The organism is Tsukamurella paurometabola DSM 20162 (assembly GCF_000092225.1).
GTDB lineage: Bacteria > Actinomycetota > Actinomycetes > Mycobacteriales > Mycobacteriaceae > Tsukamurella > Tsukamurella paurometabola.
The window spans coordinates 4,038,033-4,266,017 of sequence record NC_014158.1 but is presented as its reverse complement, the minus strand read 5'-3'; the positions used below and the strand labels follow the sequence as shown (position 1 = coordinate 4,266,017).

The window sequence follows — 227,985 nt, the reverse complement described above, 5'->3', positions numbered from 1 at the left end:
GCCCAGTGAGCCGTCTGCGCGGCGCTCCGCCCACTCCAGGGTCACCGGCTGGCCGTACTCCTTCTTTCCGGTGGGGCCCACCGAGGCGATCGCACCCGAGGCGGCGAAGGCCACCAGCGGACGGTCCGCCGACCGGGGCGGCAGCGAGTACCAGTCGCTGAACAGTTCCGCGGGCACGGTGTTCTGGCCGTAGGAGCCCACCACCGGGGTGCGCGCCGGGTCCAGGCCGAACGGAAGCGCCGCGGTACTGCCGTTGACGGTGCGCGGGCCACGGCCGCCACCCGTCCCTGCCGTCGCGGCGGTCGAGGTGAACGGCTGGGTGATCGGTGAGGCCATGTTGATCTGCCCGGGTGCCGAGCTGATCGCCAGCGGCTTGAGCTCGTCGGGCAGGCCGTCGGGGAGGAAACCGTGGCTCGCGGTCCCGGTGAGGGCCTGCGCCGCGGGACGTCCATCCGCCGATTGCAGCAGATCGTCGCTGGGGTCGGTTTCGACCAGCACCTTCTCGGCCATGCCGCAACTGTCGCCGCGCAGGGTGTCCAGGTTGCCCTTGGCCACCGTGTACGTGGCCGGATTCGAGACCGTCGCCTTGGCGAAGATCGCACCCTCACCCAACACCAGAAGGCCGAGCACCACTACCAGCGGCAGTGAGGCCAGCTGGAGCCGCCGCCGGGCCCGGTGGGCATCGTCCTGCTCGGCCTGGGTGTGCGTGGCGAGCTCGGCGTCGTCGGCGTTCACCAGCGCACCGTCGGCCAGGCCCCCTTCGCCGCGTCGACGGAAGTCCATGCGGAAGTGCTGCCACGCGGCCAGCGCGCCCGCCACGAAGGCGAGATCGCGGAACACGGTGCTGAACGTGATGCCCGCGACCTCGGGCTGCCGATCGAACCACGGCACCCCCCAGGCGTACGGCCACGGCCACAGGTTGAACCCGGCGAACGCGGCGGCCAGGGCGAACAGCATGCCGCACAGGAAGAACGTGAAGTTGCGCACCGAGGTACGCGCGGCCTCGACCACCGCCACCGTGGTCACCGCGGCGAGCGCGGCGGCGAGCCCGGCGTACACGCCGAAGTGGATGGTCCACTTGGTGGGCGTCAGGGACAGCAGGGCCGCACCGATGAAGACCGCCCCCACGAGGCGCCACACCGGACTCGGATCGATCCGCGGAATCCGCTTGCTGCGCAGCATCACGAACAACGCCACGAACAAGCACATGATGAACAGGTACACCGGGACTCGACGCACCAGGGAGCCATCGGTGGTCTCCACGGTGAGGAAGAAGAAGCGCAGGTACTCCTGCGTCCACGGTGCGGCCGGGCCCACCTCCAGACGGATCCGGATCGCCTCAGCCACGGAGGCGAGTGACTGGTCGCGGAAGGCGATCGGCACGATCACCGCGCCCGCGGCCAGGATCGGGAGGACCAGTGCGGCGATACCGGCCTCGGTCCGGCGTGCGACCAGCACCCGAATCACCGCGGCCGACGAGGCCAGCAGGAGCGCGAAAGCGACCACGCCTTGCGGCGCCAGGCCCAGCGTCATCCCCGCGGCGAGGGCGGCGACGGCGGCCGGCAGTGCGCGGCGGGTCGCAACCGCCCGCTCCACCGCCGCCCAAGTGATCATCGTCCCCAGCACGATGATCGGTTCCGACCGCAGGCCCGAGTTCATCGGGAACCAGAAGGCCAGCAGCATCGCTCCGGCGGTCCAGACCGCCACGGGGTAGCGGCGGATGCCCGGGCCGAGCCGGGGCAGCAGCACCCGGGAGAGCAGCAGCCACACGACGATGCCCGCGACCAGGGCCGGGATACGCATCCACAGCGCGTTCGCGCTGATCGAACCCCACTGTGCGAGGAAGCTGTAGTACCAGTCGAAGGGTGCCTCGGGCGCACCGAAGAAGCGGTAGTAGTTCGGTGTGTACCCGGCCTCCGATGCGACCTTGCCCATCGACAGGATGTAGCCGTCGTCGGAGCTGCCGCCGCCCAGGAACGTCCACAACACCAGTCCGCCGACCACTGCGGCGTCCACCGGCTTCGGCCGCAGCACCTGCGCCCAACTCCGTCCCGGCGCTCGCCGGTGGTAGCCATAGGTCCGGTCCAGCAGCCACAGCGCGACGAGGGACGCCAGCACGCTCAGCAGGCCCAGTGCGATGGCCGCTGTCTTGATCGGCGAGGGAGAGAGCTCGAACCGCGTATCGATCTCGGCGTGCGCCCGCAGTCCCGGACCGCCCGCCGCGATCTGTGCGGGGGTGAGATCGGTGAAGACACCGCCCATGACCGGGCGGTTGTCGGTCGACGTCGTCCCTGCCACGCCGGTGCCCTCGAACCGAGCGCCCACCTCGGCCGGGTTCGACCAGACCTGCAGTTGGGTGCAGCCCCGCAGACGGTCGATCGGGGCGGACGCAAGGACGGTGTTGCGTGAGGCCACCGTGACCGACTGCGCCGGGCCGGGGGCGCCGACCGACACGCTCAATCCCAGTTCACGGGCCTGCGAGGTGCCGATAGGCAGCGTCGACAGTGCGACGCCGCCCTTCTGCGCCAGATCGGTCAAGACCCGGCACGGCACCGTGACGGTGAGGGTCGCGGGAGACTGCGTCACCAGGGAAGCGGTGATATCCACGCTGGTGGCCCCCGGCCCCGCCTGCGGCCAGTCGAGGCCCGCAGTGCTCTGCTTCACCGGAAGCAGCGGGGTCAGCAGGCACAGCAGCAGCCCCAGCACACCGGCGGCCACCGCGATGAGGCGGGCCACCGTGACCCGCCGCTGCGCGACGGGCGGGGCGTCGGGCTGTGGGTCGGGCTGCGGATCGAGCTCCCGGTCGGAGCTTGACGTAGGCACGGGCACGGGTGCTCATGGTATTCGAGAGGGCCTCGAACTCCGCCCTCCGGCCCGCCTACGTGCGGATTCGTTCAGGGGATTCTCAGCCCGCGGGGTCGGCGCGGTCAGGAACAGGGTCAGGAATCCGACTTGTCCTTGCGGATAGGCGCCTCCACATGGGTGCCCCACACGGTGCGGCTACCCAGCGTGAGATCGGCCGGCCGCGCCGGGCTGTACGGCACCAACCGCATCACCTCGCCGAAGTCCTGGCCCAGATCGCCCTTGAGATACGCGGGCACCTTCTCCTGGCGCAGCAGCATCTGCGTCCAGCCGACGGGGCCGCCGCCCAATGTGCCCTCCCACTCGGTGGTCACCGGCGCCAGGTTCTGGTCGGGCGTGATCCGCCACAGCGGCACCTCCGCGACCCCGTCGCGGTGCAGGAAGGGCCGCTGGCACGTGAAGGTCAAACCCGACGTCCAGTCCACCAGCACCGGGTCGGTGGAACCGATGAGTTGCTGCGCGGTCTGCAAGGCCGGCATCCGCGGCGGCGTGATGGCCAGCCAGTGATCGATCGCGAGATCGTCGTCGATCGCGACCACGCGCACCGCAGTCACCCCGTCGGGGAGGTCGGTACGCGGCAGCCGCAGGTTCCGCCAGGCGGGTTTGGGTCCGATGTCGATGAACCCCTTCTTCCCGGCGACCGGCAGGTCGGGGCCGGTCACCGGTGCGGTGGTGTATTCCAGGTACAGCTCGTCGTCGGTGAACCGCCCGGCCGCGGACAGCGTCAGCAGCGATCGGTCGGCCGAGGGCGCGGGCAACGGATACCACTGGGTCACGACCTTCGCGCGGTTCTGCTGCTCCGCCGAGTAGGAGCCGAGCACCGGAGTGCGAGCGGGGTCCAGGCCGTACGGCAGCTTCATGTGCGAGCCGTTGATCCCGGCGCTGTCCGTGCGTCCCGACGTGGTCTCCTGCGGCAGTCGCACCATCGCGTCCAGCGAGGTCGACGAATCGTCGGTGGCCGACGAGGTGGTGGCATTGATGATCGGCGGGACCCCGTCGGGCGAGACGCCGACGGTGCCCGGACCGGCCAGGCCGTTTCGCACGTCCCCGCCGAGCGGGGTGAGCAGGCCGCCGGTGGCGTCCGGTTCGGTGAGCACGAAATCGGCCATGTTGCACTCCTTCCCGACCAGCGCGCGCAGGTTGCCCTTGCCGACCGAATACGAGGAGTACTGGGTGAGCACCGTGGTCGCAGTGAGCGTGCCGACACACATCAGCACGACGAACCCGGAGGCCCAGGCGATCGGCGACTGGCGACCGAAGAAGGCGACGATCCGCGTCACGAACACGGGGACCGGCGCCGGTTGCGGCTCGTGGAAGTGCAGCCACCCCGCCGCGCACACCGAGAGGGCGGCTGCAACGAAGAAGACCGTGCCGAGCGCGAGCACCGTCGACTCGCCCCACGGGACGCCGTAATTGCTGGCGTACCACCATCCGTTGGGACCGCTGAACGAGAGGCCGAGCACGAAGAACACCGAGGCCGCGGTGAGCGCCCGGTTACGGGCGCTGCGCATCGCGACCGGCGCGATCGCCACCGCGGTGAGCGCCGCCAGTGCTCCGGCGAGACCGGCGAACGCACCGAACTGGTGCGTCCATTTGGTCGGGGTGAACATGAGCAGCAGTAGTCCGCCGAAGGTCACGGCCACCACGCGTCGGCCCGGCCCCAGACTGGTGCCGGGCACCCGTCCCTTGCGGAGCAGGACCGCGCCTGCCAACAGCAGACACAGCAGTGTGATCAGGACCGCGAACCGTCGGGCCACACCCCCGTCGGCGGTGAAGGTGAACAGCGCCGAGTACCGGTCGATCTCGTTGTACCACTTCTTCGTGTCGACGACGGTGCCCACCGACGACTGCATCAGCGTCTTGGCGAGGAACGCCGACGCGGTCAGCTTGGAGAAGATGATGGGTACCAGGAGCACCCCGCCCGCGAACACCGGAGCCGCATTCGCGACCAGCCCGAGGCGGAAGGAGACGGTGCCGGTGCGCGCGCGGCGCAGGATGCGTCGGCCCACCGGCCGCACGCCGGCGAGGAGCGCCGCCACGGTCATGATCCCGGTCGGTCCGGCCGCCACCGTCCAGCCCGCGATGATCGCGGCGGCGGCGAAGGGCAGTATCCGTCCGGTCGCGATGGCGCGCTCGACCGAACACCAGGTCAGGAGTGCGCCGAGCGCGATCACGGGCTCGGGGCGCAGGCCGTTGTTGAAGGCCATCCAGAAGATCAGGAAAACGCCGCCGGCGGCCCACAGGGCCAGCGACGACCGGGCCGCCCGGCCCAGCCGGGGCACCACCTCACGGCTGATGATCAGCCAGGTCGCGATCCCGCACATCAGCGCCGGGAGCCGCACCCACGGGCTCGCCGAGCTGATCTGGCCGAGCCAGGCGAAGGCCTGGTAGTACCAGCCGAACGGGGTCTCCGGTGCGCCGTACCAGCGGTAGTAGTTGGCGGTGTACCCCGCCTCGCTGGCGGCGCGGGCCATCGTGAGGATGTAGCCGTCATCGGAGGTATTGGCGCCGATGAAGTGCCAGGCGACCAGGATCGAGAGCACGGTGCTGTCGAGCTTGCTCGGCCGCCACCAGCCCTCGGGCAGCACCCGGCGGTGCCGGCGTCCGTCGGCCGCCACGTCCAGCCGGTGCAGCGTCACCAGGCTGGCCAGGATCATGAGCACGGCCAGCACGATCACGAACCAGCGCAGGACCGACGGTGTGGTGGTGTAGCGGGTGTCGATCGCGGCGTGGAACTCGATCGCGGTGTCCGCGGTGACCGGGCCGGTGAGCTGGGTGAAGACGCCCACTGTCTGCGGGCGGTAATCGAAGCCGTTGTCCTTGCCGCCGGTGAGCGGTGCACCGTCGGGCCCGGTGAGACCGGAGACCGTGGCCTGCACCCGCTTGGTGTCACCGGTGAAGGTGATCTGACCGCAGCCGGTCCGGGCGAGCTCGGACACGGGAACGCTGAGCAGCGGCGTATTGCGGACGATCACCTCGAGTCGCCGCTGTTCGGGTGGTGCGCCGGCGGTGCCGAGCACACCGATGGACATGCCGCGCCGGATGGTGTCGGGGGAGTCCGACGGTCCCGTGGCCACCAGGGTGCCGACGCCGCCGGGGAGGCGATCGACGGCGGTGCACGGCACGGCGATGTCGATCCGGTCGGGAACGTACGAGACCAGGGGTGCAGTGACCGATTCGAGGCTGCCGCGCTGCGGCCAGTCGAGCGCGGCGGTGCTCTGGTTGACCGGCATGAACGGGGTGAGCACCGCGAACAGAACGCCCAGCACACCGGTGACGGCGGCCGTCCATGCGGTGCGACGGGCGGCTCGCAGGGCCGTGGACGGTTCGGGCACTCAGCGATTCTAATCGTCGCTACCGAGGGGCTCGCCATTACCGGTCACGGTGTCAGCTGCGCCACCCCTTGGGATCCCGACCTGGGGAAATAGCGGACCTTTGCAGGCGAATTGCCCTCAGCGGACGCTCTCTGCACTGAAACATGGTGATCGGACGTATCGTCTTCTCTATGGCAGGCATCGATCGAGCGACCCGCGCAGTGCGGGCGGTCGTGCGTGCCGTGACTCCGGCCTCTGGCGCGGGGCCGAGGACGGTCGCCGAGGTGGTCGCGGCCTACGCCGAGCACCGGGGGCGCCCGATCGACGTGCGCCGCCAGACGCTGCCCGTGGGGGTTTTCGGTATGTGGTTGCGCAATGACGAGCGGGACCTGCTCATGGTCTCGACCGGCATCGCGACCCCGGAGCAGACGCTGGCGCACGAACTGGGACATCTGGTGCTCGACCATCCGCAGGGGTGTTCCTCGGACCCCGACGGTGCCCGGGCGGCCAAGGCCGAGCGGGAGGCGGAATCGTTCGCCACCCTGCTGGTCCGGCGTGTCACATCGGGCGGTACGGCAGGTTCCGTGGACGCGGTGGTCGACGAGCTGCTGGGATGATCGCTTCTCTCGTTGCGCCGATCCTGTGGCTCGGCGCTTTGGAACGGTTCAGCCGCTGGCAGAACAACCGGAACACTCCGGCCGGTGCCGCACTGCTCACCGCCGTCGCGCTGGCCGTGATGGTCACCGTCGACACGCCTGCTGCGACCGATGCTCTGGTGCATGCCGGGCTCGTCGAATCCGAGGTCATCACGGTGCAGCGGCTCCTGCTCCTGGTGGCGTGCGTAGGTGCGCTCGTCTTCGCGCTCGCCCTCGACGGGAGCGCCTCGCGACCGCGCATCGTGGTGCGGATAGTGCCGGTGTTCGTCGCGATGGCGCTCGTGGTGGGCAATGCCGTGCTGGTGCGGCACGCCGATCCGACACTGCTCAGGAACAGCAACGTGGTGGGCCTGGCATTGGAGACCGCACTCGTTTACGGCTGCCTGATGGTGACGGCGCTGGTGGTCGCACTCTCGTCGTGGCGGGCCTCGCAGCGCACGCGGATGCACCGGCCGCAGTTGCTCATCCTCGCGGGCGGTGGCGCGGTTCTCGCGGTGGTCGCGGTCGCGAACGTGATCGCCGGTGGATTTCTGCTTCAGCACCTGCGAGTCGGTGTCTGGGCACTGCGCCTGAACCGGCTGATGCTGGACGCCGGGTTCGCGAGCTGGGCCCTGGTGCTGATGGCGTCCTGGCTGGTGACGGCGCTCGTCGCCACTCGTGAGTGGTTCCGTTATCGACCGGCGTACGAGCAGGTGCGCGAACTCTTCCCCGACCTGGAGGCCGTGGTCCGGCCCGGTGGAGGGTGGGTCGAGCTCGTGGATGCGCGTGCCGGTGTCGTTCTCGACGGGTGGGCGCTGCTGGCCCGTCCGGGGGATTCCTTGCACAGCGATGCCGCGGCCGGCGAGCGGGCGCGCGCCGTGGCTACCTGGCTCGACCAGATCACGCCCTATGGTTCGATCACCGCGGCCGATCTGGCGCCGCCGGCGGGGTGGCGCACCGCGCGGTGGGTGTCCGCCGTAACGAGCAGGGCCCAGCACACCACGTCGCCCCTGATGGAGCGGGTGCGCTGAGCCCTGTCGGGTTGAGCGGGTCGCCTAGGAGGCGGGCTTCTCGCCGTTCTCCTCGGCCTCGAACTCGGCCAGGAGGCCGGCGAGTGCGGCGCGACGATCCGCCGACAGCTTCACCGAACGACGGGCCATTTCGAGCATGCCGGACTCGCGGAGCTCGCGGGTCAGCTCGAGGTCGGCGAGCACCTCGCGCTCGTACAGCGGATCGGAGAAGTACTCGGCCCGCACGCCGAAGGTCTGCGCGATGGACGCGACCATGTCGTACGCGGGGCGCGAGCTACGGCCCGACCGGAGCTGCGAGAGATAGGGAACGGACAGCTTGCCGCCGCTCTCCTCCACCATCCGGCAGAACTCGGACGAGGTGTAGGGGCCGCGGTCGGCAGGATGCACCACCTCGAAAAGTCGGTTCAGCTTGGCCGCGAACGTGGTCATCAGGCCCTCCCTTCAGTGTTTACGAATACATAGCACCCTACATGGCCGAAGCCCGGATGCGCACGCCGTGGGATTTCGATCTCGGAGTCGTGCTGTGAAGAAGGCTAGGCTACGGGCCTATGGCCTCTGTCATCCTGGTGCTGAACGGACCGAATCTCAACATGCTCGGGGTGCGGCAGCCCGAGGTCTACGGGACGAGTTCGTACGCCGACGTCGTCGCCGAATGCGAGCGCGCGGGTACCGCGGCCGGAGTCTCCGTCGATGTGCGGCAGACCAACGACGAGGCCGAAATGATCGAGTGGATCCATCATGCGGCGCGGTCCAAGGAATTCTCGGCGATCGTGATCAATCCGGCGGGGTGGACGCACACCTCGGTGGCCCTGGCCGATGCCTTGGTCATTCCCGAGCTCCCGGTGATCGAGGTACACATCTCCAACGTGCACGCGCGCGAGGCCTTCCGGCAGCACTCCTTCGTTTCGCCGGTCGCCGCTGCGGTGATCGCAGGGTGCGGCATCGCGGGTTACGGCTACGCGGTGGATCGGGCGGCGGCGCTGATCGGGCGCTGACCGGCTTCGCTACAAGCCGGGTAGGCGGCTGCGGAGGCCGTCGATGATGAGGTCGACGCCGCCGGCGAAGGCCCGGTCGGTGCCGGGTTCGTCCAGCTCGCCCGCCGCCGCGCCGGCGCGGCTCATGGCCTCGCGGGTCTGTTCCTCGAAGGTGAAGCCCACGACGAAGTGGGCCAGCGTGAGGGCGACGGCGGACGCATCGGCGGGTTTCGCGCCTGCGGAGGTCGCGATCTCGGCGATCTGGGCGTGCAGATTCTTGGTGCCCAACTGCGAGGCCAGTGATGCGGAGACCACCTCGGCGCCGTCCCGGTGCCGGCGCAGCACGGTGCGCAGGGCGTGCGCGTACCCGGTGAGCTGGCGGTCCCAGCGCATCCGGGACTTCGATGCGGCTGCCGCGAGGGCGGGGTCGGCGAGGATGGTGTCGGCGATCGCCGCGAGCAGGGATTGTTTATTGGGGATATGCCAGTAGAGGGCGCCGGGAGCCACCCCCAGCTCGCCGGCCACGCGGCGCATCGTGAGATCGGGGAGCCCCACCTGATCGAGGACGCCGATCGCGGAGGTCAGCACGTCCTGTCGGTTGATGGCCACGGACTTGACTCTAGCCGAGCACCGGATTACTTCTTGAACCGTGTTCAACGCTTCGACCTACCGCGCCACCCCGCGCGACCTGGCTCTCATCGCCATGTTCACCGCGCTCATGGCGGTGCTCGCGATGCCGCCCGGTATCAGCTTCGGCGGCATCACGCCGATCACCCTGCAGACCCTGGGGTTCATGCTGGCGGCCACCCTGCTCGGGTTCCCCTGGGGCGGCGCCTCGGTAGCGCTGTACGTACTGCTCATCGTGATCGGCCTGCCGATCGCCGCGGGTGGCCGTGGCGGACCGGCGGTACTCACCGGGCCCACCGGCGGATACCTGGTGGGCGCGATCATCGGCGCCCTGGTGACCGGCTACCTGGTGGACCGGTGGGGTCGCACTAGCGTGTGGAAGGTGGCCCTGGCCAACGTGATCGGCCTGATGGTGATCGTCTACGCGGTGGGCATCCCATGGTCGGCGTGGCGCACCGGGAGCGGCCTGTTCGCGCTCGCCTCGAACGCCGTGCAGTTCCTTCCCGGAGATCTGATCAAGGTGGCCATCACCGCGCTGGTGACGGTGACCGTGGTGCGGGCCTATCCCAGGATCGCGCAGCGCCCGGCGTGATCGTTCTCGACGACGTCTGGCACGCCTACGACGAGCGCACCGTGTTGCGCGGTGTCTCGGCGGAGCTGACAGAACGCCGGGTCGGGATCATCGGTGCGAACGGTTCGGGGAAATCGACCTTGGCGCGCACCGTGAACGGGCTCGTCGTCCCGGACCGCGGATCCGTCCACACGCTCGGCCTGGACGTGCGCAAGCACCGGGCCGAAGTCCGCGCGCAGGTCGGGTTCATGTTCGCCGATGCGTCGGCGCAGATCGTGATGCCCACGCCCGCAGAGGACGTCGCGTTGTCGCTGCGGCCGCGGGGCCGGCGCCGCGGTCGGCTCGATGCTGCGCAGACGGCGCGGATCCGGGAGCGGGTGGTGCAGGTTCTCACCGAGTTCGGTCTCGCCGACCACGCGGACGCACCGGCGCAGCTGCTCAGTTCGGGGCAGAAGCAGATGTTGGCCTTCGCGTCGGTGTTGGTGACCGAGCCCAAGATCCTGGTGTGCGACGAGCCGACCACGCTGTTGGATCTGCGGAATGTGCTCACGGTGCGAACCCGGATCGCCGCGCTGGAACAGCAGGTGATCCTGTTGACGCATCACCTGGAATTGCTCGACGATTTCGATCGGGTGCTGGTGATGGACGAGGGCGCGGTGGTCTTCGACGGTGCCCCTGCCGCAGCGATTTCCGCATACCGGGAGCTGGCGGAACAGTGATCGGCCAGTACGTCTCGCGTGATTCGCCGGTCCACCGACTCCCCGCCTGGTCGAAACTGGCGACGATGCTGGTGCTGGTCACCCTGCTCGCGATCGTACCGCGACCGGTGCCGCTCGCCGCGGCGGCAGGCGTTGTGGCGCTGCTATTTCCGATCGCACGGTTGCGACCGGTGTACCTCTGGCGCGCGGTTGCACCGGCGCTGCTGTTCGCCGTGATACTGACGGGGTTCTACCTCCTCAGCCGGGGATGGCCCGGCGGGGCGCGCGATGCCGTCGGTCCGGTGGGGCAACTGATCGTGGGCGTGCTGGCAGGCAATCTGCTGGTGTTCACCACCCGGGTCGCCGATCTCGCCTCGCTCGCCGGCAGAGTATTGGGGTGGCGGGTGGAACTCTTGGTGGCCTTGACTATTCGGTCGATCCCGACCGTGATCGCCATCGTCCGGCAAACCCGCGAGGCCGCCTGGGCACGGGGACAGCGCGCCTCTCTGGTCCGCGTTCTTCCGACGGTGCTGGTCCGCCTCATCCGGGATGCCGATCTCCTGGGTGAGGCCCTCGCTGCGCGGGGACTGTAGCGCTCCTGCGCCGGTACAGCCGGCGGCTGACAACTCCTTACAACTGCGGCTCGGAACGCTGCCGTGTGATCGGTGACCGTCGATGCCTGGAGGCTGCCGGGGCGGAGGTTCGTGCGAGGGGACGCAGTGGCCGTGCCCGTCCACGTGTGCCCGGTCGCAGCACAGGACAGGCGGCACCCGCGCTCAAGAGAGGGCGCATGTGTGGCCGAGTTCGTGCTTCACCTGCGCCTCGACAACCTCAGCGACAACATAGAAATCATGTTCGAAACCTGTTGCAGTCTCGAAACTTTCGAGTAGAATAGGAAGCGGGAGGGAGGCGGCGATGACCGAGACGGTGTGCACGTCAGCGCAGTATTTGGATGCGCTCGCCGCCTTCGAACACGCCACTGAAATCCTGGCCTCCACGGATCCGGTGCTGCTGTCCTCCCCCGAAGTGTTGGAGGCGTTGTCGCGGCTGGAAGTTGCGGCGCGGAAGGTGCCGGTGGCGCAGCACGCGCTGGTGCAGGTCGCGCACGAGCAGGGCCTGCCCGGCAGCCTCGGCTACACCGGCCTCAAGGAAATGTTGGTGGATCGGTTACGGCTCGCCGGCGCCGAAGCCCGCGACCGGGTTGCCGGTGCGCGGGGCCGGGCGATCGAGCACCTGCCCTGTGGTGTTGCGCAGCCGCGGTTCGCGTTGACGTTGGCGGCGCAGCGGCAGGGGGCGATCAGTGAACGGCATGCGTTGGTGATCGAGCAGGTGTTCCGGTCCTGCCCACCCAGTGTGGATCAGCCCGACGTGTTGGAAGACATTCTGGTGACGGCGGCGCGGGAGGTCACCCCCGAAGACGTAGCCAAGGTCGGCCAGCGGGCGATCGAGTTGCTGGACCCCGATGGAGTGGAGCCGAACCCGGAGAAAGCACGCCGCGCCCGCGGACTGGAAATCGGGCGCCAGGATAAGAATCTGATCTCGGACTTCGGCGGCACGATGTCCGCCGAATGCCGGGCGTTGATGGAAGCGGTATTCGCGAAATACGCCCGCCCCGGGGTGCACAACCCGGACGATCCCGACAGCCCGGCTGAGGGCGCCACCGCCGACCAGTTGCACGAGGCGGCGGAGCGGGATCACCGCAGCCTCGCCCAACGCCAACACGACGCGTTGACGCACGCCCTGCGGCTCGCGGTCTCGTCGGGTGAACTCGGCCAGCACCGCGGACTGTCATGCGTTCCGATCATCACCATGGGCATCGATCAGCTCGAATCCGAGGTCGGGATCGCGACCACCGCCACCGGCGGCAGGCTGTCCATCACAGACGCCATCCGCATGGCGGGCACCAACCCGAAATACGTCCTCCTCCTCGACCTCCACCAACGACCCCTGTTCCTCGGTCGAGAGAAGCGTCTCGCCACCGCGGATCAGCGGATCGCGCTCTACGGCAGCGAACGGGGCTGTAGCGCACCGGGCTGCGATGCCCCCGCGACGCGGACGCAGGTGCATCACGTCACCGAATGGCAGCGTGGCGGGCGCACCGACATCACCGGCCTCACCCTTGCGTGCGATGCCCACCACGCCAAAGTCAATCCCACACCCAGTGGGATGGAGACCATCGTCGTCCCCATCGGCGACTACGCCGGGCGGATCGGATGGCGCCGCAACGCCGACCCCACCGGCAAGCACCGCATCAACCACAACCACCACGCCGCCGAGCTGTATTACCAGGCCCTCGAACGCTGGCACCGCACCCGCGAACAACTCCGCAGGCAATGGCGAGCAGAGGATCTACGCGTCCAGTACCAGGACCGCATCGATACCACCTACACCGATATCGACGCGATCCTCGATGGCCCGCACGGCCCACCCGTACTCGAAGCACTTCTGCACGAACACGACACCGACAACACCTGGCGCGCAAGCGTGCCCGCAAACATTCCTGACGCAGCCTAGTTCAATTGGGTGACGTCCTCCTGGCCAGCCGCCGCCGATCAGCGGGGCGGGCCGGGTATGCGGCGGGCACGCTCGCGGGCGAGGAGTTCGTCCATTGCCGCTGTCACCGCATCGTCGGACCTGGAGTGAAGTGCCGGTGCGAGGTGCAGGGCATCGGTGATGGCATCGGCGGCGCCGCTCCCGGAGGCTGGCGATTTCGCGTGCGCCGCGTCGCCGATCAGCAACGACCGTCCGGCTCGCCAGGGGTTGCCGCCGTCGCCGACGGACTCGGGTACCGGGGTCTCCCACACCCGGATGGGGGCGTCGCACCCACCGTCCAGGGCGTCGAGCACGGCATCGTTGAGCCGGAATCCCAGCTCCCCGAGCGTTGCACCGTCGGGGGTGCGGGTGAAGGCCAGCACTCCGTGATCACCGGCGAGGAATCCGGCAGCGGCCCCGCGATCGCCACGGAAGAATGTGAGCACATCCCGATCCAGATCTGGTGCGGTACCGGTGAACCGAGGCGCGAACCGGGCACTGATCCCCGGGGCGATGGGGGCGGGCAGGTGCTCGAACCCGGCGAATCGGCGAACCGCTGAATGCACGCCGTCGGCGCCAACGGTCCATCCATCGAACGAATCATCCTGTGTGACGGCGGATCCGAATCGCACTTCGACGCCGGATTCGCGTACGCCATCGAGCAGTGCAGCGACCAGCCCTCGCCGCGTGACCATGCACAGCGGACCGGGCAACGGCCGGGTGACATCGGCACCGTCGGGCTGGACCAGACGGATCGCGCCGATCGTAGGCGCCTCCCGGAACAGTACTTCGAGCGAGCCGAACCGGCCCAACGCGCCGAACACCGACGGCGACAAGCCCAGAAACGCGCCGGTACCGACGGCGGCGGCTTCGTCGACGGCCTCATGCACGACGACCCGCTCCGGCGCCTCGGAGGCGGCGATCAGCGCAGCAGCGGTGGTCAGCCCCGCGGGACCCGCGCCCGCGATCCGGATCTCGCGAACGGTCGTCATCACAGATCCAGTCTGCGTGGCCGGCACGGCGGGACGCAACCGCGCCGTCATACTCAGGCGGGCGTCGCCCGGATCACCACGTCGCGGGTCCACCACAGCGCCGGCCGCAGCAGCAGTGAACGGAGTGCGCCGCCGTACTTGGCGAGGGTTGCGTCGCGGAGCCGACGCAGCTCGGCCACATCGTCGACGTGCGCGAATGTCACGGGCAGTGCGACAGGGCCCACCTCGATGGTTCCACGCGGTGTGTTCAGGGCCCGGCGGTACCACAGGCCTTTCGCCCGGCGCTGGCTACGGATGTACACCACACCGTCGGTCACGGTGGCGCCCACCGGAGTAGAGATCGCGCGCCCGTCGCGGGTCATAGTGGTCAGCTGCACTACCTCACTGCGGTCGATGGCGGCGAGGGCTTCTGCGGTGGTCACCTCGGTGCCTCCTTCTCGTCGCGGTGCGACGTCGCCCCCGAGTCTGCCCGGCCGCCTGCGCAGAAGCTCGCAGTGGAGGTGCGGTTTCGCACACCGCGTAATCGGTCAGCGCAGCGGGTGGGTGAGGAGCAGTTCGCAGTTGCGGTCGGCCTCGGCGCCGAGCAGCTTATCGTCGCGGTGCACGTCGTTGTACGACAGCTCGCGGTACAGGCTGGCCAGGCCCTGCGAGCTGAGATCCGACGGATTCGCGGTCACGGGGCTGTCCGCCTCGATCAGCGGGGTGAACAGGCTCAGCGTGCCGTCCCGGTTATCCGTGATCTCGATGATGCGGGCGAGCTGCGGGAAGTCAACGTGGCTGGCGGTATTGATCTCCCAGAAGCTCTGCTTCGGGGTGGCACCGGCGTGCGCGATCATCTCGTTCTTGTGGGTGTGGCCGTTCACCCAGGCGATCACGTTCGGGTGTTGCGCGAGCGTCGACACGAGGACGTTGCCGTCGTACTGCTTCTCACCCGGTTCCTCGGGATCGGGCAGCTTGGCCGTCATCGACCGAGATGTGTGGTGGCTGAACACGATCACCAATTGATCCGGATGTGCCGCGAGTTGACCGACCAGCCATGCCAGTTGCTTCTCACCGATCGTGCCCTCCGCGAGCCCGAGGTTGTTGGTCGTATCGAGCGCGATGCCCACGACCCCGGGCGCGAGCTGGAAGGTGTACCAGGTGGGGCCGTCCGGGCTGGAGAACCCGTGTCCGACGGGGCCGGGGCCGGTGAGCGCGGGATCGAAGTGCCGGCGCACGAATTCGCGGGGGCTGAACGGTGCCCGCTTCGGGTCCGGGGTGACCGGGATGACCGGGCCGGACAGTTTGAGCTGCGTGAGCATCGGGCCCAGCTGGGACGGGTCGCTGGTAAGCGCGCGGGCGATCGCCAAAGCGGCCGGGTCGGTGTGCGGAATGTCGAACTTGACGGGGGACAGGTACAGCCAGTCGGCGACGCCGTTGGGCAGGGTGCCGAGCAGGCTGTCATCGTGATTGCCGACCACCGCGTACCACGGGGTGCGCAGGCCGGGACTGGTGTGCGCGCCGATCGCCGCGTTGAGGAAACCCGGAATCTGTTGGAAGCCCTTGTCCTTATACATGTCCCAGTACGGGGATTCGGGCTGCCAGTACAGTGCCGCGCCCTTGGCCTGCAGCCCCTCGAATCGGTCGGGGGCTCCGGTGTTGGGCACGATGGTTCCGCCCGAGAGCACCGTCTGGAACCAGTTGAGCTCGGCCAACTCCCGATTGTCCGTGTTGTCACCGGTGGTGATCACGCAGTCGAACGGGCGCCCGGTGAACGGGCCGCCGGGCAGGGCATTGATCCGCTGTACCAGCGCCACTGCGCCCTGCGTGGTCAGTGTCTCCTGCGGCCGGAAGGCCGGGCCCTGGAACGGGTGGATGAATTCGAACCGGGCGGGGCTCTGCGCGTCGACGATGTGCATGTCGGTGATCTGTACGAAGGAGGCGAGTGGCGCGCGCGTGGTCTCGCGCGCGGCGCCGGCGGTGGCTAGCTCCTGGCGTACGTACAGGGGCCAGCCGGCGCCGGGCACCAGCGGGCGGTAGCCGCCGGCCCGCGCAGTGCCGGGCACGCAGACGCGGTCGAGCGTGGTGCCGACGGTACCGGTGGCGGTGGCGATCCCCGGCACGGCGTGGGCGTAACGGGTGGTCACGGCACTCGTTGCGGCTACGGCGAGAGTGGCCGCACCGGCGCGCAGGAAACTCCGGCGGGTCGTCATGGGGGAACCTTAGAACAGCTCCACTGTCCGAATCCCAAAAACCACATGAACAACATGAGACACAGATGTAACTATTGTCACAGCGTGCCAGTTCCCAGCTCCCTCGGGGGGCGGTGAGTGGGTTACTTCGCCAGGAACTCGCCCAGCTGCTGCACGATGAGGCTGGCGCCGGTGGGACCGAGGCCCAGGTACCACACATCGTCGTCCACTCGGAAGGCCTTGCCTCGCTGCACCGCGCCCAGCTGTGACCACGCGGGGCCAGTGATCGCCGCGGTTTCACCGGTGTTCTCGGGCTTGCCGTAACTGGAGTAGAACAGGTAATCGCCGTCGGCCTTCGAGAGGTTCTCCATCGAGATCTCGACGGCCAGCTCGTCCACGTTCTGTCCGGCCGGGCGGGGTAGGCCGGCGTCCTGAAGGATCACACCGATCAGCGACTTGTCGGCGTACACGCGCATCTTCCCGGGCATGAATCGCAGCAGGGAGATGGTGGGTTTGGTGCCGGTGAATCGTGCGGACAGGGCTCGTGCATTGTCGGCGTACCGGTTCAACTGCTCGACGGTCTTCGTCTCCTCGCCCGTAGCGGCTCCGATCAGGCGGAAGTTCTCCTTCCACGGGAATCCGGGCCGGATCGAGAAGACGGTCGGCGCGATCGCGGAGAGCTGCGGGTACAGCTTGTCCACACGCAGTTTGCTTCCCAGGATCAGGTCGGGCTTGAGTCTGGCGATCGCCTCGACGTTCACGTTCTGGATCTTGCCGACCCGCTCGACGCCCTGCACCTTGTCGGCGAGGTACGTCGGCACCGAACTACTACCTTCGGTCTCGACCATGCCGACGGGCTTGAGCCCCAGGCTGAGAACGGAATCCAACTCGCCGGTGTCGAGCACGACGATGCGCTCCGGCTTCTTCGGAATCTCGGTGACGCCCGCTGCGTGTCGGACGGTGCGCGGGAAGACCCCGGGTTTGGCATCGGTGCCGAGTTTGGCGGTCTCGGCGTCGGCGGTGCCGAAACGCTCACCGCCGGCGGCCACGTCGGTGTTGCCGGAGCCCTGGGAGTCGGACGAGTTCGAGCAGGCGGTCACACCGACGGCGGCGGCCAGGAGGACGACTGCGGGCGCGAGTCGGCGGGCGAGAGTTCTATGCATCACCGGGGTAGCGTACGCCACGAGTAAGGCGAGGCATATCTAAGTTTCTCGGGGTAAGGGATTCGCGGACCCGGATCAGGTAAGCGACGAGATGGTGCGATCCGAGGCCGACGGCGACAGCAGGTCGACCACCGGCAGCACCGCACGCAGCGCGGCGGGGGAGACCTCGATCGGCTGGTGCGTCACCGCGCGGACGATCCACCGGCCGGCCTCGTCGGGCTCCAGTGCGCCGACGGCCTCGTATTCCTCGGTGGGGGCGATCATCTCGGTGCGCACCAGCGGGAAGTACACGTTGGTGGCGTGCACACCGGGGTGCGGCCGCTCCGCATTCAGGCTGCGCCCGAAGATCGCTAGCGCACTCTTCGACGCCCCGTACGCGGAGAATCGCGGAAACGTGTTGGCCAGCAGCCCCCAGGTGCACACGTTCACGATCTGCCCGCGACCGCGCTCGATCATCCCCGGCAGCACGCCCAATGCGAGGTGAACGGCTGCGAAGTAGTTGAGGTTCATGGTGCGCTGGAAATCGTGCAGCCGATCCGTGGAATCGGCGATCGACCGGCGGATCGAGTGCCCGGCGTTATTGATCAGCACATCCACGTCGCCGAGCTCGGCGAGCAGGCCGTCGATCGATGCGGTATCCGTCAGATCGCATACTCGGTACTCGCCACCGGTGATCGCGCACAGCTGCTCGAGTTCCGGCTCGCGCCGGGCCACCGCGATCACGTGGGCGCCGCGCTCGGCCAGCTGGATGGCGGCCTCGCGACCTATGCCCGACGAAGCGCCCGTCACCACGATCCGCAGCCCCCGCAGGCTTCGGCCGGGGCCGGACAGTGCCGCGTCGATCGCGCCGGGCAGCAGGCTCCGGCGTTGTAGGAATTCTTGGACGGAACGGCGAACCGACACGGTCACTTCCTCACGATCACGACGAAAGGACCCACCTCGGTGGAGCTGAATCGTGGGTCCGCGAACAGCTTCTCGGGGAACGTCACGGTGTACCGGCGCACGTTGGGATCATTCGGGTAGACATCTTCGGCGAGCCGCAGCGCGAGCCCGTCGGAGGACTTGCGGAACACGAAGGCGTTCGGCGGGCGCCACGGTGCGGTGCCGAGCGCACCGAGGAATTCGTCCGTCGAGGTCATCTTCGACCACGCCTCGATCGCCTCCGACCGGGCAGTGAACTGCGCCAAGGGGTTCGCGTAATTCGAGGTCAGGTTCTGGAAGCCCCAGTACGGGTAGATCGCGAGGAAGCCGTAGTCCGCGGTGAGCACCACGGTGTCGGTACGGGGTCGACCGGTGGCCGCCAGGATGGCCGCGTCCACGTCGCGATACGACGATTCCGCGCCCGCCGGCCGGCGATCGCCGCGGTTGCCGTTTCCGTCCGTATCCGAATAGGCGACCGCGATCTCCCCGGCCAGCTGCGCGGGGATCGTCTGCGCCACACCGATCGCCGCCACCCCGGCGAGGATCACACCGGCCTGCCGGTACCGGGGATATCCGTCTCCGAGTGAGCCCGCGATGGCCACCGCGCCGAGCGCACCGGCAGCCGCCAGCAGCACATGCAGCACCGGCTCGGTGCGGAAGCCCAGCAGCGTGGTCTGCGCGACGGTGGCCACCATCGACAGCAGTGCCCACAGGTACACCCCGACGATGCCGATGCCGAGAGCCTGCGCCTCGGGAGTCGACCGGAACCGCACCAGCACCCACACCACACCGATCAGGGCGAGCGCCCCGAGCAGCGAGAAGTGCAGCATCGGCATCGGCAGCACCGCTCCCTGTTCGGGTAGGTAGTGGAACGCGGAACCGCGCGATTCCGAGGGTTCCTTGGCCATTCGGAGCAGGAACGGACCGTACGCGGGCAGCCCGAGGGCGATCGTGATCACGCCGATGACCGCCACCCGGCCGGGGATCTGCCAGTCGATGCGGCGCTCGCGCACCCACGATGCGACCAGCGCGAGCACGCCCATCAGGACGACGACGAACGCGGCGACGCCGAGGTAGAGCGTGTAGAACCACAGCGCGCCACCGAGATAGATCGCGGTGATCGCGAGCGCCAGCCGGTCGCCGCGGGTCACCGCGCGCCAGGCGAAGATCAGCACCGGTGGCAGCAGGATGGTCACGACGGCGCCGTAGGGTTCGGCGGAACCGTAGAGCAGCATCGCGATGGTGGTCGCCAAGGTCGCGGCGACCGCCTTGGCAGGGCTGACGATCGCGAACCACAGTGCCGCCGCGAGGGCGGCTGCGACGGACAACGAGAGCACCGACCAGGGCTGGAAGGCCTCCCAGCCGTCGAAGCCGAAGATCCTCGCGAAGCGACCGCCCAGCCAGAACCACCCGGGTGAGTACAGCGGCGGCATATCGACGTAGGTCATATCGGCCAGCCGCGGCGAGGAGGTGAACCGGGTGAGGAACTCGGTGCGGAACTGCTGATCGACCGAGATGCCGCCGAGATACAGCGTGGTGCCGCCCAGCGGCAGCGCCAAGGTCGCCGTCACGAAGCCGGAGATCGTCGCGAAGGAGAGCATTCGCAGCGGCCGGGCGGAACGGCCCAGGCTCAATACCCAGGCGGATCCGGTGAGGATCACCACCGCTGCGACCTGCGCAACGGTCGCGAGCGAGCGGGTCACGTTGGAGCTGTTGTACGCGGGCCATTCCACCGACTGGATCGCGAACCACCCGATCACCGAAACCGCCGCCGCGAGGATCGCGGCGGCGGCCAGGTCGAGCACCAGATCGCGGGCCCGGACGGTTCCGGCGGGGGCGACGGTGCCGGTTCCGATGTGCGTGTCAGTCACGCGGTCAGACTAATTGGTCACGTTCGGTGCGGGCGGCCCGCACTAGATGGGCAGCTTCTTGAACAGCGGCCGCGGCACGGCCTTGAGCCCCATCATCACGAACCGGAAGGGGGCGGGCGCCCACACCAGCGGCTTGCCGGCGATGGCGGCGTCCACGGCGATCTTCGCGACCTGCTCCTTGTCGAGCGTGAGCGGCGCCTCCTTGGCGACGTGCGCCGAGAACCTCGTGCGCGCCATACCCGGACGGACCACGGTGACCGACGCGCCGTAGGGCTCGAGGGCCTCGCCGAGGTTGAGGTAGAAGCCGTCGAAGCCGGCCTTGGTGGCGCCGTAGACGAAGTTGCTGCGGCGCACGCGCTCACCGGCGACCGAGCTCATGGCGATGATCTGACCGTGGCCCTGGGCCTTGAACTTCTGGCCGAGTAGAACGCCGACGGAGACCGACCCCGAGAAGTTCACCTGCGCCACCAGCGCGGCCTTCTGCTGGTTCTGCCACAGCTCCTCGGGATCGCCGTCGAGGGCGAAGGCCACGACGGCCACGTCGATGTCACCGTCGGCGAAGGCCTCATCGATGGCGGCGGCGTGGGTGTCGAAGGCGGTGGCGTCGAAATCGACGACCTTCACGGTGGCGGCGCCGGCGGCCTTGACCTGGGCCACGGACTGCTCACGAAGGGGATCGTTCGGCAGCGCCGCGAGCACCACGTGCTGGGTGCCCTTGGCGAGGTACTCCTCGACGATGGCGAGGCCGATCTCCGAGGTGCCGCCGAGCAGCAGGATGGACTGGGGAACGCCGACGGCGTTGATCATGTGATTGCTTCCTAGTGTCTGTGAGGCCGGTTCTTAGGCGAGTTCGAGGCGGCGGCCCAGGTCGGAGATGAAGACCCCGGTCGGATCGATCCGGCGGCGGGTGGCGATCCACTCGTCGATCCGCGGGTACATGGCGTGGAAGCGCTCCGCGGTGGTCCGCGAATCCTTCGCCGTGTACAGGCGGCCGCCCATGGCCATGATGCGCACGTCCAGCTCATTGAGGAACTCGGCCAGGCCCCGTTTGACGGGGAAGTCCAGGCACACGTTCCAGCCCTTGAAGGGGAAGCTCAGCGGCGCCTGGTTGCCGTCGCCGAACAGCTTGATCACGTTGAGGAAGCTGACGTGCCCCGAGGCCTGGATGTCCTCGATGAGCTTGATGAATTCGGGCTCGTTGCCGGTGGGCACGATGAACTGGTACTGGCAGAAGCCGCCGGTGCGGCCGTAGGCGTTGTTCCAACCGCCGAAGACGTCGAGCATGTGGTAGAAGCCGGCGAGGTTCTTCACCTTGCCCTGACTCGGCGGCCCGGCGCGCCAGTACGCCTCGCCCACCAGCGAGAAGTCGAACTTGTTCGCCAGCCCGTTGGGGAAGATGTTGGGGAAGCTGATCAGCGGCTTGTTATTGAAGCTCAGCGGGTCCTTGCGGTACTTCTCCGGCAGCTCGTCGAGCGTGGCCAGGTTGCCGCGCGAGAACGTGCCGCGGCCCAGCTTCGGCGGCGCGCTGATCGCGTCGAACCAGCCGGAGGCGTACTCGTACCCGTCCTCGAAGCCGTCCTGCAGGTGCAGGTCGATGGTCTCCTGCAGCGAGTTGGTGCGCTCGGTATCGGCGATGAAGTAGGCGCTCTCGGTGCGCTTCATCTGGATCTTCGCGCGCAGGATGATGCCGGTCATACCGACGCCCGCGATGGTGGCCCAGAACAGCTCACCGTCGGGATCGTCGGACGAACCCTTCGGGGTGAGCGTGAGCACCGAGCCGTCGGCGGTGAGCAGGGTCATCTCCGTGACGTGATTGCCGAACGAGCCCTGGCTGTGGTGATTCTTGCCGTGGATGTCGTGCGCGATGGCGCCGCCGATCGTCACCTGGCGCGTGCCCGGAAGGACCGGGACCCACAGGCCGTACGGCAGCGCCGCCTGCATCAGGGTGTCGAGGTCGACGCCGGCGTCCACGTCGACGATCGCGCTCTCGGCGTCGATCTCGTGGATGGCGCTCAGCGGCGTCATATCGATGGTGAGGCCGCCGGTGTTCTGCGCGGACTCGTTATACGAGCGGCCCAGGCCGCGCGCGATCACGCCGCGTCGCAGGTAGGCGGGCTTATCGGCCTCCTGATCGGCGACGACCGCCACCGCTCGGGCGATCTGGTCCACATCGGGCGTGGACAGCACGTGGCCCTCGATCGGCGTGGTGCGCGACCAGCCCACCAGCTTGCGCGTCGAGATGGGCAGATAGGGAAGAGTTGTCTCGGACATCGCTCATCAGATTACCGCGCCCAACCTGAGTCGATGCTGAGCTTGCGGACGCTGTGACCTCCGTCTTGATCACAGCGTCGGATCAGCGTGCGCGGCCCGGCGCGGTGGTCACGGACAGCTGCGGCTTCTCGTCCGACGGTGCGTCCGGCCCGCGCAGGTGCTCCCACATCGCGTCGATGAGGGGTTGCAGGAACAGGGTGCCCATCTGTCGCACCATCAGGCCGATCACCTGGTCGGATTCCGCACGCTCGGTGGAGGCGAGCTGCGCGGCCCGCAGCCGCACCACCTCGCTTCGGCCCAGCTCGGTGAGCCGGATCAGGAGATCCGATCCGCCCGGGTCCAGGAACGATCGGCGCAGATAATCCACGACCGCGGGGTGTCGCGCCAGCATCTGTCGGACCGCGGCGTCCCGCGCCGAGGCCACCTCGGGAGGCGGGCCGTCGTCGGGGACGCCGGCGATCGCCTGGGCGTGGTACTCGACGATCTGTTGCTCGACGGCGGCGCGCAGGCCCTCTTTGGTCTTGAAGTGGTGCTGCACCAGTCCGACCGCGACCCCGGCATGTGCGGCGACCGCACGGAGCGAGACGCCGCTCTCGCCGTGGGCGGCGAACAGTTCGAGCGCGGCGTTGCGGATCCGGGCCTTGGCGGTCAGATCGGTATCGGTCGCGGGCAGATCGGTCACGGGCATCCCTTCTACCTGCGCGAGCCTAGCGGCCGGCCGCATGTGCTATACAAACACATAGTGAACTATACAGTTGTATTGTTCGTCCGCTCGTGCCAGAGAAGAGGTCGCCGATGACCGCACTGTTCCCCGACTACCGCCCCGCCTGGGAGAGCCCGGAGCACACGGAGCTGCGCAAGCACGCCGCCGAGTTCTTCCGTCGCGAGGCCACGCCCAACCAGGAGCGCTGGGCACAGCAGCACCAGGTGGACCGCGAATTCTGGAACAAGGCCGGCGCCGCGGGCCTGCTGTGTACCGAACTCCCGGAGGCCCTCGGTGGTGCTGGCGGGGACTTCGGCCACGACACCGTGGTGCTGGAGGAACTGGTCGGCGCCGGCGACGGGGCCTTCGGCTACGGCGTGCACTCCACCATCTGCGCGCACTACATCGACGACTGCGGCACCGAGGAGCAGAAGGCCCGCTGGCTGCCCAAAGCCGCCTCGGGCGAGGCCGTTCTCGCCATCGCGATGACCGAGCCCGGCACCGGGTCCGATCTCCAGGCCGTCCGCACCACCGCCGTTCGCGAGGGCGATGAGTACGTGATCAACGGCTCGAAGACCTTCATCTCCAACGGCAGCCTGTGCGACCTACTGATCATCGTGGCGAAGACCGACACCAGCCAGGGCGCCAAGGGCATCTCCCTGATCGTCGCCGAGACCGACAACCTCCCCGGCTTCGAGCGAGGCCGGGTGCTCCAGAAGATCGGTCAGCACGGGCAGGACACCCGCGAGCTCTCCTTCACGGATATGCGGGTCCCTGTGGCGAATCTGCTCGGCGGCGTCGAGGGGCAGGGCTTCTACCAGCTGATGCGCCAGCTCCCGCGTGAGCGGCTCAGCATCGCCATCGGCGGCGTCGATGCGGCCGAGAAGGCGGTACTGGAGGCCATCGCCTACACCAAGGAGCGCAAGGCCTTCGGCCATCCGATCGCCGACTTCCAGAACACCAAGTTCGTCCTCGCCGACGCCAAGACCGAGGTCTTCGCGGGGCGCACCCTGATCGACCACTGCATCGGCCGTGCGATCGACGGCACCCTCGACGCCGCGACCGCATCGATGGCCAAGCTCTGGGCCACCGATATGCAGTGTCGCGTCATCGACAGCGTGCTCCAACTCTTCGGCGGCTACGGCTACATGATGGAGTACCCCATCGCCCAGCTCTATGCGGGCGCGCGCGTGCAGAAGATCTACGGCGGGACCAACGAGATCATGAAGGAACTCATCGCCCGCGGCCTCTGACCACCTCGTCGCAACACCCCTCACCCCACAGGAGAATCCATGGAAATCGCAGGTAGCACAGCGCTGGTCACCGGCGGCGCGTCGGGCCTCGGGCTCGCCACCGTCACCGCCCTCGCCGGCGCGGGGGCCTCGGTGGTCGCCGTCGACCTGCCCTCGGCGAACACCGAGGCACTCGATGCGCTCGGTGCCGCCGTGCGCTTCGCCCCCGCCGATGTGACCGATGAGGACGCGATCACCGCCGCCGTCGAGCAAGCGAACGCCGAAGGCACGCTGCGGATCGCGGTCAACTGCGCCGGTATCGGCAATGCCATCAAGACCGTCGGCAAGAACGGCCCGTTCCCACTGGCCGACTTCGAGCGGGTGGTGAAGGTGAACCTGATCGGCACCTTCAACGTGACTCGCCTGGCGGCCTACGCCATCTCGAAGAACGAGCCGGTGGGCGAGGAACGCGGGGTCATCATCAACACCGCCTCCGTGGCGGCCTTCGACGGACAGATCGGGCAGGCGGCCTACTCCGCGTCCAAGGGCGGCGTCGTGGGCTCCACGCTGCCGATCGCGCGCGATCTCGCCTCGCTGCTGATCCGGGTGAACACCATCGCACCCGGCCTATTCAAGACCCCGCTGCTCGGCAGCCTCCCCGAGGAGGCTCAGCGTTCGCTCGGCGCCCAGGTGCCTCATCCCAGCCGGCTCGGCGACCCGTCGGAGTACGCGCAGCTGGTGGCGGCGATCATCACCAACCCGATGCTCAACGGCGAGACGATCCGGCTCGACGGCGCGATTCGCATGGCGCCGCGCTGAGCGGATCGATCAGACGGAGTACCCGGCGCGATCAGTGCCGGGTACTCCGCTGCTCCTCCCCCGGATCAAGGCTCCGGCGCAGTGCCTGCACCGCGCGATGCTGTCGCAACAGCACGGTGTTCGGCGACACGCGGAGCAGCCGGGACACCTCATCGACCGTGTATCCCTGCACTACTCGGAGCTGAAGAACCCGGTACAGCTCGGGCGTCGGAGCCGCCCGCAGCCGCGAGTCCACGGACGATCCGCGGAGAGTCGGGTTCTCCATGGATCGAATCTATGGAGCGTTCTCGCAATCGCACATCGGCCGAACGGCGGATATCCCACCCGCCGTTCGTCTGATCGGCGCCGCTAGGGCGGAACGGCTTTCCGCGCGTTCGACGGGCCCCACTCCGCAATCGGCGGTACGTTGGGGCTGACCGAGACGGACGCGAATCCGAGGAGGTCCGATGAACGCTCAGTGGGTCGAGACCATGGCCCGAGCCCGCACGATTCGACACCAACTCCATCATCGCCCCGAAGTGGCCTGGGCCGAACACGCCACCGCCGCAACGGTGCGCGCAGAACTCGATGCAATCGGGATCGATTGGCGCGCATGCGCGGACACCGGCACCGTAGCCCGGATCGCACCCGCCGCGCGCGGCCGGCGCGTGGCCCTGCGCGCCGATCTCGATGCCATGCCGATCACGGAGACCACCGGCCTGTCCTACGCTTCCGCGACGCCCGGCGTCATGCACGCGTGCGGCCACGACGGGCACACCGCGGTATTGCTCGCCGCCGCCCGATGGTTGCATCTGCACGAGACCGAACTGCCCGGGCCCGTGATCCTGCTGTTCCAGCCAGCCGAGGAGGGCGGGCACGGTGCGCGGGGCATGATCGACGACGGTGCGCTCGACGATGTCGACGTGGTGTTCGGCTGGCACAACTGGCCGGGCCTGCCCGCCGGGCGAGCGCTCTGCCCGGACGGCCCGGTGATGTCCGCGAACGGCACCTTCCAGGTGACGCTGCACGGCCGCGGTGGGCACGCCTCCCAGCCCGAGGCGACCAGCGATCCGGTGCTCGCCGCTGCCGCGGTCACCGTGGCCCTGCAACAGATCGTGGCGCGCCGCACCGCACCGCACGACGCGGTGGTCGTGGCGGTCACCTCACTGACCGCCGAGAGCGCGGCCACCGTGACCCCCGGTGAGGCGACCCTCGCGGGTAGCGTGCGCGCCGCCGACGATGCCACGCGCTCGCGCGTGTTCGCCCAGATCACCGCAGTGGCCGAGGGGACCGCGGTGGCCCACGGTGTGCGCGCCGAGGTGATCACCACAGCCCGGTACGGCGCCACCGTGAACCACCCCGGCGCCGCGGCCGAGTATCGCGACCGGCTCACCGCCGTCCTCGGCGAGGAGTGGAGCGCCGGAGCCGCGGTGCCCGTGCTCGCCTCCGAGGACTTCAGCTACTACCTGCGCGAGGTCCCCGGTGCCTTCGCGCTGCTCGGGTCCGGCACCGAAGCGCCGCTGCACAGCGGCGATTACGACTTCGACGATGAGCTGCTCGACCCCGCTACCCGGCTCCTGGTCGGACTGGCGGGCGCTCCGACTCCACCGCAACGGAACCGATGACGCACGGAACGAGAGGAATTCGCATGGACACCGCAGTATTCGAGCAACGGGAATCGGAGGTACGCGCGTACTGCCGTGCGTTCCCCACCGTCTTCACCTCGGCCTCCGGCGCCCGTCAGGTAGACGAATCCGGACGCAGCTACATCGACTTCTTCGCCGGAGCGGGTGTGCTCAACTTCGGACACAACAATCCGAAGATGAAGCGCGCCTTGATCGAATTCCTCGAATCCGATGGAGTCGTGCACAGTCTGGACACCTACACCACGGCCAAGCGCGACTTCCTCGCCCGGTTCCACGACGTGATCCTGGCGCCGCGCGGGATGGATCACCGTATGCAATTCACCGGTCCCACCGGGACCAACGCCGTGGAGGCCGCGCTCAAGTTGGCGCGGCTGGTGACCGGCCGCCGCGAGGTGGTCGCCTTCAGTCACGGCTTCCACGGCATGACCCTCGGCGCGCTCGCCGCCACCGCCAACGAAGCCTTCCGGCAGTGGGCGGGCGTGCCGCTGCGCGATGTGGTGCGGCTGCCCTACGAGACGGCTCCCGGCGGCAAGAACGCCCTGGCCGATTACGCCGCCGCCCTCGCCGACCCGTCGAGCGGCGTCACGGCGCCCGCGGCCTTCCTGGTGGAGGCCGTGCAGGCGGAGGGCGGTGTGAACGTCGCCAGCGCGGAATGGCTTCGCGCGGTGCAGGATCTGGCGAGGCAGACCGGCGCATTGTTCATCGTCGACGATATCCAGGCGGGATGCGGACGCACCGGAAGCTATTTCAGCTTCGACGGTTTCGGACTCGACCCGGACATCATCACGCTCGCCAAGGGACTCGGCGGCTACGGCACTCCGATCGCCATGAACCTGAACAAGCCCGAGGTCGACGCGCACTGGTCACCCGGAGCCCACACCGGCACCTTCCGGGGCCAGGGGCTTTCGCTGGTGGCCGGGGCCGTGGCGCTGGACTATTTCACCGACGACACCCTGATGAACGCCGTCGCCGAGAACGGCGAGGCGATGCGTGGTCGGCTCGCTGCGATCGCCGCCGCCCACACCGATCGGGACTGGGAGGTGCGCGGCCGCGGCATGATGCAGGCCCTGGACGTGGGCGACGGCGCCCTGGCCAAGGACGTGCAGCGGGCCTGTTTCGACGCCGGTCTGCTCATCGGTCCCTGCGGTAGCGGCGGACGCGTGCTGAAACTCATTCCGCCGCTCACCATCCCGGAGGGCGATCTCGCGGAAGGGCTTGACATCCTGGAGAGCGCGATCACGGAGGTCGCGCGATGAGGGCCCGCGACGATATGACCTTCCCGCCCGCGGAGTACGAGCGTCGCCTCGTCGAGCTCCGGGAACGGATGCAGAAGCGACAGCTCGATGCGGTGGTCATCACCGACCCCGAGAATCTGATGTACCTCACCGATTACCAGACCACGGGGTACTCCTTCTTCCAGGCGCTCGTGGTGCCGCTCGATGACGAGCCGGTGATGATCACCCGCGCCATGGAGGAGTCCAACGTCATCGCCCGCACCTGGGTGGAGCGGACTCGGCCCTATCCCGATACCGGGGACGCCATCCAGGAGCTGGTGCTCACCCTCAAGCAGAGCGGCCTCGGTACGAAGCGGGTGGGCTACGAACGCAACAGCTACTTCTTCCCCGCCTACCAGCAGGACCGGGTGCACACCTCGTTCCAGCAGGGAGTGCTCCTGGATTGTTTCGGCATCGTCGAGGCCGGACGCGCCACCAAATCGGATGTCGAGATCGACGTGATGCGCAAGGCGGCCCGAGCGGCCGAGGCGGGGATGGCGGCCGGGCTCGAGGCCGCGGTCCCCGGCAACACCGAGAACGACGTCGCCGCCGCGATCAGCGCCGCGATGTTCAGCGCTGGTGGCGAATTCCCCGCGGTGATGCCCTACGTGGCATCCGGTCCGCGGTCCATGATCGGCCATGCCACCTGGGAGGGCCGCGTCATCGAACCGGGTGAACACGTCTTCCTGGAGGTGGGCGGTTGCTATCGGCGATATCACACAGCGCTCATGCGGACCGCCGTGAACGGCGAGCTCACCGAGTCGCTGTCCATCGCCCAGGAGACGATGAAACAAGCACTGGCCGAACTGAAGTCCGTGATGGGACCGGGTCTCACGGTATCCGATGCCGATTCGGTGGTGCGCCGGATCATCTCCGACAATTCGGTGGGTGCGCGGCTGGTGACTCGCTCCGGGTACTCGATCGGTATCGCCTTTCCGCCGTCGTGGGACGAGGGTTACATCCTCAGCCTGAACCCGGGGGACTTCACCGCCCTGGAACCGGGTATGACCTTCCACGTGATCCCGTGGATGTGGGGTGTGGACGGCGACAAGACCGTCGGCATCTCCGACACCATCCGGATCACCGAAACCGGCTGCGAGTCCTTCTTCACCCTGGAACAGGACTTCACGGTGCACGAGAGCCCGCGCGATACCGCGATGGCTCCCGCCGGTGCCGTGGTGGCGGGCGGCGCGGTGCAGCTGGAACAGGGCGAGACGACGGAGGTAACCGAATGACCGAACCCGCCGTGCTCACCGTGATCGATCCTGCTACCGGTCGGGTACTTCGACAGGTTCCGGCCGCCGGCCCGGAGCAGATCGAAACTACTTTGGCCCGTGCCGAATCCGCGTACGACGGCTGGCGCCGGATTGGCTTCACGGAGCGCGCGAAGCTGCTCCGCGCGGTGGCCGCCGAGCTGCGCCGCGGCAGCGCGGATTACGCGATGATGATGACCGAGGAGATGGGCAAGCCGATCACCGAGGCGCGGGGTGAGGTGGAGAAGGCCGCCTGGGCCGCCGAGCACTACGCCGACCACGCCGCCGAGTACCTGGCCACCGAGACCGTGGCCTCGGACGCGACGCGCAGTTACGTGCAGTACCTGCCGATCGGCCCGGTGCTCGGGGTGCTGCCGTGGAATGCGCCCTTCTGGCTGGCTTTCCGGTTCTGTGCGCCCGCGCTCATGGCGGGCAATACCTGCGTGATGAAGCACGATCCGCACGTTCCCGGTTGTGCGGCGGCGATCGCGGGAGCGTTCCGCGCCGTCGGCGCGCCCGACGGCGTCTTCGCCTCCCTACCCATCGCGACCCCCGATGTGGAGGCGGTGATCCGGGACCGCCGGATCCGTGCCGTTTCGTTCACCGGTTCGGACCGGGGCGGCGCCGCGGCGGCCGCGATCGCCGCGAGTGAGATCAAACCCGCGGTTCTCGAGCTCGGCGGCTCGGACCCGTGCATCGTGCTCGCAGACGCCGACCTGAACGCCGCAGCCGAGGTGATCGCGCTGTCGCGCATCATCAACGCCGGGCAGTCCTGCATCGCCGCCAAGCGGATCATCGTGGAACGGCCCGTCCACGACGAACTGGTCGAGAAGGTGCGCGTCCGGCTGGCCGCACTGCGCGTCGGAGAGCCGCGCGAGGAGACCACGCAGGTGGGGCCTATCGCTCGGGAGGACCTGCGGGACAACCTGCACCGGCAGGTCCGCGAGACCATCGCCGCCGGCGCCACCTGCGTGCTCGGCGGCGAATTGCCCGAGGGGCCGGGCTATTTCTACCCGCCGACCCTGCTCATCGGCGTGCGCCCCGGTATGGCGGCGTGCGCCGAGGAGACCTTCGGTCCGGTCGCCGCGGTGATGACGGCCGTCGATGCCGATCACGCGCTCGACCTCGCCAACGCCACGCCGTACGGTCTCGCCGCGAGCGTGTGGACCACCACCGAGCGGGGCGAGGCCATCGCCGCCGAACTGGAGGCCGGTCAGGTCAGTGTGAACGGCATCGTCAAGACCGATCCGCGGCTGCCCAGCGGCGGCGTGAAACGGTCCGGCTACGGCCGCGAGCTGGGCCGGGCCGGCATCCACGAGTTCGTCAACGCCCAGCAGGTGTGGGTGGGGCCGAAGCGGGACTGACTACTCGACGGTGACCGATTTCGCCAGGTTGCGCGGCCGGTCGATGTTCAGGCCCAGGCTCAGAGCGGCGTAGTACGCCAGGAGCTGCGTGGGGATCATGAGCAGGATCGGATCCAGCTCGGGCTCGCTCTTGGGGACCGTGAGCGTCACCTTCGACTCGGGAAGGTCGACGCCCGGGTTGGTGATCGCCACGATGTCGCCGCCGCGTGCTGCGATCTCGTGCAGCGCACCCACATTGCGATCGAGCAGCTCGTCGTCGGGGACGATCGCGACGGTGGGAAGCTCCGGGCTGATCAGCGCCAGCGGGCCGTGTTTGAGCTCGGAGGCCTGGTAGGCCTCGGCGTGCCGGTAGCTGATCTCCTTGAACTTCTGCGCGCCCTCGCGAGCGGTGGGGTAGCCCCGTACGCGGCCGATGAAGAACAGGCTGGGCGCCTCCGCGAGCAGCTTGGCGGCCTTCTCGATCTCATCGGGTACGGCGATGATCTCCTCGATCTGCGCCGGCAACTGCTTGAGCGCCTTCACGATCCGGGTGCCATCGGTGATCGACAGATCGCGCACCCGGCCCAGGGCCAGCGCCAGCAGCGCGAAGCCGACCGCCATGTGCGTGTTCGCCTTGGTGGAGGCGACCGAGACCTCGGGGCCGGCGTGCAGATAGATGCCGCCCGATACCTCGCGTGCGATGGTCGAGCCCACCACGTTCACCAGGCCGACGATCGTGCCGCCCTTGCGCTTGACCTCCTGCACGGCGAATGCGGTATCGGCGGTCTCGCCGGACTGGCTCACCGCCACGTACAGCGTGTCGGGCTCGATGATCGGGTTGCGGTAGCGGAACTCGCTGGCGGGCTCTGCATCCGCGGGGATACGGGCCAGTTCCTCGATGAGCGAGGCGCCCAACTGACCCATGTAGTAGGCACTACCGCAGCCCAGGATCTTGACCCGCTTGAACCGGCGCATGGCCTGCGCATCCAGGTTCAGGCCGTCGAGGCGGGCGGTGGCGAAGCGCTCGTCGAGGCGGCCGGAGAGCATCCGCTCCAACGACTGCGGCTGCTCCGCGATCTCCTTGAGCATGAAGTGGCTGTGGTTGCCGAGCTCCAGCTCGTCGGGCGAGATGTCCACGGTGGTAGCGGACTTCGCGACCGCGCGCGCGTCGTCGGCGCTGAACATCCGGAATCCGGAGGCGGTCACGGTGGCGCACTCGCCGTCGTCGAGGTGTACCACCTGGCTGGTGTGCCGGACCACGGCGGAGATATCGGATGCGACGAACATCTCCTTATCGCCCACGCCGATGATCAACGGGGAACCGTTGCGGGCCACCACGATGCGATCCGGGTGCTCGGTATCGAGCACGGCCAGGGCGTACGTACCGCTGAGCCGGTGCAGGGTCTGGCGGACCGCATCCTCCAGGGTCTCGGCGCCGCTGCGGGCGATGAGATGCGCTACGGCCTCGGTGTCGGTGTCGGAGCTGAGTTCGACGCCCTCGGCTTCGAGTTCGATGCGCAGGTCTCGCGCGTTGTCGATGATGCCGTTGTGCACCACGAAGATCCGCTCGGTCGCATCGGCATGCGGGTGAGCGTTCGCCTCGGACGGTGCGCCGTGCGTGGCCCACCGGGTGTGGCCGATGCCGGTCTTCCCGGCGAGGCGCTTGGGTAGCGCCGCTTCCAGATCGCGGACGCGTCCCATACTGCGGACCCGCCGGGCACCCGACGGCCCCAGCACGGCGATGCCGGCCGAGTCGTAGCCGCGGTATTCGAGCTGGGTGAGCCCGTCGATGAGGATGTCCACGGCCGTCTGGCCACCGATGTATCCGACGATTCCGCACATGCTGGGGTGGTGCTCCTAGCTGTAGACGAGGCGGCGCAGTTGCCGCTCGGTGAGTTCGGGGGCGGCGACGAGTCGGCTGCTCAGCTCGTCGGAGAGGGTCTCGAAGATCTCCGCGTTCTTCGCGCCGCGGTCCTGGAGGGCGCGGTGACGGCGGCGGACGAACTCCTCGACTGGCTCCCGGTAGTACGCGGTGACATCGTCGATGACGCGCACGGCCTCGGCGGCGGTCAGCCCCGTGGTGCGCGCGATGTGATCGACGAGGTCGCTGTCCGGCACGATGTCGATCTTCCGGCCCTACGGGGCCCCCTGTCAATTTTCTGCCCGAAATCGGGCAGGAATGTGTCGCAATTGGTCCGACCGAGTGAGTCGCGCGACGAGATGTCAAGAATGCTTGACGCTGAATGTCAAGCATGCTTGACTTCGAGGTGTGGAAGACGAGAACCCGGTCCGGACCCGGCGGCGCGCCAGGCGCGTCACCCAGGCCGAGCTGGCCGCCACCATCGGCGTGAGCCGGCAGACCGTGGTGGCCGTGGAGAAGGGGGACTACGCGCCCAGCGTGTACCTCGCCCTGCGGATCGCGCGTGCCCTCGAGGCCACTGTTGAAGAGTTGTTCCCGCTCGAGAAGGAGACGAGTCATGCCGAATGACACATCGCACACGGTCGAAGGCCGTGTCGAGAACTTCATCCTGGCCCCGTCGGACCCCACCTGGGGCGATGAACGCAATCGTGACGAGTACTACCGCGCGATGACCGTCGGCTACTACTGGGTGGCGCCGATCTCGCTGGTGGTCTCCCTCGTCGCCGCGGCGGAGGGAGCGAGGATCACCGCGTTCGCGGTGCTGTGGCTGGTTCCGCTCACGCAGCTCGCGGCCTATCGGTACTGCGTCCGGCACGATGTGCCGCTCGCCGAGATCACCAGTGGCTTCTTCACACCGAAGCGCCGGGCCGTTCTGGCCGCGATCCTGATCCCGTACCTCGCCCTGTGGTGTGCGCTGATGGTCGACTCCGATCCGGAGACCATCGCGGGCGCTGTGGTCGGCGGCCTTCTGGGAGCCGCGGCCGCGGCCGCACTGGCCGTACTGGCATCGCGTCGGGAGCGCCGCCGCGAGGCGGCGGCGGGCGAGCAGGACGACGTCTTCGAGTGAAGTGAGTACCCTGATCCTTCGTGACCACCTCTGACGCGGCTGATCGGGCGCAGCTCGACCTGAAGACGCAGCTCATCCGATTCGTGCTCACGGGCGCGTTCTCGGCGGTCGTGGACTTCGGCATCACCCTGATCCTGACCATGGGCTTCGGTGCGAGCGACTTCACCGCGAAGACCATCGGCTTCATCTGTGGCACGACCACCGCGTACCTGCTGAATCGTCGCTGGACCTTCAAGGCCGAACCCAGCACCAAGCGCTTGGCGGCGGTGTGGGCGCTCTATGTGACGATGTACGGCGTCCAGACCGGGCTCTACCTGGGAATCCTCGCGCTGTTCCCGCCGTCGGACGATGGCGGCGCGGGCAGCTACGCGATTCGCGCCCTCGCGTTCGTGATCGCTCAGGGCACCGCGACCGTGGTCAACTTCATCGTCCAGCGCACGGTGATCTTCCGGTTGATGTGAGACGGTTCGGCCCACCGCTCGCGTTCGTATTCGCGGGCATCCTGCTCTCGCTGTGGCACGGCGGTCGCCCGTCGGTCTGGTTCGACGAGCTCGCCACCGCGTCGGCGATCGACCGCTCACCCGGCGAACTGTGGGGCATGCTCGGCACTATCGATGCCGTACACGGCTTGTACTACTTCGTGCTCAAGCTGTTCGCCTGGCCCGTCGGCATGGATCCCGCCGCACTCCGGACCTTCTCCGCGCTCGGTGTGGGGGCCGCGGTGGCGGCCTGTTACGTGCTTGCGCGCCGACTCGGCGGGACGCAGCTCGCGTTGTTCGCCGGCGCGATCGCGCTGATCCTGCCACGGATCACGTGGGCCGGCGTCGAGGCGCGGTCCTACTCCTGGGTGATCGCCGCTGCCGCGCTCACGCTGATCTGCGCGCATCGCGCCGCCCGTTCCGGTACCCGGCGCGACTGGATCGGATACGGCGCCGCGCTGGCCCTGGCGTCGGCGCTGTTCCTCTATTCGGCGACCTTGGCCGCCGCGATGCTCGTCGCCGTGGCGTGGGCGGCCCCCGAGGGCGTGCGCCGGGTCCGGCTGAAGCAGGCAGCGATCACCTCGGTCATCGCCATCGCGGTGGTCAGCCCCGTCGTGATCCTCGCCGCCACCCAGCGCGATCAGGTGTCGTGGCTGCGTTGGCCCGGGTGGATGATCTTCCCGAATGTGGCGGTGGACCAGTGGTTCGATCACTCCTACCTGTTCGCGGCGGCAGCGTGGTCGTTGGTGATCGCGGCGGGCGTGCTGTGGTGGCGGCGCGGCGTACCGTCTGATCTGCTGGTGCCGCTGCGCTGCGGCGTGGCCGCGGCGCTCGTGCCGCTCGCGGTGATCCTGCTCGTTTCGCCGGTGGTGCCGTCGTACGTGGGGCGTTATGTGAGCTTCACCGTGCCCGGGGTGGTGCTGGTGCTCGCCGTCGCGGCGGCCACCGTCGCTCGGGTGCTGCCCGCATCGCGCGCGAGCGGCGCCGCGCTGGTGGCGGTGCTGGCGGTGACGGCGATTCCGGGCTACCTGTGGCAGCACAGTCCGTTGTCGAAGCCGGGCGGCAGCGACTTCACCTATGCGGCCCGATACATCCGGGACAACGCCCGGCCCGGCGACTGCGTCTTCTTCCAGGTGCAGCCGAGCTGGGCGTGGCCCTCGCTGCGGATCGCGTACGACGGACTGCCCGGCATGTTCGATGGGCTGACCGATATGGGCAACGACGGTGACCGGCGCGAGCAGAACAAGCTCTGGGACAAGGAGAAGGGCGTCAATCAGTGGGCCGAGTGGGCGGCCAAGAATTGCACCGCCGCCTGGGTTCTGGCCGATGCCGATCGCGCCGACACCGACTATCGCCGAGAGAACGGCAATCTGTGGTGGACGTTCCGGCCGTTCCAATTCATGGGTACCGATATGCAGGTCTCGCTCGACTACGGCGGCCTCGCGGTGGTGCACCAGGAGCAGTTCCACATCCTTCAGGTGGTGCATCTCGTGCGGCCGGAGCCCGCGGTGGGTCCCGATCCGCAACCCCTACCGCGCACCCGTCACTCCTACTGGTGAATCCGCCACGAGCCGCACCCTGGTGTGACACCGGGGCGGGGTCGTATCCTGACATCAGTGATCTAGATCACACCACAGTTTCGACGGAATTATACGGACCACAGTCCGGTTGAACGGTTCACGTGCGGCGCAGGGTGCGCCGCCACCAGACGAGGAGAACTCCCGTGGACGTCGTATTCCTGATCGGCCGCATCCTGTTCGCAGCCCTGTTCCTGCTCTCGGCGGTGGGCCATTTCACCGCAGCCGAGGGGATGGCGCAGTACGCCCTCGCCAAGAAGGTGCCCGCGGCGAAGGCCGCCGTCGTCGGCAGTGGCGTGATCGCCCTGCTGGGCGGTCTCTCCCTGGTGCTGGGTGTGTGGATCGACCTCGGCGCGCTGCTGCTGATCCTGTTCCTGCTGCCCGTCACCGTGATGATGCACGACTTCTGGAAGGCCGTGGATCCGCAGATCAAGCAGACCGAGATGATCTCGTTCAACAAGAACATGGCGCTGATCGGCGGCGCGCTGATCCTGTTCTACTTCGTCAACGTCACCCAGTCGGTGCCGCTCGGCCTCACCGGCCCGCTGTTCCCCGCCTGGTGATACTGCTGCGATGACAGCGGCCCCGGACCCGTCGTCGACGAGTCCGGGGCCGCATCACGTTGTGGCTCAGTCCTTGGGGAGTTCCCGGCGCACGATCTTGCCGGTGGGGTTGCGGGGGAGCGTGTCGAGGAAGACGACGTCGCGCGGCACCTTGAACCGCGCCAGATTCCCGCGGACGAAGTCCTTGAGGTCTTTGGTCAGCTCCTCGCCATCGCCCTCGGGTGCACCGTCGGACAGCACCACGAAGGCGCGCAGCCGCTGACCGAACTCCTCATCGGGCACACCGATCACCGCAGCCTCGACGACGTCGTCGCGGGTCACCAGAAGGTTCTCCACCTCGAGTGGATACACGTTCTCGCCGCCGGAGACGATCATGTCGTCATCACGACCGTCGATGTGCAGCAGGCCGTTTCCGTCCCAGTGGCCCATATCGCCCGACGAGAGATGGCCGTCGATGATCTGCTTGGTGCGGCCGTCGCTGTAGCCCTCGAAGGGCGCACCGGCGCGGACGAACACGCGGCCGCGCACACCGACTCCCTCGACCAGGCGATCGTTCTCGTCGTACAGCCGCACCGTGGTCAGGACCGGCGGCTTACCGACGGTGCCCGGCGCGGTCCGCAGGTTCTGCGGCGTCGCCACGGTGGCCACGGCGACCTCGGTGGAACCGTAGACGTTGTAGAGCACGTCACCGAACGTGTCCTGGAATCGCTCCGAAAGCTCCGGTGAGACAGCCGAACCCGCGACCACTACCGACTTCAGCGAGCTGGTGTCGTATTTCGCCAGGGTCTCGGCGGGGAGCGAGAGCATGCGGGTCAGCATCGTGGGTACCGCGACCAGCATGTCGGCCTTGTTGTCGGCGATCAGCTTGAGCGTGTTCTCGGGATCGAAACGGCGCATGGTGACGGTGGTGCAGCCCACCGACATTCCCGCCGACCACATCGCGAAGCCGGTGGAGTGGAAGATCGGCGAGGCGATCACCACGGTGCCGCGGCGCTGGAACGGAATGCGATCGACCAGCATCGCGGTCGCGAGCGAGGGCACCTTGCTCCGGGTGGCGCCCTTCGGCAGGCCGGTGGTGCCGGAGGTGAGGATGATGAAGCCGCCCTGCTGCGCCGGCGGGGGCACCCGCTTGGTCTCGCGGCCCGCGGCGAGCTGGTCGATGGTCTGCGCGCCCTCGGGGATCGTGTCGGTGTCGTCGACCCAGGTGAGGTAACGGGGCATATCGTCGGGCAGCGCGTCCAGCAGCGAGGTGAACTCGCTGTCGTGGAACACCGCCTGCACCTTCTCGCGCGCACACACCTCGGCGAACTGGGGCTTGGCGAAGCCGGTGTTCATCATGGCCAGCCGTAGCCCGGCCCGAGCCGCGGCGCTGATGATCAGCATGAGCCCGCGGTGATCGCGCGCCAGCACCGCGATCACATCGCCCGCCTTGAGGCCGGTCGACCGCAGGCCGCGGGCCAGCGCATTCGACTGCGCCTCGTACTGGGCGTAGGTGAGGGTGCCGTGCTCGTCGACGATCGCGGCCCGGTCCGGGTTCTCCGCGGCCCCCTTGATCACCAGCGCGGCCTGCGGGCCGTACTGCCGGTTGTAGCCGAGGGCACGCAGAGCGACGTCCGGGCGAGCGGGGTCCACGACCCGTCGCTGGATCATGCGCAAGAGTGCGTGACCCTGAGGAAGCAGATCGGAGGCCAGGCTCGTTCCCATGCCGACGATGATATGCGCACGGCCGGAGGTCTGTTGAGGGGCCTTCAATAAGCCGTCATGAATGCCGAAGATCGGCGGCCGTTCAGGGCCGGGTGAAGCGCTCGTCGCGGCCCAGCTTGCGCAGTCGGAGCCATTCGCGGAAGCCCGCCACGTCGCGCTGTTGCACCAGGAAGAACCACCCGAACCGCGCCCACTCCTGAGGGATCAGCCTGCGCATGCCCGGCTGGGACTGCAGGTAGCCGCGATTGCGATAGGTGAAGTAGCGCTTGGTCTCGTTGTCCGGATATTGGGTGTGCATGCGCCCGCCCAGGATCGGTCGGAACTCGTCGGCACCGTTCGGGTGGAGGTAGGCGGTGGTCAGGCACGTGCCGAAGGGCAGGCCCGAGCGGACCAGCCGGCGGTGCACCTCCACCTCGTCGCCGCGGATGAACAGCCGCAGGTCGGGCACGCCGACCGAGGCCACGGTGTCCTTGCGGAACAGTGCGCCGTTGAACAGGGAGGCGATGCCGGGCAGCAGATCGTCGCCGGGATTCTCGGGATCGATCAACTCCGATCGCTTGCGTCGCCACACCAGGCCGCGGCGCAGCGGGAACGCCAGCGTCTCCGGATCGTCGATGGTGGCGACCACCGGCGAGACCTCGGCGAGGCCGTGCCGCTGCGCGCACTCCAGAAGCGTGGACAGCACCTGCGGGCCCTCGGGACGGCCGTCGTCGTCGGCCAGCCAGATCCAGTCCGCTCCCAGCGCGAGTGCATGCAGCATGCCCAGCGCGAAGCCGCCGGCGCCGCCGAGGTTGAACTGCGACGGCAGGTAGGTGGTGGCCACGGGCTGGGCATCCACGAGCGCGCGCACCTCGTCCTGGGCCGCGTTGTCCACCACGATCAGGTGGTCCACGGGGTGGTCCTGCGAGCTGAGCACCCGCAGCGATTCGGCGAGGGGCCCGGGGCGGTTGTGGGTGACGACGACGGCGACGATGGTGCCGGCCCCGTCGGACATGCGGTCCGGCCGCCCGACCCCGTCAGTCATCCTCGGCTTCCAGCATGTCGAGCACCTTGCGCACCTGGGCGCCGGCGTCGGCGCCTTCGTACGCGGTGACGACCTCCTCGATGCCGCCCTCCTGGCGTACCTGGCCGTGGTCGATCCACATGGCCCGGTCGCAGAGCTGGGCCAGGAACTCGTTGGAGTGCGAGGCGAAGACCAGGATGCCGGAGCGCTCGACCAGCGCGGCCAGTCGCTTGCGGGCCTTACGCATGAACTCGGCGTCGACGGCGCCGATGCCCTCATCGAGCAGCAGGATCTCGGGGTCGATCGAGGTCACCACGCCCAGAGCGATGCGCACCCGCATACCGGTGGAGTAGGTGCGCAGCGGCATCGACAGGTAGTCGCCCAACTCGGTGAACTCGGCGATCTCGTCGGCCTTGCGCAGCATCGACTTGCGGGTCTGCCCCAGGAACAGCCCGCGAATGATGATGTTCTCCATACCGGAGATCTCGGGGTCCATGCCCACGCCCAGGTCGAAGACCGGCGCTACGCGTCCCTTCACCACGGCCGATCCGCGGGTCGGCTCGTAGATCCCGGCCAGCAGGCGCAGCAGCGTCGACTTGCCGGCGCCGTTGTGGCCCACCAGGCCCACGCGATCGCCCTCGTCGAGGTTCATGGTGATGTTGCGCAGCGCCTCGACCACGACCACGTTGTCGTCGGCCATCACCTTGCCGCCCGCCGATCCCATGACCGCGCGCTTGAGCGAGCGCGATTTGGCGTCGAACACGGGGAAGTCGACACAGGCGTCCTGCGTCCGAATGGAAACGCTCATCTCACACCCAATACGCGACTCGGGAACGGAACTGCTTCATCAGCACCAGGGTCAGCCCCAGGCCGACGATCGTGCAGCCGATCACCACGTACCAGTGCTGGGGATCGAAGGGCTTGCCGGTGAGCGGCCCGCGCACCATCTCCAGGTAGTGATACAGCGGGTTCAGCTTCACCAGCTGTGCGCGCTCGCTGTTGCCGCCCGGCACCGTCTCCAGCGTCCACACCACCGGGGTCACGTAGAACAGCAGCTGGGTGAGCGCGGTGAGCAGCGGCGAGATATCGCGGAACCGGGTGGCCAGGATGCCGAAGAACATCGACACCCACACCCCGGTCAGTGCCAGCATGGCCAAACCGGGGATCACACTGAGTTGCGTCCACGACCACTGCTTCGGCGGGAAGATCGCCAGCACGATCACCACGATGATCATGTTGTGTGCGAGGAACAGCACGTTCCGCCAGACCAGCCGGTAGACGTGTACCGACAGCGGTGCCGGTAGCTGTTTGATCAGCCCCTCGTTGGCGATGAACACCTCGGAGCCGTCGATGATCGAGGTCTGGATGAACGCCCAGATCACGAAGCCGACGGTGAGCTGCGGCAGCAGCGTCTTGACATCGGCGGCGAGCAGGGCGGACCACAGCAGCGCCAGGGCGCCCGCGGTGACGCCGGTGGCGATGGTGATCCAGAACGGGCCGATCACCGAGCGGCGGTAGCGCTGTTTGATGTCCTGCCAACCCAGCTCCAGCCACAACTCGCGGTGGACGGTGGCGCCGTCGACCAGGTCGCGGATCGCGCGCTTGAAGGTGCGCGAATCCGAGACGAGGGGCGCCGGCTGCGGCTCGGCGGGACTATCGACTGGCACGAGTTCGAAGCGTACCCGTCGCGAGCGCGAGGCCCGGCGAGGTCGGCGGTGTCACAGGTACTGGCCGTGGCCCGTCTGCGACTCGGGACCGGGCGTCATCCCCGGCGGCAGCGCTCCCTGGCGCATCTGCTCCAACTGCTGGCGCGCCGCCATCTGCTGCGCGAACAGCGCCGTCTGGATGCCGTGGAAGAGGCCCTCGAGCCAGCCGACGAGCTGGGCCTGTGCGATCCGCAGCTCGGCGTCCGACGGAGTCGAATCGTCGGTGAAGGGCAGTGCGAGCCGCTCCAGCTCGGCCTGCAGATCGTCGGACAACCCGTCCTCGAGCTCCTTGATCGACGTGCGGTGGATCTCCTTCAGGCGGGCCCGGCTCGCGTCGTCGAGGGGAGCGGCTCGCACTTCCTCGAGGAGCTGCTTGATCATAGTGCCGATCCGCATCACCTTGGCGGGCTGCTCGACCATGTTCGACAACTCGTCGTGGGCGTCGCCGGCGGCCTCGGTGCCGGCGCCTGCCGGCGTGGTGTTCTCGGCGGGGATGATCTCCACTTCGTTGCGCTCGCTCATAGCACCATTCTGGCAGCACAGCGTGGGCAGTCCGCCGACTCGTCGGTCGCCGGGTGTAATCTGCGACGCAGTGAACACGTTCTCAGGCGACCAGGGTTCTCCCGGTCGGGCCTCGTCCGCCGTCGCTGTCTCGGCGTTCGACGTTGCCCGCATCCGGGGGCTTTTCCCTGCGCTGGGCGACGGATGGATTCATTTCGACCCCCAGGCGGGGGCCCAGATACCGGGTTCCGTGGCATCCGCGGTGGCGAATGCTTTTCGGGGATTCGTCAGTAACCCCCATGGTGTTTATGCTGCGGCCGCACACACCCGCGGCATCGTCCAGGCGGCGCGGGTGGCCGTCGCGGACCTGACCAATGGCAAGCCCGAGGGCGTGGTGCTGGGACCGAGCCGGGAGCAGCTGCTGTCGTCGCTCGCGGAGTCCCTCAGTGCCCGTCTCGGGCTCGGCGCGGAAGCCGTCCTGTGCCGTCTCGACGACGAGGCGAATCAGGCGCCCTGGCTGCGGGTAGCCGATCGCGGCGGTGCCCGGGTCACGTGGGCCGAGGCCGATATCGAGACCGGCGAGGTACCGGCGTGGCAGTACGACGAACTGGTGACCTCCGCGACTTCGGTGATCGCGATGCCGCTGGCCTCGTCGACCATCGGGTCCGTGCTCGATGTGGCGGCCGCCGCGGCTGCCGCACGCCGTGCCGGCGCGTTGCTGGTGGTGGATGCCACGAGCGCTGCACCGTACGAACTTCTCGACATCGAACGGCGCGGCGCCGATGTCCTGGTGGTCAGCGCGAACCGCTGGGGCGGCCCGCAGGTGGCCGCGATGGTCTTCCGCGATCCGTCCATGATCGGCCGGATCCGAGCAGTGAATCCCGATCGCACTCTGGTGGGTCCCGAGCGGCTGGAGGTGGGCGAGCACCAGTACGCGATGCTCGCCGGCCTGATCGCTTCGATCGACCACCTCGCCGGCCTGGACGAGGCTTCGGTGGGTGCCCGTCGCGACCGGCTCGAGCACTCGCTGTTCGGGTTGCGGCAGTACCAGCAGCGCCTGCTCTATTACTTGCTCAGCTCCCTGGCTTCCACGCCGCAGGTGGCGATCATCGGCCGCGCCGAACGCCGCGTGCCGATCGTCTCGTTCACCCTTCCCGGTGTGCCCGCCGCGAAGGCGGCCAAGCGGCTCGCCGACAACGGCGTCTGCGCCCTGTCGAACGTGCCGAGCCGGTACTTCGCCGGACTCGGCGTACCCGAGTACGGGGGTGCGGTCACCGTCGGGCTCGGGCAGTACTCCACCCCGTACGAAGTGGATCAGCTGATCCGCGCGCTCGCCTCCCTCGGATAGCGGCAGCGCCCCGGTGAATGCGGCGCAGCTGATCTCGACGTTCGGCGCCGGGATCCTTGCCGGCCTCGGCGCTACGGTGCCCATCGGCGCCATCGGCGTTCTATTGCTCAAGGAGGGCAATGATCGCGGTTGGCGGCGCGGCGCACCGGCCGCCTGTGGGGTGGGGCTCGCGGACTTCCTCTACTGCGTGGTGGCGCTCGCCGCCGGCACGGTGGTCGCGCCCGTCGTGGAGCGCTGGGGCCGGTGGCCCGCTGCGGTGGGCGGTGTCCTGCTGCTGGTGGTCGCCGCGCTCACGCTGCGCAACGCCTATCGCGGGCGTCCGCCGGGCGAGGAACCCGACGGTGCCCGGCCCGCGCTCACCGGGCTGCGCCGGTTCGCGCTGTTCTTCGGGCTCACGATCATCAACCCCATGCCGCTGCTGTACTTCCTGGCGATCGCGGTCGGTCTCGGATCCCGGCTACACGAGCCCGCGGTGGCCGGGGTGTTCGCGCTCGGCGTGGGGATCGCGTCGCTGGGCTGGTGCCAGGTGCTCGTGGCCGTCGGCGCAGCATTGCGCTCCCGGTCCACCGAGGCCACGCAGCGACGGATCTCGCTGGCGGGCGGGATCATCGTGGCGATCTGCGGTGTGGCCGTAGTGGTCACGGCCTTCCTGTAGCCCGTCGCGCGGTCGTTACTCGGCGCGCAGCACGTCGAGCATGCCCGGCCGCAGCAGATCGGCGATCCGGACGTACGGCACCACGACGGGCACGTAATCGCCGATCACGTGCGCGACCGGGACGTAGAGCTCGATGCCGGTCGCGGTGGGCAGCCACGTGTCGAGGATGTCGTTGCCGCTCACGTTGTCGGAACGCAGGCGCTTACTGGTGTCGAGTTCCGGCAGGAGGGTGCGCATCCGGGAGAGCGCGGCGGACTTGTCGCGGTAGACGTCGTCGACGGTGACGGGCGTGGCGGTCTTGGTCGCGATGACCACGGTGCCGACGCTGTTGTTCGGGTGGGCGGCGCCCTTGCCGTTCGAGTAGAGGACGATGCGCCCGGCTACGGCGTTCGCGCCGATTCGGGTGACGCCGCTGCGGTATCCGCCGGTGAGTTCACCGTCGCTCACGCTGGTCTGCTCGTCGGCCGGCGGCATTGCGGCGCGCGAGGATCGCATCGCGTCGTTGAACCGCTTCGTCACTGCCGGATCGCCGCCCTGCAGCGTCGGGATGGACACGGCCTTCCCCTCCGGCGTGCCCGGCGTCGAGGTGAGTGAGGGCAGGTAACCGTGATTGGCGGCGGCCAGCGGGGATGCGGTCGCCGGTGATGCCGCGGAGGACTCCGCGACGGACGGCGACGAACTCGGTGACGGTGCGGGCGTGGGGCTCTGGCTGCTGCAGGCGGCGGTGCCGAGGAGCGCCACGGCGACGGTGGCCGCGACGATCCGGGTGTTCACGAGCGATTCTCCATGGCGGCACGATACTCGTCCGACTCGAAGAACGGTGCGAGACGGCGCCGCAATAGAGCGTCGAGCACGCCGCGCTCGTCGAGGGTGGCGATCACCGGAGGCCCGAACCGCAGGGCCTCCTCGATCATGTCCTCGCGGCCCACTCCCAGTTCGGCGAGTAGCTCGTACAGCGAAGTGTCGCCGTACTTGTCGAAGACGTGATCGATGCCCTCGTCGAGCAGGGCGCGGAAGTACTCGGTGTCGCGGAACGTGCGCCAGAACTCGAAGATCAGCACCACCACGTCTTCGATATCGGCGTCGGTCACCATGTCGCGGTAGGCGGCCAGCGGGTTCTCGCGATTGCGCCGCCATACGTCGCGGACCGCCTCGGCGACGGACCGGTCACCGTCGACGGTGGCGCGCCGCAACACGGCCCGCACGCCCCGCCGTGCGGCCTCGTCGGCCTGCTCGCCGATCACCGGCAGCGCCTTCCCGAACACCCGGTTCGCCGCACCGGCCACGGTACGCGTGAGCGGATTCCGCTCCAGGGCACGCGCGGCGTCGTCGGCGGCGGAGGTGGCGGCGACGTGCAGCACCGAGGTCACCGTGTCGGCGGTGACCGGGCTCTCCCACAGCTGCTGGAGGACTCGCTGCGTGACCTCCATCTCGAGGACGGCGGTGAGCAGCTCATCGAAGCGACGGCTGTCGACGACGTCGGCGAGGCTGGTGTCCTCGTTGGCGGAGTGCCGGTAGAGGCGACCGGCGATCTCTCCCACCAGTTCCGGGATCGCGCCCTCCACGGGCACCTGCACGGCGTACTTGGCGGCGACGGCTTTGATCATGTCGGGCGTCACGGCTTCGGCGAGGGTGAGCCGCGACGCTTCGGCGAGTGCGTGATCCACCTCGTCGATGACGAGCGCGTGATAGGCGGTGTCGCGGAGCTGCTTCTTCGCGAACTCTACCTGGGCGTCGAGGAGCCGGGAGCCGAGATCGTCTGTCATGCCTGTTGATCCGCGACTAGCAGTACCTTGCCGATCGATTCCGGTGAGTCGAGCAGGGCGTGTGCCTGCTCGACGTCGGTGTAGGGGAGGCGGGCGGAGATGACGGGCTTGACCTTGCCGGCGGCGATCAGGGGCCACACGTGCTCGACCACTCCATCGACCACTGCGGCCTTGCTGTTCGGGCCGGTGGCGGGGCGGCCACGCAGGTTGGTCGCGCTCACTCGGCCGCGTTTGGCCAGGAGCGCAGCGATGTTCAGCGTTCCCTCGGTGCCGCCCTGCATGCCGATGATCACCAGGCGCCCGTGCGGGGCGAGTGCGCGCACGTTGCCGGGTAGGTACTTCGCTCCCATGATGTCGAGGATCACATCGGCCTTGCCGTCGAGTACCTCGGCGAAATCCTGTTCCCGGTAATTGATCACGATGTCGGCACCCAGCTCGCGGCAGCGCTGCGCCTTGTACTCGGATCCGACGGTGACGGCCACCGTTGCGCCGAGTGCCTTGCCGAGCTGGATGCCGTGGGTGCCGATGCCGCTGCCGCCGCCATGCAGCAGGAGCGTCTCGCCCGCCTTCAGGCCGGCCTCGGTGACCACGTTGGAGTACACGGTGCACGAGACCTCGGGGAGCGCGGCGGCGTCCACCAGGCTCACGCCGGCCGGTATGGGCAGGCATTGGGTGGCCGCGACCACCGCGTACTCCGCGTACCCGCCACCGGCGAGCAGGGCGCATACTTCGTCACCGGGTTTGAGCGCGGTGACGCCTTCGCCGACGGAATCGACGATGCCCGAGACCTCCAGGCCCAGGATGTGGCTGGCGCCGGGCGGCGGTGGGTAGAGTCCGCGGCGCTGCATGAGGTCGGCGCGGTTCACCGCGGCGGCGGCGACTTTGATCCGCACCTCGCCGGGCCCCGGCTCCGGTGTGGGGATGTCGATGATCTGCAGGTCTTGGGTGGTTTCGTCGACGCCGATCGCCTTCATGGTTCATGGGTAGCACACCCGGGGTGACGGTGGGCCCAGCCGGTCGCCCGGCCCGTTGGTCGGTCTGCGGTCCGGTACGATTCGGCGCAGGGAAGCGTGGCAGAGCGGCCGAATGCACTCGCCTTGAAAGCGAGCGTGGGTGAAACCACCGGGGGTTCAAATCCCTCCGCTTCCGCAGCTCAGGGGCGGTTTCCAGGAACACAGTAGTGGCCCCGGGAACCGCCCGTTGACACAGATTGACACATTCGCCAGGGGAATGCCCTCGGCGCGTCGCCCTCTGCGGCTTGGCTCACCCTTCTCCTTGAGGTGAAGTGCCCGGCCATGGCGAGAAGACCTGACTACGTGACCCGCGTCGAGACTGGCGCGGGCACCCGCTTCGCATCAACACCCTGCGCGCGAACGGGCGCAGGTCTCAGCAGAAGCGGAGTTCGCGACTGTCGAGGCCACGGTCGCCTGGCACAACAAGATCACCGCCGAGGTGTCCGCCGGCACGCACATCGCGCGTCTGAGCTGACGGTGCGCGCCGCCTGCGAGGCGTGGCTGGCGGGGAAGCGCATCAAGCCGACGACGCACGACGCGTACTCCGCCGCGCTGGCCCCGGTGATCGAGAAGTACGGCGACAAGCTCGTGCAGAAGATCACCAAGGCCGACGTCGAGAAGCTGGTGACTGAGCTGAGTACCGGCTCTGGGCCCCGTGGTGTGTGGAAGCGCACGTCGATCAACCCGATGCTCGCGCGGTGGCGCAGTGTGTGGAAGGACCTGCACGCTCAGGGCGTCCTTCCGCGCAACGTCGTGGCGCTCGTCGAGCCGTTGCGCAAGCCGCATGGGCAGGTGGAGCTCAAGCTCGACGGGGTCCTCAATGAAGCCGAGGTCGAGCAGCTCGTCGCCGCGCACGTTCCGCGGCAGGTGCCGGCCGGGGCAACCCGGCTCGAACGAGCGGAGATCACGCACGCCGCGCACCGGGAGTTGTTCCTGCACCTTGCCCTGCTCGGTCTCCGTCGCGCGGAGGTCGGCGGCCTGCGGTGGAGTTCGGTCGACCTTGCGGCTGCTGTCCCGTCGCTGACTGTGTCCGCGACTCGAGTGCAGACGCACGGGTGTCACCGCCGAAGAACCAGCGAGCGGGGATCGCCTCGGCCTCGGCGCCGATGGCCAGGAACCTGTTGAGCAGGTCAGCTACCGTCCCCGGCGAGAACTCCCGCCGAGGCCACCAGAATCGAACGGTTCGCAGCTTCGTGCAGCTGCTCAATTCGCACCCGCCCCTTCGATGGCGCATTCGTCGACTTCCTCGACTCCGACTACCGGCCCAGCGATCGCCATCCGGGTTCGCGTCAACGATTTCGGCGTCTACAGTCCCGCCATGGTGGGTACCTAGATCCCGCAAGCGGCGGGCTGAGCGCCCTGACCGCAAAAGGTCGCCCCGTCAAGCGTGATGATGCTGCGTTGCCGATCAAGTGACGCCACCTGGCGTCTAGGGAGAAGGCCCATGGCAGCGCTTGGTGTTGCCGAGATGACGATGAGCTCAGCTGTGACGAGGGCTGGTCCATCGGATAGGACCCTCGTAGTGAATCTGTACGAAACGTTGTCCGCGCAGTTGTTACCCGTCTTGTCACAGAGTGACCGATAGGAGCCCGAGCCCGAGCCATCGGGGCGGATGGTGATGCCCCTCCAGTGACCACCCCAGGAGCCAGCGAGCGGAGACGACGACGCGATGGGCCGGGAGGTAGGTCCGGCTTTTGGCGAAGACGGCGACGGCGAATCCGTAGCTGACTGGTAGCCCGGGCCGGCGCTCGCAGTCGCCGTCTCGGTAGGGCTGCACCCTGTGGCGACGAGCGCCATCAGGACTACACCGATCGTCACAGTGACCGTACGCGTCACGTACTTGAGCCTCATTTAGAGCACCCCCATAGCTCGTGTCCATGCAGCTTCCCGCTGCGTCTCTGCAGCCTTCGCAACAAGTTCCGAATAGTCAACGCTACCGAAGATTCCGCGCGTGACCGAAGCCAGATCAGATGCGTTGGTCATTTTGTCCGCGAACGAATTCAGGTTGACGCCGCCCAGCGTTGGATTGTGCTGCCAGAACCAAGCGGTGATCGCGACCGAGTTGCGGGGATCGGCGGCTAAGGCGGGGTTGGAGACCAATGGAAGCCCAAGGGCCTCTTGTGCAGAAGCGTAGTTGCCCGGACCGCCACTCCACGTACCCGTGAGCTGGATGAACCCACGACCGAAGTAGTTTCCGAGAGCGGCGGGCGGCTCCAACTCGTTCATGCTGCCGAGGCTTCCAGTCTCGACCGTGATCATCGCTAGTAGAGCTGCGGTGCGCTTCTTGTTCTCCCAACCGTCAATGGCTGTGACCAGCTCGTTCAGGTACGGCAGATACTTGTCAATGTTCTTGCGGGAAGCATTCGGCATGATCTTCTGCACCTGCTCAGCAGTGAGTCGCCACCGCGAATCAGGGCCCTTGCCTGGATTTCCAGTCCAGCCTCCGTCGTCAGGCCCTGGCGTCGGGGTCGGCGTGCCCTGCACGGGCTTGCTGACCGCAGTGGCGTTCGTGTATAGCGTCCGCGTCGCGTACTCGGAGACGACCTGCCCGCCGCGGACTGCGTCCGACGTCTTCTTGCGCCGGTAGGTCCCCGCGAGCGCGGCGATCTCGGCGGCCTGGTAGGGGATGCCGGAGTTCTTGTCGCGATCCTCGTCGCTGCTGCGCTGCTGGTCGTCGTCGCGGTCGCGCGCCTTGCTCGAGGTCGTCGAGGTGGTGGTCTCGGGCGTCGGGGTACGCAGCCGTGGCGTTGTGGTCGGTGCCTGCGGGGTGGTCGCGGGTGTGTTCGGTGCCGTGGTGACGGGGTTCTGGCCGTTCTGCGGCGCCGTCGGCTGCCCGGTCTGCGGGGCCTGGGTGGGGCCGCAGTTGAAGATGCAGCCGTTCGACGGTGTGTCGCCGGTGGGCATGGTCGGGACCTGCCCCTGCACGGTCGGGGTGCTGCCACTGCCCTGCTGCGGCGGGGTGTCCGGGGCGGTGTAGCCGGGCACGGTCGTGTTCGGGGCCTGCGGGGCGGTGGTGTTGCCGCCGTTGCCCTGGGTGGGCTGCGGGCCCATGGTCGGCTGCGGCCCGCAGGTGTTCGTCCCGTCCGGGCACGGCGCCGCGTTGGCCGGCGCATCGGACAGGCCAGCGGGGAGAAGTACGAGTGCGGATGCGATGCCGACGGCGCCGATCGCGGCGGCGATCCGGGCGCCGGGCGAGGCGGGGCCGTCACCGGAGTGCAGGGTCGGGTTCGAGTCCCGGAGCTCGCGGACGCCCTTCCAGAACACCAGCCCGATCAGCCCGGAGATGAGGAAGTACCCGAGGAAAACCACCGGCACCGGCGTCCAGTACCGGGCCGGTCCGAAGGTCAGCAGGAACCCGAGGATCAGCAGGACGGCCGCGGCGATCGTGATGGCCCACCACCCGGCGCGGCTGATGCCCGAACCCGAGTCGGATCCCACCGCATGTGCGGGCCCGTCGGTGGGTGCGGCGTCGGCGGGTTCTACAGCCGCATGCGCGCCGGTGCGGGCGACGGGAAACTGCTCCGTGTCGCCGGCGCGGCCGGTGGATGGATCGGATGGGGATGCCACGTGTGCCTCGTTTCGTGAGGAGAAGGGGGTGCCGATCGGTGCGGTGTTCACGATCAGCGGGAAGTGAGTTCACCAGAGCACGGCCGGGGGCGCGGGTTCAACGGTCCTGCGGGGTCTTGCGCGGTCTTGCGGTGCCGGACCGCTGGTCACAGCATTTTCCGTGACCGAACCGTGACCTTCTGGGTGGGTGTCCGGGGACCCGCAAGAGGCGCGGGTCTTGCGGTCTTGCGGCCTCCAGCACCATCAGATGTAGGCCTTGCTCAAGAAGAACGCCCCGACTGCGAGGGCCGCGACAAGGACGACCAGGAGGGTGATGACAGCGAGAGCGAGCGGCTTGCGGTCGTACTCGTCCGGCGGATCCCCAGCCAGTTGAGTCAAGGCGTTCTCGCCACCTCGATCCCCCTCGACGGCGTCTCCGCCCGGTTCGGCGGTGAGCGAGCGAGTCCATGCCTGCCTCCAGTGCTCTGCCTCCCAGAGGGTGACCCGCTCGGCACCCAGCGAACCGTCCGTAGCGTCGCTCGAGCTGTCACCGGCGAGGTGCAGGTACGCGACGACGGGCTCGAGGTCCTCGAATCGCGAGGGGACGTGTCGTCCCGAGCGCCACGCCGACAGGCGCTGGCGGGAGACCCCGGACCCGGTGGCGACTGAGCTGATGCTCGGTTCGCCGGCCTCGATGAATGCCCGCTGCAGCGCCTGGGCCAGATTCAGCTCGACAGGATCGCTCACCGGCGCATTGCCTCGTACAGCTTCTGGACGTTCGACCAGAACAGCCAGCCCGCGACAATCGTGACCACGAAGACCCCGCCCCATACCGGCCAGGGGCCGATCGCGTCGACCGCCTTCGGGAGCTGCGGCAGCGTCACCGCGCAGCACACGATCAACACGGCACCGGCGGCGAAACCCAGCGCGTCCTTGAGCACGCTCCCGCGCCCCTGTTCAGCCATGCGCCCGCTCTCCTGCTCGACGGCGCGCGGTCACCGGACCTGCACCAGTCGCTCAGACCCGACCGCCTTCACCGGGGCGGGCTTCGCCGGCGGTGCGGCGGCCGACGACGGCGCGGTGCGGGCTTCGACGGGGACACGGCGACCGGTTTCGGCGTCACGCCCGCGGGCTTCGCGGCCGGCGCTGCGGGCTTCGGGGCGGGCTTGACCGGCTCGGCCTTCTTCGCGGCGGCGATCGCGGTTCCCGCGACAGGGCGGATTCTAGGGATCGTCGCAACACCGAGCCTGGTAGGGCCCACCATACGGAAGTGCTCCGCTGAGTATTCCAGCGGAGCGCTTCTGGGATCCGCGGTGCTCGTTGCATTACGTGCACGCATTCGCATATAATCATGCCTATGACGATGACGCGCACTGAGCACCTGGCACACGACCACTCCGACCATGCCCATGGACCCGACTGCGGCCACGAGGCTATCCAGCACGGCGATCACGTGGACTACGTCCACGATGGGCACCGTCACGCTCCGCATGGTGACCACTACGACGAGCACTGATCCAAACGCCGCACGATGTCCTACGCTCGCGATACGAGCGCGGGGCATCGGTGCTAGCGAGCTGTAATGAGGTCACGCAAACGCTCGGCTGGTGTCTTCCAGCCGAGCGTTTTGCGTGGTCGGCGATTGAGTTTCTGGGCGACGAGTTCGAGGTCTTCGCGGCCGTAGGCGCTCAGGTCGGTGCCTTTCGGGAAGTACTGGCGCAGTAGTCCATTGGTGTTCTCGTTGCTTCCGCGCTGCCAGGGTGAGTGGGGATCGCAGAAGTAGACCGGAACCCCGGTGGCGACCGTGAATTGTTGGTGGGCGGCCATCTCGCAGCCCTGGTCCCAGGTCAGTGATCCCCGCAAATGTCCTGGGAGATTTCCGATCAACGAAACCAGCACGTCACGGACTTCTTCGGCGGAGTGGCCGCCAGGCAGGTGGCCGAGCATGACGTAGCGGGTGGAGCGTTCGACGAGTGTGACGATCGCGGACTCGCTGCGAGTACCGACGATCAGGTCACCTTCCCAGTGGCCTGGCACGGCTCGATCCTCGACCTCGGCGGGCCGGTCGGAGATCATCACCATCTTGTCGACGAATCGTCTGGTGCGATGTTCGGCGCGGCGGTGGGGCTTGCGGCGGGTGCGGCCCGTTCGCAAGGCCATCGCGACTTCACGGCGCAGGCCGCCCCGAGCCTGAACGTAGATCGACTGGTAGATCGTCTCGACGCTCACACGCATACTTTGCTCGTTGGGGAACTCGGTCACTAGAGAGTGACATATCTGCTCTGGGGACCACTGGTCCTGCAGTTTGTTCTCGACGTAGTCCCGCAGCGGACCGGCCTGGGCCAGTTTCGCTGGCTTCGGCCGTGACCGGCTCTTTTCCCACCTGCGGTGCGCCTGATGCGGGCGATAGGCACCGTTGACAACGCCAGCGTCGATCTCCCGTTTGATCGTCGATGCTGGCCGGCCGAGCTCCCTGCCGATGGCCCGCAGCGATGCCCCCTCGCGGCGCATGTCAGCGATAGTTTCCCGCTCGGTCAAGGTCAGAAACCGTGGATGCAGGCTCCGCTGCCTCGGTGCATCCGATTCCACTCCGACCCACGTGACCGCACCTGTCAGGTAATCGATCTTGCGTCCGTCGGGATGGATACGAGTATCGCCAATCTTGCGCACCCCTCGATCCCAGTCCCCAGCAGTGCGAACGCTGACACCGACACGCCGAGCAGCGTCCGGCCGCAGCACCCCCTCACGGCGAAGCCGGTCGTACTCGGCCCGGCCGGGATGACCACCATTGCTAGTGCTCCCACGTCCACGCAGGCCCGCCCTGCGCATCCATCCAAACGCCGTATTCACTGTCACCCCCGCCGCCCTAGCAGCGACCGACACATTGCCGTCAGACACGTCCAATTCCTTGAAGAACCTCTTCTTCACCATCGGTGAATGCACGATCCCCGCAACTCCTTGCTATCCGCGGTGTTGCGGGGATCGCTAGAACCCACGCAGCAGGAGCCGGGGCCGGCTTCGGATCCTCGGTGACCGTCGGCGGGTTCTTCGCGGGCCCGGGGTTGTCGCGCTCGATGAACAGCGGCTTACCGTACGTCGTGATCGCCGAATCGCCCTGATCGGTCGACAGCGTCGCGGTGGCGTACGCACGGACCTGCGCGCCGCCGAGGCACGAGTCCATCGCGATCCGCGTCTCCTTAGTCACCACATACCCGGACTGGCCAGTGAGGCTCTTCTTGGCGACCGGGAAGTCCTTCGACGTTCCCGGTGCGATGGTGCCGGTCATGGTTCCGGACGTGGTGACCGTGTCGCCGAGCGTCCCCGAGATGCTGGGGGTGATCGATCCGTTCACTGAGCCGCTGCCCTGTCCGCCGCTCGACCCGCCCTGGCCGCCCGCAGTGGCACCGACGGTGCCCGACAACGACGGCGTCACCGACGCGTTCACCGCATTCGACAGGGTGCCGCCGATCTGCAGGTTCTGCGGGGTGGCCGCGCACGCCAAGGTCAGGCCCACCGTGATCGACGCGCTCCGGATCGGCACCTTCGGCTTATTCTTCGGATCCTTGAACTCGATCAGCCCCTCACCGGCTATCGAGACTATCGCCTCGTACGTGTTCAAGGCACGACCGAGCGGGATGATCGACCGCAGCTCCTCGCCGTACTTCCACGCCCGAATCACGTAGCCCTCGCGGGTCTCTAGCGCTCGGGAGGTGTCGGCGAACAAGCCCGTCCGGATAGCTCCGGGCCGCGGCGCCTTGTCCGCCGCCGGCGGTGCCGCCGCGACGACGCCACCCGCGAGAGCAACACCGCTGACGACCGTGATCGCAGCCGCGGTCCGCAGGTTCGACTTGGTATCGCGGTTTCGGCGCCTCTGCTCGAGGTTGCCCCGTCGCGCAGCCTGATTCACACCATTACCGATCACGTTGTCCCCACCCTCACTGAATTCACATCAGTCTCATACGCAACTTTCGTAACACTGAAGCAGACGTTCAGGCTTTTTGGAAGCCCCGCGAACGACCGTTATGCAATTGACACATTCGGAGCTCTCGATCCTGAATCGCTTGCGCGTGAGACGCAGGATTGGAAACTCGCAGGTCAGGAGGCCGACGTCGCCCTTGACGTGCGTTGCGAGCGCTTCCAGTTGACGAAACGCTCATACTGGATCGTGATGTCTCGGTCACAGCGCCGCTGCCAGATCCCCGGGCCCGCGCGCATCGCCGGCCACGCATCCCGATTCTCCCCCAGTGCGTCGTCAACCGAGGCTCCAGGCGTTCTGCCAGGGTTGAAGCCGTGACCGGATCGAAGGAGGCCGTTGCCGCGACGGACGCCGCGATCCGCCGGCTCGCCTTCCATGGCCATTCATCCCGAAGCGCTCTTCCGCGCGAGCAAGCGCGGTACCGTCCAACCGGCCGGCTACCGCGGCGTGTACTCCGTCTTCCCACCGGAGCTCCTCTCGGCGCGGGATCGGTTGCAGGCGGCATGGATCTCGATTGACCTCACCTCACCGCCGTGGGAAGGGGCCGCCAGGCGGCGAATATCGTCAGCCACCATCCGACACCCAGACGTGGTTCTATCGGACAGGCAGACACGCGTACCGGACAGCGGGACAGGGAGTCCGACACCCGGACGTCCCCCTGTCCGGATATCTGTTTGCGCTCAATTGTCGCATCAAACGGAGGCTCCCACGGCGGTCTCAAAGCGAGCGTGCGTGATACCACTGGGGTTCAAGTCCCTCCGCTTCCGTAGAGCAGAAGCTCGGACACGGCGATCACGCCGGTGGACACTGGACTCCACCGGCACTTCGTTTCCAAGGAGGCTTCATGGAAGCCACGGCAGGCCCGCTCGACATCACGTTCACGGCCAGACTCGGCAAGGTGCGGGAGGGAGACACGTGGACGTGCGTGCAGCTTCCCGACTCCGCCACGATCTTCGGCACCCGCGGGCTGGTGAAGGTCGCGGGGACCGTCGACGGTGAGCCGTTCACCTCGTCGTTCATGGCGCTCGGCGACGGCACGCACAAGCTCCCCGTCTCCGCCGCGATCCGCAGGAAGATCGGCAAGACCGACGGTGACGACGTGACGGTGCACCTCACCGAACGGCTCAACTGAGCAACGAAGTTATTCGATGTTCTCGAAACGGGTGCATCTTTGCGGTGATGAATGCATGATAGGGATATGGCTGTTGTCGATCAGGCTCTCACCCGCTCCCGCCGCGCCCGGCAGCCGCAGACGCTTGCGGACCTGCTCACGCTCGTCGGCCTCACCAGCGGTGTCGCGAACATCATCATGCAGCTCTCGCTGCCGGCCGTCGGGCACGGAGTGCACGAGAGCCGGGTGGAATCGGGGAGCCCCCGACGGCATCCGTTCAAGCGATTGCGTACCACAGGCCAGTACCTGGTGGTCGCTGTCGCCGGTAATGACGACGATCGCGCCGCGCTCCGCCAGGAGATCGCCAAGGTACACGCGCACGTGCACTCCACCGCGTCGAGTCCGGTGAAGTACAGCGGCAACTCGCGGTCGCAAAAGCTCTGGGTGGCCGTGTGCCTGTTCCGCTTCTACATCGACCAGTACGAGTTCCTCTACGGCCCACTCGACCGCGACACGCTCGACGTGCTCACTCGGGCGGGTGAGCCACTCGCGACGGGTGTGAACGTGCCGGCATCGGCGTGGCCGCAGAGTTGGGCCGAGTTCGAGGCCTACTGGGAATCGATGCGGCCTGCGCTGTCCATCGCACCCGAAGTCCGCGACGATCTGAAATCGCTGTCGGACTTCATGTTTCTGAACGAAGCGCTCGGCGCGCCCGGGTGGGTGCTGGCGAAGGTGTTCGGTCCCCTCAACCATTTCCTCACGCGCGGCAACCTGCCGCCCGAGTTCCGGGAGATGCTCGGCTGGAGCTGGAGTGATACCGAGCAGCTGTGGTTCGACCGGTTGCTGCGTCTGCTCCGCATCGCCGATGTCGTCAACCCCTGGGCGCTCTATCAATACCAGCGGATGATGCTGCTCGATCAGCGAATCCGGTTGCGTCTGCGGGGGTCGGTGCTCGGTAAGGAGAAGATTCTCGACGAGCCGCTGGGCGAACAGGGTGCGACCCCGGCCGAGCGCCGCCGCAACCGCCGCTAGCCCGACGGTCCGCGGTTCGGTACCCGCGTGCGCGTCGTACGGCCATGAGGCCTCAGGCGTTCATGACCCCGTGCATCACGATCTTCTCGGCCACGTCGCCGTAATCGGCCTCGTCGTCGGGGGAGCCGCCGATCAGAGTGGTGGAGAACGTGACCAGGTGCTCGTCGCTCTGGGAGTACATCTCGTTGCGGATGGTGACCATATCGAATCCGCCCACCTGGCGGTACTTGTCGACGTGGACGTGCATCGTCAGCTCGTGGCCGGCGACCACGGGGTGGTGGTAGGTCATCGACTCGTCGGCCTGCAGCAGTTGGCTGGCGCCGTAGCCGATCACCGAATCGTCGAACAGATGCCGGTTGGCGACGATGCCCGCCACGCTCACGAGCATCGGCGGCGCGACGAGATCGTCGTATCCGGCCTCGGCAGCCGCCGCCACGTCGAAGTAGCGGGGGTCGGTGAACTGGGAGGCGCGGGCGTATTCGCGCACCTTCTCGCGCCCGATCACGTAGGTATCCGGGTGCACGTAGTGGTAGCCCACCGCCGCCTGCGCGCGCTCACTGATCTCTTCGGGAGTGAGGGGGCTGTCGGCGAGTGCGGTGTCGTTGGGCATGGTGACGACCGTACGGTGCTCGGCCGGTGCGTGTCTTGTGCAGACCTCCAAGGATGATCGGGAGACCTTGGATCACGCGGCCCGATGTCTGCGCACCGCTTCGCGGCTCCCGCAGCGCGGCGAGCAGTACCGCTGGCGACCGTTCCGCGAGACGTCGGCGTACACGCGCTCGCAGTCGGAGGAGGCGCATCGCCCCAGCCGTCCCATCCCGCGCTCGGTCAGGTGCAGGGCTGTCCCCGTCAGAATCAGCACCGCGAGCTGGCCTGCGAGGGTGGCCCCGGACTCGCGGTAGTGGATGTGCCATCCGGTACCGGTGTGGTCGGTCACCCGTGGATACGAGGCGTGCGTGGCGAGGAGGGCATTGAGTCGGTCCACTCGCTCGGACACCTCGGCCGCATCTACCACGGTGAGCCACGCGTCGATCACCGCGCGGCAGCCCTCGTAGTCCCCATCGCCCACGGACTCGATCGACATCGCGTGCTCGTCGCACCGTCGGACCAGGTCGGCGAGGTCGGCAGGCGGGTGGTTCGCCAGGTCGACCGCGAGCAGCACCGGATCCGTGCCGTAAGGGTTGATATGCACAAGGCCATTACAGCACGATGATCCGGTGCCCGATATCGCAACCACGACCCTGCTGCTTCTCCTGCTGGCCGCGTTGGCCGCGGGCTGGGTCGACTCCGTGGTCGGCGGCGGCGGGCTGATCCAGCTCCCGGCGCTTCTGATCGCCTTTCCCACGGCCGCGCCGATCCACCTGCTCGCCACCAACAAGATGGCCTCCATCGCGGGCACCACCACCAGCAGCATCACGTTCTGGCGGCGGGTCAAGCCCGATGCGCGCACCGCGATCGCCCTCGCGCTGCCCGCGTTCGCGGGAGCCGTCGCGGGCTCGCTCATCGCCTCGCACATCCCGCGCGCGGCGTTCAACCCGATCATCCTCGCCGCGTTGATCGTGGTGTTCGTCTACACGCTGCGTCAGCCGGACCTCGGTGGCAGCACCGCGCTCCGGTTCGCCGGGCACCGCCACCTCGTCGCGGCCGGGATCGCCGGGTTCGCGATCGGCGTCTACGACGGTGCGCTCGGTCCGGGGACCGGCTCCTTCTTCGTCTTCGCGATGGTCGGCCTGATGGGCTACGCGTTTCTGGAGGCCTCGGCCAAGGCGAAGGTGGCCAATCTCGCCACCAACCTCGCCTCGCTCGTGGTCTTCCTACCTCAGGGCGCGGGGTTCTGGAAGCTCGGCATCGCCATGGCGTGCGCCAATGTGGCGGGCGGGTATCTCGGCGCGCGGACCGCCGTCGCCAAGGGCAGTGGCTTCGTCAAGATCGTCTTCCTGGTGGTCGTCTCCGCGTTCATCTGCAAGATCGGGTACGACGTTGTGCGCCAGTTCACGTAGAGCGCAACGGTTTGCGTTGCACCCCGGGGCCGGACGTAAAATGAATCAGTGAGCGAACCCGGCGCTGCCCCTGAAGACCCGATCGATCTCGAAGCGTGGCGGACCGCTAACGAACTCTCGGTCCCGTTCGACGAGGCGCTCGATCGCTGGGCCGACGCGGCCTACACCGCTCTGGTCGAGACCGCCGGCCGCTACGGCGCTTACATCAGTTTCGCCGAGCTTGCGGCTCGTGCTCAGGCGGAGGTGGGCATCGCCACCCGTGCGCCGGTCCGCACGTGGATCGCGGCACTCCAGCGTCGCATCACCGACCGCTGCCAGGCCGCGGGGGAACCGCCGCTCGTGGCGCTCACCGTGGGGCACGATCAGAAGGTCGGCGAGGGATACGCCTATGCGGTCGCGGCCGCCGGGCTTCCGGTTCCGGCCAATCTCGACGAGCACGCCGCCGCGGCGCGATTCGCCTGCTACCTGCACTACGGGGCGGCGATCCCGGCCGGTGCCGGGCCACAACTGACCCCGAAGTTGGCCGAGGCGCACCGGGTGGCCGAGGCCAAGGCCGCGCGGACCCGTCCCGCGAAATCGACCGGTCGCGTCGTGAAGGCGCGCACCAGCGCACCGCCTCGGGTGAGCGCCGGAGCCGCCGCCAAGCCCGCGAAGACCTCCGCCCCGGCGAAACCCGAACCGCGCCAGGCCAAGCTCTGCCCCAACTGTTTCACCGAGCTCGCCGCCACCGGCGTCTGCGGCTACTGCTGAACGGACTTCCCTGGGGCCCGATCAGGCAGGCACCGGCTCCGGCGCCGCAACCGCCCGCCGAGCCCGCGGTACCGCCCAGCACATGATCGCCGCAGCGACACACAGGGCGCCGGCGGTGTAGAACGCCGGGTCGTAGCCGCCGGTCGAATCGCGGATGTAGCCCGCGCCGAACGCCGCCACCGCGGCGCCGAGCTGGTGCGAGGCGAAGATCCAGCCGAACACCACGGGCGTGTTCTCGCCGAAGTGCTCGCGCGCCAACGCCATGGTGGGCGGTACCGTGGCCACCCAGTCGAGGCCGTAGAACAGGATGAACACCAGCAGCCCGGGCGCGACGTGGGGCGAGAGCAGGGACGGCAACAAGGCGAGCGCCGTCCCGCGGCCCAGGTAGTAGATCACCAGCAGGATCCGCGAATCCACACGGTCGGTGAGCCAGCCCGACGCGATGGTGCCCACCACGTCGAACACCCCGATGATCGCGAGCAGCGACGCCGCTGCCGTCGCGGGCATGCCGTGATCGCCTGCGGCAGGGATGAAGTGGGTCTGCAGCAAGCCGTTCGTCGTGGCCCCGCAGATCGCGAAGCTCGCCGCCAGGAGCCAGAACGCCCGGCTACGGGCGCCGAGGGCCAGGCCCGCGAACGCCGCCCGCACGGCGCCCTGCGTCGGTGCGGGCGGCGCGACCACCTCGTTGGCACCGAAGGGCGGAATTCCCTTGTCGTAAGGCCACGATCGCAGTAGCAGGCCGGCGAGCGGGATCACCGCCACGGCCACCGCGGTCACCACCAGCGTGGCCGTCCGCCAGCCGTACGACTCCGACATCGCCGCCACCACCGGCAGGAAGATGAGCTGCCCGGTGGCGCTGGCCGCGGTGAGAACGCCGGTCACCAGGCCCCGTCGGGCCACGAACCAGCGCATCGCGATGGTCGCGACGAAGGCGGTCGACAGCGAGCCCGTCCCGAGCCCGACGAGCACGCCCCACAACAGCACCAACTGCCAGGCGTCTGTCATGAACACTGCGAGACCGGTTCCGGCGGCGACGAGCGTCAGCGCGCCGATCACGACGGGTCGCACCCCGAGCTTGTCCATGAGTGCGGCGGAGAAGGGGGCGGTGAGCCCGAAGAGGGCCATGTTCACCGACATCGCGGCGCCGATCGTGGCGTGCGACCAGCCGAACTCCATGTGCAGCGGGTCCATCATCACGCCCGGCACGGAGCGGAATCCAGCCGCGCCGAGCATCGTCACGAAGGCGACGCCGGCCACGATCCAGGCGTAGTGCGGAAACCTCAGTTTCGAGTTCACTCGTCGAGAATCCCCGGAACGCCGCTCCGGTTCCAGTGGCATCAATGACAAGATATGAAAGAATCCTGCCATGCACACCGTGGCCGTCCTGCTGTTGGAACCGATCGTCGGATTCGATGCGGCAATCCCTCCGCTGTGCTTTTCGGAGGCGAAAACCGAAGCGGGACAGCCGCTGTACCGAGTGATCACATGCGGGCTCGACCGCAACCCGGTCGCCGCGACCGGCGGCTACGCGGTGACCCCCGAAGCCGGACCCGAGGTGCTCCCGTTCGCCGATACCGTCATCATCCCCGGCACCAAGATCCCGGGACCGCGCACCGACGGCACACTGCCCGACGAGGTCCGCGCCGCGCTTCGCAGCATTCGTCCCGGCACCCGCATCGTCTCCATCTGCACCGGTGCCTTCGTCCTCGCCGCCGCCGGGCTGCTCGACGGCCGGTCGGTCACCACGCATTGGAAGTACGGAGCGCACTTACACAGGATGTACCCGCGCGTCGGGCTCGTCGACCACGTGCTGTTCACCGACGACGGTGACGTGCTCACCTCCGCCGGCCTGGCCGCGGGACTCGACTTGTGCCTGCACCTGATCCGGAAGGACCACGGTGCCGCCATGGCCAACAAGGTGGCCCGGTACTGCGTGATCCCGCCCGGTCGCGAGGGCACCCAGGCGCAGTTCGTCGACGTGCCCGTGCCCGCGAGCGGTGCGGGAAGCACCGTCGCCGTGCGGGAGTGGGCGCAGCAGCATCTGGACGAGAATCTGGCAGTCGACCAGCTCGCCCGCCGCGCCGGCCTCTCCGTACGCACTTTCAACCGGCGCTTCCGGGAGGAGACCGGCGAGACCCCGGGCGCGTGGATCCTGCGCCGTCGCCTCGACCGAGCACGCCTCCTGCTGGAGACCTCCGACCTCTCCGTCGACGCCGTCGCCCGCGACTCAGGGCTCGGCACCGGCGCGAGTCTTCGTGCCCATCTGCGCCGCGACACCGGAATGACTCCGCTCGGCTACCGCCGCGTCTTCCAGGAGGCCCCGGGGGCCTGACTATCCGGCCGGTCACAATGGAGGAATGCACGGTCGGGTAGCACCGCTCACCGGGCTGCGTGCCATCGCCGCAGCCGCGGTCTGCCTCACCCATGCCGCATTCTCGACGGGCCACTACACCGACGACTTCGCCGGGCACCTCTGGGCGCGGTTCGAAATCGGCGTTCCCATCTTCTTCGCGCTGTCGGGTTTCCTCCTGTTCCGGCCCTGGGTGCGGTTGCTCCGGGACGGAACCCATCGACAGCCAGATCTGCGTCGGTACGCCTGGCACCGGTTCCGCCGCGTCGTCCCCGCGTACTGGGTCGTGGTCACGTTCGTCTACCTCCTCGGGCTGGTCCGGCCCGAGCCGAATCCGTCGGGCGCGGGTATCGACGGCTACCTGCGCAACCTCGGATTCATCCAGATCTACGGTTTCGGGCACCTGCGGGTGGGCCTGACCCAGGCATGGAGCTTGGCCGTCGAAGTGGCCTTCTACGTGGCGCTGCCGTTCATCGGCTGGGTACTCACCGCCGTGGTGTGCCGCTACCGGTGGCGGCCGGGGCTGCTCCTGGGCTCTCTCGCGGCGCTGGCCCTGATCAGCCCGGCGTGGATGGCGATCGCCCCGGACATCCAGATCACCGCGCGCATGTGGCCGCCCGCGTACCTGTGGTGGTTCGTCGCCGGTATGGCGCTCACCGTGTGCGCCGAACTGATGCGCGGCTGGCCGCGCTGGGCCACCCCGGCGTGCCTGCTGGTCGCGGTCACCGCGTTCGTCGTCTCCGCGCTGCCCGCGATCGGCGGCCCGCCGATGATGGTGCCGAAGAGCGTGGTGGAGGCCATCGTGAAATCCGCGCTCTACCTCGTCGTGGCGACGGCACTGATCGCTCCCCTCGGGCTCGCACCCGCGGCGACGGACCGTTATCACCGCTTCCTGGGCAGCCGCCCGATGGTGTGGCTCGGCGAGATCTCCTACGAATACTTCCTGGTGCACCTGATCGTGATGGACGTTCTGCTCTTAGACGTCTTCGGTTGGCCGATGTTCACCGGAAATGTGCTGGTCGCGTTCGTGACGACGTCGATCGTGAGCGTCCCTCTCGCGTGGGCGCTGCGCGCGGCGCTGCCGTTCGGGGACAATGATCGGGGGAACCGAACGCACGGGCGACGAGAGGGGGTGACCGGATGACCGAATCGGAGCCGCAGGGTGTGCCCGAGCCCGAGGTGCACATCGAGGCGCCGGTGCGCCGCTGGTGCGAGGCCCGGGCCATTCCGATGCCTCGCCGTGAGCTGTCCGACGAGGCTGCGCTACTCATCGCCGCCGGCCACCTCCAGCCCGCTGCCCGCGACGTGGTGATCAATCGGTTCGACACCGAGCGGGCCTTCCCCGATATCGGCGGCTACGCCAAGCTGCGCAAGCTCGGCCGGATCGCCGATCCCCCGACTGCACCGTCCACATCGCTCGACGATGCTCCGCCGAGCCCGTTCGCCCAGGCGAAGAGTGCTGCAGAGGCGTTGCGCGCCGCGGACGCCCGCCGCAAACTGGCCGGATATCGGCATGCCTTCACCCTCAATCGGGTGTCGTTCGCCGCCGGTGTGCGCGCCGTGCGCAAGGCCCGCAAGGATGCGGTTCATCTCGATCTCGATGAGCGCGACGCCCTGTTCGACGCGCTCTGTCAGACCCCGCTGCCGATGACGCCGTCGGCGGCGGCGCTCGCGGCCCGCACCGTGTCCCGGGTGGCCGGTCCGGTGCTGCGACTGGCGCCGCAGGTCGCGGACTGGGTCGACGGGCACGGAGCCCCGGATCCGCGATTGCTGATCTTCGAGGACCGGTACGACGTGCTGCTGTTCCTGGCCGGCCTGGTGTACGACAAGGTCACCTATTCCCGCTCCGTAAGCTCGGGCGACCTCGACGAGCAACTGATGCAGCTGGACCTCCCCACCGACCTGGTGCAGATCTCCGCGGATGTGGCACAACTCAAGCGGGTGTGGGGTCAACTGCGCTACGCCCCGGGATTGGCCGACGGTACCCGCTCCAGCGAGCTCGACCGGGTGTGGGACGAGCTGGTGGAACGGGTGACCGCCCTGACCAAGGTGGGCGACCTCGTGGACGTCGCCGATTCCCGCCGTCCGCGCCGCATGTCGATCGAGTCCATCGATCAGCAGATCCACGAGCTGGTGTTGCGTTCCGGCGAACGCGAGATCTCGACGCAGAGCGCCCACCGCGTCGCGAACCAGATCGTCGGGGTGCGTGGGGAACTCGGCGGAGCGAGTCGGCAAGCGCTGCCGCCGTCAGTGGGTCGGCCCGATTCGCCGGGACGGCCCCCGACGGGCGATCACGCGCGGGACCAGGACGCCAGGTAGGACTTCTCCTCGTCGGTGAGGCGGCGCAGGGCGCGCTTGTCGATATCGACCACGGCCATCTGCGTGGTGGCCACGATCGCGGGCTTCGACTCGGGCGCTGCGCCGTTCGCTCGCACCTCGTAGCCGATGGTGAAATCGACGCTGCGGTTTCCGGCGATGTACATGCCCACCTGGACGGGCGAATCCTCATGGAACAGTTGCGCCTTGTATTTGATCGCCACATCGGCGATGAACGCACTCTTGATCAGCGGCGCGTACTTCTCACCCGCCGAGAGCAGCCATTGGATCCGCGCTTCCTCCAGCAGCGTCACCATCCGAGCATGATTCACGTGGCCCAGCGCGTCCATATCCGACCAGCGCACGCGAACGTGCGCGGTGAAAGCGAATTCATGCTTACCCAGGCTCATTTCGACCACTCCTTCGCGAAGGAGAGGAAAGCGTCGTTCTCCTCCGGTGTGGTCACGGTGACCCGCACACCGTCGCCCGCGAAGCCGCGCACCAGGATTCCGGCCTCGGCGGCATCGGCGGTGAATCGGGCCGCATCCTCGCCGAGGGGCAGCCACACGAAATTGGCCTGGGTGTGCGGCACCTCGAATCCGTTCTTCCGCAGTGCGTCCCGTACTCGGATCCGCTCGGTGACCACTGCCTCCGTGCGGGCCAGCAGCTCGTCGTTCGCGCGCAGCGACGCGATCGCGGCGGCCTGCGCGGCCACGCTGACCGAGAACGGCAGATGCACCTTGGTCAAAGCGCCGATGAGCTCGGGATCGCCGATCGCGTAACCCACCCGCAGGCCCGCGAGTCCGTACGCCTTGGAGAAGGTGCGCAGTGCGATCACATTGCGATGCCGCGCCGCCACCGCCGTGCCGTCGATCCGCTCGCCCGACTGCTCGTTGCCGCGGTGGTACTCGTAGTACGCCTCATCAAGGGCGACGATCACGTGCGGCGGCACCGCCGCGAGGAACTCCTCGAGCTGCTGTTCGGAGACCGTCGTGCCGGTGGGGTTGTTCGGGTTGCAGACGAAGATCAGGCGCGTGCGATCGGTGATCGCCGCCGCCATCGCGTCCAGATCGTGCACCGCATCCGGGGTGAGCGGCACCTGCATCGGAACCGCACCCACCACCCGGGTGATGATCGGGTAGGCCTCGAAGCTGCGCCACGCGAAGATCACCTCGTCGCCGGGCCGGCAGGTGACCTGTACCAGGTCCTGGCACAGCGCCACGGATCCGCAGCCCACGTGCAACTGCTCTTCGGTCGCGCCCGTCAGCTTCGCCAGCTCTGCGCGCAGAGCAACGGCGCCGTTGTCCGGGTATCGGTTGGCGCTCGCCAGCGCCTCCGCGAGGGCGGTGGCCACGGAGGGCAGCGGACCCTCGACCACCTCGTTGGACGAGAGTTTGATCGCCGACGGCAGCGCCTTGCCCGGCACGTACGCCGGCAGCGTGTCGAGGTCGGCGCGGATGCCGAGCGGTCCGGGCTGGGGTTCGTTCGCGGAGGCCACCCCGCCAGGGTAGTCCGGCGCTCCGCAGCGCCCCGGACCCCGTCAACCTCCGAGCGAGGCGTACGACTCCTTGACGAACCGGAGGTGCGACCACGTCTCCACCCCGGATACCGAGCGCACGTCGCGCACCGCATCCATCGCCTGCGCCAGTCCGGCCGCCGACGGGGCACGGACCGTCGCGAGCAGATCGAAGGTGCCCAGCGTGCGGGCCAGGAAACTGACACCGGCGACATCCGCCACCTCGCCGGCGGCGTCCCGCGCGGCGCCGAGCACGTGGATCCCCATCCCCATCGCGTGCTCCGAGCCGCGGCTCACGATCGGGCCGATCCGGACCACCGATGCCTCCACCAGGCGCAGCACTCGTCGCCGCGCGGCGGCGGCGGACAGACCGGCCTGCGTCGCGAGGTGCACATAGGACGCTCGGCCGTCCCGCTCCAGGACCCGCAGCAGCGCGATATCGGTCGCGTCGAGCTGCATCCCCGCATCCCCGACGGGTCCGACCGCATCGCGATGCACCTCCCGGTACGCCAGCGTCTCCGCCCGCGCCACCCCGGGGAGTCCGCGAAGGCGGGCGAGCGCACCGTCGACCGCCTCGGCGGAACCCGCGCGGATCTCGGCGGCCACCGCGAAACGGCCGGTGGTGATGGAAACGTAGACGACCTCGGGCAGTGATGCGACCGCTTCGGCGATCGCGCCCGCGGGACCGTCGACCTCGATCCGGACGTAGCAGATGGTGCCGCGTCCCAGCACCGATGGATGCACCACGCCCTGCACCGTGAAGGCACCGGAATCGAGGAGGCGGCGTAGTCGGGACGCGACGGTGGCGCGGGTGATTCCGGCTGCTGCGGCGAGCTCGCGGTGGCTCATCCGTCCGTCCCGGACAAGGAGATCGAGGAGTGTCCGGTCGATCGCGTCCACAGGCACCTCCCGAATTCCCCTCCGCACTTTCGGCGCGGTCGCGTGTGCCAATACTGCACCATGACCTGCTCTGGTGTGCGCAATGGCGACGAGAACGTGGTCAGTACGTACACATCCGCCGTCAGTGCGCATTGCGTAGTTTCGAACTGCTTGCGAGAGCTTGTGATCGGCCTTACAGTTGGCCGACTCAGCGCGGGGAACCGCAGGTCAGGAGATGAAATGGACCAGCCCATCGACGACGACGCCGTACTCGCTGCGGCCGAGAAGATCATCGAGGCCTTCGCGGCCACCGACACCGACGGGTACTTCGCGGGCTTTCACCCGCGGGCCACCTTCGTCTTCCACACCGAGCCGCGCACGCTCGGCGACCGAGCCGAGTACGAGCGTCTGTGGTCCGGCTGGGTGAATACCGGCTGGCGGGTGATCTCCTGCGAAAGCACCGAACGCACCGTCACGATCGTGGACCGGACCGCCGTGTTCACCCACCGCGTGCGCACCGTGACCCAGGACGGCGACGGTACCCGCACCGAGACCCGCGAACGCGAGTCGATCGTCTTCGCCGTGGCCACCGATGGCGGGCTCCTCGCAGTCCACGAGCACCTCTCGGCCGCCTGATGCTGCGCTACTACCGGCGCCTCGACGCGCACCTGCACGCTGGAGCCGACGACGGTACCCCCGTGACCGGCGACCTCAGTGGTCGCCGCATCTTCGCGATCTGGCTCGCGGCGAACCTCGTGGTGACCACGATGCTCACCGGCACACTGTTCGTCCCCTCGGTGTCGCTGAGCAGTGCGCTGTGGTTGATCCTGGCCGGCACGGTGGTCGGCGCCCTGGTGCTGGTGACCGTCGGTAACGTGGGCACCCGCACCGGGCTTCCCACGATGGCGCTCACCCGCGCCTCGTTCGGGGTGCGTGGCAGCCGGATTCCCGTGGCCGCCAACATCGCCGTGCTCATGGGCTGGAGCTGGGTGCAGGCCATGCTGGCCGGTGTCACGGTGAATTACGTGGTGGCGCAGCAGACCGGGTACTCGAACCCGACACTGTTCTCCGTGCTGTGCGAGGTGATCGTGGTCTCTCTCGCGATCTTCGGGCACACCGGTATCGCCAAAGTGGAACCTATTCTGGCTGTGGTGATCCTGGGCATCATGGCCTATCTGTTCATCGATATGTTCGGTGACGGATTCGCCCGCCTCGACACCCTGCCGCGCGACCCCGAAGGACTCACCGGGCTCGGCATTTTCGACATCGTCGTGGCCACCGCCATCTCCTGGACCGTGCTCTCCGCCGATATCAACCGTTTCGCCGCCACCTCTCGCGGCGGCGTCGTGGGATCCGGGCTCGGTTATGTGGCGTCCACGGTGGCCGCGATGGCGTTGGGCGCCACCGCGATCGCGTGGCTGCTCGCGGGTGGCAAGGAAGCGCCGCCGTTCGATCCGACGGTGATCGTCGCCGAATTCGGCGTGCCACTGGCGATCGTGGTGTTCTTCTCCGTGATGGCCACCAACACCATGGCCGTCTACGGGATGGTCACCTCGCTGGTGAACGCGGAGCCCGGACGCATCCGGTTCCTGCCCGCCGCCCTCGGACTCGGCGTGATCTCGATCGCCGGATCGGCATGGCTGGCGCTGCTGGACAAGTTCACCGCGTTCCTGACCGCCATCGGAATCGTCTTCATCCCGGTTTTCGCCGTCATCATCGTGGACTTCTACGTGCTCCGGCGTGGCCGCTACGCCGCGTCGCTCGCGGAAGCGGGTTCGCGGGATTACTGGTACCGCGGCGGCTGGAATCCGGTGGCGGTCATCGTATGGCTGGTGGGTGTCGGATTCTCGTCGGCGATCACTTACCTGTGGGTGAGCCCCGTGGGAGCCACCGTGCCCACCTTCCTGGTGAGCGCGGGGCTGTACTGGGCCGCGAGCGTCGCCGTCCGGAACCGCGATCACCGCGATACCGATAGCGTGGCCGTGTGACCTGGATCGACTTGACGCACACGCTGACTCCGGGGACGCAGTACCCCGGTGATCCGCCGATCGTGATCGAGCCCGCACTCACGCTCGAGGCCGACGGGGTGGCCGTCTCCCGCCTACAGCTGTCCACGCACAGCGGCACCCACGTGGACGCGCCGTGTCATACCGTCGCCGGTGGCCGCACGGTCGATCAGATCGGACTCGGCGAATTGCTCGGTCCCGCACGGGTGATCGCCGTCGACGCCGCCGCGAGCGGCAGGATCGAGGTCGGTGACCTGGGAGAGCTGCCCGAGCGGCTACCGCCGATCGTGCTGATCGCCACCGGATGGGATCGGTGGTTCGGTACGCGCGGCTACCGGGAACACCCCGCGCTCACCGTCGAATCGGCCGAACTGCTGTGGTCGCGTGGGATGCGGGTGCTGGGTGTCGACGCGTTCAGCCCCGATCCGATCGATTCACCGGACTTCCCCGTGCACGCGCTCGTCCTGGGTCGCGACGGGCTCATCGTCGAGAACCTGCGCGGGCTCACCGCGCTGCCCGCGGAATGCGAGGTGGGTATCCACCCGCTCGCCGTCGGGCCGCTCGACGGTGCGCCGGTCCGTGCCGTGGCCCGACCGTTCTGACCCGACGGCGCGAGGCCGGCCCCGATCGGGGCCGGCCTCGGCATCGTTGTGCGGCAGGAGGAGCCGCGGCGGCGTCAGTTGCCCGTCAGCTTGTTCTTGACGGCGTCGACGCCCTCCTTGACCTTGTCGGCGGCCTCGGCGACCTTATCCTTGACCTCGGCGAGGCCCTGATCGGCCTGACCCTCGGCCTTGAGGTCGTCGTCACCGGTGGCGGCGCCGGCCGCCTCCTTCGCACGGCCCTTGAGGTCTTCTGCCTTGTTCTTCGCGTCGTCAGCGATTCCCATTGCCGTACTTCCTCTCGGTTGGTGTCTCTCTATTTCCCGAGGCGGGGTCCCCGCCTCAAGCCTCAGTGGTTGCGGCGCTGCGTTCGCGCCGCCGTTCGGATGCATCCTCGCCGTTGACGAGGAGTTGAAGTCGCACATCCGGATTGGTCGCCCGGGTCACCTCGTGCTGAGCCGCCCGGGCGAGGGTGGCGAGCTCGTCGTCGGCGGCGCCCGGCGCCACCGTCGCGGACACGCGGATCACGGGGTGACCCCGCTCCACCAGCGTCCTCGCTCGCGCCCGCCGGATCACGTCGCTTCGCGCCAGATCGTCGGCCACCGCATCGGCGATCCGGGACAGGTCGACGGTGCCGCCGTGCTCCGTGTCGACCGTCTTCGACGCGGGCGCCCGCAGGTGCCGCACCAGCAGCCATGCGGTGAGCAGGATGAGCACCACACCCGCTGCGACGACCGCCGCTTGCCACCACGGCTGGTCGGGGGTCCGTGCGATCACATCCGGTGCCAGTCGGTGCGTGGCGTCGGTGGTGAACCGCACGCCCTGCCGGTAGGCCAGGAGCCAGCCGCCCCCGGCGATCAGTCCCAGCCCGAGCAGGCCGGTCAGGATGCGGTCGATGACCCGGGTCGATGACCTCATGAGCGAACCTCCCGTCGTCGGGCGCGCGCGACGCGGCGCCCCAGCCAGAGTTCGTCGGACACGGCCGTGTGGCTGCGCCGCCGTGGTTTGATCGCGGAGATCACGAAGACCACGCCCACCACAATGGCAGCGATCGCGGCAGGCCACGTCCACCACGCCCAGCGGAGGTCGTCGGCGATCCGGGGGACCGCGTCGATCCACCGAGTGCCGCCCAGCCAGCCCAGCGATACCAGGCTATCGCGCAGAGCGAGGACGCCGAGCGCGAAGAACGCCAGGAGCACGGGCACCGCCACGATGGACGAGCCCGCCGTCTTCCGGGGTGCGTTGCGGCGCGCGTCGATCGTCGCGTGCGGCTGCGCCTCGGATTCCGCGGCGGAGTGCAACAACTGAGCCCGCCGCGGTGCCGACGATTCGCCGTCCACCCGTGCGATGTGCACCTGCACCGACGACGGTGACGAGCCCAAACTGCGAGCGAGCTCGTCATCGACGGCCCCGCGGACCGAATCGACCAGCCGGGACGCGTCGAGCGGCCACTGCGCGGCGACCTGCACCTGCACGTCGCCGTCCGCGAACCGCACCGACGGCAGGCTGCGCCCCGGCAGCCCACGGTGCCGACTCGTACCGGACACCGACAGGACCGCGTGTTCGACGAGGCGTCGCCGGACCCGATCGTCGATCGCTGTCGTGCCGCGATCGAGACGATCAGGAGCGGACCCCGTGGGAGTCGCCGCGATATCGGTGGTGGCGGCGGGTGTGGTCTCGGGGGCAGTCATGGTCAGCTCCGGTCGCGGCGGCGCAGCGCGGTCAGATCGATCAGACCGTCGAAGTGCGCGCCGATCGCGAGCCCGGCGCCGCCGAGCACGATCGCCAGCAGGAATCCGACGAGCCCGCCGGAGACCGCGGCGATGGCCAGCAGTAGTCCGATCACTACTCCCCACACGGTGAAGTTCTGCGTCATGCGGTCATCTCCTTCGAACGATCAGTACTCGTGGGCATCCGGATATCGGACACCGTCACGTCGATCGGCACCCCGGCCGCGTCGCTCGCGGCCTGCCGTGCCCGGTCGGCGACGGCGACGATGTCGGTGTCCTCGCCGAACTCCACGATCAGGTTCACCTGTCCCGCCTCGTCGTCCACGCGGACCCCGGGCACCGTCCGGCCCGGCAGGTACGTCGCGGCCGATCCGGCTGCGCCGGCGTACAGACCGGCCACACCGTCCACGGCCGTCACGGCCGCGACGATCCGGTCGACCAACTCCGCGTGCGCGTGCCTCACTGGACCCGCGACTCCGAGGAGTCGGCCTCAGTGTCGTCGTCATCGGCGAAGTGCACGTCGTGCACGGTCACATTGACCTCGGTCACCTCGAGGCCGGTCATCGACTCGACGGCGTCGATCACGTTGTTGCGGATGCCTGCGGCCAGGTCGTGGATGGCGACGCCGTACTCGGCGACGATGGCCACGTCGACAGCCGCCTGCTTCTCGCCAACCTCCACGGTGACACCCTGCGTGAGGTCCGGGGCGCCGGGAAGGGTCTCGCGGATCTTGCCGACCACACGGGCGGCCTGGCCGCCGAGGTCGTACACACCGTCCACCTCGCGCGCAGCGATGCCCGCGATCTTCGACACCACGACATCGGCGATGCTGGTCGAGCCGCGCCCGTTGGCCGTGGCGAGCTCCGAGCCGGGGGTCTTATCGGCGGCTGCAGTCGAAGCGGTGGGCTTGGTAGTGGTCGAGGTCATCTTCCGTCTCCTTGTGTCGACTGATGTACCGGGATCCGTTCCGGCACTATGGGTGAGTCGGCTCCTACGCGAGATCGGCACGCGGTTGTGACCTATCTCACGAAGGAGGATGGTTGAACGACCCGGGGCTGTTGTCGTCGCTCTCCGACGAGACTTTGATCAGGCGGGCGCAGCGCGGTGACGCCGCCGCATTCGATGCGCTCGTGCAAAGGCATGCGCCGGCGATGTACCGGTTCGTCGCTCGCACCCTCTCTGAGCGCACCGATTGCGATGACGTCGTGCAGGAGTCGCTCATCGCGGCGTGGAAGGCGCTCCCGACGTTTGCATTCCGGTCGACTGTCCGCACCTGGCTGTTCTCCATCGCCTCCCGCAAGACCATCGACGTGCTGCGACGGCGCAAGGGCATGGTGCTGTCAGAGGCGGTCCAGGAGGTCGCGACCACCGAGCCCGGCCCCGTCGAACAGGTCGCCGATAGCGACTTCCTGGACGCGCTCAGCCGCGAGCTCGCACGGCTGCCGTATCCGGCGCGCGCGGCCTGGTGGTTGCGCGAGGTGGACGGGCTCTCGACCACCGAGATCGCGGCGGTGTTGCGCACCACGGAGGGGTCCGTTCGGGGGCACCTCCAGCGCACCCGTCGCCGCCTCGCCGAGGCGCTGGAGGGATACCGACCATGACCCGTTCTATGCAGCGCGAGAGATTTCGGCCTTGTACAAGTGGGCGATTCGTGGTCACACTGGGGGAGCTATGAGTTTCACTCGAGCAAAAGACCCGGCTGACGAAGCCGCGGTGGCGAACGAATGGATTGCCGACGCGACGCGTCGGCTGGCGGTCCAGGCCGAATCGGATTCCGACGCCCCCGCGGCCGATTCCGGTGCGCCGGTGTCCGGGTGGAGCGGCGAGGCGATGGAGCGACTGCGCTCGGCGATCGCGCAGCAGGTTTCCGGGCTGCCGCGGCGGTCGCGCCCAGTTGCGACCACGACTCCTGGCGCCACGATCACGCAGCTCGCCTTGACACGGGCACTGACCTTCGCGCTGTCCGCGGAGGCGGCCGCCGAGTCCGCAGCGATCGCCGACGTCGAGTTCGCCTTCGATGGCGCCGCCGTGACCGCCGTGCACATCCACCTCGTCGCGGTCGGCGCCGAGCGGCGGCCGCAGACCATGCTCGCCGGCGGAGATCGACTGCGGGACCGCGCGGCGGGTCTGCTCGCCGGCATCGTCGGTCCGGTCGAGGTGCGTGTCGACCTCACGTGGGAGGACCTCGTCACCCGCGACGAGCACTGACGGCCGAAGCGGCGTGGCCTGCGGTTTTGTGGGTTCCGGGGGCGTTGTGTAAAGTAGCTGCTCGGCGGTTGCGCGTGACCCGTAAGGATCGCTCGCGCATCGCGTCCGATTTGGAGGCGTGCCAGAGCGGCCGAATGGGACTCACTGCTAATGAGTTGTCCGGCCAACACCGGACCGGAGGTTCAAATCCTCTCGCCTCCGCCACGTCGGTCTTCGGACCGGCACAACTGAAAATGGGTATGCGCCCGTAGCTCAGTGGATAGAGCATCTGACTACGGATCAGAAGGTCAGGGGTTCGAATCCCTTCGGGCGCACAAGTGACGATCAGGTCCGGTTCCGCGAGGAACCGGACCTGATTCGTGTCGCGCCGACTCGGAACCCGGGCCGTCGGTTGCGGAGCTACTCACGCCGCGAGCGGAGAGCGGAGCGTCAGAGGAATCCGGGAATGGTGATGAGGACGAACAGTCCGCCCACGATCCACGGCCAGCGGCGGCGGTGCAGCGGCGGCTTCTTCGTTTTCGTGGTCATGGCACTCCTGCTCCTGGTGAGAATCGTGCTCGCCCGGTGCTTCGAGCTGGGAACACCGGGCGGATCCCGGTGGAGTCATCGACCCTGATTCGAGGGTACGTGGCTTTCGTGGTCACCGTTGGTGACGATCCCATGACGGTGCGTCCGCGGGCGGACTACCGTCAGGGGACGGCGTGAGGAGCGGCATGAGTGAGCGGGTGGAATCGACGGACTGCTCGCGCACGCTCCTGCGCGAGTTGTGGGCGCAGCACGGCCCCCTCCTGATCCACCAGAGCGGCGGCTGCTGCGACGGCTCCGCCCCGATGTGCTTCACCGTCGACGAATTCCGGGTGGGCGAGGCCAACGTGCGGCTCGGCACCGTCGACCTGGGTGACGGCGACATCGTGCCCGTCTGGGTCTCCGAGGGGGAGGCGCGGGTGTGGGAGAACAGCACCCTGATCCTGGACGCCGAGCCCGGACGGGCCGCCGGATTCTCGCTGGAGGGTTCCAGTGGTCACCGTTTCGTCTCGCGGGTGCGGATCGCGGGTACCGACGGTGCCGCCTGTCCCGCCCCGCAGCACTGATCGGTATTAGTGTCGGCATCGAAGCATCTGCACGGTGCGGGTGCCGACGGGAGGGGTCATGACCGAGCAGCACGACATCGCCAGCGCGGAGAGCCGGGCGCGGCGGGAGACCGGCCTCGAGGTACTCGCCGGAATCGACGGCGAACAGGCACGGGCGGTGATCGATTCACTCGCCGAGACCAATCCTGCTCTCGCACACCACATCGCCGCGTGGGGATTCGGCGACGTCTACGCCCGGCCGGGCCTGGACCCGCGCAGCCGACAGCTGGTGACGCTGGGAATCCTCACCGCCCTGGGCGGCACCGAGAACCAACTGCGCGTGCACGTGAACACCTCACTCAACGTGGGTATCACCCGCGAGGAGATCAACGAGGTGTTCCTGCACTCCGCTGCTTATGCGGGCTTCCCGCGCGCGATCAACGCGACGCTCGTCGCGCGAGAGGTGTTCGCCGAGCGCGACTCCGACTGATCAGGGCGGAGAGCCACGCGTCCACCGCCGTCCATGACGTCGGTGGCAGTACCGTCAGCGCCGCCGCGACCCCGGCGAGGCCGATGGCGACTCCCGCTGCGGTGTCGGAGAACCAATGCACACCCAGGTACAGGCGGCTCGCGGCGACCGCACCCACCACCACAGCGGGGACCACCAGAGCGAACGCGATCCGCCGCGCCGACCAGCCGACCGTGAGCGCGATCGCCGTCGCCACCAGCAGCGCCGTCGTCCCCGTGACGTGGCCCGACGGGAAACCGAAATCGTGCTCGTCGGCCAGGTGATCGACCACAGGCGGACGCTGCCGCGCGAACACCACCTTGAGCAGGTAGGCGAGCGTCGCCGCTGCCGCTGTCGAGCCCAGGACGAATGCCGCCGCCGCGGGAGAACGCCGCCACGCCAGCAGCCCCGCGATCATCGCGGCGAGGACGAGGGTGACCGTGGGCGAAAAGAAGTCGGTGATCGCCCGCATCACCGCGGTGGCTCCTTCGCTGCGGTGCAGCACCATCTCATGCAACACCTGACCGTCGGCCTCGGAAATGGGCCGGCGGTTCAGCAGTAGCCCCCACAGCACCGTCGCCACGGTGAGGGCGACCGCGACGACCAGCGCCGTCACGTCGAGGCGAAGAGACTTCCAGGGGAAAGGCATCCCGCCAGATTGCCCGTGGACTGTGCGTGATCGCAACCCATGAACGGGTAAAGCTAGCCGGGGCGGTACGAGGTCGAGTAGCCGTCGGTGCGGGGCGGCGGCGGACTCCAGCGGTCGAACCAGCCGCCCGCGAGCGATCGGGCGGGCGGGTGAGCGAAGTCCATATCTGCACGTAGGCGTGACCGGCGCTCACGGCGAGCAACCTTCGGTGCCGAACTGCGGTGAACAGAGGAGATCCGCCGCAGTTTCGCACCGACGGTGAAGCCGACGGTGACTTTGTGCAGGTAAGTGCGGCGGATGAGCGATCAGAACCGCAGAAGGGTGCAAAAGATCGAGGCCTCGCACCTTCGGTGCCGAATTGCGGGGAGAACACCCGATTCGCCACACTTTCGCACCGAAGGTGAAGCGAAAGGCGGCGCCACCCCGACGAATCGGAGCGGCGCCGCAGACACCCTCACCCGGGGCGATCAGAGACTCAGAAGAAGCCCTGCGCGGTGGGCGCGTACGAGACCAGCAGGTTCTTCGTCTGCTGGTAATGATCGAGCATCATCTTGTGGTTCTCCCGGCCGATACCCGAATCCTTGTAGCCGCCGAACGCCGCATGCGCAGGGTACTGGTGGTAGGTGTTCGTCCACACGCGCCCGGCCTGGATATCGCGGCCCGCGCGATAGGCGATGTCGCCGTTGCGCGACCATACGCCGGCGCCGAGGCCGTAGCGGGTGTCGTTGGCGATCTCCATCGCGTTGTCGTAACCGTCGAACGAGGTCACCGCGAGCACGGGGCCGAAGATCTCCTCCTGGAAGATCCGCATGTCGTTCGAGCCCGAGAAGATGGTCGGCTGGATGTAGTAGCCGCCCGACAGGTCGCCGCCGAGATCGGCCGCCTCACCACCGGTGACCAGGGTGGCACCCTCGCTGCGCCCGATGTCGATGTACGACAGGATCTTCTCGTGCTGCTCCTTCGACGCCTGTGCGCCGATCATGGTGTCGGTATCGAGCGGATCGCCCTGGATGATCGACTTGGTGCGGATCGAACCGAGTTCGAGGAACTCGTCGAAGATCGGCTTCTCCAGCAGCGCGCGCGACGGGCAGGTGCACACCTCGCCCTGGTTCAGCGCGAACATCGTGAAGCCCTCGAGCGCCTTGTCCTGGTAATCGTCGTTCGCGGCCATGACGTCCTTGAAGAAGACGTTCGGGCTCTTGCCTCCCAACTCCAGCGTGACCGGAATCAGGTTGTCGGCGGCGTAACCGGCGATCAGCTTGCCCGTGGTGGTCTCACCGGTGAAGGCGATCTTGCGAATCCGCTTGCTCGACGCCAGCGGCTTACCCGCCTCCAGGCCGAAACCGTTGACGATGTTCACCACACCCGGCGGCAGCAGATCGCCGATCAGCGAGAACAGGTACAGCACGGAGACCGGCGTCTGCTCGGCGGGCTTGAGCACGATCGCGTTGCCCGCGGCGAGCGCCGGGGCCAGCTTCCACACCGCCATGAGGATCGGGAAGTTCCACGGAATGATCTGTCCCACAACGCCGAGCGGCTCATGGAAGTGGTAGGCCACAGTGTTCTCGTCGATCTCGGAGATGCTGCCCTCCTGGGCCCGCAGCACCGACGCGAAGTACCGGAAGTGATCGATCGCGAGCGGGATGTCGGCGTTGAGCGTCTCGCGGACCGGCTTGCCGTTCTCCCACGATTCGGCGACGGCGATCGCCTCCAGGTTCGCCTCCATCCGGTCGGCGATCTGCAGCAGGATGTTCGCGCGGGCCGTGGCCGCCGTCTTGCCCCAGCCGGGGGCGGCCGCGTGCGCGGCGTCGAGTGCCAGCTCGATGTCCTCGGCGGTCGACCGGGCCACCTCGCAGAACACCTGCCCGGTCACGGGCGACGGGTTCTCGAAGTACCGGCCCTGCACCGGCGCCACCCACTGGCCGCCGATCAGGTTGTCGTACCGGGACTGGTAGCTCATGAGGGAGCCGGGGGCCCCGGGACGTGCGTAAACGGTCATGACGTGCCTCCAGATGAGTTGAGTGACTCAAGTCACAACCCACGCTAGGCCGTGCATCGTTGCAACGACGTTGCAGCCGCGGAGTCCGACCGGCCGGATCCCTCAGGCGAGGTCGAGGTCGAGGCCGGCGAGGCGACCGTTCGCCTCGGCCCGCGCGATCCCGGTCGACCCTCGGTGCAGCACCTCCCACGCGGCGCGGTCATCGCGTCCCTCCGGCAGGTCGAGCCAGCGTCGTAACAGGCCCAGATCGCGGGTGGCCAGCACCGCCGCCCGGAGCGCCTCCGACAATTCGGTGCGCAGCCGCGCCACCCCCGGCGCCACCGACTGCGGCAGCAGCGGCCCCGGATAGGCGGCCAGGGCGTCCGCCACCCGGCCCTCGCGGACCGCCACCGCCACCTCGTCGGCGTCGGATGCGATCGGCCCCAGCAGCCGGTACGGCCGCGACCCCAGGAACTCCGCGCCGATGGACTTCCGCAGCCGGGAGATCTCGGCGCGCACGGTGACCACGTCCAGGTCGCGTTCGTCGAGCAGAAGCGCCAGGTGATCGGCGGTCAGGCCCTCGCGGTGCCGCAGCAGCAGGGCCAAGATGTCGGCGTGCCGTCCGGTGAGCGGCACGTTCCGGCCGTTCATCTCCAGCCTCGGCCGCCCGCCGAGCAACCGGAGCCGGGCCGACGGTGCCGGGGGCGCCGCCGTCAGCCGCATCACCGCGAGCTGGCCCTCGACCGCCATCGCGGCAGCCCGCACCAGGGACAACGCCTGGGGCGTGGCCGCCTGTGGTCCGCCCGTCACGTCCAATACGCCGATCGGCGCGCGGGTGAGCGGATCGTGGATCGGGACCGCCGTGCAGTTCCAGCCGTGCGCGAGCCGGGCGAAGTGCTCGGATCCCGAGATCTGTACCTCGGTGTCGAGGGCGAGCGCGGTGCCGGGAGCGTTGGTGCCCGCCGCCGACTCGCTCCAGTTCGCACCCGGCGCGAAGTTCATCGCCGCCGCCCGGCGCATCGAGGCGCCGTCACCCTCCACCCACAGCAGCGTGCCCTCGCGGTCCGCGACGGCGACCATCGTGCCCGGGGAATCGTCCACCAGCAGGCGCCGGATCACCGGCATCACGCCGCTCAGGGGGTTGCGGGCGCGCAACTCGTCGAGCATTCCGCCGCCCGACGGTGCCTCCCCGTCCGGGTTCACGCCCACAGCCTTGCTCCGCTGCCAGCTCTCGGCGATCAGGCGGCGCAATGCGGTTCCGCGCAGCACCGATTCGTCGACCGCACCGTCGACGAACATCCTGTGCAGCCGCGCGGCCGAGGTCCGCGTGGCCGGCCGAGTACCAGCAACCATCCTGTCACCGAAGATAGCGCCGCGGGGCCCACCGCGGAGCCGGTTTGCGCGGGTGCGAAACCCGCGCGGTCACCACCCGGGATCGCCGACGAGCTGCACGCTCACATAGGTCGGGCGGTCGGGGCTGAGCAGGACGTCCTGGCGGCCCAGCCGCGTGCGCGCCAGATCGGGCAGGGTGGCCAAGTAGCGCGGCACGCTGCCGGCGTACACATCGATCCGCAACCGGTGCCCCTCCTCCAGGAGGGCGTCCGTGGGAACCACATCGATGTCCAGCTCGATCGTCTCGCCGGGTACCACCTTCTGCTTCGCCGACCAGGTGAGCGGGTGGAACGCCGAGAGCAACTCGCCGTCGGCGTCGTAGTCGGAGCGCTCGGCGTCCACGGCGCGATTCGAGGCCATCAGCGCCCCACCGCTGAGCACCGTCGACGTGCCGTCCGGCGACACATCGTTGACGGTGACGGTCCAGATCGCCTCCTCGCCCGCGCAGCGCGTGACCAGGTGCACGTTGATCGCGCCGCTCAGCTGCACCGGCCACGCCGTCGGGGGAGAAGTGAAGCAGATCGCGCCGCGTTCCTGTGTTGCCGCATCGTCGGTGAAGGGCAGCGCTTTCGTGAGCCCCGCCAGCACATGCGTCATATCCGGTGAAGTCAAGCCGCGCAGGTCGATCCGCGTGGACGCCAGGTCGCGCCGACGCGCCGGGTAGGTGGCCAGGCCGCCGTCGTAGCGCGCGTGCTCCGCCGTGCCGGACGGTGCCGGCGTCGCGTACAGCCGGTGGGTGCGGGCGCCGGGCCGGGGGAAGGATTCCCCCGCGGTCCAGCCGCCGCCCTGCTGTTCCAGGGTCACCGGACCGTAGCGGTCGACGCCGTTATCGATGTCCTTGAGCCACCGGTCGTACCAGGCTCGTTCAAGCACGTCGATCCGCGGTGGCGCCTGAGTGCCGCCGAAACCCGAGCCCATATCGAAGTGATAGCCATCGGTGATCACCATTTGTTTCTGTCCCGCAGGCAGATTCAAGCGCGAGTAGATCCGCGGCGTGCTGCGCCCGAACAGGTCGTGCCAACCGCCGAACAGGAAGGTGGGTGCGGTGATCGCGCCGATCCGGGCCTGCCGCTCGGTGAAGTAGGGGTTGTCGTTCACGCGTGGGTCGCGCCCGGTGACTACCCCGCGGACCACGGAGGCGATCTCGGTGGCGGGTGAGCCGATGCGGCTGACCAGCCATCGGATCACATTGCCGTTCACCGTGTCCCGGAGAAGCGTGCGCGGGTTGTACAGCCATTTGAGGGTGTTGACCGCACCCAGCCAGAGGGGGATGAACACCGACGGTAGACCGCCGGTGATGTAGATGTCGCGGACGATGTCCTCGCTGCCCTCGATCGCGAAGACGGCGCCCAGGCCGTCCGGGGTGTGGCCTGCCGCCTGCAAGGCGTTGATCGCCGAGTACGACCAGCCACCCATGCCCAACTTGCCATTGCACCAGGACTGTTCGCGCGCCCAGGCCATCACTTCGACGGAGTCCTGTTGCTCCCGCGGGCCCAGGATCTGCCATACCCCGTGCGAGGTGCCGGTGCCGCGCACGTCCACGATCACCTGTGCGTACCCGCTGCGCACCAACCGTCGATTGATGCCGAATCCTTCGAGCAGCCCGCCCGACAGATCGACGGTGCCCGCCGTCAGCGGTTTGGCCGCGCGCGTGATCACCGGGCCGACGAAGGCCGCGTGCGTGGTCTCGTCGATCGCGTCGACCACGGTGCGGTTGTACGGATTCAGGTTCAGGATCGCGGGGTAGGCCGTCTCGACCGGGCGCCCGTCGCGCTCCGCCGGCCGCACGACCGTCGCGCGCAGTCGCACACCGTCGGACATCGTGATGTCGACGTTGCGGTCGATGTGCACACGGGGGTAGGTGAGCCGGCCGTCCACCGCCTCGCGCCACGCGAGGGCGTCGGCGCCGCCGGTCGGATCCCCGAGCGGGAGCGAGTGGTCGACGCGGGCGTGATGCTCCCGGTTCGGGACGGGAAGCGCACGACGGCGGTCCCACAGCGGGAACCGTGGGTTCTAGCGATCCCCGCAACACCGCGGATAGCAAGGAGTTGCGGGGATCGTGCATTCACCGATGGTGAAGAAGAGGTTCTTCAAGGAATTGGACGTGTCTGACGGCAATGTGTCGGTCGCTGCTAGGGCGGCGGGGGTGACAGTGAATACGGCGTTTGGATGGATGCGCAGGGCGGGCCTGCGTGGACGTGGGAGCACTAGCAATGGTGGTCATCCCGGCCGGGCCGAGTACGACCGGCTTCGCCGTGAGGGGGTGCTGCGGCCGGACGCTGCTCGGCGTGTCGGTGTCAGCGTTCGCACTGCTGGGGACTGGGATCGAGGGGTGCGCAAGATTGGCGATACTCGTATCCATCCCGACGGACGCAAGATCGATTACCTGACAGGTGCGGTCACGTGGGTCGGAGTGGAATCGGATGCACCGAGGCAGCGGAGCCTGCATCCACGGTTTCTGACCTTGACCGAGCGGGAAACTATCGCTGACATGCGCCGCGAGGGGGCATCGCTGCGGGCCATCGGCAGGGAGCTCGGCCGGCCAGCATCGACGATCAAACGGGAGATCGACGCTGGCGTTGTCAACGGTGCCTATCGCCCGCATCAGGCGCACCGCAGGTGGGAAAAGAGCCGGTCACGGCCGAAGCCAGCGAAACTGGCCCAGGCCGGTCCGCTGCGGGACTACGTCGAGAACAAACTGCAGGACCAGTGGTCCCCAGAGCAGATATGTCACTCTCTAGTGACCGAGTTCCCCAACGAGCAAAGTATGCGTGTGAGCGTCGAGACGATCTACCAGTCGATCTACGTTCAGGCTCGGGGCGGCCTGCGCCGTGAAGTCGCGATGGCCTTGCGAACGGGCCGCACCCGCCGCAAGCCCCACCGCCGCGCCGAACATCGCACCAGACGATTCGTCGACAAGATGGTGATGATCTCCGACCGGCCCGCCGAGGTCGAGGATCGAGCCGTGCCAGGCCACTGGGAAGGTGACCTGATCGTCGGTACTCGCAGCGAGTCCGCGATCGTCACACTCGTCGAACGCTCCACCCGCTACGTCATGCTCGGCCACCTGCCTGGCGGCCACTCCGCCGAAGAAGTCCGTGACGTGCTGGTTTCGTTGATCGGAAATCTCCCAGGACATTTGCGGGGATCACTGACCTGGGACCAGGGCTGCGAGATGGCCGCCCACCAACAATTCACGGTCGCCACCGGGGTTCCGGTCTACTTCTGCGATCCCCACTCACCCTGGCAGCGCGGAAGCAACGAGAACACCAATGGACTACTGCGCCAGTACTTCCCGAAAGGCACCGACCTGAGCGCCTACGGCCGCGAAGACCTCGAACTCGTCGCCCAGAAACTCAATCGCCGACCACGCAAAACGCTCGGCTGGAAGACACCAGCCGAGCGTTTGCGTGACCTCATTACAGCTCGCTAGCACCGATGCCCCGCGCTCGTATCGCGAGCGTAGGACATCGTGCGGCGTTTGGATCAGTGCTCGTCGTAGTGGTCACCATGCGGAGCGTGACGGTGCCCATCGTGGACGTAGTCCACGTGATCGCCGTGCTGGATAGCCTCGTGGCCGCAGTCGGGTCCATGGGCATGGTCGGAGTGGTCGTGTGCCAGGTGCTCAGTGCGCGTCATCGTCATAGGCATGATTATATGCGAATGCGTGCACGTAATGCAACGAGCACCGCGGATCCCAGAAGCGCTCCGCTGGAATACTCAGCGGAGCACTTCCGTATGGTGGGCCCTACCAGGCTCGGTGTTGCGACGATCCCTAGAATCCGCCAACCGGACCGGGCCCCGGCCGGAAACCTGCCGGGCGTTCGCCCTGCCGGATCGGCTGCTCGTCATTGCAACCCCTTCCTTCAATCCTCAACCTAGAGCACAGGTGACGCACCTCACAAAAACGAACCCGGTTGTGGCCGATTTGTTGTCTTTCGTCGCTCCCCGCCGGGGCGTCTGCGGGGCTTCCGGGCTGCCTATAAGCTCGACTGCGGTGCCGCCCGGCACCGTCCGACATCGTCTCGTTCCCGGAGGTCCACCGTGTCGACGTCGCTGACCACCTCGCTTCTCGATCCCGCCCGGCAGCCCGCCGTGGTGGCCGACTTCGCCTCCGTGGTCGACGCCGAGGTCAAGGACAAGAGTGGCCTCTCCGGCACCGCGATCAAGGCCGCCTACGGCGCCGTGAAGAAGGTCTCGCCGTCGGTGATCGAGTCCGCTCTCACCAAGCTGCTGCCCGAGTTCGCGTCGGCGCTCGATCTGTTCTGGGCCGACTTCCAGGCCCAGGGTCCCGGCGACTTCGGTCAGTACCTCGCCTCGCGCGGCGACGAGGTGGGCGATGCCCTGCTCTCCGTCACCGATCAGCGCGCCGAGTCCACGAGTCAGCCCGCGCTGCGCAAGGCGTACGGCAGTCTCCGCGGTAAGGCCAAGGAGAACGTGGTCGCGGCCCTACCGCGCGTCGGCGCCGTGGTGCAGAAGAACGCGGCCTGATCATGGCGAAAGTGGAGCTCAATGGCTCGGACACGCTGACCACCGCGATCTCGCACGCATACAGTGCGACCGTGCCCGCCGGCGCCACGCTCCACGTGGCGGGCGTCGCCGCACGTGACGTGGGCGGCACCACCGTCGCCCCCGGCGACGTCCAGGGCCAGATCGCCTCGGCGATCGACAACCTCGCCACGATCCTCGGCGAGCGCGGCGCCGGCCTGGCCGACGTCGCCCGGCTCACCGTCTTCGTCTCGGAACATCTGCAAGTCGACCTGCAGGTCGCAGAGGACGCCCTCACCGGGCTGTTCGAGACGGTGCCGCCGGTATCCATCGTGGGCGTGAGCCGGCTGCGCTACGACGATCAGGTGGTCGAGATCGAGGCGATCGCCGCACTCTGACAACGCACGCCCCGGCTACCCGGCCGTGGTGTGGCTCAGGGCACATTTTGCAAAGGTCTACCGTATAGGCGTGACCAATGCTACTTCCGCAGACACCGGTGCCACCGTGATCACCGGGGGCAGCTGGCCTCGGATGCTCACCTGGCGATCGGACGACGGGAATCTCCTGGAGTCCGTGCGCGTGCAGGTGACGGGCGACCGGATCAAGGCGTACGGCCGGATCATCGCGGCGCCCTCTGCCGACGGGCCCGCCTTCAACGCCTCCTACGACCTGGTGACCGACGATGAGGGCGTCACCAAGCGCCTGTCCGTGCACGCGCTCACCGCGTCCGGTGAGGCCCAGGTGACCATCGCCCGCGATGGTGAGAGCCATTGGCTCGTGCAGGGTGCGCAGGGCGCCGAGCGCGGCTTCTTCTCCGGTGCGCTCAGCGTGGACGTGCTCAGGTCCGCGTTCTTCAACGCGCTCACCATCCGCCGGTACAACCTGCAGAGTCACGTGGAGGACGTCGACGTGCCGGTCGTCTACGTCGAGTTGCCCACGCTCCAGGTGAAGGAGACGGTGATCAGCTACGCCGCCGCGGCCGACGGCATCACCGTGATCTCGCCGGTCTCCAGCTCCAAACTCTCGGTCGACGAGGACGGTTTCGTCGTCGACTACCCGGGCCTGGCCCGCAGGGTCGACTAGGTCGTCGGCAATTCGGTGACCACGCCACCCGCGTGGCCGGCCTCCCGCAGCGCCCGCTGCCATCCCGCCCCGTCGAGCACGGGGACGACCGGGGTGCGGCGGGCGTTGTCGTAGGCCCGGCGCGCGGCGTATCCACGTTCGGTGACGTCCCGGACGGTGCCGCTGTCGGCCAGTTCGGTGCGCGCCGCGATCAGCTCGGCGATCGTGTCGTCGAGCGCGTCCAGCAGCGCGTCCCGGTTGGCCTCGCACATCGCGTTCACCAGCGACGGTGCCGTGCCCGCCACCCGGGTCACATCGCGGAAGCTGCTGGCTGCCAGGGTCAGGGCGAGCTGCTTCGCGGCCGGGTCCGACTCGGCGGTGATCGCCACCGCCTCGGCCACCACATGCACCGAATGTGAGATCCGGGCGACCGCCGCATCGTGCTCCGCCGACCCCGCCGGCACCACGACCGCCCCGCAATCCAGGCCCACCGACGCCGCCAGTCGCCACGCCGGCGCCGGTGTCGCGTCGTCGGCGGTCACCACCCAGGTGGCACCGTCGAACAGGGTGGCGTCGGTGGCGTCCCACCCCGAGAACGCCGTCCCGGCCATCGGATGCCCGCCCGCGTAGCGCGCGGTGAGTCCCGCGTCGGCGACCCGCCGGGCCACGTCGCCCTTGACGCTCACCGCGTCGGTGAGCCAGGCGTTCGGAGCGTTTTCGGCGATCGCGGCGAGTACCGGGTCGAGAGCCGGGACGGGCACCGCCAGCACGATCACGTGCTGTCCGGCGTCGGCGCGGCGCAGCGTGGCTTCCAGGTCCGACGATGCGTCGAACCCGGCGGCGGAGGCGTCGTCGGCGGCGGCCGCCGAGCGGTTCCAGCCGTACGCCGTGCGGCCGGCTCGGTGCAGGGCGCGCAGGATCGAGCCACCGATCAGGCCGAGGCCGAGGACGCAGACGGGAAGGTCGGAGTGGGGAGCACGCTGCACGGACACGGGGTCCAGCGTTCCACAGCAGCGTCAAGAAACCGCTCGCGACGCTGCCGCTGCGACGTGATAGCGGCTACGGTTCATGCATGGCCGCACAGACCTCGCCGGATCGGTACGACGACATCGACGGTTACGCCGTGGCGGTGGTGCGTGACGAGACGTCCTGGACGGTGTCGCTGCTCGACCCCGCGGTACTGCGGAACGTGGCCCGCGCGGAGGAGGAACTCCGCTCGCTGCGCGCCGCGGGTGCCGCGTTCGGGCTGCTCAACGTGGACGACGAGTACTTCGTGATCGTGCGCCCGGGCCCGTCGGGCACCCGGCTGCTGCTCTCCGATGCGACCGCCGCGATCTTCGACGATCTGGCCGAGCAGACCCTGGGCAGGCTCAATGTGGACGTGCCCGATCTCGACCCCGATGAGGTCGACGACACCGATCCGTGGCCCGAGGGAGACCTGAACATCCTCGGCGACCTGGGCTTGGGCGAGCAGGAGTTCAGCGTGCTGCTGGCCGATCCCGATCTCTATGCCGACGAGCAGGTACAGGTGATCGCCGAGCGCCTGCAGTTCGAGGCCGAGCTCGCGAAGATCCTCGACGCCCTGACCTGACGTGTCGCATCTCGATGCCGAGCGCTCCGCCATGGGGCTCGCGCTGGAAGCCGCCGGGCTCTCCGGTCCCGACGATGTGCCCGTGGGCGCCGTGATCCTCGATCCCGACGGTGTCGTGCTCGCGCGGGCCGGGAACCGGCGCGAGGCCCTCGCAGATCCGACCGCGCACGCCGAGGTGCTCGCGATCCGGGAGGCGGCCACCCGATTCGGCGACGGCTGGCGGCTCGGCGGCTGCACGCTGGCCGTCACCCTGGAACCGTGCGCCATGTGCGCGGGCGCGCTGGTGTCGGCACGGATCGAGCGCCTGGTGTTCGGGGCGTACGAACCCAAGACCGGTGCGGTCGGTTCGGTGTGGGATGTGGTGCGCGATCCCCGGGTGACGCACCGGGTGAGCGTCCGCGGCGGCATCCGCGCCGGGGAGTGCGGGGCCCTGCTCACCGACTTCTTCGCCCCGCACCGGGGATGACCTGCTGATTTAGAGCTGTGGTCGACTTCCGGTAAAGTACTCCGACGGTGGCGTGTCCGAGCGGCCGAAGGTGCAACACTCGAAATGTTGTGTGCGGTAACCCCGTACCGGGGGTTCAAATCCCCCCGCCACCGCCACAGCCCTCCCCGATTCGATCGGGGAGGGCTTCGTCGTCTCTGCGCCGAACCGGCGTTCTCTCCGCTTACGCGGCGATGGTCTTCGTCCGACCGATCCGAGTGCCGGTTTCGCGACGGGGTGTGCGGCGCAGCCACCACTCGCAGACACCCAGGGCGAGCAGCCAGCTCATCCAGGCGGTGAGCGCCACGCCCAGACCGTCCACCACGCGCGATTCCAGGCCCAGGCCGTCGAGCAGCAGGAACATCACCGGTCCCAGGATGCGGTTGATGATCACCGAGTACATCAGCGCCGCGCTGCGAAGCATCCAGCGCCGGTGCTGCGTCACGTCGCGGGCCAGGATCGAGCGCACACCGAGCACGGTGAACACCAGCATCAACGAGCCCAGCGTCACGTTGGAGACGGCGTTCGCCGGCCCGAACGGCGTCATCGCGCCCACGGTGATCGACGCCAGCCCGACCGGAATCGCGCACGCCACGTAGACCCGCCCGGCGATCCGGTGATAGCGGGCGAACCAGCGTCGGCCGAGTTGCACCAGCCCGGCGAGCATCGCGACGGCGCCGAGCATGATGTGCCCCACCAGGAGTGGGTAGTACCAGGAGGGTTGACCGTCGAGCGGTACCCGGCTGCCACCGGTGAGGTACACGGGGAGCGCGTAGGCGAGGAATGCCGCGACGATGAGCGATCCGACCAGCAGTTTCTTCATATCCGGGACGGTAGGTTGCCGCCGCGGCCGCGCGGATCACCCGCAGGAGTGGCGCGGTATCCCCCACGGGAGTGAGATGAAGACATGAACCACGACGAGGCCTGGGGCGCCGACGAACTGGATCTCGACCGGTATCTGAGGCGGGTCGGGCTCGATGCCCCCGTCGCCGCCGATCCCGACGGTCTTGCGCGACTGGTCGCGGCGCACGCGACGACCCTGCCGTGGGAGAACATCGACGCGGTCCGGGGTATCCCGGGCGAGCTGACGATCGGCGCGCTCCAGCGTCGGATGATCGACGGGCGCCGCGGCTACGGCTGCACCGGCCACACGCCTCTGCTCGCCGCGGTGCTGCAACGGCACGGGTTCGTGTTCAGTGCGGTGGCCGGCCGGGTGCTCCTGCAGGGGGAGACGTCTGCGTCGACGCATGCGCTGCTGGTGGTGCAGGTCGACGGTGCGCGGTGGCTCGTCGAGGTCGGCTTCGGGGCGGTGCCGCTGGCGCCGCTGCGGCTGGTCGACGGGCTGGAGCAGGATGCGGGTGGGTGGACCTACCGGGTCACCCGCTCGACACCGGGCTTCGCCGAGGAGTGGCAGCTCGACTTCTTCGATCCCAGCTCCGGACAATGGCGCCCGCAGTACCGGTTCCCGCTCGCGGCGCGCACCTGGTCCGATCTGCGGATGACCAACTACTACGTGGCCACCTCGCCGTTCTCGCCCTTCCGCGGCCGCCTCATGGTGGTGATGAATCACCCTGACCGGCGCCTCGTGCTGACCGGCGACAGCATCATCACCACCCGCCCCGATGGTTTCCGGGAGGTCGCGCCGTACCCGGCCGCGGACCGTCGGGAGATCTTGGCCGAGGCCTTCGCGATCGACCTGTCCGACGAGGTCGCCGCCGAGGTGGATCGCCTGGTCGAGAACCGGGTCAGTGCGAGCTGAAGAAGCCGATCGCTTGGGTGCTCTTGGTGCTGTCGCACCGCGCGAGCATGCCCGGTGAGGTGGGGAACGAACAGTTCCAGCCGTCGACGGTGACGGGTTTGCCGGCGGCGATCTGGGGGCTGAATGTGTCGGCGATGGTCATCGCTTCCACGCAGTCGACCTTCGTGGTGCCCAGGGCGTGCACGTAGAGCGGACCGTCGGGTCCCTTGGTCTGGCCGCACATCTCGCCGCGGGTCACCGGGGCGGTGCTGGACGATGCGGGGGTCGCCGGGGCACTCACGCCGTCCTGATCGGTGGTCGAACCACCGCAGCCGGCGAGCAGAAGGCCGCCGAACGTTGCAATTGCGACTGCTGTGACTGGTGTTGCTGACCTGCGCAAAGTGCTCATGCGCCACACCCTACCCATGATTCCGTGATTGAACTCACAAAAGACCCGGTCAGCGACTTTATTGCAGGGTGAAACCATCGGTACACTTGTCGGCAGAACCGCAGCCGCGGCCGCGGCAGTCCCACGCGCCGTCCGACGAACCGGAGTACCTCCCATGGCACTGCTTCTCTACCGGTTGGGCAAGTTCGCCTACCTGAACCGTTTCAAGGTCATCGCCGTCTGGGTGCTGCTGCTGATCGGCATGGGCGTCGGTGCCGCGACGCTCAGCAAGCCCACCGTCGACAACTTCAACCTTCCCGGGCTGCCGTCCGAGAAGGCGACGGACATCGTCAACGCGCAGTTCGGCGGACAGGGCTCCGATGATCCGTTCACGAGCGCGTCGGCGACCATCGTCTTCCACGCCAAGGACGGCAAGCTCACCGATCCGAAGAACACGGCGGGCATCGACAAGACGATCGAGGAGATCAAGGGCCTCACCAAGGACGAGAACGGCACGCAGGTCTCGATCGTCAAGGACCCGAACCTCCTGCACAACCCCACCGGCAAGCTCGACGACGGTGTCCTCACTCCCGCGCAGCGCGACACCCTGGCCGCGATGCAGGCGCAGCAGAAGGACATCGCCTCCACCAAATCGCCCGAGCAGCAGAAGGCCGATGCCGCCGTCACCTCCACGGTGAGCCCGGACGGGAAGACCGCCAAGCTCAAGGTCGACTTCATCGGCAAGGTCACCGATCTGCCGAAGGACACCGCGGAGAAGATCAAGGACGCCCGGATCGCGGGCCAGGACGCCTCGCAGGGGTCGCTGCAGGTCGAGGCCGACGGTTCCGCCGCCAAGGGCATGGAAGACATGGGCATGACCAGCGAGCTGATCGGCATGCTGGTGGCCGCGATCGTCCTGATCATCACGTTCGCTTCGCTGGTGGCATGGGGCCTGCCGCTGATGAACGCGATCATCGCGGTCCCCGTCGCCCTCGCGGGCGTCATGATCGCCACCCGATTCATCGAGCTCGGCACGTTCCCCACGGTGCTCACCTCGATGATCGGCCTCGCCGTCACCATCGACTACGCCCTGTTCATCGTGTCCCGATTCCGGCACGAACTCCGGCGCCTGGGCGCCACCACCAAGGAGCAGCGCGCCGAGGCGGCGGGTATCGCCGTGGGCACCGCCGGCTCCGCGGTGATCTTCGCGGGCCTCACCGTGATCATCGCGCTGGCCGCGCTCGCCTTCATCGGGATGGACTTCCTCGGCCAGATGGGTGTGGCGGCGGCGTGGGGCGTGCTCATCGCCGTCATCGTCGCGCTCACCCTGCTGCCGGCCCTGCTGGGCCTGTTCGGCAGCAAGGTCTTCGCCGGCCGGGTCAAGGGCCTGCACCCGCCGGACACCGACGAGGGCGAGGGCCGCACCGCGAACGGCCTGCGCTGGGCCAATGTGATCAAGAAGGTCCCGGTCGTGACGCTGCTCGCCGGTGTCGCGGTGCTCGGCATCCTCGCGATTCCGATGAAGGACATGCAGACCGCGCTACCGAGCTCGGGCATGAGCGAGAAGTCGACGTCCGAACGCAAGGCCTACGACCTCACCTCGGATGCGTGGGGTAAGGGTTCCAACGGCCAGCTCATGGTGGCGGTCGACGGTTCGAAAGCCGATCCGGGCCAGCGGCTGCGCGCCTACGCGCAGATCGTCGACCGGCTCAACAACGATCCCGAGATGAAGACCAAGGTCGCGAACGCCCAGATCGCGCAGCTCGCGCCGGACAACAAGGCCGCGACGATCGTCGTCACCCCCAAGGGCGGCCCGACCGATCAGCTGACCAAGGACCTCGTCGAGGACCTGCGGGCGCTGCCGAACGGACCGAACGGCCTCAAGCAGGCCTTCAACATGGACCTCGGCGTGGCGGGTAACACCGCCATCGAGATGGACATCTCGGAGAAGCTGTCGAAGGAGGCGCTGCCGATCTACGTCGCCATCGTCGTCGGCCTCGCCTTCCTGCTGCTGCTGGTGGCCTTCCGGTCGATCCTGGTGCCGCTGACGGCCGTGCTCGGCTTCCTGCTCTCGGTGGTGGCCACCTTCGGCGTGACCTCGGCGATCTTCACCGACGGTGCGCTCGGCCTCATCGACAACACGCAGCCACTGGTGTCGTTCCTCCCGATCTTCATGATCGGCATCGTCTTCGGCCTCGCGATGGACTACCAGGTGTTCCTGGTGTCCCGGATGCGTGAGGAGTACACGCACACGGGCGATGCGACCAAGTCCGTCGTCACCGGTGTGCAGTACGGCGCCCGTGTGGTTACCGCCGCCGCGATCATCATGATCTCGGTGTTCGCCTCGTTCATCCTCAACGACGCGGTGTTCATCAAGGAGATCGGCTTCGGCCTGGCCGCCGCCGTGCTGTTCGACGCCTTCGTGGTGCGCATGGTGATCATCCCCTCGATCATGATGCTGCTCGGCGATGCCGCGTGGTGGCTGCCCAAGTGGCTCGACCGGATCCTGCCGAACGTCGATATCGAGGGTGAAGCGCTCGCCTCCGTGCTGGCCAAGACCTCGACCGATACCGCGCCGCTCCCGGACGCACTGGCCGAGCACGACACCACCGAGGTTCCGGTGGCAGCCCGTGCGGGCGCGTCCGACACCGAGAAGGTGAAGGTGACCGGCGGCGTGAACGGCTACGTCAACGGTGCCGTCCCGACCGCGCCGGTGGGCCTGCCCACGCAGCAGATCCCGGCGCAGTCGACACCGGCTGCCGCGGCGACCGCGCCGATTCCGGCCGCAGCATCGACGGACGCCGACGAGACCGAGGCCGCCGCAGCGGTTTCCGTCCCGGATACCGGCGAGTACCCGCTCGCGCGCCCGGCCAAGCCGACGGATGCCGAGACCACGACGGGGCCCATCCGCCGGGCCGAGCGGACCCGCGCGGATCGCACTCGCGACGAGCTGGCGCAGCTGCGTGAGCAGAACAAGGCGATCGCGGCGGAGCTCACCGCGCTGCGGTCCGACTACCGCTCGATGACCAGCCGTACCCGGCTGCAGAACGAGCACATCAGCGATCCGACCCGGTTCGACATCGACGCGCGGCTCGAGGGGCCCGACGGTCCGCTGGGCCGTGCCGGCCGCCTGCTCACGCCGCACGGTGAGATCCTGACACCGGCGTTCATCCCGGTGGGCACCAAGGCGACCGTGAAGACGGTGATGCCGGATGCAGTGGCCGATCTGGGTGCGCAGGCGGTACTGGCGAACGCCTACCACCTGTACCTGCAGCCCGGCCCGGAGATCGTGGAGCAGGCCGGTGGCCTCGGTAAGTTCATGAACTGGGACGGCCCCACCTTCACCGATTCCGGTGGCTTCCAGGTGATGTCGTTGGGTTCGGGCTTCAAGAAGGTCATCGATATGAACGGTGATCAGGAGCTGCAGGGCGACGATGCCATCGCCGAGGGCAAGGACCGGCTCTCCCGCGTCGATGACGACGGGGTCACCTTCCTGAGCCATCTCGATGGCACGGAGCACCGGTTCACGCCGGAGCGGTCGATGCAGATCCAGCACCAGCTGGGCGCCGACATCATCTTCGCCTTCGATGAGCTGACCACCCTGCACAACACCCGGGCGTACCAGGTGGAGTCGCTGGAGCGGACTCGGCTGTGGGCCCGGCGCTCGCTGTCCGAGCACAACTGGCTCACCGCGCAGCGCCACGACGCGATCTCGTTGTGGGGCGTGGTGCAGGGCGCGCAGTACGAGGACCTGCGGCGCAAGGCCGCTCGTGATCTGCGGGCGCTGAGCGACGAGGACCGCGAGGGCGGCGGTCTCGGTTTCGGTGGTTACGGCATCGGCGGTGCCCTGGAGAAGGCGAACCTGGCGACCATCGTGCGCTGGGTGAACCAGGAGCTGGAGGAGGATAAGCCGAAGCACCTGCTGGGTATCTCCGAGCCGGACGACATCTTCGCCGCGGTGGAGCAGGGCATCGACACCTTCGATTGCGTGTCGCCGTCGCGGGTGGCCCGCAACGGCGCGATCTACTCCGTGGACGGCCGCTACAACGTGACCAACTCGCGGTTCAAGACCGACTTCCAGCCGCTCGACCCGGAGACGCAGAACTACACCTCGCAGTTCTCCCGGGCCTACATCCACCACCTGTTCAAGGCCAAGGAGGGGCTGGCGGCGACGTTGGCGACCATCCACAACGAGCAGTTCATCGTCTCGCTCGTGGCCAAGATCCGGCAGTCGATGGTCGACGGCACCTACTGGGAGTTCAAGGAGGAGTTCCTGGGCCGCTACTACAAGGGCACCCAGCAGCACCTCGCGAAGTCGGACTAGTCGGCCGAAACCGCAGGAGAGGAACTCTCCGGGGCCGCCCCACGCACGGCCTTGGCCGGAAGACTCCTCGTGCGTAGGATCAGGCCATGGCTCACGTCGTCGCCCTGCCGGTCTGCGACGGTATGACGCTGTTCGAGTACGGAATCGCGGTCGAGGCCCTCGGGTTCGCCTGGGGGGATGTGACGCTCGACTACGACGTCCGAGCCTGTGGGCCGGCAGGAGGAGTGCACACGGTCGGAGGGGCAATACTGACCCCGGGCTTCGGCCTCGCCGACATCGCGACTGCCGATACCGTCATCGTGACTGCGGTGACCGATCCGCGCCGGAACTCCAATCCCGAGTGGACCGAATACCTGCGCGCCGCCGCGGGCAACGGCGCGCGAATGGTGTCGATCTGCAGCGGTGCTTTCGCTCTCGCCGAGGCGGGCCTACTCGACGGACGTCGCGCCACGACGCATTGGCGCTACGCGAGCCTTCTGCAGCATCGCTTCCCACGTGTTCACGTGACACCGTCGGACCTCTACGTGCGTGATGGGAATGTGACGACCGGGGCCGGGTCTGCTGCTGGACTCGACTTGTGCTTCAAGCTGATTCGTGAAGATCACGGGCCGGCGACCGCTAACGAGGTCGCGCGACGCATGGTGGTTGCACCGCACCGGGACGGCGATCAATCGCAGTTCGTGACGATCGATGCCCTCCGCCCGGATGTGGATGCGCGGTTCGCCGATTTCCTGGAGTCGATCGCCCACTGTCTGGACACCGTCGCGGGGGTCGACGAAATGGCGACTCGGGCTGGCGTCTCGCGTCGTACCCTGCATCGCCAGTTCAAACGGCACACGGGTTCGGCTCCGCTGGAGTGGCTCGTTCGACAGCGGGTGTATCGCGCGATGGGTCTGCTCGAGACCACCGACGAGCCGGTCACTGCAGTCGCCGCGCGCGCCGGTTTCGATGCTGAGGAGACCCTTCGCTATCACTTTAAGCGGCAGACCGGGCTCAATCCCACCGCGTACCGCGACCGGTTCCGATCCCAGCGGGACGAGGCCATATTTTGATGGTATGTGGCATATAGGCCACTGGGCGCACGAGAGTCACGCCCGTAGCGTCGTGGTCATGACGAACAGGACAGGCGAGACGCGAAGTGCCAGAGAGCTCGTGACGTGGTTCGGGGACTTCCTCGCGGGCATCGCTGCCGCGAATGCCGTACGGCACGGCGGGCGGGTGGATGCAGGTCACCGCGCCCGGACTCAGAGCGGAAGCGTCCAGGGCTCGCGGGGGAGCCGCGCCGGATCGAAGCCGTCGAGCATGTCGGTCGGGGTCGACCCGGCCAGTCCCAGGCTGGCGGCCAGCTCCGGCAGCACCACCTGTGGCCCTCCGCGCTCGATGAGGGTGACGGCACCGTCCCGTTTGGCGAGCCGGACACCGGTGGGGCCCAAGACCATCGGCACATGCGCGTACCGGGGTGCGGTACCGCCGAGCAACTCGGTGAGGTAGGCCTGCCGCGGAGCGGAGGAGAGCAGATCGTCGCCGCGCACCACCTGATCGATGCCCTGGGCGGCATCGTCGACCACCACGGCGAGGTTGTAGGCGTACGTGCCGTCTCCGCGTCGCAGCACGAAATCGTCGACCACGCCGGTGTATTGACCGTGCAACTCGTCGTGCACGGTGAACGAGCGCACCGTCGAACGCAGCCGCAGGGCCGCCGGGCGGGCCGCCCGCCGCTCCACGCGCTCCGCCTCGGTGAGGTCACGGCAGGTGCCGGGATAGGCGCCGTCGGGGGTGTGCGGGGCGGAAGGTGCCGAGAGGATCTCGCGGCGGGTGCAATAGCACTCGTACACATCGAGTCGCTCCAGCGCATCCGCGTACATCCGGGTTCTCGAGGACTGCCGGACGACGGGACCGTCCCAATCGAGTCCCAGCGAGGCGAGGTCGGCCAACTGACGTGCTTGGGCACCGTCGACCGTCCGTCCGGTATCGAGATCTTCGACCCGCATGAGGAATTCGCGGCCCGTCGAGCGGGCGAACAGCCACGCGAGCAGTGCGGTTCGCAGATTCCCCACATGCAGATCGCCCGAGGGGCTCGGTGCATAGCGTCCGGCCGTCACCGCACCAGCTTACGAGCGCACCGCACCGAGCGTGCGCGCCCAACCCGCCACATGCTCCACCAATTCGGGCGGCTCCACCACGGTGACCGGCGCCCCGAGCACCGCGATCGCCATCGCGGCCCAATCGAGCGTGTCGGCCTGCATGCGCACCACCGTCACCGCACCGTCGGCCGAGAGTCGCGCGTATCGGCCGATGGCCGAGCGCACTGTCTCCATCGGTGCCTCCACCCGGAACTCGATCGAGTATCCGGGCGCTCGTTGGCCGACCGACGCGAGGACGTAGGCCGCGGCGTCCTCGGCGGGCAATTCGCGGGGTCGAAATCGCATCCCCGTGCGCGACGGTCCGCTGATCCGGTCCAGACGGAAACTGCGCCAGTCGTGCCGGTGCAGGTCGTACGCGACGAGGTACCAGCGGCGCCCCAGGGACACCAGCCGCAGGGGCTCGGCCAGCCGCTCGGTCACGGCACCGTCGGCCGCGGTGTAACCGAACTCGATCCGCTCCTCCGCCCGGCACGCCTCGGCGAGATCGGTGAGTATCCGCGGGTCGACCGCGGGTCCGCCCGACCAGCCTGCGGGCTGGGTCACGGCCCCGAACGCCTCGACCCGTTTACGCAGTCGCGGCGGCATCACCGCGGCCACCTTGCCCAGAGCCCGCACCGACGTCTCCGCGATACCGGTGACCCCGCCCTGGGCCGCGGCCTGGAGTCCGACCGCGATCGCGACGGCCTCTTCGTCGTCGAGGACCAGCGGGGGGAGTGCGGCGCCGGCGGCCAGCTGGTAGCCCCCGTCCACGCCCCGGGAGGCGTTCACCGGGTATCCCAGTTCCCGGAGCCGCTCGATGTCACGGCGCAGGGTGCGCACCGAGACCTCCAGCCGATCGGCCAGTTCCGTGCCCGGCCAGTAGCGATGCGTCTGCAGGAGGGAGAGCAGTCGCAGTGTTCGAGAGCTCGTGTTCGCCATGAATCAGAGTATTTCTCAGATTAAGGACAGAAACTGGCACTAATGACTTCTAGCGTGTGTTCATGACCGAAACACAGCAGACCATCACCGGAGAACGCGCCGACATCCTCAGCCTCTTGGCCGAGCGCCGACACTTCCTGCGCTTCGCAGCCCAGGGCCTGACCGACGAGCAGGCGAACACCCGCAGCACCGTCAGCGAGCTGACCGTGGGTGGCCTCGTCAAGCACGTCACCGAAGTCGAGCGGGGTTGGCAGCGGTTCGCGCTGGGCAACGGCCACGCGATGGACGACATCGATTTCGAGAACATCACCCCCGAACAGGCCGCCGCCTTCGCGGATTCCTTCCGGCTCACCGACGGACAGACGGTGCAGTCCGCCCTCGCGGAGTACGAGCGGGTGGCCGCCGAGACCGATGAGTTGGTGCGCACCCTCGATCTCGACACCGCGTATGAGCTGCCGGAGGCGCCGTGGCAGCCGGCCGGCGTCTTCTGGACCGTGCGCCGGGTGTTCCTGCACATCGCCGCAGAGACGGCTCACCACTCGGGGCACGCCGACATCATCCGGGAGACCATCGACGGTCAGAAGAGCATGGGCTGAGGGGATTCCCGCCGGGATCCGTCCCCCTGGCGGCGGTGCCGCCTACGATCGGACGCGTGGACCTCCCCGTGAACCCGCCGCTCGATCCGATGCTCGCCAAGGCCGCCAAGACGATACCGGGCTCGGCCGGTGACGCCGCGTACTCGCACGAGCCGAAGTGGGACGGCTTCCGCGCCCTCATCTTCCGCGATGGCGACGAGGTGTTCATCGGCTCGCGCAGCGGCAAAGACCTCGGCCGCTACTTCCCCGAGGTGGTCGCCGCCGCGCGGGCCGAGCTTCCCGAGCGGTGTGTGCTCGACGGGGAGATCGCCGTCGCCGTACACCGCGAGGGCCGCAAGCGCCTCGATTGGGAATCGCTCTCGGCCCGCATCCACCCCGCGCAGTCCCGGATCACCAAGCTCGCCGAGGAGACCCCGGCCATCTTCATCGGCTTCGACGCGATCGCCATGGCCGAGGTCGATCTCACCGGTAAGCCGTTCAGCGCGCGCCGCCACGTGCTCGTCTCCGCGTATGCCGGTACCGGTACGTGCAAGATCAGCCGCGTCACCACCGACGCCGCCGCGGCCGCCGACTGGTTCGAGCGATTCGAGGGAGCGGGCCTGGACGGGGTGATCTCGAAGCGTATCGACGGGCACTACCTGCCCGGCAAGCGGGAGATGATCAAGGTCAAGCACGCCCGCACCGCCGAGGCCGTGGTGATCGGTTACCGCCCGCACAAATCGCAGCCGAACGCCGTCGGATCGGTGCTGCTCGGCCTGTACCAGGACGATCAGCTCCTCCCGATCGGCGGCATCGGCGCCTTCACCGCCGCCAAACGCGAGGAGTACCTGCAACTCCTCGAACCCATGCGCACCGCCGACTCGGTCCAGGGCGAGCCCAATCGCTGGGCCACGCCGGAGAAGACGGGGGAATGGGTGCCCGTGCGCCCCGAGCTGGTCGTCGAATTCGACTACGACCAGATGGAGGGAATGCGCCTGCGGCACACCGCCAAATTCAAGCGTTGGCGTCCCGACCGCACGCCGGAGAGCTGTGGATACGAGCAGCTCGACGTCCCAGTCAATTACGACCTCGACGATGTACTCCAGGAGGGCGTGTAATGGCGAAGGCCCCGGCAGCCGAGGTGATCGTCCCGGGCGGTGATGGAGCCGACCGGGCGGTTCGGGTTTCGAGCCCCGACCGGATCATCTACCCCGCCACCGATCTCACCTCCGCGGTCTCCAAACTCCAGGTGGCGCAGTACTTCGCTGCCGTCGGTGGGCCGCTTCTCGCCGCGATCGGCGACCGCCCCACGGCGCTCGAACGGTGGCCCGGCGGTGTGCACCCCGGCGGCCGGCTGGCTCAGGGCCCGCAGGACAAGGACGCCGACGGCTTCTATCAGAAGCGGATGATGAAGGGCGCCCCGCCGTACGCGCAGACGGTGCGCATCGCCTTCCCGTCCGGTCGTCCGGCGGACGAGCTGTGCCCGTCGGAGATCGCCATCCCGGTCTGGTGTGCCCAGATGGGCACCATCACCTTCCATCCCTGGCCCGTGCGCAGCGCCGATGTGGACCGTCCCGACGAGCTCCGGATCGACCTGGATCCCCAGCCCGGCACCGATTTCGGTGATGTCGTGCGTGTGGCGGCCATCGCGAGGCAGCTGTTCGCCGACCTCGGAATGCGCGCCTTCTGCAAGACCTCCGGCAATCGCGGCGTGCACGTCTTCGTCCGCATCGAACCCCGCTGGGAGTTCACCGACGTCCGGCACGCGGCCATCGCCTTCGGGCGCGAGTTGGAGAAGCGCGACGACGGCGTGACCACCGCCTGGTGGAAGGAGGAACGGGGCGAGCGGATCTTCGTGGACTACAACCAGAACTGCCGCGACCGCACCATCGCCTCGGCCTGGTCGTTGCGCGCCGTGCAGGGAGCCACCGTCTCCACCCCGCTCACCTGGGAAGAGCTGGCCGAGGTCACCGATCCGCGGATGTTCAACCTGTTCACCGTGCCCGAACGGCTGGCCGACGGGAATCCGTGGGCGGAGATGGACGAGGTGGCGCACGACCTCACGCCGCTGCTGCAGAAGTGGGAGGAACACCCCGTGGAGCTGAACTTCCCACCTGATTACCCGAAGATGCCGGGGGAGCCGCCGCGGGTACAGCCCAGCAAGAAGGTGGCCGAGCACTGGGATGCCGACGGCAACCGCATCGACCAGTAGCGGCCGTCAGCCCGTGCGGCCGATCGCCCGCGAATAGTCCTCCTTGACGATCGACAGGTGCACCCACGCCTCGACGTGTCCGACGCCCGCCATCGACCGTAGGTCCTCGACGATCTGCAGCAGCGCCGCGCTGCTGCGTTCCAGCAGGGTTGCGAGGACATCGAATCGCCCCGTCACCCGGGCCGCGAAGTCGACGCCCCGGCGCTGGGTCAGGTACTCGACGACCGCATCGTCGTCGTCGCGCAACACGATTCCGATACCGAGCGGAAGCTGCCGCTGCGTGACGCTGCGCGCCTCGACGGTGCTGATGCGGATCACCCGGTGATCGATCAGTCGCCGGACGCGCGCGGACACCGACGACGGCGACAGGCGCACGCGGTCGCCGAGCGCCCGGAAGCTGGTCCGGCCGTCGCGCTGCAATTGCTCGATGATCGCGACATCGATGTCGTCGATCGCGGTCTCGCCCTGATGGCCTGAGACGAGGAATCCTTTGATCACCGAGGCGTAGACGTGGGTCTGCACCGCGGTCACGGTGGGGATCGCGCGGATGGTGCGGACCATATCGTGCAACTCGGTGTGCGAGCCCACCCGGATCTCGGCGATCAGGTCCGGCGCGCCCCCGACCGCGGAGACCAGTACCGCTTGTTCGTATTCGGCCAGGGCTTCGGCGATCGGCCCCACCGGTCCGTCGGCGCTGATCATCAGGTGGGCGATCACATGCTGGCCGAGGAAGCCGGGATCGACGGCGGCCACCACGCGCACGGCGCCGGACTCGAACAGCGTCTGTAGTCGGGCGGCGACCGTCGCCCGCGACACCCCGAACCGCCGGGACAGATCCTGCACGCTGATCCGGCCGTTCTCCTGCAGGGCGTGGACGAGCTCATCGTCGATATCCATGGTTCACCTGACGTTCATCCGACTCGCGGGATTCGCTCGAATTCAACTACACATGTGCGGCGCATCTGCCGCGAAGCAGCGGATCTGCCATGGAAAGGCGGCGAACGGCGAGCATATTCGCAGTTCAGGGCCTCCATTTGCGCCGGTACTGTGCTTGCCGTCACATGCCACCGAACTTACGATCATGCGCATACTTCCCGCAGCGAGGAGCTGTCCATGTCCAGCAGTCACAACCGGTCCCGCCGTGCGGGGCTCGCCGCGTTCGTCGGCACCACGATCGAGTGGTACGACTTCTACGTCTACGCCACCGCCGCCGCACTGGTCTTCGGTCCGCTGTTCTTCCCGAGTGACAATGCGGTCGCGGAGACGGCGGCGGCGTTCGCGACCTTCGCCATCGCCTTCGTGGTCCGGCCGGTCGGCGCGATCCTGTTCGGCCACATCGGTGATCGGCTCGGACGACGACGCTCGCTCGTGCTGACTCTCCTGCTGATGGGCGTCTCGACGGTGCTCGTGGGCGTGCTGCCCACCCACGCCCAGGTGGGAATCTGGGCACCGATCATGCTCATCGCGCTGCGGGCGATGCAGGGCCTGGCCGTGGGAGGTGAGTGGGGTGGCGCGGTGCTGATGAGTGTCGAGCATGCACCGGCGAAGTCCAAGACCTTCTACGGGGGCTTCACTCAGCTGGGGAATCCCGCAGGCGCGCTTCTCGCCTCGGGAATCTTCGCGCTGATGTCGCGCCTCGGTGACGACTTCATCCTCAATGGTGGGTGGCGCATCCCGTTCTTGCTGTCGATCGTCCTGATCGCGGTCGGCTTCTGGGTCCGGTACCGCGTCGAGGAATCGCCGGTCTTCGAGGCCGAAGTGCAGGGCAAGCAGCAGGAGCTGCCACTGCGGTCCGCGCTGCGCTCGAATCGTCTCGCCATCGTGCTGGGCATCGGCATCCTGCCGATCTCCACCGGCGGCTACTACCTGGCAACAACTTTCGCCACGTCCTATGCCACGGGCGAGACGATCCGGATGTCCGAACGGGTCATCCTCGACGCCATGACGGTGGCGTCCCTCGTGGAATTCTTGGTGACCCTGCCGGTGGCCTGGCTGGGCGACAAATGGGGTCGCAAGAACGTGATGTACATCGGCTTGGCGGCATCGGTGCTCACCTTCGCGCCGTTCCTGTTGATCCTGCCGGGGCACGTCGAACCCCTGGTCTTCCTGCTGGCTTCACTCGTCCGCGTGGCGCTCAGCGCCACCTACGCACCGCTCGCCGCGATCATGTCCCAGCTGTTTCCGCCTGGGGCGCGCTACACCTCGGTCGCCCTCACCTACGGGCTGGGAGCGGCCATCTGGGCGGGATTCTCGCCCTGGTTCGCGACCATGCTGCTCGGCTGGACGGGATCGATCTGGTCGGTGATCGCCATGTTCACCGTGATGGCGGCCATTGCGACGGTCTGCACGTACTTCGCACCCCAATATGTTGATGCCGAGCCGGATTCCGCACCCGACGGGACCGTCTCCGAGAGGACCGCCGCATGAGGAAGCTCGCCCCCTTCGACCGTTCCGAACAGAGCACGCCCCTGCTGATCCTCGCGCGGCGTATCCACACCGTCGACGACGACGCCCCCGAGGCCACGGCGATGCTGGTGCACGCGGGCCGGATCGTCGCGGTGGGGACCGCAGCGCAGTGCCGTACCGAGGCCGGTCGGCGCAACCTGTCCCCCGACACGGTGGACGTCGGTGCGTCGGTCATCGTTCCCGGTTTCGTCGATGCCCATGCGCACCCGTTGATGTACGGCCAGATGATGACATGGGTGGACTGTGGCCCGGAGCGAGCGACGACGATCCCCGAGATCGTCGCGCTTCTCAGGTCCGCGGCCGCCGACCTGCCCGCGGGACGCCCCATTCGCGGCTACGGGTACGAGCACCGCAACCTCGTGGAGGGACGACACCCCACCCGGTTCGAGCTCGATCAGGTGGCGGCGGACCGCGAGGTCTACCTGATGAACGCCTCGGGTCACGGCGGCGTCGTCAACTCCTTCACCTTCACGGCACACGGCGTCGACCGGGATACGCCGGACCCGCAGGGCGGGAGATTCTTCCGCGATGCGGACGGCGAACTGACCGGAGAGCTCTCCGATGCCGCGTGCAACATCCTGACCGGGGTTCAAGGCGTCAAGGTGGGGCACCACGGGCCGAACTTTCACCTGGCGGACGAACCGGAGGAACACCTGCGCCAACTCGATGCCGCCACCGGGAGGTTCCTCGCCGGGGGCGTCACCACGATCGGCGACGCCCAGGTCTCGCGCCGCGAGTTCGACATGTACCTGCGGCTCGCCGAAGCCGGCCGGTTGCCGCTCCGGGTCAGCATGTACCTGCTCTCACACCTGCTCGATGAGGCCATCGAGATGGGCCTGGTGGGTCAGTTCGGCAACTCCCGCCTGAGCTTCGCGGGAATCAAGCTGTACGCCGACGGCACTCTGGGCGGGTGGACCGCGTACTTCCCCGACGGCTATGTCGGTGACCCGTGCCGGACCGGTCAGCTCTATCACGAGCCGGCCGAGTACGCGGCGTTGATCCGCAAGGCCCATCTGGCCGGACTGCAGACGGCGACGCACGCGCAGTCGCCCACGGCCATCGAGATGGTGGTCTCGGCGATCGAATCCGCGTTGGCGGATCGGCCCGACGACGATGCGCGCCACCGGATCGAGCACTGCGGACTCCCCACACCGGAGCAGATCTCGCGGATGGCCGCGTCCGGCATCCGGCCCGTGAATCAGCCCCAGCACTACTACAACTGGGGCGAGGGGGTGGAACAGGCCATCGGCACGCCCGGTGAGCGATTCAATCCGCTCGGAGAATTCGTGGCCGCGGGCGTCGCGCCGACCATCTCCTCCGACGCGCCGGTCGCCGACCCGATCCCGCTGGAGGCCATCGGAACCGCGGTCACCAGGGTCACCCGGCGCGGGCACCGGCTCGGCGCCGACACGCTGCGGATCGACGCCCGGACCGCGCTTCGAGCGCACACCTACGAGGGCGCGGTCTCGCTCGGCCGCGAAGACGATCTCGGTTCGCTCACCGTGGGCAAATACGCCGACTTCGTGGTGCTCTCGGAGGATCCGCTCGCGGTGCCGCCGGAACGCATCGCCGAGATCGAGGTACAGCAGACCTGGGTCGACGGCTGCCGTCGGTACGGTGTGGCATGAGCACCATGGACAACCAGCCGAACACCGCGGACCCGGCTCATCGCTACGCCGACACCACGGGTCGGGCCGTCATGGAATGCCTTGCTTCCTACGGCATCACCACTGTCTTCGGGATCCCCGGCACGCACAACCTGGAGCTGTACCGACCGCTCGCCGACCTGGGGATCCGCGCGGTCACCAACCGGCACGAGCAGGGCTCGGGCTACGGCGCAGACGGATGGTCGCAGCGCACGGGCCTTCCCGGCGTCGTCATCACCACATCGGGGCCCGGGCTGCAGAACGCGCTCAGCGCCATCGGCACGGCCTTCTGTGAATCCCGGCCTCTGCTGGTGATCTCGCCCGGCACCCCGCGCGGAGCCGAGTTCGCCGATGTCGGGACGCTGCACGAGACGAAGAACGCCTCGGCCATGGTCGACGCGGTGGCGCAGTGGTCGCGGCGGGTGCTCACCGCCGAGGCCGCCGTCGAAGCGGTCCACGATGCCTTCGCGCTGTTCACGTCCGGCCGGCCGAGGCCGGTGCACATCGAGATCCCGCTCGACCTGCTGGAGGAACCTGCGGGTGTCGATCCGGTGCTGCGCTGCGCCCGGCCCGCCGCTGCGCCCGCCGAGCCGGATCCGGGGGACGTCGAGCGCGCGGCGCAGCTGCTGTCCGGCGCCGAGCGGCCCGTCATCATCGCCGGCGGCGGCGCGACCCGCGCGGCGGCCCGCGTCGCCGAGCTCGCCGAGCGGCTCTGCGCGCCCGTGCTCACCACCACGAACGGCAAGGCGGTGCTCGATGAGCGGCATGCCCTGTCGCTCGGCGCCAATCTGCGCCTGCCCGCCGCGCGGGAGTACGCCGAGGACGCCGACGTTCTGCTCGTCGTCGGCTCGAAACTGGGCGAGGCCGAGCTGTGGTGGCCGTCGGTCGCGGCGCGCGGCAGCGTCATCCGCGTCGACATCGCTGCGGACCAGTTGCAGAAGAACCTCGCCGCCGATGTCGGTCTACTCGGGGATAGTGCGGCCGCTCTCGATGCACTACTTCACCGGCTTCGACCGGCGGACCGGCCCAGGCCGGACCTGGATCCCGTGCGGCGCGCCATCGCGGCCGAGATGTCCGCCGTGGACGCGGACACCGTGGCCCTCGCCGAAGACATCGCCACCGCGATCCCCGCGGGTGCGATCGTGGCCGGCGACTCGTCGCAGGTCGTCTACCTCGGACTGAGCAATGTCCTCACCCAGTCCGCACCGCACGGATTCCTCTACATGCCGACCTATGCCACGCTCGGTTACGGACTCCCCGCCGCCATCGGTGCACGGATCGCCGATCCGGATGTGCCGGTGGTCGCCGTCCTGGGCGACGGTGCGCTGATGTTCAGCGTCAACGAACTGGCCACGGCCGTGGAGCAGCGGATCGATCTCACCATCGTCTGCGTGGATAACGGCGGTTACGCTGAGATCCGGCAGAACGAGGTCGAGCGCGGCATCGCTCCCATCGGTGTCGAGTTGCACCAGCCGGACTGGGCGGCGCTGGCCGAGGCGTTCGGCGCCCGGGGCCGGAGGGTCGAGCGCACCGGCCTCACCGCGGCGGTGGCCGAATCCGTGGCCGCGGGTGGGGTGCACCTGCTGCATCTGCGCACCGCGTAGCCGCGCGCACCGGGCGGATCACATCGAGCCATGAGCGGTTCACGTCGATCTGGTAAGCACAGTGCCATGTCTGATCGCCGCCTGATCGTCACCCCGCTCGCCGCCGCACTGATCGGTGCCACACTGGTCATCGTCAGCGCTGGATGCTCTTCCGGTCGTGGCGACGACGCCGCCACGCTCGACCTGACCACCGGCGTGAACACGCCGCTCACGATCTCCGCCGGACAGCTCGCGAAGCTCGCTGACGGCGGTGCGGTCGTCGGTGTCGAATCGTCGCCGAACGGCACCGTCGAGGCAGGGAAGGGCGGTGCCCTGGTGTTCAAGCCGAACAGCGGCTACACGGGGACGGTGGAGCTCAAGGCCACCGTGTCGCCTGCGGTCCAGCTGTTCTCCTCGGACATCCCGCCGCTCACCACCGTCGGCGGGGTCAGCGTGGACGCGAGCGGCTACGGCTCGTCGTGGGTGCCCGTTCCCGGCGCACCGGACGAGTTCTACGGCCTCACCGATCGCGGCCCCAATGTCGATGGTCCGCAGAAGGATCAGAAGATCTCGGTGACACCCGATTTCACGCCGCAGATCGGCCGGTTCAAGCTCGAATCCGGGGTCGCCAGGTTGTTGAGTGTGATCACCCTCAAGGGCCCCGACGGCCGGCCGCTCAACGGCCGCACTGACACAGCGGCGCCCACGGGCGAGAAGATCATCGACCTGGACGGCCGGGAGATCCCGCCCACGGATCACGGCATCGACTCCGAGGGCCTGGTCGCGATGCCGGACGGATCCTTCTGGGTGTCCGACGAATACGGCCCGTTCCTCATTCACTTCGACTCCAACGGCCAGGAGCTCGAGCGGCTCGCGCCGGGGCGCGGCCTACCCGAGGTGCTCAAGAACCGCACCCCGAACCAAGGCATGGAGGGTCTGACCCTCACTCCCGACGGTTCCAAGCTGGTCGGAATCATGCAGTCGGCGCTCAACCTGCCGGGGCTGAGCGGCAATGCCAAGGAGGTACCGGCCACCCGGATCGTGACCGTCGACCTCAAGACCAAGGCGACACAGCAGTTCGCGTACCTGCTCGACAACCCCAAGGACACCAAGAAGGCGGTTTCCGAGATCACCGCGATCTCCAACACCGAGTTCCTGGTCGACGAGCGCGACGGCAAACTCGCCCCCAAGGCCAATAAGACGATCTACACGATCAGTCTCGACGGTGCCACGCCGCTCACCGAGCAGCAGAATCTGGAAACGATCGTGGGGGTCAGCAATACCGCAGCGGCGGAGAGCGCCCTCAAAGCCGCGGGCATCACGCCCGTCCGTAAGTCGGTGGCGCTCGACCTGAGCGGGCTCGTCGACAAGCTCAATCCTCGAGGTACCTTCTTCGGCCATGACAAGGTCGAGGGTCTGACCACCGTCGATGGCGGAAAGACCCTGTACATCGCCAACGACAGCGATTTCGGCCTGGCCGGTATCGCCGGCCCGAAGGTGCCCTTCCAGCTCAAGCCGAAGATGCTCGCGAACGGCCTGCAGGACAGCCTGGAAGTGCTCCGCGTCGACACGGCTCGGTTGAACGAGGCGACCGCCACCCGGACGATCAAGGTCACCGTCAGCTAGATCCATATTTTATTCTTGACTTATATAAGCCATCAATGAAATACTCATCGGGTGCACGCCTTCGACATCCTCGGTGATCCGGTCCGCCGCCACCTGCTCGAACTCCTCGCCGACGGCGAGAAGTCGGCGGGTGAGCTGACCGACGAGGTGCGTGCGCGTTTCGGAATCAGTCAGCCCGCCGTCTCCCAGCATCTGCGTCAGCTGCGGGAGTCGGGATTCGTCACGGTGCGCCCCCAAGGCACGCGCCGCCTCTACGCGGTGCAGTCCGAGTCGCTGCGCGAGGTGGACGACTGGCTGATCCCTTTTCGACGCTTCTGGGAGCCGAAATTCGCGGCCCTGGGTACCGAGATCGCGCGCGGCAAACGCACGCGCAGGCTGGAGGAATCATGACCTACGACATCGACGCACTCGCCGCGGCCGCCCCGGAGGCCGTCACCCGCACCGCCGAAGTCCGCGACAGCGGAGAGGGCGATGTGTACGTCTCCGCATCGCTGAGCCAGACCTACCCGACCGACGTCGCCGATCTGTGGGATGCCGTCACCAATGCCGAGCGCCTGCCGCGGTGGTTCTCCGCCGTGCACGGCGACCTCGAATTGGGCGGCCGCTTTCAGGTGGAGGACAACGCCGCCGGCTCGGTGCTCGAATGCGACGCCCCGAACCGCTACCTGGTGAGCTGGGAGATCATGGGCGGCGCCTCGAAGGTCGAGGTCACCGTCGCGCCCGACGGTGACGGTGCCCGCCTCACGCTGACCCACTTCGGCGATAACGCACGTGACTTCTACGAGCAGTTCGGCCCCGGTGCCACCGGCGTCGGCTGGGATCTGAGCCTGTTGGGTCTGGGCGCCTACCTGATCACCGGCCAGGACCGGCCCGAGGACGCCGAAGCCTTCTTCGCCACCCCGACGGCGCAGGCCTTCGTCAAGGCCTCGGCCGCGAAGTGGGCCGACGCCACCGTCGCCGCCGGCGTGCCCGAGGAGCAGGCCCGCGCACAGGGCGAGCGCACCGCCGCGTTCTTCTCGGGCAGCTAGGCCGCCGCGGCCACCCCGACCGGCTCGCTCGCCGAGGAGCCGGTCGATGCCGCGTCCGTGGCCGGGGCGCCGGTGGACTCCTTCGACGTGCCCGCCTTCGCGGTGCCCGACGAAGAGGTCTCCTCCGAGGCGCCCGGCGAGGTGTCCTTCGCGGTGCCCGAGGCCGCGCCCGCGGCGGAACCGGTCGGTGTGGCTTCCGTGGTCGCGGTGCCGGTGGCCTTGGCGGTGTCGGTCGGTTGTGACGATGCCGTGCTGCTCGTCGCTGCGCTCGTGGACTCGGCACCGGTCGCCGCCGCGCTCGATCCCGCCGCGCTCGATCCCGCTGCGCTCGATCCCGCTGCGCTCGATCCCGCCGCGGCGGTGCTCGACGGCGTCTGCGCGAGGGTGAGCGAGACCGGTTGCGGTGCAGCGGTCGAGGAAGCCGCGGCGCTCGGGGTACCCGTGGATTCGGTCGCCGGCGCGGGCTTCGGCGCGAGGTAGCGCGAGGCGTCACCGGTGCCGGTGGCGGCGGCGCGCACACCCTCCACCACTCCGCTGGCGAGATCGGCGGTCAGCGTGAACGGATTCAGCAGCGGCACCACACCGAACGGCGTCTGGCGGCCGTAATCATCACGCGTGTAACCGGTTTCGATGAGAACCCGGGTAACCGGGGAGATCAGGTCGACGAGCGGGCGCACCACAGCGGTGGTTCCGGTGGCGGCGCCCAGGTCGAGCAGCGGCAGCATGATCGGCAGGATCTTCGCTGGCAGCGTCACGTATCGGGTGTCGCCGCTGACCTGGCAGTAGTTCGCGGCGGTGCAGTTCTCGGTGGCCCGGGCGACTGCGGTGCGTACCTCATCAGGGGTGTACCCGATGGGGGTCGCCGTTGCCGGATCGTCGCCCTTGGGCGTGAGGTATTTGCCGTGCACCAACCAGAAACCGGCGAGCGCATTCGCGGTGGCGAGCAGATTCACGGGGTAGCGCGGGAAGTCGGTCACACCGTCGTATTGGAACGCGACGTCGGTCGTGTTGACCTGTGTCGAGGTGTCGGTGGGCGTGCCCGGCTTGAAGGTGACGTCGAGGATCGGGATATGGCCGAGGAACGCCGGCCGTGAGAACAGGCCTCCATTGGGCCGGCTCGCATTGCCGATCAGGACGAACGAGACGTTCTCGGGTACGCCGCCCGGCTGCGCGGCGAACTGCCGCTTCACATCGCTGACCACCGTCCCGCCCTGCGAGTAGCCGAAGATCACGATCGGCTCGGTCTTGTCGGTGGCCGCGTACACGGTGTTGAGGCTGGTGACCCCGCTGGCAACGGAATCGTCCCACTTGGCGCCCTCGAGCCCGCCCCACCCCTTGAGCGGGATCGGCCAGAACTCGGCGATGTACGGCACCGGGGCGGCGGTGCAACCGTCCGCGCAGGCCCCCGTCGGTGCCACGTAATAGCCGACGGCGTTCTCCTGATAGCCCGGCACCACGGCGGGGTTCTTCGTTCCCGTTCCGGGCACGACCAGCACCGTCGTCGCCCAGACCGCGGCACCGACGGCGGCGGTGCCCAGGGCGAGTGCGATCGTGCTCACCAGGGCGATCAACCCGGTGGCAAGACGGCGGGAACGGGACGTCGATACGAACTCCGGCATGGTTCGCTCAGCTTTCGGCAAGGGCGGACTGACTACGCCGCTCAGCCTTGCACAGCATTGACCAGCGCATCGCCCGATCGTGACCGTATCTCACAGAATTCACCGGACCCTTGCGCGGATGTCATCCCCGGGGTGCGGCGGCCGGGGCCAAGAACCGGGCGAAGGCGACCGCGGGGGAGGATTCGGCCGCGTCCGACGCGGTCACCACGACCACTGAGCGGACCGCAGCGGCGTCGGTCAAACGCACGTGTTCCTGCGGGAACGGTGGGTCACCCGGGGCCGGACCGGGCACCAGTGCCAGCCCCAACCCCTCCTGAGCCATGGCGCGTGCCATCGCCATGTCCTCCGTCTCCAGCACGATGCGGGGTTCGAAGCCGGCGCCGAGGAACAGTGCATCGGTGGCCGCCCGAGTGCCGAGGCCGGCCTGGGCCAGAATGAATCCTTCGTCGGCCAGCTCGGCGAGGGCGATCTCCCCCCGCCCCGCGAACGGCGAATCCGGGGGCGGGACCACCACCAGTGGCTGATCGAACAGCGCGGTCACCGTGAGTCCGTCGCGGGCCGGGGGCGGTGAGACGAGCGCCGCATCGATGCGCCGCCCCGAGACCGCGTCGAGCAGATCGTCGGTGACGCCCTGTTCGAAGACGAACCGCACGTCCGGGTGTGGACGGCGGTACGCGGCCACGATCCGGGGAACGAAGGACGCTCCCAGCGTGCGGATGAATCCGAGCCGGATCAGTGGGGCGGGCGAGGCCTCGAGATCCGCGCGCTGGAGGCCGACGGCGAGCTCGTCGAGCGCACGTTCGGCGTACCGGGCCAGCTCGGTCGCGGCAGCGGTGGGGGCCACGCCGCGCCCTTGGGGAACGAACAGGCGCAGGCGCAGCCGGTGCTCCAGGCGGTGGATCGACCGGCTCACCGTGGTCGGGGTGAGCCGCAGCTCGGTCGCTGCGCCGGCGAAGCTGCCGGTGCGCATGACGGCGTGGAACTCAGTGAGCGCCGGGGCGAGGGCATGCTGCCGATCCATCGATTGCTGCACATTTGCATCATAGCGATGCAAAAGAGGGGATTTTCATATCGATTCGACACGAATAGCCTGGGTAATAGTTAGCCGAGCAATGAAAGGTCCGCCATGACTCAGGCAGCAGCCCCCGCCGCGACCGGATCGTCGGTCAGCGGTCCGCAGATCCCCGGCCCGCGCCGGTCGGCCTCGATCGGGTTCCTCGGCGGCATCTCGGGCGGTCTGCTCGGGGGTGGCACCGGCGTGGTGACGGTGCCGGCCCTCGATCGGCACTCGACGTTGCCGCGGCACGTCATCCACGGCACGTCGACCCTGGCGAACGTCTCCGCGGCACTGGTCGGGTCGATCGTCTACGCCCTCCGCGGCGGCCATGTCGACATCGTTCCCGGAATCGGCCTGATGATCGGTGGCGTGGTCGGCGCCTATGTGGGCGCCCGCTGGGTATCCAAAGTCCCCGAGGCGGTGCTGCGCTCACTGTTCGTGCTGGTGCTCACCCTGTCGGCGACGAAGTTCTTGTTGCAGGCCTTCGGCATCCAGGTCGGCTCCTCGTCGGGCTTGTTCGAGGGCACCGCGCTGATCGTGGCGGTGGCCACGGTGACCGGCCTGATCGTGGGCGCCTACTCCGCGGCGATGGGCCTCGGCGGAGGTCTGCTCGTGGTGCCGGTGATGGCCGTCCTGTTCGGTGCCAACCTGCACACGGCGGCAGGAACCTCGCTGTTGGTGATGCTGCCCAATGCCATCGTCGGCGCAGTGACCCACATCCGGCACGGCAGCGCCGACCTGCGCGTGGGCAAGCCACTCGCTCTCGCCGCGCTGCCCGGATCGCTCGTGGGCGTCAGCCTTGCGCTCGCCCTTCCGGAGAGAGGGCTCGCGGCTGTGTTGGGAACGTTCATGGCCTTCCTCGCGGTGCGCGAGGTGCTCCGGTGGCGCCGGACGGTGCGTGCGGCGCGTGCCGAACATGCAGGTTGACCAGCTCATCATCGAATCTCCGATGATTCCCGGCCGGAGGTCTCAGTACCGCCCGAGGTGAAAGGAGCGCGACATGTTCCCCGCGGGCCGGCCCCGGACGAACAATGCGATCGCCGCGGAGTTGCGCGAGCGCAATCCGGCGTTGCGGGTGTCCGGGGGTTACCTCTCGGCGCTCCGCAACGGTGGCCGGGCCAACCCCTCGATCGAGCTGTTGCGGGCGCTCGCCGCGTACTTCGAGGTTCCGGTCGATCATCTGACCGCACCCGGCACCGACGACGAGGCGGCGCTCGCCGCCGAGTTGGTGATGCGCGAGGCGGGGATTCGCGCGCTGGCACTGCGGGCGGAAGGGCTCGGCGAGGCCAGTCTGGCGAGTATCGTCGCGATCATCGACAACGCGCGGAAGCTGGAGGGTCTTCCGGCTGCCGGTCATTCAGCACAGAACCCGGCCGACGAGTAGATCGTCGACCGGGTCCCGGTGGAGTACGAGCGGGGTCAGGCGGCGGACGCCAACTCCAGTGCGTCGAAGTGCCGCAGGATCTCCGGTGCCGCGGCGCGGATCGACGCAGAGTGGTCTGCATCCTCGAGCACGGAGAAGTAGCCGGCCGGCATGGTCCCCGCGAGCAGCCAGGAATCGGCCAGGCGCTCCGAGTCGTGCTCGCCGACGAGGAACAGCGCTGGGGTGAACACCGCTGCATAGTCGTCGATCTCGCGACCCGAATCGAGTTCCTGCGAGTCGAAGAAGGCGGCCAGTGCCCCCGGCTCGTTGGTGCGCAGACGATCGCGTGACGCAGCGCTGAGCGGCCGCTCGCGCTGCGCGTCCCACTGATCCATGAAGACATCCATTGATCCGCTGTCGAGCGCGGCCCGGGCGCCCGGGAAGAAGACGCGGTCCGCCAACGAGGGCTGTGGGCGGTGCGAACCGCCCACGCACACCATCGATTCCAGCCGGCCCGGTGCGATGAACGGGATGCGCAGCGAGGTGCGTGCACCCAGCGAGAAGCCGACCGTGTGGAATCGCTCGAAGCCCAGTTCGTCGGCGATGCCGAGCAGGTCGTGGGCCAGCGCCTCGATCAGGTAGTCCTGCGGATCGACCGGCTTGTCGCTGGCGCCGTGGCCGAGCATATCGACCTCGATCAGCGGACGATCGCCGCGCAGGGCGTCGGTGACACCGATGGACTCCCAGATGCGCGCGGACTGGAACGTTCCGTGCAGGAGGAAGATCGGCGCCTGGTTCGCTGCGTGCGCCGCAGCGGGGGTGTAGCGGTAGGAGATCCGGATGCCGTTCGGCCGCCGGAAGCTCTCGGTACGGGTTGCGACTACGGAATTCTCGTTCATGGCGAGCACCTTGCGGTCGTGGGTGTCCCCGTGGGGAGGAATATGATGCAACGTCCGGCGGCGTCGGCGGAACGTCTGACACCCACAGTATCTACTGACAGTAGAATTCGGTAGTGACCCGAATCACCTTTTAGGTTTGTTTACGATCCGTTAACGATCGGTACTCGCGCGAGACTGAGCTGACCCAAGAAATCTGCTGGTCAAACGGTAGATCCGGGCGGCGTGCGATCTCGCCGAACCCGTACTGTCCCTCCGTCGGACTGTCCGATTTATGCATCTGTAACACAGCGCCGCGGATCTCCCGGGCGAACTCCGCGCTCGACTGCGGGTGTGATCGCTCGCCGACGCCGGGGAGCAGGGGGGCGAGATGGATCAGGCCGTCGTGGATGTCGACCATCATCCGGTACACGCGGATCTCGGGGTGCGCGGCGGCGAGCCACGGCGTGGGTTCGGCGCCTCGGGTGGTGTTCAGGTCGGTCCACAGCGGGGTGAGTGCGCGGCAGGTCCGGCGGGCTCGGGCGTCGCGAGCGGCATCGCGCCAGCGGTGCCGGGCTTCCGGGTACGCGAAGCCGGCTCCCAACAGCACGGCGGCCAGGATCGCCGATGGTGCGGTGACGTATTCCAATGCCACGAGCGGGGTTCCGTGCGCGCTCGACAATGCCTTGGCGGCTTGGTTGGCCGCGAAGACCAGATCGAGCGCGACACCGGCGGAGATGATCGCCACCGCGGTGCGTACCTCCCGGGTGGCCACCTCGCCCAGGCGGTCGGTGTGGAACCGGCACGCGCCCAACAGCACGATCAGCCCGATCGACAGCGAGCCGGCGTAGGTCAGGATCAGCGCCGTCCCGGTCGCTGTCTCCGCGAGCTTCGCGCTGACCGAGCCGACGAGATCGGTCCGGGGAGTGTGCCACCACAGCACGATCATCGCGACGGTGCTGCCGATCGCTGCTCCGCCCACGGTGAATCCGAAGGCCCGGGACACCGATCCGAGCCGCCACGAGCGTGCCACCAGGATCATCGATGCGCACCACAGCGGTGATATGGAGTAGGTGATCAGCAGCGAGGCGGAGTCGGCGAAGACGGCATTCACCCGCCGAACGATCCACGGTGCGGCGCTGGCGAATCCGAGTGCCTTGAGGCCGAAGGACAGCGCCAGCCAGCGGCGAACCTGCGCGGCGCGACCGGGCTTGAGGCAGGTGGCCGCGATCAACACCGCCACGAGGGCGCAGGCGAGCGATGCCCCGGAGAACAGGACGTCGTTCAGGACGACAACGGTATGCGGAGGCGGCATGACGGACTCATCGCGACAACATGTGCGGAGCCAGCGTGGCGATGAAGCCGCCGTCGTCGGCGACCCGACGCCGGTGACGGCCACGCTCCGAGCGGACCTGGGCGAAGGCGGTCGCCACCAGCTCGGCCTCGTGTTCGTGTGCCGGATTCGAGTGGGCGCTGCGGAACCGGATCCGCTCGCCTGCCTCAGCGTCGTCCAGGTGTCCGCACACCAGGTGCCCGAGTTCGTGGAAGATCACGTGCTCGGCGAAGAACGGCGGAAGCCCGGTGGCATGCACGATGGTGTCCCGGTCACGGCCGGCGAGCACGGTGCCCGTGATGCCGGTGCCGGTGAGGTCGGTGGCGGTCACATCGATGGGCCGGTCCCGACGGGCCGCCACCACCTGGACCAACTCCGGTGCGGTCGACCACTCCTCGCCCAGCCCGCGCGCCAGTCGCATGGCGTCGGCGAGGTCGATCACGGTCCACTGCATCACTGTCTCCGGGGCGGCGGCATCGGTGCGGATACCTCCGAGGCTAATCACTGAACCCGCGTTGCGCAGCGGAAGGAGATCTTTTGTGAGGGACCACACTAACCGGACAGTTCGCCCAAACGGGGCGCGGAGCCGCTAGTCGTCGGCGCCCGCCGCGGCCATGACCCGCGCCAGCCGGTCGGGGAGCAGGTGTCCGCCGTCGGGCTCCACGGTCACGGAGGCATCGCCGAACGCCGCTCGCGCCCGGGCGGCGCCCTTGCGGCCGTCCAGCATCCGGTCCCGCGCGCCGAAGACGGCCGTGACCGGTGCGGTGACGGCCGCGAGGGTCGCATCGTCGAACTCGGGCAGACCATCGGTGCGCGGTGCGAAGGCGCGGAAGACGAGCCCGCTGAACGCCGCGAGATCCGATTCCAGACCGGGGCTCCCCGACGGGTGCCAGCCGGTGAAGTAGCTCATCGCGCGCCGCCGCCCCGGTTCGCCCAGCAGGCTCAGCAGACCCGCGACGAACAGCGGCGCGATCCGCCGTGGCCCCAGCCCTCCCGGCACCAGCAGGCCGAGCGTCGTGACCCGGGATGGATGCGCCGACGCGTAGTCGAGCGCCACCCAGCCGCCCAGGGATTCCCCGATCACCGTCGCGCGCTGCACATCGAGGGCGTCCGCGACTCCGGCCAGCCATGCGGCGTGCGTACCGGGTTCCAGCGGCAGCCGCTCGACGACGGTGCCGCCCGGCTCGCCGGGGAGATCGATCGCGTGTACCCGCCGCGTCGCCGCGAGGGCGGGAATCTCCGCCGCCCAGTTCAGCGACGTGCCGCCCGAACCGTGCAGGAGAAGCACCGGAGGCGCCCCGGCCGGTCCGGCACTGAGCACATGCGTCCCGTCGACGACGGTGCGCGTCACCTCCGGCAGGTACTCCGCAAGCAAGCGCGTGTACTCCGCACGCACTCGCTGACCACCCGCGGCGCTGCGGAACCGTGAATCCGTCACCGAGACCCCCTCTCCAGGCGTCCAGTCTCGCCTACTCTCGGAGAATGTTCGAGATCGAGCGTGATCGCACCGCCGTGGAACTCGACATGTTCATGGCGGCTTCGCCCGAGACGGTCTGGCGGGCGCTCACCGAGCCGGACCTCATGGAGCGCTGGTGCGCGCGCCCGGTGGGATTACGCGCCCAAGTGGGGAGCACATTCATTCTGGAGATCCCGTCCGATCCGCCGGGCGAGGTCTCCTGCGAGGTGGTCACGGCCGACCCGGCGAGGCGGTTCACCCACAGCTACACCGACCTGCGGGCAGCCCGACCGATGCGGTGGATGGTGGACTTCACGCTGGTGCCCGAGGGCACCGGCACCCGGGTGCTCCTGGTGTTCAGCGGCTTCGATATCGACGACCGGCAGCAGGCCTTCGCCCGCAACGCCGTCGAACGCGGCTGGAGTCGCACCCTGTTCCCGCGGCTCGGCGCCGTGGTCGCCGATCTCGCAGGATGAAGGTCGGGACATGAAGAATGCCCGCGACCAGATGTGCTGATCGCGGGCATTCTCGCGGCGGAGGATAGGGGATTTGAACCCCTGAGGGCTATTAACCCAACCCGCGTTCCAGGCGAGCGCCATAGGCCACTAGGCGAATCCTCCGTCGACCATCCTAGACGACGGGTCCCTGTGACCCGAAATCGGCTGACCACGTATAGTGGTCGATGGACTCCGCGCGGCGTCCATCCTGTGAACTCCCCCAGGGCGGGAACGCAGCAAGGGTCAACGGGCTCTGGCGGGTGCGCGGAGTCCCCTTCATGTCCGGGCCCGAATTCCGCCGGAGGCGCACCCGATGTCCACGTACGTGTCCCTGAGTCAGTCCGAACTCGCCGACGTCCATGCGACGCTGACGGGACTGTACGAGACACTGAAGGCCCAGGGGCTGACACTGGACCTCACCCGCGGGAAGCCCGCCCCCGATCAGCTCGATCTGTCGAACGCGCTGCTCGCGCTGCCCGGCGAGGGTGACTACCGCGCCGCCGACGGCACCGACACCCGCAACTACGGCGGCCTCGCCGGTCTGCCCGAGCTCCGCGCCATCTTCGGCGAGCTGCTCGGCATCCCGACCGCCAATCTCTATGCGCAGAACAACTCCAGCCTCGAGATCATGCACCGCCTGATCACCCTGGCGTGGATCCATGGCACGGTCGACGGCGAACGGCCGTGGGGTGCCGAGGAGACCGTCAAATTCCTCTGCCCCGCCCCTGGATACGACCGGCACTTCGCCATCACCGAAGAGCTCGGCATCGAGATGATCGTGGTGCCACTGAACCCGGACGGCCCCGATATGGCCGTCGTCAAGGAGCTGGTGGCCAAGGATCCCTCGATCAAGGGCATCTGGGCGGTCCCGAAGTTCTCGAACCCGACGGGCTCCGTGTTCTCCGAGGAGGTCACCCGCGAGTTGGCGTCGATGCCGACCGCCGCGCCCGACTTCCGGATCTTCTGGGACAACGCCTACGCCGTGCACGCCCTGGTGGGGGATGCACCGTCGGACCCCGACATCCTGGGCCTGGCCGCCGAAGCCGGGCACCCGAACCGGCCGTACGTGCTGGCCAGCACCTCGAAGATCACCTTCGCGGGTGCCGGTGTGAGCTTCTTCGGCGCCTCCGCCGAGAACCTGGCCTGGTACGGCAAGTACACGGGCCTCACCTCGATCGGGCCCGACAAGGTGAACCAGCTGCGGCACGTCCGGTTCTTCGGCGACGCGGAAGGCGTGCGCGCCCACATGCGCCGCCACCGTGACCTCATCGCGCCCAAGTTCGCCCGCGTCCTGGAGATCCTCGAGGACCGGCTCGCCGCGGCGAAGGTCGCATCCTGGAGCGAGCCCACGGGCGGCTACTTCATCAGCCTCGACGTGCTCGACGGCACCGCCAAGCGCACCGTCGCCCTGGCCAAGGAGGCGGGCATCGCCCTGACCGCCGCCGGCGCCACCTTCCCGCATGGGGAAGACCCGCACGATCGGAACATCCGGCTCGCCCCTACCTTCCCGTCCATCGCGGAGCTGGAGACCGCGATGGACGGCGTGGCGACCTGTGTACTCTTGGCTTCTGCTGAGAAATTGATGCAGCAGCAGTAGGGGTCTGAGCAGGAGGATCGCGCCGGTGGCGAACGAGATCAGCCGGCGGTTCCCGCGCCAGTGGTGGGTGATGGCGCTGTTCGCCGTGGCCGCCGGGATCGCGGTGTGGCAGCAGTTCGTGCGAATCCCGTTCTCCACGCCGATGTTCGGCCTGTTCCACAACCAGATTGACGCCGAGGTCTACCGCAAGGGTGGCGAGATCGTGGCGCACGGCGGGGCCGGCCTCTACGACGGTCCGCTGCTCAACGACATCCTGCCCTTCACGTACACGCCCTTCGCGGGCGTGATCTTCGTTCCGCTCTCGTGGATGTCGACCGAGGTGCTGCGCTGGGTGTGGACGATCGCGATCATGGTCGCGCTGCTGGCCTGCATCCTGATCGCCTTCCGGCTGCTGGGCTTCGCCCGCGACCGCCGGGTCTGGTTCGCCGCGATCTGCCTCACCCTGGTGGCCACGGTGCTCGAACCGGTGCGCACCACGATCTGGTTCGGGCAGATCAACGTCTTCCTCATGCTGATCCTGCTGTGGGACCTCGGACGCCCGAAGGGGTCGCGCGGCAAGGGATTCAGCATCGGCATCGCCGCCGGCATCAAGCTCACGCCGCTGTTCTTCCTCGCCTACCTCGTGGTCACCCGGCAGTGGCGCGAGGCCCGCAATGCGCTGATCACCCTCGCCGGCACCGTGGCCATCGGCTTCGCGGTGATCCCGCAGGAATCGCTGAAGTACTGGTCGGGCACGTTCCTCGACGCGAACCGCGTGGGCGAGCCCAACCAGGTGGGCAACCAGTCCATCAACGGCCTGATCGCCTACCTCTCCCATGCTGACGAACCGTCGACCGCGCACTGGCTGCTCGCGGCCGTGCCCGCCGCGCTCGCCGGTCTCGCCGTGGCCGCGTGGGCGTACCGGCGCGGTCACGTGCTGCTCGCGATCACCCTCGTCGGCCTCACCGCGTGCGCCGTCTCGCCGTTCTCGTGGGGCCACCACTGGGTGTGGTTCGTGCCGCTGCTCATCGTGCTGCTCACCCCGGCGTTGCTCGCGACAGACTGGCCGCACCGCCTGGCCTACCTGGTGGCGCCGCTCGCGCTGGTGGCGGCCACGTTCATCTGGGTCACCTATTTCCCGAACCTGCAGCCCACCGGGGTCGAGACCGTGCACGACACCTATGCCATCGGTATCTTCTTGCGGCCCTTCGACAATCCTGTGCTCAAGGCCCTCGCGGGCGGTGTCTACGTCTGGCTGTTCCTGGCCACCCTGATCGGCAGTGCGGCGTATCTCGCCCGGGCGGACCGGTCGGGTCGTGACGCCTGACCGGGTACCCGATGCCGGGGCCGAGCACCGCCGGCTCCTCGCTTATCTGGGCGCCGCCATGATCGCCGGCGGCCAACCCGTGCACGAGGTGGAGGACGAACTGCGCGCCGTCGCCACCGCACTGGGGCACCCGATGACGCAGGTCGGGGCTACACCCACCGGACTCACCGTGGGCCTGGCCCCCGGCGAGCCGGCCACCTTCGAATCGATCGACGGTCCGCTCCGGCTGGAACAATCCGCCGTGGTCGACGATGTCCGACGGGGCCTCGTCGCCGGCACCACCGCACCCGACGAGGCCTTCGGCCGGCTCGGCTCGCTGCGCTCGCTGCCGCACCGTTACTCCCGGTGGGTGCAGGACGCTTCCTGGTCGGTGATCGCGATCGGCATCGCGATGCTGCTGCAGCCCGGCTGGGCGAACATCGCCGCGGCGGCGATCGGCGGAGTGGTGGTGATGCTGTTGGTGACACTGTCCGGGCGGGTGCAGTTCGTATCCACCCTGCTGCCCACGATCGCGGCCTTCACCGTCTCGACCGGCGTCTTCGCCGCGGCCCAGGCCGGCTGGCTCGACGGTCCGCTGCGCACCCTGCTCGCGCCGCTGGCGGTGCTGCTCCCCGGTGCGCTGATGGTGACCGGCATGTCGGAACTGGCCGCGGGCGCGATGGTCGCCGGCACCGCACGGCTCACCTTCGGCATCGTCGCGCTGATGCTGTTCTCGATCGGCGTGTTCAGCGCCACCACGATGCTGAACGTGGCGCCGGAACTGATGATCAACCTGCGCGTCAACGAACTCGGCTGGTGGGGGCCGCCGGTGGGTCTGCTGCTCATCTGCATCGGGGTGTGTCTCAACGAGGGCGCGTCGATGCGGCTGCTGCCCCCGATCGTCTGCGTGGTGGCCGCGGCCTTCGGTGCCCAGCTCGCCGGGCAGGAGCTCTCGGGTGCGGTGCTCGGCGGCTTCCTGGGTGCCGTTGCGGGGAGCCTCGGCGCCTCGATCGCCGAATCCGTCCGCCCCGACCTACCGCGGCTCGTGGTGTTCCTGCCCGCGTTCTGGGTGCTGGTGCCCGGCAGCCTGGGCTTGTTGTCGGTGACCTCGGTGGGCCTCGATCCGGCGCAGGGTGCACGCACCGCGGTCGATGTGGCCGCCGTGATCTGCGCGCTCGCTTTGGGGCTTTTGTTCGGTTCCGCGCTGGCTCAGGCGTTCGCCCGGCGGCGTGATTCCCGGCGCTGAGCTGGTGAGTTCCGAGAGTTCACCCGGCGAACGGCGAGCGTTCAAATACATATGGTCCTATGCATGAATGATGACATTCGAGGGTAAGAAGGTGCGCGCGGCGATGGCCGTCAGCACGGTGGCCGCGGTCGCGGTGGTGGCCGCCGCGTGTGGCAACAAGGGCACGAACGACGGCCCGGGCACATCCGGCGACACGGCCGCAGGCGTCGACATCACGCGCCAGGCCGCGGGCGATGTCACCATCAACGGCGGCGCCCGGCGGCTGGACGGCGACCAGACTCAGGCGATCGCCGATTCGATCCAGAAGTCGAAGGCCAAGAACGTCATCCTGATCATTGGCGACGGCACCGCCAACCAGGAACTCACCCTCGCCCGCGACTACCAGTGGGGCGCCGGCGGCCAGATCCCCGGTATCGACCAGCTCCCACTGTCCGGCGACTACACCACGTACGCGCTCAACAAGGACACCAAGAAGCCGGACTACACCACCGATTCCGCAGCCTCCGGTACCGCCTGGTCGACCGGCACCAAGACCTACAACGGTGCCGTCGGCGTGGACGTCAACGGTAAGGCTCAGCCGTCCATCCTGGAGATCGCGAAGGCCAACGGCCGCAAGACCGGCAACGTCACCACCACAGAGCTGCAGGACGCCACCCCGGCCGTGCAGGTCGCGCACGTGGCGCAGCGCAAGTGCTACGGCCCCGTCGAGACCAAGGAGAAGTGCGGTTCGGATTCGCTCGCCAGCGGCGGCCGCGGTTCGATCACCGAGCAGCTGCTCACCGCACGGGCGGATGTGACCCTCGGCGGCGGCTGGAAGACCTTCCAGCAGACCGCCGATGCCGGCGAGTACACCGGGAAGACGCTCGAGGTGCAGGCCAAGGAGCGCGGTTACCAGATCGTCCGCTCGGGTGAGGAGCTCGACGGGATCAAGGACGCGAACCAGGACAAGCCCCTGCTCGGCGTGTTCGCCGACGGGAACCTGCCGCGCCTGTGGGACAAGGCCACCGCCACCAAGGAAGGCGGCAAGGAGCCGGCGGTGACCTGCTCGCCGAACCCGGCCTTCGGTGCCACGCCGAAGCTGCAGTCGCTGACCAAGAAGGCCATCGATCTGCTCAAGGGCGACAAGGGCTTCTTCCTGCAGGTCGAGTCCGGATCGGTCGACAAGGCCAACCACGACGCCGACCCGTGCGGCCAGATCGGTGAGACCGTCCAGCTCTCCGACGCCGTGAGCACCGCGTTGGAATTCGCCAAGCAGGACAAGGACACCCTGGTCATCGTGACCGGCGACCACGCCCACACCAGCCAGATCATCGAGACCGGCAGCGTGACTCCGGGCCTGACGCGCACGCTGAACACCAAGGACGGCGGCACGCTCACCGTGAACTACGGAACCTCGCTCGATCCGGGCGAGGAGCAGCACACCGGCGGTCAGGTGCGGATCGCCGCATACGGTCCCGGCGCCGCCAACGTGGTCGGCCTCACCGACCAGACCGACCCGTTCTTCTACATCACCGACGTGCTGGGCCTGGACCGCACCAAGAAGTAGACCGCTCGGCCCGAAGCCGCACCCGTGGAGATCCGTGGGTGCGGCTTCCCCTTTCGTTCCGGCGCAGCGGACGGCGGGACGCTAGCGTGGACGGTGCACTCGCAAACGAGGGGGAAGACCATGTACCCGTATCCGGCCCCGGTGCCGCGTCTGTACCGCGCGCTGGCCCTGATCCAGGCGCTCATCGCGATTCTCACCCTGCTCGGCCTGGTGATCTACTGGATGACCTCCACTGGAGATGCCGGCTCGTCGACACGGCTCGGCGCCGATACCTACGACCTCGGCCTGTACGCGGTCACCCTGCTGGCTCCGGTGGCCGTGATGCTCGTGGGCCTGCTGGTGTCCTTCGTTGGTCTCGCCGTGTTCCTCGCGAAGGGCTCGCTCCCGGCTCGCGTCGCGAGCTGCTGCGGCTGGGCCGTGCTGCTGATCGCCGGGCTCGTGCTCGTCCAGGTGCACCCCGCGTTCGTCCTCGTGCTGTTCGTCTCACTCTGCATGCTGCTCGCGCTGGCGCTCGCCGATCGTCTCGCGGCCGGCCGGTCCGGGCCGGCGGCGGTCCCCGCGGCGCCCCCGGCCCCGTTCCAGACGGGCCAGATCCCGGTACTGCCGCCCGCGCCGGGAACGACGGACACCGGATCGTTCCCGCAGCATCCGAACGGCCCGCAGTGACCGTCGGACGGCACCGGTAGCCTGACACCGTGGCTCTCTACCGGAAGTACCGTCCCGCGACGTTCGCCGAGGTCGTGGGACAGGAGCACGTCACCGAACCGCTGAGCGTCGCGCTCGATTCCGGCCGGATCAACCACGCCTACCTGTTCTCCGGGCCGCGTGGCTGCGGAAAGACCTCGTCGGCCCGCATCCTGGCCCGATCGCTCAACTGCGAACAGGGCCCCACGTCCACGCCCTGCGGCGTGTGCAACTCCTGCGTTGCTCTCGCTCCCGGCGGCCCCGGAAACCTCGACGTCACCGAGATGGACGCCGCCAGCCACGGCGGTGTGGACGACGCCCGGGAACTGCGTGACCGCGCCTTCTACGCCCCCGCCGAATCGCGGTATCGCGTGTTCATCGTGGACGAGGCGCACATGGTGACCCCGCAGGGCTTCAACGCGCTGCTGAAGATCGTCGAGGAGCCACCGGAGCACCTCATCTTCATCTTCGCCACCACCGAGCCGGAGAAGGTGCTCACCACCATCCGCTCGCGTACGCACCACTACCCGTTCCGTCTGCTGGCGCCCAACGTGATGCGGCCGCTGCTGGAGAAGATCACCGGCGCCGAACACGTGGCGGTCGAGCCGCAGGTGTATCCGCTGGTGATCCGTGCCGGTGGCGGCTCGCCCCGTGACTCGCTGTCGATCATGGATCAGTTGCTGGCCGGCGCCGGGCCCGAGGGCGTCACCTACCAGCGCGCCCTGGGCCTGCTCGGCGTCACCGACGCCGCGCTCATCGACGCCGCGGTCGAGGCCCTCGGCACCGGAGACGGTGCCGCGCTGTTCGGTGCCGTCGAGCGGGTGATGGAGGCCGGTCACGATCCCCGCCGCTTCGCCACCGACCTCTTGGAGCGCTTCCGCGATCTGATCCTGCTGCACACCGTGCCCGATGCGGCCGATCGCGGCCTGATCGACGTGCCCGTCGACGTGCTGGAGACGATGCGCACCGAGGCCGGGCAATTGGGGCTCGCCACCCTCACCCGGTGTGCCGAGGTGACGCACGCGTCGCTCGCCGAGATGCGCGGCGCCACGTCGCCGCGGCTGCTGCTCGAGGTGATGTGCGCCCGGATGTTGCTGCCCGCGGCCGACGAATCGCAGGCCGCGCTGTTGCAGCGGGTCGAGGCCCTCGAACGCCGACCCGCGGGTGCACCACAGGCCGCGGGATCGGTTCCCACTGCCGTCTCCGTTCCCGCGGCGTCGCAGCCCGGAACGCCGGCTCCAGCCGGCCCGTCCGCGGGCGAGCAGCGGTTCGTCCGTCCCAGCCAGCGAGCGGCCGAGGCACCGTCCGAGCCCGCGGCCGCACCGGCGTCCGAGGCCGCTGCCTCCGTCACCGCGCCCGCACCGCAACCGCCCGCGCCCCGGCCGGAACCGGACACGCAACCGGCCGCACAGCCGACGGCGGTCCCGCAGGGGGAGTCGGCGCCGGCCGAACCGGAGCGGGCCCCGGAACCGCCCGCCGAGGCGGTTCCCGTGATGCACCGTCCAGCTCCGGAATCGGAGCCTGCCCCGGAACCGGCGGCGCCCGAACCCGTCGCGCCCGAGCCCGCGTCCGAACCCGTCGCGCCCGAGCCCGCTGCGGCACCGGCCGCCGCGGCCGGGCCCTCGGTCGACGAGGTCCGTACCGCGTGGCCGAAGGTGCTTCGCGCCGTCGGTGAGCGCAGCAAGGTCACCGCCACTTTGATGACCAATATGCAGGTCGTCGGGGTCGTCGGCGACACCTTGCACCTCGCGCTGGCGATCCCCGCACTGCTCGCCCGGTTCAGCGATCAACAGCACGTGGGTAACCTGCGCGACGCCGTGCGCGAGGTCTTCGGCACGCACTGGGATGTCGAGGTCGGCGACGGTGCCGGCGCGCCCCAGGCCGCTGCCTCGCAGGCCGCGCCGCGCCAGCGTCCGCCCGCCGAGCCGCCGCGTAAGGCTCCCACCTTCGAGCGACGCAGCCGCCAGGGCGATCAGCAGGCCCAGCAGTCCGATCCGCGACCCGCGGGCCGGGAGAACCGGGCACCCGCACACCACGACGACATCCCGCTCCCGCCCGAGCCGGAGCCTGAGCCGGAACCCGTCGCCGAGGTCTCCGAGGAGGAGATGATGGCCGAGGCGGCCCGCGAGGACGCTGCGGGCGGCGGCGCGTCGGCGCCGCGGCGCGATCCCGAGGAGATCGCGCTCGAACTCCTCAAGAACGAGCTCGGGGCCCGGCCCATCTGATGCGGCTCGCAGTCCGGGTGGCCGGCGTCGTCGCGACAGCGATGATGGCGGGCAGCCTCGTGTCCTGCGGATCGTCCGGTGCGCCGCAGCAGGACGCTGTGGCGGTGCGGCAGGACCGGGAACCGATCCAGAAGCGCGTCACGAACATCGGCGAGGCGTACCGCGTCAAATGGCTGGGCGACGTCTCCGGTCCGACCACCTCTCGGAGCACCGGTAGTGGGTGGATCGACGCCAACATCGTCCTGCGCGATGACGAGGTGGCCGCCCGCCTGCGGGACGCCGCGGGTGAGCCCGTCACGCACGAGGTGCCCGACGTTCCGGCGGAGATCAACCGCAGCGGGGACCCCGGAATCACCAGCGCCGGGCTCGATTCCTATGTGGCCGTCGAGCCCGGCACCGTGCGCGCCTACCTGTATCCGGAGCGCGGCGTGCTCGTGATCAAGTACCGCGGCGGGAACTAGGCGTTCCACCAGGGTCGTAGAGGCAGATCGCCGGCGCCGCCCTTGGCATCCAGCTTCACCGCGAGCACCTGGTGCAACTGCACCACGTTCCGTTCGAATCCGAGTCGGCACCCGGCCATATACAGGCCCCACACCCGGGCCGTACCCAGTCCCACCTCGGCCACCGCCTCGTCCCAGTTGTCCACCAGGTTCTGGCACCAGGCGGCGAGGGTCTTCGCGTAATGCTCGCGGAGGTTCTCCTCGTGCCGCACCTCCATACCGCCGATGTCCTGGATCGCGGCGATCACGCGACCGGATCCGGTCAGCTCACCGTCGGGGAAGATGTACCGGTCGATGAATTGGCCGCCCTTGCCCGAGAGTTTGTTGTCGTGCCGGGTGATGGTGTGGTTCAACAGGAGTCCGCCGGTCTTGAGCTTCTCGCGCAGCGAGGTGAAGTACGACGGATAGTTCTGCACGCCGATGTGCTCGGTGAGACCGATCGAGCTGATCGCATCGAAATCGCCCTCGGGGACGTCGCGGTAGTCGCTGTGCCGCACCTCGGCGAACTCGCCGAGGCCCTCGGCCTCGATCGCGGCCTGCGCCCATTGCGCCTGTTCCTTCGACAGTGTGGCGCCGATGGCGTAGACACCGCGCTGGGCAGCGTATCGCACCATGCCGCCCCAGCCGCAGCCCACATCGAGCAGCCGGTCACCCGGCTTGAGGCGCAGCTTCTCGAACACCAGGCGGTACTTATTCTCCTGCGCTTCCTCGAGCGAGGCGTCCGCGGTGGGGTAGCAGGCGCAGGTGTAGGTCATCGACGGACCGAGTACCAGCTCGTAGAACCGGTTCGACACGTCGTAGTGGTGATGGATGGCCTCCGCATCGCGGGACTTGCTGTGCCGGAACCCCTCTGCGATCCTCCGCCAGCGCGGCAGCGCCTCCTGCGGCGGCGGCGCGACCGGGATGAGTCGCTCGGGACCCACCGATCGCGCGATCTGCGCGAGCAGCCGCGGCGTGGGTTTGGCGAACTTCAGATCGTCGGAGAGGGCGCGCAGCGCGGGGTAGGGATCACCGGCGGGCGCGCCGGTGAGCTCGAGGTCGCCCGCGATGTAAGCGCGAGCGAGCCCCATATCGCCGGGCGCGGTGGCGAGATAGGTCGTCCCGCGGGGCGTCAGCAGCTCCAGACCGTACTCCGCATCGTCGGGGCCGGCCGACGAGCCGTCGTAGGCCTTGACCCGGATAGCGAGATTCCCGCCCGCCACCTTCTCGATGATCTCGGCGAGGCTCAGCTTGGGAAGGTGCTCGGTGTGGGTGTGGCGCGTCATGTTTCACTGCCTCCTGACTGTCTTGTCGTACAGCCCCAGCAACCTGCCCGCGGGGTCGTAACGAGTCTTCAATTGTTCCAGGACCGGACCGCCGTAGAGCGCATCGAACTCCTCGCGCCCGTAGAACGCCTCCGAATAGAGCGATTTGTGACCGCCCAGTTCCGAGACCTTCTTCTCGATCAACCGGTTCGCCCGACCCTCGATCTGACCGGGTTGCTTGGGGACTGCGGACCAGAAGCCCACGTTCACATAGGTGTGGTGCGGTTCGAGTGGGTACAACGGCCACGGCCGGTGCGGGTCCGCTCCGGTGGGCGCCGGATCGCGGAGACGCAAGGGGCACAGCCAGATCGGTTCGATCGGGATCTCGTCGAGGAACCAATCGAGGAAATCGGTGAGTCCCTCGATCCGCACCTCGACGTCCTGCACCACGCGCTCGCCGGGTGGCTCGCCCTTGCGGGCGGCCAGGCGATCGCCGATATCGTAGCGCCGGTCGAGTGCCACCAGCTTCCAGTAGAAACTGCTGCGCAACAGGTGCTTCGGCCACAGCCTGCGGACCTTGGGGTTCTGCGCACCGAACGCACGCGAGCACCAGAACCAGTCGGTGTCCCAGCGCCACAGGTAGTCGTGGGTGGTGAGCCGGTCGCGCGGGATCCCGTCCTCGTGCTGGAGTGAGCGGTAGTAGATGTCCATCCCGGTGTAGTCGCTGACGGGCCCGTCCTCGTCGGTCTTGCGACCCAGGGTCAGGTAGGCCTCGTCCCGGGTGAACACCACTCCGTCGAGATAGTCCACGCGCTCGCCGTCGAATTCACCCGCATCCACGATCGCGTTCATCGTGGTCTGCAGTTCGCGGAGGTCGTGCAAGCGCACGTGCCGCAGCTCCACGAACCGGCCCACCTCGTCGAGTTCCACGGTGAGCCGCGTCGAGTAGCCGAGCGTGCCGTAGGAGTTGGGGAAGCCGAAGTACAGGTCGGCGTTCGGTCCGTCCGGGGTGGCGGTCACGATCTCGCCGGCGCCGGTGAGGATGTCCATCGACCGCACCACCTCGTGCGGAAGGCCGGTCCGGAAGGAACTGGACTCGATGCCCATACCGGTTACCGCACCGCCGAGAGTGATCGTCTTGAGCTGGGGCACCACCGTCGGTGCGAGGCCGAAAGGCAGTGTGGCAGCAACGAAGTCTTCGTACGTGCAAACGCCGCCGACGTCGGCGGTGCGGGCCTGCGGATCGATGGAGATCACCGAGCCGAGGCCGGAGACGTCCAAGCCGGGGGTGTCGGTCGCGGCGCGGGCGCGGAACAGGTTCGAAGTCTTCTTCGCCAGTCGCACTCGGGAATTCACGTCGATCGCGCGGTAGCTGGTCAGGAGGCGGTCGAGGCCCTCGCGATACGCGGCCTCGCCCCCGATCGCGATCGGCGTCGTAGTGCGGGCCTGCGTTCTGATCCGAGCACTCACCTCTTGGACGCTATACCCGTCGCCCGGTCCGCGCGCGTCCGCCCACCCATTCGCTACGCTCAACGTCGAACCCGAGAGCAGAGGAACGAGCTACGTTGGCCCAGGTAACCGCCACCAAGTCCATCACGATCGCCGCCACGCCGGACCGCGTGCTCGCGGCCGTCACCGACTACACCCATCGCGGCGAGATCCTGCCGCCGAACTACCGCGACTACCGCGTGCTCGAGGGCGGTCAGGGCACCGGCACCGTGGCCGAGTGGATCCTGCAGGCCACCGAGAAGCGTTCGCGCAATGTGCACGCCACTGTCACCGTCGACGGCGACACCGTGACCGAGAAGGATGCGAACTCCTCCATGGTCACCACCTACCGGGTGGTCGCGGCCGACAGCGCGGGTGATCAGAGCACGGTCACCATCACCACCACCTGGCAGGGCGCCGGCGGTATCGGTGGCTTCTTCGAGAAGACCTTCGCCCCCAAGGGCCTGGCCCGCATCTACGGCGAGCTGCTGACCAACCTCCGGGTTCAGGTCGAGAAGGGGTAGTGGCACGACGTCGCCATCGTGGTACCCCCGTCCCGCCGCTGCCGCTGCGGGACGGGGTGGATGCGACCCGATTGGTGATCGCCGAGGAAGAGGCCGGTCACGCGCTCGGTGACGTCCTTCAGGCGCGATTCCCCGGCACCGCCGCATACCTGGCGGGGGAGTACGCGTCGGGTTCCGTGGTCACCTCCGGCGGTGCACCACTCGGCCCCGCCTCGCCGGTCACCGCGCGACAGGCGGTCTGGCTCTATCGCGAGCTGCCGCACGAGGTGCCGGTGCCCTTCCCGATGCCGATCATTCATGCCGACGACCGGATCGTGGTGGTCGACAAGCCGCACTTCCTGGCGACCATGCCCCGCGGCGCGCGGGTGGTGCAGAGCGCGCTGGTTCGACTGCGGCGTGAGCTGGGCGAACCGTCGCTCTCGCCCGCGCACCGGCTGGACCGGCTCACCGCCGGCGTGCTCCTGTTCACCCGCGATCCCGCCGTCCGCGGTCCCTATCAACAGCTGTTCGCCCAGGGGCTGGCGCGCAAGGAGTACGCCGCGCTCGCGCCGCTCCGACGCGACCTGGAGCTGCCGGCCACCGTCGAATCCCGGATCGAGAAGACCCCGGGGATCATGCGCGCCTACGAGGTGAACGGGCCGGTGAACGCCCGATCACACGTCGAGCTGGAGGCGGAACTGGGCACCATCGCGCGCTATCGGTTGCGGCCCGAGACGGGCAAGACACACCAGCTGCGGTTGCATATGAGTCGCCTGGGGGTGCCGATCCTGGGAGATCCGCTCTACCCCGAACCGCGCGAGGTGATCGACGGTGACTTCACCGATCCGCTCCGGCTGCTGGCCCGGCGGCTGGCCTTCGTCGATCCGATCGACGGCGCCGAGCGGGAGTTCGTCAGCTCCCGCGAGCTGACGCCCTAGCGGGAACCGAGGTAGTTCGCGACGCCCGTGGCGATGGCCTGGGCGAGCCGCTGCTGCCCGTCGGCGGAGGCGAGCATCGCCGCCTCGGTGGGGTCCTTGAGGTTGCCGGATTCCACCATGATCGAGGGCACCGTGGCGAGGTTCAGGCCCGCCAGATCGGAGCGCGGGTACAACCCGCCCGAGCCCAGGTAGGTGGCCGGGGTGAACCCGCCGCCCACGAGCGCATCCCGCATGACCTGCGCGTATCCGGTCGACGCCTGCTGGGCAGGGTTGAGCGGCGGCGAGGAAAGATTCACGTGAAACCCTCGGTTACCAGCGGCGGAACCGTCGGCGTGGATCGAGACCGCGGCGTCGGCCCCGAACTGGTTCGCTGCGTTCGCGCGGGCGTCGACGCACGGCCCCACCGAGGTGTCGTCGTTGCGCGACATGAGTACCTGCGCGCCCGCCGCCTTGAGGAGTTGGTACACCTGGTACGCCACGGCGTAGTTGAACGTGTGCTCCGCGAGGCCGTTGACTCCCGTGGTGCCGGTGGTCTGGCATTCCTTGGTGCCGCCGCGGCCGGTGGGCACCTGCTTGCCGATCGACGCGTCGTTGCTGCCGTTGTGACCCGGGTCGATGAACACCTTCTTGCCCGCAAGCGAGCCCGCGGCCGGCGCCGCGTTGTTCACCAGGGCCGGCTCCGAGGGCGATAGGCTGGAGCAACCGGTGAGGATCATGGCCGGGACGAGGCTCGCAGCCAGCAGGGCGAAACGGGTCTTCACAGCTCGGACTGTACCGCCTCATGCGGCGCAGTGGTAACACAAGCAACAAGAATCGGACATAGCGGTCGTGGGACCGGCGGAGGGAGACGGCAATGCAGCCCGGAGGCTCGATGGAAGACTTGATGGCCCAGGTCGGCGCGATGCAGCAGCAGCTCATGGCCGCGCAGGCCGAACTGCAGGCCACCACGATCGAGGGACAGGCCGGCGGGGGCCTCGTCAAGGTCATCGGCACCGGTGACGGCCAGGTCACCTCGCTGGTGATCGACCCCAAGGTCGTCGACCCGGAGGATGTCGAGACGTTGCAGGATCTGGTCCTGGGTGCGCTCACCGACCTGTCGAACAACACCGCCGAGCTGGCGCAGCAGAAGATGGGCCCGCTGGCCGGCGGCCTGCCGTTCTGACCCCGTGTACGAAGGCCCCGTTCAAGAGCTGATCGACGAGCTCGCCAAGCTCCCGGGGGTGGGACCGCGCGGCGCCCAGCGCATCGCCTTCCACCTCCTGGGAGCACAGCCCAGCGAGATCGACCGGCTCACCCATGCCCTCACCCGCGTACGCGACGACGTGCGGTACTGCGAGGTGTGCGGCAACGTCTCCGCCGACGTGCGCTGTCGGATCTGCTCGGATTCGCGGCGCGACGCCTCCAAGATCTGCGTGGTCGAGGAGGCCAAGGACGTCCAGGCTGTGGAACGCACCCGCGAGTACCGCGGGCTCTATCACGTGCTCGGCGGCGCCCTGAACCCGATCAAGGCCATCGGCCCCGACAAACTGCGGATCCGCGAGCTGCTGGTGCGGCTCGGTGCCGCGGTCGACGGGGTGGAGGTCGACGAGGTGATCATCGCCACCGACCCGAACACCGAGGGCGAGGCCACTGCCGCCTTCCTGGTGCGGATGCTCAAGGACTTCCCCGGCCTCACGGTGACCCGGCCCGCAGCCGGACTGCCCATGGGCGCCGAGCTGGAGTTCGCCGACGAGCTCACCCTGGGCCGCGCCATGAGCGGCCGGCGCTCGCTCGCCGAACCGCCCCGCGTGCTCGAAGAGACGCCGCCGAGCTGACCGTGGACGCCGCGCAGCTGCTGGCCCGGCTCGGCCACCCCGAGGGCATCGTCGCCGTCGACGGCCCTTCGGGCGCCGGGAAATCGACCTACGCCCAACGGCTGGTCGACGAGCTGCGCGCGGGCGGTGCCCGCGTCGCCCTGGTGCGGACCGATCACTACGCCACCTGGGACGACCCGGTGTCCTGGTGGCCGCGGATGCTCGAGGAGGTCCTCGTTCCGCTCTCCCGCGGCTGGGACGCCCATTACCGACCGCTGATCTGGCGTGACGGCACCCCGCGCCCCGGCCCTGAGGTGCGGTTGCCGTGGGCGCCACTCATCGTGGTCGAGGGGGTCTCCAGCGCCCGGCGGTCGTTCGCCGACAGACTCTCGCTCGCACTGTGGATCGACGGTGGCACCGCCGCGCAGCGACTGGAGCGGGCGGTCGCCCGCGACGGCGAGGCCGAGCGGGAGAACCTGCGGCGCTGGCAGGAGTTCGAACGCGGCTGGTTCGCCGTGGACGGCACGCGCGAGCGGTGCGAGATCGTCGCGAATCTGCCGGTCTGAGGCGGGGCGTGGACATAATGTCCTCGGTTCGCCTGTGAGCGACAGTTTCGCGACGGAGCATGTCGGTGGGGTCTGCCACAGTGGTGTCATGAAGGACGATCTGCAGCGCTATCTCGATCACGCGCGGGACGCGCTGCTGTGGAAGCTCGACGGTCTCGGCGAGTACGACCTGCGCCGTCCGCTCACTCCCACCGGTACCAATCTGCTGGGGCTGGTCAAACACTGCGCAATGGTCGACGCCGGTTATCTGGGTGACTGTTTCGGCCGCCCCTTCCGGCATCCGAATCTGCCCGATCCGCTGGCTCCCGGGGCCGATCCCAACGACGACCTGTGGGTCCGGGCCGACGAATCGAGCGTGGCGATCCGCGATCTGTTCGCAGCTGCCCGGGCGCACGCCACTGCGACCCTGTCCGAACTCCCCCTGGATGCCACCGGCACGGTCGCGTGGTGGGGCGAGAACGGACGCGGCGTGACGCTGCACCGCCTCGCCCTGCACGTGCTCCTCGACCTCGGCCGGCACGCGGGTCAGGCGGATATCGTGCGGGAATCGGTCGACGGTGCCGTCGGCCTGCTGGCCGAGAACACCAACCTGCCGGACGGTTACGACTGGGCGGCCTACTGCGCGCAGGTCGAGTCGTCCGCCCGCGCCGCCCAATAGGATCGGCTCATGCGACTGCGCGACAACCCCGTCATCGAGGTCACCCGGAAGCTCGCCTGCACGCCGGAGCAGGCATGGGCCCTGGTCACCGACATCTCACTTCCCACCCGGACCGATGGTGAGTTGCAGCGCGTCGAGTGGCTCGACGGTGCTGAACGGGTGGCTCTGGGAGCCCGCTTCCGCGGCTACAACCGCAACGATCAGCTGGGCGAGTGGGCTACCGACGCGGAAGTCATCGAGGTCGAGGAGGGGCGCCGCTGGGTGTGGTCGGTGGGGCCCGAGGGTGGCGGAGAAGCGTGGACCTCCTGGGGGTTCGAGGTGGATCCCTCCCGTGACGGTGCGCTGGTGCGGCAGTGGGGACGCGTCGGCGACGGTGCGTCGCCGTTCCGCGCCTTCGTCGCGGCGCACCCTGAACGCGAGGCGAGGATCATCGAGTACCGGCTCGATCTGTGGCGGACGGCCATGGAAGCCAATCTGGCTGCGTTGGCCGACGGTCTGGACTGACGGTGGCAGCCGGTTTCGCTCTCTTCGACACCGCCATCGGGCGGTGCGGTATCGGCTGGAGCGCCGACGGTGTCGTGAACGCGGTGCGACTGCCGGAGGAGTCCGACGAACAGACGGGGGCGTTCATCGCGCATGGAGCCGCCGAATCCGTTCCGCCGGAAACGATTCAGCGGGTTATCGATGCCGTCGTGGCGTTGACGGACGGCACCAACCTCCAGGACGATCTCACCTGGGTCGTGCTGGATATGAACGGGCTCACCGACTTCCAGCGTGCCGTGTACGAGGTCGCCCGTCGGATCCCGCCTGGGCACACGCGAACCTACGGCGAGGTCGCCCACGAGATCGGGCTACCCGGGTCCGCTCGTGCGGTGGGCCGAGCCTTGGGAGAGAACCCTTTTCCGCCGGTGGTGCCGTGTCACCGGGTGACTGCCGCGAACGGGAGGACAGGTGGCTTCTCCGCGACCGGCGGCGTGCAGACCAAGATGCGCCTGCTCGCGATCGAACAGGCCGTTCTCGGTCTCTGGTAGGGCTATCGGCGCAGGCGCTCGCGGCGTAGCAACTCCACATCGGGGAGGTCCAGCGGCTCCAGCTCACGACCGGTCGCCTTCGCCAGCAGGTAATCCGCCAGTTCCGGGTTCCGGGCGAGGGCCGGGCCGTGCATGTAGGTGCCGAGCACGCTGCCCTGGATCACCCCGTCCACCGGCTCGCCGGCGCCGTTGCCCACGCCTCGAGTCACCCGCATCAAGGGGGCGGCGGCCGGACCGAGAGTCGAACCGCCGCGGTGGTTCTCGAATCCGGTGAGGGGCTGCGTCAGTCCGTCGATGAGCGGACGCCCCTCGATCTCGCCGATCGAGCGGGTGGCCTGCGGGGCCGTGGTCAGGTCGAACAGCGATATGCCGTCAACCCGCTCGCCCTCGGAGGTCTCGTACCAGTGGCCCAGCACCTGGATGGCGGCGCAGATCGCCAGTACCGGTGCACCTTTCGATGCAGCCTCCTGCATGCCGGGGTACTTCGACAGGTGTCGAGTCGCCAACCGCTGCGCGTAATCCTCGGCGCCGCCGAGGGTGTAGATGTCGCACGATGCAGGCACCGGATCGGCCAGCGTGATCGGCAGGACCTCGGCCTCGATGCCACGCAGCCGTGCGCGCTGCCGCAGTACCAGGGCGTTGCCGCCGTCGCCGTAGGTGCCCATCACATCGGGCAGCACCAGGCCGATCACCAGAGTGGAATCGGTGATCCGGGTCTCGGATCCGGAGAAGTCGATCATCAGGCGCGGCCCTCCAGTGCCGTATTCAGATCACGGAAGGCGGTGTAGTTCGCCAGCACCTCCACTCGTCCGGGTGGGCACGATGCGATCGCCGCCACCGGATCGGCCACCAGCGAGTGCTCGGCCCCGGCGTAGGTGAGCCGTACCGCCAGATCGGCACCGCGTTCGCCCGAGGCGACCACCTTGCCGTTCTCGAACCGCTCGAACTGCACATCCCAAAGCCAGGAAAGGTCCTCGCCGTCGGGGACCTGACCGTTCACCGCGATCACCAGTCCCTCCGCGGTGCCGTCGATCATCGACATCGCCTCCTGCCATCCGGCCGGATTCTTGGCCAACAGCATCCGCACGGTGTGCTCGCCCACGGTCACCGTCGAGTAGCGGCCGGCCACCTCGCCCACCGTACCGACCGCGGCGACCGCGGCTGCGGGATCGGCACCCATCGCGACGGCGGCCGCGACGGCCTGCGCGGCATTGCCGCGGTTCGCCCGACCGGGCAACTTCAGTGTGAGCGGAGCGACGAAACCATCCGGGCCGTAGATGTTCTCGTCATCGACCCACCAGTCGGGGGCAGGTCGCGAGAAGTCGGTGCCCGTCGAATACCAATGCTCGCCGTCACGCACGATCGGCTCACCCGAGCGCGGACAGGAGACGGAGTCCGAGGTCCAGCCGGCGCCGGCGGCGACCCACACGACCTCTTTCGCGTCGTACGCCACCGAGGCGACCAGCACGTCGTCGCAGTTGGCGACCACGGTCAAGGCGGGGTGCGCATCGACCGCGGCGCGGATCTTGCGTTCGATGGCGTTGATCTCACCCACCCGGTCGAGCTGATCGCGCGAGAGGTTCAACAGCACGAGCGTCTCGGCCTGCACCGCGTCGAGGACGTGCGGTACGTGCAGCTCGTCCACCTCCAGGGCCGCGAGCGGTGCCGTGAGGTGGGCGGTCAGCGCGGCGACGATGCCGGCGTCCATATTCGCGCCGTCGGCCTGGGTCGCGACCTCGGCGCCGAGCGTCCCGAGCGCGGTCGCCGTCATCCGGGTGGTGGTCGACTTGCCGTTCGTGCCGGTGATCACGGCCGTGCGCTTGCCCGCCGCGAGGCTGGTCATCAGGTTGGGCTCGATCTTCAGGGCCACGAGCCCGCCGATCATCGAGCCCTTGCCGCGGCCGGCGCGCTGCGACGCCCAGGCTGCGGAACGGGCGGCGAACAGCGCCGTGCGGGCGCGGAGGGGGAGTCCGGGCATGCGGTCCAGGATAGGCCACCTGCCCCTACGCTGGGTTCATGGCTGAACTCCACGAGGATCGTCACCGCGCCCTGTCGTTCGGCGCCATCGCCGACGCCTACGACCGATTGAGGCCGCGCTACGCCGATGTCACGGTCGACGCGATCAGCGCGGGCGCCGCGACCGCCGTCGACGTGGGGGCTGGTACGGGCATTCTGTCCCGGCAACTGCGCGACCGGGGCCTCGACGTGCTGGTCGTGGAGCCCGACGCCGCGATGGCGGAGGTGGCTCGCGGTTCCGGGGTGCCTGCGGAGGTGGCGACCTTCGAAGACTGGGACGCCGCCGGCCGTACGTACGATCTGGTCACCTTCGGCCAGTCCTGGCATTGGGTGGACGCAGACATCGCGGTGCCCCGACTGGCCGGCCTCCTGAACCCCGGCGGCAGGGTGGCGCTGCTGTGGAACAAGCTGCGGCCGACCACCCCGTCGAACGCCGAGCTCCGGGCGGCGAGCGCGGACTACATCAATGTCGACGCCGTGAGCGCCGATCCGACGCAGGCCGAATTCGCGCTTGCGGAGCTCGGGAACCGGTTCACCGATGCGGGCTTCACGGTGCGAACCCGCGAGGACGCGTGGACCGAGACTCAGACCGCTGAGCGGTGGCTGGACCTGATCTTCACCTACTCGGCCCATTCCACGCTGCCCGACGATCGGAAGGCCGCACTGCGGTCGGCGCTCGCCGGCGTGATCGGCGACCGGGATGTCGAGCTCGGCGCGTCGACCATCGCGCTCATCGCACAGCGGTAGGCGGGTTCAGGCGACGACCGGCTCCCGACCGGGCGATGGCGCCGGTTTCGGTGCACGCTGCATCATCCCCGCGAGACAGCCGGTGATCACCACCGCGGCGCCCACCAGGGCGAGGGCCGAAGGATGCTCGCCCAGGAACAGCGAGCTGGCCGCGATGCCCACCACCGGCACCATCAGCGAGACCGGCGCGACCGTCGACGACGGGTAGCGCGCCATGAGCCAGGTCCACAGACCCGAACCGGCGATGGTGCCGAGCAGCACGATGTAGGCGAGCCCGCCGAGGGCCTTGAGGCCTGCCTCGCTGCCGAAGCTGTGCGCCAGCAGGTTCCAGCCGGTGGTGGGCCCCTCGATCACGGCGCTGAGCAACAGCATCGGGATCGGCGGCACCACGGCCATCCAGAGTGTCAGCCGCATCGGCTGCTCGGCGCGCGCGAGGCGGCTCCCCAGATTGCCGAAGGCCCAGCCGAGCCCCGCGGCCAGCGTGAGCAGCACGGGCACCACGCCGGTAGCGGCGCCGTGTCCGGCCCGATCGGCCACGATCAGGCCCATGCCGGTGACGGCGATGGCGATCCCGGCGACCTGCCGGGTACTGAGCTTCTCCCGGAGCAGCAGCGCGCCGAGCAGCACCGTGAACGGTGCCGAGGACTGCAGCACCAGCGAGGCGAGACCGGTGGGCATCCCGAGGTGCATGGCCAAGAACAGGAATGCGAACTGCAGCGTCCCGAATCCCACGCCGTACAGGACCAACCAGCGAGTGGGTACGTCCGGCCGGGGTACGAACAGCACGACCGGGATCGCTATCACCAGGAACCGCAGTGCGCCGAGGAAGAACGGCGGGAAGTAGTCGAGTCCGTACCGGATGGCCAGGAAGTTCAGTCCCCAGAGCACGACGACGGTGAGGGCGACGAGGCGGTGACGGGGGCTCATGACAGGAAAGTCTTCCGGGATTGAATCCTCAGAACAATCGAATACTTCTGCATGAAGTGTGTAGCTTCACTTCACTGACGTAGCCTGATCGGCATGGACGTCCACCGCCTGCGGATCCTGCGCGAACTCGCCGATCGTGGCACCGTCGCGGCCACCGCGCGAGCGCTGGATATGACGCCGTCTGCGGTCTCGCAGCAGCTCAAGGTGCTGGCCCGGGAGGCAGGCGTCGACTTGCTGGAACCCGACGGCCGGCGGGTACGCCTGACCGATGCGGGGCTCGCTCTGGTGGTGCGGGCCGAATCCGTGCTCGGCGAACTCGAACGTGCTCGCGCCGAGATGGACCGCTACCGCTCCACGCCCACCGGTGTCGTGCGCCTGACCCTGTTCCCGTCGGCGGCCGAACTGCTGCTCCCCGGCGTGCTGCGCCGCACCACCGGGGCGGGCGTGCAGGTGACCGCCGCCGACGCCGACCTCCCCGGCACCGAGTTGCCCGCGATGCTGGCGGACGCCGATGTCGTGGTGGCGCACCGCGACGAGCGCGCCCCCGCGCTGGGCGGTCCCCGCATCGCCTCCCGCGTTCTCATGCGCGAGCCGATCGACCTCGTCGTGCCGATGGACCATCCGCTCGCGGCGGCTGGGCGCGTCGCCGCGGAACAGCTCAAAGATCTCGACTGGATCAGTGTGCGCGACGGCTTCCCGGTCGACGACGTGTTGCGCTCCTTGGCGACGATCACCGGTGTGCAGCCGCGGATCGTGCAGCGGATCAACGATTTCCACACCATTCAGGCGATGGTCGCGGCGGGTCTCGGAGTAGCCCTTGTGGCCCGGCATGCGGTCACCCATCCCGGCGTGCGCGGATTGGAGATCGCGGGCGTTCTCGCCGCCCGCATCCTCGAGGTGGCGACCCGGCCGGGTGCCGAGCGGCGACCCGCGGTGGCCGCCGTGCTCCGTGCGCTCGATGACGAGGTGGCAGCGGTCCATGCGGACGGTGCTGGCATCAGGCAGATTCCAACGCTCGACTGGACCTGAACGGGCTGGGATCGTCCCGGTGTGACTGCGCATGGGGCGAGGGCCGAACGACGACGGGTGGCAATCGCCTCCTTCGTCGGGACATCGGTCGAATGGTACGACTTCTATCTCTATGGAACGGCTTCCGCGTTGATCCTGGGGCCGCTGTTCTTCCCCACCGCATCAGCGGCGGGGGGAGTCCTGGCCGCCTTCGCCACGTACGCGGTCGGATTCCTCGCCCGCCCACTGGGAGGCGCGATCGCCGGACACCTCGGCGATCGGATCGGCCGCAAGCGTGTGCTGGTCGCCTCCCTCGTGCTGATGGGATTGGCTACCAGTGCGATCGGTCTGCTACCCGGCTACGCCGCCATCGGAGTCGCAGCCCCGATCCTGCTCACTGCGTTGCGGCTGCTTCAGGGGTTGTCGGCCGGAATCGAGTGGGGTGGAGCGGTTCTCCTTGCCGTCGAACACGCTCCCACGGATCGTCGTGGTCTCTTCGGCGCCCTACCGCAGGCGGGCTCCGCCGCCGGGATGATCCTGGCCACGTCCATCTACACGGTTGTGCACACTGTGCTCGGCGGCGCCGCGTTCACCGCGTGGGGATGGCGGATCCCTTTCCTGCTCAGTGCCGTTCTTGTGATCGTCGGTCTGGTGGTGCGACTGTCGGTGCGGGATTCGGCAGAATTCGAGGAACTGCGGTCTACCGGCGCGGTTCACCGATCGCCGGTGCGCGAGGTGTTGCGGCGCCATCGACGCACCGTGGGACTGACTGTGTTGATGCGCATCGGCCAGAACTCGGTGTACACGCTCTACACCGTGTTCATGCTCACCTACATCGTCGGCGAGGTGCGCTCCGACGGTGCCCCGATCGGTCTGGTGGCCACGCTCGTCGCCTCGGTGACCGGGCTCGCGGCGACCCCGCTATGGGGAGCACTCTCCGACCGCCTCGGGCGTAGGCCCGTGTATCTGTTCGGCGCGATCGTCACCGCGGTGTTCACCGCCCCGGCCTTCGCGCTGATCGGGACCGGTTCCGCCGTGCTGATCGTGGTGGCCTTCGTGATCGGCATCAACATCGGTCACGACAGTCAGTACGGCGCTCAGGGCGCCTTCTTCGCTGAGCTGTTCCCCATCGACGTCCGCTACAGCGGTGCGTCGATCGGGTACGCGGTGGGCGCCGTGCTCGGCGGCGGGCTCACCCCGCTCGTCGCGGCGGCGTTGCTCACTGCCGGGGGCGGGACACCATGGCTGGTAGCAGGATTCGTCTCCGCGCTCGCGGTGGTCTCGGGTATCGGCGTGTACCTCGCGCCGGAGACCCGGCCGGTGCGGCCGACCGTCGCGCCGCAGCGTCCCGCGGCGGAGGCGCTCGCATGAGCCGGCCGTTGCTGCTCAGCGCGTTCGCCATGGCCTGCGTCGGGCATCAGTCCGCTGGCCTGTGGACCCGCCCCGAAGACCGGAGCACCCACTACACCGAGCTCGATCACTGGATCTCACTTGCCCGGCTGCTCGACGACGCCGGATTTCACGCGCTCTTCCTCGCCGATGTCCTGGGCACCTATGACGTGTACGGGGGTACCCGCGACGAGGCGGTGCGCTCCGCTCTGCAAGTCCCGGTGAACGATCCGATCCTGGCGATCTCCGCCATGGCCGCCGCCACTCGGAACCTGGGCTTCGGCGTCACGGTCTCGACCACGTACGAGCAGCCGTACGCCCTGGCGCGCCGAATGACTACGCTCGACCACCTCACCCGGGGACGGATCGGGTGGAACGTGGTCACTGGCTATCTGGACTCCGCGGCGAAGAACCTGGGTTTCACGGCGCAGATCCCGCACGATCAGCGCTACGACATCGCCGACGAGTACCTCGAGGTCTGCTACAAGCTGTGGGAGCACTCGTGGACCGACGCCGCCGTGGTCGCCGATCGCGCCACCGGTGTCTACGCCCGACCTGATCAGGTGCGCGATATCGATCACCATGGAGAGTATTTCACCGTTCCGGGCGCATTCCTGTGCGAGCCGTCGCCGCAGCGCACACCCGTGATCTTCCAGGCCGGATCCTCGCCGCGAGGCAGACGGTTCGCAGGTCGGCATGCCGAGGCCGTCTTCGTGATCGGCCCTACACCCGCCGCGGTCCGGTCGACGGTGGCCGCGGTCCGCGCCGAGGCGGAGGCGGCGGGCCGCGACCCGCGGTCGGTGCGGATCATCGCGGGCCTCACCGCCGTCGTTCGTGCCACTGACGAGGAAGCGGAGGAAGCGCTCAGCGAATATCGACACTCCGCCAGTGAATCCGGTGCGCTCGCTCTGTTCGGCGGCTGGACCGGCGTCGATCTCGCGGGCATTCCCCCCGATGCGCCGTTGGTGCACGTGAGTACCGATGCCAACCGGTCCGCGCTCGATGCCTTCACCCGCGACGCTGACCACGAGTGGACGGTCGGTGAACTCGCTCGTTTCGTGAGCATCGGAGGGCGCGGTCCGGTGCTGGCGGGGTCGGCGGCGACCGTCGCGGATCAGTTGCAGCGGTGGCAGGACGAGGCCGATGTCGACGGCTTCAACTTCATGTACGTCACGATGCCCGCTACTTTCGCCGATATCGCCGAACACCTCGTGCCCGAGCTGCGGCGCCGCGGACTGCTCGACGATCCGGTCCGGGGACCGTCGACGCTGCGGGAGCGGCTCGGGACGTCCGACGGTCCGCGGCTGCCGAAGTCTCACTACGCGCGCCGAATCGGGATCGGCGCACCTGCACGTTAGGAGTCGAACGCGACCACCGTGGACGTGGCGCCGCGGAGTGCGCCGACCGCCTCCGCTTCGACGCTCACGGAGGCGCGGTCGGACGCGGAGAGAGGCGTGAACGGTGTGACGGTGAGCGTGAGATGATCGCTCCGCTTGCGTGGGCGCCAGAGCCCGACGATGCGCCCGTCGAGCAGGACCGTTCCGGGCTCGCCGACCGGCTTCCAGACGGCGCGGTGGTGCTCCGGCGCGAGGATCACCGCGCGGTCGCGCGCCTGCGTGTACGGGTCCCGCGGCGGAAGGAGGCGCACGCCCGTGGGGAGCGAGGTCTCGCGGAGCTCGGTGAGGTCGTCGGCGTGTGCCCAGGCGCGAGCGCCCTCGGTGTCGACGCGTTCGAGCTGGTCTGCGAGTGTGTCCCACCACGGGTCCACGTCGGCGGCACGAACGCCGATCCACGCTGCGAAATCCGCACGCGTGGTGGGACCGTAACAGCGGAGGAACCGGCGGAAGAGGCCGGCGCGCGCGTCCTCGGGTGTGCGCGCGGGGATCGGAGCCGGGAGCCAGTCGTCGGTGAGGGCGAAGGGCGCGGTATTGCCGTCGCGGGGTGCGAAACAGACCTGGCCGCGCAGGGCGAGGACGCGAACGCAGAAGTGCACCACGGCCTCGCCCAGCGGTTGGCCGGCCGCGTGCGGGCCCTCCGCCTCCCAGCGCTCGCGCTGGTCCGCGCCGAGCTCGGGCGCGATCGCGGCGGCGACCTCTACGCCGAGTTGCGCGATCGCGAGCCTGCGACCGCTGAGTACCGCGGCGGTGTGCCTCGCGGTGAGGTCGACGGCCTCGTCGAGGGTGAGGCCGAGCCCGTCGAGCGCCGGGCCCACGCCCTGGATCAGGTGCCGCGCTGCGTCTTCGGTGGGCGGCAGGACCCCGGTGGTGAAGACCGCCGCCTCGGCGGTGGGCACGAGGAACGGTGCGCCACGCATGCACCAGGTGCGCAGCAGCTCTCGCGATTCGAGAGCCTCATCGAGGGTGTCGACGGCCACGCCGCGCACTCTGGCGTGCAGCGCGAGGAGGGCCGAGCCGGGCGGGCTGTCCTGGATGCCGCACCGCCCTGCGGCGCGGCTGAACTCGCGCTCGGCAAGGCGCTCCGCGAGGCCGTGCGTGCGCAGGCGGAATCCGATGATCTGATCGTTCGACAGCTTCGGCACCGTCTCCACGCTAGCGCGGTTCGCGTGCCAGTGTGCTCAGGCCGGCCGGGAGGAACCGGGTGAGGAGCCCGTGTGCAGCGGCCGAATCGCCGTCGACCAGGCGAGTCGTCATCACGCCTTCGTAGAGCGCGATCGCAAAGCGGGCCAACGCCTCCGCGTCCGCGGGTGGCACATCGAACCGGGCGATCGCGTCGGCGAGCCGGGCTCGCACGGCGCGGTCGTGCGCGGTGAGCCTGGCCGCGGCCTCGTCGTCACGCGCGGCGTAGATGGTGAACTCGGTGGTGAGTAGCGACCAGCGGCGCTCGTTCGGATCGTCGGCGCCGGCGGCGAGCGCGGCGCTGGCGATCGCCTCGTCGAGCGTGGGTGCCGCGTCGATGGCAGCGGCGATGCGGCCGATCTGGTGTTCGGCGTGGCGGTCGAACAGTGCGAGGAACAGGGCCTCCTTACCCGGGAAGTTGGAGTAGAAGGCGCCGCGGGAGAGCCCGGCACGGGTGCAGATCTCGTCCATCGAGGCGGCGTGGAAGCCGCGCTCGGCGAACACGGCGAGTCCCGCGTCCAGGAAGCGCTCGACGCTGCGCGCCCGTGTTCTGTCGCCCTTCGCCATCGGTACCTCGCAATCCGTTGACCCCGGCATCGGTGCGTGCCATGATACCGATAACTAGAACGTATAGTCTATTTATCGATCGAGAGGCGGTCCATGATGGAGGCGCAGCACACCGGCCCCGACGGATTCGATCCCGATGCGATCGTGGTGGGGGCCGGCCTCGCCGGCCTGGTCGCCGCGTACGAGCTGTCCCGGGCCGGCCGACGAGTGCTGATCCTCGACCAGGAGAACCGCAACAACCTCGGGGGCCAGGCCTTCTGGAGCCTCGGCGGCCTGTTCCTGGTCGATTCACCCGAGCAGCGCCGCCTCGGCATCAAGGACTCGAAGGAACTGGCACTGCAGGATTGGTTCGGCTCCGCCGGATTCGATCGCGACGATCAGGACCACTGGCCCAGGCAATGGGCCCGCGCGTACGTCGACTTCGCGACCCACCGCAAGCGGGACTACCTCCGCAGGCTGGGCCTCGGCTTCACCCCCGTGGTCGGGTGGGCCGAACGGGGCGGCGGCGCGGCCGATGGCCACGGCAACTCGGTGCCCCGCTTCCACCTCACCTGGGGCACCGGGCCCGAGGTGGTCCGCGTATTCCGCGAGCCCGTCGAGCGGGCCGAAGCGCACGGCCTCATCCGATTCGCCTTCCGGCACCGGGTGGACGAGCTGCTGCGCGAGGACGACGGTGCGGTGACCGGCGTGCGCGGTGCCCTCCTCGCCGAGACCGATCTGGAGCGCGGCGTCGCCTCGAACCGGGACGTGGTGGGTGATTTCGAGTACCGTGCCCCGGCGGTGCTGGTCACCTCCGGTGGCATCGGCCACAACTTCGACCTGATGAAGAAGTACTGGCCCACTGAGCGTCTCGGCGCTTTCCCGCAGCACATGATCGCCGGCGTCCCAGCGCATGTCGATGGCCGGATGCTGGACATCTCGGAAGCGGCCGGCGCGAACATCGTCAATCGGGACCGGGTCTGGGCCTACACCGAGGGCATCCACAACTGGGACCCGATCTGGCCGCAGCACGCCATCCGGATCATCCCGGGACCCTCGTCGCTGTGGTTCGACGCCAACGGCAACCGCTTCGCCGCGCCCAACTTCCCCGGCTTCGATACCAACTCGACGATGAAGGCGATCCTCGAGACCGGCTTCGACTACTCGTGGTTCGTGCTCACCGAGACCATCATCGAGAAGGAGTTCGCGCTCTCCGGTTCCGAGCAGAATCCCGACATCACCGAGAAGGACCTCAAGCTCGCCCTGGGACGGGTGAAATCCAAGGGCGCACCCGGCCCGGTCGAAGCCTTCAAGCAGCACGGCGAGGACTTCATCGTGGCCGACACGCTGGACGAACTGGTCGCCGGAATGAACCGGATCGGTCGCGGCGGGCATATCGACGTGGGGCGCTTGCGCGAGCAGATCGTGGCCCGCGATCGCGAGGTGGCCAACGGGTTCAGTAAGGACGCCCAGCTGCAGGCCGTGCACAATGCGCGGAATTACCTGGGCGACAAGGTGGTGCGCGTCGCCAAACCGCATCGGATTCTCGATCCCGAGCATGGACCGCTCATCGCCGTGCGACTGAACATCCTCTCCCGCAAGACCCTCGGTGGTCTTGAAACGGACCTTTCGGCCCGCGTTCTCGGTGCCGACGGTGCGCCCGTCCCCGGCCTGTACGCCGCGGGGGAGGTAGCGGGCTTCGGCGGCGGCGGAGTGCACGGCTACAACGCCTTGGAGGGCACCTTCCTCGGCGGGTGCATATTCTCGGGAATGACGGCCGGACGCGCCGCCGCCGCAGCGATCGGCGATCCGACGGAAGGACAGAAGGCATGAACGCACGCACCGCACTGGTGACCGGAGCATCGTCGGGTATCGGGTTGGAGGTAGCGAAACTGCTGGTGCAGAAGGGGTACCGAGTCATCGGCACCAGTCGGAACCCGGACACCATCGCCGCCGACAAGCGACTGCCGGGTGTCGAATACTTGGCGCTCGATCTGGCCGACCGCGATTCGGTCGCCGCCTGCGCACAGGCTGCGGGCGATGTCGACATCGTGGTGAACAACGCCGGTGAGAGTCAGTCCGGTCCGCTGGAGGAATTGCCCGCCGATGCGGTCGATCGCCTGTTCCAGACCAATGTCTTCGGCGCCGTTCAGCTGACTCAGCCGCTGCTCCCGGGAATGCGTGAGCGCGGCTACGGCAGGGTGATCATGGTGGGCTCCATGCTCGCAAGCTTTCCGCTCGCGTTCCGCGGCTCCTACGTAGCCGCGAAGGCCGCGCTGAAGGGCTTCGCCTGCGCCGCACGCCAAGAACTGTCCCCATTCGGTGTGTGGGTCACCACCGTGGAGCCGGGATCGATCGCCACCGGTATCGGCGAGCGCCGCACCAAGTACGTTGCAGACGATTCGGTGTATCGCAGCGATTTCGACACCATGATCGACAATCTCGACCGTAATGAGCGGGCCGGCATCACCCCGAAGCAGGTGGCCGAGGTGATCGTCAACGCGATCGAGGCCGATCCGCCCCGTGAGTTCTACGCCGTCGGCAGCAACGCTCCGTTGGTCTTCCTGCTCAAGCGATTGGTACCGGTCGAGGTGGTCTCGAAGATCGTCGCCAAGCGGCACGGATTGCAGCGGTAGTCCTGTGCTGGTCCTCATCGAGTCGTCAGGCGCGTACTTAAGCTGCCTCGTATGTCGCGGCACTCGATTCCGGCAGCGCGAGATCCTGATGAACACAACCGGTGCCACGATGTTCGGATTCGACTGGGCCAATAAGTCCGCCGACGGTGCGATCTGTGCCGCATGCGGTTTTGTCCATACGTTCATGGGACCGGGCCACCGGTGGGTGGATCCGGGATCGGTCCCCGCGACGCGGGTGCCTCCGGAGTTTCTGTAGGCACGTCCCGGTTGCGGCGGGACAGGTGACCCTGGTGCGCAGCTCGTCTACTACGTAGCGTCGTAGACGTATCGTCCCCGGCCCGAAGGACCAACGTCATGCTCACCGCAGCGCACCGCGCCGTCATTCGCGACACCCTGTCCGCCGTGGGCGGTGCGATCGACACGATCACACCGAACTTCTACCGTCGCCTGTTCACCGCCCATCCGGAACTGGAACGTGATCTGTTCAATCGCGGTAATCAGGCGGTCGGTGCGCAACAACGCTCACTGGCGGCGTCGATCGCCATGTACGCCACCGCAGTCATCGATGACTCGGTCGATGCATCGTCGTTGCTCGAACGGGTCGCGAACAAGCATGCTTCGCTCGGTGTGGCACCGGAGCAGTATCCGGTGGTGTACGAGCACCTGTTCGCGGCCATCGCCGAGGTGCTCGGCGAGGCCGTGACCGCGGAGGTGGCTCAGGCGTGGACCGCGTTGTACTGGCAGCTGGCCGAGGAACTGATCGCCCTCGAAGCCGGACTGTATCGCCGTGCCGGGGTCGCGCCGGAGTCGGTGTGGCGCACGGTCGAGGTGGCCGAGCGCCGGCAGGAATCGCCGCATACCGTGGCCTTCGTCCTGGCCGACCCCGACGGCTTTCCTCTCCCTGAATTCGCGCCCGGACAATATATCTCGGTAGCAGTGCCACTTCCGGACGGAGCCCGTCAGGTTCGGCAGTACAGCCTTTCCGGGGCGGGTACCGGTCGCTGGCGGATCGGGGTTCGACGAGACGGAGAGGTCTCGACGCACCTGCACGAGTACGCCTTCGAGGGGACGCGGTTGTCAGTGTCGCCTCCCTTCGGCGACATCGTGCTCGACAGCGATCCTTCGGTACCGCTGGTGCTCGCCTCCGCGGGAATCGGCATCACGCCCGTGCTCGGCATGCTGTACCACCTCGCCGAGGAGGGGCAGGGGCGGTGCGTCACGGTGGCGCACGCCGACCGCACGCGGGCGACACACGCGCACCGCACCGAACTGTCCGAGCTGGTGCAGCGGATTCCCGGTGCCACGTTGCACGTCTGGTACGACGGCCTTCCCGATCGGTATCCGCTCTCTGACGGTGAGCACCGCGGACGCATCGACGTCTCGGCGCTGACCGTTGAGCCCGATACCCACGCCTACCTGTGCGGTCCGATGCCGTTCATGACGGGGCTCGCAGACCAGTTGGAACGACGAGGATTACCGCGCGAGCAGGTGTGGTTCGAAGCGTTCACTCCCACGGTGTGATCACCGGGTGAGGGCGGCCCCCAGGATCTTCGCCGCCTCCTCGAACCGGGAGGGCTCAGGTCCGGCGTACGCCAGCCGCAGATGATTCCCCGTGGGTTCGGCGGGGAACCATTCGTCGCCGGAACCCACGATGAGCCCGTTCCGCCGGCACTCGTCCACGAGAGCAGCCAGGTCCACGTCGTCGGGCAGTCGTGCCCAGAGGGCGAGCCCGCCGCGTGGCACCCGGTTCACCGTGACCGACGGTGCGTGGTCGCGGAGGGAGCGCAGCAAGAGGTCTCGGCGCTCGCCGAGTTGTCGCCCTAGCCGCCGGACATGAGTGCGCCACGCAGGCTGCGTGATCACATCGAGTGCCACGGTTTGCAGAACGCCGCTCGTGTACATCGCGTCGGCCTGGATATCGGCCAGGATCCGGTCGCGGGCAGGGCCTCGCGCGATGATCGCCGCCACCCTGACCGCCGGCGCTACCGATTTGCTCAGCGACCGGATGTACACGACATGACCGGAATCATCGCGGGCGGCCAGCGGCGTCGGCTCCGCGTCGATCCCGAAATCCCGGGCGTAGTCGTCCTCGATGAGGAATGCCCCGGCGGCGCGTACCGCGTCCAGGATGCGTTCCGACCGTTCGGTACTCCACACCGCGCCGGTCGGGCTGGCGAAGGCGGGCTGCGCGTAGAAGGCGCGAGCCCCGGTCTCGGCGAGGATGCGCTCGACCACGTCGGGGTCAGGGCCGTCGGGTCCGCTGGGAACCGGAATCACGTCGACAGCGGCGCTCTCGGCCGCCAAGATGGCGCCCCAATAGGTGGGCGACTCCATCAGGAGCGGCCGGCCCGCGCCGACGAGGGCGCGGAAGGCTGTGAGGAGGCCGCCCTGGCTGCCGGGAGTCACCACCACGTCACGGGCCACCGCGGGCGCCGCTCGGGCGGGTGTGAGCGACTGCAATTCGGTGGCGAACCAGGAGCGCAATCCGTCGATCCCCGCGCTGGGCGTGCGATCGAGCAAGGCCTCATTGCGCGCCGCTCGGGCGAAGGCAGTACGCACGAGTCGTTCGGGTAGCAGTTCGCGAGCGGGGTATCCCGACTGAAGGGCGATGGCGTCGCCGTCGTTCGGCCGGAGCGCGGTGGGCGTACCAGGTGTGCGCCGCCCCTGTACGCCGAGTGCCGCGGTCTGCCAACCGAAATCGACAGGCCGGGTAGCTCGCTCTCTGCGCACGAAAGTTCCTACACCGGGTCGAGATTCGATCAGTCCTTGCGCGCTGAGTGTACGCAGGGCGCGCTGCACCGTGACGGGACTGACCTGGTGTGCCGTCACCAGGCTTCGGGTGGACGGGAGCTGTGCACCGGGCGGTGCCGACTCGATCCAGGTGCGAAGCGTCGTCGCCAAGCGGCCGTCGCTGCTATCGTTGGACATGAGTCAACAGGATAGCGCTACTCTCATCGGGTACCGACCGATACCGCCGTCGCCAGCGTCCGGCGGGCTGCTGTGGGGCCTGGTCGGCGTGATCGCCTTCTCCTTCTCGATCCCGCTCACCCGCGTCGCGGTCGCAGGCGGCGGGCTTCCGCCGCTGTTCGTCGGGGCCGGTCGCGCCGTGGTGGCGGCGGCCCTCGCCGGCTTCGCCCTGATCATCACCCGGCAGGCCCTGCCGCGCGGCACGCAATGGATCAGGGTCGCGCTGGTGGCCTCGGGGGTGGTGATCGGCTTTCCGGTGCTCACCTCGTTCGCCCTCACCTCGGCCACGGCCTCGCACGGCGCCGTGGTGATCGCATTGCTCCCTGTGGCGACGGCCGTGGTCGCGGTCCGGCGGGGCGGTGAGCGCCCACCTCTGCGCTTCTGGCTAGCGGCTGTAGCAGGAGCGCTGGCCGCGGTCGCCTTCGCGGTGATACAGGGCGGCGGGATCGGCTCGCTCCAACTGTCTGACCTGCTGCTCTTCGGTGCCGTCGTGGCCGCGGCCGTCGGCTACGCGGAAGGGGGCTTGTTGTCGCGGGAACTCGGTGCCTGGCAGACGATTTCGTGGGCCTTGATCGTCGCTTTCCCGGTGATGCTGGTACTCACGGCATGCAGCGCCCGGGGCGGGCTGCACTCGACTGCGAACGGTTGGCTGGCCTTCGTCTACCTCGGCGTAGTGAGCATGTACCTCGGCTTCTTCGCCTGGTATCGGGGCCTCGCGATCGGCCCCATGACCACCGTCAGCCAGGTCCAGCTGGCACAACCCGTCTTCGGGATCGCCTGGGCGGCTCTGCTTCTAGGCGAGCACATCGGCTGGTCCACGATCATCGGCGGCTTGGCCGTGATCGCTTGTGCCGTCCTCGCTGTCCGCACCCGTACTGTTCGCCCGACGTCGGCGCGAACGCGGGCAACCCGCGATGGGTGAGAGTGACATCCTCACCCATCGCGGAGCACCTTACGGAGCCCAGGTCCGCGTCGACGCCTCTCCGACGGCTTCCTGGCTCGCTCGTACGCTGCCGTGCGCGCGGTTGACCGCGGAGACCACGGCGCGCAGAGAGGCCGTGGTGATCGACGGTGCGATGCCCACGCCCCACACGGTGCGATCCTCGTCGCCCACACGCACGATGGCCTCGACATAGGCAGCGGCCTGCGCGTCGTCACCGGCCGACAGGGCGTGCTCGCTGTAGTCGAGCACCCGCACATCGAAGCCCACGGTGCCGATGGCGTCGACGAAGGCCGCGAGCGGGCCGTTGCCCTCGCCCGAGATCTCCTGCTCCTTGCCTTCGACCTTGACCACTGCCTCGATACGGTCAACAGCTCCGTCGATCTCCGAGGCGGTGACCTTCTGGCGCATGCGCTCGAGCGGCAGGATCGGATCGATGTACTCGCCGGCGAACACATCCCACATCTCCTTGGGCGTCACCTCGCCGCCCTCGCCATCGGTGATCTTCTGCACCGACTGACTGAACTCGATCTGCAGGCGGCGGGGCAACGCCAGGCCGTGGTCGGACTTCATGATGTAGGCGACACCGCCCTTGCCGGACTGGCTGTTGACGCGGATCACGGCTTCGTAGGAGCGACCCACATCCTTCGGGTCGATCGGCAGGTAGGGGACCTGCCACAGGATGTCGTCGACGTCCTTGTCGGCCTCGTCGGCGTCGATCTTCATCTGATCGAGGCCCTTGTTGATCGCGTCCTGATGGCTACCGGAGAACGCGGTGTACACCAGATCGCCGCCGTACGGGTGCCGCTCGGGTACCGGCAACTGATTGCAGTACTCGACGGTGCGGCGGATCTCGTCGATGTCGGCGAAATTGATCTGCGGATCGATGCCCCGGCTGAACATGTTCAGCCCCAGGGTCACCAGGCAGACGTTGCCGGTGCGCTCACCGTTGCCGAACAGACAGCCCTCGATGCGGTCGGCGCCGGCCAGGTAGCCGAGCTCGGCAGCCGCCACGCCCTCGCCGCGGTCGTTGTGCGGGTGCAGCGACAGGATCACCGAATCGCGTCGATCCAGGTTGCGGCTCATCCACTCGATGGAATCGGCGTACACGTTCGGGGTCGCCATCTCGACGGTGGCGGGTAGGTTCAGGATCATCGGGTTCTCCGGTGTGGGAGCGATGATCTCGGTGACCGCGTCGCAGACCTCCTTGGCGAAGGAGAGCTCGGTCCCGGTGTACGACTCGGGGGAGTACTGGTAGCGCCAGGCGGTGTCGGGGTACTTCTTCTGTTCCTCCAGCACCTTGTGGGCGGCGTCGGTGGCGATCTTCTTGATCGCAGCCTTATCGGCGCGGAAGACCACGCGGCGTTGCAACACCGAGGTGGAGTTGTAGAAGTGCACGATCACGTTCTTCGCGCCCTGGCACGCCTCGAAGGTGCGCTCGATCAGTTCATCACGGCACTGCACCAATACCTGGATGGTGACGTCGTCGGGGATCGCACCGTCTTCGATGATCTCGCGGACGAAGTCGAAGTCGGTCTGGCTGGCAGAGGGGAAGCCGACCTCGATCTCCTTGTAGCCCATACGAACCAGGAGGTCGAACATGCGCCGCTTGCGGGCGGGACTCATGGGATCGATCAGCGCCTGGTTGCCGTCGCGCAGGTCCACGGCGCACCACAGGGGCGCGGTGTCGGCGACGTTGTCGGGCCAGGTGCGATCAGGCAGGGAGATCTGTTCGACCTCGTCGGCGAACGGGCGGTACCGGTGGTTCGGCATGGCCGAGGAACGCTGGGGGTTCCACGCGGGCTGCCCGGGGTTGCGCGGGCCGGCCGGAGTGGAGATCTTCGATACGCCGGAGGTGTAGGAATCGGCTGCAGGGCTCATGGGTCGAGGCTACTTTCTGGTGACTCCCCGGGGATCAGGGGGAGGAGTCCGGCGCGATGCCGGGAGGAACTCGACCGGCGCAGCCGCTGCACGGCTCAACCCGCGACGGGGAGCCGGTCTGGATCAGGCCCCGCCGCGGCAACCGAGGAGGAGGGTCCGCTGCACGGTGTCACCATAACGCACCGTTGATCGGCGGGTGGTGCCGGTGCTCGGATCGCAGGTACGAAGCGGCGATGACGCGCCGATGAAGAGTCGGTGACAACGACTGTGATCTAGAACATGATCTACCGGCGGTACGCGATTTCGAGGCGGCGATATTCGCGATCTCAATCAATTGGTGCGCCCGAATCGACCGAATTTGCGGGAGAAACGCCAGGCCACTTATCTAGAACTAAACTTTGTCAAACTACACGCCTAGTGACCAGGCGGGTTCCGCACAACGCGCGATGAAAGTAACCACGGTTTTGAATGTTGCGAATCCGCCGCACCGCTCCCTACACTGCTTGCGATTGCAAGCTTGAGGTTTTGCGACGCGACAATAGGAGAGCTTGGTGGAGCACGCGGTGCACTCCCTGACCGGGGCCCAATACGGGATGTGGCTGAGCCAGCAGATGTCGCCGGACGTCTCCTACGCCGTCGCCCAGTACGTGGACTTCGAGGGTGCGCTCGACGTCGAGAAGATGCGTGCCGCCACCCGTGCCGCCAGTGACGAGTTCGTCTCGCCCTACGTCCGCATCGACGTCGACGACTCCGGCGCTCCGGTACAGCGCATCGACCGCAGCATCGATGCCGGCGCCGAGGTGATCGACATCGGCCTCGCCGACCTGCCCGAGGAGGAGCGGGTCGCGGCCGCCGTCGAGTGGATGCGTGCCGAATACGCACGGCCGCTCGATCTGGCCGCGGACGCGCTGATCGTCAACCGGCTCATCGAAGTCTCCGAGGATCGCTGGTTCTGGTACGCCCGGGCCCACCACGCCGTGATCGACGGGTACGGAGCCTCCACTCTGCAGCGTCGCGTCGCCGAGCTGTACACCGCGCTGGTCACCGGTGAGGACGCACCCGCACTCAAGCCGAAGCCGCTGGCCCCCGAGGGCTTCGTCGCCGCCGAGGAGAAGTACTTCCAGTCCGCCCGCGCCGAGGGGGATGCCCAGTACTGGTCCGGAATCGTCCCCACCCTCCCGGAGGCCGCCGGGCTCGGCCGCCGAATCTCGGGCCCATCGCCTCTGAACCTGCGTCATAACGGTGAGTCCAGCCACGAGATGGGCGCTCGCCTCGATGCCGGAGCCGAGCGGCTCGGGACCAATCGGTCGGGTCTGGTCATCGCCGCGTTCGGCGCGTACGTCGCCGCGATCGCGGGCCGTGACGAGCTGTCGATCGCGGTGCCGGTCGCCGCCCGCACCACCGCCGTGCTGCGCGGATCGACGGGCATGACCGCGAACGTGCTACCGGTCCCGGTTCGGGTCGGCAAGGGCGCCACCGTGTCCGACGTGGTCGATGGCACCGGTCTGGACCTGCGCAACGGCCTCCGCCACCAGCTGTACCCGGCGGCCCGCATGGAGGCACCCACGCTCCGTGAGGGCGTGGTCGGTTCGACGTTCGGCGACACCATCAACATCATGATGTTCTCGACCGCCATCACCTTGGGCGAGACCGAGGGCAAACTCAATCTGCTCACCTCCGGACCCGCGGAGGATGTCGCGGCCACCGTCTACGAATCCGAGCAGGGCGCCGTCCGGATCGACATGGAGGCGAACCCTGCGACCTACACCGCGCAGGAGCTCGCCGCCCACCACGCCCGGTTCATGGAGTACCTGGACCGGTTCGCCGCCGCGGCCGGCCAGACCCCGCTGTCCGAACTCGACGTGGCGACCGATGCCGAGCGCGCCGACTGGATGCGGCTGGCCGGTGCCGTGGACGGCGCCCCCGCAGCCGCCGGACCCTCGGTTCCGATGCCCGAGTTGCTCCGCCGCGCCGCCGCGGCCGAGCCGGCCCGGGTGGCGGTCGTGGACGGTGACCGCAGCATCACCTATGCCGAACTCGACCAGTACAGCGACCGGCTCGCCCGCCACCTGATCTCCATCGGCGCGAGACCCGAAGAGCGCGTGGCCCTGCGTATCCCGCGCTCGCTGGAGTCCGTCATCGCGGTGTGGGCGGTGACCAAGACCGGGGCGGCGTTCGTGCCGATCGATCCCAAGCTGCCCGCGGAGCGAGCCGAGCACATCAGCGAGGCGGCGGCACCGGTCGCTACCCTGACGCCGGCCGATCTGGCGCGCGTATGGGGGCCCGGTGCCCATGCCGACACCGGTGGCTCGGACTGGCCCGACATCGCGCTGGACACACCGGCGTACGTGATCTTCACCTCCGGCTCCACCGGCCGCCCCAAGGGCGTCAGCGTCACCCACAGCGGGCTCTCCAGTCTGGCAGCCGAGCTGGTCCGCTCGCACGGCCTGCCCGACGGTGCGCGGGTCATGCACTTCGTCTCTCCCGGTTTCGACGCCTCCGTTCTCGAACTGCTCATGGCCGTGGACAGTCGCTCCACCCTCGTGGTGGTGCCGCCGGACGTCTACGGCGGCGACGAGCTCACCGAGGTGCTCGCACGGGAGAAGGTCAACGGTGGCTTCATCACCCCCGCCGCGGTCGCGACTCTGGATCCGGCCGATCTGCCCGAGCTCACGTCGCTCGGAGTGGGCGGCGATACGGTGCCGCAGGCCCTGGTCGACGCGTGGGCGCCCGGTCGCACCCTGGTCAACGTGTACGGTCCGACCGAGACCACCATCGCGGTCACCCTCGGCGAACTGGCCGCCGGCGAACCGGTCCGACTCGGCGGCCCGATTCCCGGGACCCGGCTGTACGTGCTGGATTCCTCCCTGCGTCCGACGGCGACCGGCGTCGCCGGCGAGCTGTACATCTCCGGCCCCGGCATAGCCCGCGGCTACCATGGCAATCCGGTGCTCACCGCCGAACGATTCGTGGCGAATCCGTTCGAGGGCGACGGCGTCCGCATGTACCGCACCGGCGACGTGGTGCGCTGGACCGAATCCGGGACGCTGGAATTCCTGGGCCGCATCGATTCCCAGGTCAAGCTCCGCGGCTTCCGCATCGAACTCGGTGAGATCGACGCCGCGGTGATGCGGGTGGGCGGCACCGAGCGCGCGATCACCGTGGTGCACGGCGACGACACCGCCACCGCCGAACTCGTCAGCTATGTCACCGGTACCGCACCCGCGGCGACCATCACTGCGGCGATCTCGGATGAACTCCCGGCCTACATGGTCCCGGCGCACATCATCGTGCTCGACGAGTTCCCGCTCACCGTGAACGGCAAGGTCGACTACAAGAGGCTGCCGCAGCCGGAGCGCAATATCGCCGCCGTCACGGCCGGCCGGGTGCCGAAGACCGACGCCGAGAAGCTGGTGGCCGAGGCCTTCGCCGAGGTGATCCCCGGAGTCGACAAGGACAAGCTCAACGTCACCACGACACTGTTCGACCTCGGTGGCAACTCGCTGTCCGCCACCCGCATCGCGGCGCGCATCGGCTCCGCCACGGGCAATCGGGTCAGCGTGGCCACCGTCTTCGCGCACCCGACGGTGGAGGGGCTCGCGGCTGCGATCGGTGGCGCCCCCGCGCCCGCGCCGGAGCCCGAGGACATCATCCACGCCGATCCGACCACCGAGGACCGTGCCGAAGAGGCCGCCGACCTGCTCCCGGCGCAGCATCAGATGTGGGTACGTAACCGGGTGAGTCCCGATGGCTCGTACCACATCCCGGTCGCTCTGCACCTGCGCGGCGATGTCGACGTCTCAGCGATGCGCGCGGCACTCGGCGACGTGGTGGCCCGGCACACTCCGCTGCGGACGGTGTACCGCAACGGTCCTACCGCCGGCGAACCCGAGGTCCAGGTGCTGCCCGCCGGGCCCAACCTGGTGCCCTTCACCGAGCGCGAGGTGACCGAGGCCGATCTCACCGCGGCGTCCGTCAAATACGCCGGTGAGCCTTTCGATCTGGCCGCCGATGTGCCGATTCGTGCACGCCTCTACAAGGTGGACGCCAAGCATCAGGTGCTGGTGCTCGTGATCCACCACATCGCCGCCGACGGCTGGTCGATGATGCCGCTCGCCGGCGATCTCGCTTCCGCCTACGCGGTGCGCACGCAGGGCAAGACACCGCGCTTCGCACCGCTCCCGCGCACCTACACCGAGCACGCTCGCTCCTACAAACGACGGCTCACCGGCGCCCCGCGCGAGACCCTCGACGCCTTCTGGGCGCAGACCCTCGCCGGGTTGCCCGCCGAATCGGTCCCGCCCGCCGCGGTGCCGCGTTCCGGCGGCGTGGTCTCCGGCGCCAGGTCGATCGGCACCCGCGTCGCGCCCGAGGTCTGGGCCGGTGTCGCCGGACTCGCCCGCGCGCACGTGACCACCCCGTTCATCGTGGTCCACGCGGCACTCGCCGCCGCGATCACGCGCCTGTCCGGCCAGGAGGACCTGGTGATCGGTACTGCGGTCGCGGGCCGCGGCGAGGCGGAACTCGACGGCCTCGTCGGCATGTTCGTCAACTCGATCCCGCTGCGTACTCGGACCCCGCAGAACGCCACGTTCTCCCAGCACTTGGGGGAGGTCAGCCGCGGCGACCTTGCGGCGTTGGATCATTCGGACCTGCCGTTCGAGTCGGTGCTCGAACTGGTCGACCCGCCGCGCGCCGCCGGACGACACCCGATCTTCCAGGTGATGCTCAACCAGCGGCCGTTCGACGCCCAGCACTTCCCTATGGCCGGTATCGACGTCGAGGTGGCACCGGTCGACGTCCCGATCGCACGCTTCGACCTCGAGGTCACGCTCGCCGGTGATGGCACCATCGAGCTGCGCTACGCCTCGGAGCTGTACCGGGCCGAGCAGGCCGAGTCGATCCTCGACGCGCTCGTCTCGGTGCTGCACGCCGTCGGCCGCGACCCCGAGCTGACCATCGCCGAGTTGCCCGTGATGTCCGAGTCCCGGCTCGCGGAGCTGACCCCGGTCCGCGGGGTCGAGGCGGACTTCCGCACGCCGCTCGGGCAGCTCATGCGCGAGGCTGCGCGGACCTTCTCCGATCGTCCTGCGGTGATCGACGGCGATCGCACCCTGACCTACCGTGAGCTGTACTCGCAGGCCCGCACCGTGGCCGCGGCGGTGGTGGCTGCCGGGTCACGCCCGGGCGAGGCGGTGCTCACCGACCTACCGCGGTCCGCCGATTCGGTGATCGCCTTCTGGGGCATCGCCCTGGCCGGTGCGGCGGTGGCACCGGTGGATCCCAAGTACCCCAAGGAGCGTCGCGACTACATCGCCGACGACATCCGCGCCCGGGTCGGCGTCACCGCCTCCGGCGGCGCACCGGGCCTGTCCTGGGTTGCGATGGATCGCCTGGACGAGCACGGCCCGGGCTACGACCCGCAGATCGTGCCCGGCCTCGACGACGCCGCCTACGTGATCTACACGTCCGGCTCCACCGGGCAGCCCAAGGGCACCGTGGTCACCCACCGCGGCCTGGAGAACTTCGCCGAGGAACTGCACGTGCGGTTGCAGACCGGCACCGGTACCCGCGTGATGGCCTTCGCCTCCACCGCCTTCGACGCCACCGTGCTCGAGCACCTGCTGGCCCTGCGTGTGGGTGCGCCGCTGGTGATCGTGCCGCCCGCTATCACCGGCGGCCGGGAACTGGAACGGATCATCGCCGACAACGGCGTGACTCACGGCTTCCTCACGCCCTCCACGCTGGCGACACTCGCACCCGAGGCGGTGCCCGAGTGGACCCACGTACTCTCCGGCGGAGAGGCGATCAACCCCGGCCTCGCCGCGAAGTGGAGTGCGGGCCGCCGCCTGCACAACGGATACGGCCCCACCGAGACCACCATCATGACCGCCATCTCGGACGCATTGTCCGGTGACGGGCGCGTTCCGATCGGGCCGCCCGTGCGTGGACAGGGCCTGCTGGTGCTCGACGAGCTGCTGCGGCCCGTGCCCGTCGGCATGCCGGGAGAGCTGTACGTCGCGGGCCCGCAATTGGCCCGCGGCTACCACCGCCGCCCCGAACTCACCGCATCGCGGTTCGTGGCCAATCCGTACGGCGCGCCCGGAAGCCGGATGTACCGTACCGGCGACGTGGTTCGATGGTCCCGTTCGGAATCCGGAGAACTGGTCGTGGAGTTTGTGGGCCGCAACGATTTCCAGGTCAAGATTCGCGGCATTCGGATCGAGCTGGGCGAAATCGATTCGACCATCGGCACGATGCCCGGTGTCGACTTCGTGACGACTCAGGTGCTGCCCGGCCCCGACGGCGAGTCGGCCCTCGTCGCCTACGTCAAGGGCGGGAACATCGACCCCGCCGCGGTGCGAGCGTACGTGCGTACTCGGCTGCCGGCCTTCATGGTGCCTGCGGCAGTGATGATGATCGACGCGGTGCCCATGGGCAGCACCGGCAAGCTCGACAAGAGCGCGCTGCCGGAGCCGCGGTTCGGCGGAACCGGCGATGCCGCGGCGACGCCCACCACCCCGGGCGAGAGCCGTGTGGTCGCGGCCTTCCGGAAGGTGCTCAGTAATGAGCACATCGGGGTCGAGGACGACTTCTTCGACCTGGGCGGCAACTCGCTGTCCGCCAACGAGCTGGTCGGCCTGCTGGGCAACGGGATCGAAGTGCGGACCGTCTTCGACCTGCGCACCCCGTCGGCCATCGCAGCGGCGCTGACCGGCGACCCGGACTCGATCATCCAGCTATCCGCGCTGGAAGACCAGGGTCTGCGCCGCGTGCAGCGCGGCGACCGTATGCCGCTCTCATCCGCCCAGGAGCGGATGTGGTTGCAGAACAAGATCGATCCGGGCCCCACCTACAACATCGGCGCGGCCTTCTTCGCGGCTCGCCCGGTGGACAAGCGGATTCTCGACGAGGCGCTGCGCGATGTACTCGCGCGCCACGAGAGCCTGCGCACCCGTTACCCGTCGGGCGTCGAAGGCCCGTATCAGGAGATCCTGGCCGCGGACGACCCCGTGGTCCGCTCCTTCTCGGCGGAGCAGGGCACCGCCGCGTCCACCGTGAGTAATCAGCGCGATGCCATCGCCGAGTTCGTGGCGCGCCCCTTCGTGCTCAACCGCGATCTTCCGATCCGATTGCTCACCGCGCCCACCGGTATCGGTTCGATCCTGTCGATCGCGGTGCACCACATCGCCGCCGACGGCGCGTCCGTCGTGCCGCTGACTCGCGACCTGATGGCCGCCTACCTCGCGCGCACCGCGGGCACAGCCCCACAGTGGGAGGAGCTCCCGCTGCAGTACGCCGATTATGCGGTGTGGCAGCGCGGGCAGGCCGATAAGGACGCCGGAGCGGTCGACTACTTCGCCGAGCGCCTGCGCGGCATTCCCGAGGAGTCCAGCTTCCCCGCCGACGGACCACGCCCGACCGTCGGATCGACCGATGCCGGCGAGGTCGCCGTGGTGCTCCCGTCCGCGCAGCGGGATGCGCTGGCGGAGTTCGCCGGACGCCGTGGCGTATCGGTGTTCATGGTGCTGCACGCCGCACTCGTCGCGCTGCTGCACCGAGTCAACGGCTCCGACGACGTGGTCGTGGGCACACCGGTGATCGGCCGCACCGACCGCCGGCTCCGTGATGTGGTCGGCATGTTCGTCAACACCGTGGCGCTGCGCACCGCGGTCAAGAGCGAGGAACCGTTCAGCGCACTGGTGGACCGCATCCGCGGCGGCGACCTGGACGATCTGGTCCACGCCACCGCGCCGTTCGAGCGCGTGATCGAGGCGGTGGCGCCGCCTCGCAGCCGTGACCGGCATCCGCTGTTCCAGGTGGTGCTGAGCCACCAGAATCTCGGAGATCCGCTCAGCGTGATCAGCACCGACGGTGCGGGGATGTTCGACCTGGAGCCGCTCGATCTGGCGGCGGCCACCACCACCTTCGACGCCACCTTCGAGGTGCGCGAAGTGGAGGAGGGCCTCCGGCTCAACCTGCGCTACCGCACGGACCTGTACACCCACGGCACCGCCGAGGGCATCGTCAAGCGACTGGCCCGGTTGATGACCGAGGGCATCGCATCGCCGGGCACCCCGGTGGCCGACCTGCCGGTACTCCTGCCGGAGGAGGAAGAGGCCTTCCTGCGGGCGAGCAGCTCCGTCGAACCGCACACCATGGCCGACATCCTGGCCCGCGCCGTGCGGCAGCGTCCGGGAGATCCGGCCCTGCGCGACGGGGTCGTCCGGTACACCTACTCCGAACTCGACTCCGCTGTGACCGCACTGGCGAACCGCCTGGCAGGGCTCGGCGTGGGGTCGGGAACCCGCGTGGCCGTGTCGATCCCGCGGTCCGCCGCCTCCGTCGTCGCGTTCTGGGCGGTGGCGCGTATCGGCGCGGTGTACGTGCCCATCGACCCGAGCTACCCGGCCGAGCGGATCAGGTACATCCTCGACGACGCGAAGCCTTCGATGGGACTGACCGTCCGTGAGGTGGTGGGTGAGCTGCCGAAGGAGATCGACTGGGTGCTGGTGGATCCCGGTGCCTCCCGCGTGCAGCGTCCCCCCGTCGAGGTCGACCCGGTGCACGTCGATGACCCCGCCTACGTCATCTACACCTCCGGTTCGACCGGCCGCCCCAAGGGCGTCGTGGTGCCGCACCGCGGCCTGGCCGCCATGGCCGATACGCTGGTGCGCCAGCACGCCGTGGGCAACGGTGCGCGGGTACTCCATTTCGCTTCCCCGAGCTTCGACGCATCGATCCTCGAGCTCCTGCTCGCGACCTGGTCGCGCGCCGAACTGGTGATCGCGCCGACGACGCTCTACGGCGGCTCCGATCTGGGCGATTTCCTGGCCGAGAACGAGGTGACGCACGCGTTCATCACCCCGGCGGCCCTGGCGACGATTCCCGATCGGGACCTGCCGCTCCTCGAAGCGCTCAGCGTGGGCGGCGATGTGCTGCAATCCGAACTGGCCCGCCGCTGGTCCGACGGACGCATCTTGATCAATGCCTACGGCCCCACCGAGGTGACGATCGCCGCGACCATGGGCCCCGTGGACGCCGAGAACGTGAGCATCGGCAGTGCCGTCACCGATGCCCAGCTGATGATCTGCGACGAACGGCTCAACCTGGTGCCCCCGGGCGCTGTCGGCGAGCTGTACGTCGCCGGACCGGGTGTGGCACACGGGTACCTCGATCGCCCTGAGTTGACGGCCTCGCGGTTCGTGGCCAACCCGTACAGCGACGCCGAGGGCTACAAGCGCATGTACCGCACCGGCGACTTGGTGCGCTGGCGCGCGTCGGACTCGGGCGAGCCCGTGCTGGAGTTCGTGGGCCGCAGCGACGATCAGCTCAAGGTGCGCGGCTTCCGCGTGGAGCCGGGCGAGGTCGCCACCGCCGTCGAGAGCCATCCGTCGGTCCGGCAGGCGGTCGTGGTCGTCGATCGTGGCGACGGTTCGCTGCACGCACAGGCAGCGGCCAGACTGGTGGCCTATTACGTCGCCGACGGCGTGCTGCCGGCCGAGCAGGTCCGCGCACACATCACCGATCGTCTCCCGCGGCACATGATCCCGTCCGTGCTGGTGCAGATCGACCGGGTACCCGTGACGGCGCACGGTAAGACCGACCTCAAGGCCCTGCCTCCGGTCGTGTCCGAACCGGTGAAGGTCGTCGAGTCCGAGGTCGACACGCCGGTCGAGCCCGCCGGACCGGTGCAGTTCGTCGCGCCGACGGTGCCTCAGGTGGTGGAACCGCCGCGGGCCCCGCGGGTGACGGCGCCCGCCCGGCCCGCAGTACCTACGGCGCCGCGTGGGATCACCGCGCCGGTGCGTCAGGATTCGGCGGACACCTCCCTCCCGGCGGCTTCGGCCCATATGGAAAGCGCAGTCGCAGAAGTACTCTCCGATGTGCTCGGCGTTCCCTCGCTCGGGCTCGACGATGACTTCTTCACCGTCGGTGGCACCTCCCTGCAGGCGGCGATCGCCGTCGACCGGCTGCGCGAGCGGTTCGGGGCGGAGGAGGCCAGTATCCGCTGGTTCTTCGAGGATGCCACCGTGCGAGCGCTGGCAGCGCGGATCGCGGGTAACCCCGGAGCCGCCCCGACCACGGCCGTGATCACCGGTGTGGCAGCGGATTCCGATACCGCCATCACCGATCCGATCTTGCCGCTGCGCGCCGGAACCCCGGGCATCGACCCGTTGTACTGCGTGCACCCGGCGGTCGGGCTCGCCTGGAATTACTTGGGACTCAGTGCCGAGCTCGACCCGAGCATTCCGATCATCGGGCTGCAGGCACCCGGTATCTCGCATCCGATGCCGCCCGCCGATTCGATCAAGGAACTGGCCCGCAACTATGTTCGGTCGATCCGGGCCACCCGCCCGCACGGTCCCTACAACCTGCTGGGCTGGAGCCTGGGTGGCCTGATCGCGCACGAGATGGCGGTGGAGCTGCGGGGCCTGGGTGAGAAGGTCAACCTCGCACTGATGGACGCCTACCCGCTCAGCGAGTACCGCGGACCGCGCGAGGAGATGACGATCGCCAGCCTGCTGCGCGAGTTCGTCGGGCTCGATATCGACGACGGCACCGAGATCAGCACCGACGAGGCGCTCGACCTTCTGGCCGGCGCGGGTGGTCCGGCACGGGAGCTGTCCCGCGGCCAGATGGAACGGCTGTATTCGAACTACCGGCACAACGTCTCGCTCGGCTACTCGCACGTGCCGCGCGAATACGACGGCAACATCCTCGTCTTCCGTGCCACGCACCAACCCACGGGCGGACTGATTCCGCAGTTGTGGCGGCCTTACGTGACCGGTTTGGTGCAGGTCCACGACATCGAGGCCACGCACAACCAGCTCGGTTCGGCGCCCGCCATCGACGAGGTCGCGCGGACCATGAACGTCTTCCTGACCGGCAATTACACGCCGGCGGCGAAGGCGAACGCCGCGTCGTTCGACGATCTGGAGCCGCTGGTCAGCGTGCGCGGCCTGGCCCGCACGTACGGCCGCGGGAAGAACGTGGTGCACGCGCTGGACGGAGTCGACCTGGATATCGCGCCCGGCAGCGTGCACGCGCTTCTCGGTCCGAACGGTGCCGGTAAGACCACCACCGTGAAGATCATCGCGACTCTGCTCGAGCCCACCGCGGGTTCGGTCACCATCGATGGCGTCGACGCACTCGCCGACCCGCGGAAAGCGCGCTCGATCATCGGTCTGTCGGGCCAGTACTCCGCGGTCGACGAGAACCTGACCGGTCGCGAGAACCTCGAGATGTTCGCGCGGCTCTACGGATTCGACAAGGCCTCGGCGAAGGCACGAGCGAATGAATTGCTCTCGCAGTTCCGCCTCACTCAGGCCGCGGACCGGCGCTCGGGTACCTACTCCGGTGGCATGCGGCGCCGGCTCGACTTGGCGGGCGCGATCATCGCGCGCCCCCGCCTGGTGGTGCTCGACGAGCCGACGACGGGTTTGGATCCGCGCAGCCGCAAGGACGTCTGGGACGTGATCGCGCGACTGAGCAAGGAAGATGGAATCGCGGTGCTCCTCACCACGCAGTACCTCGATGAGGCAGAACTGCTCGCCGACCTGGTCACCATCATCGACCAGGGCAAGATCATCCGCAGCGGCACGGTGCCCGAGCTCAAGGCCGCCGCGGCCGCCGATCTCATCCAGATCGGCCTGCGCGAACGCGACCGCGCGACGGCGTGGCCCATCCTCGCCCGGCACGCCATCGACGGCACCGCCGTCCGCGAGGCCTCCGGTCTGTGTGCGATCCGGGTGGCCGATGGCCAGCAGAAGATCGTGGCGGTCCTCGGCGATCTCCGCGACGTGGGCGTGATCGCGGACAGCGCGATGGTGCGCGAAGCGACCTTGGACGATGTCTTCTTCGCGCTCACCGGCGAGGACGCGACTCAGACCATCGAGGAGAAGAACTGATGACCGCGACGATCACCTTCCCGCAGGAGCGGGCATCGTCGTTCCCGGGCTTCCTGAGCGACTGCGCTGTGATGACGCGGCGCAATCTCACCACCCTGGTGCGCATTCCGCAGTTGCTGCTCTCGGCCACCGTGCAGCCGATCATGTTCGTGGTGCTGTTCAGCTACGTCTTCGGCTCCGCACTCGGCGGTGACGTGGGCAGCGGTGTCTACCGCGAGTTCCTGCTCGGCGGCATTCTGGTGCAGACGGTGGCCTTCAGTGCGGCGCCCACCGCCATCGGCGTGGCCTCGGACATGAAGAACGGCATCATCGATCGGTTCTGTTCGCTGCCCATGTCGCGCCTATCGATCCTGGTGGGCCGCACCGTGTCCGATCTCCTGGTCAACGTGATCAGCGTGGCCGTGATGCTGGGAGTGGGGTTGCTGGTGGGGTGGCGGATGCGGGGCAGCTGGCTCGATGCCGCGCTCTCGCTGGCGGTCCTGCTGCTCTTCGGTTTCGCGATGTCCTGGCTGGGCGCGCTCATCGGTTTGCTGGTGTCGACTCCCGAGTCGGCGCAGGCCGCCCTGATGATCGTCATGTTCCCGTTCGCGTTCATCTCCTCGGCCTTCATCTCGGCCGGTGAGCTCCCCGAGCCGTTGCGCACGATCGCCGCGTGGAACCCCGTGACCGCCATGGCGCATTCGCTGCGCGAGGCCTTCGGCAATCCGCTCAGTCCCACGCCCGCGCTGAACGATCCGATCAACTGGGCCTCCGAGCACGCCACGGCGTACGCGGCGCTGAGTTCCGTGGCGATGATCGCGATCCTCGTCCCCCTTGCGGCCATTGCGTACATGCGCCGCTGACCGCACCACACCGACCGACATCACCATCCGTCCGAAAGAAGGAGTCACACCATGAACAATCCCTTCGATAACGAGTCCGGCGAGTTCGTCGTCCTCATCAACGACGAGGGCCAGCACTCGTTGTGGCCGACCTTCCGCGAGACCCCGAAGGGATGGCGCATCGCCTTCGGCGAGGGCGGCCGGTCGCGCGCCGAATGCCTGGGCTACATCGAGCAGGCATGGACGGACATCCGCCCGCTCAGCTTGCGCGCCTGACTCTTTCCCGCGGCCGGTGATCGGCCCGGATTCGAAACCCAGTCGGTCACATGGCGTGCGGGTACACGCTCACCATGTGCGCGCCGTACCAACAGGTGACCGTGATGATTCCTGCGCAGGTCCACAGCCGCACGGGCCGGGAGCGCTTCGCCAGGCCGATCGCGATGGGGATCAGGAGCACGAAGGCGGGGAGCAACAGGCGCGGCCGCGACATCATCAGGCCGCCCGAGCCCAGCAGCGAGATCACCACGAGGGCGCCGTACAGGGTGATCGGCCAGGGCATCTTCGAGCGCACCGCGATCACGATCAGCACGATCGATGCGGCGAGCAGCGCGACCACCGAGAGGTCGGCCACGTCCGAGCCGTTGATCAGGGTGTAGTTGACGAACTGCCAGGTCTGCACACCCATATCGAACGTGGTGCCCCAGCCCTCGGTCTGGATGCGGAACCAGCCCGTGAGGCTGCCGGTGTGCCGTGCGACGATCAGCAGATAGGTCACCCAGCCGAGCGGGGTGAGCACGACACACAGTGCTGCGCGTCGTCGCTCGGGCCCCGTCGATGAGAGCGCCGCCAGGAGCGCCGCGAGCGCGACCACACCGATCAGCACCACCGATGTGGGGCGGCAGAACCCGGCCAGCGCCGTGCAGACCCCGGCGACGAGCCACCGTCTTTCCATGACTCCGACCAGGGCCCAGCCGGCCAGCGCGCAATAGAGGGCCTCGGTATAGGCCATGGTCAGCACGATGCCCATCGGCGCCGCCGCGAACAGCACCGTGGTGAGCAGACCCGCGGTCTGCGCGTACCGGTCGGGAACCTGCGGCATGTGCTCGACGCACAGTTTGCCCAGCCGGTAGGCCGCGACCGCGGCGGCGCAACCGACGATCACGTTCACCGTGAGCGCGGCCCGGTACGCGTCGAATCCGGGCAGCTGAGCGACGGCGCGCACCAGCATCGGAAAGCCCGGGAAGAAGGCGTAGGCGGTGTCGGCGGTGTGCTCGCCGCGTGCGTCCACGAATCGCCACGGCATGTCGTCGTAGCCGTAGGTGGCCAGACCGATCATCCACTTGCCGTCCCAGGCAGTGAGGAGGTCGGCGAGGTTCTGATTGCGCAACTGCGCGAACCGGGCCAGTACCGCGAGGCCGATACCGCGGATCGCGAGGTAGTAGGCGATCGGCAGCCAGACCGACCGGGTCCGCTCGACGATGCTGCGCGGCGGCGCCTCGGCGGCAGCGGGAGCGGTCGACACGGATTGCATCGTACCGGCGGTGGGACGGGCGTCCGGGCGGGTCGCGTCCGCTGCCGTCACGAAGCGGAGCGCTTGATTCCGCACGTCACGGTGTTATCGCCATCGCGCGAGCTGAGCTCCTTACCGTCCACCGAGATCGAGCAGGTGACCCGGCCGGTTCCGACCACGCGCATCGTCATGGTCTCCCCGACGTCCGCTAGACCCTGCCACTCCCAGGGCAGCACGGCGGCGGGCGGCGGCGCCGACGAGCCGGTCAGTCCCGAGATCTGCACGACACCCGCGCCGGATCCGCCGGCGGTCAGTTTGAGTGGCACCGAGACGGTGCTGCCGGAGCCGGTCGACGGCGGCGCGGTGGTGATGAAACCGTCGGTTTCGGTGCCGGGGGTGCCGCCGGTGTTCGGTGCCCCCGAGGTGGGCACGCCCGACGTGGGGGCCGCGGAGGAGAACGGGACCGGCGATGCCGTCTGCTCGTTGCCACCGCGGAGGGCGACACCGATGCCGACCGCCGCCGCCACGGCGAGGATCACGACCACCGTGGTCAGCCCGATGATGAGGCCCTTGCGATTACCGTCGCCGTTGCCGCCGCCCGGGGGGCCGGGCGGGAAGCCGCCGGGCTGCTGCGGATACATGTGGGTGGGGGCGCCGGCCGAGTACGGACCGCCCGGGTAGCCGCCGGGCGGCTGAGGAGCGCCCTGCTGGTAGCCACCCTGCGGGTACCCGCCCTGCTGGTATCCGCCCTGCTGATAGCGGCCACCCGGGTACTGACCGCCCGGGGGGTTCTGCCCGGAATTCTGGTCTCCGTACGGGTTCATGGGTTCTCCTCGTTTCGGCTTCACAGGCGATTATCCGCGATCCGCTAGGCAGTGGGTTGCACACTGCTTGGAACACGGGGTGTTCGGGGCCACAGGCCCAGGTCGGTAGGATCGTCTCTCGACGCACACTGCTCGAGCTACGAACGGAGAGGTACCCAAGTGGCACTCGTCGTCCAGAAGTACGGAGGCAGTTCCGTCGCCTCCGCCGAGCGCATCCGGCGCGTCGCAGAACGGATCGTCGAGACCAAACGCGCGGGTAACGACGTCGTCGTCGTGGTCTCCGCCATGGGTGACACCACCGACGAACTGCTCGACCTCGCCAACCAGGTCTGCCCGGCCCCACCCGCGCGCGAGATGGACATGTTGTTGACCTCCGGCGAGCGCATCTCCAACGCACTCGTCGCGATGGCGATCCACTCGCTCGGTGCCCAGGCGCAATCGTTCACCGGCTCGCAGGCCGGGGTGATCACCACCAGCCGGCACGGCGCCGCGAAGATCATCGACGTGACCCCGGGCCGCGTGCAGGCCGCGATCGACGACGGCAAGATCGTGCTGGTCGCCGGCTTCCAGGGAGTCTCGCAGGACACCAAGGATGTGACCACCCTCGGTCGCGGTGGCTCGGACACGACGGCGGTAGCCCTGGCGGCCGCGCTGAACGCCGATGTCTGCGAGATCTACACCGATGTCGACGGCATCTACACCGCCGATCCGCGCATCGTGCCCAACGCCAAGCACCTGGAGACGGTCTCCTTCGAAGAGATGCTCGAGATGGCCGCGTGCGGCGCGAAGGTGCTCATGCTGCGCTGCGTGGAGTACGCCCGCCGCTACAACGTCCCGGTTCACGTGCGCTCGTCGTACTCGACCAAGCCCGGCACCATCGTCAAAGGTTCAATGGAGGACATCCCCGTGGAAGAGGCAATTCTCACCGGCGTCGCCCACGATCGCAGCGAGGCGAAGATCACCGTCGTCGGGCTCGAGGACAAGCCGGGTTACGCCGCCCGCGTCTTCCGGGCCATCGCCGATGCCGAGATCAACATCGACATGGTGCTGCAGAACGTGTCCAAGGTGGATACCGGCCGCACCGACATCACCTTCACCCTGCCGCGCGAGCTCGGCCCGCTGGGCGTCGAGAAGCTCGAGGCCCTGCGCAAGGAGATCGGTTTCGACTCCGTGGTCTACGACGACCACGTCGGCAAGGTCTCGCTGGTCGGCGCCGGCATGAAGAGCCATCCGGGCGTCACCGCCACCTTCTGCGAGGCGCTCTCGAAGGCCGGTATCAACATCGAGCTGATCTCCACCTCGGAGATCCGCATCTCGGTGCTCATCCGCGACACGGAGCTCAACGAGGCCGTCAAGGTGCTGCACGACGCCTTCGGGCTGGGCGCCGACGAAGAGGCCGTGGTCTACGGCGGAACGGGGCGATAAGCCATGGGCGTACGCGTAGGAGTCGTCGGCGCGACCGGCCAGGTGGGCGCCGTCATGCGCCAGTTGCTGCTGGACCGGAACTTCCCGGCCGACGAGGTGCGGTTCTTCGCGTCCTCGCGGTCCGCGGGCAAGAAGCTGCCCTTCGGGGATCGCGAGATCGTGGTCGAGGACGCCGAGACCGCCGATCCGACTGGGCTCGATATCGCGCTGTTCAGCGCGGGCGCGACGATGTCACGCGTGCAGGCGCCGCGGTTCGCCGCCGCCGGCGTCACCGTGATCGACAACTCGAGCGCCTTCCGCAAGGATCCCGATGTGCCGCTGGTGGTCTCGGAGGTGAACCCGGAGCAGGTCCACGATCTGAAGAAGGGCATCATCGCCAACCCGAACTGCACCACCATGGCCGCGATGCCCGTGCTCAAGGTGCTGCACGACGAGGCCGGCCTGCAGCGGCTCATCGTCTCCTCGTACCAGGCCGTGTCGGGGTCGGGGCTGGCCGGCGTCGAGGAGCTCGTGTCCCAGGTGCGCGCGGTGGAGCCCGAGGCCGAGAAGCTGGTGCACGACGGCTCGGCCGTGGAGTTCCCGGCACCGAACAAGTACGTGGCGCCGATCGCCTTCAACGTGCTGCCGCTGGCCGGCTCGATCGTCGACGACGGCTCCGGCGAGACCGACGAGGATCAGAAGCTGCGCAACGAATCGCGCAAGATCCTCGGCCTGCCGGAGCTGCTGGTGTCCGGCACGTGTGTGCGGGTGCCCGTGCTCACCGGCCATTCGCTGTCGATCAATGCCGAGTTCGCGGCGCCGCTGTCGGTGGCGCGGGCGCAGGAGCTGCTCGCCGCGGCGCCCGGCGTGAAGCTGGTCGATGTGCCCACGCCGCTCGCCGCCGCCGGCGCCGACGACTCGCTGGTCGGCCGCATCCGGCAGGATCCGGGCGTGCCCGAGGGCCGCGGTCTCGCGCTGTTCATCAGCGGCGACAACCTGCGTAAGGGCGCGGCGCTCAACACCGTGCAGATCGCGGAACTGCTGGTCTAGCCCCGTCGTGCGTCCCTAGCGGGCCGTCGATCACCCCAGCGCCGGATGCGCTCCCCATGTCCATGGGCATGGGGAGCGCACTCCCCCGCTAGGGCGGGCTGGATGAGGGGGCGGCGTTTCACATGCGGCGCAGTCCCGGCCACAGCTGTGACCACGGCGCCCGCGGGTGGCACAGGCGAATGTCCACACCCGTCGAGGCGGTGGGGAAGCCGAGCCGGTAGTCGAATCGGCGCAGTGTGCGCTCCTGATCGCACATATCGTCCTGAAGCTCGGCGTCGGCGTTGATGACGCGGAGCACGGTGGTCGCCGAATCTGCGGGCTCACCGAAGAATCCGAATCCGCGGTTCGGGCTGAACACCGGCGGTAGGCCCTCGCCGTAGTACTGCAGCGCTGCCGCCTGCCAGTACGAGCTGGCCACGATCGCCTGGGGGCGTTCGTTTTCCGGTAGTGCTGCGATGGATTCCTCGACGGCAGTCGTCAGTTCCGGCCAGCCGAACTGTCCGTACACTGTGATCTGCATACCCGCTTCCATCACCGACTCGGGCTCCTTGATCTCGGATTCCGGGGTGTACGGAAGGCTCACCAGGATCGAACCGACCGCGAGAATCGACAGCGGCGCCGTCACCGCCAGCCGTAGTCGAGTCTTGGGAAGTGCCTCGAAGGCAACCGCGCCGGCCGCGATGATCACCGGCAGCATGCCGCCGGGGTAATAGGGGCGGCCCGCGGTGATGATGAAGACGATCACCAGGAGGACGAAGGCTGGCGCCAGGAACCGATACGGCCGCAAGGCGTTCGACCGCATCAGCGCATACAGGCCGTACAGCAGGAGCAGGGCCCCGAGTACACCCGCGGTGAGCAGCATGATCGGCACGAAGGCGATGCGTCCGCCCGCGTATTGGCTCTCCGCGGCGACCTGGTCGGTGAGCTGGAGATACGGCCAACCGCGCTGCGCCTGCCAGATCAGCGCCGGAATCATGGTGACCACGGTGACGGCGCCTCCCAGCCACAGAGCGGGCCGGCGGATGAGATCCCTGGGGCCCCAGATCGACGAGGCGATGATCGTGCACACCCAGAACACCGGGATCAGCCACTTGACCTGCATATCGACCGCTGTCACCACACCGGCGGCGAAGAGCAGCCAATCCTGCCGGGTCCGTACCCAGCGCACCAGCAGCCAGGTGATGGCCACCCACAGCGGGGTGTCGATCGCGTTGGTGGCCAAGAGTGAGGATTGCAGCAGCAGGAAGGTCGATGTGGCGTACGCGCCGGCGGTGAGGGCCTGCGCGAATCGTCCGCCGCCGAGTTCGCGGGCGATCAACGCCGACAGCAGGATTCCGGCCAGGGTGACGAGAATGGACGGTAGCCGGAACAGCACCAGGGATTCGCCGGGGAGGGCGTCACCGAGCAGGGCCAGCAGTGGCAGGATCGGGCCCTGGTCGGCGTAACTCACCGACAGGTGGTGACCGGCGGCGATGAAGTAGAGCTCATCTCCGAACAGGTGATAGCGGCTGGCGCCGAACGCGGCGGCGATGGCGCTGAGCACCAGGATCGGCACCAGATACGCCCATGCGGTCGGTGCCGGATCGGCGAAGCGGAAGCGGTCGGCGGTGGCGGATGTGGTGGTCTCAGTCATCGGTGTCCTCCGACGGTGCGGTGGGTGTGGATGCGTGCGGCGGAGTCTGCACCGCGGCGAGATAGACGCGGATCATCTGGTCCGCATGGGCGTCGAGGTCGAGGTCCGGATCACGAGCGGCGCGGCCGGCGGCGCCGTCGATCGCATCGCGGATCAGCCGAGCCAGGATCATCGGGTCGAAATCGGGGGAGAACTCGCCGGATTCTTGCCCTTCTCGCAGGATTCCGGCAAGGGGCGCGAGCATCTGCTGCTCGCCGTCGTTCGGGCTGAATGCCGGGGTGCCGTCGGGGTTGCGCAAATTGAGGACGACTTCGACCATGGCGCCCAGGAGTCGGCGCTCCGCCTTGATGTATTCGAGGTTGGTGGCGATGTAGGTACGCAGGATGTCGGTGGCCGTGTGCTGCTCGGCGAGGCGCGGGCCCATGAACTCCGCACCGGCGACGAAGAGGTGGATCACCACCTGTCGCATCAGATCGTCCTTGCCGTCGAAGTGGTACGAGATGACGCCCTTGGAGATTCCGGCCTGCCGCGCAATGCGGGCGAGCGTGGCACGGCCGTACCCCTCATCGGCCAGCACTTCGGCCGCCGCCGCGATGATCTGGCGGCGGCGGGCCTCTTCGATGAAGGTCCTTTGACCCTCTGTCTCATTTTCTGGCCGCATGGTCAAAAATTAGCATGATCGGCCATGTGGTGGGAAGCGGACAAACGAAAACGGGGCCCTCCGTCGTGGAGGGCCCCGTTCCGGGCTGCAGTGTGTGGCTGGGTGCCTAGGCCTCGGTGGTCCGGACCGGGCGGGCGGCGAGCTCTTCGTCCAGGCGCAGCAGGCCCGGGCCGTCACCGTCGATCAGCTTGAGGCGACCGACGATCTCGCTCACCGTGGCCTCCTCCTCGACCTGCTCGTTGACGAACCACTGAATGAGAGCCTTCGAATCGATGTCGTCGTTCGCGGCGCGGTACAGGTCGCGAATCGACTCGGAGACGCGGCGCTCGTGCTGCAGTGCCACCTCGAACACCTCGAGAACCGTGTTCACATCGACCTTGGGGGCGCCCACGGCACCGATGGTCGGGTGGTTGTCGCGGTCCGACAGATGATCGATCCACTTGTTGGCGTGCACGATCTCCTCGTCGGCCTGGTGGCGGAGCCAGCCGGCGATGCCGGGCAGGTCGCGGATCTCCATCTCAATGGCGAGCTGGCGGTACACCAGCGACGCCTCGAACTCGAGGGTGATCTGATCGTTGAACTTCTCTTCGAGTGCGTCCGTGAGCTTCATACGAACGACTGTAGAGTGATTCGACCGGCCCGGCAACGCAGGCAAGGCGACCCTTTGTGCTGGTCAGGGCCTATTTCTTAGGTTAGCCGTCCCCCTCTTAGCCACGCCTATCGCAACATCGACGAGTACGAAGGCGAGCAGTGAGATGCCCAGCACCGGGAGGAACCAACCCACGAATCCGACCGCCAGCACTGCCGGAATCGCTTGGGCGGGATCGACTTTCCGCAGGGATTCGCGGGCGGGCGGGCGCGGGAGACCGCCGCCACGGGGCCGGCGCTGCCACCACATCGCGTAGCCCCGCACGATCAGCACGCTCAAAAGCGTTGCGAAGGCAACCAATACGATCTGGTTGAGCAGACCGAACTGCCAGCCCATGTGCGTGTTGATGAGCAGCTCGGTGAGCTTCGCCATCAGCGGCCAGGATGCGAAGGCGAGTACCGTCACCACCTGACCCGTCTCGGGGTTCACGGTCGCGGAATCGATGCCGAACCGCCACGGTTGGCGGGTCTGCGCCACCGTCATCGCTACCGCCGGGTCGGCCGGGATGGACACCTGGACGGCGCCGCCCACACCTCGGTCCGCCGCCGCGGCCACCACCCGGTCGAGCGCGGCGATGTTGCGGGCGCGGGTCTGTGCCGCCAGTTCGGGGCTCACCGGTGCGGCCGCCGGCGCGGCACCGCCGTGATCGGCGTGCTCGCCCCCGCCCTCGGACTTCGCCTCGGGCTGCAACGACGTCGACAGCGTCGGCTTGGTCCAACTGAGCTCGGTGCGGAGCTGGGCGATGTTGTCGCCCGCGTACTTCGACCAGGTCAGCCCCGTCGCCGAGAAGAACAGCAGGCTCAGCAGCAGCCAGGTGCCGATCACCGCGTGCCGATTCATCGCGCCGCCGCGTCCCGGGCGGGACCGGTCGTAGGCCAGCATCGCGCGGGCGTCGCCGCGGCGGGCCCGCCACCACAGGTAGATGCCGCCGAGAGCGACCACCCACAACCACGATGCCGCCAGCTCGCTGTAGAACCGGCCCACATCGCCCAGGTGTAGGTCCACATGGAGGCGATCGATCCAGAACCGGATCGGCAGCGCCTCGACCGACCCGTACACCGGGAGCGCGCCCTGCACCTGTGCCGAGGCGGGATCGACGAAGACGGCGAGATCACGACCGTCGGTCAGGGTTGGGTCGGTGAACAGCACTCGCGTGGTCTTACCGGCCTCCTCGGCCGGCCGGAGGCCCTTGACCACGAGATCGGGTCGACTTGCCTGGGCGGCCGCCACCTGGGCGGTGAGCGGTTGTGCCGGACCGGTCGTGGCCGCGGTGAGTTCGTTCGAGTAGACGAACCGTTCCACGGTGGGAGCGGCCGCGTAGAGCCCGCCGCTGATCGCGGCGATCAGGATGAACGGGCCCACCAGCAGGCCCGCGTAGAAGTGCAGCCGCAGTATCGCGGCCCGCCACCCCGGCCGCTTCGGCGGCGAGGTGGACTGCGGCGGCGCTGGGTCGGCCGCCGAATCAATCAGGGACATGGAAGCATTCACCTCACGGTAGTGCGCGCACGCGCGGAGGACTCGGACGGCGAAGCCGTTCCGAGTGGAGTGCTGGGTGAGGTGTCAGGCCGGCGGCGCCCGCAGGGCACCGTTGCAGGCTTGGACCCGGACCGGCAGTGGCCGGAAGTCCCAGGAGCGCACGACGACGGTGCGCGGCAACCTGGTCCAGGCCGCCACCACGGCGCGGAGCGTGGCGAGGGCGAGACGAAGCGCTGCCTCGGCCCCGGCGATCGTCGCGCCGGCGACGACCGCTGCCAGCAGGTGCGCCGCGGCCATCCCCGGTGTGATCGCGAGGTGCCCCATGGTGAGACCGAGGGCGACGTGGCCGCCGAGCTGACCGAACAGCACCATCGCACCGGTCGCGAGCGGACCCGCGGCCCGCGGTCGAGCGGCCAGCACACCGATCGCCGCACAGACCGCGGCCAGCACCAGGATCGAGAACGGCGGGACCGACGGTGCCATCGCACCGGCACCGTCCGGAGTCATCGCCGCCATATCGTGCCCGGGCATGGCGGCCATCGCGTGGCCGGACATCGTGTGGCCGGACATCGTGTGGCCGGACATCGTGTGGCCGGACATGGCGTGGCCGGGCATCGGGTCTCCGGCGCTCGGTGGCCCTGACGGACCCATCGCGCCCGCCATCGCGACGGTGTGCGCGGTCAGGCTCGCCGCGAGAGAGGTACCGCCCACCAGCACGCCACGGGCCGTGGCGGCGGGATGGGCGGGCCGGAACATGGTCGAATACTACTCCCTGTAGGGGAGGGTTCTCGAACTGGAATAGGCAGGTCAGAAGCTCAGGTGCGGGCGGCGGCCAGGAAGTCCCGGATGCGTCCCGGATCCTTGAGCCCGGGCGCCGATTCGACACCGCTGGAGACGTCGACGCCGGACGGGGCGAAGGCGGCGGCGAGCGCGCCGACGTTATCGGGGGTGAGCCCGCCGGCGAGCAACCAGAAGGCCGAGGGCGGGACGGGGAGGTCGGCGGGGTCGAAGGGGACACCGGAACCGGGATCGGTGGCATCGATCAGCAGGCGCTCGCGCCAGTCGCGGCCGGCCTCGGTGTAGCGGGTGGCCGAGACGGCGCGGAGCACCGCGAAGCCGGCGTCCACCGCGCGACGGAAATGCTCGTCCGGCTCGTCGCCGTGCAGTTGCACAGTGCTCACCCCCGAAGCGCGGGCGAGCTGCAGTACCTCGTCGATCGGCTGACGCCGGAACACGCCGACGGTCTCGACGCGGTCCGGCACCCGCGCGACCAGGGGGGCGGCCTCGTCTGCGCCGATCAGGCGGACGCTGCCGGGGGCGAAGACGAACCCGACCGCGTCGGCACCCGCATCGACCGCGGCATCGACGGCGTCGATCGTGCGCAGGCCGCATACCTTGACGAACATGCGCCCGATCTTAGAAGTGAGGGATCAGAAGGGCTGGCCGGGGATGGATCCGGGTGCGCCCGGGGCGGCAGCCGGTGGCGCGGTGGGCATCGGCATGGTGCACGGCGGGAACGTGGGGTTGTACGGCGGATTGCACAGTTGCATCACACAGTTCTTCCCGTTCCAGAACGGGGTCTGGCCCGGCGGGCACGGCTCGAGGGCGCCCGCGGTGCCGGTGCTCGCGACGAAGCTGGCCGACATGACGCCGAGCGCGGCGAGGCCGCCGGCGACGGTGCGACGGATGGTCGAGCGACTGGACATGCGAACCCCTTCTTCGTGAACTCGGATTTCACAGTATCAATTCACGGTGGGCGTGCACACCCTCAGGGCAGATCGCCGCCCGCGCCGCGCAGGAAGGCGCCGCTCACCGATACCGCCGGACCGGAGCTCTCGCCCGAGACCACGAGCGTGGCGAATGCGAGGTCTCCGACGATCCCGGCGAACCAGCCGTGCGCGTGCGTGTTGTCGCCGAACTCGGCGGTCCCGGTCTTGCCGCCGAGTCCCGGAATGTCGCGCAGCGCCGTCGCCGTCCCTGCGGTCACGGTCTCGCGCATCGCGGCACGCAGTGCATCGGCGACGCCGGCATCGATCCGCCGGCCGGGCGTATCGGCTCGGGCCGGCTCACCGTCGAACAAGGAGGGACGTACGGTGTTCCGCGCGGCGAGGCTCGCCTCGACGACCGCGAGGCCGAAGGGCGATGCGGTGACCCGGCCCTGGCCGATCGACTCCTCCACCCGCTCGGCGTCGGTGCGCGCGGAGGGCACGGAGCCGGTGACCGTGGTGATTCCGAGGATCACGAAATCCACGCCCAGGCCGAAGGTCTTCGCCGTATCGGCCAGCGCGTTCTCGCCCAGCTTGGTGCCGAGGCCGGCCATCGTGGTGTTGCAGGACTTGGCGAATGCGGTGTGGAGCGGTACGGAGCCGAGCGCGAAGTCGTCTTCGTTCGGGATCGTGCGCGTGCCGAAGGTGGCCCGTCCGGGGCAATCGAGCATCGCGTTCGGCGTGGTGACGCCGGCGTCCAGGGCCGCGGCGGTGGTGATCGTCTTGAAGGTCGAGCCGGGCGGGTACAACCCGGTCAGTGCGATCGGCCCCTGCTTGTCGGCGGCGGCGTTCTGCGCGACCGCCAGAATCCCGCCCGTAGACGGCCGGATCGCCACCAGCATCGTGGGCCGATTCTCCCCGGCCACTGCGGCGTTGGCGGCCCGTTGCAGGCCGGCGTCCAGTGTGCTGCGTACCGGGGCCGGGGTCGTCCCGGGGAAGGACTCGATGTGCCGCAGCGTCTTTCCGCTGCTGTCGACCAGATTCACGCTTGCCCCGGCGGCACCGTCGACCGCCCCGCGCCAGCGCTCCTCGAGGCCGTTGCCCAGTGGCGAACGGAGCGCGGGGGCGGCGGTGAGCAGCCGTCCCTGTTCCCGAGTGGTGACGCCGCTGATCGAACGGAGGTCACCTGCGCGTCGTGCGTCGTCGGCTCGGAGGCTGATCACGTCCACGGCACCGGTCTTGTTCGCCACCGCGGCGCGGATGCTGGCCGCCGTCACCGACCGGTCGATCGGGTTCAGCCGCGCCGCCAGGTTCTCAGCGGAGTCGCTGCGATCGGCTGCCAGCGAGACCACGGTCACCGTCTGCCAGGTCATCAGCGGACTGTTCTTCCGGTCGAGTACCGGTGTGCGGTATGACTTCTCGTCAGAATACAACAGTCGTCCGCCGGGCGGTTGGTCCGGATGGATCAGAGTGGGCGACCATGTCACGCGCCCGCCGGACGTCTGCACCGGCGAGGAGTACTCGAGCTTCTTGCCGCGCGGTAGCGCCCAGGACCAGCCGAGCGCGGGGGAGTCGCCGTCGCGGCCGGCCGTCACCGAGGGTTTCGCGCTGCCCATTCCGTCGAAGGCGGCCTGCAACGCGGGCTTCGCGGCCGCCGGATCGGAGGTCAGGTCCGCCGCGGCTTGGGCATCGCGCGCAGTGACGGCGGCGGCGAACTCCGCGGCGGGATCCTCGGACGAGCACGCGGCCGCCGTGGACGCCAGGACAACGGCGACGGCGACGGCGAGCGAACGGCGCAGGTGCATGGTCTCAGTCCACCTCGCCTCCGCCATAGCGAGCAAAGAGTAACCAGGCGGGTCTTCATAGCATTTCGCTATCACCGCATGTCGAGGGGTGTGCGAAGGGCACTCACCGCGCGGAGCGCGACCCGCCCGATCGCGGCGTCGACCCGGGGCAGAGCCGGATCGTTGCGGGCCGCGTGGGTGAACACCGCGACGGCCACGGGATGCTCGCCCGGGTAGCTGACCACCGCCGCTTCGTTGCGCAGCGCCCCGAGCGTTCCGGTCTTGCCGGCGATCTCGGCGCCGGGACCGAAGCCGGACGCGATCCGGTGCCGGAATACCTGTCCTGCCAGCGCTGACCGCGCGAATGCGCAGCCCTGCGGCGAGGCGGCCGTGTCCGACCAAATCGCCGCCAGCAGTGCGGTCGCATCGGCGGCGGTGGTGGCGCTGCCGAAGCTGGGGTCGTACGCGCGCACCGGACGGGACAGATCGTCGTCGGCCAGTGCAGCGAAGGCCTCGGCGACGGTGTGCGTGCCCGTCTCCGTCATCAGCGCCGTGTGCATCTCGGCATCGCCACCGGCGATCACGGTGCGACGCAAACCCAGTTCACGCGCGGTGCGCTGCACCTCGTCGAGTCCCACCAGCGAGAGCAGCGTCCCGGCGGCCGCGTTATCGGAGACCGCGATCATCGACCGCGCCAGGTCGCGCACACTCAGCTGCACCGGATCGTCGAAGGTCGCGATGCCGGTCGGGCCGGGAGTCGCCGTCCGTGGGTCGACAGTGACCCGCTGCCGCGGATCGAGCCGGCCGGAATCGAAGGCGCGGCAGGCCGCCACCAGCAGCACGATCTTGTACACCGACGCCGGCACCACCGGTTCGTGGCCACTCACGGACAGCTCCGCGTCGGCGCCCACCACCCGGGCGTGCAGCCAGCCGTTGCAACCGGCGTCGGCGAACACCTCCGCGATCGCGGCCGCCGTGGCATCGGCCCCGGTCACCGGCTCAGGCGCCATAGCGTCGACTCCAGCCGCGCGACATCGGGATGCTCACGCCGGCCCAGCACCCGCACCCGCAGCGGGAAATCCGGCGCCGCGCGGCGTGCGGTGCCCGGTGGCACCGGTCCGCCCGAAGCGACAAGCGCGAAAGCCAACCCGGCCGCGACCGCGGCGTATGTGGCCGCCTCGGTCTCGGTGGTACGCGGCGTCGACGTGATGCCCCGCGCCGTGAGCCGGTCCAGGAGCAGATCGGCCGCCGGAGGATTCGTCGAGCGAGGCGGCATCGCCAGCTGCAATGCCGACAGCTCTCTCAGGCGAGGAGAGCGGAAGTCAGCCGGTACCAGGAAGTCTCGCGGCAGGGCGATGACGGGGCCCGACGGCGCACCGTCGGACAGTACGGGGTGCTCGACGACGGCGGCGTCCAACAGGTCTTCCGCCACCGCCCGTGCCAGCTGCGGTGAGGGACCGGCCGACAGCGTCAGCGGATCGTCGCCGCCGCGCAATCCGGCGGCGCACGCTGTGGCGCTCGCGCCGCCGAGCGCATCGCACAGGGCCACTCGGCGCTGCCCGGTCCCGGCGCCGAGCCGCGCCGCCTCGGCGACGAAGCGGTCCGCGTCGCCGACCATGACCCGCGCGCGCGGGAGCAACTCACGCGCCGCGGGTGTGAGATCGGCGCCCCGTCGGCTGCGATCGATGAGCGTGACGCCCAGCGCCTCCTCGAGGCGGCGCAGACCGGCGGAGACGGGTGGCTGCGTGATGCCCAGCCGATCGGCTGCGCGCCCGAAATGCTGCTCCTCGGCGACCGCGACGAAGAACCGCAGGTGCCGGATCAGATCCATGCTGCGGAGTGTAGCGGCGCCGCCCCGACGTGGGGCGACGCGAAACCTGCGGATCGAGCCAGCGGATTCGCATACGCAAATTCGGTCGAACGACCACAATCGGTGAGTGTGAGCCACGCCATAGGGGAGAGGGTCGTCGCGGACATCGAGTGCATCCGCGACGAGCTGGCGACCAGGATCGACGATGTGACCGCGGGTGCCGTCGCCCGTATCCGTGCCGACGTGCCCTTCTACGCCACCGCCGACATCGTCTCGGATCCACTGCTCACCGCGACCGTGCGCGAGAACCTGCTGTTCATCGTGGACGCGCTCACCGCACCCGCGTTCGATACCGCCCCCGCCGAGATCACCGGACGCACCCGCGCCGAGCTCGGGGTGCCCCTTGCCTCGGTGATGCACGCCTATCGGATCGGCGTGCACCGCGTGTGGGAGGAGGTGATGGCGATCGCCGACGAGCGTCCCGAGCTGAGCCGGCAAGCGCTGCTCACCGCGGCCCAGCACATGTGGCAGGCCCAGGACGCCTTCGTCGACGCGATGGCGGCCGCGCACCGCGACCGCAGCACCGAGCAGGTCCTCGACGACGCCGCCGAGCGCGCCGCCCTCGCCGAATACCTGCTACAGGGCCGCATCCCCAGTGATCAGAGCCTGTGGGAGATCGCGACCCTGTTGCGGCTGCCCACCACCGGCCCGTATCTGGCCGTCGCCGCGGAGGCCACCGAAATCGGGCGGCAGCCACTGCCCGGCATCGCCGACCGGCTGCGCGCCCTCGACGTGTACTCGGCGTGGCGCCTGCTGCCCGACCAACTGATCGGGATCGTGCACGCGCCCACGCCCGACGCCCGACAGGCCGTCATCGACCTGCTGCGTCGCGCCGCGACTGGACGAGTCGGAGTGAGCGCGCCGTTCGCCGAACTCCGGGACACCCCCGCCGGCCTCAACTTCGCGCGTCGCGAACTCCTCGGACCGGGCACCGGCGTCTCGGTGTTCGACGGTTCCATGCTCGGGACCGCCGCCATCGCCGCTCCCGAGGCCACCGTGGATCTGGCCCGGGGTGTCCTGCATGGCCTGTACCGGCTCCCCGTCGACGATCGGGAGCCGCTCCTGGAGACCTTCCGGGCGTGGGTCGCGCATGACGGAAACGTCAAGGACGCCGCCGCCGAGCTCTACGTGCACCCGAACACCGTGCGGCACCGTTTGCGCCGCGTCGAGCAACTGACCGGCAGGTCGGTGAACTCGCCGCGCGAACTCGCGGAGCTCTGCCTGGCGTTCGAGGTCGACGCCCGAATCGGAATCGAGAGGGGCCGCGACTCGCCTACCGGCTGAATCCCGATTGTGCGCCGTGACACTCGGCGGCCCGAAACGTTGTTCCGTCACCATATCCATCCGATGGTGCCGGCAGTCACTCTGAATACAGACGAAATCACTACCGAAGCCCGAAGGACGGACGATGACGAACCTCGCCGAAAACCTCACCGCCGCTGCCGCCGCGCGGCCCGATGCGCTCGCCCTCAAATGCGACGACCTGGAGTTCAGCTACGCCGCTTTCGATGACGCCTCCGCCCGATTCGCCACCTACCTGGCCGAGCAGGGCATCGAACCCGGCGATCGCGTGGGCATCATGCTCCCCAACACCCCGGCCTTCGCCATCGTCTTCTACGGGATCATGCGCCGCGGTGCCGTCGCCGTTCCGATGAACCCGCTGCTCAAGGCCGCCGAGGTGGAGTACTACCTGGCCAACACCGGCTCCAAGGCGCTGTTCGCCACTCCGGTCTTCGCCGACGACGCCGAGGCCGGCGCCCGCGCCGCGGGTGCCGCGTGCCACTTCGGCGACGACGCCGCCCTCGCCACCCTGCTCGCCAAGTACGAGCCCACCGCCCCGGTGGAGCCCCGCGACGGCGACGACACCGCGGTCATCCTGCACACCTCCGGCACCACCGGAAAGCCCAAGGGCGCCGAGCTGACCCACCAGGGACTCGGCATGAACTGCGAGATCTCGGGCCGCACCCTGCTGCACCTCACCGGCGACGATGTGATGATGGGCTGCCTGCCGCTGTTCCACGTCTTCGGCCTCACCTGCGGCCTCAACGCCGCCGTCCGCTTCGGCTCGACCCTCACCCTGATCCCGCGGTTCGAACCCCGCAAGGCGATCGAGGTGATCGGGCGCGACAAGGTGACCGTCTTCCTCGGTGTGCCGACCATGTACGCCGCGCTGGTCGCCGCGCTGCAGCCCGGCGACGACGTGTCCTCGCTGCGAGCCTGTGGTTCGGGCGGAGCGGCACTGCCGTTGCAGGTGATCACCGACTTCGAGGCCGCCTTCAACGCGATCATCATGGAGGGCTACGGCCTGTCCGAGACCTCGCCGGTCGCCTGCTTCAACCATCCCGATAAGCCGCGCAAGCCGGGCACCATCGGAACCCCCATCGAGGGCGTGCAGATGCGCTGTGTGGACGACTCCGGTAACGAAGTGCCGCAGGGCGAACGCGGTGAGGTCCAGGTGCGTGGGCACAACATCATGAAGGGCTACTGGAATCTTCCCGAGGCCACCGCCGACGCCATCGACGCCGACGGCTGGTTCTCCACCGGCGACATCGGCATCGTCGACGCCGACGGCTACTTCTCGATCGTCGACCGCAAGAAGGAGATGATCATCCGCGGCGGGCTCAACGTGTACCCGCGCGAGATCGAAGAGGTGCTCTACGGGCATCCCGCCGTGGCGGAGGCCGCCGTCGTCGGTATTCCGCACGACACGCTCGGCGAGGAGGTGGGCGCTGCCATCGCCCTCAAGGCCGGCGTCGCGCTCACCGTCGACGAGATCCGTGACTACGTCAAGGAACGCGTCGCCTCGTACAAGTACCCGCGCCACGTCTGGTTGCTCGCCGAGCTTCCCAAGAATGCCACCGGCAAGGTCCAGAAACGCGATATCGCCGTCCCTGACCAGTTCACCGCCTGATACGAAGGATCACGGAAAATGACCGATACCAAGTACTCCGACGATTCGAACGCCGCCGATGAACTCGGCGCCCCGCTGGACATGCTGCTGGTGAACTCGACCAAGTCGTTCGCGGCAAGGATGATGCCGAACGCCTCCTGGGCGCGGATGGCGCAGTCGCTGGCCGGTAAGCCCGTGACCGTGGCCGAGCGCGGAGCCGGACTGGCCAAGGAGCTCGGCCTCATCGCGGCGGGCAAGAGCCAGCGCGCGCCCAAGAAGGGGGACCGCCGGTTCGCCGACCCGGCCTGGACGCAGAACCCGCTGTTGCGCCGGGTGGAACAGGCTTATCTGGCGGCTTCGGACACCGCTGACCAGCTGTACGAGGACGCCGATCTCGACTGGAAGGATGCCGAGCGCATGCGGTTCGTGCTCGACAACGTGATCGAGGGCGCGGCGCCCACCAACATTCCCGGACTCAACCCATCGGGCTGGAAGGCGCTCATCGACACCGGTGGCCTCTCGGCGGTGCGCGGCGCGAAGGCCTTCGTGCGCGATATGGCCAAGCACCCGCGTATCCCCGCGATGATCGAGCCCGACGCTTACAAGGTGGGCGAGACCTTGGCCGTGACCAAGGGAACCGTGGTGTTGCGCACCCCGATGTTCGAACTGATTCACTATGCGCCGCAGACCAAGCAGGTGCGTGAGGTGCCGCTGCTCATGGTGCCACCGGTGATCAACAAGTTCTACATCATGGACATCGCGCCCGGCCGCAGCCTGATCGAGTACTACCTCAAGGGCGGGCAGCAGGTGTTCGCCGTGTCGTGGCGCAATCCTTCTGCGGAGCATCGGGATTGGGGATTCGACGAGTACGGGGCCGCGATCGTGCGTGCCCTGGACGCGCTGCAGGTGATCACCGGTTCCGATAAGGCGCACGTCTTCGCCACGTGCTCGGGCGGCATTCTCACCTCGATGGTGATGGCCAGCCTGTTCGCGAACGGCCACGGCGACCGGATCGCCGGTCTGACCCTGGGCGTGACCGTGCTCGACCAGAGCCACGCCGGACTGGGCTCGGCGCTCGCCAGCCAGAAGGCGGCCGATGCCGCGATCCGCTCATCGGCCAACCAGGGCTACCTCGACGGTGCCGCCATGGCCGAGATGTTCGCCTGGCTGCGCCCGACCGACCTGGTGTGGCGGTACTGGGTGAACAACTACATCGAGGGCAAGTCGCCGGCGCCGTTCGACGTGCTGTTCTGGAACGCCGACACCACTCGGATGACGGCGTCGCTGCACAAGGACATGGTGCTCATGGGTCTGAACAACACCCTGGTCACTCCGGGTGAGCAGAGCATGATGGGCACCCCCGTGGACCTGTCCAAGATCGAATGCGACGCCTACGTGCTGGGCGGCATCTCCGATCACATCTGCCCCTGGCAGGCCACGGAGCGCAGCGCGGCGCTGCTCGGCAGCAAGGACAACACCTACGTGCTCTCCACCGCCGGCCACATCGCGTCGCTGGTGAACCCGCCCGGCAACCCGAAGTCCTCCTTCCGCACCGCACCCGTGCTGCAGGGTCAGACACCCGAGGAGTGGTTCGAGAGCGCCGACAAGCAGTCCGGTTCGTGGTGGCCGCACCACCTCGAATGGCTCACCGAACGCGGCGGCGCCGAGGTCGATGCGCCGACCCAGCTCGGGGCGCCCGGCTACGAGCCGCTCGCCCCGGCGCCGGGCACCTTCGTGCTCGAGAACTGATCACCGACAACCGATACGGAGAAGTCCATGAGCACCACTGTCGCCACCCCCACCGATCTGCTCGGCCTCGTCGGCACGCCGATGGGGACTACCGACTGGCTCACCATCGACCAGGATCGGGTCAACCTGTTCGCCGATGCCACGGGCGATCACCAGTGGATCCACGTCGACCCGGAGCGCGCCGCGGCGGGGCCCTATGGCCGCACCATCGCGCACGGCTACCTCACCCTGTCGCTCGCGCCGGTGCTGGTCGGGCAGGTGGTCACGATCGAGAAGTTCGACGCCGCGGTGAACTACGGGCTCAACAAGGTCCGCTTCCCGGCCCCGGTCCCGGTCGGATCGAGGATTCGCGCCACCGTGAGCCTCACCGCCGCACAGGAGAAGCCCTTCGGTGTCGAGGCGACCTTCACGTTGACCTACGAGGTGGAGGGCGGCGAACGACCGGCCTGCATCGCGGAGACGGTGGTGCTGTACCGATGAACGCCGATCAACAGACGCCCGCCGACGGCGGGCTCGATGAACTCCCCGATACCTTCATAGCGACCGGGGGACAGCGGATCCGCGTGCGGTACCGGCCGGGTGTGGGAGTGCCGCTGGTGGTGTGCAACGGGATCGGTGCGAGCCTGGAGGTGCTCGATCCGTTCGTCGAGGCGCTCGATCCGCAGCGTCCGGTGATCCGGTTCGACGCTCCCGGCACGGGAGAATCGCCTGCCTCGCTCTTGCCGTACGGATTTCCTTATCTGGCATGGGTTCTGGGCCGCGTTCTCGACGATCTGGGTGTAGGTGTCGTCGATATCCTCGGGCTGTCGTGGGGCGGCGCCCTAGCTCAGCAGTTCGCGTTCCAGAACCCGTGGCGGTGCCGCCGCCTGATCCTGGTGTCCACCGGCACCGGCGCCATCATGATTCCGGGCAATCCGTTGGTGCTACGGAAGATGTTGACACCCAGGAGATTCAAAGATCCGTCCTACGGCGCGCAGATCGCGGGCGAACTGTACGGCGGCACCGTCCGCGAGGACGGTAAGGACGTGGCCGAGATCTTCATCCGGCAGTTGCACGCCGGATCGAAGATCGGATACCTCCATCAACTGCTCGCCGGCGCCGTGTGGACATCGATCTTCGCGCTTCCCGCGATCCGGCAGAAGACCCTGATCATGGCAGGTGAGGACGACCCGATCATTCCGATGGCCAACGCCAAGATCATGAAGACGCTGCTTCCGCGGGCCACGCTGTTCACTCATCCCGGCGGGCACGTCGATCTGGTGACCAACGCGGAGAACCTCGCGCCGGTGATCGACGACTTCCTCGGCGCCCCGCACATCGGTAAGCGCACCTGGCGGGGGCGGCCCGCAGAGCCGCTGACTCCCGGTGGGTGACCGGAGTCTCACAAGTACTGGAATGATTCCAGAATCAGGCGTAGCCTACGGACATGGCAGACGGCCCCAGCGCTGAGGATCGGCTGCGGTCCGTGGGGCTACGCATCACCGCGCCCCGGGTCGCGGCCCTCGGCTATCTCGACGATCACCCCCACGCCACCGCCGACGACGTGGCCGAGCACCTGCGCGCACAGCTCGGCACCGTCGCCACGCAAACGGTCTACGACGTGCTGCGCGTGTGCTCCGATAGGGGGCTGCTGCGCCGCATCGAACCCGCCGGTTCCGCGGTGCGGTACGAAGGCCGCGTGGGCGACAATCACCACCACCTGGTGTGCCGGAGCTGCGGGCGGATCGTCGACGTGGACTGCATCGTCGGGGCCGCACCCTGCCTCACTCCGGATGATGACCACGGCTTCGCCATCGACGAGGCGGAGGTCACCTTCTGGGGGCAATGCGCCGACTGCCGGTGAGGGTTGCGTTCCCACCATCGACCCGGAGCCGATGCGAGTAGTGTCGCGAATGACCGCCGGAACCGGCGGAATCTTCACTGCCGAGAGCTAAGGAATCAACGCGCATGAGCCTGAAACTGCTGTTCAGCACTTCCTCGACCGCGACCGGTGGTGGCCGAGACGGGCACGTGAAGTCGGACTCGGGTCGCCTCGACCTCGACACCCGCCCGCCCGCCGAGCTGGGTGGCAACGGCGAGGGCACCAACCCGGAAGAGCTGTTCTCGGCCGGCTACGCCGCCTGCTTCCTGGGCGCCGTGCACGCCGTCGCGCGCGCCGAGCACGTCTCCGTGCCCGACGACGCCTCGGTGTCGGTGAAGGTCGGCTTCGGCAAGACCGAGCACGGCTTCGGCATCAACGCCGCGATCACCGCCTCGCTCCCCGGTCTGGACCAGTCGGCCGCTGAGGATCTCGTGGCCAAGGCGCACAAGCTGTGCCCCTACTCCAATGCCACCCGCGGCAACATCGACGTGGACCTCACCACTCAGGTCTAACGATTCACCCGAATCTCCGGCCCGCCGTCGTGGGACTCGTCTTCCTCGGCGGCGCGGCCGGCACATTCGTGCGGGCCGAGGTGGGGCAGTGGTTGCCGCACACCCCGTTCTCCTGGGCTACTTTCGCCGTCAACATCGCGGGGGCCTTCCTTCTCGGCGCGCTCACCGAGATTCTGATGCAGCGGCCCGACGATGAGCGGCACCGGCGGATCAAGCTGCTCCTGGGCACCGGATTCTGCGGCGGCCTCACCACCTACAGCGCATTCGCGCTCGACATCCACGACGCCTCACCGGCGATCGGCGCCGTGTACGCCGGATCGACGATTCTGCTCGGACTGGTCGCCGCGCTCGTAGGAGCCACGGTGGTGCGGAGGTGACGGCCCGATGACCACTGCTTTGATCTGCCTCGGCGGCGGACTGGGTGCGGTGCTGCGGTTCCTCGCCGACACCGCGCTACGAAGCCGGTTCGAGGTGTGGTCGACCGCTCTGATCAACGCGACCGGATCGTTGCTGCTCGGCCTGTTCGCGGGCTTCGCGGCACACGGAGGTATCGACTCCACGACGCTCGCGGTGCTCGGTACCGGGGTCTGCGGCGGGTACACCACGTTCAGTACCGCCACCGTCGAGACCCTGACTTTGTTGCGGGACAAGCATTATCGCGAGGGCATCGGGTACGGACTCGGCACGCTCGGGCTCAGTCTCGTGGCCGTGTGGGGCGGGTTCGCGCTCGGCGCGCTCTGACCCACTACGACGATGACGCGCTGCGGGCCAGCGCGTACCGGTACGCCGACCGGGTGAGCACCAGCGAAGCCAGGAACAGGAACATCACGATGACGGCGCCCCACAGCGGAAGCCCGTCGAGCGGTTGCCCGTTGTAGTTCACGCCGTACTGGCTCACCGGATCCGTGTAGTCGCGGGGGATGCCGAGCAAGACTTCGCCGGCCACGATGAGGAACCCGGCGAACGTGACGAGGGCGAATGCGATGGCGGCCCATCGCACGCCGAACAGAGCGAACAGGCCCGTCAGCGCCATCAGCGCGCACACCACCAGCCCGGCGATCGCCAGCACCATCACCATGATCGTGCGCACACCGAGCGGCGACGACGGGAAGTTCCCCGGGTACCCCTGGGTGCCCAGTAGTGCCGAGGTCTGGATGATCGCGAAGACGTCGAGGGCGATCGCTCCGCCGCCCGCAGCGAGGGAGACCAGGGCCCAGAGCCAGACTCCGCCGCCGCGCCGTCGCCCGGAGCGAGCCGGGGCGCTCCCGGATCCCGAAGCCACCGTCAGCCCAGCCGGGCCTTGACGGCGGCGGAGAGCCGCTTTCCGTCGGCGGCGCCGGCGGCCTTCGCATTGGCGATCTTCATGACCTGACCCATGTTCCGCACCGTCGGTGCCTCGCCCAGATCGGCCTTGACCTGCGCGACCGCATCGTCGACAAGGCTGTTCAGTTCGTCGTCCGAGAGCTGCTTAGGCAGGTACCGGGACATGACCTCGGCCTCGGCCCGCTCCTGCGCTGCGAGCTCCTCGCGGCCGTTGGCGGTGTAGATCTCCGCGGCCTCGCCGCGCTTCTTGACCTCGCGGGCGACCACCTTGAGAAACTCCTCGTCGGTGAGCGCGTGCGCGGTGCCGGAGGTCTCCTCGTTCTGGATCGCGGATAGCAGCATCCGCAACGTTCCGGTGACCAGGGTGTCCTTGGCCTTCATCGCGGTCTTGAGGTCGTCGCGGATAGCGGCCTTCACTTCAGACATGGTTTACAAGTTACGCGGTGCGCGCGGACGGGGCACGGACGTATCCTGACTCAATGGCAGTGAATCAATCCCTGGTCCGTGCGGGTGCGTCGCTGGTCGGCGCCGGTCTCGCCGGAGCCGCCTACGCCACCATGTACGAGCGCAATGCCTTCACCCTGCGCGAGCACACGCTGCCGATCCTGCCGCCGGGCACACCGTCGCTCCGCATCCTGCACATCTCCGATCTGCACATGACTCCTGGTCAGCGGCTCAAACAGGGCTGGGTGCACGAGCTCGCGGCGCTCGAGCCCGATCTCGTGGTGAACACCGGCGACAACCTCTCGCATCCGCGCGCCGTTCCCTCGGTGGTGCAGGCGCTCGATCCCCTGCTGGCCCGGCCCGGACTGTTCGTCTTCGGCTCGAACGACTACTTCGGGCCCACGGCGAAGAACCCGGCGAAGTACTTCAACAAGAATCACGAGCGCCGGCACGGCGAGCCGCTGCCCTGGCAGGATCTGCGCGCCGCATTCTCCGAGCGCGGCTGGCTGGACGCCACGCACACCAGGCGGCGACTGGAGGCCGGGGGAGTGACGATCGCCGTGGCGGGCGTCGACGATCCGCACATCGAGCGCGACCGCTACGAGACCATCGCCGGCCGGGCCGACGAGTCGGTCGACCTGCGGCTGGCACTGACCCATTCACCGGAGCCGCGGGTGCTCGACCGGTTCGCCAGCGACGGCTACGACCTCGCGCTCGCCGGTCACACGCACGGCGGCCAGTTGTGCCTGCCGGTGGTCGGCGCGCTGGTCACCAACTGCGGTCTCGACCGGTCGCGGGTGAAGGGCGCCTCCGCGTGGGGTGCGCACATGAAGCTGCACGTGAGTGCCGGCCTCGGCACCTCCCCGTGGGCACCGTTCCGAACCTTCTGCCGCCCCGAGGCCTCGCTGCTCACCCTCGTCGGCGCGCCCGTGCGCGACCGGGAGGTCGAGCTCGGCCCGGTGATCGCTCCAGAGGCGGTACAGGCCTGACCAGCTGATTTCAGCACCGGCGGCGCCTGTAGTAATCTATTGCAGGTTGTCACCACGGGGTGTGGCGCAGCTTGGTAGCGCGCTTCGTTCGGGACGAAGAGGTCGTGGGTTCGAATCCCGCCACCCCGACTCGTTGGTTGAGACGACAGCAGGGCCCCTGATCAGCAGAGATGCTGGCCAGGGGCCTTACTTGTGTCTGAAGCGACGAGGTCTCCGTGGGAGCTCGGCGGACTGTGTTGCAGCCGTTTCGAGGCGCAGACCGAGGCTGTAAAGCTGACTATAAATCACATCCACGTAGTTCAGACGGCATGAAACATACTCTGAACTGGGCATACGTCCTCTGGTGTGTTCTTCTCTATGCGGAGACTAAGGCGAAGTGTCAACCAGCTAGACACCTCGGACGCCACCTCTCCTACTCTAAATCCTTTAGACTAAGGGTGTGACGGCGAACGAAGTGGACTGGATCCTGAGCGCTAGCGCTGCTGAGCGTGGAGATCTGATTCTGCAAGCGCGCGAGGATCAGTGGTTTGAGCGGAAGAGTGCGCGCACGGAGCCGAAGACGTTGGCCAGGGCGATGGTGGCATTTGCCAACGCGGAAGGCGGAACGATAGCTGTCGGGGTGCACAGCGGCATCGTGGAGGGCATGGAGCGACATCGCGGGAGGATAAACGACCTGCGTCAAGCTTCGATCGATCACACTTCTCCTCCGGTTCGGTGCAGTTTTCATGAGGTGGAGTGCGTCAATAGCGAAGGAATGCGGGACTCCCTGCTCATAGTGCGAGTTGATCCGGGAGAGCGTGTGCACGAAGTGAACGGAGGGGATTGTTTGCTTCGAGTTGGGGATGAATCGAGGCGTCTGAACTTCACACAGCGTCAAGAATTGGAATTTGACAAGGGGCAGGCGCAGTTCGACGGTTTCAGAATTGCTGAGTACTCTGTTGACGATCTGAGTACGGATCTGCTGGAACATTATCGGCAGGTGACCGGTGCGACATCTGCGCAGTCAATACTCAAGGCGAGGAGTCTTCTGACGCGAGACGGTTCTCTTACGAACGCGGGCTACCTACTGTTTGCAGATCATCCTCAGCAGGCGTTGCCAGAGTCGTACGTCCGTGTCTTGAAGTTTCTTTCGACCGAGAGAGGAAGTGGAGCGCGACTGAGCCTAGATGAGGATGAGGATCATAAGATTGAGGGTCCGTTGCCGTTTGTGATCGAACAAGCTGCGAAATTCGTTGAACGCCTGGCGCCGAAGCGTCGAGCGCTTGACGATGAGGGAAAATTCGTCGGTCACCATTTGGTGCCTCGTGAGGCGTGGCTCGAAGGCTTGGTCAACGCTGTTATTCATCGATCGTACAGCCTTGCTGGCGATCATATTCGAGTTGAGATCTATCCAGATCGAATTGAGATTGAGAGTCCGGGTAGATTCCCGGGTCTGGTCGACCCGTCGAAACCGCTAGACATAAGCAGGTTCGCCCGGAACCCCCGCATTGCGCGAGTGTGTGCCGATCTGAGAATCGGTCAAGAGCTCGGCGAGGGTATCAAGCGGATGGGCCTGCTGCACGGGTAGGTGACAAGTTGGTCAGGCCGCGTGTGGCGCGGCCGGGTTCATGGTGGACTCGAATGCGATGGGTGTCAATCGTCCAAGGCGGCGTTGTCGGCGCCGGCGGTGGTAGGTCCGTTCGATCCAGGTGATGATCGCGGTCCGCAGTTCCTGCCGGGTGGCCCAGCAGTGGCGGTCGAGGACGTTGTTCTGCAGCAGGCTGAAGAACGACTCCATCGCGGCATTGTCGCCGCAGGAGGCGACTCGGCCCATTGATCCGCGTAGTCCGTGATATTCCAAGGCACGTCGGAATTTTCGGCTCCGGAATTGCGATCCTCTGTCACTATGAACTATGCATCCGGTGACATCACCGCGCATCGCGACAGCGTTGTTGAGGGCGTTGACGGCGAGCCGGGCCTTCATCCTCGAGTCGACGGAGTAGCCGACGATCCGCCCGGAGTAGGCATCTTTGATCGCACACAGATACAGCTTCCCTTCCCGAGCCCTGTGTTCAGTGATATCTGTGAGCCACAACCGATTCGGTGCATCTGCGGTGAACCGGTGACGAGTCCTGCCGTGCTCGTCGGTGACGGTGCATAGATCGTCGTGGACCGCGGGCCCGGGTTTGCCGCCCTTGCTCGAGCGTTTCTTTCCGAAGACGCTCCACCACCGGTTGTCGCGGCAGATCCGCCACGCAGTGCGGTCCGCCATAGGCTCACCGGCAGCGCGGGCCTCGTCTGCGAGTAACCGGTGACCGAACTCCGGATCATCAACGCTGGCGTCGAACAGGGCGTTCGCGCGATACGCCTCGACCAGCTCCGTCGCGGGGACCGGGGCGGCGAGCCAACGGTAGTAAGGCTGACGGGAGAGCTTCAAAACCCGGCACGACACCGTGACGGGAACACCGTCGTCGGCGAGCTCTTTCACGAGCGGGTACATCATTTTCCCGGCAGGTTCGCCTGCGACAGATACGCAGCCGCACGACGCAGGACCTCATTCTCCTGCTCAAGGAGCCGAATCCGCTTACGCATTTGCCTCTCGGTCGCCGACTGCGCCGCACTGCTCCCGGACTTGGAGCCGGCCTCGACATCGGCGGTCTTCACCCAGTTCATCAGGCACGACTCGCTAATGCCGAAGTCGGCAGCGATCTGCTTGAGACGGACTCCCGGCTCACGATTACGCGCGACACGGACCACATCGTCGCGGAACTCCTTCGGATACGGCTTAGGCACAGTGCACATCCTTCCAGCGGCACCCCTCGGCACCACAGATCAGATGTCACCTACCCGTGCAGCAGGCCCGATGTTCGAAGAGATGCGCCGTGTCGGTCTGACAGATCCTGTATACGTGCAGGGTACTGGAAGTGTAAGGCTCCGCCTGGCGGCGATCGCTCGGTTGGATCCGCGCGTCGCAGCATGCCTGCCGAAGGGAGCCCAGAGGATGTTGGATGTCCTTCAAGCAGCAGGAGTACCAATGGGGACCGGAGAGATCGCCTCAGCTGTGGGAATGAGTCGTCCTGCAACCATTTCTCGCTTGCAAGCGCTCCGGGACGAGGAGCTATTGGTTTGGTCGGGAAAGTCTCCCAACGACCCAAGGGCTGTCTGGGCTCTTCCATCAATGAAGGTGTAGCTCTCGTCGGTTTCGAGCCGGTGCCCTTGCCACGTGTGATGAGTCATTGGGCCTGCTGCACGGGTAGGTGACAAGTTGGTCAGGCCGCGTGTGGCGCGGCCGGGTTCATGGTGGACTCGAATGCGATGGGTGTCAATCGTCCAAGGCGGCGTTGTCGGCGCCGGCGGTGGTAGGTCCGTTCGATCCAGGTGATGATCGCGGTCCGCAGTTCCTGCCGGGTGGCCCAGCAGTGGCGGTCGAGGACGTTGTTCTGCAGCAGGCTGAAGAACGACTCCATCGCGGCATTGTCGCCGCAGGAGGCGACTCGGCCCATTGATCCGCGTAGTCCGTGATATTCCAAGGCACGTCGGAATTTTCGGCTCCGGAATTGCGATCCTCTGTCACTATGAACTATGCATCCGGTGACATCACCGCGCATCGCGACAGCGTTGTTGAGGGCGTTGACGGCGAGCCGGGCCTTCATCCTCGAGTCGACGGAGTAGCCGACGATCCGCCCGGAGTAGGCATCTTTGATCGCACACAGATACAGCTTCCCTTCCCGAGCCCTGTGTTCAGTGATATCTGTGAGCCACAACCGATTCGGTGCATCTGCGGTGAACCGGTGACGAGTCCTGCCGTGCTCGTCGGTGACGGTGCATAGATCGTCGTGGACCGCGGGCCCGGGTTTGCCGCCCTTGCTCGAGCGTTTCTTTCCGAAGACGCTCCACCACCGGTTGTCGCGGCAGATCCGCCACGCAGTGCGGTCCGCCATAGGCTCACCGGCAGCGCGGGCCTCGTCTGCGAGTAACCGGTGACCGAACTCCGGATCATCAACGCTGGCGTCGAACAGGGCGTTCGCGCGATACGCCTCGACCAGCTCCGTCGCGGGGACCGGGGCGGCGAGCCAACGGTAGTAAGGCTGACGGGAGAGCTTCAAAACCCGGCACGACACCGTGACGGGAACACCGTCGTCGGCGAGCTCTTTCACGAGCGGGTACATCATTTTCCCGGCAGGTTCGCCTGCGACAGATACGCAGCCGCACGACGCAGGACCTCATTCTCCTGCTCAAGGAGCCGAATCCGCTTACGCATTTGCCTCTCGGTCGCCGACTGCGCCGCACTGCTCCCGGACTTGGAGCCGGCCTCGACATCGGCGGTCTTCACCCAGTTCATCAGGCACGACTCGCTAATGCCGAAGTCGGCAGCGATCTGCTTGAGACGGACTCCCGGCTCACGATTACGCGCGACACGGACCACATCGTCGCGGAACTCCTTCGGATACGGCTTAGGCACAGTGCACATCCTTCCAGCGGCACCCCTCGGCACCACAGATCAGATGTCACCTACCCGTGCAGCAGGCCCATTCCGCAGTGGCGAAGCAGCGGCCAAGAGGCACACTCGATCAAGCATGGCTGATGCGGCGACTGCGCTCGCGCGTTGCGGGGAACAGGACACACTTGAGGTGGGGAGGCATCCAGCTCAGGCGAGCAGATCGCCCGCGGCCGTCGTCGGCCGGTCAGAAGGTGTCTCCGTGGCCATGTGCGGTCACTCCGACACTCCGCTTCAGTCGAAGGATCTTCAGGGCGTTTAGTTAGCACTAGCGAAGTGGATTCATGGAGGCGGTACCGGCGTGATCGTCGCTGCGGGATCGGGCCAGGGCCGTGGAATCGGTGCTCGAGCAGAGCGAACTCACGATCGATCCCAAGGTCGGTTGAACCACTCGGTCGCGAAGTCTCGCGTCCGGCCCGGCCCGTATACACCGCTTGTGCTCTCCTGCAACCTCTCGTGCCGTGCTCGCTGGCTACTGGCCAGCAACTAGTAGCACTCGTCGCGGCACCTTCTGCGCCGATGTCGCACCAGTAGCGGGGCTTCTCCGCGGCGGCCATTGCTCAGTCCTCGTGTAGCAGAGCCTGATAGTGCTCAGGGCGGGTGCGGCGCAGTCGCTCGGCGGCAACGACGCCGGCGAGGAAGGTCACGAGGATGATCACGCCGAGCACCACCGCGGTGGTGGTGGTGCCCACGAGCACCGGAAAGTTGGCGATCACCAGGAGCAGGATCGCGGTGAGCCCAAGGAACGACAGCCCCGGCGCGACCAGCGTCCGCCACCGGCCCTGGTTGCGGACCCGCGTCCGGAAGAAGATGATCACCGCCAGGCTGGTCATCGCCATCAGCGCGATCAGGCCGAGCGTCGACGCCCCCGACGACCACATGTACGTCTGGGCCACGGGATCCCAGCCCACCGCCGCGACGGCCGCCACCGCCACCAGAGAGACCACGGTGAACGTCAGCGACGACTTCGACGGGGTGCGGTGGCGCGGGCTGATCTCGGCGAGGGACTGCGGCAGTAGTCCTTTCGTCGCCAGCGTGAACTGGTAGCGGGTGATCACGTTGTGGAACGAGAGCACGCACGCGAAGAAGCTGGTCACGAGCAGCACCTGGATGACGTCGGTGAGGATCGGTGAAACGTACTCGCTGGCCAGGTTCTGCACTAGGTTGCCGGGATCGGCCTTCGCCGCCTCGACCGCGTGCCCGACGCCGAGTCCCTCCACCACCGCCCACGCCGCGAAGGCGTAGAACAGGCCGATGAAGACCACCGCGGCATAGGTCGACCGGGGAATCGTCCGCTCCGGATCGCGGGCCTCGTTGCGGAACACGGCCGTGGCCTCGAATCCGATGAAGCTGAAGAACCCGAACATCAGCCCGAGGCTCGGTGCGCCGGTGGCGAACTCACTGGGAGACAGCGGAACCAGGTCCAGTCCGCCGGCCCCGCCCGCACTGATCACGCCGACCTCGATGACCACAACGGCCAGCGTCTCCGCGACCAGTAGCACGCCGAGCACTTTCGAGCTGAGCTCGATGTCGCGGTAGCCGAGGACGCCGACGATCGATACCCACGCGAGCGAGCACGTCCACCACGGGAGCCCGATATCCATCGTGGACAACAGCTTCGACGTCGCGACCCCCATGTAGGTATACAGCCCGATCTGCATCACCCCGTACGAGCCCAGCGCCAGCGTTGCCGCCCCGACTCCCGCGTGACGGCCCAGTCCGCGCTGGATGTACGAGTAGAACGCGCCCGCGTTCGGCACGTACCTGCTCATCGCTGTGAACCCGACGGAGAATAGGGCGAGTACACACATCGCGATCAGGAAGAATTGTGGCGCTGCCGCGCTCCCGCTCACCGAGATGATGATCGGGACGCTCGCCGTCACGACGGCGAGCGGTGCCGCCGCCGCGACCACCATGAACACGATCGATCCGATGCCGAGGCCACGCTGCAGCAGGTGCTCGCCGGACGGCGCGTCGTCGACCGCCCTCGGCGGATCGGATTGCGGGCTGTTGATCATGGACTTCCGGCTTTCTGGCGATGAGGCGATGTTCGGACGGATGCGGCCGGTGCGGACCGGCGATGCTCGGGCTGGATCAGGAGTTGAGGACGCCGCGCAGCACGATGCTCTTGACCTGACTGAACTCGTCGAGCGTGTAACCGAGTCCCTCGCGTCCGATGCCGCTCTTCTTGTAGCCACCGAATGCGGCCACATCGGGCCGATAGGCGTTGCCGCCGTTGATCGAGACGATCCCGGCCTGGATGCGCCGGCCGGCCTGGATCGCGCGCGTGACGTCGCTGGTGAAGACGGCGGCGTTGAGGCCGAATCGGGATGCGTTGGCGAGGTCGATCGCCTCGTCGAGATCGCCGACGGACAGCACGGAGAAGACGGGGCCGAAGATCTCCTCGTCGGTGGCGATGCCCACCCGCGTGTCGATTTCCAGCAGCGCGGGCGCGATGAAGGCCCCGTCACGGGTGCCCCCGACGAGCAGTCGCGCGCCCTGCTCGACCGAGGCCGCGATCTGCGCCTCGACGGTGCGCGCGGCGGCGACGCTGATCAGCGGGCCCACGTCGGTGGCCTCGTCGCGCTGGTCGCCGGTGCGCAGCGCGGCCACCCGCACGCGCAGGCGTTCGAGGAACTCGTCGTATCGGCTGCGCACCACCATGATCCGCTTGGTCGCCACGCACACCTGCCCGTTGGCATAGACGCGCCCGGCGATCGCCTGCTCGACGGCGGCGTCGAGATCGGCATCGTCGCACACGATGAAGGCGTCGTTGCCGCTCAGCTCGAGGAACGCTCGGACGATGTTGCGGCCGGCGTTCGCGGCGATGATCGCTCCGACCTCGGTGCTCCCGGTGAACGTGACCGCCGCGATGTCCGGGCTGCTGGAGAGGTGCTGCCCGACGATGTGCCCGTATCCCGTGACCACCTGCAGGGCGGCGTGCGGTACGCCGGCACGGTGCAGGATCTCGGTGAGCATCATGGTGACGATCGGATCATCTTCTGGCGGTTTGACGATCATCGCGTTACCGGCGGCCAGCGCCGCGCCCACCTTGTGCGCGTAGAGCTCGGCCGGGAAGTTGAACGGCACGATGCCGACCATCACGCCGAGCGGCTCACGAACCGTCAGCATGAGATCGGACTCCAGGCCCTCCTGGATGTCGAGCGGAACGGTCTGCCCGAACAGGCGCAGGCCCTCCTCGGCGAAGCCCTCCAAGATCCGGGCGGTGGTGTCGATCTCCAGCCGCGCGTTCGCGATGGTCTTACCGTTCTCCGCCGACAGCATCGCACTCAGCACATCGCGGTCGACGCGGACCTGCGCCGCTGCCGCCTTGAGGACGGCCGCCCGACGGTGCGCGGGTGTGGCGGCCCAGGCCCGCGCACCGTCGGGCGCGGCGTCGAGCGCCTCCTGTGCGTCCTCGGCGGTGCCGGCGGGAATCGTGCCGAGCAGCGCACCGTCGAATTTGTCACGGACCTCGATGACCTCGCCCGAGGAGCTCTCGCGCGCCTGGCCGTCGATCGACATGCGGTACGTCACCTGCGGTTCCGCCTGTGTTGTCATGGTGTGGATTCCTCTCGGGGCGCCAGGCCGGGAGTCGGCCGCGCGATGCTGTTCCGGGCTCGTCGGCCTGAACGGCGCCGACGGTGCGCCTATGATGCAGAACACATTTCAGGCTCAGAGAGGAATTCGACGTTCGTGCGTCAGGAGGCGGCGAAATTGCCGACTTCTTCGAGCCGAGCACCCCGCTTACCGGGTGCCCGCCGAAGAAAGTTCGGTTTCTACCGGATAGGGCGTCGCATTTCGTCGTAGCCGCTCACGTACTCCATATGCTGCACGCCGATGTAGTGGTCGAACATGATGCTGGTGGTCGTCGCGACCACGTGCTCGGAACTGAGCTTGGTGGCCACGAAGTCGCGTAGCTGGCCGGTCGACGCGCACGCTACGTGAATCAGGAAGTCGTCGGGGCCGCCCATGTGGAAGACATTGAGCACCTGCGGAAACTGGATCACGCGGCTGGCATAGCTCTTGACCTGGCTGCGGGCCGAGGCGGGCAATCGAACGAACACGATCGCCTGCACCGGGAAACCCAGTGCCTCATAGTCCACGAAGGCGTTGATCGACCGGATCACGCCGAGCTGTTCGAGCCGCTTGATCCGTGCGTGACAGGTCGATGGTGCGATCCCGGCCTTGCGCGAGAGTTCGTTGTTCGGAGTGCGGCCATTGGTGGTCAACTCCCAGAGCAACAGCTCGTCGATCTCGTCGATCTTGACGTCTTTCACCCGGTCGTCGTCGGTCCGCTGCATGGATGCCTCCTGGTCGTGAACGGCCCGGCTGGATGCGGCCGGGAGCGTCGCGGGCTGCACATCCTTCGGGGTGACTCGGAGAGTACCCACAATCACTGAAAAATATGCCTCGTTGGCAACAGATTCCGAACGAAAGTCAGTTCAGTCTTCCGATCGCTGAAGAATCTCCGACGATAGCGACACCGGTCATACCCAGGGCACCCCCGCCGCCCCGCCGAATCATCAGCGCGCCCTCGCCGCAGCGGCCGGTCATCACATCCGAAACCACTACAAGGGAGAAGAATCTCATGATCCCTCCGAAACAGACACCTGAGTGTGAGTCCGTCCGGACCCGCCTCGAAGACCGAGCCAAGTTCGTGCGCCTCGAGACCGTGCGGCTGTCCCGGATCGCCGGCGCCGGCCACTACACCTCGTCCTTCTCGGCGGCAGAACTGTTCGCGGCGCTCTACTACTCGGTGATGAACTACCTTGCCGCGGAGCCGAAGTGGGCCGACCGCGACCGATTCGTGCTGAGCAAGGGGCATGCGGCGATCGGCCTGTACCCGGTGCTCGCCGACGTCGGCTTCTTCCCCGAGTCCGCGCTCGACGACTACACCCGGCTGGGCAGCCCGTTCGGCGACCACCCCGACATGAAGAAGATCCCGGGCATCGACTTCAGCTCAGGCTCCCTCGGCCACGGCCTGTCGATCGCCGTCGGGATGGCCCTCGCTGGCCGCGTCGGGGCACGCCCGTACCGCACGTTCTGCATGCTGGGCGACGGTGAGCTGCACGAGGGCCAGGTCTGGGAAGCGGCGAATGCGGCTGGCCACTACCGGCTCGGCAAGCTGGTGGCCATCGTCGACCGCAATCGGTTGTGCATCGACGGTTTCACCGACGACGTCATGAGTGTCGAGCCCATCGAGGACCGGTTCGCCGCGTTCGGCTGGCAGGCGCACCGTGTCGATGGGCACGACGTGGGAGCCCTGCTGGACCTATTCGACGCGCTGCCCGACGACCCCGACGGGCCACCCCAGGTGATCGTGGCCGACACCGTCAAGGGACGTGGCGTGAAACTCATGGAATACAACCCCGATTGGCACGTCGGCAATCTGGTCGGCACCGACTACGACGATGTGATCGCGGAGCTGCAGGCCGGACTGCGCCCGCTGGAGGTGGTGAAATGACCGAGACCCAGGACCAGGCCGAGATCTTCGGCGGCGGCGCCACCGAGCTCCGCGATAAGCGCTCCTTCGACGGCAGCGATGTCAGCTCGATCCCCGCGTTCGTGTTCGGGGAGGAACTGGCCGACCTGGCCGACGCCGACCCGCGGATCGTCGTGCTGACCGCCGATCTGGCCAGCGCCAACCGCGCCACGGACTTCGCCGAGCGCCATCCCGACCGGTTCATCAACATGGGCATCGCGGAGAAGGGCATGATCACCTCCGCTGCCGGGATGGCCTCGTGCGGGTACGTGCCCTTCGCCGCGACCTTCGCATCCTTCTCCGCGTTGCTGTGTGCCGAGCAGATCCGCACCGATTGCGCGTATCCGCGGATGCCGGTCCGGATCGTCGGGCACCACTCCGGCATGTCGATGGGGTTCTACGGCACCAGCCACCACGCACTCGAGGATCTGGGCGTGCTGCGCACTTTCGCCGAGCTCACAGTGGTGTGCGCGACCGATGCCAACCACCTCCGTGCGATCCTGCGGGCATCGGTGGATCACCCTGGTGCGATGTACATCCGGCTCGGCCGCGGCCGCGACCCGCAGGTCTATTCGATGGTGCCCGACCTCACGCTCGGCAAGTCCATTCGGCTCCGCGAGGGCAGCGACCTGACCATCGTCGCCACCGGCACCGAGGTGCACCCGTCGCTGGAGGCAGCGGAGATCCTGGCCGGCGAGGGCGTGAGTGTGCGGGTGGTCGACATGCACACGGTGGCTCCGCTCGATGTCGACGAGGTTCTCGCCGCGGCCCGCGAGACCGGCGCCGTTCTCACCGTCGAGGAGCACAACGTGACCAACGGCCTCGGCACGGCGGTCGCCGAGGCGCTCCTGCTCGGCGGTGCGCCGCCGGTGCGGTTCGCGAAACACGGTGTGCCCGACGAGTACATCCCGGTGGGCCCACCAGCGGCGCTGTATGCGAAGTACCGGCTGGACGCGCCCGGGATCGCGGCCGTAGTCAGGGAGATGGTGCGGTGATCGACGTCAACGATGCCGGGCTCGCCAAACGGGCCGAGCTAGTGATCCCCGGCGGCACCTACGGTCATATGGACGTGCGTTCATTCTCCTCCACCCTGCCTCAGTACATGGCGTCCGGGGAGGGCTGCCGGATCACCGACGTGGACGGCAACACCTACCTGGACTTCATGTGCGGCTGGGGACCGGTGGTGCTCGGGCACCGGAACCGGGTGGTGCAGCGGGCGGTGGCCGATCAGCTCGCCCTGGGCGACTGCCTCAACGGAGGATCGTCGGTGATGGTGGAATTGGCGGAACTGCTGGTGGACACCGTCGCCCACGCGGACTGGGCGATGCTCGCCAAGAACGGGACCGATGCGACCACGGCCTGCGTGACGATCGCACGCGCGGCTACCGGCCGACGGAAGGTCCTGATAGCCAACGGTGCCTATCACGGTGCCGTGCCGTGGTGCACTCCCGTTGCGGCGGGGGTCGTCCCGGAGGATCGTGCGTACCTCGACTACTTCGAGTACAACGCCCTCGCCTCGGTGCGGGCCGCCGCGGAGCGCGCCGGTGACGATCTCGCGGCGATCATCGTCTGCCCGTTCCGGCACGACGTGCACCGCGATCAGGAGCTCGCCGATCCGGTGTTCGCGCAGGGCCTTCGGGAATTGTGCGACCGCACCGGAGCGGTGCTCATCCTCGACGACGTGCGCTGCGGCTTCAGACTCGACCTGGCGGGGAGCTGGGAACCGCTCGGAGTCCGCCCCGACCTCTCGGCCTGGTCCAAGGCGATCGCGAACGGCTATGCACTCGCGGCGATCACGGGAACCGACGCCCTGCGTTCCGCGGCCGAATCCATCTACACAACGGGGTCGTTCTGGTTCTCCGCGGTGTCGATGGCCGCCGCCATGGCGACGATCCGCGAGCTCCGCGATACCGACGCGCTCTCCCGCATGCGCGATTGCGGCCAGCGGCTACGCGACGGACTGGCCGCGCAAGCGCGCTCTCACGGTCTCGATGTGGTGCAGAGCGGCCCGGTGCAGATGCCCCTACTGCGGTTCGCAGGTGACGACGATTTCGAGCTGACCCGCAGATGGTGCGATGAAGCCGGCGCCCGGGGCGTCTACCTACACCCGTACCACAACTGGTTCCTCAGCTCCGCCCACACCGCGGCCGATATCGACGAGGCGCTGGACCGCATCGACGGCGCCTTCGCGGCGGTGGCCCGCCGATGAGGATCGTCGGCGCGGTCCTGGAGGAGTCGGGCCGGCCGCGACCGTACGCGCGGTCGCGGCCGATCACCGTCGGCGAACTCGAACTCGACGATCCCGGCCCGACGGAGCTCCTGGTCCGGATCGAGGCGGCTGGTGTCTGCCACTCGGATCTCAGTGTGGTCGAAGGTAACCGGCCGCGCCCCACCCCGATGCTGTTGGGGCACGAGGCCGCCGGAATCGTGGTCGCGGCGGGCGATGAGGTCGGGGATATCAGTCCCGGGCAGCGGGTCGTGATGTGCTTCCTGCCCCGGTGCGAACGGTGCCCGGACTGTGCGGCGGGCGGCCGGCTCCCGTGTGCGGAGGGAACCGCGGCGAACTCCGCGGGCACCCTGCTGCGCGGGGCCAGGCTGAGCCGGTCCGGGCGGACGGTGCGGCACCACCTCGGGGTCTCGGGGTTCGCCACGCACGCCGTGGTGGACCGGGCCTCGGTCGTGCCCGTGGATGCCGATGTGCCGCCGGCGGTGGCCGCGGTACTCGGCTGCGCGGTGCTCACCGGCGGCGGCGCGGTTCTCACGGTCGCCGATCCGGCGCCCACCGACAGCGTGATGGTCGTCGGCCTCGGCGGCGTGGGCATGGCCGCCGTCCTCACCGCCCGCGCGCTCGGCGTCGAACGCGTCGTCGCGGTGGACACCGCCGAGGACAAGCTCGACCGGGCCCGGGAACTGGGCGCGACGGAGACCTACACGCCGGCCCGGCTGACCGATGCGGGGATCACGGCGCGGTACGTCATCGAATGCGCTGGGAGCGCCCGGGCCTTCGAGACCGCCTTCGCCGCTACCGAATCGGGCGGGACGACGATCACCGTGGGGCTCCCGGCCCCGGCCGCCCGTGCCGAGATCTCGCCGCTCACGGTGACCGCCGAGGCCCGCACGATCATCGGCAGCTATGTGGGTTCCTCGGTTCCTGCGCGCGACATCCCGCGGTATGTCGACTTATGGCGGGCGGGCAGGCTACCGGTCGAGAAGCTCATCTCATCCACCATCCGGCTCGATCGGATCAACGAGGCGATGGATCTGCTGGCCGACGGCCGGGCTGTCCGCCAAGTCATCCTGTTCGATCACGACGACGAAAGGTGAGACCTTGCCCCTGGGGGCTCATTCAGGGCAGGCGGGCCTCCGGTTCGAGCGCCGCGATCCGTTCGACCGCGGGCGGATACAGACCGAAGTTGGTGCCGGTCCCGGCACCTACCTCGAGTACTCGGCCCCGTAACCCGGTGAGGTTCTCCCGGCGCAGCGCCGTGAGCCGCGGCGGTTCGTTCTTCACGATGGACGGCCACAGGCGTGCGAACAGGGAATCACCGGGCATGCCCCCACTATGCCGGTCGATCCGAGGCGGGGACCTCCGTACTGTCGGAAGAGAAGACGAAGGGAGTACCGCATGACCGGAACCGTCATCATCCTCACCGGCCCGCCCGGCGCGGGGAAGAGCACCGTCGCCCGGGAGCTCGCCCGTAGCTACGACCATGGCGTGCATCTGCACACCGATGACTTCTGGCACAGCATCGTCTCGGGTGCGATCCCGCCGTACGATCCGGCCTCTGCTGAGCAGAACCAGACAGTGATGCGAGTGATCGCTGGTGCTGCCTTCACCTATGCTGCAGGCGGATTCACGACGGTGCTCGACGGGATCGTGGGCCCGTGGATGCTTGAGCACTTCCGTGATCGCGGCCGGGCGACCGATGTGCGCTACGTTGTGCTCCGGCCCGATCGAGCAACGACGCTCGCCCGGGCGCAGGCTCGCACAGCGGCCGACGCGCTCGTCGATACCCTGCCGATCGTCACCATGTGGGAACAGTTCGCAGACCTCGGAGCCTACGAATCACACGCCGTGGACACCGGCGCGGACAGCTTCGATCAGACGCTGACTCGTGTGCGGAATGCGGTCACGAACAACCAGTTCCGACTCTAGGTGAGGGAGACCCGGTCGGTGAACATGCCGTGGAATCCGGGGAAGAAGTGGTGCGGCAGCCGTGCTACCGCCACCGGCCCCGCCTCGATGTCCCGAGCGTCCACGACGATCAGCGCCGAGCGGTGGTCCGACGCCAGATACACCACCACCAGAAGCCAGCCGTCGTCCTCGGCGGCATCGGGACTGCGCGGCACGAAGATCGGCTCACCGACACCGTCGAACAAGGCGAACCCGCCCATCGAGGTCTGCTCGCCGGTCTCGTTGTCGATCTTCTCCAGCGACGGCGGACGCACCCCGTCGGACTCCATCAGATACGAGTAGCGGAATCGTCGTCCGGTGCGGCGCCAGTCGTGCATCGGGAATTCGCCCAGCGAGGCCGATAGCTCGGTGAGTTCCACCCGATCGCTCGGCGTGATCCGCAACCGCGTGAGCGTGCCGCCCCGAGCAGGGCCGTATTCGCGGAAGTCGCAGAGCATCCGCGCGGTCTCGTTCCAGTCGTCGTACTTGACCACATCGATCAGCACGTCGCCGCCCACCTCGTAGGCGTTGTTCACGTGCACCTTCGGGAACGCGGGGATGGTGAACCGGCGCGGCTCACCGCCGTCCCGTGGCACCAGGATCACTTCGGACCCGAGCTCCGCGCGGAACTCGGTGGCCGCGTTGAAGTCGATCATGCCCAGGCCGGCTCGCGCCGTCGCGACCGTCCCCACGGTCAGCGGGTCCAGGACGAACACCAGGTACCGCTCGGTGATCGCGAAGTCGTGATTGATCAGCACGTGCGAGAGCGGCACTGTGCGGATCGTGCTCAGCCGACCGCGCGGATCGACCCGGTAGCAGCGCAGGCCCACCATGCCGGTGCTGCGTCCCACCGGCGGCAGCGTGAGGCCGAAGTTGAACATCTCGCCCGAGACCGGATCGAGCTTCGGGTGTGGCGAGAACGTGCTGAACAGGCTCAGCGCGCCGTCGAAATCGCACCGACCGCGCGTCGCCAGCGAGTCGGGATCGAGCTCCCACGGCCGGCCGTCGTCGGAGAGCGCGACCAGCCGGTCACCGTGGTAGATCGACGTGGTGTTGGCGCGATCAGCGGGGCCGCGACCCGCGTTACCGAGTGGACCCCCCGCGGCGAGGGTGCCGAGCCCACGTACTCGGTCCCCTCGCCCGGCCTCCTCCCGCTGGTACTTGGGGGTGCGGACGTACCGGTTCCGGTACCGCAGCCGGCCGCCCTCCAGGGAGAACTTCGCGACCATCCCGTCACCGTCGAACAGGTGCTTGGCGTAGAAGCCGCCGGCTTCCCAGCGCACCGGTGCGCTGCGGTACAGCGTCCCGAGCAGATCCTCGGGGAGCGCGCCGGTGATGTCCTCGATCAGCACGTCGTCGAACTCACCCGCCGCCGGCTCGAAGACGCGGGACCGATCGACGCCGATCTGCTTGTGCGTGGTCATCAGGGCTCCCTCCGCCGGTGTCCGCCAGGTGTCACTACACTCGACCCCACCGTGCCGGACGGATACAAGTCAGATCGGAGGCAACCGTGGCAGGAAGCCGTGAAACCCGATCTGAACTGCGGCGCAAACCCTCCCAAGGGCGAGCCAAGGACACCGTCGAGCGAGCGAAGTCGGCCGCGCGTCAGATTCTGGCCGAGTCCGGGTACGGGGCCTTGTCGATGGGGGCCATCGCCGACCGCGCCGAGGTGTCCAAGGGCACCGTGTACCAATACTTCCCGAACAAGGAATCGGTGGTCGCGGCCCTGGTGGCCGAGATCATGGACGATCTCGTCGAATCCTTCGGCGGACGGCTGCGCGAGACCCTCGCGGTGGGATCGCTCTCACTGGGGCCGGAATTGCTCACCTCCGTCTTCGCCGAGCTCGACCGGCACCGGCCCACTCTCACCGCAGTACTCGACGGTGCGCCGCACCTGTTACCGCCCAGCGCCTTCGACCCCATCTCCGAGCGCTGGGGAGACGCCACCCGGACCTTGCTGGCGATCGGTGCCCGCGGGCCCGCGGAGCCCGGCCGGGCCCGCGTTGACGGCGACGCCCTGGTGACCATCCTCAGTGTGTGCGGTCCCGCACTGTGTCTGCACTACCTGTCGGCCGACTTGCGGGAGCAGCGAGAGGCGCTCGCCCGGACCTACTTCTCGATGGCCTACGGGGGGCTCACCGCCGCCGGTCTGGGCCCCCTCGTGTAGACCGATAAGGGTGAGTGTGTCCGAGGTCAGCCCCCAGTTCGTCCGTCGTGGTCGTGGATTCGACTCTCTCCCCGCGGCGGAGGGACGGTGGGCGCCCGGCACCCTGTCCGGCCCGGCTGTGGCCGGGCTGCTCGCGCAGGTCCTCGACACCGAATACGGCGCGGGACTCGTGGCCGCGCGCTGGCACTGCGACCTGTTCCGCATGGTCAGGGCCGGCCACATCGAGGTCCGCACCCGCCTCGTGCGGTCGGGCCGGCGGATTCGCGTCGCCGAGGCCGAGGTGATCCAGGACGAGGCAGCCGTGGTGCGCGCCGCGGTGACCTTCTATCACCGGGCGCCGCAACCCGACGGCGCCGTCTGGTGCGATCCCGAGGTGCCGCGCGCACCGGTGCCCGTGGCCCCGCGGCTGTCGATGGCGAGTGGCGACAGCGAGTACAGCACCGATCCGGCGCAGTGGCTCAACGCCGAACGCAAGCGGGTGTGGGCCGTGGGCTGGCGGGTGCTCGACGGCGAGGAGACCACCCCGTTCGCGCGCGCCGCGATGGTCTCGGACACCACGAATCTGGTGTGCGGCATGGGAACCGGTGGGGTGCAGACGATCAACGGAGACGTGTCCATGGCGCTCGCCCGCGCCCCGATCGGCGACGAGATCGGCCTGGAGGCCGATCATCACATGGTGATCGACGGTGTCAGCGCCGCCTCGGCGAGCATGTTCGACCGTGCGGGCCGGTTCGGAGTGTGCACCGTGACCGGGGTGGCCACCGGATCCGCCGTCCACGGGCCGAAGGAGTCTCGATGACCGATACCGTTGTGGTGCACCGTGAGGGACCGGTCACCGTGATCGAGATCGACCGACCCACCGTGCGCAACGCCGTAGACCGCGCCACGGCCGAGGCGCTCGCCGGCGCCTTCCGGGCCTTCGACGCCGATCCTGGCGCGGCGGTCGCGGTGCTGCACGGTGCCGGCGGTACCTTTTGCGCTGGAGCGGATCTCAAGGCCGTGGCCGCGGGCGATCCGAACCGGGTCGAGCCCGATGGTGATGCGCCCATGGGGATTTCCCGGATGCGGGTGTCCAAGCCGGTGATCGCGGCGATCGAGGGGCATGCCGTGGCGGGCGGTCTGGAGTTGGCGATCTGGGCCGACCTGCGGGTCGCCGCGTCGGACGCGATCCTGGGCGTGTTCTGTCGCCGCTGGGGCGTGCCGCTGATCGACGGCGGGACGGTGCGCCTGCCCCGATTGATCGGTGCGAGCCGCGCGATGGACCTGATTCTCACCGGACGCCCCGTCGACGCGCCGGAGGCCCATGCGATCGGCCTGGTGAACCGCATCGTCGAACCCGGGACCGCACTGGCCGCCGCCGTCGCCCTGGGCGCCGAGCTCGCCGGGTTCCCGCAGACCTGCCTGCGCAATGACCGGCTCTCGATGCTGGAGTCGGAGGGCCTCACCGAGTCCGACGCACTGTTGGTCGAGCACCGGTACGGCGTGGCCTCCCTGTCGGACGGAGCCGTCGCCGGTGCGACCCGGTTCGCGGGCGGCGCCGGCCGCCACGGAGAGTTCGACTAACTAAAGACAAGGGATCGTTCGTCGGATAACGGTCATGTGTCGGTCACCTGTAATTCGGTACCACGCGTGCGCGAACGCCCTAACCTGCTCCTGAACGCTCCATCCGGGGCGAAGGAAGGGAACCAGCATGGGGCTCGCAGGCGTCCGCAGCGAACTCGACGATCTCACCGCTCAGCTCACCCTCATCGCCGCATCCGTCGGCCGCACGGGAGACGACCTCCTGATCGACGCCCGCAGCCTGCACGAGACCGGCTCGTGCGATGCCGTGAACTCGATCGCCCGCCGGCTCGATGACCAGGGAACGCAGTTGCGCAGGCTCCAAGCGCGCATCAGTCGGCTGGTCGAGAACCTCGGCTGAACCGCTCCACTTCGTAGGGGTAGCAGGTAATTTCGCGGTCTCGGCGGCCACGATGAGGCCGTCGGTCAGTTCCCCGGCGGGTTCGGCGCCGGCGGCTGTACCGGGCCGCCTCCCTGACCGCCTGCGCCCGGGATGGTGAACTGGCCGAAGCCCGGGATGGTGATCGTGGTACCGCCCGGACCGGTCTGCACACCGGGCACCGGCACCGTGGGCGCCGGTGCGATCCCGTTCGACAGGTTCAGCGTGATCGTCGATCCCGGCTGCGTGAAGCCCGACGGCGATGTGGAGACCACCGTGTCCTTCGGCGCCGTGTTGTTGACGTACGACACCGTGGTCTTGAAGCCGGCGGACTCGAGTCTCGCTTTGGCGGCGTTCACGTTGAGCCCGATGATGTTCGGGATCTTGCCGGGGCCGAACCCGTCCTTGAACTTCGGATCCACCGGCGGGAGCGCGATCGGTCCGTACAGGGTGGCCACCGGCCGCATCGCCGTGTACCAGGCGGTGGCCGGCTCGTTACCGCCGTACACGTTGCCCTCGCCGCACGGGCGCAGCGGGCTGGTGCAGATCGGGCCGGGGGAGTCACCGTCGTTGTAGACGTAGCTGGCACCCGCCATCTGGTTGGTGTACGCCAGGAACGCCGACGACCGGAAGGTCTCGGTGGTGCCCGTCTTACCGGAGAGCGGCAACGTCCAGCCCGCCCGCGACGCGGCACCGGCCGAGGTGCCCGCTCCGCGGTCGTCCGCGCTGAGTGCGTTCGCGAGGGTGTCTGCCAGTCCCTTGTCGATCACCTGCTCGCACTTCTCCGACTTGAACGGCACCGGGGTGGTCTCGGGCCTGCCGTCGGCACCCACGGTCTGGATGCCGTCGCTGTTGCGTTTGGGCTGGGTGATCGACTGGATCGGATTCGGCGGGCACCAGACGCCACCGGATGCGAGCGTGGCCGCCACGTTCGTCAGCTCCAGCGCGCTGACCGCGGTCGGGCCGAGGGTGAACGATGCCAGGTTCTGCTTCTTGAACATGTCGGCGAGACTGTCGTTGCCGAAGCCCGAGCTACCGGGCTGGGTGTAGGAACGCAGGCCGAGCTTGACCGCCATGTCCACCACCGGGGTCACGCCCACCTGCTCGATCATCTTCACGAACGGGGTGTTCGGCGAGGTGGCCAGCGCCTGGGTCAGTGACATGTTCGACGGGTAGTTGCCCGCGTTCTTCACGCAGTAGCTGTTGGCGGGGCACCCCGGTAGACCACCGGAGCCCATCCCCTTGACGGATACCGTCGACGGGACCGAGACATTGGTGTCCAGCCCCATGCCCTTCTCCATGGCCGCGGCCACGGTGAAGATCTTGAAGGTCGAGCCGGCACCGTCGCCGACCTGCGCGAAGGGCTCGGGCTGCACGGTCTGCCGTTTCGCCACGTCCAGGCCGTAGACCCGCGATGAGCTCATCGCCACGATGTCGTGGGACTGATCGCCGGGCTTGATCACGTTCATGACCTGCGCGACGTTCGACAAGGTGGGGCTCGCGGTGGCGCTCAGCGCCGCCTGCACGGAGTCCTGCACGCGGGGATCGAGGGTGGTGCGGATGGTGTAACCGCCGCGCACCACCTGCTCCTTCGGGATCCCGGCTTGCGCCAGATACTGCTGCACGTAGTCGCAGAAGTAGCCGCGGCCACCCACGGCGGAGATGCAGCCGCCGGGCAGGGTGTTGGGCCGCGGCAGCACGCCGAGCGGCGCCGACTTCGCGGCCTGGTACTCGGCCGCCTTATCGGGGAAGTTCTGTACCAGGGTGTCGAGCACCAGGTTGCGGCGATCGGTGACGCCCTGCGGATTGGTGTACGGGTTGAGCGCCGAACTCGACTGCACCATGCCGGCGAGCATCGCCGACTCGGGAATGCTCAGCTGTGAGGCCCGCTTACCGAAGTAGGTCTGTGCCGCCACCTCGATGCCGTACGCACCGTTGCCGAACGGCACCAGGTTCAGATAGCGCGCCAGGATCTGCTCCTTGGCGATCAGCTTGGCCTGGGCGTCGTCGACCCCGCGCTCCTGCTTGGCCCGTTCGGTGAGGGTGCGCTCGAGGGAGAGCGCCATCCGCACCTCGCGTAGCTTGCGGGCGGGAGTGGTCTCGGTGGCGGCCCGACGGTCGGCGTCCGACCGGGCCAGCACGAGCAACTGGTAGTTCTTGATGTACTGCTGGTCGAGCGTGGACGCGCCCTGCTGCACCTCGCCCGCCGACTGGTTCTTCAGGAAGGCGCGCAGCGTGCCCTGGTAGTCGACGCCGTCGTGCTCCATGAACCGCTTGTCCTCGATCGAGATGATCGAGCGCACCATGTTCGGCGAGATCTGATCGAAGGGGACCTGGACCCGGCGCTGGTCGTAGAGGTAGGCGATCGGGGCGCCGGTGTTGTCGGTGACCGTCGTGACCTCGGGCACCTGGCCTTCCAGGAGCTCCGAGCTGATGTTGTCGACGGTGTCCGCCGCGCGGTTCGAGATCAGGCCCACCCCGCCGACGTACGGGAACAGGATGCCCGCGACGAGGAGTCCGGCCACCAGCACGCAGGCGGCCAGTTTGGCGATCACTCCGGGTTTCGACACGGTCTCCAGAGTACGTGCCGAACCTTCCGAATCCGGGTTCCCGACGCGCCGACCAGGCGATCGGTACGCCCGTACATCTTTTCTTGGACCACTGTTCCGAATTCCTTCGGTCCCCGACTTGTGTCCGCCGTGTGATTCAGGTAACACTATTGCAGACGATGTGGCGAGCGCCTCGATCGACCCCCCTACGCGAGCGGGGAGGGGGTCGCCGGCAGGTAGCAGCACCAGGTGAAAGGGGAGTCAGATGACGAACGCACGGGTACTCGTAGACGACGAGGATCGTCTGGTCTGGGTGTCCAAGGCCAAGTGCCGCGATGTCGATCCGGATGAGCTCTTCGTCCGCGGCGCCGCACAGCGCAAGGTAGCGACGATCTGTCGGCACTGTCCCGTGCAGCTCGAGTGCGGCGCCGACGCACTCGATAGCCGCGTCGAGTTCGGCGTCTGGGGTGGGATGACTGAGCGTCAGCGCCGCGCCCTTCTTCGCCAACACCCCGAGGTCACCAGCTGGCGCGCCTTCTTCGAGGCGCAGCGGGACCGCAAGCGCACCGCGGTCTGATCGACCTTCCGCCCGGGCTTCACAGCCCGGGCGCTTGCATGCCGGGGGGTCAGTCCCCGACGATCTGCTCGGCGACCGCCTGCAGTGCGTCCAGGCTCGCCACCTCGAAGGGGAGCGACGGCACGCCCACCACCGGAACCCCTGGATTGCGGCCCACGAAACCGCCCAGTGTCTGCAGTTCCCGCGCCGCGATCTCCGATCGCCAACCGTGTACCCGGAGCGCCCCTGCCGCGACGGCGTCGGCCCCGTCGGACTCCAATCGGGTGAGCGCCGTCGATGCGGGCTCCGCCGGTACCGTCGCCAGGCTCGGATGCGTGCGATTGACGATGAGTCCGGCCAGCGGCATGTGCTCACCCGCGAGCCGCTCCACGAAGTAGGTGGCCTCGCGCAGGGTGTCCGCCTCCGGAGAGGCCACCACCACGAACCGGGTGCTCGGCCGCGCCAGCAGCGCATAGGTCCGGTCCGCCCGCTCCTGGAATCCGCCGATGATGGCGTCCATCTGCGAGACGAAAACAGAAGCATCCGAAAGTAACTGACTGCCGACGACTGCCGAGACCGCCTTGAGTGCCAGGCCCATGCCGCCCGACAGCATCCGCCCCACGCCCCGCGTCGGCCCGGCGATCAGCTTCATCAGGCGTGAATCCAAGATCGACCCGAACCGCTTCGGAGCATCCAGGAAGTCCAGTGCGTTGCGCGAGGGCGGGGTGTCCACCACCACCAGATCCCACCGATCGTCCTCGGTGAGCTGGCCCAGCTTCTCCATCGCCATGTACTCCTGCGTTCCGGAGAACGACGAGGCCACGGTCTGATAGAAGGGATTGTTCAGAATCTCTTGTGCACGAGCGGGATCCGCATTCGACGTGACCATTTCATCGAATGTGCGCTTCATATCCAGCATCATCGCGTGCAGCGATCCGGTGCCCGGAACATCCACGGCCTGGGGCTCATTGGTCAATGCCGATACGCCCAGGGCCTGCGCCAGCCGGCGCGCCGGATCGATCGTCAGCACCACCACGCGGCGGCCGTGCTCGGCCGCCCACAGTGCCATCGAGGCCGCGGTCGTCGTCTTCCCCACGCCGCCGCTGCCGCAGCACACCACCACCTGCGTTCCCGGATCCAGCAGCTGCGGACCGAGTTTCAACGCGACCATCGGACTCCCGCCTCGGTCAGGGCGCCTGCAAGCTGATACACGCCGCCCAGATCGACGCCGCCGGTCAGCAGGGGCAGCCGCAGGCGGCCCGCGGCATCGACCTCGCTCAACTCGTTGCGAGCATCGTCCTGGCCGCGCACGGTGCGGGCGTACTGAATGGTCTCGGTGAGCAATCCGGCCAGATCCTCATCGCTCAGTTCCAGACCTGCTGCCGCGAGCGAGTCCCGTACCGCAGGACCGTCGATCTCGCCGGCCGACGCCGCGGTCAGGTCCGCGTCGCTCAGCAATTGCGGCAGCGCCCGGTTCACGATCAGCGCACCCACGCGCAGGTCCAACTCGCGGAGCTCACGGACGGCCTCGGCTGTCTCCTGCACGGGTAACGACTCCAGCAGGGTCACCAGATGCACCACCGTGCCGGGCGAGTGCAGCAGTCGCACCACCCGGTCGGCCTGCCCGGCGATCGGTCCGGCCTTGGCGATCTCCTTCATCGCGCGGGTCACGTCGAGGAACTTGCCGATCCGGCCCGTCGGCGGCGCATCCACCACGATCGCGTCGTAGACGTACCGGCCGTCCCGGCCGCGGCGTTGCGTGCACTCCATGATCTTGCCGGTGATCAGGATGTCCTTGAACCCGGGCGCCAGCGAGGTCGCGAACTCGATCGCCCCGATCGACTTCAGCGCCCGCGCCGCCAGCCCCATCCCGTAGTTGGTCTTGAGATAGTCGAGAAACGTGGCCTCCACGTCCATCGGTAGCGCGAGCACCGCACCGTCGCCGTCGGCGGTGGCGATCTTGGTCTCGACGGGCGGCAACGCCTCCACCTCGAACGTCGGCGCGATGCCACCGCGGCCCTCGACCTCGATCAGCAGCACCTTCTTGCCGCCCTCGGCCAGCGCCAGGGCCAGGGCCGCGGCCACCGTCGACTTGCCGGTGCCGCCCTTGCCGGAGACGAAGTGCAGCCGGGCCTCGCGGAGCTCCTCGGGCCAGCTCGTCGAGTCCGACACCGCCGCGTCCGCCGCCGACCCGGTCGGGCCCACCTCGCTCACCACCACGTCCCGCAGCATATCCACACCGACGTCACGACCGGTGCGATAGCGACAACCGCCTACGTCACTGCGACGCAGAACACGTGTGGATAGGCTGAACCCATGAGCGAGAAGACCACCTGGGAGTACTCCACCATTCCGCTGCTGACGCACGCCACCAAGCAGATCCTCGACACCTGGGGATCCGACGGCTGGGAGCTGGTCACAGTGCTGCCGGGCCCGACCGGTGAGCAGCACGTCGCCTACATGAAGCGGCCTCTCGGATGAGCGGCACCTGGTCCGATCGGCTCGCCGAGCTGAACATCACCCTCCCGGAGGTAGTACCCCCGCTCGCCGCGTACGTCCCGGCTACGCAGGTGGGCGATCTCGTCTACACCGCCGGGCAGCTCCCCATGCGCGACGGAGAACTCGTCTCCCAGGGCAAGGTCAGCGAGAACGCCGAGGGCATCGTGCATCTCGACGACGCCGTCTTCGCCGCCCGCCAATGTGCGCTGAACGCGCTCGCGGCCGTGCACGCCCTCGTCGGGATCGACTCGGTGAAGCGGATCGTCAAGGTCACCGGTTTCGTGGCCTCCGCCAAGGGCTTCTCGAATCAGGCCGCCGTCCTCAACGGCGCGTCGCTCCTGCTGGGCGAGATCTTCGGCGACGCGGGTGTGCACGTGCGCTCCGCCGTCGGTGTCGCGGAACTGCCGCTGGGCGCCCCGGTCGAGGTCGAGCTCACGGTCCAGGTATGACCGAGCCCCGGACCCACCCGGCGCCGAAGAAGCTCCGCGCCGTCACCCCCTACGCCGCTGTCCTGCTGTGCGACAACCCGTCGGTGATGACACTGGAGGGCACGAACACCTGGATCCTGCGCGCCCCCGGGCGTGAGGAGGCGGTCGTGGTGGATCCGGGACCGAACGACAAGAAGCACCTCAAACGCGTCGCCAAGGCGGCCGGGAAGGTCGCACTGACGCTGGTGACGCACCGGCACCGCGACCACACCGGTGGCCTGCGCCGCTGGGAGGAACTCACCCGCAGTCCGATCCGGGCGTTCTCGCCCAAGTACTGCGTCAACACCGCCACCCCGCTCACCGGCGGCGAGCAGATCGACGTGGCCGGTCTGCGGATCCGGGTGGTGCACACCCCAGGTCACACCTTCGACTCGCTGAGTTTCCTGGTCGACTGGGAGGACTCCGACGGTGCCGTGCCCGGTGCCCTGATCTCGGGTGACACCCTGCTCGGCCGCGGTACCACGGTGCTCGATGCGGAGGACGGCACGCTCGCCGACTACCTCGCCTCGCTCGATACGCTCGCGACGGTGGCCGCGGGCCGAGTCCTACTCCCCGGCCACGGCCCCGACCTCCCCGATGCCGGCCCCGTGGTCTCCGCGTACACCGCGCACCGCCAGGACCGCCTCCAGCAGGTCCGCGATGCGCTAGAGGAGCTGAACCTCACCGCCGCCGACGCCAAGCCCATGAAGGTGGTCAAACACGTCTACCGCGACGTCGACAAGAAAGCCTGGCCCGCCGCCCGCCAATCTGTGAAGGTACAGCTCGCCTACCTCGCCGACCACGGCTGACGACAGCACCCGAACACCGAACGAGGGATGGGGCAGGGTCTCCGCGCCCCATCCCGATCGTCGGACCTACCGAGCGCGACGTGCCAGGCGCTCGGAGTCCGTGATCACCACGGACTTGCCTTCGAGGCGCAACCAGCCGCGGTGGGCGAAGTCGGCCAGGGCCTTGTTCACGGTCTCGCGGGAGGCGCCGACCAGCTGGGCGATCTCCTCCTGCGTGAGATCGTGCGTCACGCGCAGCGCGCCGTTCTCGTGCGTACCGAACCGCTGCGCCAGCTGCAGCAGCTGCTTGGCGACACGTCCGGGCACGTCGGTGAAGATGAGGTCGGCCAAGTTGTTGTTGGTACGCCGCAGGCGGCGGGCCAGCACCCGCAGCAGCTGCTCGGCGATCTCCGGCCGGTCACGGATCCAGGCGCGCAGCGCCTCGCGGTCCATCGTCATCGCGCGGACCTCGGTGATCGTGGTCGCGCTCGACGTCCGGGGGCCGGGATCGAAGATCGACATCTCGCCGAACATGTCCGACGGTCCCATCACCGACAGCAGGTTCTCGCGGCCGTCGGGCGAGCGGCGGCCGAGCTTCACCTTGCCCGACAGGATGATGTACAGCCGGTCGCCGGGCTCGCCCTCACTGAAGATCACATGGCCACGGGGGTAATCCACCTCGTGCAGATCCTTGGTGAGCGCCTCGATAGCGCTCGGCTCGACACCCTGAAAAATGCCGGCCCGCGCCAGGACCTCTTCCACGGGGTACCTCTTCCTCATTCGACCTGATGCTCGCTGACGTGTTCGCCGCGAATCCGATTGCTGTGTGAGTTTATGCACCGATCCGCCCTGATGTGGGAGATCGCACACATGACCTAGTGCACCTTACCCGTTCGCCGGGCGAAGGGCACGACGACGGGGGTCAGCTGGCCTGTCGCTCCGCGCCACCATCCAGGTCGAGACTGTCGACGGCCTTCGGAAGCCCGATCGTGGCGAGGGTCTCGACATCGGGGACGTCGGGGGTGTCGTCGACGACGGCGACCGGTGCCGATGACTCCGCAGTGACTCGCGCCTGGATGCGTTCCATCGCGAGAGCGAAGAGCATCAGCACCACCGGAAAGAGCAGCCCGAGCAATCCTTGCATGTCGGTCAGTAAACACAGCGAAGGTCTCGATAAGGCCACGAAACCGATACGGCGCCGTCGTTAAGATGGTGAACCATGCCCCAGGAGCCCGAGTCCCACCTCGCGCTGGTGCGTCGGGCCCGGCGGATGAATCGGACCCTGGCGACCGCGTTTCCGCACGTCTACTGCGAGCTGGACTTCACCAACCCGCTCGAACTCTCCGTCGCGACGATCCTCTCGGCGCAGTGCACCGACGTCCGGGTGAATCAAGTCACACCGGCCCTGTTCGACCGGTATCGCAGCGCCGCCGACTACGCCGGCGCCGAACGCGCCGAACTCGAGGAGTACATCCGCTCCACGGGCTTCTACCGCAACAAGGCCACATCGATCATGGGCCTCGGCCAGGCCCTGGTGGACCGCTTCGACGGCGAGGTGCCGCGCCGGATGAAGGATTTGGTGACGCTCCCCGGTTTCGGCCGTAAGACCGCGAACGTGGTCCTCGGCAACGCCTTCGACGTGCCGGGCATCACCGTGGACACCCACTTCAGCCGGCTGGTGCACCGCTGGGAGTGGACGCAGGAGAACGATCCGGTGAAGATCGAGCACGCCGTCGGCGAGCTGATCCCGCGCAAGGAGTGGACCCTGCTCAGTCACCGCGTGATCTTCCACGGACGCCGCGTCTGCCATGCCCGCAAGCCCGCGTGCGGGGTGTGTGTCCTGGCCAAGGACTGCCCGGCGTACGGCACCGGCCCCGTCGATCCGGCGGAGGCCGCCGATCTCGTCAAAGGCCCCGAGCGCGAGCACCTGTTGGAGATCGCGCCACCCCCGCCGCGCCGCCGCCGCGCCGCGTCCGGGGGCATCCGATGACCGACCGCGAACCCGCGCCGCTGTTGCCGGGGGAGAAGCCGAGCCGCGTCTCCGGCACCACCCGCTGGGTGATCGTCTGTGCGGTGATCGTGGTGGCGCTCGTCGTCGCGATCTGGCCCCGCAGCGGCGGCTCCGGCCCCGCCCCCGAGCCGACCGGCGCACCGTCGGCGAGCGTGAGCCCCGGCGAGTTGCGGGCCGCCCGCGACCGGGCAGCACTCGCCCCCTGCCCGACCGGTGGCGTCCCACGCGGTCCGCTCGCCGGGCTACGGCTGGACTGTCTCGCCGACGGTCGCACGCTGGACGCGGGCGCCTTCCCGGACGGGCTGCCGGTGCTCGTCAACGTGTGGGCCTGGTGGTGCGCACCGTGCCGTGTCGAGCTTCCCGCACTGGCCGAGGTGGCCCGCCGCGGCGCGGACAAGCTGACGGTGCTCACCGTGCACGCCGATCCCAACGCCGCGGCGGCCCTCGACCTCCTGACCGAACTGAAGCTCACGCTGCCCACCGTCGAGGACCCGCAATCGAAGGTCGCGACCATGCTCGGCGCCCCGCGTGTGTACCCCGCAACCATCCTGTTACGTGCCGATGGCAGTGTGGCCAAGGTGCACGCGCGCCCCTTCACCTCCGTCGACGATGTGACCGCCGCGGTCCGCGACGACCTCGGGGTGGTCCTGTGACGGCCCCTGCCTGGCTGATGCCGCTGCTCGGAAACCTCGATGACATCGGCGACGAGCTGCAGCGCCGCGGTGGCGCCGTCGCCGCCCTGCAGCGCGTGCGCAATCCGCGCCGCGCCGCCGTCCTGATCCTGTTCGACGGTGACCGAACCGCCGCGACCCTGCCCGACGACGCCACGGTCCTGTTGCAGCAGCGGGCCTCGGCGCTGCGGCAGCACTCGGGCCAGGTGGCCTTCCCCGGCGGCGCCCGCGATCCCGAGGACGCCGACGATGTGGCCGTCGCTCTCCGCGAGGCCTGGGAGGAGACCGGGCTCGATCCCTCGTCGGTGGACGTGCTGGCCGTGCTCGACCCGATCGAGGTGCCGGTCTCGGGATTCCTCGTGGTCCCGGTGATCGGCTTCGCGGCGCGCCCCTCGGCGGTGCACGTGGTGGACGAAGGCGAGACCGCGCTGGTCCGGAAGGTACCGCTGGCCGAACTCACCGATCCCGCGAACCGGTTCATGGTGCGCAAATCCTTCTACAAGGGCCCCGGTTTCGCCGCGGGGCCGATGCTGGTGTGGGGATTCACCGGCGGCCTGATGAACGCGCTGATCGCCGCCGCCGGCTGGGAACGCCCGTGGAACTCCCACGATGTGCGGCCCCTCACCGACGAAGTGCGGGCCGCAGCCCTGCGCGCACAGGCCTGGCAGGAAGAGGTGCGATGAGCGGGTCGGCATGGGTGGACGCCCTGGTCGTGCTGTTGGTGATCATCGCCGCGGTCTCCGGTTACCGGCAGGGCGCCGCCGCCTCGGTGCTGGCGTTCGTCGGCGTGGCCTTGGGCGCGACCGCGGGCGTGCTGCTCGCACCGCACGTCCTCGGCTCGGTCGAGGACCAGCGCGCCCGGTTGCTGCTGGGGCTGGGACTGCTCGCCGCGCTGGTGATCCTCGGTGAACTCTCCGGAATGGTGTTGGGCCGCATGGTCCGCAGCTCTATCCGGGGCTCCTCGGCACGGGCCATCGACTCCGGTGTCGGTGCCGTCGCCCAGATGGGCGCGGTGCTGCTCGCGGCGTGGCTGGTGGCGATCCCGCTGACCTCGGCGGCGGCGCCCGCGGTGTCGCGGGCGGTGAACGGCTCGTCGGTGCTGTCCGGCGTCAACACGTTCGCGCAGAACGTGGGCCTGGGCGATCTGCCGCAGAAGGTCGCGGCCATCGTCGACGATTCGGGCCTACCGCAGGCCATGGGCCCGTTCGTGCGCACCCCGATCGTCAACGTCGGTCCGCCCGACCGTGTCGACTTCACCGATCCGGCGGTGCAGCGGGTCCGCACGGCCGTGGTCCGGATCGACGGCCAGGCGCCGTCGTGCGGTCGCGCCCTCGAGGGCACCGGTTTCGTGGCACTGCGCGAGCGCATCATCACCAACGCGCACGTCGTGGCCGGCACCCGCAACGTGCAGGTCACGGTCGACGGCACCAAGAAATACGCGGCCCAGGTCACCTACTACGACCCGCAGACCGACGTCGCGGTGCTCGCGGTTCCCGGCCTCCGGGTGAACCCGCTGCGGATCGTGTTCAACGGCGCCAAGCCCGACGATTCCGGGTTCGTGCTGGGATACCCGGGAGGCGGTCCGCTGACCCTGTCCTCCACTCGGGTCCGGAGTCACCAGACGTTGGAGGGCTTCAACATCTACCGCGATGCGCAGGTCCGGCGTGATGTCTACCTGCTGCGCGGGCAGGTGCGGCCGGGCAACTCCGGCGGCCCGATGCTCGACCGGGACGGCAATGTGGTCGGCGTGATCTTCGGCATGGCCACCGACGATCCGGATACCGCGTTCGCGTTGAGCGCCAAGCAGGTCGAGCCGGCGCTGGAGGCGGCGAAGGCCCCGGCCGGGGCGTCGGTCTCGACGGGCGCCTGCACCGTCAGCCGCTGATGCCCGGAGAGTCTCGCGGTGCGGGGCGAGTGATCAGCTGAGCAGGCGTGGGCCGGGTAGCCCGGCGAGGAAGTCACGAAGCTGAGGTCCCACGGTGCCGGGTGCCTCCTCGTGCGCGTAATGGCCCGCGTTGTCGACGGTGCGCACCCGGTAGTCGCTGGCCCAGTCGTGGCTGGAGAACACGGGCTGGGGCAACACGTACGGGTCGCTCTCCCCGCGGAAGGCGAGGACGGGGATGTGCAGGCGCTGGTTCATCCGGCTCAGGAACCGGGTGCCGTCGGGGCGGAACTGGCTGCGCCAGGCCCACCGGGCGTATTCGAGCGCGCTGTGCGCGGTACCGGGGATGCGGATCGCGCTGCGGTAGCGGTCCACCGCGTCCACGTAGTCGGCGGTGCGCTGCCAGGTGGACCCACTGCGCGAGGAGATGAGCTGTGCGATCTCGGCACCGTCGTTGCGAGTGAGCCGATCCTCGGCGACTCGGGGGAGCTGCGCGAAGGTGATCGGCCCGAGCATCGCCGAGCGCTGCTCCTTGTTCCGCAGAGCGGACCGCTTGAGCGCGATCGGATGCGGCGACGAGACGAGCGCGATCGCGGAGACCACGCGCGGGTGCAGCGTGGCGGTCGACCAGCAACCGAGGCCGCCCTCCGCGTGCCCGACAAGGGCGGCGTTTGGGTGGCCGAGGGCGCGGATCAGGCCGCTGATATCGCCGGCCAGGGTCCAGCCGTCGTAACCCCGCGGAGGTTTGTCACTGTCCCCGTAGCCGCGCAGGTCGAGGGCGACGGCACGGTAGCCCGCCTCGTGCAGCACGGGCAATTGATGCCGCCAACTCCACCAGAATCCACCGAAGCCGTGCAGGAAGACCACCAGCGGGCGGTCGTGCAGCGGCTCCTCCGAGCCCTCGGGCCGGTACTGCACGGCGTGCAGCCGGATACCGTTGGCGCGGACGTCCACGTGCTCCCACGGGCCGGGGAAACGGACGCTCGACGGATCAGGGCTGGTCACCGCGGATCGAGATCAGCCCTGCGAGCGGGAAGAGGTGGTCGCACCCGCCGGCTGCTTCAGAGCGGTCGCCGGATCGATATCACCCTTGAGCAGCGACTGCGATTCCTTGAGCGACTCGATGGTCTTCTTCGGACCGCGGATGCGCCGCACCTGCAGGAACCCGATCACGGCCGCGACCACGGCGATGAACACCATCAGCAGGAAGACGATCCCGAACGAGGCCCAGGTGGGCAGCCAGATGTTGATCACGTAGGCGAGGAAGAAGAAGAAGAAGAACGACGAGTACAACAGCACCACGCCGGCCAGGATGAAGAAGACCGAACCGGTGACTCCCTTCTTCAGATCGGCGACCGTCTCCGCCTTGGCGAGCTCGACCTCGGCGCGAACCAGCGAGGACACCTGGGTGGTCGCATCGCGCACCAGGCTGCCGATCGTGGGATCGCCCGTGGACGTCACGTTCGGGTCGGTGAGGGGGATCGCCGACAGGGTCTGCGGCGTTCCGGTGGTGGGTGTGCTGTCCAAGCTCACGTCGTTCCTCTTTTTCCTCGCCTCGTCTTCTCGCCTTATCGTGCCAGAGGTCAGGTGTTCGTGTGTGCGCGACCACGCCGTAGCAGTAGCAGTGATCCGATGACCGAGGCGACGAGCGACGTCAGGAGCACGGCTGCCTTGGCGAGATCCGCCCCGTCGCCGAGGGACAGTTCGGCGACCAGCAGGCTGACCGTGAACCCGATGGCACCGAGCACGCTGAGCGCGAGGATGTCGCGCGGGAACAGGCCCTCCGGTCGTTCGGCTATGCGGAGTTTCACGGCGAGCGTGCTGGAGCCGAAGATGCCGATGATCTTGCCGAAGAACAGCCCGGCGATGATCGCGAGGGCGATCTTGTCGGTGAACAGTGCCCGGAAGACTTCGCCGTTGATCGCGACACCGGAGGCGAAGAACGCGAAGATCGGCACGCACACCAGCGCGGAGAAGGGCTGGATGCGGTGTTCGAGCCGCTCCGCGGGTGCCTCGAGTTCGCCCTTGTCGCGCCGGACCCGGGTGAGCAGGCCGAGCGCTACACCGGCGATGGTGGCGTGAACCCCGGACTGCAACATGGCGATCCACACCAGTGCCGCGAGCGGGATGTACAGCAGCGGGGTGGTGATCCGGCGGTGCTGTGCCAGCGCGTAGGCGGCGCAGCCGGCCACGGCGACGCCCAGCCACAGCAGGCTCAATCCGGTGGAGAACAGCACCGCGATCACCACGATCGCGATCAGATCGTCGACCACCGCCAGGCCCAGCAGGAAGACGCGGGCGCCTGAGGGAAGCCGGGATCCGGTGAGCGAGAGAATGCCCAGCGCGAACGCGATGTCGGTGGCGATCGGGATGGCCCAGGCGCTCGCGATCCGCGGATCGTCGTGGGCGACGGCGAAGGCGATCAGCGCCGGGACCACGACACCGCCGGTCGCGCAGATCACCGGCAGGGCCGCGCTGCGGAGCGTCGAGAGCTCGCCCACCACGAGTTCGCGTTTGAGTTCGAGCCCCGCGACGAAGAAGAAGATCGCGAGCAGGCCGTCCTTGGCCCACTCGGCGAGCGTCAGACGCAGGTGCAGAGGCTGTCCGAACAGGCTCAGTGAGTCTGTGCCCACATGGATCTCGCCGAGATGCTGGTATGCGTCGGCCCAGGGGGAGTTCGCCCAGACGAGTGCGACGAAGGCCGCCATCAGCAGGGCGGTTCCGCCCACGGTCTCGGTGCGCAGGAACCGCGATAGCGCGTTCGTCTGCGAGGAAGACGATGCGTCGCTCATCGGTCGAACGTACCGCAGGGTCGGTGGGTGACGGGGGTCACGGATTCAGTAATCTCTGCGCAATGAATCGCAGGCGAATCGTCGTCGCCTCCATGGTGGGCACCACCATCGAGTTCTTCGACTTCTACATCTACGCGACCGCGGCAGTGCTCGTGTTCCCCACCTTGTTCTTCCCGAAGGGGGACGACACCGCGGCACTGCTCGCCTCGTTCGCCACCTTCGGTCTGGCGTTTGTGGCGCGGCCTGTGGGGTCGATCCTGTTCGGCCACTTCGGTGATCGCGTGGGCCGCAAGGCCACCCTGGTGGGTTCGCTGCTCACCATGGGTATCGCGACCTTCCTCATCGGCGTGCTGCCCACCTTCGACCAGGTGGGCTACTGGGCGCCGGCGCTGCTGGCGCTGATGCGATTCGCACAGGGCCTGGGATTGGGCGGTGAGTGGTCGGGCGCCGCGCTGCTGGCGACCGAGACCGCCGCTCCGGGCAAGCGAGCGTGGGCCGCGATGTGGCCGCAGCTGGGTGCGCCGTTCGGGTTCTTCCTGGCCAACGGGACGTTCCTGGTGATCATGCAGGTGATGGACTTCGATTCGAAGACGTCCGCCTCCAATCACGCGTTCATGACCTGGGGTTGGCGCATCCCGTTCCTCGCCTCGGCCGTGATGGTGATCGTGGGACTGTACGTGCGGCTCAAGCTCACCGAGACCCCGGTCTTCGCCAAGGCCGTCGAGGACGGCAAGAAGGTGAAGGCCCCGCTGGGTGAGGTGCTGCGCACGGCATGGCGGCCGCTGATCATCGGCACGTTCGTCATGGTGGCCACGTACACGCTGTTCTACTTGGTGACCACGTGGATCGTGTCGTACGGCACCGGCAAGGTGGTCGACAAGTCGGGTGTGAAGCTGGGCATCTCGTACATCGACTTCTTGCAGATGCAGCTGGTCGCCGTGCTCTTCTTCGCCGCCTTCGTCGCGGTATCCGGGTACTTCGCCGACCGCGTCGGCCGACGGCTGGTGCTGATCGGCGCCACGCTGGCCATCATCGGTTTCGGCCTGTCGTTCAAGTGGATCCTGGATCCGTCGACCACCACGCAGGGGTCCATGCTGGCGGTGTTGATCGTGGGACTGACCCTGATGGGCATCACGTTCGGCCCGATGAGCGCGGTGCTCCCGGAGCTGTTCGCCACCAACGTCCGCTACACGGGCAGCGGTATCGCGTACAACTTCGCCTCGATCCTCGGTGCCGCCATCGCACCGTTCATCGCCACCTGGCTGGTCAGTGACTACGGCGTCGGTTGGGTCGGCGTGTATCTCGCGTTGGCCGGTGGCGCCACGCTGATCGCCCTGCTCGCGATGCACGAGACCCGCGACGTGGAGCTCGACAAGGTCTGACCGGTTGGTGGGTCGACGGTGCCGCCCGGCACCGTCGACCCACGTCGCCCTTACGCGGCGGAGTTCGACGCTCCGCTCGCGGAACCCGAGCTGCTCGAACCCGAACTGCTTGAACTGGATCCGCTCGAACCCGAGCTACTCGATCCTGAGCTGCTTGAACTGGATCCGCTCGAATTCGCCGAGCTCGTCTCCGAGGTGGACGAACCCGAGCTGGAGCTACCCGACTCCGAACTCGACGCGCCGCTCGATGCACTCGACCCCGAACCACTTGAGCCCGAACCGCTCGAACCCGAACCGCTCGACCCCGAGCCGCTCGATGAACCAGTTGGCGCCGAACCGCTCGAACTCGCGGCACCGGAGGACTTTTCGGCTGAATCGGCCGCTGCCGCTGCTGCCGCGGCGGCCTTCTCCGCTGCCGCCTTGTCCGCGGCGGACCGCTGAGCAGCCTCCCGGTCGACCGGTGTGCGAGCGGCTTCGGCTGCGGCACGATCCGCCGCAGCCTTCGCCTCCGCTGCTCGGTCGGCGGCCTCCTTCGCCGCCGCAGCACCGGCCTGTTGGTTCGACCCCGCCGATTCGGCGGCCTTGGCCGCAGCGGACTGATCGGCCTTGGCCTGGTCGACGGCCGCCTTCTCCCGCTCCGCGCGATCGGCCAGCGCCTTCTCTGCGGCCGCCTTCTCTGCGGCGACGCGTTCCGCGGCGGCCCGGTCGGCGACGGCGGTGTCGTTCGCGCGCTGCGCTGCGGTGGCCTGCGAGGTGGCCTCCTGCGCCGCGGCGGTACGGTCCGCGGCGGCCTGGTCGGCAGCGGCCTTGGCGGCGGTGGCGCGTTCGGCCGCTCGTGCGGCTTCTGCTGCTCGATCGGCTGCGCCGGCCTGCTGCGTGTCGGCGACCTGTTTGGCAGCGTCTGCCTGCGTCACCGCTGCGGCCTTGTCGGCGGCGGTCCGGTCGGCGGTCTCTTTCGCTGCCGCGGCCTTGTCCGCTGCTACCTGAGCAGCCTCTGCCGCGGCCCGGGCGGCGTTCGCGCGCTCCTGCGCCGCGGTGGCGGCGTCGGTGGCCTTCTGTTGCGCGGTGGCGGAGTCGGCGGCGGACTTGTCGGCCGCTGCCCGGGCCTGGGCGGAAGCATCCGCGGCGATCCGATCGGCGGCCGCCTTGGCCCGCGCCGCGGTGGCGGCGTCGGTGGCCTTCTGTTGCGCGGTGGCGGCATCGGCGGCGGAGCTCTCGGCCGTTGCCTGCGCCTGTGCGGAGGTGCCCGCGGCTGCCCTGTCCTTTGCTGCCTTGTCGGCTGCTGCGGCGGCGGCCGCTGTGGTATCGGCGGCCGTTGCATCGGCGGCGGCGCGTTCGGTGGCGGCCCGGTCGGCGGCGCGTGTGGCGGCGTCGGCGGATGCCCGATCGGCGCTGGCTCGCTCTGCTGCCGCGGTGGCGGTGGCCGCGGTGTCGGCGGCCGTCCTGTCGGCGGCGGCGCGTTCGGCGGTGACACGGTCCGCGGTCGCCTTCGCGGCGGTCGCTGCGTCGGTCGCCTTCTGCGCGGCGTCGGCGGCGGTCCGGTCAGCCGTTTCCATGGCACGCTGTGCCGCTGCGGCATCAGCGGCGGCCTTCTCCGCAGCGGTCTTCGCCGCGGTTGCCTTCTCGGCCGCATCCCTGGCAGCGGTGTTCCTGTCCGCAGCCGCGGTGGCCGCCTCCGCCGCGCGCTGTGCCGCGACGGTGGCATCGGCCGCTCGCTGATCGGCGGCGGATTGGGCGAGCGCAGCCTTATCCGCGGCGTCCCGGGTGGCACCGGCCTTCTCCGCAGCGGAGAGGGCCGAGGACTCCGCCCGCTGCTGCACTGCCCTGGCGTCCTCGCGTGCCTTGTCCGCGGCAGCCTTCGCCGACGCCGCCGTGGCCGCTGCCGCCGTGGCTGCGGCCGCGGTGTCGGACGCCTGCCTATCCGCGGTGGTCGCGGCGCCCGCCGCAGCGGCCGCGGCAGAGGCGGCTTCGCGGGCCTTTGCGGCGTCGGCTGCGGCCTTATCGGCCTCTGACATCGCATCGGCGGCGGCCTTCCTCGCCGCCGCGGCCCGGTCGCCCGCCGTCGCTGCCGCCTCAGCCTTCGAGGTAGCGTCCTGAGCTGCGGTGGCCTGCTCGGCGGCCGTCTTCTCGGCGGCCGCCTTGTCTGCGGCAGCCCTCTCGGCGGCCGCCGTACTCGCCTGCGTGGCGGCGGCAGCGGCCTTCGCCGCCGTGCGCGCGCCGTCGTCTGCGGCGGCCTGGTCCGTGACCGCCTTCTGGGCGGCGGACGTATTGACGGCGACTCGCTCGCCGGCGGCTTTCGCCGCAGCATCCGCATCGCGCTGCGCGGTGGTGGCATCGGCCTGAGCCTGATCAGCGGCTGTCTTGTCGGCGGCGGCCTGATCGGCGGCCTTCGCGGCGGCAGTCGCCGCATCCGCCGCCGCCGTGGCGGCCTTCGCGGCTGCGTCCTTCGTGGCCACGGCATCGGTGGCGGCCTTCTCCGCCGCGGCCTGAGCCGCAGCCGCGGTGTCGGCGGAGGCCTTGTCGGTGGCGGCCTTGTCCGCGGCCTGCTGCGCGATGTCGGCCTTCTCGGCTGCGGTCTTCCGCGCGGCCTCGGTCTCGGCGGCAGCACGCTGCGCGGCGGCGATCGCGGCGTTCGCGGCATCGGTGGCCTCCGTATCGGCGGTGCCCTTCTCCTGCGCGACCTTCGCGGCATCGGTGGCCTTCTGCTGCGCCGCAGCGGCATCGGTCGCCGCTGTATCAGCGGCGGCGCGAGCGGCGTCGGCGCTCGCCCGATCCTTGGCGGCCTGTTCGCGTGCGGTGCGCGCGGTGGCATCGGCCGTCTGTCGAGCGGCGGTCGCGTCAGCCGCCGTCTTATCGGCGGCTCTCTTATCTGCGGCGGCCGTGTCCGCCGCGGAGCGGGCCGCCGTGGCCTGCTCGGTCGCCGTGGTGAGGCTGTCGGACGCCTTCTTCTGGGCGGCGGCGGCATCGGTGGCCGCCTTATCGGCCGCGGTCTTCGCTGTCGCGGAGGCGGTCTGGGCTGCTCGGGCGGTGGTCTCCCTCTCGGCGGCTGCGGTCGCGGCGGCTGCGGTCGCGGTGGTGATCGCCTTGCGCTCCAACGCCACGGCATCGGCGGTGGCCTTGGCGGCAGCCGCCCTATCGGCGGCGGCCGTCGCCGCAGCAGCGGCGTCATTCGGATTCGCGGTGGCGAGCGCCGCGGACCTGTCGGCGGTGGCCTGAGCGGCGGTCGCCTTGTCCTTCGCCGCCTTCACGGTGGCGTCGTCATAGGTCACTGCTCCCACAGCAGCCGCAGAGCGATCTGCCGTGGCCTGCGTGGTCCTGGCGCGATCGGTCGCGGTGACCAGTGCGGTATCGGCGTTCTGCTTGGCGGTATTCGCCTCGGTGAGCGCGTTCTGCAAGGGCGTGTGGGCGGCCTCCGCAGTGGTGACGGCCTTCGCCGCGTCGGCCGACACCTGCGTGGCGCTGGTCAGCGCCGTCTGCGCTGTGCTCTGCCGGGCCCGTGCCGCGTCGAGAGTCCGCTGCGCGTCGGCGAGTACCCGTCGTTCCGCGGCCGCCGGGTCGCCGAAAAGCAGGCTGAGGATCACGGTGAGAACGCCGCCGTTCTTGGCTCGCACCGCATCCTCGGCTGCCTTCACCGCCCGCTGGGCGGCCGCGACGTCGTCGGCCGCGGACGTGGCGGCGGTCTGTGCCTGCCGCGCCGCAGTGGCGGCCGTCTTAGCGGTCGCTTGCGCCTGCTGCAATGTGGTCGCGGTCACCTGGGCGGCGCGCTCCGCGTCCTGCTGAGCCGTCGCCGAGTCGGCGGCGGCCTGGCTGGCGGTGGCGCGCTCCGTGGCCGCGGTCGCGGCGGCCTTATCAGCAGCGGCCTTATCGGCCGCTGATTTCGCCGCGACGTCGGCAGCGGTGCGCGTCGCGGTCGCCGCGGTCGCGCTGCGCTCCGCGGCCACGCGGGCATCGTCGGCCTTCGTGGCCGCCTTGTTCCGTTCTTCCGCCGTCGATGCCGCGGTCGCCGCCGCGGTCTGCGCCTCCCGCTGCCGCGCAGCGGCGGCATCGGCGTTCCGCTGCGCCGTAGCCTGCGCTGCAGCGGAACTCGTGGCCGCCTTCTCGGCAGTGGTGGCCGCGTCTGCCGCGGTGCGAGCAGCGGTCGCCTTCTCGGCGGCGTTCCGCTCGGCGTCGGCCTGCGCGGCATCCGCGGCGTCTTTGGCGGTGGTGGCTTCTGCTGCGGCGAGATTCGCGGCATTGGCCTTCTCCACTGCGAGTGTCTCGGCTGTCGCCTTCGCTGCCGCGGCGCGATCAGCTGCCGCGCGATCGCGATCCGCGGCGGCCTGGGCGGCAGCTGAATCGCGGGCCGTGGCGCGCGAACTCGCCGCCGTCTCGGCCGCGCTCTTCGAGGTCGCGCTCGTGTCCGCGACGCGGCGAGTCGCATCGGCCAGGGCCAGGTCGGCGCTGGACTTCGCCGCCGCCGAGGCATCGGAATCGGCCTTCTTCTGCGCAGCTACGGTCGCAGCCCGGTCGGCCGCAGCAGCCTTCTCTGCGCTCGTTCGTGCCGCAGTCGCGGCAGCGGCATCGGCGGAGTCTTTGTCCGCCTGCGCCTTCCGCAGGTTCGCTTGCGCGGTGACGGTGCTGTCGGCCGCGGCTTTGGCCGCCGCTGCCTTCTCCGTGGCGACGGCGGAGGTTTCGGCGGCTCGTGTTCGAGCGGCCTCCGCGCCGGCGGCGGACTGAGCGGCTGCGGCCTTGTCCGCAGCCGCCTTCTCATCGGCTGCCCTCTTCGCATCCGCCGCGGCCTGTGCGGCCTTGTCGGATGCAGCGGCCGACTGCTCTGCGGTGCTCTGCAATGCGGCGGCGCGGTCGGCCGCGGCCTTCGCGGCCGCCGCCGTATCGGCTGCGGTCTGAGCGGCGGCGGCCTGCTCGTTGCGCGCGACGATGGCCGCGGCCTTATCCGTCGCCGCCCGCTCGGCGGCAGCGGAAGCCTGCTGCTGCGATGCGCGGGCGGCAGCGGCGTTATCGGCGGCGGTCGTCGCCGCGGTGATCGCGTCGGCGAGCTGCTGGTCCGCCACCACTTTCGCGTTGTCGGCGGCAGTCTTCGCTGCCTGCGCTTGCGTGGCAGCCACGGTGGCGGCGTTGGACTCCGTCGCCGCGGTCGCCGCCTGATCGGCCGCCGTCTTCGCCGCGGCGGTGGCCGCGGTCATCGCCTCGTCCGCGGCCTTCTTCTCAGTGGCCGCTTTGTCTGCGAGTGCCGTTGCGGCAGTGGCCCTTCCGGCCGCGCCCTTGGCAGCCGCAGCGGTATTCGCCGCGTCGGCGGTGGCGGCGGCGAGGGCGGCGGCCGCGGTGGCGCGGTCGGTGGCGGCCTTCTCCGCGGCCGACGTCGCGTCTGCGGCGCTCCGATCGGCGGCGCGCTGTGCTGCTTGTTTGTCGGCTACGTTCGCGGCGGCGTCGGTGGCGGCCTTCTCGGCGGTGGTCCGTGCGGCGGCGGACCGCTCGGCGGTGGTCGTGGCGTCTGCGGCGCTCCGGTCGGCGGCGCGCTGTGCTGCTTGTTTGTCGGCTGCGTTCGCGGCGGCGTCGGCGGCGGCCTTCTGGGCGGCGGTATGTGCGGCGGAGGACTTGTCGGCCTCCGCCCGATCGGTAGCGGCCTTGGCGGCGGCTGCCGTCGCGGCGTCGCGTGCGGTGGTCGCGGCGGTGGTCGCGCGGGCGGCGTCGGCGTCGGCGGTCTTCTGTGCCGCGGCGGAGTCGGCGGCAGTCTGTTCGTCGGTGGCGGCCTTCTGGCCGGCGGCCTGCGCTGCGGTGGCGGCGGTGGTGGCTGCCTTCGTGGCGTCTGCTGCAGCAGACGTGGCCGATGCCGCATCCCGGGCCGCGGCCTCGGCGGATGACGCGTCCCGCGCTGCCGTGGCGACGGCTGCCTGGCGTTCGGATTCGCGTTGGGCGGCGGCCTGGTCGGCAGTCGCCTTCTCAGCGGCCGCGTGCCGGGCGGCCGTGGCGGCATCGGCGGCCGCGCTGGTCGCCGAGGCCAATCGGTCGTCGGCGGCGCGCATGGTGTCGGCCGCAGAGCGCTGGGCGCGGTCGGCCGCGGTCTGGTTCGCGACGGCCTGTTCGGTGGCGCCGATGGCCTGCCGCTCCGCGTCCCGCGCCGCGGTGAGCCGCTCGGCCGCGGTCTTCGCCGCAGCCGCCTTCTCGGCGACCGCCTGTTCGGCAGCGGCGCGTTCGCCGGTCGCCGTCCGGGCCGCGGCGGCCGCCTGATCGGCGGCGGCGATGGCGGCGGCCACCCGGCTCGCCGCCTGTTTCACGGCCTCGGCGGTCGCGGACTGGGTGGTGCGGGCGGCCTCGAGTGCCCTCCGCGCGCGCTCGGCTTCGCGCGCGGCCCAATCCGCGGCGATACGGGCTCCGAGTGCATTCGCGCGGGCCTGCGCAGCCCAGTCGACGCCGGGGATACCCAGGGGGGAGCGGAGATCGAAATAGCCGCCGATGCCGATTCCGAATCCGATACCGGGCCCCAGGCCGATGCCCAGGCCGATGCCGGCGCCGAGGCGCAGGGCTCCGTCGGGGCCGTATCCGAAGCCTGCGCCGGCTCCGAACCCGATGCCATAGCCGGGTGCCAGGCCCAGGCTGATGCCGCTTCCGACGCCGTAGGGCAGCGCCGGGCCGAATCCCGGTGCCAGCCCGATGGTCAGCCCCGGAGTGAATCCGTATCCGGGTCCGAAACCGGCACCGAAACCGAGACCGGATCCGAACCCGAGGTTCGGGCCGAGCCCCGCACCGAGGCCGGCTCCTGCGCCGAAGCCGAGTCCGGGTCCGAATCCCATGCCGGCCCCGAGACCGAATCCCGGTCCCGACGGTGCGCCGATACCGACCCACGGTCCCATCCCGATCTGGCCGAAGTCGGGCGCATTACCGATCACGTACGAGCCGCCACTGTTGAAACCACCGACCGCGAACCCACAGCTGAGGTCGAGTGGGCTGCTGGCGGTCCGTACGCCGAGCCACACCAGTCGGGTGGGGTAACAGGGACCGGACCCTGCGGCCGCGGCGGCGGAGCCACCCACCGGGACGGCGACGGTGCCCGGGCCGGCCCACCCGGCGGTACCGGATGCGGCAGTCGCCTGCCAGGCCTTCGAGTCAGTAGTGTTCTGCGCTGAGGCGATACCGAGAGAGCCCGAGGTCATCAGGCCAACGACAGTGGTGGTGGCAGCAGCGGCGCGTGCGATCGACATGTGTTCAATTCCTTTTGGGCAGGGATGCACAATCGCGAGAGTGCATCGTCCCAAAAGTGTGATTGCAAATCCGGCATGAGAATGATGTTTTGCAATCACCTTCCCGAAGCTGTCACGTTGGGTTTGAAGCTTCATGTGGACGTGACGCACATCCGAACACAGGCGCTATTCACGTACGCGTAGAGGCGATTCGTTCGTTCGGCATAGAACGTTTTCGCAGGTCACAGCGAGGTGAGAACGCCCGCCGCCGCGGCGGCGGACCGGTACGCCGCCGCCAGGGTGTCGATCGTCTCGTGGGCGTTGAGGCCGCTGGGGTTCGGGAGTACCCATACCTGGGTACTCCCCAGGGGGTCCGGTTGCAGACCGACGGTTGCGCGTGGCGACCCGAATGCCGATCGGTACGCAGTGATGCCGAGCACGGCGAGTACGCGCGGCCGAATCCGTTCGACCCGAGATACCAGCGCCCGACCGCCGTCCTGCAGTTCCGTCGGGGTGAGCTCGCTGGCCTTCGCGGTGGCCCGCGGAGCGACATTGGTGATTCCCACGCCGGCCGCGATCAGGGCCTCGCGATCCGCCTCGCGCATGCCCATCGACGCATCGATGACGTGATCGGTGATGCCTGCCGCGTACAGGGCGGGGTAGAAGCGGTTGCCGGGCCGGGCGAAGTGG

General features: G+C 68.6%; 212 protein-coding genes, 6 tRNA genes, 1 other RNA gene and 2 pseudogenes (2 of these 221 running past the window's edge). 121 read left to right on the top strand and 100 right to left on the bottom strand.

Going from position 1 to position 227,985, the window contains the following annotated elements; genetic code table 11:
• Positions 1–2,829: the 5' portion of an arabinosyltransferase domain-containing protein gene (locus TPAU_RS20700; protein WP_013128696.1), read on the bottom strand. It extends 579 nt beyond the left edge of the window; only the first 2,829 of its 3,408 coding nucleotides appear in the window; it begins with the start codon at positions 2,827–2,829; its stop codon lies beyond the left edge, outside the window.
• Between the two features lie 110 nt (positions 2,830–2,939).
• The gene (locus TPAU_RS20695) at positions 2,940–6,197 is read right to left on the bottom strand and encodes an arabinosyltransferase domain-containing protein (RefSeq protein WP_013128695.1); all 3,258 of its coding nucleotides are present in this window, start codon (positions 6,195–6,197) and stop codon (positions 2,940–2,942) included.
• 170 nt (positions 6,198–6,367) lie between these two features.
• Between TPAU_RS20695 and TPAU_RS22095 the strand changes: the two genes are divergently transcribed.
• Together TPAU_RS22095 and TPAU_RS20685 are read left to right on the top strand one after the other, a co-directional pair.
• Entirely contained in the window at positions 6,368–6,793 is a 426-nt protein-coding gene (locus TPAU_RS22095; RefSeq protein ID WP_147291121.1) for an ImmA/IrrE family metallo-endopeptidase, read from the top strand.
• Entirely contained in the window at positions 6,790–7,842 is a 1,053-nt protein-coding gene (locus TPAU_RS20685) for a hypothetical protein (RefSeq protein ID WP_013128693.1), read from the top strand. The genes TPAU_RS22095 and TPAU_RS20685 overlap by 4 nt, the downstream gene beginning before the upstream one ends.
• 24 nt (positions 7,843–7,866) lie before the next feature.
• Here TPAU_RS20685 and TPAU_RS20680 read toward each other — a convergent pair whose 3' ends face one another.
• Complete coding sequence (locus TPAU_RS20680) at positions 7,867–8,271, bottom strand: hypothetical protein (RefSeq protein WP_013128692.1); 405 nt, start codon at positions 8,269–8,271, stop codon at positions 7,867–7,869.
• 119 nt (positions 8,272–8,390) lie between these two features.
• Between TPAU_RS20680 and aroQ the strand changes: the two genes are divergently transcribed.
• On the top strand, positions 8,391–8,837 hold the full coding sequence (gene aroQ / locus TPAU_RS20675) for a type II 3-dehydroquinate dehydratase (RefSeq protein ID WP_013128691.1): 447 nt from the start codon (positions 8,391–8,393) through the stop codon (positions 8,835–8,837).
• 9 nt (positions 8,838–8,846) lie between these two features.
• Here aroQ and TPAU_RS20670 read toward each other — a convergent pair whose 3' ends face one another.
• A complete protein-coding gene (locus TPAU_RS20670; RefSeq protein WP_013128690.1) occupies positions 8,847–9,425 on the bottom strand; it encodes a TetR/AcrR family transcriptional regulator C-terminal domain-containing protein in 579 nt (192 codons plus the stop codon).
• Between the two features lie 40 nt (positions 9,426–9,465).
• Between TPAU_RS20670 and TPAU_RS23645 the strand changes: the two genes are divergently transcribed.
• The 4 genes from TPAU_RS23645 (at position 9,466) to TPAU_RS20650 (ending at position 13,226) form a co-directional block, all read left to right on the top strand.
• A complete protein-coding gene (locus TPAU_RS23645; RefSeq protein WP_013128689.1) occupies positions 9,466–10,035 on the top strand; it encodes a biotin transporter BioY in 570 nt (189 codons plus the stop codon).
• On the top strand, positions 10,032–10,733 hold the full coding sequence (locus tag TPAU_RS20660) for an energy-coupling factor ABC transporter ATP-binding protein (RefSeq protein ID WP_013128688.1): 702 nt from the start codon (positions 10,032–10,034) through the stop codon (positions 10,731–10,733). The genes TPAU_RS23645 and TPAU_RS20660 overlap by 4 nt, the downstream gene beginning before the upstream one ends.
• Entirely contained in the window at positions 10,730–11,305 is a 576-nt protein-coding gene (locus TPAU_RS20655) for an energy-coupling factor transporter transmembrane component T family protein (RefSeq protein ID WP_013128687.1), read from the top strand. Before TPAU_RS20660 ends, TPAU_RS20655 begins: the two co-directional genes overlap by 4 nt.
• 322 nt (positions 11,306–11,627) lie before the next feature.
• The gene (locus TPAU_RS20650; protein WP_013128685.1) at positions 11,628–13,226 is read left to right on the top strand and encodes an HNH endonuclease signature motif containing protein; all 1,599 of its coding nucleotides are present in this window, start codon (positions 11,628–11,630) and stop codon (positions 13,224–13,226) included.
• A 38-nt stretch (positions 13,227–13,264) separates the two neighbouring features.
• Here TPAU_RS20650 and TPAU_RS23760 read toward each other — a convergent pair whose 3' ends face one another.
• The 9 genes from TPAU_RS23760 to TPAU_RS20605 form a co-directional block, all read right to left on the bottom strand.
• Entirely contained in the window at positions 13,265–14,236 is a 972-nt protein-coding gene (locus TPAU_RS23760) for an FAD-dependent monooxygenase (protein ID WP_013128684.1), read from the bottom strand.
• 53 nt (positions 14,237–14,289) lie between these two features.
• Positions 14,290–14,658, bottom strand: a complete 369-nt coding sequence (locus tag TPAU_RS20640) for a DUF2255 family protein (RefSeq protein ID WP_013128683.1) — start codon at positions 14,656–14,658, stop codon at positions 14,290–14,292.
• A gap of 105 nt (positions 14,659–14,763) precedes the next feature.
• Positions 14,764–16,428 (bottom strand): TIGR03767 family metallophosphoesterase, encoded by a 1,665-nt coding sequence (locus tag TPAU_RS20635; protein ID WP_013128682.1) that lies wholly within the window; start codon positions 16,426–16,428, stop codon positions 14,764–14,766.
• A gap of 122 nt (positions 16,429–16,550) precedes the next feature.
• Complete coding sequence (locus tag TPAU_RS20630; RefSeq protein ID WP_041945346.1) at positions 16,551–17,570, bottom strand: ABC transporter substrate-binding protein; 1,020 nt, start codon at positions 17,568–17,570, stop codon at positions 16,551–16,553.
• 75 nt (positions 17,571–17,645) lie between these two features.
• On the bottom strand, positions 17,646–18,473 hold the full coding sequence (locus TPAU_RS20625) for an SDR family NAD(P)-dependent oxidoreductase (protein WP_013128680.1): 828 nt from the start codon (positions 18,471–18,473) through the stop codon (positions 17,646–17,648).
• 2 nt (positions 18,474–18,475) lie between these two features.
• Positions 18,476–20,362 carry a galactan 5-O-arabinofuranosyltransferase gene (locus TPAU_RS20620; RefSeq protein WP_013128679.1) on the bottom strand — a complete coding sequence of 629 codons (1,887 nt, stop codon included), beginning with the start codon at positions 20,360–20,362 and terminating at the stop codon, positions 18,476–18,478.
• A 42-nt stretch (positions 20,363–20,404) separates the two neighbouring features.
• On the bottom strand, positions 20,405–21,169 hold the full coding sequence (gene dprE2 / locus TPAU_RS20615) for a decaprenylphospho-beta-D-erythro-pentofuranosid-2-ulose 2-reductase (RefSeq protein WP_013128678.1): 765 nt from the start codon (positions 21,167–21,169) through the stop codon (positions 20,405–20,407).
• Between the two features lie 33 nt (positions 21,170–21,202).
• Positions 21,203–22,633: a decaprenylphosphoryl-beta-D-ribose oxidase gene (dprE1, locus tag TPAU_RS20610; RefSeq protein WP_013128677.1), complete on the bottom strand. Its 1,431-nt coding sequence runs from the start codon at positions 22,631–22,633 to the stop codon at positions 21,203–21,205.
• A gap of 82 nt (positions 22,634–22,715) precedes the next feature.
• On the bottom strand, positions 22,716–23,321 hold the full coding sequence (locus tag TPAU_RS20605) for a TetR/AcrR family transcriptional regulator (RefSeq protein WP_013128676.1): 606 nt from the start codon (positions 23,319–23,321) through the stop codon (positions 22,716–22,718).
• Positions 23,322–23,428: 107 nt separating this feature from the next.
• Here TPAU_RS20605 and TPAU_RS20600 point away from each other — a divergent pair, with 107 nt between their 5' ends.
• Together TPAU_RS20600 and TPAU_RS20595 are read left to right on the top strand one after the other, a co-directional pair.
• The gene (locus TPAU_RS20600; protein WP_013128675.1) at positions 23,429–24,589 is read left to right on the top strand and encodes an acyl-CoA dehydrogenase family protein; all 1,161 of its coding nucleotides are present in this window, start codon (positions 23,429–23,431) and stop codon (positions 24,587–24,589) included.
• 39 nt (positions 24,590–24,628) lie between these two features.
• Positions 24,629–25,387 (top strand): 3-hydroxyacyl-CoA dehydrogenase, encoded by a 759-nt coding sequence (locus TPAU_RS20595; RefSeq protein ID WP_013128674.1) that lies wholly within the window; start codon positions 24,629–24,631, stop codon positions 25,385–25,387.
• A gap of 31 nt (positions 25,388–25,418) precedes the next feature.
• On the opposite strand, the gene TPAU_RS20590 is transcribed toward TPAU_RS20595, so the two are convergent.
• Positions 25,419–25,652 (bottom strand): RNA polymerase sigma factor, encoded by a 234-nt coding sequence (locus tag TPAU_RS20590; RefSeq protein ID WP_013128673.1) that lies wholly within the window; start codon positions 25,650–25,652, stop codon positions 25,419–25,421.
• A 181-nt stretch (positions 25,653–25,833) separates the two neighbouring features.
• Between TPAU_RS20590 and doeB2 the strand changes: the two genes are divergently transcribed.
• The 4 genes from doeB2 to TPAU_RS20570 are packed head-to-tail and all read left to right on the top strand — an operon-like array spanning position 25,834 to position 30,903.
• A complete protein-coding gene (gene doeB2, locus TPAU_RS20585) occupies positions 25,834–26,991 on the top strand; it encodes a N(2)-acetyl-L-2,4-diaminobutanoate deacetylase DoeB2 (RefSeq protein ID WP_013128672.1) in 1,158 nt (385 codons plus the stop codon).
• Between the two features lie 23 nt (positions 26,992–27,014).
• Complete coding sequence (locus TPAU_RS20580; RefSeq protein WP_013128671.1) at positions 27,015–28,268, top strand: aspartate aminotransferase family protein; 1,254 nt, start codon at positions 27,015–27,017, stop codon at positions 28,266–28,268.
• The gene (gene doeA / locus TPAU_RS20575) at positions 28,265–29,521 is read left to right on the top strand and encodes an ectoine hydrolase (RefSeq protein WP_013128670.1); all 1,257 of its coding nucleotides are present in this window, start codon (positions 28,265–28,267) and stop codon (positions 29,519–29,521) included. The genes TPAU_RS20580 and doeA overlap by 4 nt, the downstream gene beginning before the upstream one ends.
• Positions 29,518–30,903: an NAD-dependent succinate-semialdehyde dehydrogenase gene (locus TPAU_RS20570; RefSeq protein WP_013128669.1), complete on the top strand. Its 1,386-nt coding sequence runs from the start codon at positions 29,518–29,520 to the stop codon at positions 30,901–30,903. Before doeA ends, TPAU_RS20570 begins: the two co-directional genes overlap by 4 nt.
• Here TPAU_RS20570 and glmS read toward each other — a convergent pair whose 3' ends face one another.
• Together glmS and TPAU_RS20560 are read right to left on the bottom strand one after the other, a co-directional pair.
• Positions 30,904–32,724 carry a glutamine--fructose-6-phosphate transaminase (isomerizing) gene (gene glmS / locus TPAU_RS20565; RefSeq protein ID WP_013128668.1) on the bottom strand — a complete coding sequence of 607 codons (1,821 nt, stop codon included), beginning with the start codon at positions 32,722–32,724 and terminating at the stop codon, positions 30,904–30,906.
• 15 nt (positions 32,725–32,739) lie between these two features.
• Positions 32,740–33,000 carry a hypothetical protein gene (locus tag TPAU_RS20560; RefSeq protein ID WP_013128667.1) on the bottom strand — a complete coding sequence of 87 codons (261 nt, stop codon included), beginning with the start codon at positions 32,998–33,000 and terminating at the stop codon, positions 32,740–32,742.
• 151 nt (positions 33,001–33,151) lie between these two features.
• Here TPAU_RS20560 and TPAU_RS20555 point away from each other — a divergent pair, with 151 nt between their 5' ends.
• The 5 genes from TPAU_RS20555 to TPAU_RS20535 all read left to right on the top strand — a co-directional run bounded on the left by TPAU_RS20555 (position 33,152) and on the right by TPAU_RS20535 (position 36,488).
• Positions 33,152–33,370 (top strand): helix-turn-helix transcriptional regulator, encoded by a 219-nt coding sequence (locus tag TPAU_RS20555; protein WP_013128666.1) that lies wholly within the window; start codon positions 33,152–33,154, stop codon positions 33,368–33,370.
• Positions 33,360–33,869: a hypothetical protein gene (locus tag TPAU_RS20550; RefSeq protein ID WP_013128665.1), complete on the top strand. Its 510-nt coding sequence runs from the start codon at positions 33,360–33,362 to the stop codon at positions 33,867–33,869. The genes TPAU_RS20555 and TPAU_RS20550 overlap by 11 nt, the downstream gene beginning before the upstream one ends.
• Positions 33,870–33,889: 20 nt before the next feature.
• Entirely contained in the window at positions 33,890–34,330 is a 441-nt protein-coding gene (locus tag TPAU_RS20545; RefSeq protein ID WP_013128664.1) for a GtrA family protein, read from the top strand.
• A complete protein-coding gene (locus tag TPAU_RS20540) occupies positions 34,327–35,907 on the top strand; it encodes a glycosyltransferase family 39 protein (RefSeq protein WP_013128663.1) in 1,581 nt (526 codons plus the stop codon). The genes TPAU_RS20545 and TPAU_RS20540 overlap by 4 nt, the downstream gene beginning before the upstream one ends.
• 164 nt (positions 35,908–36,071) lie before the next feature.
• Positions 36,072–36,488 (top strand): DoxX family membrane protein, encoded by a 417-nt coding sequence (locus tag TPAU_RS20535; protein ID WP_013128662.1) that lies wholly within the window; start codon positions 36,072–36,074, stop codon positions 36,486–36,488.
• Between the two features lie 66 nt (positions 36,489–36,554).
• On the opposite strand, the gene TPAU_RS20530 is transcribed toward TPAU_RS20535, so the two are convergent.
• The 5 genes from TPAU_RS20530 to TPAU_RS20510 all read right to left on the bottom strand — a co-directional run bounded on the left by TPAU_RS20530 (position 36,555) and on the right by TPAU_RS20510 (position 41,423).
• Positions 36,555–38,192, bottom strand: coding sequence for an acyl-CoA synthetase (locus TPAU_RS20530; RefSeq protein WP_013128661.1), 1,638 nt, complete (start codon positions 38,190–38,192; stop codon positions 36,555–36,557).
• Between the two features lie 82 nt (positions 38,193–38,274).
• Positions 38,275–39,186, bottom strand: a complete 912-nt coding sequence (gene glfT1 / locus TPAU_RS20525) for a galactofuranosyltransferase GlfT1 (protein WP_041944523.1) — start codon at positions 39,184–39,186, stop codon at positions 38,275–38,277.
• Between the two features lie 22 nt (positions 39,187–39,208).
• Complete coding sequence (gene wzt / locus TPAU_RS20520; protein WP_013128659.1) at positions 39,209–40,003, bottom strand: galactan export ABC transporter ATP-binding subunit Wzt/RfbE; 795 nt, start codon at positions 40,001–40,003, stop codon at positions 39,209–39,211.
• A gap of 1 nt (position 40,004) precedes the next feature.
• On the bottom strand, positions 40,005–40,862 hold the full coding sequence (gene wzm / locus TPAU_RS20515) for a galactan export ABC transporter permease subunit Wzm/RfbD (RefSeq protein WP_013128658.1): 858 nt from the start codon (positions 40,860–40,862) through the stop codon (positions 40,005–40,007).
• A 51-nt stretch (positions 40,863–40,913) separates the two neighbouring features.
• Positions 40,914–41,423 (bottom strand): bacterial proteasome activator family protein, encoded by a 510-nt coding sequence (locus TPAU_RS20510; protein WP_013128657.1) that lies wholly within the window; start codon positions 41,421–41,423, stop codon positions 40,914–40,916.
• Between the two features lie 70 nt (positions 41,424–41,493).
• Here TPAU_RS20510 and TPAU_RS20505 point away from each other — a divergent pair, with 70 nt between their 5' ends.
• Complete coding sequence (locus tag TPAU_RS20505; protein ID WP_013128656.1) at positions 41,494–42,750, top strand: cysteine desulfurase-like protein; 1,257 nt, start codon at positions 41,494–41,496, stop codon at positions 42,748–42,750.
• Positions 42,751–42,763: 13 nt separating this feature from the next.
• Complete coding sequence (locus TPAU_RS20500; protein ID WP_013128655.1) at positions 42,764–43,405, top strand: LysE family transporter; 642 nt, start codon at positions 42,764–42,766, stop codon at positions 43,403–43,405.
• Positions 43,406–43,420: 15 nt separating this feature from the next.
• Here the strand turns inward: TPAU_RS20500 and TPAU_RS23635 are convergent, their stop codons facing one another.
• Genes TPAU_RS23635 through TPAU_RS20485 form a run of 3 tightly spaced genes read right to left on the bottom strand, consistent with a single transcriptional unit; the run spans position 43,421 to position 46,145 of the window.
• A complete protein-coding gene (locus TPAU_RS23635) occupies positions 43,421–44,179 on the bottom strand; it encodes a hypothetical protein (protein WP_013128654.1) in 759 nt (252 codons plus the stop codon).
• Entirely contained in the window at positions 44,176–45,171 is a 996-nt protein-coding gene (locus tag TPAU_RS20490; RefSeq protein WP_013128653.1) for a hypothetical protein, read from the bottom strand. The genes TPAU_RS23635 and TPAU_RS20490 overlap by 4 nt, the downstream gene beginning before the upstream one ends.
• The gene (locus TPAU_RS20485; RefSeq protein ID WP_013128652.1) at positions 45,168–46,145 is read right to left on the bottom strand and encodes an NAD(P)H-quinone oxidoreductase; all 978 of its coding nucleotides are present in this window, start codon (positions 46,143–46,145) and stop codon (positions 45,168–45,170) included. Before TPAU_RS20485 ends, TPAU_RS20490 begins: the two co-directional genes overlap by 4 nt.
• Before the next feature lie 90 nt (positions 46,146–46,235).
• Between TPAU_RS20485 and TPAU_RS20480 the strand changes: the two genes are divergently transcribed.
• Positions 46,236–46,320, top strand: a tRNA-Ser gene (locus TPAU_RS20480).
• A 341-nt stretch (positions 46,321–46,661) separates the two neighbouring features.
• Complete coding sequence (locus TPAU_RS20475; protein WP_049825911.1) at positions 46,662–47,309, top strand: hypothetical protein; 648 nt, start codon at positions 46,662–46,664, stop codon at positions 47,307–47,309.
• A 726-nt stretch (positions 47,310–48,035) separates the two neighbouring features.
• Here the strand turns inward: TPAU_RS20475 and TPAU_RS20470 are convergent.
• The 3 genes from TPAU_RS20470 to TPAU_RS20460 form a co-directional block, all read right to left on the bottom strand.
• Positions 48,036–49,751 (bottom strand): hypothetical protein, encoded by a 1,716-nt coding sequence (locus TPAU_RS20470; RefSeq protein ID WP_147291119.1) that lies wholly within the window; start codon positions 49,749–49,751, stop codon positions 48,036–48,038.
• Positions 49,752–49,994: 243 nt separating this feature from the next.
• Positions 49,995–50,477, bottom strand: a complete 483-nt coding sequence (locus tag TPAU_RS20465) for a helix-turn-helix transcriptional regulator (RefSeq protein WP_013128649.1) — start codon at positions 50,475–50,477, stop codon at positions 49,995–49,997.
• A complete protein-coding gene (locus TPAU_RS20460; RefSeq protein WP_013128648.1) occupies positions 50,474–50,695 on the bottom strand; it encodes a hypothetical protein in 222 nt (73 codons plus the stop codon). Before TPAU_RS20460 ends, TPAU_RS20465 begins: the two co-directional genes overlap by 4 nt.
• 398 nt (positions 50,696–51,093) lie before the next feature.
• Here TPAU_RS20460 and TPAU_RS20455 point away from each other — a divergent pair, with 398 nt between their 5' ends.
• Entirely contained in the window at positions 51,094–51,246 is a 153-nt protein-coding gene (locus TPAU_RS20455; protein WP_041944754.1) for a hypothetical protein, read from the top strand.
• Between the two features lie 53 nt (positions 51,247–51,299).
• Here the strand turns inward: TPAU_RS20455 and TPAU_RS20450 are convergent, their stop codons facing one another.
• Positions 51,300–52,559, bottom strand: coding sequence for an IS30 family transposase (locus TPAU_RS20450; RefSeq protein WP_425358565.1), 1,260 nt, complete (start codon positions 52,557–52,559; stop codon positions 51,300–51,302).
• Positions 52,560–52,620: 61 nt separating this feature from the next.
• A complete protein-coding gene (locus TPAU_RS20445) occupies positions 52,621–53,652 on the bottom strand; it encodes an MspA family porin (RefSeq protein WP_013128647.1) in 1,032 nt (343 codons plus the stop codon).
• 898 nt (positions 53,653–54,550) lie between these two features.
• Here TPAU_RS20445 and TPAU_RS20440 point away from each other — a divergent pair.
• Positions 54,551–54,838, top strand: coding sequence for a DUF1905 domain-containing protein (locus TPAU_RS20440; protein WP_013128646.1), 288 nt, complete (start codon positions 54,551–54,553; stop codon positions 54,836–54,838).
• Positions 54,839–54,904: 66 nt separating this feature from the next.
• A complete protein-coding gene (locus TPAU_RS20435; protein WP_049825910.1) occupies positions 54,905–55,849 on the top strand; it encodes an oxygenase MpaB family protein in 945 nt (314 codons plus the stop codon).
• Between the two features lie 52 nt (positions 55,850–55,901).
• Here TPAU_RS20435 and TPAU_RS20430 read toward each other — a convergent pair whose 3' ends face one another.
• Together TPAU_RS20430 and TPAU_RS20425 are read right to left on the bottom strand one after the other, a co-directional pair.
• Positions 55,902–56,459: a MaoC family dehydratase N-terminal domain-containing protein gene (locus TPAU_RS20430; protein ID WP_013128644.1), complete on the bottom strand. Its 558-nt coding sequence runs from the start codon at positions 56,457–56,459 to the stop codon at positions 55,902–55,904.
• Positions 56,460–56,531: 72 nt separating this feature from the next.
• Complete coding sequence (locus TPAU_RS20425; RefSeq protein WP_013128643.1) at positions 56,532–57,041, bottom strand: CGNR zinc finger domain-containing protein; 510 nt, start codon at positions 57,039–57,041, stop codon at positions 56,532–56,534.
• 25 nt (positions 57,042–57,066) lie between these two features.
• Here TPAU_RS20425 and TPAU_RS20420 point away from each other — a divergent pair, with 25 nt between their 5' ends.
• Together TPAU_RS20420 and TPAU_RS20415 are read left to right on the top strand one after the other, a co-directional pair.
• A complete protein-coding gene (locus TPAU_RS20420; protein WP_013128642.1) occupies positions 57,067–57,849 on the top strand; it encodes a sulfite exporter TauE/SafE family protein in 783 nt (260 codons plus the stop codon).
• A gap of 48 nt (positions 57,850–57,897) precedes the next feature.
• Complete coding sequence (locus TPAU_RS20415; RefSeq protein WP_013128641.1) at positions 57,898–58,599, top strand: hypothetical protein; 702 nt, start codon at positions 57,898–57,900, stop codon at positions 58,597–58,599.
• A gap of 21 nt (positions 58,600–58,620) precedes the next feature.
• On the opposite strand, the gene TPAU_RS20410 is transcribed toward TPAU_RS20415, so the two are convergent.
• Positions 58,621–59,937, bottom strand: coding sequence for an MFS transporter (locus TPAU_RS20410; protein ID WP_049825909.1), 1,317 nt, complete (start codon positions 59,935–59,937; stop codon positions 58,621–58,623).
• Positions 59,938–59,965: 28 nt separating this feature from the next.
• Here TPAU_RS20410 and TPAU_RS20405 point away from each other — a divergent pair, with 28 nt between their 5' ends.
• Genes TPAU_RS20405 through TPAU_RS20395 form a run of 3 tightly spaced genes read left to right on the top strand, consistent with a single transcriptional unit; the run spans position 59,966 to position 63,268 of the window.
• A complete protein-coding gene (locus TPAU_RS20405) occupies positions 59,966–60,931 on the top strand; it encodes a GlxA family transcriptional regulator (protein WP_013128639.1) in 966 nt (321 codons plus the stop codon).
• 25 nt (positions 60,932–60,956) lie between these two features.
• Positions 60,957–62,093, top strand: coding sequence for an acyltransferase family protein (locus TPAU_RS20400; protein WP_013128638.1), 1,137 nt, complete (start codon positions 60,957–60,959; stop codon positions 62,091–62,093).
• Positions 62,090–63,268: a hypothetical protein gene (locus TPAU_RS20395; RefSeq protein WP_013128637.1), complete on the top strand. Its 1,179-nt coding sequence runs from the start codon at positions 62,090–62,092 to the stop codon at positions 63,266–63,268. Before TPAU_RS20400 ends, TPAU_RS20395 begins: the two co-directional genes overlap by 4 nt.
• Here TPAU_RS20395 and TPAU_RS20390 read toward each other — a convergent pair.
• From TPAU_RS20390 to TPAU_RS20380, 3 genes are read right to left on the bottom strand one after another with little or no spacing between them, the layout of a single operon-like run.
• Positions 63,241–63,675 carry an acyl-CoA thioesterase gene (locus TPAU_RS20390; protein WP_013128636.1) on the bottom strand — a complete coding sequence of 145 codons (435 nt, stop codon included), beginning with the start codon at positions 63,673–63,675 and terminating at the stop codon, positions 63,241–63,243. The two genes, TPAU_RS20395 and TPAU_RS20390, sit on opposite strands and share 28 nt — an antisense overlap.
• Positions 63,672–64,763 carry a histidinol-phosphate transaminase gene (gene hisC / locus TPAU_RS20385; RefSeq protein WP_013128635.1) on the bottom strand — a complete coding sequence of 364 codons (1,092 nt, stop codon included), beginning with the start codon at positions 64,761–64,763 and terminating at the stop codon, positions 63,672–63,674. Before hisC ends, TPAU_RS20390 begins: the two co-directional genes overlap by 4 nt.
• A 42-nt stretch (positions 64,764–64,805) precedes the next feature.
• Positions 64,806–65,687 (bottom strand): Lrp/AsnC family transcriptional regulator, encoded by an 882-nt coding sequence (locus tag TPAU_RS20380; RefSeq protein WP_245537818.1) that lies wholly within the window; start codon positions 65,685–65,687, stop codon positions 64,806–64,808.
• A gap of 213 nt (positions 65,688–65,900) precedes the next feature.
• On the opposite strand from TPAU_RS20380, the gene TPAU_RS20375 reads away from it, so the two are divergent.
• Genes TPAU_RS20375 through TPAU_RS20365 form a run of 3 tightly spaced genes read left to right on the top strand, consistent with a single transcriptional unit; the run spans position 65,901 to position 68,268 of the window.
• Entirely contained in the window at positions 65,901–66,296 is a 396-nt protein-coding gene (locus tag TPAU_RS20375) for a YybH family protein (RefSeq protein WP_013128633.1), read from the top strand.
• Complete coding sequence (locus TPAU_RS20370) at positions 66,296–67,648, top strand: purine-cytosine permease family protein (RefSeq protein WP_013128632.1); 1,353 nt, start codon at positions 66,296–66,298, stop codon at positions 67,646–67,648. Before TPAU_RS20375 ends, TPAU_RS20370 begins: the two co-directional genes overlap by 1 nt.
• Complete coding sequence (locus TPAU_RS20365; RefSeq protein ID WP_013128631.1) at positions 67,645–68,268, top strand: cyclase family protein; 624 nt, start codon at positions 67,645–67,647, stop codon at positions 68,266–68,268. The genes TPAU_RS20370 and TPAU_RS20365 overlap by 4 nt, the downstream gene beginning before the upstream one ends.
• 74 nt (positions 68,269–68,342) lie before the next feature.
• Here the strand turns inward: TPAU_RS20365 and TPAU_RS20360 are convergent, their stop codons facing one another.
• The 6 genes from TPAU_RS20360 to TPAU_RS20335 are packed head-to-tail and all read right to left on the bottom strand — an operon-like array spanning position 68,343 to position 70,922.
• Positions 68,343–68,552 carry a CsbD family protein gene (locus TPAU_RS20360; protein ID WP_013128630.1) on the bottom strand — a complete coding sequence of 70 codons (210 nt, stop codon included), beginning with the start codon at positions 68,550–68,552 and terminating at the stop codon, positions 68,343–68,345.
• A gap of 55 nt (positions 68,553–68,607) precedes the next feature.
• On the bottom strand, positions 68,608–69,183 hold the full coding sequence (locus tag TPAU_RS22090) for an Asp23/Gls24 family envelope stress response protein (protein WP_013128629.1): 576 nt from the start codon (positions 69,181–69,183) through the stop codon (positions 68,608–68,610).
• Positions 69,180–69,956, bottom strand: coding sequence for a hypothetical protein (locus TPAU_RS20350; protein ID WP_013128628.1), 777 nt, complete (start codon positions 69,954–69,956; stop codon positions 69,180–69,182). Before TPAU_RS20350 ends, TPAU_RS22090 begins: the two co-directional genes overlap by 4 nt.
• Positions 69,957–69,958: 2 nt before the next feature.
• Positions 69,959–70,141 carry a hypothetical protein gene (locus TPAU_RS20345; RefSeq protein WP_013128627.1) on the bottom strand — a complete coding sequence of 61 codons (183 nt, stop codon included), beginning with the start codon at positions 70,139–70,141 and terminating at the stop codon, positions 69,959–69,961.
• Positions 70,138–70,458, bottom strand: coding sequence for an Asp23/Gls24 family envelope stress response protein (locus tag TPAU_RS20340; protein WP_013128626.1), 321 nt, complete (start codon positions 70,456–70,458; stop codon positions 70,138–70,140). The genes TPAU_RS20345 and TPAU_RS20340 overlap by 4 nt, the downstream gene beginning before the upstream one ends.
• Complete coding sequence (locus tag TPAU_RS20335; protein ID WP_013128625.1) at positions 70,455–70,922, bottom strand: Asp23/Gls24 family envelope stress response protein; 468 nt, start codon at positions 70,920–70,922, stop codon at positions 70,455–70,457. Before TPAU_RS20335 ends, TPAU_RS20340 begins: the two co-directional genes overlap by 4 nt.
• 113 nt (positions 70,923–71,035) lie before the next feature.
• On the opposite strand from TPAU_RS20335, the gene TPAU_RS20330 reads away from it, so the two are divergent.
• From TPAU_RS20330 to TPAU_RS20305, 6 genes are all read left to right on the top strand, one after another.
• A complete protein-coding gene (locus TPAU_RS20330) occupies positions 71,036–71,596 on the top strand; it encodes an RNA polymerase sigma factor (RefSeq protein WP_013128624.1) in 561 nt (186 codons plus the stop codon).
• A gap of 112 nt (positions 71,597–71,708) precedes the next feature.
• Positions 71,709–72,203, top strand: coding sequence for a hypothetical protein (locus TPAU_RS20325; RefSeq protein ID WP_041944521.1), 495 nt, complete (start codon positions 71,709–71,711; stop codon positions 72,201–72,203).
• A gap of 112 nt (positions 72,204–72,315) precedes the next feature.
• Positions 72,316–72,407: transfer RNA gene (locus TPAU_RS20320), tRNA-Ser, on the top strand.
• Between the two features lie 37 nt (positions 72,408–72,444).
• Positions 72,445–72,517: transfer RNA gene (locus TPAU_RS20315), tRNA-Arg, on the top strand.
• A 399-nt stretch (positions 72,518–72,916) separates the two neighbouring features.
• Positions 72,917–73,294: a DUF779 domain-containing protein gene (locus TPAU_RS20310; protein ID WP_013128621.1), complete on the top strand. Its 378-nt coding sequence runs from the start codon at positions 72,917–72,919 to the stop codon at positions 73,292–73,294.
• Between the two features lie 58 nt (positions 73,295–73,352).
• Positions 73,353–73,763 (top strand): carboxymuconolactone decarboxylase family protein, encoded by a 411-nt coding sequence (locus tag TPAU_RS20305; protein WP_013128620.1) that lies wholly within the window; start codon positions 73,353–73,355, stop codon positions 73,761–73,763.
• Here the strand turns inward: TPAU_RS20305 and TPAU_RS22085 are convergent.
• The 4 genes from TPAU_RS22085 to TPAU_RS20285 form a co-directional block, all read right to left on the bottom strand.
• Positions 73,711–74,430, bottom strand: a complete 720-nt coding sequence (locus tag TPAU_RS22085; RefSeq protein WP_013128619.1) for a phosphatase PAP2 family protein — start codon at positions 74,428–74,430, stop codon at positions 73,711–73,713. The genes TPAU_RS20305 and TPAU_RS22085 overlap by 53 nt on opposite strands.
• 475 nt (positions 74,431–74,905) lie before the next feature.
• Complete coding sequence (gene exaC / locus TPAU_RS20295; protein WP_013128618.1) at positions 74,906–76,429, bottom strand: acetaldehyde dehydrogenase ExaC; 1,524 nt, start codon at positions 76,427–76,429, stop codon at positions 74,906–74,908.
• 102 nt (positions 76,430–76,531) lie between these two features.
• The gene (locus tag TPAU_RS20290) at positions 76,532–77,761 is read right to left on the bottom strand and encodes a GAF domain-containing protein (protein WP_013128617.1); all 1,230 of its coding nucleotides are present in this window, start codon (positions 77,759–77,761) and stop codon (positions 76,532–76,534) included.
• A 69-nt stretch (positions 77,762–77,830) separates the two neighbouring features.
• A complete protein-coding gene (locus TPAU_RS20285) occupies positions 77,831–79,798 on the bottom strand; it encodes a CocE/NonD family hydrolase (RefSeq protein ID WP_013128616.1) in 1,968 nt (655 codons plus the stop codon).
• Between the two features lie 175 nt (positions 79,799–79,973).
• Between TPAU_RS20285 and TPAU_RS20280 the strand changes: the two genes are divergently transcribed.
• Positions 79,974–81,233: an IS30 family transposase gene (locus tag TPAU_RS20280; RefSeq protein WP_425358565.1), complete on the top strand. Its 1,260-nt coding sequence runs from the start codon at positions 79,974–79,976 to the stop codon at positions 81,231–81,233.
• 53 nt (positions 81,234–81,286) lie between these two features.
• On the opposite strand, the gene TPAU_RS22580 is transcribed toward TPAU_RS20280, so the two are convergent.
• A complete protein-coding gene (locus tag TPAU_RS22580) occupies positions 81,287–81,439 on the bottom strand; it encodes a hypothetical protein (RefSeq protein ID WP_041944754.1) in 153 nt (50 codons plus the stop codon).
• Between the two features lie 405 nt (positions 81,440–81,844).
• On the opposite strand from TPAU_RS22580, the gene TPAU_RS20275 reads away from it, so the two are divergent.
• The 3 genes from TPAU_RS20275 (at position 81,845) to TPAU_RS20265 (ending at position 83,371) form a co-directional block, all read left to right on the top strand.
• Positions 81,845–82,291, top strand: a complete 447-nt coding sequence (locus TPAU_RS20275; RefSeq protein WP_013128615.1) for a DUF6918 family protein — start codon at positions 81,845–81,847, stop codon at positions 82,289–82,291.
• A 2-nt stretch (positions 82,292–82,293) separates the two neighbouring features.
• Positions 82,294–82,686, top strand: a complete 393-nt coding sequence (locus TPAU_RS20270; protein WP_013128614.1) for a RidA family protein — start codon at positions 82,294–82,296, stop codon at positions 82,684–82,686.
• Between the two features lie 133 nt (positions 82,687–82,819).
• Positions 82,820–83,371: a putative glycolipid-binding domain-containing protein gene (locus TPAU_RS20265; RefSeq protein WP_083773969.1), complete on the top strand. Its 552-nt coding sequence runs from the start codon at positions 82,820–82,822 to the stop codon at positions 83,369–83,371.
• Here TPAU_RS20265 and TPAU_RS20260 read toward each other — a convergent pair.
• Positions 83,368–84,336, bottom strand: coding sequence for a prephenate dehydrogenase (locus TPAU_RS20260; RefSeq protein ID WP_013128612.1), 969 nt, complete (start codon positions 84,334–84,336; stop codon positions 83,368–83,370). The two genes, TPAU_RS20265 and TPAU_RS20260, sit on opposite strands and share 4 nt — an antisense overlap.
• 86 nt (positions 84,337–84,422) lie before the next feature.
• On the opposite strand from TPAU_RS20260, the gene TPAU_RS20255 reads away from it, so the two are divergent.
• The 3 genes from TPAU_RS20255 (at position 84,423) to TPAU_RS20245 (ending at position 85,544) form a co-directional block, all read left to right on the top strand.
• Positions 84,423–84,941 carry a tRNA adenosine deaminase-associated protein gene (locus TPAU_RS20255; RefSeq protein ID WP_013128611.1) on the top strand — a complete coding sequence of 173 codons (519 nt, stop codon included), beginning with the start codon at positions 84,423–84,425 and terminating at the stop codon, positions 84,939–84,941.
• Positions 84,942–84,972: 31 nt separating this feature from the next.
• Positions 84,973–85,407: a nucleoside deaminase gene (locus TPAU_RS20250; protein ID WP_013128610.1), complete on the top strand. Its 435-nt coding sequence runs from the start codon at positions 84,973–84,975 to the stop codon at positions 85,405–85,407.
• Positions 85,408–85,453: 46 nt separating this feature from the next.
• A tRNA-Ser gene (locus tag TPAU_RS20245) sits at positions 85,454–85,544 on the top strand.
• Between the two features lie 65 nt (positions 85,545–85,609).
• Here TPAU_RS20245 and TPAU_RS20240 read toward each other — a convergent pair.
• Positions 85,610–86,248 (bottom strand): DUF2306 domain-containing protein, encoded by a 639-nt coding sequence (locus TPAU_RS20240; RefSeq protein WP_013128609.1) that lies wholly within the window; start codon positions 86,246–86,248, stop codon positions 85,610–85,612.
• Between the two features lie 84 nt (positions 86,249–86,332).
• Here TPAU_RS20240 and TPAU_RS20235 point away from each other — a divergent pair, with 84 nt between their 5' ends.
• On the top strand, positions 86,333–87,184 hold the full coding sequence (locus tag TPAU_RS20235; protein ID WP_013128608.1) for an arylamine N-acetyltransferase family protein: 852 nt from the start codon (positions 86,333–86,335) through the stop codon (positions 87,182–87,184).
• On the opposite strand, the gene TPAU_RS20230 is transcribed toward TPAU_RS20235, so the two are convergent.
• Positions 87,171–87,464 carry a hypothetical protein gene (locus tag TPAU_RS20230; RefSeq protein WP_013128607.1) on the bottom strand — a complete coding sequence of 98 codons (294 nt, stop codon included), beginning with the start codon at positions 87,462–87,464 and terminating at the stop codon, positions 87,171–87,173. The two genes, TPAU_RS20235 and TPAU_RS20230, sit on opposite strands and share 14 nt — an antisense overlap.
• 262 nt (positions 87,465–87,726) lie before the next feature.
• Here TPAU_RS20230 and TPAU_RS20225 point away from each other — a divergent pair.
• From TPAU_RS20225 to TPAU_RS20220, 3 genes and pseudogenes are all read left to right on the top strand, one after another.
• Positions 87,727–90,027 (top strand): annotated as a pseudogene (locus TPAU_RS20225) (MMPL family transporter); the annotation flags it as partial.
• 546 nt (positions 90,028–90,573) lie between these two features.
• A complete protein-coding gene (gene tgt / locus TPAU_RS22570) occupies positions 90,574–91,875 on the top strand; it encodes a tRNA guanosine(34) transglycosylase Tgt (protein ID WP_083773968.1) in 1,302 nt (433 codons plus the stop codon).
• 86 nt (positions 91,876–91,961) lie between these two features.
• Positions 91,962–92,927 carry a GlxA family transcriptional regulator gene (locus TPAU_RS20220; protein ID WP_013128605.1) on the top strand — a complete coding sequence of 322 codons (966 nt, stop codon included), beginning with the start codon at positions 91,962–91,964 and terminating at the stop codon, positions 92,925–92,927.
• Between the two features lie 192 nt (positions 92,928–93,119).
• Here the strand turns inward: TPAU_RS20220 and gluQRS are convergent, their stop codons facing one another.
• Both gluQRS and TPAU_RS20210 read right to left on the bottom strand, forming a co-directional pair.
• Positions 93,120–93,977: a tRNA glutamyl-Q(34) synthetase GluQRS gene (gene gluQRS / locus TPAU_RS20215; RefSeq protein ID WP_013128604.1), complete on the bottom strand. Its 858-nt coding sequence runs from the start codon at positions 93,975–93,977 to the stop codon at positions 93,120–93,122.
• Between the two features lie 9 nt (positions 93,978–93,986).
• Positions 93,987–94,937 (bottom strand): helix-turn-helix transcriptional regulator, encoded by a 951-nt coding sequence (locus TPAU_RS20210; RefSeq protein ID WP_013128603.1) that lies wholly within the window; start codon positions 94,935–94,937, stop codon positions 93,987–93,989.
• Positions 94,938–94,999: 62 nt separating this feature from the next.
• Between TPAU_RS20210 and TPAU_RS20205 the strand changes: the two genes are divergently transcribed.
• Genes TPAU_RS20205 through TPAU_RS20195 form a run of 3 tightly spaced genes read left to right on the top strand, consistent with a single transcriptional unit; the run spans position 95,000 to position 97,724 of the window.
• On the top strand, positions 95,000–95,533 hold the full coding sequence (locus TPAU_RS20205; protein ID WP_013128602.1) for a DinB family protein: 534 nt from the start codon (positions 95,000–95,002) through the stop codon (positions 95,531–95,533).
• 56 nt (positions 95,534–95,589) lie between these two features.
• Complete coding sequence (locus tag TPAU_RS20200; RefSeq protein WP_041944520.1) at positions 95,590–96,630, top strand: ATP-dependent DNA ligase; 1,041 nt, start codon at positions 95,590–95,592, stop codon at positions 96,628–96,630.
• Positions 96,630–97,724, top strand: a complete 1,095-nt coding sequence (locus tag TPAU_RS20195) for a DNA polymerase domain-containing protein (RefSeq protein ID WP_013128600.1) — start codon at positions 96,630–96,632, stop codon at positions 97,722–97,724. Before TPAU_RS20200 ends, TPAU_RS20195 begins: the two co-directional genes overlap by 1 nt.
• 6 nt (positions 97,725–97,730) lie before the next feature.
• On the opposite strand, the gene TPAU_RS20190 is transcribed toward TPAU_RS20195, so the two are convergent.
• The gene (locus TPAU_RS20190; RefSeq protein ID WP_013128599.1) at positions 97,731–98,621 is read right to left on the bottom strand and encodes an Lrp/AsnC family transcriptional regulator; all 891 of its coding nucleotides are present in this window, start codon (positions 98,619–98,621) and stop codon (positions 97,731–97,733) included.
• A gap of 216 nt (positions 98,622–98,837) precedes the next feature.
• Between TPAU_RS20190 and TPAU_RS20185 the strand changes: the two genes are divergently transcribed.
• The 6 genes from TPAU_RS20185 to TPAU_RS20160 all read left to right on the top strand — a co-directional run bounded on the left by TPAU_RS20185 (position 98,838) and on the right by TPAU_RS20160 (position 106,073).
• The gene (locus tag TPAU_RS20185) at positions 98,838–100,151 is read left to right on the top strand and encodes an MFS transporter (protein ID WP_013128598.1); all 1,314 of its coding nucleotides are present in this window, start codon (positions 98,838–98,840) and stop codon (positions 100,149–100,151) included.
• A complete protein-coding gene (locus TPAU_RS20180) occupies positions 100,148–101,818 on the top strand; it encodes an amidohydrolase (RefSeq protein ID WP_013128597.1) in 1,671 nt (556 codons plus the stop codon). Before TPAU_RS20185 ends, TPAU_RS20180 begins: the two co-directional genes overlap by 4 nt.
• Entirely contained in the window at positions 101,815–103,440 is a 1,626-nt protein-coding gene (locus TPAU_RS20175) for a thiamine pyrophosphate-binding protein (RefSeq protein WP_013128596.1), read from the top strand. Before TPAU_RS20180 ends, TPAU_RS20175 begins: the two co-directional genes overlap by 4 nt.
• 66 nt (positions 103,441–103,506) lie before the next feature.
• Complete coding sequence (locus TPAU_RS20170; protein ID WP_013128595.1) at positions 103,507–105,045, top strand: esterase-like activity of phytase family protein; 1,539 nt, start codon at positions 103,507–103,509, stop codon at positions 105,043–105,045.
• A 51-nt stretch (positions 105,046–105,096) separates the two neighbouring features.
• The gene (locus tag TPAU_RS20165; protein WP_013128594.1) at positions 105,097–105,435 is read left to right on the top strand and encodes an ArsR/SmtB family transcription factor; all 339 of its coding nucleotides are present in this window, start codon (positions 105,097–105,099) and stop codon (positions 105,433–105,435) included.
• Positions 105,432–106,073 (top strand): SRPBCC family protein, encoded by a 642-nt coding sequence (locus tag TPAU_RS20160; RefSeq protein ID WP_013128593.1) that lies wholly within the window; start codon positions 105,432–105,434, stop codon positions 106,071–106,073. Before TPAU_RS20165 ends, TPAU_RS20160 begins: the two co-directional genes overlap by 4 nt.
• Here the strand turns inward: TPAU_RS20160 and TPAU_RS20155 are convergent.
• Positions 106,070–107,632, bottom strand: coding sequence for a PE-PPE domain-containing protein (locus TPAU_RS20155; protein ID WP_187290997.1), 1,563 nt, complete (start codon positions 107,630–107,632; stop codon positions 106,070–106,072). The genes TPAU_RS20160 and TPAU_RS20155 overlap by 4 nt on opposite strands.
• A 181-nt stretch (positions 107,633–107,813) precedes the next feature.
• Entirely contained in the window at positions 107,814–108,725 is a 912-nt protein-coding gene (locus TPAU_RS20150; RefSeq protein ID WP_041944519.1) for a LysR family transcriptional regulator, read from the bottom strand.
• A 93-nt stretch (positions 108,726–108,818) separates the two neighbouring features.
• On the opposite strand from TPAU_RS20150, the gene TPAU_RS20145 reads away from it, so the two are divergent.
• Together TPAU_RS20145 and TPAU_RS20140 are read left to right on the top strand one after the other, a co-directional pair.
• The gene (locus TPAU_RS20145) at positions 108,819–109,676 is read left to right on the top strand and encodes a sulfite exporter TauE/SafE family protein (protein ID WP_013128590.1); all 858 of its coding nucleotides are present in this window, start codon (positions 108,819–108,821) and stop codon (positions 109,674–109,676) included.
• Positions 109,677–109,749: 73 nt separating this feature from the next.
• The gene (locus tag TPAU_RS20140) at positions 109,750–110,133 is read left to right on the top strand and encodes a helix-turn-helix domain-containing protein (RefSeq protein ID WP_013128589.1); all 384 of its coding nucleotides are present in this window, start codon (positions 109,750–109,752) and stop codon (positions 110,131–110,133) included.
• 35 nt (positions 110,134–110,168) lie between these two features.
• On the opposite strand, the gene TPAU_RS20135 is transcribed toward TPAU_RS20140, so the two are convergent.
• From TPAU_RS20135 to TPAU_RS20120, 4 genes are all read right to left on the bottom strand, one after another.
• A complete protein-coding gene (locus tag TPAU_RS20135; protein ID WP_013128588.1) occupies positions 110,169–111,011 on the bottom strand; it encodes an alpha/beta fold hydrolase in 843 nt (280 codons plus the stop codon).
• A gap of 130 nt (positions 111,012–111,141) precedes the next feature.
• Complete coding sequence (locus tag TPAU_RS20130) at positions 111,142–112,302, bottom strand: MAB_1171c family putative transporter (protein WP_013128587.1); 1,161 nt, start codon at positions 112,300–112,302, stop codon at positions 111,142–111,144.
• Positions 112,303–112,309: 7 nt separating this feature from the next.
• Entirely contained in the window at positions 112,310–112,825 is a 516-nt protein-coding gene (locus TPAU_RS20125) for a M78 family metallopeptidase domain-containing protein (RefSeq protein ID WP_147291118.1), read from the bottom strand.
• Between the two features lie 84 nt (positions 112,826–112,909).
• The gene (locus TPAU_RS20120; RefSeq protein WP_013128585.1) at positions 112,910–113,758 is read right to left on the bottom strand and encodes an alpha/beta fold hydrolase; all 849 of its coding nucleotides are present in this window, start codon (positions 113,756–113,758) and stop codon (positions 112,910–112,912) included.
• Between the two features lie 44 nt (positions 113,759–113,802).
• Between TPAU_RS20120 and TPAU_RS20115 the strand changes: the two genes are divergently transcribed.
• Positions 113,803–114,252 carry an SRPBCC family protein gene (locus tag TPAU_RS20115; RefSeq protein ID WP_013128584.1) on the top strand — a complete coding sequence of 150 codons (450 nt, stop codon included), beginning with the start codon at positions 113,803–113,805 and terminating at the stop codon, positions 114,250–114,252.
• Positions 114,253–114,310: 58 nt separating this feature from the next.
• On the opposite strand, the gene TPAU_RS20110 is transcribed toward TPAU_RS20115, so the two are convergent.
• A tRNA-Ser gene (locus TPAU_RS20110) sits at positions 114,311–114,396 on the bottom strand.
• 61 nt (positions 114,397–114,457) lie between these two features.
• Between TPAU_RS20110 and ffs the strand changes: the two genes are divergently transcribed.
• From ffs to TPAU_RS20075, 8 genes are all read left to right on the top strand, one after another.
• An RNA gene (gene ffs / locus TPAU_RS22115) (signal recognition particle sRNA small type) lies at positions 114,458–114,552 on the top strand.
• Positions 114,553–114,586: 34 nt separating this feature from the next.
• Positions 114,587–115,870 carry an aspartate aminotransferase type Ic gene (locus tag TPAU_RS20105; protein ID WP_013128583.1) on the top strand — a complete coding sequence of 428 codons (1,284 nt, stop codon included), beginning with the start codon at positions 114,587–114,589 and terminating at the stop codon, positions 115,868–115,870.
• Between the two features lie 25 nt (positions 115,871–115,895).
• The gene (locus TPAU_RS20100; protein WP_013128582.1) at positions 115,896–117,176 is read left to right on the top strand and encodes a glycosyltransferase 87 family protein; all 1,281 of its coding nucleotides are present in this window, start codon (positions 115,896–115,898) and stop codon (positions 117,174–117,176) included.
• Positions 117,166–118,401 (top strand): threonine/serine exporter family protein, encoded by a 1,236-nt coding sequence (locus TPAU_RS20095; RefSeq protein ID WP_013128581.1) that lies wholly within the window; start codon positions 117,166–117,168, stop codon positions 118,399–118,401. Before TPAU_RS20100 ends, TPAU_RS20095 begins: the two co-directional genes overlap by 11 nt.
• Before the next feature lie 67 nt (positions 118,402–118,468).
• Positions 118,469–119,947 (top strand): alkaline phosphatase, encoded by a 1,479-nt coding sequence (gene phoA, locus TPAU_RS20090; RefSeq protein ID WP_013128580.1) that lies wholly within the window; start codon positions 118,469–118,471, stop codon positions 119,945–119,947.
• 120 nt (positions 119,948–120,067) lie between these two features.
• Entirely contained in the window at positions 120,068–120,613 is a 546-nt protein-coding gene (locus TPAU_RS20085; protein ID WP_013128579.1) for a hypothetical protein, read from the top strand.
• Between the two features lie 29 nt (positions 120,614–120,642).
• A complete protein-coding gene (locus TPAU_RS20080) occupies positions 120,643–122,856 on the top strand; it encodes a DNA polymerase III subunit gamma and tau (RefSeq protein WP_013128578.1) in 2,214 nt (737 codons plus the stop codon).
• Positions 122,856–123,317 carry a hypothetical protein gene (locus tag TPAU_RS20075; RefSeq protein WP_013128577.1) on the top strand — a complete coding sequence of 154 codons (462 nt, stop codon included), beginning with the start codon at positions 122,856–122,858 and terminating at the stop codon, positions 123,315–123,317. The genes TPAU_RS20080 and TPAU_RS20075 overlap by 1 nt, the downstream gene beginning before the upstream one ends.
• On the opposite strand, the gene TPAU_RS20070 is transcribed toward TPAU_RS20075, so the two are convergent.
• Positions 123,314–124,621 carry a class I SAM-dependent methyltransferase gene (locus TPAU_RS20070; RefSeq protein ID WP_013128576.1) on the bottom strand — a complete coding sequence of 436 codons (1,308 nt, stop codon included), beginning with the start codon at positions 124,619–124,621 and terminating at the stop codon, positions 123,314–123,316. The two genes, TPAU_RS20075 and TPAU_RS20070, sit on opposite strands and share 4 nt — an antisense overlap.
• A 3-nt stretch (positions 124,622–124,624) precedes the next feature.
• Positions 124,625–126,022: an FAD-binding oxidoreductase gene (locus TPAU_RS20065; RefSeq protein ID WP_041945322.1), complete on the bottom strand. Its 1,398-nt coding sequence runs from the start codon at positions 126,020–126,022 to the stop codon at positions 124,625–124,627.
• 143 nt (positions 126,023–126,165) lie between these two features.
• On the opposite strand from TPAU_RS20065, the gene TPAU_RS20060 reads away from it, so the two are divergent.
• On the top strand, positions 126,166–126,612 hold the full coding sequence (locus TPAU_RS20060) for an SRPBCC family protein (RefSeq protein WP_013128574.1): 447 nt from the start codon (positions 126,166–126,168) through the stop codon (positions 126,610–126,612).
• Positions 126,612–127,529 (top strand): pseudouridine synthase, encoded by a 918-nt coding sequence (locus TPAU_RS20055; protein WP_013128573.1) that lies wholly within the window; start codon positions 126,612–126,614, stop codon positions 127,527–127,529. The genes TPAU_RS20060 and TPAU_RS20055 overlap by 1 nt, the downstream gene beginning before the upstream one ends.
• Here the strand turns inward: TPAU_RS20055 and TPAU_RS20050 are convergent.
• Positions 127,526–128,290 (bottom strand): Rv3717 family N-acetylmuramoyl-L-alanine amidase, encoded by a 765-nt coding sequence (locus TPAU_RS20050; protein WP_013128572.1) that lies wholly within the window; start codon positions 128,288–128,290, stop codon positions 127,526–127,528. The genes TPAU_RS20055 and TPAU_RS20050 overlap by 4 nt on opposite strands.
• A 92-nt stretch (positions 128,291–128,382) precedes the next feature.
• Between TPAU_RS20050 and TPAU_RS20045 the strand changes: the two genes are divergently transcribed.
• The 6 genes from TPAU_RS20045 (at position 128,383) to TPAU_RS20020 (ending at position 131,577) form a co-directional block, all read left to right on the top strand.
• The gene (locus TPAU_RS20045; protein WP_041944517.1) at positions 128,383–128,691 is read left to right on the top strand and encodes a YbaB/EbfC family nucleoid-associated protein; all 309 of its coding nucleotides are present in this window, start codon (positions 128,383–128,385) and stop codon (positions 128,689–128,691) included.
• Between the two features lie 4 nt (positions 128,692–128,695).
• Complete coding sequence (recR, locus tag TPAU_RS20040) at positions 128,696–129,343, top strand: recombination mediator RecR (RefSeq protein WP_013128570.1); 648 nt, start codon at positions 128,696–128,698, stop codon at positions 129,341–129,343.
• Between the two features lie 2 nt (positions 129,344–129,345).
• The gene (locus TPAU_RS20035; RefSeq protein WP_013128569.1) at positions 129,346–129,888 is read left to right on the top strand and encodes a uridine kinase family protein; all 543 of its coding nucleotides are present in this window, start codon (positions 129,346–129,348) and stop codon (positions 129,886–129,888) included.
• Between the two features lie 88 nt (positions 129,889–129,976).
• Positions 129,977–130,546: a DinB family protein gene (locus tag TPAU_RS20030; RefSeq protein ID WP_013128568.1), complete on the top strand. Its 570-nt coding sequence runs from the start codon at positions 129,977–129,979 to the stop codon at positions 130,544–130,546.
• Between the two features lie 9 nt (positions 130,547–130,555).
• Positions 130,556–131,050 (top strand): SRPBCC family protein, encoded by a 495-nt coding sequence (locus TPAU_RS20025; protein WP_013128567.1) that lies wholly within the window; start codon positions 130,556–130,558, stop codon positions 131,048–131,050.
• 2 nt (positions 131,051–131,052) lie between these two features.
• Positions 131,053–131,577: a methylated-DNA--[protein]-cysteine S-methyltransferase gene (locus tag TPAU_RS20020; RefSeq protein WP_013128566.1), complete on the top strand. Its 525-nt coding sequence runs from the start codon at positions 131,053–131,055 to the stop codon at positions 131,575–131,577.
• A gap of 2 nt (positions 131,578–131,579) precedes the next feature.
• Here TPAU_RS20020 and TPAU_RS20015 read toward each other — a convergent pair whose 3' ends face one another.
• Both TPAU_RS20015 and TPAU_RS20010 read right to left on the bottom strand, forming a co-directional pair.
• A complete protein-coding gene (locus TPAU_RS20015) occupies positions 131,580–132,287 on the bottom strand; it encodes a type 1 glutamine amidotransferase (protein WP_041945319.1) in 708 nt (235 codons plus the stop codon).
• Between the two features lie 29 nt (positions 132,288–132,316).
• The gene (locus TPAU_RS20010; RefSeq protein ID WP_013128564.1) at positions 132,317–133,555 is read right to left on the bottom strand and encodes a MurT ligase domain-containing protein; all 1,239 of its coding nucleotides are present in this window, start codon (positions 133,553–133,555) and stop codon (positions 132,317–132,319) included.
• A 38-nt stretch (positions 133,556–133,593) separates the two neighbouring features.
• On the opposite strand from TPAU_RS20010, the gene TPAU_RS20005 reads away from it, so the two are divergent.
• Positions 133,594–134,340, top strand: a complete 747-nt coding sequence (locus TPAU_RS20005) for a class I SAM-dependent methyltransferase (RefSeq protein ID WP_013128563.1) — start codon at positions 133,594–133,596, stop codon at positions 134,338–134,340.
• 6 nt (positions 134,341–134,346) lie between these two features.
• Here the strand turns inward: TPAU_RS20005 and TPAU_RS20000 are convergent, their stop codons facing one another.
• Positions 134,347–135,267, bottom strand: a complete 921-nt coding sequence (locus TPAU_RS20000) for an EamA family transporter (RefSeq protein ID WP_013128562.1) — start codon at positions 135,265–135,267, stop codon at positions 134,347–134,349.
• A 93-nt stretch (positions 135,268–135,360) separates the two neighbouring features.
• On the opposite strand from TPAU_RS20000, the gene TPAU_RS19995 reads away from it, so the two are divergent.
• From TPAU_RS19995 to TPAU_RS19985, 3 genes are read left to right on the top strand one after another with little or no spacing between them, the layout of a single operon-like run.
• Entirely contained in the window at positions 135,361–136,296 is a 936-nt protein-coding gene (locus TPAU_RS19995) for a LysR family transcriptional regulator (protein WP_013128561.1), read from the top strand.
• 57 nt (positions 136,297–136,353) lie between these two features.
• On the top strand, positions 136,354–137,646 hold the full coding sequence (locus tag TPAU_RS19990) for an MFS transporter (RefSeq protein ID WP_013128560.1): 1,293 nt from the start codon (positions 136,354–136,356) through the stop codon (positions 137,644–137,646).
• A complete protein-coding gene (locus tag TPAU_RS19985; RefSeq protein ID WP_013128559.1) occupies positions 137,643–139,022 on the top strand; it encodes an LLM class flavin-dependent oxidoreductase in 1,380 nt (459 codons plus the stop codon). Before TPAU_RS19990 ends, TPAU_RS19985 begins: the two co-directional genes overlap by 4 nt.
• Here the strand turns inward: TPAU_RS19985 and TPAU_RS19980 are convergent.
• Together TPAU_RS19980 and TPAU_RS19975 are read right to left on the bottom strand one after the other, a co-directional pair.
• On the bottom strand, positions 139,019–140,203 hold the full coding sequence (locus tag TPAU_RS19980) for a winged helix DNA-binding domain-containing protein (RefSeq protein WP_115329962.1): 1,185 nt from the start codon (positions 140,201–140,203) through the stop codon (positions 139,019–139,021). The genes TPAU_RS19985 and TPAU_RS19980 overlap by 4 nt on opposite strands.
• A 10-nt stretch (positions 140,204–140,213) precedes the next feature.
• Entirely contained in the window at positions 140,214–140,807 is a 594-nt protein-coding gene (locus TPAU_RS19975; protein WP_013128557.1) for a TetR/AcrR family transcriptional regulator, read from the bottom strand.
• Between the two features lie 96 nt (positions 140,808–140,903).
• Between TPAU_RS19975 and TPAU_RS19970 the strand changes: the two genes are divergently transcribed.
• From TPAU_RS19970 to TPAU_RS19955, 3 genes are all read left to right on the top strand, one after another.
• A complete protein-coding gene (locus TPAU_RS19970) occupies positions 140,904–142,619 on the top strand; it encodes an FAD-binding dehydrogenase (RefSeq protein WP_013128556.1) in 1,716 nt (571 codons plus the stop codon).
• The gene (locus tag TPAU_RS19965; protein WP_013128555.1) at positions 142,616–143,422 is read left to right on the top strand and encodes an SDR family oxidoreductase; all 807 of its coding nucleotides are present in this window, start codon (positions 142,616–142,618) and stop codon (positions 143,420–143,422) included. The genes TPAU_RS19970 and TPAU_RS19965 overlap by 4 nt, the downstream gene beginning before the upstream one ends.
• Before the next feature lie 354 nt (positions 143,423–143,776).
• Positions 143,777–144,943, top strand: coding sequence for a globin domain-containing protein (locus tag TPAU_RS19955; RefSeq protein WP_013128553.1), 1,167 nt, complete (start codon positions 143,777–143,779; stop codon positions 144,941–144,943).
• On the opposite strand, the gene TPAU_RS19950 is transcribed toward TPAU_RS19955, so the two are convergent.
• Positions 144,944–146,350: an aminotransferase-like domain-containing protein gene (locus tag TPAU_RS19950; protein ID WP_013128552.1), complete on the bottom strand. Its 1,407-nt coding sequence runs from the start codon at positions 146,348–146,350 to the stop codon at positions 144,944–144,946.
• Between TPAU_RS19950 and TPAU_RS19945 the strand changes: the two genes are divergently transcribed.
• A complete protein-coding gene (locus TPAU_RS19945; protein WP_049825906.1) occupies positions 146,349–147,311 on the top strand; it encodes a DMT family transporter in 963 nt (320 codons plus the stop codon). The two genes, TPAU_RS19950 and TPAU_RS19945, sit on opposite strands and share 2 nt — an antisense overlap.
• A 30-nt stretch (positions 147,312–147,341) precedes the next feature.
• Here TPAU_RS19945 and leuA read toward each other — a convergent pair whose 3' ends face one another.
• Positions 147,342–149,210, bottom strand: coding sequence for a 2-isopropylmalate synthase (gene leuA, locus TPAU_RS19940; protein WP_013128550.1), 1,869 nt, complete (start codon positions 149,208–149,210; stop codon positions 147,342–147,344).
• 551 nt (positions 149,211–149,761) lie between these two features.
• On the opposite strand from leuA, the gene TPAU_RS19935 reads away from it, so the two are divergent.
• From TPAU_RS19935 to TPAU_RS19925, 3 genes are read left to right on the top strand one after another with little or no spacing between them, the layout of a single operon-like run.
• Positions 149,762–161,122 (top strand): non-ribosomal peptide synthetase, encoded by an 11,361-nt coding sequence (locus TPAU_RS19935; RefSeq protein WP_013128549.1) that lies wholly within the window; start codon positions 149,762–149,764, stop codon positions 161,120–161,122.
• Positions 161,122–161,964 carry an ABC transporter permease gene (locus TPAU_RS19930; RefSeq protein ID WP_013128548.1) on the top strand — a complete coding sequence of 281 codons (843 nt, stop codon included), beginning with the start codon at positions 161,122–161,124 and terminating at the stop codon, positions 161,962–161,964. Before TPAU_RS19935 ends, TPAU_RS19930 begins: the two co-directional genes overlap by 1 nt.
• A gap of 51 nt (positions 161,965–162,015) precedes the next feature.
• Complete coding sequence (locus TPAU_RS19925) at positions 162,016–162,219, top strand: MbtH family protein (RefSeq protein ID WP_013128547.1); 204 nt, start codon at positions 162,016–162,018, stop codon at positions 162,217–162,219.
• 46 nt (positions 162,220–162,265) lie between these two features.
• Here the strand turns inward: TPAU_RS19925 and TPAU_RS19920 are convergent, their stop codons facing one another.
• Together TPAU_RS19920 and TPAU_RS22080 are read right to left on the bottom strand one after the other, a co-directional pair.
• Positions 162,266–163,474 (bottom strand): mannosyltransferase family protein, encoded by a 1,209-nt coding sequence (locus TPAU_RS19920; protein ID WP_425358572.1) that lies wholly within the window; start codon positions 163,472–163,474, stop codon positions 162,266–162,268.
• Positions 163,475–163,521: 47 nt separating this feature from the next.
• Positions 163,522–164,277: a hypothetical protein gene (locus tag TPAU_RS22080; protein ID WP_013128545.1), complete on the bottom strand. Its 756-nt coding sequence runs from the start codon at positions 164,275–164,277 to the stop codon at positions 163,522–163,524.
• Positions 164,278–164,436: 159 nt separating this feature from the next.
• On the opposite strand from TPAU_RS22080, the gene TPAU_RS19910 reads away from it, so the two are divergent.
• Together TPAU_RS19910 and TPAU_RS19905 are read left to right on the top strand one after the other, a co-directional pair.
• Positions 164,437–165,702, top strand: a complete 1,266-nt coding sequence (locus TPAU_RS19910; protein WP_013128544.1) for an aspartate kinase — start codon at positions 164,437–164,439, stop codon at positions 165,700–165,702.
• A 3-nt stretch (positions 165,703–165,705) separates the two neighbouring features.
• Positions 165,706–166,731: an aspartate-semialdehyde dehydrogenase gene (locus TPAU_RS19905; protein ID WP_013128543.1), complete on the top strand. Its 1,026-nt coding sequence runs from the start codon at positions 165,706–165,708 to the stop codon at positions 166,729–166,731.
• Positions 166,732–166,849: 118 nt separating this feature from the next.
• On the opposite strand, the gene TPAU_RS19900 is transcribed toward TPAU_RS19905, so the two are convergent.
• The 10 genes from TPAU_RS19900 to TPAU_RS23755 form a co-directional block, all read right to left on the bottom strand.
• Positions 166,850–168,364, bottom strand: a complete 1,515-nt coding sequence (locus TPAU_RS19900; protein ID WP_013128542.1) for an ArnT family glycosyltransferase — start codon at positions 168,362–168,364, stop codon at positions 166,850–166,852.
• Positions 168,357–169,025 carry a TetR/AcrR family transcriptional regulator gene (locus tag TPAU_RS19895; RefSeq protein WP_013128541.1) on the bottom strand — a complete coding sequence of 223 codons (669 nt, stop codon included), beginning with the start codon at positions 169,023–169,025 and terminating at the stop codon, positions 168,357–168,359. Before TPAU_RS19895 ends, TPAU_RS19900 begins: the two co-directional genes overlap by 8 nt.
• A gap of 106 nt (positions 169,026–169,131) precedes the next feature.
• Entirely contained in the window at positions 169,132–169,635 is a 504-nt protein-coding gene (locus TPAU_RS19890; RefSeq protein ID WP_013128540.1) for a ferritin, read from the bottom strand.
• A 63-nt stretch (positions 169,636–169,698) separates the two neighbouring features.
• Complete coding sequence (locus tag TPAU_RS19885; protein ID WP_013128539.1) at positions 169,699–171,150, bottom strand: PepSY-associated TM helix domain-containing protein; 1,452 nt, start codon at positions 171,148–171,150, stop codon at positions 169,699–169,701.
• An 84-nt stretch (positions 171,151–171,234) separates the two neighbouring features.
• Positions 171,235–171,906, bottom strand: a complete 672-nt coding sequence (locus TPAU_RS22075) for a hypothetical protein (protein WP_013128538.1) — start codon at positions 171,904–171,906, stop codon at positions 171,235–171,237.
• A gap of 59 nt (positions 171,907–171,965) precedes the next feature.
• Positions 171,966–172,556 (bottom strand): phosphoribosylanthranilate isomerase, encoded by a 591-nt coding sequence (locus TPAU_RS19870; protein ID WP_013128537.1) that lies wholly within the window; start codon positions 172,554–172,556, stop codon positions 171,966–171,968.
• A gap of 24 nt (positions 172,557–172,580) precedes the next feature.
• Positions 172,581–172,856 carry a hypothetical protein gene (locus TPAU_RS19865; protein ID WP_013128536.1) on the bottom strand — a complete coding sequence of 92 codons (276 nt, stop codon included), beginning with the start codon at positions 172,854–172,856 and terminating at the stop codon, positions 172,581–172,583.
• Between the two features lie 62 nt (positions 172,857–172,918).
• Positions 172,919–174,661: a penicillin-binding transpeptidase domain-containing protein gene (locus TPAU_RS19860; RefSeq protein WP_013128535.1), complete on the bottom strand. Its 1,743-nt coding sequence runs from the start codon at positions 174,659–174,661 to the stop codon at positions 172,919–172,921.
• A 71-nt stretch (positions 174,662–174,732) separates the two neighbouring features.
• Positions 174,733–175,650, bottom strand: a complete 918-nt coding sequence (locus TPAU_RS19855; RefSeq protein WP_013128534.1) for a serine hydrolase — start codon at positions 175,648–175,650, stop codon at positions 174,733–174,735.
• Entirely contained in the window at positions 175,632–176,471 is an 840-nt protein-coding gene (locus TPAU_RS23755) for a LysR family transcriptional regulator (RefSeq protein ID WP_013128533.1), read from the bottom strand. Before TPAU_RS23755 ends, TPAU_RS19855 begins: the two co-directional genes overlap by 19 nt.
• Before the next feature lie 108 nt (positions 176,472–176,579).
• Here TPAU_RS23755 and TPAU_RS19845 point away from each other — a divergent pair, with 108 nt between their 5' ends.
• From TPAU_RS19845 to TPAU_RS19805, 9 genes are all read left to right on the top strand, one after another.
• Positions 176,580–177,794, top strand: coding sequence for a PucR family transcriptional regulator (locus tag TPAU_RS19845; protein WP_245537815.1), 1,215 nt, complete (start codon positions 176,580–176,582; stop codon positions 177,792–177,794).
• A 124-nt stretch (positions 177,795–177,918) separates the two neighbouring features.
• Positions 177,919–179,421, top strand: a complete 1,503-nt coding sequence (locus tag TPAU_RS19840) for a long-chain-fatty-acid--CoA ligase (RefSeq protein WP_013128531.1) — start codon at positions 177,919–177,921, stop codon at positions 179,419–179,421.
• 18 nt (positions 179,422–179,439) lie between these two features.
• Entirely contained in the window at positions 179,440–181,149 is a 1,710-nt protein-coding gene (locus tag TPAU_RS19835) for a PHA/PHB synthase family protein (RefSeq protein ID WP_013128530.1), read from the top strand.
• Between the two features lie 27 nt (positions 181,150–181,176).
• A complete protein-coding gene (locus tag TPAU_RS19830) occupies positions 181,177–181,629 on the top strand; it encodes a MaoC family dehydratase (RefSeq protein WP_013128529.1) in 453 nt (150 codons plus the stop codon).
• The gene (gene phaZ / locus TPAU_RS19825) at positions 181,626–182,522 is read left to right on the top strand and encodes a poly(3-hydroxyalkanoate) depolymerase (protein ID WP_013128528.1); all 897 of its coding nucleotides are present in this window, start codon (positions 181,626–181,628) and stop codon (positions 182,520–182,522) included. Before TPAU_RS19830 ends, phaZ begins: the two co-directional genes overlap by 4 nt.
• 53 nt (positions 182,523–182,575) lie before the next feature.
• Positions 182,576–182,992, top strand: a complete 417-nt coding sequence (locus tag TPAU_RS19820) for a Fur family transcriptional regulator (RefSeq protein WP_013128527.1) — start codon at positions 182,576–182,578, stop codon at positions 182,990–182,992.
• A gap of 104 nt (positions 182,993–183,096) precedes the next feature.
• Positions 183,097–183,522 (top strand): organic hydroperoxide resistance protein, encoded by a 426-nt coding sequence (locus TPAU_RS19815; protein WP_013128526.1) that lies wholly within the window; start codon positions 183,097–183,099, stop codon positions 183,520–183,522.
• Positions 183,523–183,551: 29 nt separating this feature from the next.
• Positions 183,552–183,899, top strand: a complete 348-nt coding sequence (locus TPAU_RS19810) for a fluoride efflux transporter FluC (RefSeq protein WP_013128525.1) — start codon at positions 183,552–183,554, stop codon at positions 183,897–183,899.
• A gap of 7 nt (positions 183,900–183,906) precedes the next feature.
• Positions 183,907–184,263, top strand: coding sequence for a fluoride efflux transporter FluC (locus tag TPAU_RS19805; RefSeq protein ID WP_013128524.1), 357 nt, complete (start codon positions 183,907–183,909; stop codon positions 184,261–184,263).
• 4 nt (positions 184,264–184,267) lie between these two features.
• Here TPAU_RS19805 and TPAU_RS19800 read toward each other — a convergent pair whose 3' ends face one another.
• Positions 184,268–184,804, bottom strand: a complete 537-nt coding sequence (locus tag TPAU_RS19800; protein ID WP_013128523.1) for a hypothetical protein — start codon at positions 184,802–184,804, stop codon at positions 184,268–184,270.
• 2 nt (positions 184,805–184,806) lie between these two features.
• Positions 184,807–185,271, bottom strand: coding sequence for a GatB/YqeY domain-containing protein (locus TPAU_RS19795; RefSeq protein ID WP_013128522.1), 465 nt, complete (start codon positions 185,269–185,271; stop codon positions 184,807–184,809).
• A gap of 53 nt (positions 185,272–185,324) precedes the next feature.
• Between TPAU_RS19795 and TPAU_RS19790 the strand changes: the two genes are divergently transcribed.
• The 3 genes from TPAU_RS19790 to TPAU_RS22560 all read left to right on the top strand — a co-directional run bounded on the left by TPAU_RS19790 (position 185,325) and on the right by TPAU_RS22560 (position 187,845).
• Positions 185,325–186,278 (top strand): metallophosphoesterase, encoded by a 954-nt coding sequence (locus TPAU_RS19790; RefSeq protein ID WP_013128521.1) that lies wholly within the window; start codon positions 185,325–185,327, stop codon positions 186,276–186,278.
• 55 nt (positions 186,279–186,333) lie between these two features.
• Positions 186,334–186,407, top strand: a tRNA-Pro gene (locus TPAU_RS19785).
• A gap of 310 nt (positions 186,408–186,717) precedes the next feature.
• Positions 186,718–187,845, top strand: coding sequence for an RNA-binding domain-containing protein (locus tag TPAU_RS22560; RefSeq protein WP_083773900.1), 1,128 nt, complete (start codon positions 186,718–186,720; stop codon positions 187,843–187,845).
• A 12-nt stretch (positions 187,846–187,857) separates the two neighbouring features.
• Here TPAU_RS22560 and TPAU_RS19775 read toward each other — a convergent pair.
• From TPAU_RS19775 to TPAU_RS19745, 5 genes are all read right to left on the bottom strand, one after another.
• Positions 187,858–189,050 (bottom strand): IS3 family transposase gene (locus TPAU_RS19775; RefSeq protein ID WP_245537794.1). Its coding sequence is split into 2 segments (ribosomal slippage): positions 187,858–188,763 and positions 188,766–189,050, totalling 1,191 coding nucleotides; the frame shifts between segments, so codons are not numbered across the junction.
• Between the two features lie 476 nt (positions 189,051–189,526).
• Positions 189,527–190,719, bottom strand: a protein-coding gene (locus TPAU_RS19765; protein ID WP_245537794.1) for an IS3 family transposase whose coding sequence is annotated in 2 segments (ribosomal slippage) — positions 189,527–190,432 and positions 190,435–190,719 — 1,191 coding nt in all. Because the reading frame shifts where the segments join, the coding sequence is not laid out codon by codon here.
• A gap of 596 nt (positions 190,720–191,315) precedes the next feature.
• Positions 191,316–192,773: an APC family permease gene (locus TPAU_RS19755; protein ID WP_013128520.1), complete on the bottom strand. Its 1,458-nt coding sequence runs from the start codon at positions 192,771–192,773 to the stop codon at positions 191,316–191,318.
• Between the two features lie 76 nt (positions 192,774–192,849).
• Positions 192,850–194,316 carry an aldehyde dehydrogenase family protein gene (locus tag TPAU_RS19750; RefSeq protein WP_013128519.1) on the bottom strand — a complete coding sequence of 489 codons (1,467 nt, stop codon included), beginning with the start codon at positions 194,314–194,316 and terminating at the stop codon, positions 192,850–192,852.
• A 218-nt stretch (positions 194,317–194,534) separates the two neighbouring features.
• Positions 194,535–195,059, bottom strand: coding sequence for an Lrp/AsnC family transcriptional regulator (locus tag TPAU_RS19745; protein ID WP_013128518.1), 525 nt, complete (start codon positions 195,057–195,059; stop codon positions 194,535–194,537).
• A gap of 356 nt (positions 195,060–195,415) precedes the next feature.
• Here TPAU_RS19745 and TPAU_RS19740 point away from each other — a divergent pair, with 356 nt between their 5' ends.
• The 4 genes from TPAU_RS19740 to TPAU_RS19725 are packed head-to-tail and all read left to right on the top strand — an operon-like array spanning position 195,416 to position 199,564.
• Positions 195,416–196,222, top strand: coding sequence for a transketolase (locus tag TPAU_RS19740; protein WP_245537814.1), 807 nt, complete (start codon positions 195,416–195,418; stop codon positions 196,220–196,222).
• Positions 196,219–197,235: a transketolase family protein gene (locus TPAU_RS19735; RefSeq protein WP_013128516.1), complete on the top strand. Its 1,017-nt coding sequence runs from the start codon at positions 196,219–196,221 to the stop codon at positions 197,233–197,235. The genes TPAU_RS19740 and TPAU_RS19735 overlap by 4 nt, the downstream gene beginning before the upstream one ends.
• Complete coding sequence (locus TPAU_RS19730; protein WP_013128515.1) at positions 197,232–198,449, top strand: aminotransferase class III-fold pyridoxal phosphate-dependent enzyme; 1,218 nt, start codon at positions 197,232–197,234, stop codon at positions 198,447–198,449. Before TPAU_RS19735 ends, TPAU_RS19730 begins: the two co-directional genes overlap by 4 nt.
• Positions 198,446–199,564: an alcohol dehydrogenase catalytic domain-containing protein gene (locus TPAU_RS19725; protein WP_013128514.1), complete on the top strand. Its 1,119-nt coding sequence runs from the start codon at positions 198,446–198,448 to the stop codon at positions 199,562–199,564. Before TPAU_RS19730 ends, TPAU_RS19725 begins: the two co-directional genes overlap by 4 nt.
• Positions 199,565–199,592: 28 nt before the next feature.
• Here TPAU_RS19725 and TPAU_RS19720 read toward each other — a convergent pair.
• Positions 199,593–199,793: pseudogene (locus tag TPAU_RS19720) on the bottom strand (SAM-dependent methyltransferase); the annotation flags it as partial.
• Positions 199,794–199,865: 72 nt separating this feature from the next.
• Between TPAU_RS19720 and TPAU_RS19715 the strand changes: the two are divergent.
• A complete protein-coding gene (locus TPAU_RS19715; protein WP_013128512.1) occupies positions 199,866–200,396 on the top strand; it encodes an AAA family ATPase in 531 nt (176 codons plus the stop codon).
• Here TPAU_RS19715 and TPAU_RS19710 read toward each other — a convergent pair.
• The gene (locus TPAU_RS19710) at positions 200,393–201,838 is read right to left on the bottom strand and encodes a carotenoid oxygenase family protein (protein ID WP_013128511.1); all 1,446 of its coding nucleotides are present in this window, start codon (positions 201,836–201,838) and stop codon (positions 200,393–200,395) included. The genes TPAU_RS19715 and TPAU_RS19710 overlap by 4 nt on opposite strands.
• 86 nt (positions 201,839–201,924) lie before the next feature.
• Between TPAU_RS19710 and TPAU_RS19705 the strand changes: the two genes are divergently transcribed.
• From TPAU_RS19705 to TPAU_RS19690, 4 genes are all read left to right on the top strand, one after another.
• Positions 201,925–202,581: a TetR/AcrR family transcriptional regulator gene (locus tag TPAU_RS19705; protein ID WP_013128510.1), complete on the top strand. Its 657-nt coding sequence runs from the start codon at positions 201,925–201,927 to the stop codon at positions 202,579–202,581.
• Positions 202,582–202,597: 16 nt separating this feature from the next.
• Positions 202,598–203,380, top strand: a complete 783-nt coding sequence (locus tag TPAU_RS19700) for an acyl-CoA thioesterase domain-containing protein (RefSeq protein WP_013128509.1) — start codon at positions 202,598–202,600, stop codon at positions 203,378–203,380.
• Complete coding sequence (locus TPAU_RS19695) at positions 203,377–204,144, top strand: crotonase/enoyl-CoA hydratase family protein (RefSeq protein ID WP_013128508.1); 768 nt, start codon at positions 203,377–203,379, stop codon at positions 204,142–204,144. Before TPAU_RS19700 ends, TPAU_RS19695 begins: the two co-directional genes overlap by 4 nt.
• A gap of 127 nt (positions 204,145–204,271) precedes the next feature.
• Entirely contained in the window at positions 204,272–204,502 is a 231-nt protein-coding gene (locus tag TPAU_RS19690; RefSeq protein ID WP_013128507.1) for a hypothetical protein, read from the top strand.
• Positions 204,503–204,567: 65 nt separating this feature from the next.
• Here the strand turns inward: TPAU_RS19690 and TPAU_RS19685 are convergent, their stop codons facing one another.
• Complete coding sequence (locus TPAU_RS19685; protein ID WP_013128506.1) at positions 204,568–207,090, bottom strand: penicillin-binding protein; 2,523 nt, start codon at positions 207,088–207,090, stop codon at positions 204,568–204,570.
• A gap of 244 nt (positions 207,091–207,334) precedes the next feature.
• Between TPAU_RS19685 and TPAU_RS19680 the strand changes: the two genes are divergently transcribed.
• Positions 207,335–207,646, top strand: a complete 312-nt coding sequence (locus TPAU_RS19680; RefSeq protein WP_013128505.1) for a WhiB family transcriptional regulator — start codon at positions 207,335–207,337, stop codon at positions 207,644–207,646.
• 49 nt (positions 207,647–207,695) lie between these two features.
• On the opposite strand, the gene bagB is transcribed toward TPAU_RS19680, so the two are convergent.
• Positions 207,696–208,796 carry an ArsA family ATPase gene (gene bagB / locus TPAU_RS19675; protein WP_013128504.1) on the bottom strand — a complete coding sequence of 367 codons (1,101 nt, stop codon included), beginning with the start codon at positions 208,794–208,796 and terminating at the stop codon, positions 207,696–207,698.
• Positions 208,784–209,857, bottom strand: a complete 1,074-nt coding sequence (gene bagA / locus TPAU_RS19670) for an ATPase BagA (protein ID WP_013128503.1) — start codon at positions 209,855–209,857, stop codon at positions 208,784–208,786. Before bagA ends, bagB begins: the two co-directional genes overlap by 13 nt.
• Before the next feature lie 84 nt (positions 209,858–209,941).
• Here bagA and sp36 point away from each other — a divergent pair, with 84 nt between their 5' ends.
• Genes sp36 through TPAU_RS19660 form a run of 3 tightly spaced genes read left to right on the top strand, consistent with a single transcriptional unit; the run spans position 209,942 to position 211,400 of the window.
• Positions 209,942–210,106: a Sp36 family protein gene (gene sp36 / locus TPAU_RS22745; protein WP_013128502.1), complete on the top strand. Its 165-nt coding sequence runs from the start codon at positions 209,942–209,944 to the stop codon at positions 210,104–210,106.
• Entirely contained in the window at positions 210,103–210,573 is a 471-nt protein-coding gene (locus TPAU_RS19665) for a RidA family protein (protein ID WP_013128501.1), read from the top strand. The genes sp36 and TPAU_RS19665 overlap by 4 nt, the downstream gene beginning before the upstream one ends.
• On the top strand, positions 210,570–211,400 hold the full coding sequence (locus TPAU_RS19660) for an MBL fold metallo-hydrolase (RefSeq protein WP_013128500.1): 831 nt from the start codon (positions 210,570–210,572) through the stop codon (positions 211,398–211,400). The genes TPAU_RS19665 and TPAU_RS19660 overlap by 4 nt, the downstream gene beginning before the upstream one ends.
• A gap of 66 nt (positions 211,401–211,466) precedes the next feature.
• Here the strand turns inward: TPAU_RS19660 and TPAU_RS19655 are convergent, their stop codons facing one another.
• Together TPAU_RS19655 and TPAU_RS19650 are read right to left on the bottom strand one after the other, a co-directional pair.
• On the bottom strand, positions 211,467–212,141 hold the full coding sequence (locus TPAU_RS19655) for a Crp/Fnr family transcriptional regulator (RefSeq protein ID WP_013128499.1): 675 nt from the start codon (positions 212,139–212,141) through the stop codon (positions 211,467–211,469).
• 160 nt (positions 212,142–212,301) lie between these two features.
• Positions 212,302–212,523, bottom strand: a complete 222-nt coding sequence (locus tag TPAU_RS19650; RefSeq protein WP_013128498.1) for a hypothetical protein — start codon at positions 212,521–212,523, stop codon at positions 212,302–212,304.
• Between the two features lie 75 nt (positions 212,524–212,598).
• Here TPAU_RS19650 and nth point away from each other — a divergent pair, with 75 nt between their 5' ends.
• The 4 genes from nth to TPAU_RS19630 are packed head-to-tail and all read left to right on the top strand — an operon-like array spanning position 212,599 to position 215,946.
• A complete protein-coding gene (nth, locus tag TPAU_RS19645) occupies positions 212,599–213,369 on the top strand; it encodes an endonuclease III (RefSeq protein WP_013128497.1) in 771 nt (256 codons plus the stop codon).
• Positions 213,366–214,043 carry a TlpA family protein disulfide reductase gene (locus TPAU_RS19640; protein WP_013128496.1) on the top strand — a complete coding sequence of 226 codons (678 nt, stop codon included), beginning with the start codon at positions 213,366–213,368 and terminating at the stop codon, positions 214,041–214,043. The genes nth and TPAU_RS19640 overlap by 4 nt, the downstream gene beginning before the upstream one ends.
• Complete coding sequence (locus tag TPAU_RS19635; protein ID WP_013128495.1) at positions 214,040–214,744, top strand: NUDIX hydrolase; 705 nt, start codon at positions 214,040–214,042, stop codon at positions 214,742–214,744. Before TPAU_RS19640 ends, TPAU_RS19635 begins: the two co-directional genes overlap by 4 nt.
• Entirely contained in the window at positions 214,741–215,946 is a 1,206-nt protein-coding gene (locus TPAU_RS19630; protein WP_013128494.1) for a MarP family serine protease, read from the top strand. Before TPAU_RS19635 ends, TPAU_RS19630 begins: the two co-directional genes overlap by 4 nt.
• A 33-nt stretch (positions 215,947–215,979) precedes the next feature.
• Here the strand turns inward: TPAU_RS19630 and TPAU_RS19625 are convergent, their stop codons facing one another.
• The 3 genes from TPAU_RS19625 to nhaA are packed head-to-tail and all read right to left on the bottom strand — an operon-like array spanning position 215,980 to position 218,735.
• The gene (locus TPAU_RS19625; RefSeq protein WP_013128493.1) at positions 215,980–216,948 is read right to left on the bottom strand and encodes an alpha/beta fold hydrolase; all 969 of its coding nucleotides are present in this window, start codon (positions 216,946–216,948) and stop codon (positions 215,980–215,982) included.
• Positions 216,949–216,960: 12 nt separating this feature from the next.
• The gene (locus TPAU_RS19620; protein WP_013128492.1) at positions 216,961–217,476 is read right to left on the bottom strand and encodes a phage holin family protein; all 516 of its coding nucleotides are present in this window, start codon (positions 217,474–217,476) and stop codon (positions 216,961–216,963) included.
• Positions 217,477–217,526: 50 nt separating this feature from the next.
• Entirely contained in the window at positions 217,527–218,735 is a 1,209-nt protein-coding gene (nhaA, locus tag TPAU_RS19615; protein WP_013128491.1) for a Na+/H+ antiporter NhaA, read from the bottom strand.
• A gap of 62 nt (positions 218,736–218,797) precedes the next feature.
• On the opposite strand from nhaA, the gene TPAU_RS19610 reads away from it, so the two are divergent.
• A complete protein-coding gene (locus tag TPAU_RS19610; protein ID WP_049825903.1) occupies positions 218,798–220,117 on the top strand; it encodes an MFS transporter in 1,320 nt (439 codons plus the stop codon).
• A 50-nt stretch (positions 220,118–220,167) separates the two neighbouring features.
• Here the strand turns inward: TPAU_RS19610 and TPAU_RS22070 are convergent, their stop codons facing one another.
• Together TPAU_RS22070 and mug are read right to left on the bottom strand one after the other, a co-directional pair.
• Complete coding sequence (locus TPAU_RS22070; RefSeq protein WP_013128489.1) at positions 220,168–227,316, bottom strand: hypothetical protein; 7,149 nt, start codon at positions 227,314–227,316, stop codon at positions 220,168–220,170.
• Between the two features lie 221 nt (positions 227,317–227,537).
• Positions 227,538–227,985, bottom strand: partial view of a G/U mismatch-specific DNA glycosylase gene (mug, locus tag TPAU_RS19585; RefSeq protein ID WP_013128488.1) — the 3' portion only. The gene runs 125 nt beyond the window's last position; the window shows 448 of its 573 coding nt (coding positions 126–573); its start codon lies off the right edge, out of view; the stop codon is at positions 227,538–227,540.

Bases quoted from the DNA above. Each gene is read 5' to 3' on its own strand.
- TPAU_RS20210 (WP_013128603.1), bottom strand. From the start codon at position 94,937: ATGGCGAACACGAGCTCTCGAACACTGCGACTGCTCTCCCTCCTGCAG.
- phaZ (WP_013128528.1), top strand. From the start codon at position 181,626: ATGAACGCCGATCAACAGACGCCCGCCGACGGCGGGCTCGATGAACTC.
- TPAU_RS20025 (WP_013128567.1), top strand. From the start codon at position 130,556: ATGCGACTGCGCGACAACCCCGTCATCGAGGTCACCCGGAAGCTCGCC.
- TPAU_RS20375 (WP_013128633.1), top strand. From the start codon at position 65,901: ATGGACCAGCCCATCGACGACGACGCCGTACTCGCTGCGGCCGAGAAG.
- TPAU_RS19975 (WP_013128557.1), bottom strand. From the start codon at position 140,807: ATGGCGAAGGGCGACAGAACACGGGCGCGCAGCGTCGAGCGCTTCCTG.
- TPAU_RS19680 (WP_013128505.1), top strand. From the start codon at position 207,335: ATGACGAACGCACGGGTACTCGTAGACGACGAGGATCGTCTGGTCTGG.
- aroQ (WP_013128691.1), top strand. From the start codon at position 8,391: ATGGCCTCTGTCATCCTGGTGCTGAACGGACCGAATCTCAACATGCTC.
- TPAU_RS20075 (WP_013128577.1), top strand. From the start codon at position 122,856: ATGCGGCTCGCAGTCCGGGTGGCCGGCGTCGTCGCGACAGCGATGATG.
- TPAU_RS19995 (WP_013128561.1), top strand. From the start codon at position 135,361: ATGGACGTCCACCGCCTGCGGATCCTGCGCGAACTCGCCGATCGTGGC.
- TPAU_RS20435 (WP_049825910.1), top strand. From the start codon at position 54,905: ATGGCTGTTGTCGATCAGGCTCTCACCCGCTCCCGCCGCGCCCGGCAG.
- TPAU_RS20185 (WP_013128598.1), top strand. From the start codon at position 98,838: ATGTCCAGCAGTCACAACCGGTCCCGCCGTGCGGGGCTCGCCGCGTTC.
- TPAU_RS19815 (WP_013128526.1), top strand. From the start codon at position 183,097: ATGAGCCTGAAACTGCTGTTCAGCACTTCCTCGACCGCGACCGGTGGT.
- exaC (WP_013128618.1), bottom strand. From the start codon at position 76,429: ATGACCGTTTACGCACGTCCCGGGGCCCCCGGCTCCCTCATGAGCTAC.
- TPAU_RS19925 (WP_013128547.1), top strand. From the start codon at position 162,016: ATGAACAATCCCTTCGATAACGAGTCCGGCGAGTTCGTCGTCCTCATC.
- TPAU_RS19755 (WP_013128520.1), bottom strand. From the start codon at position 192,773: ATGATCAACAGCCCGCAATCCGATCCGCCGAGGGCGGTCGACGACGCG.
- TPAU_RS19695 (WP_013128508.1), top strand. From the start codon at position 203,377: ATGACCGATACCGTTGTGGTGCACCGTGAGGGACCGGTCACCGTGATC.
- TPAU_RS19710 (WP_013128511.1), bottom strand. From the start codon at position 201,838: ATGACCACGCACAAGCAGATCGGCGTCGATCGGTCCCGCGTCTTCGAG.
- TPAU_RS20345 (WP_013128627.1), bottom strand. From the start codon at position 70,141: ATGACGCAGAACTTCACCGTGTGGGGAGTAGTGATCGGACTACTGCTG.
- TPAU_RS20145 (WP_013128590.1), top strand. From the start codon at position 108,819: ATGACTCAGGCAGCAGCCCCCGCCGCGACCGGATCGTCGGTCAGCGGT.
- TPAU_RS20045 (WP_041944517.1), top strand. From the start codon at position 128,383: ATGCAGCCCGGAGGCTCGATGGAAGACTTGATGGCCCAGGTCGGCGCG.
- TPAU_RS20205 (WP_013128602.1), top strand. From the start codon at position 95,000: ATGACCGAAACACAGCAGACCATCACCGGAGAACGCGCCGACATCCTC.
- TPAU_RS22080 (WP_013128545.1), bottom strand. From the start codon at position 164,277: ATGAACCCGTACGGAGACCAGAATTCCGGGCAGAACCCCCCGGGCGGT.
- TPAU_RS19830 (WP_013128529.1), top strand. From the start codon at position 181,177: ATGAGCACCACTGTCGCCACCCCCACCGATCTGCTCGGCCTCGTCGGC.
- phoA (WP_013128580.1), top strand. From the start codon at position 118,469: ATGATGACATTCGAGGGTAAGAAGGTGCGCGCGGCGATGGCCGTCAGC.
- TPAU_RS19750 (WP_013128519.1), bottom strand. From the start codon at position 194,316: ATGACAACACAGGCGGAACCGCAGGTGACGTACCGCATGTCGATCGAC.
- glmS (WP_013128668.1), bottom strand. From the start codon at position 32,724: ATGTGCGGAATCGTCGGATACATCGGTGGCCAGACGGCCGTGGACATC.
- TPAU_RS20175 (WP_013128596.1), top strand. From the start codon at position 101,815: ATGAGCACCATGGACAACCAGCCGAACACCGCGGACCCGGCTCATCGC.
- TPAU_RS19920 (WP_425358572.1), bottom strand. From the start codon at position 163,474: ATGCAATCCGTGTCGACCGCTCCCGCTGCCGCCGAGGCGCCGCCGCGC.
- TPAU_RS22075 (WP_013128538.1), bottom strand. From the start codon at position 171,906: ATGTTCCGGCCCGCCCATCCCGCCGCCACGGCCCGTGGCGTGCTGGTG.
- TPAU_RS20590 (WP_013128673.1), bottom strand. From the start codon at position 25,652: ATGGAGAACCCGACTCTCCGCGGATCGTCCGTGGACTCGCGGCTGCGG.
- TPAU_RS19895 (WP_013128541.1), bottom strand. From the start codon at position 169,025: ATGCGGCCAGAAAATGAGACAGAGGGTCAAAGGACCTTCATCGAAGAG.
- TPAU_RS19640 (WP_013128496.1), top strand. From the start codon at position 213,366: ATGACCGACCGCGAACCCGCGCCGCTGTTGCCGGGGGAGAAGCCGAGC.
- leuA (WP_013128550.1), bottom strand. From the start codon at position 149,210: ATGAGCCCTGCAGCCGATTCCTACACCTCCGGCGTATCGAAGATCTCC.
- TPAU_RS20195 (WP_013128600.1), top strand. From the start codon at position 96,630: ATGGCGAAGGCCCCGGCAGCCGAGGTGATCGTCCCGGGCGGTGATGGA.
- TPAU_RS19970 (WP_013128556.1), top strand. From the start codon at position 140,904: ATGGAGGCGCAGCACACCGGCCCCGACGGATTCGATCCCGATGCGATC.
- TPAU_RS19650 (WP_013128498.1), bottom strand. From the start codon at position 212,523: ATGCAAGGATTGCTCGGGCTGCTCTTTCCGGTGGTGCTGATGCTCTTC.
- TPAU_RS19745 (WP_013128518.1), bottom strand. From the start codon at position 195,059: ATGCAGCGGACCGACGACGACCGGGTGAAAGACGTCAAGATCGACGAG.
- TPAU_RS19950 (WP_013128552.1), bottom strand. From the start codon at position 146,350: ATGTCCAACGATAGCAGCGACGGCCGCTTGGCGACGACGCTTCGCACC.
- TPAU_RS20570 (WP_013128669.1), top strand. From the start codon at position 29,518: ATGACCGAACCCGCCGTGCTCACCGTGATCGATCCTGCTACCGGTCGG.
- TPAU_RS20605 (WP_013128676.1), bottom strand. From the start codon at position 23,321: ATGCCCGTGACCGATCTGCCCGCGACCGATACCGATCTGACCGCCAAG.
- TPAU_RS20235 (WP_013128608.1), top strand. From the start codon at position 86,333: ATGAACCACGACGAGGCCTGGGGCGCCGACGAACTGGATCTCGACCGG.
- TPAU_RS20270 (WP_013128614.1), top strand. From the start codon at position 82,294: ATGGCGAAAGTGGAGCTCAATGGCTCGGACACGCTGACCACCGCGATC.
- TPAU_RS20650 (WP_013128685.1), top strand. From the start codon at position 11,628: ATGACCGAGACGGTGTGCACGTCAGCGCAGTATTTGGATGCGCTCGCC.
- TPAU_RS20280 (WP_425358565.1), top strand. From the start codon at position 79,974: ATGCGCAGGGCGGGCCTGCGTGGACGTGGGAGCACTAGCAATGGTGGT.
- TPAU_RS20070 (WP_013128576.1), bottom strand. From the start codon at position 124,621: ATGACGCGCCACACCCACACCGAGCACCTTCCCAAGCTGAGCCTCGCC.
- TPAU_RS20450 (WP_425358565.1), bottom strand. From the start codon at position 52,559: ATGCGCAGGGCGGGCCTGCGTGGACGTGGGAGCACTAGCAATGGTGGT.
- TPAU_RS20370 (WP_013128632.1), top strand. From the start codon at position 66,296: ATGCTGCGCTACTACCGGCGCCTCGACGCGCACCTGCACGCTGGAGCC.
- TPAU_RS19805 (WP_013128524.1), top strand. From the start codon at position 183,907: ATGACCACTGCTTTGATCTGCCTCGGCGGCGGACTGGGTGCGGTGCTG.
- doeB2 (WP_013128672.1), top strand. From the start codon at position 25,834: ATGAACGCTCAGTGGGTCGAGACCATGGCCCGAGCCCGCACGATTCGA.
- TPAU_RS20265 (WP_083773969.1), top strand. From the start codon at position 82,820: ATGCTCACCTGGCGATCGGACGACGGGAATCTCCTGGAGTCCGTGCGC.
- TPAU_RS20490 (WP_013128653.1), bottom strand. From the start codon at position 45,171: ATGACAGACGATCTCGGCTCCCGGCTCCTCGACGCCCAGGTAGAGTTC.
- TPAU_RS20635 (WP_013128682.1), bottom strand. From the start codon at position 16,428: ATGACGACCCGCCGGAGTTTCCTGCGCGCCGGTGCGGCCACTCTCGCC.
- TPAU_RS20680 (WP_013128692.1), bottom strand. From the start codon at position 8,271: ATGACCACGTTCGCGGCCAAGCTGAACCGACTTTTCGAGGTGGTGCAT.
- TPAU_RS20005 (WP_013128563.1), top strand. From the start codon at position 133,594: ATGGCTGAACTCCACGAGGATCGTCACCGCGCCCTGTCGTTCGGCGCC.
- dprE1 (WP_013128677.1), bottom strand. From the start codon at position 22,633: ATGTCCGAGACAACTCTTCCCTATCTGCCCATCTCGACGCGCAAGCTG.
- TPAU_RS20580 (WP_013128671.1), top strand. From the start codon at position 27,015: ATGGACACCGCAGTATTCGAGCAACGGGAATCGGAGGTACGCGCGTAC.
- TPAU_RS19665 (WP_013128501.1), top strand. From the start codon at position 210,103: ATGAGCGGCACCTGGTCCGATCGGCTCGCCGAGCTGAACATCACCCTC.
- TPAU_RS20395 (WP_013128637.1), top strand. From the start codon at position 62,090: ATGACCGAATCGGAGCCGCAGGGTGTGCCCGAGCCCGAGGTGCACATC.
- TPAU_RS20255 (WP_013128611.1), top strand. From the start codon at position 84,423: ATGGCCGCACAGACCTCGCCGGATCGGTACGACGACATCGACGGTTAC.
- TPAU_RS19900 (WP_013128542.1), bottom strand. From the start codon at position 168,364: ATGACTGAGACCACCACATCCGCCACCGCCGACCGCTTCCGCTTCGCC.
- TPAU_RS20310 (WP_013128621.1), top strand. From the start codon at position 72,917: ATGAGTGAGCGGGTGGAATCGACGGACTGCTCGCGCACGCTCCTGCGC.
- TPAU_RS19820 (WP_013128527.1), top strand. From the start codon at position 182,576: ATGGCAGACGGCCCCAGCGCTGAGGATCGGCTGCGGTCCGTGGGGCTA.
- bagB (WP_013128504.1), bottom strand. From the start codon at position 208,796: ATGGTCGCGTTGAAACTCGGTCCGCAGCTGCTGGATCCGGGAACGCAG.
- TPAU_RS19840 (WP_013128531.1), top strand. From the start codon at position 177,919: ATGACGAACCTCGCCGAAAACCTCACCGCCGCTGCCGCCGCGCGGCCC.
- TPAU_RS19660 (WP_013128500.1), top strand. From the start codon at position 210,570: ATGACCGAGCCCCGGACCCACCCGGCGCCGAAGAAGCTCCGCGCCGTC.
- TPAU_RS20595 (WP_013128674.1), top strand. From the start codon at position 24,629: ATGGAAATCGCAGGTAGCACAGCGCTGGTCACCGGCGGCGCGTCGGGC.
- TPAU_RS20390 (WP_013128636.1), bottom strand. From the start codon at position 63,675: ATGAGCCTGGGTAAGCATGAATTCGCTTTCACCGCGCACGTTCGCGTG.
- TPAU_RS20250 (WP_013128610.1), top strand. From the start codon at position 84,973: ATGGGGCTCGCGCTGGAAGCCGCCGGGCTCTCCGGTCCCGACGATGTG.
- wzt (WP_013128659.1), bottom strand. From the start codon at position 40,003: ATGAGCGTTTCCATTCGGACGCAGGACGCCTGTGTCGACTTCCCCGTG.
- TPAU_RS20140 (WP_013128589.1), top strand. From the start codon at position 109,750: ATGTTCCCCGCGGGCCGGCCCCGGACGAACAATGCGATCGCCGCGGAG.
- TPAU_RS20600 (WP_013128675.1), top strand. From the start codon at position 23,429: ATGACCGCACTGTTCCCCGACTACCGCCCCGCCTGGGAGAGCCCGGAG.
- TPAU_RS20115 (WP_013128584.1), top strand. From the start codon at position 113,803: ATGTTCGAGATCGAGCGTGATCGCACCGCCGTGGAACTCGACATGTTC.
- glfT1 (WP_041944523.1), bottom strand. From the start codon at position 39,186: ATGTCCGACGGGGCCGGCACCATCGTCGCCGTCGTCGTCACCCACAAC.
- TPAU_RS20220 (WP_013128605.1), top strand. From the start codon at position 91,962: ATGGCTCACGTCGTCGCCCTGCCGGTCTGCGACGGTATGACGCTGTTC.
- dprE2 (WP_013128678.1), bottom strand. From the start codon at position 21,169: ATGATCAACGCCGTCGGCGTTCCCCAGTCCATCCTGCTGCTCGGCGGC.
- TPAU_RS20010 (WP_013128564.1), bottom strand. From the start codon at position 133,555: ATGCCCGGACTCCCCCTCCGCGCCCGCACGGCGCTGTTCGCCGCCCGT.
- TPAU_RS20030 (WP_013128568.1), top strand. From the start codon at position 129,977: ATGAAGGACGATCTGCAGCGCTATCTCGATCACGCGCGGGACGCGCTG.
- TPAU_RS20180 (WP_013128597.1), top strand. From the start codon at position 100,148: ATGAGGAAGCTCGCCCCCTTCGACCGTTCCGAACAGAGCACGCCCCTG.
- TPAU_RS22090 (WP_013128629.1), bottom strand. From the start codon at position 69,183: ATGAGGTCATCGACCCGGGTCATCGACCGCATCCTGACCGGCCTGCTC.
- TPAU_RS20350 (WP_013128628.1), bottom strand. From the start codon at position 69,956: ATGACTGCCCCCGAGACCACACCCGCCGCCACCACCGATATCGCGGCG.
- nth (WP_013128497.1), top strand. From the start codon at position 212,599: ATGCCCCAGGAGCCCGAGTCCCACCTCGCGCTGGTGCGTCGGGCCCGG.
- TPAU_RS19610 (WP_049825903.1), top strand. From the start codon at position 218,798: ATGAATCGCAGGCGAATCGTCGTCGCCTCCATGGTGGGCACCACCATC.
- TPAU_RS20290 (WP_013128617.1), bottom strand. From the start codon at position 77,761: ATGGTTGCTGGTACTCGGCCGGCCACGCGGACCTCGGCCGCGCGGCTG.
- TPAU_RS23760 (WP_013128684.1), bottom strand. From the start codon at position 14,236: ATGACGACCGTTCGCGAGATCCGGATCGCGGGCGCGGGTCCCGCGGGG.
- doeA (WP_013128670.1), top strand. From the start codon at position 28,265: ATGAGGGCCCGCGACGATATGACCTTCCCGCCCGCGGAGTACGAGCGT.
- TPAU_RS20240 (WP_013128609.1), bottom strand. From the start codon at position 86,248: ATGAAGAAACTGCTGGTCGGATCGCTCATCGTCGCGGCATTCCTCGCC.
- TPAU_RS20105 (WP_013128583.1), top strand. From the start codon at position 114,587: ATGTCCACGTACGTGTCCCTGAGTCAGTCCGAACTCGCCGACGTCCAT.
- TPAU_RS19930 (WP_013128548.1), top strand. From the start codon at position 161,122: ATGACCGCGACGATCACCTTCCCGCAGGAGCGGGCATCGTCGTTCCCG.
- TPAU_RS20400 (WP_013128638.1), top strand. From the start codon at position 60,957: ATGCACGGTCGGGTAGCACCGCTCACCGGGCTGCGTGCCATCGCCGCA.
- TPAU_RS19690 (WP_013128507.1), top strand. From the start codon at position 204,272: ATGGGGCTCGCAGGCGTCCGCAGCGAACTCGACGATCTCACCGCTCAG.
- TPAU_RS19860 (WP_013128535.1), bottom strand. From the start codon at position 174,661: ATGCACCTGCGCCGTTCGCTCGCCGTCGCCGTCGCCGTTGTCCTGGCG.
- TPAU_RS20405 (WP_013128639.1), top strand. From the start codon at position 59,966: ATGCACACCGTGGCCGTCCTGCTGTTGGAACCGATCGTCGGATTCGAT.
- TPAU_RS20510 (WP_013128657.1), bottom strand. From the start codon at position 41,423: ATGAGCGAGCGCAACGAAGTGGAGATCATCCCCGCCGAGAACACCACG.
- TPAU_RS20190 (WP_013128599.1), bottom strand. From the start codon at position 98,621: ATGGATATCGACGATGAGCTCGTCCACGCCCTGCAGGAGAACGGCCGG.
- TPAU_RS20455 (WP_041944754.1), top strand. From the start codon at position 51,094: ATGACGCGCACTGAGCACCTGGCACACGACCACTCCGACCATGCCCAT.
- TPAU_RS22085 (WP_013128619.1), bottom strand. From the start codon at position 74,430: ATGCCTTTCCCCTGGAAGTCTCTTCGCCTCGACGTGACGGCGCTGGTC.
- TPAU_RS20000 (WP_013128562.1), bottom strand. From the start codon at position 135,267: ATGAGCCCCCGTCACCGCCTCGTCGCCCTCACCGTCGTCGTGCTCTGG.
- TPAU_RS19890 (WP_013128540.1), bottom strand. From the start codon at position 169,635: ATGAAGCTCACGGACGCACTCGAAGAGAAGTTCAACGATCAGATCACC.
- TPAU_RS19905 (WP_013128543.1), top strand. From the start codon at position 165,706: ATGGGCGTACGCGTAGGAGTCGTCGGCGCGACCGGCCAGGTGGGCGCC.
- TPAU_RS20135 (WP_013128588.1), bottom strand. From the start codon at position 111,011: ATGAACGAGAATTCCGTAGTCGCAACCCGTACCGAGAGCTTCCGGCGG.
- TPAU_RS20335 (WP_013128625.1), bottom strand. From the start codon at position 70,922: ATGACCTCGACCACTACCAAGCCCACCGCTTCGACTGCAGCCGCCGAT.
- TPAU_RS23755 (WP_013128533.1), bottom strand. From the start codon at position 176,471: ATGGATCTGATCCGGCACCTGCGGTTCTTCGTCGCGGTCGCCGAGGAG.
- TPAU_RS20685 (WP_013128693.1), top strand. From the start codon at position 6,790: ATGATCGCTTCTCTCGTTGCGCCGATCCTGTGGCTCGGCGCTTTGGAA.
- TPAU_RS20530 (WP_013128661.1), bottom strand. From the start codon at position 38,192: ATGGGAACGAGCCTGGCCTCCGATCTGCTTCCTCAGGGTCACGCACTC.
- TPAU_RS20410 (WP_049825909.1), bottom strand. From the start codon at position 59,937: ATGCCACTGGAACCGGAGCGGCGTTCCGGGGATTCTCGACGAGTGAAC.
- TPAU_RS19870 (WP_013128537.1), bottom strand. From the start codon at position 172,556: ATGTTCGTCAAGGTATGCGGCCTGCGCACGATCGACGCCGTCGATGCC.
- TPAU_RS20430 (WP_013128644.1), bottom strand. From the start codon at position 56,459: ATGCCCAACGACACCGCACTCGCCGACAGCCCCCTCACTCCCGAAGAG.
- TPAU_RS20360 (WP_013128630.1), bottom strand. From the start codon at position 68,552: ATGGGAATCGCTGACGACGCGAAGAACAAGGCAGAAGACCTCAAGGGC.
- TPAU_RS19735 (WP_013128516.1), top strand. From the start codon at position 196,219: ATGACCGAGACCCAGGACCAGGCCGAGATCTTCGGCGGCGGCGCCACC.
- TPAU_RS19630 (WP_013128494.1), top strand. From the start codon at position 214,741: ATGAGCGGGTCGGCATGGGTGGACGCCCTGGTCGTGCTGTTGGTGATC.
- TPAU_RS20460 (WP_013128648.1), bottom strand. From the start codon at position 50,695: ATGGCTGAACAGGGGCGCGGGAGCGTGCTCAAGGACGCGCTGGGTTTC.
- TPAU_RS20160 (WP_013128593.1), top strand. From the start codon at position 105,432: ATGACCTACGACATCGACGCACTCGCCGCGGCCGCCCCGGAGGCCGTC.
- TPAU_RS19725 (WP_013128514.1), top strand. From the start codon at position 198,446: ATGAGGATCGTCGGCGCGGTCCTGGAGGAGTCGGGCCGGCCGCGACCG.
- TPAU_RS19715 (WP_013128512.1), top strand. From the start codon at position 199,866: ATGACCGGAACCGTCATCATCCTCACCGGCCCGCCCGGCGCGGGGAAG.
- TPAU_RS19835 (WP_013128530.1), top strand. From the start codon at position 179,440: ATGACCGATACCAAGTACTCCGACGATTCGAACGCCGCCGATGAACTC.
- tgt (WP_083773968.1), top strand. From the start codon at position 90,574: ATGACCAGCCGTACCCGGCTGCAGAACGAGCACATCAGCGATCCGACC.
- TPAU_RS20130 (WP_013128587.1), bottom strand. From the start codon at position 112,302: ATGCCGCCTCCGCATACCGTTGTCGTCCTGAACGACGTCCTGTTCTCC.
- TPAU_RS19865 (WP_013128536.1), bottom strand. From the start codon at position 172,856: ATGTCCAGTCGCTCGACCATCCGTCGCACCGTCGCCGGCGGCCTCGCC.
- TPAU_RS20440 (WP_013128646.1), top strand. From the start codon at position 54,551: ATGGAAGCCACGGCAGGCCCGCTCGACATCACGTTCACGGCCAGACTC.
- TPAU_RS22580 (WP_041944754.1), bottom strand. From the start codon at position 81,439: ATGACGCGCACTGAGCACCTGGCACACGACCACTCCGACCATGCCCAT.
- bagA (WP_013128503.1), bottom strand. From the start codon at position 209,857: ATGCTGCGGGACGTGGTGGTGAGCGAGGTGGGCCCGACCGGGTCGGCG.
- TPAU_RS19965 (WP_013128555.1), top strand. From the start codon at position 142,616: ATGAACGCACGCACCGCACTGGTGACCGGAGCATCGTCGGGTATCGGG.
- TPAU_RS20630 (WP_041945346.1), bottom strand. From the start codon at position 17,570: ATGCATAGAACTCTCGCCCGCCGACTCGCGCCCGCAGTCGTCCTCCTG.
- TPAU_RS20550 (WP_013128665.1), top strand. From the start codon at position 33,360: ATGCCGAATGACACATCGCACACGGTCGAAGGCCGTGTCGAGAACTTC.
- nhaA (WP_013128491.1), bottom strand. From the start codon at position 218,735: ATGAGCGACGCATCGTCTTCCTCGCAGACGAACGCGCTATCGCGGTTC.
- TPAU_RS19945 (WP_049825906.1), top strand. From the start codon at position 146,349: ATGAGTCAACAGGATAGCGCTACTCTCATCGGGTACCGACCGATACCG.
- TPAU_RS20170 (WP_013128595.1), top strand. From the start codon at position 103,507: ATGTCTGATCGCCGCCTGATCGTCACCCCGCTCGCCGCCGCACTGATC.
- TPAU_RS19790 (WP_013128521.1), top strand. From the start codon at position 185,325: ATGGCAGTGAATCAATCCCTGGTCCGTGCGGGTGCGTCGCTGGTCGGC.
- TPAU_RS19955 (WP_013128553.1), top strand. From the start codon at position 143,777: ATGCTCACCGCAGCGCACCGCGCCGTCATTCGCGACACCCTGTCCGCC.
- TPAU_RS20485 (WP_013128652.1), bottom strand. From the start codon at position 46,145: ATGAAGGCGATCGGCGTCGACGAAACCACCCAAGACCTGCAGATCATC.
- TPAU_RS22095 (WP_147291121.1), top strand. From the start codon at position 6,368: ATGGCAGGCATCGATCGAGCGACCCGCGCAGTGCGGGCGGTCGTGCGT.
- TPAU_RS19885 (WP_013128539.1), bottom strand. From the start codon at position 171,150: ATGTCCCTGATTGATTCGGCGGCCGACCCAGCGCCGCCGCAGTCCACC.
- sp36 (WP_013128502.1), top strand. From the start codon at position 209,942: ATGAGCGAGAAGACCACCTGGGAGTACTCCACCATTCCGCTGCTGACG.
- TPAU_RS20305 (WP_013128620.1), top strand. From the start codon at position 73,353: ATGACCGAGCAGCACGACATCGCCAGCGCGGAGAGCCGGGCGCGGCGG.
- TPAU_RS19795 (WP_013128522.1), bottom strand. From the start codon at position 185,271: ATGTCTGAAGTGAAGGCCGCTATCCGCGACGACCTCAAGACCGCGATG.
- TPAU_RS19985 (WP_013128559.1), top strand. From the start codon at position 137,643: ATGAGCCGGCCGTTGCTGCTCAGCGCGTTCGCCATGGCCTGCGTCGGG.
- TPAU_RS22070 (WP_013128489.1), bottom strand. From the start codon at position 227,316: ATGTCGATCGCACGCGCCGCTGCTGCCACCACCACTGTCGTTGGCCTG.
- TPAU_RS20085 (WP_013128579.1), top strand. From the start codon at position 120,068: ATGTACCCGTATCCGGCCCCGGTGCCGCGTCTGTACCGCGCGCTGGCC.
- TPAU_RS19855 (WP_013128534.1), bottom strand. From the start codon at position 175,650: ATGGCGCCTGAGCCGGTGACCGGGGCCGATGCCACGGCGGCCGCGATC.